Genomic DNA, 230686 nt, shown 5'->3' with positions numbered 1-230686 from the left:
TCACCTTCAGAACATGACACTGTCACGGTGTCACCGTCGTTTAGGTTATTTGTCGCTGTACCACAACCAACGATTGCAGGAATGCCTAGCTCACGAGCGATGATTGCTGCGTGACAAGTACGGCCGCCACGGTTAGTGACAATCGCAGAGGCTTTCTTCATCACAGGTTCCCAGTCTGGGTCTGTCATGTCTGTTACCAGTACATCGCCTTCTTGAACCAGTGACATTTGGTCTAGTGAGTCAACCAAACGAACTGGGCCTGAACCGATACGTTGACCGATAGCACGGCCTTCAACTAACACATCGGCCTTGTTGTTTAGCTCGTAACGTTCGATAACGTTTTGGTCGCTTTGAGAACATACTGTCTCTGGGCGAGCTTGAACAATGTATAGTTTGCCGTCGATACCATCTTTTGCCCATTCAATGTCCATCGGACGTTGGTAGTGCTTCTCAATGATCATCGCTTGTTTTGCTAGTTCTTTGATCTCTTCATCGTTCAGTGAGAACTCGTTACGCTCTTGCGTATCGGTGTCGATGATATCAACTTGTTTGCCAATCTCTTGGTTGGTTGAGTAGATCATCTTGATCAGCTTAGAACCAAACGTCTTCTTGACGATTGGGTAGTGACCAGCTTCTAGCATCGGCTTGTGAACGTAGAATTCATCTGGGTTCACAGCGCCCTGTACAACCATTTCGCCTAGGCCCCAAGAAGAAGTGATGAATACCACTTGGTCGAAGCCAGACTCTGTATCAAGCGTAAACATCACACCTGAAGAGGCTTTGTCTGAGCGAACCATGCGTTGAATACCCGCAGACAGTGAAATGCCACGGTGGTCAAAGCCTTGGTGTACGCGGTAAGAGATAGCGCGGTCGTTAAACAGAGAAGCGTAAACGTGCTTGGTTGCTTCTAGTACAGCGTCGATGCCTTTCACGTTAAGGAAGGTCTCTTGCTGGCCTGCGAATGAAGCATCTGGAAGGTCTTCTGCGGTTGCAGATGAACGCACAGCTACAGACAATTCTTCGTTGTCTTCGATTAGCTCGCGGTAGTTATCACGGATGTCTTGCTCTAGTGATTCTGGGAATGGGGCGTCTAGAACCCATTGTCGAATCGTTGCACCTGTCTTACGCAGTGCGTCAACGTCTTCAACATCAAGTTCATCAAGTAGTTGGTGGATGCGCTCATCAAGACCTTTGTAGTCAAGAAAGTCGTTAAACGCATACGAAGTGGTAGCAAAACCATTAGGTACAGAAACACCAGCATTGGATAGGTTAGAAACCATCTCGCCCAGTGAGGCGTTCTTACCGCCGACTTTGTCGACATCTTCCATGGATAGGCCATTGAACCATAGGGTATTATTTTGCATTTATTTCTCCAGAAACATAGCAAGCATTGTAGGGATTTAAAGGCAAACGATTACGTGTCAGTTTAAAAAAATGTAAATTATTTTTTAAAGCTGTGGGGGACGTAATAGTCAGCAGGGTTTTGTTATATATATTATGGTTCCCATCCTACTCAAAATAATTTTAAACATTAAATAAAAAATGCAAATTGATATTCAAAGTCGTGATGTATTCTATGTTTCTGATGGAACGGCCATAACATGTGAGACTTTAGGGCATGTTGTTCTAGGTCAATTCCCTTTCAAAGCCAATGAAAAAACCTTTCCGTTTGTGGAAAGTGAGGACAAACTTTCTGATTTATTAAAAGAGATCGAAATTTCGTATCGCGATAATGGAGTCGAACCATTGGTGTTCTTTTCAATCGTGATTCCAGATATCAAGGCTAAACTGCTTGAAGCGCCAGCGCACTGCTATGACGTGTTGGAAAGCATCGTTCAGAAGGTTCAGGATGATATTCAGATGGCACCTGTGCCTAAACTGCAACGTTCACGCAGTGTGAACAAAGATTCGGTTAAGTATTTCGACCGTATTGCTGCGATTGAATACACTCTCGCGCACGATGATGGCATCACGCTCAAAGGGCTGGAAGAAGCCGACATAATCTTGTTAGGTGTATCTCGAAGCGGTAAGACGCCAACAAGCTTGTATATGGCGATGCAGTTTGGTCTGCGCGTAGCGAACTATCCATTCATCCATGATGATTTAGCGCGCTTGAAGCTACTGCCTGAGTTCGAGATTTACCGACACAAGTTGTTTGGTTTAACGATTGACGCAGAAAGGCTGACTGAGATTCGTGAGAACCGTTTAGCGGGCAGTGAATACGCGAGTGATTCGCAATGTTTGTATGAGCTACAAACAGTAGAAGCGATGTTCCGCCGAGAAGCGATACCTTACATCAACACATCTTCATTATCGGTCGAAGAGATCTCGACACGAATCTTGGAGCGAACTGGTTTGAGAAGGCGCCTGCTGTAGTAACAAGAGCTTGGTGTAACACGAGCTTGGCATAAAAAAAAGGCTTGGTCAGATAGAAAGAATGGGCAGCTAAAAGAAAATCGAAGCTAGCAGGGCTGTACCTGAGAGCTTCGATTTTTTGTTTGTGCTCGTTGCAATCGCGCTAGCGAAGCAGAGAGAGCTTTTAGCGAAGTAAAGACAACTTCAACGTTTCACTTTGCTTCTCTAACCAACGTTCTAGAGCTTGTGGCCATGTGATGCTTGGTTCAACACAGAAACCGCGCAACATAGAGAAGTACACAGCTTGATCGATAAGAGGCAGTGACGACTCACCATTTTCTAGGTTCAGAAGTAGCTCTGCATCTTTCAGAAGCGGATTAATCTGTTCAACAAACTGCGGCGTTTGTTCAATCAGCTTATCGAAGTTGAGTTCTTCAGTCTCTTTGGCTGCGCGCCACGCTTCTTTGCTTGCTGGTGATTGGTATTCAGCAAGATCCAGTTTCCACCAACGTGGCAAACCGATGCGCTGGCTTAGTGGAAATGCGCGAGTTTGGAACACAGTGACTTGTTCTGATGGCACACGTTGCTCGTCACTTGATTTTAAGTCCATGAAGTAGGCGATGATATCTAGGCTCTCAGCCATGATAGAACCGTCGTCTTTTTGTAATACAGGCACCATCTTTTTACCGATAAGATCGATAAGCGTTTGGGCGTCATCATAATCGACAGAGACAAGCTCGATGTCCAAGCCTAGAGATTGAGCAATGTAGGCTACTCTTGCGCAGAAAGGGCAGTGGTCGTAAATATAAAGCTTCATAGCTTCCCTCAGTTCAGGTCATTATAAATATAAGATAATGCTAATGTACCAGAAAGTCTTGCGAATACTAAGCATCAACAGACAATAAGCACTTGGTGTAAATACTTTTTGATTGATTCTATTGTCTGTTGGATTCGGTTTTACTGCAACGAGTAAAGTAATGGGAAGGCTATTAAGGAATTGCAGGCATAAAAAAGGCCCTGGCTGTTCACTCTAATGCAGAAGAGTGAAATCAGCCAAGGCCTCAATTTTGTTACCTTTAGCAGAGTGACTACTAAAAGAGCAGAGCGGTTAAACTATGCTTTTTTAAGGTCTTTTGCAGGGTAAGTAAGCGTCATTATTGCGCCTTCTACTGTTGTAACGTGAACGTAGCCGCCACCAGCACTTAGGCCAATTACAACCATTTCACCTAGCTCAACACCTTTTGTTGCTACAACGCGATCATCAACTGAAAACACTTTACACACCTTCAATAAATTAAATTAATACGATAGATATCGAACGCGGATTTAAACAGATGGTATCCCAATCGACTAATCCGGTTGTTTGTCGTAAAGATTAAATTTAGTTATGCATAAATCGGTATTTGTTAAAAATCAGCTGGTTAACCTAATGGTGATGTTATTTATCGGCTGGATAAACGACACCAACTTGTTGGCGCATCTCTGTAATTAACTTGGCAACGGTTAAAGCTCGCAGTTTGGCTTGAGCTTGAGTTTCTTTATCACCCTCAATACAACCTGCAAAGGTCTGTGCTTCGTAGCTCATTGAGTTTTCGCTTTGCGCTTGAGTGAGGTTTTCAATGCTGCCATCACGGTAGCGGATCTTAACGTTGGTGCATTCTGCGATATGATCGATGATGATCGCTCCCTGTTCACCTTGGATCTCGCTTGGCGCGTAAGAGTCGCTGACTTTAGAGTGAGCAAGAGTCACGTCAAACTCAGGGTATTGGAAGATCGCACAGCCATGCGCATCTACCCCTGATTCAAGCAGCTTTGCTGAAGCTTGAGCATTTTCCGGCTCACCAAACAGAGCAACCGTTGCAGCTACGCAGTAGAAGCCAATATCGACTAATGAACCGTTCGAGAAAGCTGGGTTGAAGGTGTTTGGATTCTCGCCGTTAAGGTATTTCTGGTAACGCGATGAATACTGGCAGTAGTTGATGTGCGCTTTATGTACTTTGCCAATCTTTTGTAGGCCGAGTTGGACTTGCTTAAAGTTTGGTAGGAATTGAGATTTATACGCTTCGAACAACACCACGCCGTTTTTCTCAGCGACTTCGAACATGCGTGTTGCTTCATCAATGTTTGATGCGACCGGCTTTTCACAGATAACGTGTTTACCGTGTTCCATCATGAAGATGGACTGTTCGCAGTGCAGTGAGTTTGGTGAAGCGATGTACACAGCTTCGACCGTGCTGTCATTGGCTAATGCATCGAGTGAATCGTAGGTGGTTTCAACACCAAATTCTTGTGCGAACTGCGCAGCGCTCTCTAGGTTTCGTGAATAAACCGCAGCCAACTGCATCGATTGTGATTCATGTGCAGCTTGAACGAATTTTTGTGTAATCCAATTGGTTCCAATTACAGCGAACTTAATCATAGAGGTATCCAGTCGTTAGTGTATTGATTCTGCAGAGATAGTAGCACTCAAAGGCGGGCAATGTGCTTGAGATTTACGGAACAATTTCCCCAAACTTAGTGCCTAATATTAATAATCCTTCTTCACAGAGCGTCTGAGTTGACCAGTGTAACGGTGCACAACTAAGCCATTTTTGCTAAGGTGTTATTGAATTCAAACAAGGTGATGATATGCAAATCCGGACAGCCAAGGTAACTGACATTAACGCGATCTTAGCGCTCTCTGATCAGATAAATCGTCAACATCATCTTGGTGCGCCTATGGTATTTGCGCCACCTTCTCAAAGCTTTGCAGACAGTGAAGAGTATTGGCTAGGCTTGATGATTGACCCAACTGGCGCGTTCTTTGTTGCAGTGGATGAAAAGCAAGTGGTTGGCTTTTTAGCGGGTAAAGTAACGCAGAATAAAGGCGTCAGTTTTATCCAGTCACACAAGGTAGCAAGAGTAAATACCATTGTAGTGAGCGATCAGGTTCAGAGCCAAGGGGCTGGGCGCGCATTAATGAAGTCGTTCAACCAATGGGCGCAAGCGAGAGGTGCGATAGAACTTAGGTTAGAGGTGATGGAGTTTAACCAACAAGCTCAAAGTTTCTATGAGTCGCTAGGAATGGAAACTCAGTCTCGAACCATGTCCATGAGTTTTGAGGAGATCTAAAGGTGCGTCGTTTTTTGCCTTTAACATTATGTATGCTTTTATCGAGTTCGCTGCTTTATTCAGTGACAGCCTCTGCTACCGATACCCCGCAATATGTTCCGTCACCGGAAGCCAACAAGGTTGTGGTTGAGAAAATAGTGTCTGACGCGACTGCGATTGAAACCATTGTGTTTGAGTCTGCACCTTCCCATTCTCAGCGTGTATCAACCTCTTCTTCCTCTTCAGCAGGTTCAAATTCTCAGCATGTGATTATTGTCGATGATGTGCTTAACAATGATTCAGACAAACAGGTTGCTCAGCTTTCTCAAGGCTCATCTAAACGTCCACCTCAAAGCTCATCTCGACAGTTTTACAACGTACCAGATGATGTCCCTGAGATAGATCCATTGCTGCAAGTAGTTACCTTGGTCAAAGTGGATAAGTCGAAACGTAGAATGTATCTGATGAAAGGGGATGAGGTGATTCAGGAATTTCGAATTGCATTAGGCAAGCAACCAAAAGGGCATAAACGCTTTGAAGGGGACAACCGAACGCCTGAAGGGGAATACCAACTCGACTATGTGATGGAAGAGTCAGATTTCTATCGCTCAGTGCACATCAACTACCCGCAACCTTCGGACAGGCAGTGGGCAGAAAATAATGATGTCGACCCTGGTGGGAACATCAAAATCCATGGTATCAAGAATGGTGAGCGTCGTTCACCGAGCTTCATTCAAAGCTTTGATTGGACGGATGGTTGTATCGCACTAACCAATCAAGACATGGATGAGTTTATTCAACTCGTAAAAATGGGCACCCCTATCCATATCGAATGGTAGATATTGGCACCCATTTCCAGAACTCTTTTTATAGAGTGACTTTAAACCTTATCAAGTTCGTTACAGTAAGACTCGGCCTGCACTGAAAATAGCAATCACGATAAGCAGCGCAATAGTCACGGGCTTGAATTTCTCTCCACCAAATCTTTCGAACAGTTTAGATCCCACATAGCCGCCAAACATACTGCTTGGCAAGAGCACAAGAGTCAGCCAAACCACATCACGATCGACCAATCCAGCGATGGATGCTGAAACAAATGCACTCGAATCCGCCAAAACGAAGAAGGCAATCAGTCCAGCTCTGGCAATGTGCGGAGCGACTGGGCTTGCTAATGCATGCGTGCCAACCGGAGGCCCTGACATCGACGCCGCGCCATTCATGATCCCTGCAAGGCTACCTAGAATATAAGGGGCAAATCTTGGTTCGCTTTTATACTGAAAACCTTTGTAGATCATAAGTGCAGACGCAAAGATGAAGGCACTGATGATCAAGATGATCGTGTCTTGGCTAACCGATTTCAGTAGAAGTAAGCCAACAGGTGTGAAGGCAAAACAAGGGATAAAGACCTTTGAAACCCAGCGCCAGTTAACGTGCTTTCGAACCTTAGGCAGTAATTGAACATTGCCGAGTAGGTCGATCAACATGAAAACAGGAACCAATTCGATAACAGGCACGAACAACGCACTTAATGGCAATGCCACTAAGGTGAAACCGAAACCTGAGAAGCCACGAACAATAGCGGCGAAAATGAAGATCGCACCCAAAATTGGGAAAGTTGGACTAAAAATGAGATCCATAAATTAAGTAACCAATGAAGCTGTCTGAATAGAGCGAGCTAATGAAACCAAGTGAGTAGCGGAATGTACTCCTACTCACTTGTGTTTGCTACCTAATTTTGAGGTTTCTAGAGGTTAATTTTAAAGTCTCTCAGGGTTACTTTTATAGTATTTGCAGAGTCAATTTATCGAGCTGAATTTATTTGGGAAATCAGTGAATACCGCGTCCACACTTGAGAGGAATTCGAAGCGAGACGGATCGTTTACGGTGTAGCACCATGTTTGAATGTTCGCTTCGCTGAGCGTATCAAGATCGTTCTGAATCACGTGTTCGTAATTCATGTGGCAGCTGAACGCTTTTACTTCATTAATCAGCAGTAAATCGTCTTGCGTCAGTTGCTCTGTGATCACACCGACACGGTACCTTGGGAGGTGACGAGCCATTTCAGCAACCACTTGATGGCTGAAGCTTGAAAGCAGCACTCGGTCGGTATCGAGGTTTGAACGAATCAGTTCTGAATGCAGCAGATCCACCACGTGAGGCGCTTGGTGTCGGCTATCGACTTTGATCTCAAGGTTAACGCTGAGATCGTACTGCTCAACAAGCGCGAGTAGCTCTTCCAGCGTCAGTATTTTCTCTCCAGCGAATTGCTCAGACTTCCAACTGCCAAAATCGAGCTGACGCAATTCGGCAAGGGTATGTTCATCAACACGCCCTTTGCCATCGCTGCAGCGCTCAAGAGTGTGGTCATGACAAACCACAAGTTGATCATCCTGAGTTGGCTGAATATCTACTTCAATCCATTTCAAACCGAGTTTAGCGGCTTGTCCAATGCTTGCTTTGGTATTTTCTGGGTGAGTACCTGCTACACCCCGATGACCTACGATGATAGACGACATAATTAATCCTTCTTAAAGACGCACCGTAAAAACGCATTAAATATCAGTGTACTCCATTAAGCTAGAGCCGTCGTTAAGCTTGTTGTCTCTTCGTGTAACTCTTGTGAGGTGAAGTTATTTGGTTGAATACGCTTCCCGCGGCCATCAAAAATATGCAGGTTGGATTTGTCGATGCTTAATCCGAGTGGCACCGCTTGGCATAGGGTTGTTTCTGGGGTAACAGCGATAAAAGGCTGATCGTTCACAAGGCCGTGAACCAGTTGATTTGGCCCCAATGGCTCAACCACGCTGATACGCAGTTCAAGAGGTAAGGTGTTCATCATTAAATCGGAACAAACCTCAGAGTGTTCAGGGCGAATGCCAAGCGTTATTTCCGTGTTCTTAACGTGTGCGTACTCTGGCAAGTACATCTGTTGGTCGCCAATTTCAAGATAGCCGTCATCGAGTGTGGCGGGTAAAAAGTTCATTGCGGGGCTGCCAATGAAGCTCGCAACAAAGGTGCTAGCCGGCTGGTGGTAGACCTCTCTTGGTGTGCCGACTTGTTCAATCTGACCTTTGTTGAGAACCACAATTCTATCTGCCAGCGTCATAGCTTCTACTTGGTCATGAGTCACGTAAACACTGGTCACGCCGAGTTCACGTTGCAGCTTTTTGATTTCTAATCTCATGTGAGCACGCAGCGAGGCATCGAGGTTAGACAGGGGTTCATCAAACAGGAACAGTTGCGGGTCGCGTACGATCGCTCGACCCATTGCCACACGTTGGCGTTGTCCACCTGAGAGCTTGGCAGGCTTACGATCTAGGTACTCTTCGATTTTGAGTGTCTTGGCGACTTTCTCAATCTTCTCTTCAATCACATGTTGGCTGACGCCTCGGTTCTTTAAACCGTAAGCCAGGTTTTTATATACCGTCATGTGAGGGTAGAGCGCGTAATTCTGAAAGACCATGGCGATATCACGCTGTGCCGGTTTTTCGTTATCAACACGACGGCCACCTAAGTGAATCTCACCGCCAGAGATGCTTTCCAAGCCTGCGATAGAACGCAGAATTGAAGACTTGCCGCAGCCTGAAGGACCAACTAATACAAGGAACTCGCCCTTATCGATATCAAGTGAGACATCTTTTACAGCTCGATGGCCGTTCTCATACGTCTTCACCAAGTTCTTGATACCCAGCATAGCAGGTGTCTTGGCCTTGAGTTTATGTCCTCTACCAGCATTCTTGTGAGCTAACGAGTGATTACGAATAGGCATAGAAGTGTCCTCTGTCTTTTGGGGATAAGTCTGGTGAGACGTCTTATACTCATCGAGTGACTGGATTCGGTTATCGTTCATTTGAGTTGTTTCGTTATTATTTTTCACTTTCTACGAGCCCTTTTACAAACCAACGCTGAAATACAACCACCACTAAAACAGGTGGCAACATCGCTAAAATCACCATGGCGAACACATAGTCGTAGCGCGGTAAACTGGTTTCATTAATGTTATTGAGTACTTGTTTGATGCCCATCACGATGGTGTTGTAGCCTTCATCCGTCGTCATCATGATCGGCCAAAGGTATTGGTTCCAACCCACCACAAACATGATGATGAAGATCGCGGCGATCATGGTTTTAGACAGCGGCAGCAAGATGTCGACAAAGAATCGAAATGGGCCTGCATTATCTAGTTGAGCGGCTTCAAGCAATTCGTCAGGAATGGTTTTGAAAAACTGCCCAAAGAAGAATGTTGCGGTGGCAGAGGCGATCAAAGGCAGAATCAAACCGGTATAGCTATTGAGAAGTCCAAGCCCTGCAACCACTTCATAAGACGGGATAATACGAACCTCTAGTGGCAGCAATAGAGTAACGAAGATCAACCAGAACCACGCCGTGGCGTAAGGCAGTCTGAAATAGACCAAAGCAAACGCAGCCATCATCGAAATGATGATCTTACCGATCGCAAAACCTAACCCCATGATCATCGAATTGGCGATCATTTTGCTGGCGGTGACGTCGCCACTAAAGCCCATGCTCTTGTTCCAAGCTTCGCTATAAATACTCGTAAAATTATCGCCCGGTAACCACTGTAAACCTTCGCTGACAATGGTGTTTGGGTTATGGGTCGAACTGGCGAAGATCAGCCAGATAGGGACCAACATAAACAGCATCCCAGCAATTAAAATCAGGTGGTCAGAGACCTTATTACTTTTCATGAATAACTCCTGTCGCGTTAAAACCTAGCCGTGATGGGCTAGTAATGAACACGCTTTTCAACAACGCGAAACTGGATAAACGTGAGTGTCAGTACTAACAGCAACAACACAACCGATTGTGCCGAACTACCACCCAAATCCGCGCCAACAAAACCGTCGCGATACACCTTGTAAACTAGCGAGGTTGTGCCTCCGCCCGGGCCGCCATTGGTCATGGTGTCTATCACGCCAAAGGTTTCAAAGAACGAGTAGGTGAGGTTGATGACCAACAGGAAAAACCCAGTAGGTGCGAGTAGCGGGAAGGTAATCGTCCAGAAGCGTTTTGAATCGCTGACACAGTCCAACATTGCCGCTTCTTTTACCGCGTACGAGATTGATTGAAGACCAGCCAGAAAATAGATGAAATTCACCGAGACTTGCTTCCACACCGATACCAATATCAGAGCGAACGTGGCATCCACAGGATCGGTTTGGAAACTGAAATCCCAACCCACCACCGCAAATATCTCGGTGAACACGCCAATGTGCGGGTTAAACAGGAAAGCACCGATAACACCTGCGATCGCTGGAGCCACGGCATATACCCAAGTGAGAGTGACTTTGTAAGTCCCTTGGCCATGAATGATGTTGTCGGCTTTTACGGCGAGCAGCAGCGCCAACGCTAGCGATAAGAAAGACACCACAACCGCGAACATCAGGGTGAAGCCAATCGAGCTTAGGTACTCACTCGATTCGAATAGCATTTGATAGTTTTCAAACCACACGAAGAGCGAAGAGGTGCCCCAAGGGTCTTCCAGCATGAAGGACAGATACACCGCCTTTGCCGCCGGATAGATAAAGAAAACCGCGATGATGAGTATCTGAGGCGCCAAAAATAAGTAAGGCAGTGGAGAGTGAAAAAATTGCTGACGTCGTTCCACAGGGTAATCCCCAAATGAGTGGCTTGAACCACTGTTAGTTACCGTGACCACTCGCGCTATAACAAGGCATGCTTCCAGTTGAGTTGTAGTTTTTGGAGCAAGAAATGGCGTGAGTGAAGAATCTCCTCACGACTCGTTATCACTCTATTGATTCAAGGTGATGGACAAGTAGTGAGGAGGAATGAACTGTTTTTTCATTAACAGAGCCAGTCCATGACACTGGGCTAGCTCATCAACCTATCTAGTTCATGGTTCGAGCGAAGCGTTTTAATAGCTTGCTGCTTTCATCTTCTACTTTGTCTAGGCTGTTCTCGACGCTAGAACGGTCAGCAAAGATGTTGTCGAACTCACGATGCATCACTTCACGAATCTGAGGGTAGTAACCTAAACGATAACCCTTAGTCCATTCGCCTGATTTTAGGCTCAGCTGTTTAACACCCACTTCTGCGTCTGGTTGTTCTTTGTAGTAGCCAGACTCTTTCGCTAGGTCATAAGCTGCTGTCGTTACCGGAACGTAGCCCGTGGTTTTGTGCCAGTAAACTTGGGTTTCAGGTTTGGTTAGGTAATCAAAGAACGCCGCGACGCCTTTGTCTTGCTGTTGGTCGTGGCCATTCAGAGCAAACAAAGCCGCACCACCAATGAAGGTCAAGCCTGCGTCTGGGTTAACTGATTTCCAGTAGGGAAGGTAAGTAGTACCCAGCTCGAAAGGTACGCGGTTACGTAAGCCACCGAATGAACCAGAAGAACCCATCCACATTGCCACTTCTTGACGCTCGAAAGGTGTTTGGTTTGCATCCCAATCACTGCCGTAATACTTGTAGTAACCTAAATCTGACCACTCTTTCATCTTGCTGACGTGCATCATCATGTCTTTGGTGTTGAACATCAGCTTGGTCGATAGGCCGTCGTAGCCGTTGTTTTGGTCAGCGACCGGTAGGTTATGACGAGACTTAAAATTCTCGAACATGATCCACGGCGTCAGAGATTGAGAAAAGGCGATGTGGCCTTCTGCTTTTAGCTTCTTTGCAACCACTTCGAGTTCTTCGTAAGTTTTAGGCGCTTCGGCCCCCACTTCCGCAAGAAGGTCTTTGTTGTAGTAAAGAACCGGTGTCGAGCTGTTGAAAGGCATACCAACCATCTTGCCTTGGTTGTCGGCATAGAAGTTACGGACACCCACTAGGTAATCATTTGAATCAAAGCTGTAGCCCGAATCAACCAGAATATCCTGTACTGGTTTCGCGACACCTTTAGCGTTCATGATGGTTGCTGCGCCTGCATCGAAGACTTGCAAAATGTTTGGTGCTTCGCCTGCTCGGTAGGCCGCGATACCCGCTGTTAAGGTCTCTGTGTATGACCCTTTGTAAATTGGCGTGATCTCGTAATCATCTTGTGACGCGTTAAAGTCAGTCGCAATTTTGTTGACGGTTTCTCCAAGTTGGCCGCCCATAGCGTGCCACCAAGTGACTTGAGTCGTTGCGAACGCTGGCATTGCTGCTGTTGCAGAAAGAACGCCTGCCAAAATTAGCTTATTCATCTTCTTTTCCTTTTGGATGAAATCTGTGTAGGGGTATTGAGTCAGAGTGTTAACGAGACGGTAGGGGTGTCGTTTTAAGCTATCTTGAACAGGGCGTATTTCACTTACGTGGCTAAACCGTTTCACTGCTATGAAAGATTCATTTCGATTTTATTTAAGTGGAAGTTTATTGATAATTTAGATGTTAGTGAGATTGATTAACAATTCAGCGGCTTAGATTGTCGTAAAGGTTGGGTTAACCCGTACCTAAAGCTCGATTAATGTCGTTTCATTGTTTTTAATAACACTTAACAGGCTATTTGAGCGCGTTGCGAGTATCGTCCTCGGCATCAATGACTCGCTATCGGACACCTTAATCATGTCGTATCAATCACCAAAATCATCGTTAGAAACGGTGCCTACTTTATCGCTCCAAAGCTTAAACAACGCTGAACTGGAGCTGGATGCACATGAAGAAAGTGCCAAATTGCGCTTCTGTAAACATTGTCACGCATGGACCGCGAATCAGCAATTTGGCAGCATTCAGTCACACTCATCATCGTGTGCTGTGTGTGGTTCAGATTTTAATAAGCGCAAGTTGATACGACGCTTATCGTTTTCAAGCGTACCGTTTTTAAGTACTTGGCTTGTGGGAACGGTTATCGTGGTTGGGATGTATTTGTCGGTGACTCTGATGCGTCATGGTTCGTAGAGATGCGTATTATGCCAAAAATAACAAAGCCTCTCGATGGAGAGGCCTTAGGTTGCCGGACTTTGGACAAGATAGCTTTTAGTTTTTAGCTTTTAATTCTCAGTCTTCAACTATCAGCCTCTAATCCTAACTCTCGCTTTAGTGTGCGATATCGAGTTGATTGTCTTTCACGCCGTTAATGCGGAACCAACCTGCGATACTGAATCGCTCTGTATTGGTTGGTAGCACTTCGTGTGGAAACTGCTCAGACAAGAACACAAACAAACGGCCTGATTTTGGCGGAATGGTTGCGATGTGATTGTCTTTTAGATCGTAAACCACAAGCTCACCTGCGTCTTCTTCTGTCCACTCGTCATTCATGTAGAACACGGTAGTCAGACGGCGGTTCTCATTGCCTTTGAAGCAGTCTAAGTGCTTTTGGTAGAAGTCGCCTTTTTCGTATTTAGCAAAGTGCGCTTCGTACTCGAACAGACCCAAAAAGAACGCTTTGTTTGCTTCTAAACGAATTTGCTCCATTTTGTCTAGGAACAGAGAAGCTGGCTCGCCCATGTCTCGGCGTACCCACTGAATTTTGTCACTACGAATGGTCGACTCTCGCGTTACTTCATCGTTACGGCCAATCCTAGCCTTTTTCCAGTTCTCTGGAATGCAATCCCTCAATGCCACTACTTCTTCATGCGTTAAGAAGTCATCCCAAACAAAGTAACCTTGGGTAGAAAGAGCATCGATTAGTTGGTTCATGTATAGCACTCAGACAATAAATTAGAGGCGCATATATAGTCCTAATAACTCAGGTCAACAAATCACGTATTTTGTCGTCACGATAAAATCGCAGAAGGTGTCTAAATTTGGAGAGAAGAAAGTTTGCATGGCGCCTCAGAACCAGTCCATATTGGGCCAACGCTGAGGCGTTAATTGTGAGGGGCAATTCGAATTAGGCGATAACTAGAATGAAGCGATAGTTAGAATGAAGGCCGAGCTAACTTACTGTTGATGCGAGCGCTTCATTGATTTGCTTAGCGGCTTCTCGTGCGTGTTTTTGAACGCCGACAATGGTGGCTGAGGCGTACCCTGACCATTCGCCATAGCCCATAAACCACAGTCCTTGATGTTGATTGGATCGAGTACCGTCTGAAATCTTGCTAAGATCGCTGTCTAGCTCCAAACCCTGTAAGTGATCGAGTTGGGTTTTAAAGCCTGTGCACCATATGATCGCATCGATCGGGATCGTCTTGTTTTTGGTGATGATGCTGCCTTCGGTAAAGCGAATAATGTCTTCTTCTTTGATCAGCACGCCTCGATCTCGGGCTTCTTTCACGCTTTGCGTCATGACTATTTTGGAAAAGTCGTCAGTATTCTCAAGTGTCTCGCCTTTCAAAGACGCATAGTAGCGTTTGGTTGAAAGGTCGAACAGGTATCGGCCATCTAAATCATCATCAAGATATTGCAGTGGACGATTGGTAAACCAGTGTGTGTTGGCGACTTCTGACACTTCCGCAAGGATCTGAGAGCCTGAGTTGCCGCTGCCTATCACCGCTACATTTTGTTTCTCAAACGGCTTATTGTTTTGGTACTCGCTGGAGTGAATCTGCTCGCCTTTGAACTGTTCAATGCCTTCAAAGTAGGGAGTCGATGCGCTAGAGAAGTTACCGGTCGCTGACACCAAAGCGTGAGACTGATAAACACCAGTGTCGGTAGTGATGTAAAACAGACCATCTTTCTTCTCAACATTTTGCACTTGCACAGGGCGTTCGATTCTAAAGTCGTAATGTTTTTCGTAGCGATCTAAGTAACTGATGATCTCGTTGCGGCTCGGGTATTCGAGCTCAGTTTTCGGCATCATCAACCCAGATAACGAGCTGTACTCTTTTGGTGAGAACAACATCAAACTGTCCCATCCTTTTGTCCAAGAGCCGCCGGGCGTTGGATTCGCATCAAGAATGAGTGGGTTGAGCCCATTTCTTTTTAGATAGTAGGCGGTAGATAGACCCGCTTGGCCTGCGCCGATAATAATGATTTGCTCAACCATGTTGCACCTCTGATTCTTTGATTTCTTGAGTGATTCGTTTATCTACTTGTTTGTCTGTTCTTTTTTCTATTCTTTGATACTGGAAAAAGCACACTCAAGAGAGTGTGCTTTTAGGGTTAGAAGATGAATTGGTACAAGAAACCAGCGCCAATTGCCATGCTCAAGATTACGAACAAGAACGCTGCAATCATTTTGTTTTTGAAGATAGATTTAAGCAAAATCACTTCAGTTAAACTCGCACCAGCACTACCAATGATCAACGCCATTACTGCTCCAAGTCCCATGCCTTTCGCTGCTAATGCTGCACTCAAAGGAATCACGGCTTCAGCTCGGATGTACAGTGGGATACCAATTACAGCCGCCACTGGAATCGCAAATGGGTTGTCTTCACTTGCTACACTTGCCACAAACTCCGTTGGCATAAAGCCGTAAATCATTGAGCCAAGAGCAATACCACCGATTAGGTAAGGAACCACTTTTTTGAAGTCAGCCCATGTGCTGTTCCAAATTCTTACCCATTTGTTGATAGGTTTTGCTTTTGCGCCGCATGAAGAAGCACAGCCTTTCGCTTCAGGAGCAATATAAGCCTCTGGTTTTACGTATTTTTCAAAGCCAAGTTTCTCTAAGGTGTAACCTGCGATAACTGATACACCCATTGCGATAGCAAAGTAGAACACAGTCACTTTAAGACCAAATGTCACGGCGAATAGGCCGATGATAATTGGGTTTAAAAGTGGGCTAGCAAATAGGAAAACCATCATGGTGCCGAAACCTGCTTTTGCACGCAGTAGACCTTTCAAAAATGGAATCGTTGAGCATGAGCAGAATGGGGTAATAGCGCCCAATAAGCCTGCAACAAAGTAACCCTTACCATTTTTACCACTCAGAATGCTTTGTATTTTCTCTGGTGGAATGTACTCCTGCAGTACACCTACGACGTAGCTGATCAATAGGAATAGTAGTGTCAATTCAACCGCTAAGAAGCCGAACATACCTAAGGTATCCATAACCATATCTTGTGTAATAGTCATAATTTGTTTTCTCTATATTTCTGGAATAGTCGAAATATACGCTCGCGAAATTAGACCGTCAATAAATATTTCGACAAAAATCGAAATATGTTTGGGAGTGAATTTATTCGTAACGGTGGCTCACTAGTTAGTCATTGAATTATGTAAAGTTTTTTCTCTTCTCTGGGAGATGTGTTTTTCATAATCCATGAAAATAAAGGGGTTATAGATGTTGCTATTAACAAAATGATCACAATTGGCCGTGAGTTTGCTATGGTATAGGTCTGACCAGTTGGTTTATAACAAGGAGTAGGTTTGCAGCTGCATACCATTAAAGGTTACATCCAAGACATGTACTTGGTGGAGTATCCAGACAAATTACTGTTGCTTGATGGCGCATGTCGAGCCGACATCCCGCATTTGAAGACTTTCATTGAAACTGAGCTTATGCGTGATTTTTCTGATCTACACACGGTTGTGGTGACACACATGCACCCTGATCACGCAGGGGCCGCGCACCAGCTCAGAAGGCTAACGAACTGTAACTTGGTGGCAGCAAATCGAGACAAAGACTGGTATCACGGAATTGATGGTATCTTCATGCATTTGACGGACCTGGCGCTAGCACGATGGATGGCTAATCGCTTAGGGAAGCCTAAAGCAAATCTATGGTATTCGAGGAAGTTAAAGCCGGACTACAAGTTATCAGATGGTGAGAGCATTCCGGGTTTTGATGACTGGTTGGTTTTAGAAACTCCGGGTCATACCGACAGAGATCTTTCCGTCTATTGCCCATCTCACAGCGTTGCCTATGTAGCAGACCTAATGGTGGAAGTGAAAAAGAAATTGATTCCGCCTTTCCCTATCTTTCATCCTAACAAGTACCGAGAGTCAGTATCTCGAATCTATGACATGCAGCTTGATACCCTGCTGGTGGCGCATGGAGGACAAGTCGATTTTAGTCAGACAGCCTTTGAACACTTATTGATGAGTGCTCCAAGAAGACCTGTGACACATTGGCGGGTAACCAAAATCAAAGCTAAGAAACTGCTGTTATCGATTTGGCGTTTTGGTTTCCAGTCTCATGGTAAATCCAAGAAATAGATAAGCCCAAAGTAAAAGCAGCAAATAGAAATTCGAGAATAGAACGCAATAAGGCCAGTCATGAGACTGGCCTTATATCGTTGTGACTAGCTTTAGTTATAACCTGTGGAGCGGTTACGATGACTCGGATTAGTGAGTCAGCAGGAATTCACCCGCTGGGTCAACAATCACTTTGTCACTCATGCCTTGACGTCCAAGCAACATCATATAAGTCATGTCTTGACGGTTGCTTAGCGTGATATCGATAGGCCATTGCTGACCGCCGATTTTTAGCATGGTTTCAATCACACAACGGTGTTCAACTTCGCCGTTAGATGATTTGATTTTCTTACTTGTTTTCAGCTTCGCCTTGCAGCGTACTGTCTCTTCTAGGTGGTACACATCTGGGTGAAGATCGAATTCCACGAAGTTCTCACCGTCTGTTTTTACACATAGTAGATTGTCTACGTGTAGAGAAGAGGTTTTAGCCCCTGTATCAACACGTGTATGTAGTCCAGTTATCCCTAACTCTGGTAAGCAAAGTGCTTCAGTATTCCCTATGATCATTTTATTGTTCATGTTATTTCCAATCATGAGTTAACGGCGTTTAATCAGCCTTTGCCACGAGTACGGTTAGCGTTTGGTTTTGCATTTTTCTCGATGAATTCGAAAATCATGTCTGCTACATCTTTACCTGTCGCTTTCTCGATACCTTCTAGGCCTGGAGAAGAGTTCACTTCCATTACCACTGGGCCATTCTTAGATTGTAGAATATCTACACCACATAGGTTTAGCCCCATGATTTTCGCCGCGTTGATCGCTGTAGCGCGCTCTTCTTTAGATAGTTTAACCAGTTGAGCTGTACCGCCACGGTGCAGGTTAGAGCGGAATTCACCCTCACCAGCTTGACGCTTCATCGCTGCAATTACTTTATTGCCAACAACAAAACAACGGATGTCTGCGCCATTTGCTTCTTCAATGAACTCTTGAACCAAGATGTTCGCTTTTAGGCCCATGAACGCTTCGATAACGCTTTCTGCTGCTTTGTTTGTTTCTGCTAGTACAACGCCGATACCTTGAGTGCCTTCAAGAAGCTTGATAACCAGTGGCGCGCCACCTACATTTTTGATCAAGTCTTGAATCTTGTCTGGGCGGCTAGCGAAACCTGTTTTTGGTAAGCCAATACCTTTACGAGACAACAGTTGTAGTGAGCGCAGTTTGTCGCGAGAACGACTGATTGCTACTGACTCATTGATACAAAAAGTGCCCATCATCTCGAATTGGCGAACAACCGCAGTTCCGTAAAAGGTAATGGAAGCGCCAATACGTGGAATAACAGCATCGTATTGAGGTAGCTCTTCACCCATGTAGCGAATCTTCGGATTGTTACTCGCGATATCTATATCACAGTGCAGCGTGTCGATAACATCGACCTGATGACCACGTGCTTCTCCAGCCTGCTTTAGACGAGCGGTAGAGTATAGATTTTCGTTACGAGAAAGAATTGCGATACGCATGGCGTTTCCTTAGTTAATACCTGATTGGTAACTGCAAATAAATTAGTTGTTAGCTGAGCTTTCAGTTTTTTCTTAGGCTCCTTGCTTGCTTCGGGGCGAACCTTAAGGCTTTTCGTTTAACTAAGAAAACGAATTAAATTTGTCGAGTCGACAACAGAAATTTATCGAATGTGTGAGCTATTGGTACAGCAGGCTTGAGAGGGGATTTGGAATGGAAAAGCGAGTTGAGACCTAACTCATATTGGGGGTAGGAGCATATTAGGTTGTGCTCAACTCGCGTTAACTCGGTGCTAAAAAGTGTACTAATAACGCCAGTTACATAGCTCTATAAGTGTTCGTAGTGCTTCTCTTTCGAGCTTGCTACAGGTGCTTTTTAACTTATTAAGATAGTATTTTCTCATGATGATTAGTTCTCTTGTATTAGGCTTTGGTGGGAACTTAACGTTCCCTGCTGACCCATTAATTATGGTTATTTAATAGGAAGTAATAAACAGATGGGTTTTTACTAAGTTGTTCCTGTTTTCGTCTTTTAGCGCTACTTTTTAGTCGATGTGTTTTATAATGGGCTTAATCAGGAAGGGTTGTTTCTAAAAAGGTTCATTATTTGTCTGATCTAAACATGATGCGTTACTACACAAGGCTGGATTCGTTCGAGCCTAACCTCTCACATTCGGTGACCTTAACGGAGGTCGCAGACAAGCTGTTTACCAGTTTGCGTCACGCTCGAACCTTGCTCGGCAAGATGCATCAAACTGAGTGGGTAGTGTGGGAGCCAAAAGTTGGCAGGAATCAACGATCTAACCTGACCTTACGCTTTAGCAACCAAGAGCTGACGCAACATGTTGCTGGCAAATTGATAGAGCAGGGCAAATACGAAAAAGCCCTCTCGATTCTAGACAATGACCGCGCAATCTTTGGTTCTCTCCTTCAAGAAACCTCGGGCGCGACAATGCGTGAAGGGCTGCTGCACGTACAATTAACCTATAAACGTAAGTTTGAAGACCTGTTCCCACACCATATTCACCGCAGTAGTGAACGATTTTTGATCAGGCAAGTATTCAGTTGCCTCGTCACTTGTAATGGCAAAGGCGAGTTGAAGCCTGAGTTAGCGCACCATTGGGAATATGATGCTGAGAAGTTAGTTTGGACTTTCTATTTACGCCCAGGACTAACCTTCCACGATGGACAGCCCGTTGATGCTAAACAGTTAGTCTCGCTTTTTTCAGCCTTGCAAACCTTACCTTTCTATCAAACAGAGTTAGCTCATGTTGCTTCGGTTTACAGCGAGCAGCCTTTAAGAATCAGCTTCCAACTCACCAAAGCAGACACTGGCTTCGCGGGCTTGTTGGCTGGCGTTAAGTATTCTATTCAACCCGCAGCGCAAGTGACCCGTGAGCCGTCACCATTAAGCTCGGTGTCTCATGCGGTGGTGGGCACAGGCCCATTCAAAGTGGTCGAAACCAATAATGAGCGCATCAAGCTTGCCGCATTTGAGCACTATTATGGGTGTCGCTCTTTAACGGATGAAGTGACCATTTGGCAGTTCGAAGAGTCTATGACGGGCAGTGCTCGCTTCGACGACAGTCAAATGCAGGTGTCACCTTATGAAGACTCGTCTTGTTTTCACCAGTTAGGGAAAAGTGACGTAGAACTCGTTTCTGCGGAAACCGATGGTCTTCGTAGCCGAGTGGAAGATGGCTGTTTGTTTATCCTGTTCAATCAAAACTCAGCGGCGAACCCGTTAAGCGACGAACAACGTAAGTACGTATCTGGGCTTGCTAACCCACAAGCTATCTTGTCTCAATTGGAACAAAATCAAGGTTTGTTCAGTGTGTCTTTGGCTCAGAACATACTGCCAAGTTGGCAGAAACTGTATCGAACCCCTTCGAAAGAGACGCAACTGCCCAAGAAGATGAGCATTGCCGTTTACAATTATTACGCGCTCTATCGTTGTGCCATCTGTGTATCAGATATCCTCAAACGATACGGAGTGGAAGTGGAGGTGAATACCTATAGCTTTCGCGAACTGGCGCAGCTCTCGCAGAGTAGCGATTTAAAAGAAGACTTGGTGTTGTGTAACTTAAACCTAGACGACAATGCGCCATCTTCACTGTTCTCGTGGTTGATGAACGATCCTGTTTTGCACTCTGCACTAGGAGACATGAACAGCGACTGGCTCAAGCAGCGTTTAGACCATCACAAAGCGTCGGTTGAACTACCCAATTACCTAGCCGAGTTAGAGCCTATTGCATCGACATTGATCTCTGATTATTGGTTAGTCCCGATGTTTCACCACCTACAAACCGTGCGTTTCCAAGGCATCTTGAAAAACGTCGCCATCACCAACTGGGGATGGCCCGACTTCAAGAATGTATGGTCTGCTGACTAGCCTTGAATGGGAGTGGTCAGCGTATTTCGTGTTCCATTGAAGCTAGTATTTGAATTGAGAAACCAAACTCGTCAAATGCATCGCTTTGGCGCGTAAATGTTGGCACTCCTGAGCCGTTTTCTCAATCATGCTATCGCTCTCTCTGGCTATTTCAGAAATTCCAGAGATGTGCGGTGAGATCTCGTTGATGACATTGGATTGTTGCCCTGTCGCAGAGGCGATCTGCATGTTCATGGCATTCATCTCGTCGACACTATTAGAAATACTTGAAAGTTGTTGCTCTGAGTTTGAGGCTTCGATCTGACAATTACTGCCAAGAGTGGTGCTGGTCTCGATGGCTGTCACGGCTTGTTGAGTGCGTTGCTGAAGCTTTTCAATAATACCTCGAATCTCTTCGGTCGACGCTTGGCTCCGCGAGGCGAGGGTTCTTACTTCATCTGCTACCACCGCAAAACCTCTGCCTTGTTCGCCTGCTCGAGCGGCCTCTATCGCCGCATTAAGAGCTAATAAATTGGTTTGCTCAGAAACACTGTTGATGACATCTAACACGGTATCGATGGAGTTCGCATCTTGAGCGAGTTGATTGATAATTTCCGTTGTGTCATCAAGCTGCTTGTTCATATGCTCGATGCTTTCTGAAGTGACAGAAACGGACTTTTGACCAATGCTAATCGCACTCGCTGCATGTTGTGCACTGTCGGCGGCACCATTGGCATTTTGAGCGATTTCGTCAGAACTGGCACCCATTTCATGAATGGCTGTTGCAACTTGCTCTATCTGGCTGGTTTGCTGTTTGATGTCTTGCTCCATCGACTGCGCCATATGATCGACACCTTGGATAGATTCAGAGATTTGGATTCCTGTGTTTGAGACATCTTTGAGTAAGTCACTTAGATATTGCACGAATTGATTGTAGCCTTTCGCGATTTGTCCAATTTCGTCATGTCGAGAATCATCTAAGCGAAAGGTGAGGTCACCACCACCTTTTCCTATCTGTTGCAGTCGTTCGGCCACTTCTACAAACGGCAGTAATAGCTTATTAGTCGCCCATGCTGCGATCGGCGTATAGATGGCAGCAATGAGTAGGGCCATAAAGATGATGGTTTGACTGAACCCGTTTAATTCACTTAATACTTCTTGCTTAGGGATCTGAGTTATCAGAGTCCAACCAATCCCCGGCATCGCTTTGGAGCCTAGAATTTGAGGCTGCCCGTCAACAGCACCCTCATGAACAATGGTTTGCTGACTACCGAGTAGCAGGCTACTTTCAATCCCGACAGAGTCCAGTGACTGACCAATTAGGTTTTTGTCTGGGTGAACCTTGATGATCCCTTGTTTATCGACCAGAAAAACAATACCGCTTTTACCCACGCTGTAGTTGCTGATCAACTGGGTAATACTTTCCAAGGTCAAACCGATGCCAGTCACACCGATACGTTCGCTGTTTCGAGTCACCACATAGTTGACAAATAGCGCTGGGATTCCAGTACCGGCATCAATATCTAAAGAGAGCTCAAACGCTTTGTCTGACTGGATAAAACGGTAGAACCATTGGTCACTTTGTTCGTTGGCTGAGATAGTCTTCAGAACGCCATTGTGTGTGTAGTAAGTACTTGCTTCGTTTGATACGTAATAGGCACTGATGGCATTGAATTCGTTTTTGACCGACTCAAGATAGGCACGAAGGCTTTTCTCTGAGAGTGAGGCCTGCTTCATTAGAGGAGAGAGCGTCATCATCTTTGATGCGAGAATAGGAGTTTCTAACTTCAGGTTGATTTCATTACTCACCTCGCCAAGCGAAGCAGGCAGCTCTCTTTCAAAGGTTCTATCAATTAAAATGGCTCGGCTCGATTGAAATGAGTAAATCCCCATCACGCTGATAATGGCGAGAGCTGCGATGATCGTCGCCAATATTGCCTTAGTTCGTATAGTAAATTGCAATTTAGAGTCCCTTCTAAAAACGTCCAATGTTTATTTGTAAACGTAATGTTAAATAAAACCTGACTCCTTGGTCAATAAACGAATTGTAGAAGTGAGAGTTGAGTGATATTTGTACAAATGTGGAAGACCTTTCCTATTTGTATTTTCGAAGCTGAGTTCTATACGCTCACGTCTCACAAATTTAAAGTTACACTCATTGGTTTACTTTTTTATTTTGATATGTAAACTATCCAGTGTAGTTTTTGTGTTGGGTTTATCCCAATGATTAAAGAGATACCAATGAAAAAATATCTATTACCGATTTTAGGAGTACTTGCCGTGGTCGCTATCGTAAGCACAGGTTCACAATCAAATGACAATCTAGATAAGCTTCCAAAGAAGTTTGCTAACAGTGAGTTAGAGTACAAATCGGGTATGTCTGATATTTTTTCAATCTTGAAAGCGTATGTAACCGTGGAAAGAAATGAGCCAGTGCCACGTGCTGCGCTGCCTTTAATGCCGATGACAGCCGAGCAATTGATCGAAGAGACAGAAGACGTTGCGTACCGCTTAGGTCACTCAAGTGTGATGATGAAGCTGGATGGTAAGCTAGTGATGACTGACCCTGTGTTCAGTGACCGTGCATCACCAGTGCAATGGATGGGGCCAAAGCGCTTCCACCCAACACCAATCTCACTGCAAGAATTACCTGATATTGATGTAGTGGTGATTAGTCATGACCATTATGACCATTTAGATAAGGGGGCGGTTAAAGTATTAGCCGACAAAGTGGGGACATTCTTGGTGCCACTTAGAGTTGGTGCACTATTAGAAAAGTGGGGCGTGGATAAAGAAAAGATCATTGAATTGAACTGGTGGGAATCGGCAACAGCCTCAGATATCGAGTTCACTTTGACGCCGACACAGCACTTCTCTGGTCGTGGCTTGCTTGACCGTGACCAAACCCTATGGGGTAGCTGGGTGATTAACGCTTCAGACAAGAAAGTCTTCTTTAGTGGCGACTCTGGTTACTTCAATGGCTTTAAAGAGATTGGTGAGCGTTTCGGGCCGTTTGATTTAACTATGGTAGAGACAGGCGCGTACAACTCACTTTGGGCTGATATCCATATGTTCCCAGAGCAAAGCGTTCAAGCGCACATCGACCTTCAAGGTAAGGTGATGATGCCAATCCACAACAGTACCTTTGATCTTTCTATGCATGATTGGCAAGACCCAATGGAACAAGCTTTGGCGATAAGTGAAAAGCGAGATGTACAAATGGTGAGCCCTGTGATGGGTGAGAGACTCGTCATTTCAGAACCAGTACCTGTTCAAGCCTGGTGGAAACTGGCATCGAATTAGAGCTGCTATCTAATTCGAACGGGCATCTAATCTGACGCAGCCATACTACTAATCTGAATCAAACCAGCTCATACACAAAACGCCACCGATCGTAGGATTCGGTGGCGTTTTTGCTTTTTGAAACGAATGGCTTGTTTGAAAGGGCTTCTTCTACTTAGCGCAATCTTCCAGATTCTTAGCCATTTTGTTGGCGACCTTTCGGAACTGTTCTAGTTCATCTTCGGCCATGCCTTTGGTCATTCTCTGCAGCATCTCTCGATCAATATTCGAGACTTTGCTCATGATCTCTTCACCCTTATCGGTCAGAACCAATAACTGGCTGCGCTTGTCTTCTGGGTTTGGAGACTTCTTCACAAGCTCTTGATTGATCAAGGCGTTAACTAATCTCGTGACCTGCGCTTTATCGCGATTTAAGAAGTGCGCGATATCGATAGCCGTACACGGAGACTTCTTGGTAATGATCTTCATGACACGAATGTTCATGGGGGAGATCTCAGAATCCAAGCTCTCAATCTGCTCGCTCATTTGACGTTTCAAAGAGTGCACTAAGCGAAAGATGGATTCTAGCGATGTGTTATCAGACATAAACGATCCTCAGAAAAGTAGTTGACAATATCAACCACTATATTTATAGTTGACATTATCAACTTAATTGTTCGTAAATTCAAGACAGGAAATAGATATGACGATTCAAGCAACACTAACGCCAACTCTTCCTGAGCAAAAAGGCACACCCGTTTCATACAAAATTTTGGTCATGATGAGCTTAATGCTAACCATTGGCGGCAGCTTAACGGCCGTGATGACCTACATGAATGTCGGATTCGGTGAGGCATTCATCGGTAACTGGCTCTCTTCGTTAGCTCTAGTTGTCGTGATTATGATGCCAATTGGCATGGTGATGATGACTTTAGTAACTAAGTTGGTCGCCAAGGTATTGCCCAATTATGGCGAGAAAGCTCGCAACCTAATCGTGGGATTGATTATGGCTTTTATCATGGAGTCCATCATGGCATTTGTAACAGCGGCAAATAACATTGGATTTTCGGATACATCGGCGTTTACCAGTGGATGGTTTAATGGATTTATTGCCGCACTTCCCATTGGCCTTGCGATCATGGTCGTGATGTCGATGACGGTTAAACCTAAGCTCGAACGATTCATGAAGAGCTAACCAAAACACTTTTTAAGCATTTTAGGAGATCCACATGAAAGGATTCACAGGCAAACACAATAACTACCGTATCACTATCGAAGAAGTGAACATCAAAGAAGATCGTGAACTGCAAACCATGCAGTTTGAAATTGAAGACAGAGAAAATATGTTCGCGATTGTTGAGAAGATCAAACAAGACAGCGGCTTAGACGAGCAATCTGCAGCACGACTAGGGGTGAGCATTCGCTTGCTAGGCCCATTGATGATGCAAGATAGAAAACATCCTCTGTTTGTTGATTTCATGCCTCACTTCAGAAACTTCATGCAGAATTTGAAGAAGACGTTGAAAGGGCAGTAAAGCCCAATCATCAGTAATACATCGAAAAGCCAGTAACGAACTTACTGGCTTTTTTGTCTTTAAATCAAAATAGTTTCAGTTGTTTGCGTCTAGAATATGCGAAAATTGAGGGCTGAATTTTCGGTGTTCCATCGTTGTTGAATTGTCTATTCAAGCTTCAATAAATCCGATATTATACTGGTCATAAAACTAAAGGTGGTATTATATGACAAATGTATTTAAGCAAGCGGCTGAAGAACTGCTAAGTCGCCGTGTCGCGGGAACGAAAGCACCAAGATTGAACGAACAGTACCGTCCGAACAACTTGGAAGATGCGCTAAAGATCCAATCATCAATGATCGATCTCAAGAGCGATAAAGTCGGTGGTTGGAAGTGTTTACTTCCTCTGGCTGAAGACAAGTTTGTTGTTGCACCTATCTTTTCGGGTAGTGTTCAACAAGGTGAAGTTTGCGAACTGTTTGCTGACAACGACGTAGTGCGTGTTGAGCCTGAAATTGCATTCACGCTTGCTAAGAGCCTGCCTGCAAACCAAGAAGGCTACAGCGAAGAGCAAATCAACGATGCTATCGGCTCTTGCCACATGGCACTTGAACTAATGCAGTCTCGTTTTGCTGATGACAGCGGCGCTGAGTTCTACGAAAAGCTTGCTGACGGCCTAGTAAACCAAGGTTTGTTCATTGGTCCAGAGATTGATCGTGAAAAAGCGTTCACTTCTGCTGAGATCAATATCGAAGTGACTCAAGGCGAACAAGTTCAAGCGTTCGCAGGTAAGCACCCAAATACATTACCACCAAGCCCAATCTACTGGCTGATCAACTACATGACTCGTCGTGGCGTTGATTTCCAAGCGGGCGAAGCAATCATCACGGGTTCTTACTGCGGTATCGTAGAGATGGGCTTCGATAAGCCAACGACCTTCCACTACGAAGGCATTGGTGAATACCAAGTGACGTTCCAACAAAAAAACTAAGCAAGCAAAAGAGCTAAATTAGCAACAGCACTGAGCAAGCAAAGGCTAGCTTCTGCATAAACGCTATCGGTTCTCGAGAAGCAATCTGTTCTCAAAAGGCTATTTACTGGTGAGTAAGTAGCCTTTTCTATTATGTGATGTTCAATGGTGTGCTTATTACTTTGCATTAAATTGGGCGTTTAGACGTCTAGACGTTGACAAGCCTTAAGTGTGACATTAGTCTGCTCACCTTCCTGTTCTATAGTGTTGTCGTTCCATGTCCAATTCGAAAAATTCTAATGCGGTAATTGCCCCTTCGGCAGTGGCGCTTATCCCTCTGATCGTGTTCCTAGCGCTGTTTATTGGCGTAGGTACGTACTTGTCACTGCAAGGTGTCGATTTTGCTTTCTATCAGCTTCCAGCTCCAATTGCAGCTTTGCCTGCTGTGATGTTGGCGTTGTTGCTAAGCAAAGATAAATTGAACCGTGCTATCGAACAATTCTTGGGTGGAGTTGGTCACAAAGACATTATCGCAATGTGTATGATCTACCTATTGGCGGGGGCTTTTGCGGCCGTGGCTAAAGCGTCTGGTGGCGTTGACGCGACGGTAAATCTTGGTCTATCTGCGATTCCGACAAGCATGATTCTACCGGGTATCTTCCTAATTTCTGCTTTCATTGCGACTGCAATGGGTACCTCGATGGGTACTATTGCCGCGGTAGCGCCAGTTGCATTAGGCATTGCAGATTCAGCAGGCATGAGCATCCCACTAACAGCTGGTGTTGTTTTAAGTGGCGCGATGTTTGGTGACAACCTTTCTATCATCTCTGATACCACGATTGCTGCGACACGTTCGCAAGGCTGTGAGATGAGAGATAAGTTTAAAGAGAACATCCGTATTGCACTTCCTGCTGCATTGATTGCGATTGTTATCTTTGCTTTCAACAGCACCGCAACTCAAGTACCTGAAACGGGCCCAATCGAGTGGCTGAAAGTACTGCCGTACATCACTATTCTGATTCTTGCAGTATCGGGCATGAATGTGTTCGTTGTGCTAACAATCGGTATCCTGCTGGCGGGTGGTGTGAGCCTAGGCTCTGTTGAGAACTATGGTTTGACGGATTACGCTCAAGATATCTATGCAGGCTTCGGTAACATGCAGGAAATCTTCCTACTATCGATGCTGATTGGCGGTTTGAGTGAGCTGATGCGTCGCCAAGGCGGACTTGCGTTCCTGACTAACCTTGTAAGTGGTGTGATTCGTGCGTTTGGTTCTTCACACTCTAAGCAAGCGAATGGTCGTGCGAGTGAGCTAGGTATTGCTGGTTTGGTGTCTATGGTTAACATGTGTACCGCAAACAACACCGTAGCGATCATTGTGTCTGGAAGTGTGGCTCGCCAACTGGCGGAAGAGAACAACGTGTCTCCGCGTCGCTCAGCAAGCTTGTTGGATATCTTCTCTTGTGTGATTCAAGGTGTGTTGCCTTACGGTGCGCAGGTGTTGCTATTAGGTTCGGTATTCAACCTATCGCCGCTAGAGATTGTCTCTAACTCGTACTACTGTTTTGCACTGGCTATCGTGGCTGTGGTTGCTGTATTTATCAAACATCCAGCTCGTCAAGTGGCTAACGCTTAGTAGCAACTGAATAAACTGAGTGATTACTGATTGTGATAAGAAGGCTCCTTAATGGGAGCCTTTATTACATATGGTGAATGGATTACCATGAGTTCAAGTTGTCATCGATATCTATCGTGGCTATGTACTCAGTTATTAACATGGACTTTTAATGCTCGCCATTCCCTTACCATTTGTCGCTGCGTTGCTGTTATTCATCACTGGCGCGCTACTTAGATATCGTTACCCACAAAGCAGTCAAAAGCCATTCTGGTTTATCGTTCTCTGCGCGTTAATGGTTACGGTGGTGGGGTTGCGATGGACGGTAGATGTTGCGTTGTTTCGCTTCTTACAACCCATTCTCGGAGCCAGTGTTCCAGTGGCGGCTTGGCTCTGCTTTGCGGGGGCTCATCGAAGTAAACCAAATACACATTTGCATTGGATAGGCCCTGTTGTTGTTCTGGTTAGTTCATTCTTGTATCAGTATCTCTGGGTTGGAACCATTGATGTATTACTGATTTCGCTATACCTCTGCTATGGCAGTTTGCTGTTGAAGTCGTCGTTCACTATGCCGGAACAAGTAAGGCTAACTGATGTATCGAAAGTCTTGATTGCAGAGCGTGTTGCAGGGGGAATGCTACTGTTTTCCGCTTTGGTCGATGGTGTACTCTCTTACGATATTTTGTTGCTAGATGCGCAACACACCAACTTAATCCTATCGATTGGCTATCTGGTTCTTATTCCAGCCATTGTGTCCGCTGTGATTGTTGTCAGTATTAGTACGCCTTCTTCGATAGAACATAAACAAGCGTACGTTCAACTTCCAATGTCACACCGGTCTTCAGGAGAAGTTGATAAGTCTCTAACAGCGCTAGTGACTAGCTTGGATGAAGGTGTAGATGAAGAAACCACGCATATCATTGCTAAGTTCGATGCATTAATGAGGGAGCATCAAGTATTCAAGGATCCTGACTTGTCTCTCAATAGGCTAGCGAGAAAGTTAGGCATTCCAGCTCGAAAAATATCGTCAGCGGTCAATCAAACTCACCACCAGAACATTTCGAAGGTGATTAACACTTACCGGGTTGACCACGCTAAGACTCTCCTTAAGCAAACTGATGAAGCGATAACTGAGATTTTCCTAAGTTCAGGCTTTCAGACCAAGTCTAATTTCAATCGTGAGTTTTCGAGAATCACTGGGCAAACTCCGAGTGAGTTTCGAAGTTCACCACAAATGTCAGATTGAGTTTGGTTGTTGTTCTGTTTATTGATTCAGAAAGCCAACAGTGTCATTCAACATCAATTGATGTAGTTCACTGCGTGAAGCCCCTAAGCCGTCTTTGCAAATAATACCATCGCCTGGCACTTCTTCTTCAAGCATTGGTATAGCATCGGGTTTACAGCCTTGAATGAAGCTGAAATGCGTGGCGTTTTCATAGACCTTGTACCGTCTTGAGTTCAGTGGCATGTGCTCGGCAATATAACCAGACTCTAATGCCTGAGGAAGATCTCCTATATCGATCCCAGCAGCCAGTATTAATGTTGGCACTGTAATGCCATTTAAGCTGCCGACTGAAAAGCTACGAGCAAGCCCTAAATCAAGGCTGACCACACGTTGAATTCTTGGATCTGAAAGATCTTTATTGTTTGGTTTTTTAGCTTGGACTTTGGATAGTCCTAACTCTTCGGCAAGCCCACAAGTTCGTGGGTTAGGGTATATCAGACAATTAGCCTCAAAGGTTTGTCTATCCATTTTCGCTCCCGCCAAGTGCATCACCGTCCAACCACCTAATGAATGCCCGATAGCGGTAATATTGTCGGCGTTAGCAGACTGCTTCCACGAGGTTTCGGATAACAAGTAATCCAGCATGCGTGACACATCTCGTGGTCTTTCCCACCATTTCGCTGCTTGCTTGGGGGATTGGTCGAAAGAAGTGGTTCCCGGATGATCAGCGGCTGCTACGATGTAGCCACGACTCGCAAGTTTGGTCGCCAACCAGTTTTGGTTTCGCCAATTTCCTCGATAGCCATGCGATAAAAGCACCACAGGAAAAGTACCTGATTGAACCTCCCCATCCTTTATGACTTGTGTACCGATGAAGGCGGGGTTATCGCCAATCAAGGTTGTGTCGGAAACATCTTGTGTGGGATACCAAATGGCAGTATTTAGCGGGCGATTAGGGTCGTCAGTTAAGGTGACTTGAGTGAATCCGACATCGAACGCGACGGCAGAATTGCAAAGAAGAAGTAGGGGTATGAACAGTAAATATGTCCAATTCATGGTGTTAACTCCAATTGAGGTGATTGGAGTTAATATGCGCTAAGGCTAGGTATCACGAGACCTCAAACACGATCGAGGACGCCCTAAATCGTGTTTAAGTACAAGATTAACTATTTTGAACAACCTTAATTCAGTTTCGTCGTCACATACTCTTTGTTTCTGACCATTAGCCACATCAAGCCGCCTAGGGTGCCGACCGATAATTGGATTAAGCCAAGGTTTTCAATTAACGAGTCTGGGCGAATTGAAACTAAGACCATGCCTAGCGAGCCACAGATCATGCTAAAGAATTGAATAAGAGCAACTGCAGAGCCAGTGTCGTGGTCTTGTTGGTTCAGCATCAAGTTGGTGCCGGGTACTCGCATGATGATGGCCATTAAAGTGGCAGGGGCTGCGATGAAAGCAAAGAACCAAGGTGACAAGCCACCGACAGTCAGCGTGAAGATTCCGGCAGTCGCCAGTAGAGCAAAACATCCGGTGATGACCTTTTGAACTGGCATGCGATAGGACAATTTCATGTAAATGGTTGGCCCGAATGAGGCGCACAATGCGTTGAATGCGAACGCGTAGCTGAACTGTTGTTCGGTGAGTCCGAAGTCATTGATGTAGATGTAAGATCCGGCAGCCAGAAAGCCCATCAGCGCCATTGGTGTGATAGAGAAAATAACCAGTAGCTTGACGAACGAGCGGTTTTTCATGACCACGCCCATTCTTCCCCATGAACGGAACATAGAACCTTGGTACTTGGTTTCTAGCGTCTCTCGATAGCAGAACGCTAATACTGAGGCGAACGCACCAAAAATCGCGAGAGTGACGAACATCATTCTCCACGATGCGATTTTCAGTAGGAAGGCACCAAATACAGGCGCGACCATTGGCGCGATGATCACCAGTGACATGATAGTCGCCATGATCTTTTCACGTTCTCGACCCTCATAAAGATCTTTCACAATGGCGGTGGCGATAACCGTAATGGCACTGCCTGCAAACGCTTGGAAGACGCGAGCGCCAATCAATTGTTCGATGCTGTTGGTCATTGCGCATATCACGCTCGCGACCATATAGCTTGCTAAGCCAATCAATAGGATAGGCTTACGGCCAAATTTTTCACTCAGCGGTCCCCAGAACAACAGGCCTACAGCATAAGTCACGAAGTAGCTGCTTAGGGTTAGGTTAACCATGGATTGATCGGTATTGAACACCTCAACCATTTGCGGAAGTGCTGGCAAATACAGGTCGATGGTCAATGGAGGAAACGCACTGATGATGACGAGGAAAAATAGCATACCGGTCTTACCCAGTACTGGTTGTGGTTTCTTCAAGGTCTCTCCCCGTTATCCAAGAAAAGATTTCTAATGGATGTGATGTTGTGTTTCAGAAGGCGTAGGCACGTCAGACATGAAGGATAGATTCGCTAAAGAAGGTGGCGAAAGCTTCTGGGATATTGTCTGACTGCTCAATTGTATTACAAAACATTATCGCTCTTATAGCTAATGAATTCAATCAGCTAGTTGTGATAGTCGTGATTTATGCACTCTCAGCTTTGATGGCTTTTCGTAACAAGCTCTCTAGCCATTTAGTAATCGGGTCTGAAGTGTATTGGTTAGAATAAAATAAACCTATATCACCAGTGGGTGTGTCTAAGTTTTTATCTAAAGGGACTGCAACAAATCGCTCGTCAAACTGCTTGGCAGCCAAAGAAGAGCAGAAGAACACCATATCTGATTCCAGGATTGTTTTGAGGATGATGCTGATATGGCGACACCGTAGGTGTACATTCATTTCTAGGCCATTTTGTTTGAACACACGTTCCGCTTTGGGCGCATCATCGTTCCAGTCTTTCATGATATGAAAGGCGAAAGATTGAGACTTTATATCCTCAAAGGTTATGTAATCAAGTTGACTGAGAGGGTGGTCGGTACGGCAAACAAGAACAAAGTCGTCTTTTCCTACCTTACGTTGAATGAAGCTTTTTGGTAACTCAATAGGGAAGTAATTGACTCCAATTCTTGTTTCCTTCTTGTCGAGCGAGTCAGGCGTCGAACTTTCCCAATCTTCGATTGTTAATTCAACCTTAGGTGCTTGCTGTGAAAGAAGCTGGATGAAAGGTGGTACGAGCCATTCAGCAATGGAGGCATTCATCGCGACAGTGAGCTTCTCTTTACAAGTCGCTGGAATAAATTCTTTGGGTGCAAATAGTGAGTTGGTTTGAGACATCAGATGCGGAACTTCATGCGCCAATTCTTCACCTCGAACCGTTAGTTCCAATTTTTGACCATTACGTACGAGTATTTCATCTCCTACCAACTCTCGTAGTTTGAGTAATGAACGACTGATAGCAGACTGACTAGTATTGAGTTCTTTAGCTGCTAATGTTGTGCTTTTTACTTTCAATAAAGTTTGCAGCGTAAAGAGTAAGTTCAAGTCAATTTTTGCCATACATAAATCCCATCAAAAATTAGGTATATTTGTGCTTAAAAGTGCATTCAGACTAACACAATACGAAATGGTAAGTTTCATGAGTCAAATGCTAAGCCACCATAGAAAAGTACCCTCTCTATGGTGGCGATGAATTAATTGTAAATTAGGTCAGTGGTAAATTATTTTTTTATTCGAGTGAATGGTGTTGCTTTCCACTCATCATTTTTTACTTTATTGCCCGGAGTATACATTCGAAGTACCGCGTACCATCCGTGGTCTGGAATCGGTAAGAAGTTTTCGTTATCTGCTTGGCCTTCCGTATTTGAGCTCATGAAAATGGTATACGTGCCATCAGCATTGGGAGTGAGAGTACGGTCGCCGCGAGAGTGGCGGTTCATGTCATTTTTTTCCATGAACCGCGTCTCAGCACTGTAAGCTGTGTATGACCAAAATCCGCCTTTTTCGATGTCAGGTGCTTCAAAAGTCACCGTGTAATCGTATTTGCTACCATCAAGAGGATCCCCTTGGCTGTCGACATAGTCGGCACCATACATTGTATGTTCAGCAGGTAGCCCCCATTGACCCATGTAAGTACCAAAGGCGTGCTGGAAGCTTGGCACTGCAGTCATTTCTTCACGAGTACCCAGAATGTCGCGAGAGTCATCGAAACCTGCGTTACTAATGTGATCAAGTCCTTGTTGTCGTGCAAGCTCAATCATGTTTTGTTCTTGGTCAGTAAAGGTAGTGCCAACTGGAGCGCCTAGTTTGAGCTTAGCGAAGTCGCTCAATAGTTTTGCGTCGTGATCACGCATGGTGCCTTCCGCTAGAACGAAATTTGTTCGTTCAACCCAGTTGGTAGTTTCTGGGTTAGGGTAGTTACGCTCTATCTGTTTTGGGCCTTTTTGTCCTAAGAACTCAGAGAGAGTACGAATGGTCCAGTGGTCCATTAGCGCTTGGGCTTTCGCGGAATCATCGCCACCTAAATCCATAATTCGGCCCATCATTTTCACCAAAGGATGCTCTACGTATATCACTTGATCAACACTCGCGGGCACATCACCTTGCCAACCTTCAACGGCATACATGAAAGTGCCGCCTTTCGTTCCTCTTTGTGGAGAGCCGAACGCAGAGTCAGTAAAATGCTGCATGTTCATAGTATGGAACAACCAGTAACGATTCTCGTCATGATCAGGGATTGTAATGATCACTGGTTCAGCGGCTAAATCCATCCAACCCATTAGATGCAAGGTGTCATTATTGATGGTTGGATGAGAGGTATAAGTATCATCAGCCAGAACTCGAATATTCTGGAATCGGTTCAGTGGGTAATCTGCTTCGACGACTGTTTCGTAAAAGTATTTGTATGCTTCATCAATGCTATACGCGTATTCATAAGCAAGTTGCTCAAGTTTTTGTTTGTCGTGTTGTTGGATAGCGGCGTTTGCTTGGACTACACGTATTGTGTCTGATGGACTGTTTGCCATGGCAGGCGCAATTAATAGAGCGTTGGTTAAAGCAAATACGATAAAAGATTTTTTCATTCTCTTGACTCTCGTTGTTGTGATTTTGGAAGAGTACATGTTCTATTTTTTGCTATAAATGATATTTAGTGGATTTAATTAATATCAAAATTGATATTAATTAAGGCAAACGAATGAATCATGTACTAGCATTTACGGTGTTATTTTGAATTAACGAAAACCTGTTTGTGTCGCAAAGAATTAGAGTTGGTAGTTGAACTCTATACGCTGGTCACCATCAGAAAAGTCGGTGTTTTCAGTCCAGTTTGCGTAGTAACGAACATTAAAGCGGGATGTAAATTGATAAGAAATAGCGAGTTCGTGAGTGAATACACTGTCTGAATTTTCCATTCCATATTGAGTAAACTCGTCAGAACCTGACAATGTTGTCATCCACATTGGGTTGTAGTTGATCCAAATATTATCGGTGACTTCAAATTTGGTGTAAGTACCCACTACCGCAAATGTGCCTGGGAAACCATAACCACCGACAGCATCGCCATTTTCGTCAAAGCTATTACTAAATGCTGTACCGACACCAGCCAGTGGGTATAGATTGAGTCGCCCCAATTTCGGTAAAGCTTGAATGAAACTGTAGGAAGCTGTACCTGATTCGCTATTAAAATCGTAATTAAGATCAATTTGATTAGCGCGACCATTGGTCGTGTTCACCGAGAAATTACGATAGCGAACAGAGTCAATAGAGTCGTTGACTGGGTGTTGGTCGTTGTCCGCCCAGCCAAAAGCTTCACCTCCAATACCTTTAACCTCGAACACGTTCATACCGGCTTGGTTGTCCTTACCGGTATCGTAGGTTTGGCCAATTTTTAGGTTAAGACCTTTGTCGGTGATCCCTCCGCCCACTTGGGTAAATACCGCCAACGGGTCCGACATATCTTCAACGGCGTTGTTGTCATCGGCGAGGACATTGATGGAATATATCAGAGGAATGGTGAATAAAAGGTACGCGTTTTTTTTCATAGTAGACCTATCGTCATACACCACATTGAGTAGACCGAAGTGGCTACGTTGTGGCTGAATTAGTGGATGACAAGAGGTTAACGATTCTTGGTTTTTGGTTCTATATTATTGATTGAATAGGGTTTATATCGAATTTGGTATGAATTTAAGGGGGAGATGGATAGGTTAGATAAGTACGTGTTTCAGATGCGGTTTCTTGTTTTATCCGACAGGTTTAATCAATGGTCAGCAGTACCAATAATTCGTTCGGATAAAACAAAAAGCGGTCAAATCGAGCTTTTACATGAAGTAAAAGTAGGTATGAGAGTTACTCGTTACCTCTTTCTTGGGCGCTTTTCTACCAAGCCGTTGCGTTCTAAACCGCGTCTTACGCTGCTGCACAGTTTACCAAAACGACGCAGTTCTTCGAAGTTTGGTCCTTGGCCGATTGAAATACTGTGTTCCCAGTACATCAACTCACTGTCGACCATCTCTAGCAATTTCTTTGAGCAGCCAGAGCAGTTACCTTTTGGGCCACAGATAAACGTCTCTGACTCGTAAAGAGGGAGTTCGTTTTTCACTTCTTCGATGAGATTCAACATCGCCGAGTTTAAGTCTGGCTTCTTGTTGGGAAGTGGTTTCAAGCATAGTGCTTGAGGCGCGATCATTGAAGGGGTTTGTGTGTTGGATTGTACATTCAAAGCAGCTGATGACATATCAAAGGCCTCAAGGAAAGAAGAAGAGGGGCATCCTACTCTTCACAACAAAGTGAACCTTGATGTAGTGCAATAAGCGTGGAGATATATCCGAAAGAGGTAGGGGAAAGAAGGGATTGAGAATGATGGGGAGTGAAAAGGGGAGACACAAACAGCATGGCTCCCTCAATTAAAGCTTAGTATTAACGAGAACCCTTAGAATTCAGCGTTAAACTGGAACTCCATCCACTCTTTGGTGACTGGGTGATGCAGCGCAAGCCTTTCAGCGTGCAGGTGAAGACGGTCTGCTTTGTTGCCATACAAGCCGTCACCAACGATTGGCATGTTAAGCCCTTCTTCGTGTGAACAGTGAACGCGTAATTGGTGCGTACGACCAGTTTTCGGGTGCAGATAAACCTTGGTTGTTTCTTGATTTCGCTCAATCACTTCCCACTTGGTTTCAGCTGGCTTGCCGTGTTCGAAGCAGACAATCTGGCGAGGACGATCGTACAAATCGCCACGTAATGGCAAGCGAACATAACCTTCATCTTCCGTTAGAACGCCTTCAATCATTGCGACGTATCGCTTTTCGACTTCACGAGTAATGAACTGCTTCTGCAAGCTTTTGTTCGCACGTCGTGTAAGCGCGAATATCAGAATGCCAGAGGTCGCCATGTCCAAACGGTGAATCACAAATGGGCCTTCAACATCAGGATGCATTTCTTGAACGCGAGTATAGGCCGAATCTTTGATGGTTTTGCCTGGTACGGATAGAAAACCGGCTGGCTTGTGTACCACAACGATGTGATCGTCTTGGAACAAGATATCGAGGTCTTTGCCTTCTGCAGGGTTTTCTAGCAATGGGTTTGGATCGACTTCTAGACCTTTCATCATGTGGCCTAAAATCGGTACACATTTGCTTTGGCAAGAAGCGTAGTATTTCTTATGTTTGCGAATTTCAGACTTCGGTGAACGGCCCCACCAAAATTCAGCCAGTGCCAGTGGTTCATAGCCATTCAGATACGCATATTGTAGAAGTTTTGGGGCTGCACATTCGCCAGAACCTGCTGGTGGAATCTTGTTTGGCGTATTTTCAAAGATCTGGTTAAGGTCTTCGACATTGCCTTCCGCATTTTGGAAAGCGTATTGTGAAAACAGCTTATGTTGAAGTTGATGAGAAATGTGTGCTCTTTGCTCTTTGAGCTCAGCTAATTGAGTCGTAAACACGTCAACTTTGCCTTGAAGCTCATTCAGAGTTTGTTCCCAGTTGAGCTTAAGATATTTCTGCTGATTCTTGTCGGCAACACTGGCTTTGTTTAGATCATTATTTAGCTGTTCGAAAGCTTGCTCATCAAGGTTTTCTTTGCCCTGCTCACGTTGCTCTTTACGTGTTTTTCGGCCTTCAATAATCAACAAGCGTTGCGCTTCGATTTCTTTTTCTGCCTGTGCTTTCTGTTGTGCTAACTGCTCACACAATTCGAGATATTCAGCGTTCACTTGCAGCGCTTTAAATTTCGCATTCACAGCCATCATGTCAGCCGTATCTTGATGGAAAAAGCTGCCGCTGCTCAACATATCGAATACTGGTGGCACAAAGTGGGGCAGCAGGTTTTGGTCGGCGATTTTCCCAGAGAAAGCAGAGAAGTACCCCAGTTCACCTTCTGGGCTTCTCACCAATAACACGCCAAACATCTTGCCGCGACCAGTATCAGAATCGAGTCCGAAGTCATGTTGCCAATCGGTTTGTGTTTCTAGGTATTGTTGAAGCTGGTGTGAGGCAATCTCACACAGTGGGTGCGGTTCATAATAGAACGGGAAGGTGAAACGCTCAGGCAACGAATATGACTCGATCGGCTGTTGAAAACGAGTGAAGCAATGCTCAGGTGTGTGGCTGTTTTCTGAGTCGTGCGTTGGTTTTGATGAGTGCATATTGTCGTCTTACTTCATGGTGATAAATGGCTGTGTGTCTATGGTGTATGCTTTGAGAGCTTAAACACAGTACAAGGCGGCGATTCTACTCTTTATCGAAATGCGCCTCAAATAAGAATCGCTCAATGACTGGGTACCAAGGCTGTTCTTGAACATACAAGCCTTGTTCTTGGATATATAAGGTTTATTCTTTGGCACAAAACCTCAGCAGTTGCGCTTGATAGCTATAAATTGATGAGTGGCCTCTCGTTTTTAATCATAGAAGACAACTTCACAAACGAAGGGTGGTAGCCTTGCCGCCCTCTTGTTCAACCTAAGGTAACGTTATGATTCCACTCAATACTTCGATTGTATCTGGTGTCGCAATTTCAGAGATCGACGGACAAACGAAAATGCTATTAATGAAGCGTGTGAAAGGCGAGTTTTGGTGCCATGTTGCAGGCTCGATTGAAGCTGGTGAAACAGGGTGGCAGGCTATTGTTCGTGAGTTTGAAGAAGAGACACAGATTCAAGTACAAGACTTGTATAACGCACAGTTTCTGGAGCAGTTTTATGAGGCGCACGCGAATGTGATTGAGCTAATCCCAGTATTTGCAGTTGTATGCCCACCCAACCAAGCAATTGAACTGAATGACGAACACACAGAGTACCGCTGGTGCGATTTAGAGGAAGCGAAAGCGCTCGCGCCGTTCCCTAACCAGCATGCCGTCTACGATCATATTTGGTCGTATTTTGTTGATAAGCCAGTCAACCCGCTTTACCGAGTGAAACTGAGTTAGCACTGGCTGTTTTAGAGTTAAGACTTACCAAGATAAGGGGTTAAAAAGGCGCTCACTTGCGCTTGGCATAGCCCTATATCCACTTTCACGCCGTGCGATTCGAGTATCGCTACACCACGACCATTATTGCGCGGATCTGGGTCTAGCATGGCAACGACGACGTGTTTTACACCTGCTTTGACCAATGTATTGGCGCAAGCGGGTGTTCTGCCAACAAAAGAGCAGGGCTCTAAAGTTACGTAAGCGGTAACGCCTTCCATTGTTCCATCCGTTTCGTCGTCATATCTATTCAGTGCTTCGACCTCGGCATGATTCCCACCGACTTTTTGCGTGTACCCAACAGACACCACCTTATCGTTTTTCACCAAAACACAGCCTACTGGCGGGTTTGGTTGGCAATCAGGTAGGGCTTGGCGCGAAGCTTCAAGAGCTTGCAACATGTATTGTTGGTTCATGGTTGTTACTCTGTATTACGAGGGGCGCAGCAGTTAGTGGCCGTGCGCGTTTGATGAGCTACTAAGCTAATTAAGCTAACAGGTGGAGCATATTCGATCTGATTGGACTTTGAGTCAATGGTTTTAGCTTTGAATTCGACGGGCAGTTAACTGGTGCCAATGACTGACTTTGGTCGATAGCTAATTTTGGTCATTCGCGTTTCCAATCGTTAACTTGGGCCAGTGAGTTAGCCAGTTTTTAGATTGAACTCGTTGGTCAAACACGTCTCTGCTGCGATTGGGGTTCGGCGTGATCTTCAAATCAAACAAACTCTCTAAACCAAAAGCCGAGATATATTCAATGTCTCCATTGAGGTTTAGTTTTACGGCGATCGCCGTCTCTTTTTCAGGCCAATAACTCATTGCATCTAATGAGCTTTGGTAAGGCATGTCATTGTTTCTGATGTGCATGTTGGCTTGATTACGAACTTGCCAGTTGAGCTCAGGTAACCTCTCTTGAAGCTGGGCTTCGTATCGAATAGCCGATTCGTAAGAGGTATCACCGCGATCAAAGTAGATCACATCAATGTCATTGAGTGGTGTAGGTGAGTCGAAGGCATGTAGGTGATCCCAGACTCGATTCCTCACAAAGCCAGCGGCGACAAAGCATTGTGGTAAATCCAGTTCAGAGACACATTCTAATACCTGCATTCGCAAGGAATCTTGTTTGATCAATGTGATGATACGATCGGCTAAGGGCTCTGTCATTATGGTGTGGTCACGTCGGTGACTTGATAATGACGTGTCACGTTCTTTGAGATCTTACCCCATTCAGAAGCTTTGACGCGTTGCTGGTGGGCTTCGAACGCATCACGATTCGTGAATTCCTCGTAAACTTCAAAGCGATTAGGCTGAAGTGTGCTTTGACTGACTCGAAACACGATACAGCCGGGTTCTGACAGCGTAAGTTCTTTATGAACAACCAACGCTTGTGTGACCGCTTCTAGGTCGGTGTCAGGCACAAGAATATGCCCTTGTAGAATGACTTTACTCATTATTACGTCCATTTAATTTTGCCCATTACTCGCTTTTTCCATTAAAAGCGCCGTCCGTTACAAACATAATCCCATTTTGAGTTTGTGTCGTATAGGCTAATGTGAATAAAAAATGGTCAATACAATTGGAGGTGGGGTTACACCGTAACATTTATTGCTGAAGGTGATAAGTTAATAGGTAGGAAAGATAAGTTATTGGGAACTTAATCTGCGTTGGTCCGGTCTATTAAACAGGTATCATTGAACTGTATTGGTACTGAAATGAATTTGTCATCTGAGATAACTAATCTTAATTTCGAACAACGGCTCATCGGATTAAATTGAGCCATAGTTGATATCTAGGTCATACTTTGATGTAAATGGTACTTAAAACCCTATATGTTTTGTGATTTGTATCATTGATCTGGCCGTCAAACACCGTTAGATTCGAATGGTTGGCAATAAAAAATAGCTCAAGAAGAGCAGTTAAAGAAAAGGAAATATCCCTTATGAAAAAAATGAGAAGAGCACAGCTTCATCGCGTTCGCATCCAATACTGGAAAGACACGTCAAAAGAAGCTTCAAAGAAATAAGCTTTATATCTAAACCTATAAAGTTACAAAGCTGAAAGCGAAAAGGCTTTCAAACAAAACCCTCAATTGGGTATGTAAAACGCAACAAACCGATTTCAATAGCACTCTCAAGTACCTTCATCTGGTCGGCGACTAAAGAAATCATCCCCCAAGAGCTGGCAGGCATTACCAATAATGCAATTCAATGTCAGCTCATTAATACCCTCTCTTGTTATCTTTACTTCACTTAATTCTTACGCACCAAAATCAACTCGTACTCGTGACTAAATCTTTTTTGCCATTCAAGTCACTGAAACGCATTTCGCCTAAAAGAAAGCGCCAGCCAATAAAAAAGCTCCCGATTTCTCAGAAGCTTTGATTTAGATTTTGTGTCTGCTGTGAGCCTCAAGCCAGATGACTCTAGCGTTGGAACAGCGTCTTCAAGCTCACATCGTCGGTTCTGTTCAGTTTTAGGCTTAGCAGGTAACCACCAATGCCGAGCAGTACGTAAATAGTTAAAGACAGAATCGAAACTCCTGAAAGTGCACTGAATGGGTTGCTTGTCGTCAGCACTTTCATCGGCAGTGAAGCGATGACAGAAAAGAAGTCATTGATGCCATAGAAACCGAATAGCGCGATAGCCAACCATTTAATTGCAAAGCTTGAAACAAAAATGACAAGCAGCGGAGAGTTAACCAGTTGCGAAATTGCCAGAGTCATCGTTGCCAATGGCAATAGAACTAACGCAACCAGCAGCATGCGACCAAAGAACACCACCCAATTGCTGAGTACGTAAAATAACGACTGCTGCTCAACTAACAGTGCCAATGGTTGTTCACTTGATAGGTTCAGAATCCAGAACAGAACATCAGCAAATAGAACCAATAGCGCACAAATAGCTGGGATTACCACTAAGCCGAAACCTAGCTTTACGGCGTGAGTCATGGCATTCGATACAGGCATACTTCTCCAAAACATCGAACTGCCTTCTTGGCGTTCTTTACGCAATGTTTTAGGGATGTAAAGCGTAGAAAGCAACAGTGAAATTAGGCCCGCGCCAAAGTAGATCACTGAATTGAGATCTCGTGAGAAGTCTCTGTGCATGCTGCTTACGTCGCCGTTAACCTCCATTTGGAAGAAAAAGTCGTGTTGCGCTTGACCACTAAAGAACAAGCTAACGAACAGCAAGAAACCACACAATCCGATAAACAGAGGCAGTCGAGTGTTAATTTTATGCTCGATAAGTTCTTTTTCTAGCATGTAAAAACTTGGGTGCATTATGCCTTCTCCGTCTGTGTTGCAAGGAATAGGTCCGCGAGACCAACGTTGTAGATGTTACCCAATGATTCAACCTGTTCTTTGTACTGACTTTCCAATAACCATTTAGTTGTTCCTAACCCCGGTTGTGAGGTCAGTGGATTGAGCTTCTGGATCTCACTAGAGTGGTTGTTTGCCACATCGATAATGAAGTAGTCGTTCTCGATCTCTTCCATGCTCTTTTGCATCACACAGTGACCTTGTTTCAGAATCAACACATCCGTTAATAGGTGTTCGATCTCTGAAACCTCATGACTGGCGATGATCATCGCGCGTTCGCCGTCGTGGAACCACTCTAGAAGATGGCGATAGAAAGTATCGCGGTAGAGTAGATCTAGACCCAACGTTGGTTCATCTAAGATCAAGACTTGAGTATCCGTCGCGATGATGATCGCAAGGTGAAGTTGAACCTTCATCCCTTTAGAAAGCTGCTTGATCGTTGAAGAGATCTTAATGTTGGTACTGCTTAGCGTCTGTTCGGCTTTTTGCCTATTGAAGCTTGGGTGCACACCTTCTGTGTAGCGAAGCAGTTGTTTCACTGTCATCCACTCTGGCAACACGTTCACATCTGAAATGTAAGATAGGTGCTGCATGAGCTCCGCGTGCTGGTGGATAGGGTGGTAACCGTTGACCTCAATCTCACCTTGATAGTTGTGTCCACCAAGCAGTGACTTAATCAGTGTCGATTTACCCGCACCATTGTGGCCAAGTAAACCAAGCACTTGCCCCGGCTTTAACTCAAAGCTGATGTTCTCGACACCCACTTGATTTGAATAGGTTTTGGTTACGTTTTTCACGGAAAGTAAAGTACTCATGACTTGTCCTTGATGTGTTGTGCTAGCTGTTTCACGAGTTCTTCGACACTCATATCAATGATGCCTAGTGTCTCAGCGATGGCTGGGATCTGTGTGTTAATGAAAGTTTGGTGTGCCGACTCTTTCAACTTTTGCAGTGCACCTTCGGCCACATACATGCCTTGGCCGCGCTTTTTCTCAACCAAGCCTTCATCCACCAGTAACTGGTAGCTTTTCATGACAGTAAGGTGGTTGATTTTGAGATCGGCAGCAACGGCACGTACCGAAGGCAATGCTTGTTGCTCTAACCAAACACCTTGAAGAATTTGGTCACTGATCTTGGTAGCAAGCTGCCTAAAGATCGGTTGGTCGTCTTTCCATTCGGTCATAATCAAAACTGCATGGTGATATACATATGTATAACACTAAACTTTTTATTCGAATTGGCAAGGTTTTTATAGAAATAGATAGAATATTTTTATAGTTGGATGTTCAGTAAAAACAATGTCATTATATAGCACTCCGTACTGTGGTGTTGAATTCGTATGTTGCACATTAATGACAAAAAACTGGTTTGGTTTACCAAGTATTTGCCAATAACCATCATCATCTTTTCTGCGATCATATTGAATGTGGCGATGTTCACGAGCGTAGACCACAAGGTTAAGGCGTTGGTTAATCTCATCAGAACGGATTACATTGCAGCACAAAAGGAATCGATTGAGACCCAGGTGTTGCAGGTGTCTCAGCAAATCACGCACACCCAACGCCTTATTGAATCTGAGACAAAAAAGACAATCACTCGTCGCTTAGACAGAGCTTATACCGCCGCTCGAAATATCTATTCCTCCAATCAACACCTGCCACAAGAAGAACTCAAGTTACTCATTCTTAATGAGATTAGAAAGCTGAGTTATGCCAAGGAAAAGGGCTATATCTATGCTTATGACATGCAAGGTAATGTGTTAGTCCATCCACTGTATCCTGAACTTGAAAACACAAACCAGTTGGAAGAGACCGACATCCGTGGCGTGCCTGTCATCAAAGAGCAAATCGACCTTCTGAAAGCGACCGATGGGGCTTACTCTCGCTATTTTGCCCCTCGTCCTGGGTTTGATGGGCAAGATTTCGAAAAGCCTCATCTCGGCAGCGACCATTTTGAAAAACTCAGTTATATCCGCCGATTTGAGCCGTTTGATTGGTATTTCGGCACAGGTGTTTCGATTGAAGATGTTAAGCGCACCAGTTACCAACGAATCCTTGAGATCCTGTCGACAGTGACGATTGGCGACAATGGGTACCTATTTGTTTTTGAGAAGAACGGCAACAGCTTGCTTCATGCGAACCAGATTCATGCGGGGCGAGAGCTTAATGTGTATGACCTAATTGGAGATGGCTTCAAACAAGACGTTCTGGCTCAAGCTGAGACGGGCGGGTTTGTCGACTATATGGCGGAAGATAAACAGGGCGTGATAGGCCCAAAGAGTAGCTACGTCCAGAATGTCGGCGAGTGGGACTGGATTGTTGGGACGGGTATTTACCTGAATAACGTCAATGCCTCGATAGAGAAGCGAAAGGATGAGTTATTAGCTGAGTCTCGCAACGAATTCGGGCTCGTTCTCGTCATGAGCGTGCTCGTTTCCCTAGCGTGCATTTTTATCAGTGCTTTGGTTGGCCGAAGGATCTCAATACGTTTTGCTCAAATGGAACAGAGAATTTCCGATGACTTCAACCGAATTCAAAATAGCCGCCGCCGTCTTCAACATATGGCAAGACACGACTCCTTAACCGCTCTCCCAAACCGCTCAGAACTCGAACTGCAAGTCAGCCGAGCTATCGCGCATTCAAAACTTGAAGGCAAGCTGGTGGCATTAGTGTTTGTGGATTTGGACAACTTCAAACGCATTAATGACCAATATGGTCACGCGAGCGGAGATGAACTACTGAAACAGATAGGTCAGCGCTTTGAGCGTATCTTAGGGCCTAATGATATCGTGTCACGTTTTGGCGGCGATGAGTTTGTTTTCTGTCTGCCGGGTATTCACGACCTTGTGGAAGCGGAAAACAAGGTTAAACAAATCCAAGATGTGTTCGAGCCATCGTTTGATCTGCATGGTTCTTCTGTTTCTGCGCAATGCTCTGCGGGCGTGTCTATGTATCCTTATGATGGTACAGAGGTGGAAGAGTTGCTAACCAAGGCCGATATTGTGTTGTACAAGGCGAAGGAGCTGAACAAAGGCGATGCGGTTTTCTATGACGATGTGATCAATCAGAAAGTGAAGTATGACTTTTCGATTGAAGAACAGTTAGAAACAGCCTTAGACAAGGGCGAGTTCAGTGTGCTGTATCAACCTCAAGTGGACTCTCATACCGAGCAGCTAAAAGGTGTAGAGGCGCTTTGTCGTTGGCACAATAGTGTGCTTGGCTTTGTATCTCCGCTGGACTTCATTCCGGCAGCAGAACGAGTTGGCAAGATTCACGAGATTGGTGAGTTTGTATTAAGAAAAGCGTGTGAAGACACTTTGAGCTTAATGTCAAACGGACCAGAAGCAGTATGTGTTTCCGTGAACGTGTCACCTAAACAAGTCTTTGAACTTGGCTTTGATGACAAAGTGATTGGTCTCGTTGAAGAAGTGGGCATCGACCCTTGTCGAGTCACTCTAGAACTGACAGAAAACATCCTCATTAAAGATCTACATATTGTAGAGCCGATACTGAGAAGGCTTCGTGAGTATGGGTTTGGTATCTCGCTCGATGATTTTGGTACGGGCTTTTCATCACTGAATTACCTCAATACGTTGCCGATCACCGAGATCAAGATTGACCGATCTTTCATTGGCAAGCTCAACTCCAGTCAACACAGCGAAACCTTGGTTAAAGCGATCATTGATATTGGTGCGTCTTGCCAAATGAAAGTCGTCGCGGAAGGGGTCGAGACCCCAGAGCAGATGGAGAAGTTGCAGCAATACCATTGTGACTTATTACAAGGTTACTACTTCGATAAGCCACTCTCTGCTCAAGGGTTGATTGATGCTTATTTTCCTGTGAACTCTGAAATCCTTACGTGTAGCAACGCCTAATCCAATTGATGCCTTAGCGTTCACAGGTGCTTTGCTAGGATTAAGCGCTCAAAGTGATTAGCTTGTCGTGCTTTGAGGTCGGCTGTATAGGTAACCTTGATGCAGGTTATAGCCCAACTGACACAAGATGTATTGCTGCCTGCGCGTTTCGACACCCTCGTAAATCATCGTGATGTTGGACAAGCGTCCGATCTCTGAGATGTTAAGCAACACACCTTGATGGTGCTCTCCTGATTCGATGTCTTTAACAAAACAGCGATCCAGCTTCAGATAGGTTGGCGAGATAATACCGATGATTTCGATGTTGTTATTACCTGTACCAAAGTCATCCAATGCGATGGTGATTCCCAACTTTTTGATCGCCTTGATGTTGTCTATTACCTCGCAGCCATAACCAATGTTTGAGTATTCAGTTATCTCAACCACAAATTCATTCGCTTCCATCGCATCCAAATGCACTTTAAGTTTTGAAAAGTTATTCCCAACTAAAGCACTTGGGCAGACGTTGACACCGTAGATCTCATGACTATTGTTTAACTTGGCGTTTCTGACCGTTTCGATAAGTAAAATCGTATGAAACGTCAGTAGGTTGGTGCGTCTCATGGTGTTGATGAAGCTCAAAACGCCGACATTACGCACCCTAGATAGCAACTCGTAGTACAAAACGGTGTTGTCTTCTGTGTTGATGATTGGCTCTTCTTCAAACGAGATGTGTTTCCAACGATACAGGTAGATAACGAAACCTAAAATATATGAGCGATAGAGTAGGGTGGCGAGCAGTAGTGAAAGTGTAACCCACAGCGCAACAATATCGTCACTATAGAAAGTGATCGAGGCACCGCTCGGTAGCTCAGAAGTATAAATCGGCTGACTGTTATCTCCGAGGTTGAGAATGTAGTAGCCACTCTTTTGTATAGAGACCGAATCAACCAGTAGAGGCAACAGTGAGTTTCTGTAACGTGCCTCAATAGAACCTTTGGAGATACGAACCGTCAGATCGATATCATTTTCAGGGTCACTGAAACGCGAATAAGTGAAGTCGCCACTGTCGTAGAAGTCATCAATCTTATCGAGTTCCACATACTGTGAGCGGCTTTTGGATATATAGCACGAGCCATGAGGGGTGGTCATGACGACCGAGTCGAGGTTGAGGGAATGCCTTAGTGAATGTACGGCCCCAGGGCTATCACAGCCATAATCCATCACTTCTTCTGCAATATGTTTGGTGTTCCCACTGTATTCATCTGCAATTTTCGTTGTATAAAGGATTTGGAAAAAGTAGACAACGAACAAGAAGAATGACGTCGCGGTGAACACGGTTATCAGAGCCCTGATCAACTCCTTATGATAGGTGTTGAACATCAGTTTGAGCATCTCTATCTGACTGGGTTTGAACTGGTTGATGTTGTCTTTGGGCGCTATGCGGTTTTCTGAGCTCTTATCGAGATCAATAAAATAGCCAACCTTATAAAGGTTAGAAATGAGTTCACTATTATTATCAACCTCGGCTTCTTCACACAGGTTTCGATATTTCTTTCTTATAGACGCGATAATATTCTTTAATGCGTACAAACTGAACTCTTCATCAAAATGCGATTTAAAAGACTCTTCAACATCTCTAGCGGATTGAGGGTTAGAAATTGAAGCATTCTCAATTAAATATTTGAAGACAAAACTCTCTTTACTATTAAGAGTTTCCTCTGATATCTTATTACTGTCTCTTTTGATATATATTTTTTCTTCATTATAGATTAGTTGCAAGCTCTCATTATTGTTATTTATATTGAAAGAACAGTGCATAGCTCAACTCCTAAGCGATAGTTATTATATTTGTGTGATTGATATGTGATGGCTGGGATTGTCATTCAACCCAAGAGTCCGTTCTAAATAACATAACTAAAATGTCACCATTTCCTCTTAAGATGTTGATACTAATCGCAGAATCTGGGCTGTAATGAAAGGTTATAGAGATGTTCACCCAAAACTTGAATTTATAAATGAAAGCCGATGTTTTACAAGAGACAAGGGGGATTTATCCATTTGTTTTGGTATTTATCCATTTATAAGCCTCTATATCAGCAGTTTTAACCATAACTTTAGTGATTGCTAATGTAGTTGCGCGTGGTATTTGTGGTGGTTATTGATGGGGCTGATTTATCAGGTTTTTTCAGGATAAAATTTAATTACAATGAAATAGGTAATATTAATATCATTTAATTGAGGCGTTATATTTCTTTATTTAATGATATTGCTAATTGACACTAATATCAGTAGTGGTTTTATCGGGGTTTTATGAATAGGCTTTATCAATTAATGTAATGTTATTAAAATCTTGCTTTTTAATTTTAACTAAGAAGGGGGCAACTCAAAGCGTTAGGTCGATTGAACTGTGATGTTGATTCCATGATTAAGCTGTTATGGGTTAGTGTTTGTGCTCTATTTTGTTGAAAGATATTTCAATTTGATATGAGTGAGGTTTTTATAATGACTGTGTCACTGGAGAAACCTTACTATATTAACGATTTGCTTCAATAAATATTCTTTTTGAGTGAGTTATAACCAGAAAGCAAAAGTGGCTTTTGATTAATTAATACGCACTATCAAACATAGTCTAAGTAAGTCGGTTTTGTTTTATTTACAGCGCTGAAAAAGCCCCTAATTAGACGGGCTAATAGGAGCTCTCGGCAGATTTCTTTTGAAGACTTTCTTGTGACGCCTTTCGTTTTAAACGTTCCTTTGGCAGCTTTTCTTGCTACCGCTTTTTTGACAAGGAACGGAAGGCTAAAGACTAAACGCCAAAGAGGCTAGAAGTTGAAGCTGGCGGTAACGCGCACTACGTCTTCTTCAAATGGTGTTGTGCCTCCTGAACCATCTGGCACCATTGCTGAATCATTGATCTTACCGTAATCCACCGTTAGGCCTATCATACGCCAGTTCACTGTTGTACCTATTGAGCCATAGACGTTATCGATATTGAGGCCGTTAAGTGAAGCATCGTCAAACTCCACATCTGCATTCAGATAGTTGATGCCAATCTTAGGGATGATATCGAATTCGGCAATTTCAAACTTATAACCGATGTTGGAGTACAGGCCCCATGCATCTTGTGAGTTTGACGGTTCTAAATCTACCGCTTCTGTACCCAATGAGAAACCACCACCGACAACGATATTGTTCGACAATTCTTTACTGTAGCCGAAGGTCGCCATTTCTTGATTGCCGATGAAAGTGACACCAGCTTCAATAGAATTATCGCGGTCTTTTGCGAATGCAGACAATGGGATACATACCGTTGCAATAACGATGGCTGGTAAAACGAAGGTTTTCTTTTTCATGATTCTCTTTCTCATTTTGTCAGGATGGAAAAAGTCTACGCAATAATGAGGCTCAAATATGAGTCGCGGCACAGTCAAGAATGAGCTGAAAAAGAACTGACATTAAGCGGATAAAGCTCACCTAAATATGGAGATCAAGGTCAGGTTTTGTGGTTAGGCAGTGAGCGCTAGATGTTGGTTAACATGCACCGTCAAGAACGACGATTTGCGGTTCTTTTTCCGGTTGATAGAGTACCTGGCAAAAATCGCCGACAGGTGAATAGGTGTAACTCTCCGTATCAAAAGAGATAGCGGCAACTCTTTCTGCATTGCTGCCTTCCTCGACTTCTTTGTTGTTTACGTAGAGTTCTGCTTGGTCAATATTAAGCAGGCGTCTTAAGGAATCGACATAAGCGATTGGGTAACCATGACAGACGTAGTAGGTTTCAATCTCGGTCTTTTCAACGTAGTCACATTCTCCTTCCACACCAGCAATCGCAGACTTCGCATAGATCATGTCGATACCCGTGCGAAGGTTGCCAGCCACATCGTGTATTTTGCTCGCGCGCGCACTGCCCTGAATATCTAAGAATTTGACCATGGCCGTGGCAGAAACCACCGCTAAGATCAGTACAGCGACGATAAGTTCTAAGAGAGTGAAGCCGTTTTGTCTGCTCATATTTACCAATGAATGAATCTGATTAAGTGACGGTTTGAGGGTAATCGAAATGCTAAAACCATTACAGGGAGTAGGTGTAAGTACAATCTGATGGTCTAATTCGAAATCATGTTTAAATCATTAATTAACAAAGAGTTATGTTTGTCTCTTTGTTGTTTTGCGTAATGTAAGCCTACGTAAGCGTTCACATTGGTGCTGTTACCTTGTTTATTAATTATTCAAAGTTCTAACTTGTTGATAAAAATAACTTTATTAACCGACTTATCGAACGAATAAAAATTGGCTTTCGACTTCGTTTGACGGGATTGGCTTGCTAAACAAATATCCTTGAAGGTATTGGTATCCACAGTCGATTAAGAAGTCTTTTTGTGTCTCGGTCTCGACGCCCTCAGCCACCACTTTGAGCCCCAACTTGTCGCAAATCGCATGGGTCGCTTGGACAATTGCTTTGCTTCCTTTATGTGAACCGTGAACAAAGCTTTTATCGAGTTTTACGGTGCTAATTGGTAAGTCGTGCAGCATAGAGAGGGAAGAGTAGCCAGTGCCAAAATCATCAAGATGGAGTTCAACGCCTAATTTTGAGATGTCGCTTAATGCTTGTCTTACTTCACCGTGTTTGAAAATCATCGAAGACTCAGTGATCTCAAGTGCAATGTTTTGCGGTTGGATATTGTAGAAGTTAAGCATCGCAGACAACTGTTCAGCAAAGGTTGCGTGCATTTGAATACTCGAGATGTTGATGCTCATCATTAGATCGCGATCAAACTCTCGATGCCATATTGATAGCTGTTTCAGTGCTGAATTGAGCACCCATTTTCCGAGTGGCACTATCTGCCCAGTTTCTTCCGCCAAGGTGATGAATTCATCAGGGCCAATGTTACCGAGCTCTTTGTCTGACCATCGAAGTAGCGCTTCAAAGCCCTTAACCTTGTCATTGTTGGTATTCATGATCGGCTGATAATGCAGGTCGAGATCTTCGTTTTCTAGGGCTTGGGTTAATCGATGGCGGATTTCTACTTTTCGGTGAAGCGTTTGTGCTAAGTCAGGCGTGAAGGTTTGGAAGCGGTTTCGACCATTGGCTTTAGCAATGTGCATCGCCATTCCCGCCTGTTTCAGTAATGATTCTTGATCCACGGCGTTATCGGGGAAATGCGCAGTACCAATGCTGCAACCGACTGAGAGCGTACCAATGCCTCTGATATGAAAACTTCGGTTTAAGGCATCAATAATTCGCGTGCAAAGCAGCGGGATGTTTTGATTTCGGCAGGTGTGGGCGATCACTATGAATTCATCACCACCGAATCGACCAATCATGCAGGTTTCGTCAACGAGCTGCTTTAGACGTTCACCCACTTGTTTGAGCAGTTGGTCACCCACACTGTGCCCGTAGGTGTCATTGACCAGTTTGAAGCCATCAAGATCAACGAACATCAACTCAAAGGGAGAGCGATAAGCAATACTGGTTTCTAAGAGGTTGGTGATTCCCCGGCGATTGTATAGCTCGGTTAAACAGTCGTGTTCTGCATTGTATCTGGCTTTGATCAGCTTCTCTTTCTGTTTGGTGGTACAAGTCAGGTTTAACAGCAGTTCACTCTTATCAAATAGCCATTTTCCCTGCACATCAAAGTGGTGGGCTTTATCACCAATATGGCAGCTAACCTCTTCTAAAATCTCTCGTCCTTTACGCGCCGAGAACAACCAGTGGGCTGCAATTTCTTCACTTGAAACAAAGTCGGAGAGGGTGGAAAACGGCGCGCCATAATTCTGGGAAAATGCAGAGTTAGCACTCACTACCGCTCCCGATCTATCAAATAAAAGGGAGAGGTTTGAACCATCCGAGCAAGCGAGGTCGTGCTTTAGGCTACCTTCTTCTGCTACGACTTGTACCAACATGCCGGTTCGTCCGTCTGGCAGTGGGATCCCAGAGAACAAACACAGTGCTCGTTTAGCAATGTACTTAGGCGTGAAGTTCCACCAAGTTTTGATGCTTTGATTTCGGAGAAACTGCCTTTGGTACTCTTCGAGCGTTGCTTCTATCGCCTTGGACATCTCGACACTAAAATCACGTGATGTCAGCTCAAATAGAGATTCAGACTCCCAAAGAGGTAGGGCACTGCTGTTTGCCCAAGTTATTCTCTTATTATCAATGTCATATATCCAAATAGGACACTGGAGATACTCGAAAGGCTGATAACTTGTCATCATATTGAACTCGGCACACGGATGTTTGGGTCGAACGAAGCCCACTGAACTCATGCCGTCAGTAGGCTGTTTGTCTTTGTCTTTATCTTTAATTTCAACTTTTACAGGTTCAGTGAGCGGATAATTTTCGTCACTTTACCTTGCGGCGTGGTCTCGATGACATAGCCTTTTTTGTCATCAAATATCTCACCATCAATCAACTGCCATCCATTTGGTTGCTTTGTGATCTCTCTAGGGAAGTCCTTATCGAACATCGAATAATTTGGATAGACCGTTTCGATGGCTTCGAACAACAGCTGAGCCTCATCTTGGTTAGTGACCACGAAGTTTTCCTTAAGACACATGGTTAATTCTGGCAATGGTTGGGTTGTGTAAGGTTCTGTCACGGTACCCAATACACCGTTGTGTGAGTAAAAGAGGTATGAACCACTGCTACTCTCGTTGCCGTCTGGCGACTTGATTGAAGGCGTGGCACTGTAGAATTCACAGCTAAAAACCATCTTCTGAATAATGCTGTTTTGTGGTGTTACCTGAATGTCTATCCAAGCACTGACTTGTTCTTGAATCTTGTTCACAGTGTCATGTTTATTGGTGTCAGCAATAAGCGGTGTTGAAACTAAAGCAGTGGTTGTAAGTAGCAGTGAAAGCGATTTATTCATCTTAAAGAGGGCCCTGTGTCCAAGTGGTGGTTGTCTAATAACGAGTTAATTCATTGGTCGAGTGAATGTTACTTTAGGAACTTACCGCTTAACAGGATCTGTGGTGTGCTCAATAATGGAAAATACTGGCACATTAAATAAGTAATCGATTTCTTTTGATTTAAGACTCAATGGTTTGGTTTATTAGCCTGCTTGGTTGTTGATTTATAGTGTTATTCACTGATATGAGCTGAGTGTGCGGATAGTTGATTTGATCGGAATTTGTAAATGCCTTAAATGTAAGTGCGCGTAAGAAAATAAAGCAAATGTAAGCGAGCGATAAGCGGACAAAACACGTCAACTCTTCCCTCAGTTTGCTGCACCCTTTATGCTACAGCCTTTGTAAAGAAAGGCTCAGTGGTTGCTGAATTCCGTATTTTGTAAACGTGTATGTACAAAAGTGATTACTATGTTTTGCGTACGGTAAAGTTGAGGCTCTAATAACAACATTGATGATATATGACCAGTATATATACTGCCCTCGCTTTTAATAAATACTGGTGATAGGAATGTCAAAAACCAAAGTGCTCATTGTTGAAGATGACCAAGAGATAGCTCGTTTAACTACGCTTTACCTCGAAGCTGAAGGCTACAGTGTTAGCGTTGTTCATGAAGGGAATTTGGCACTTGAAGCGATCCGAAGTATTGAACCTGATTTGGTGCTATTGGACTTGATGCTTCCAGGCATGAGTGGTGCACAGATCTGCCGTCAGGCTCGTGAGTTTTACAATGGCATGATCTTAGTGCTCACAGCTTCTGCTGATGAAATGAGTGAGGTCAGCTTATTCAAGTTTGGTGCGGATGATTATGTTGCCAAACCGATTCGTGGCCACGCCTTATTAGCTCGAATTGAAGCGTTATTGCGCCGGGCTGCGCCTGCTGCAAAAGCGCAAGAAACTGCGGCTGAAAAGCAGTGCGATATTGTCATCAACAGTGCGGCTCAAAGTGCCACCTTGTACGGGCAGAACCTCAAGCTTACCTCTGCTGAGTTTGAAATTTTAAACCTCCTTGTGAATAACATCTGTCAGGTTGTGACGCGAGATCAATGTTGTCAGCTATTCAGAGGGATCGATTACGCGTTTAACGACCGCTCGATTGACATGCGTGTTTCTGGTTTACGCCGCAAGCTGCGCATTCACGCAAAAGATAAACAGCTGATCCGCACGGTTCGCAACAAGGGGTACATGCTGGTTGCGTAAGTTCATTACTGCGAAACTGCGCTCGGTTTCGATGTTTGCTCGTTTGTACCTGGGAATTGTGACGGGAATGTCGGCAACGATATTTTTGTTTTTGAACCTTGGTGAAGGGCACATGCGAAGAACCGAGATTGAAACCTTCCTCAACGACGGTATCTACTTTGCTGAGCAGTACACTCGCCAACACAACCAAGAAAACTCACTCTATAAAGAACTCGATAGAACAGGCTACCAACAATTTTATATCTTCAATTTACGCCTGTTGGAGAATTGGTCGGGCGAAGCGCCTTGCCAACGATGTGAGTTATACACCACCTTGAATGGGGTGCCGATTTATCTGAGTGATAACAATCTCTATTCGGCAGTCTTTCAGTTACCAAATTCTCGATTTAGCTTTGCATTCAGTGAGGTAGGGGATTTCTTCTCTCCCGAGATTGAATGGTATGAGGATTCAGAAAGACACTTCCTAATAGGGTTGTTACTGGCGGTCATTGTGGCGATTGGAGCAAGTGTTTACTTACCTGTGAGGCGTTTTCAAGAAAGAATAGAGCTGTTAGTCGAGAAGCAGAAACAGTTCGGTAAAGGCAAGCTCAGTACCCGTTCTGAATTGGACGAGATTCACCCTGTATCTGATTTAGCGAGCAGTTTTAACTTCATGGCTGAAGAGATCGAGAGCAAGGTGAAGCAGAGTCACATCTTCGCTCAAGCTATCCCTCATGAAGTGCGTACGCCGTTGAGTCGTATTCAGTTGGCGACTGATATTTTAAGAAGGGGAGCACCAGAACACCATCAAGCGCTTTTTGATGATATTGACACTTACATTGAGGATATCAACGACCTCACATCAGAAATTATCATGCTGTCAAAACTGAACGTTATGGATAACTCCTTCTTTGAACTGGTAAAAGTGAGAGCTAGCCTGCTTGAGTACTGTCTCGATAGGATTCGCTATTCGCAGTTGGATAACGTGACCTTCGATTCTAAAGTTCATCAAGAAAGCACGATAAAATGTGACTGCTCTATGGCGCGCTTGGTGTTTGATAACATTCTTAAGAACGCAGGCAACTACACACAAGACAAAGTGTGGATGACGCTGGATGAGAACTCAGAAAACTGGCTGGTGGTGATTGAAGATAATGGCTCTGGGATCCCAGAAGAGCGACGTGATGAAGTGTTTCTTCCGTTTTCTCGTTTAGATTCGAGTCGAACATCGGCAACGGGTGGATTGGGATTAGGTCTTGCGATTGCTCTATCGGCCGCTAAAAAGCTCTCTTGGGATATTAAAATTGACGACAGTAACCATGGTGGAGCAAAGTTCAGTATCGTGATTCCTAAGACCGTATAACTGGGCGCTTTGAGAGTTACCTAAGCACTAGGTTCCAGGTTCTAGATTTTAGATTCTAAGTTCTATGCTCTAGGTTTAGCTTCGTAAAGTAACAAAGCCACGGTCGAATACCGTGGCTTTTTAGTATGCTCATTTACCAAGAGGCGAGCGCTTGAGAGGTAATGCTAAGAGCGGTGAAGCCCGTAAATCGCGTGGTCAACGATGCGACCATTTAAGTTCTCATTGCGCGTGATGATGCCTTCTAAGGTGAAATGTAAGCGCTCACATACCTTACGACTGCTCTGGTTGCCCGTTGCGGCTGATATCTCGACCTTTTCCATGTCTAACTCATTGAAAGCAATATCAATTAGCTTCGCGACCACACGGGTAACAATCCCCTTTCCTTGATACGTTTCAGACAGCCAATAGCCTATCGTGACTTTCTGCTTATTGTGGTCAATGGTGTTGAAGCTACAGTTACCGACGATATTTTCTTTATACACAATTGCACAGGTCATGCTTTGGCCTTCTGCGTAATCGTGCAGCGAACGTTGGATGAAGATCCTAAAGTCTTGCTCGGTTTTGCAATGCGGTGGCCACACAAGCCATTGGCTTAGGTACTCATTCTGGCTTTGTGAGATCTCTGCGTAATGAACAGCGAAACTCTCTTCAACCAATGCGATGGATAGCTCGTCATCAATAACGGTTTTAAACATGTCTTTCCTTTTCTTATGGCTGCTGATTTTAGTGAATCTTAGTCGGCAGGATATAATGTCGCATGATTTTTAATATGCAACCACTTGTAGCACGGAATTTTCGTGATGCGTTAGTTCTATCACGAAACCCATTAAACCTTACAATAGTTGTGTATATAATCATTAAGTATGCATTAGTATTAGCGGCCTAAATATATAAAAACTATAAAAAATCTAGGCTTAATTAATGAATCAACATTGCCAGGACGTGACCGTAGACCTAAGGAAGGCTCTATTTGGTATTGCTAAGGCGCTTGATAACGTCGGTTTCGAAAGCAAAAATCATGGACAGAGGGTGGGTTACATCGCGTATCGATGTGCTCTGAGTGTGGGATGGGAAGAAGAACAAGCGCAACTTGCGTTCTCATTGGGGTTAATTCACGACTGCGGTGTCTCGCAAATTGATGAGCAGCGTAGTTTGGTTTCAGGGTTCATTCCTGACTCGAGTTACCACCATTGTCAAAAGGGCTACCAAATTCTAAAAGAGTGCCCGGTTCTTTCTATATTCGCTAAGCCAGTGCTTTATCATCACACCCCTTGGGTTGAGTTAAAGGCTATTCATATTAGCGAGTTAGAGAAAGAGTTAGCAGCCATCGTGATGCTGGCGGATAGGGTCGACTACTTGTATGGCATTACCTCTTCAGATCGTTATGGAAACCTCACACCCGATGGCAAAGCGAGCATCATTGAACGCTTAACTGAACAAGCGGATGAGATGTTCGAATCCAACCTTGTGCAACACATGTGTGAGTTGGTCGATTTGGATGATTTTTGGTTCTCGATGGAGATCCCTTACATTGAAAATATGAGGGATAACTTTGAACCTGTACCTTTCTTCTCCCAGCAAATGTCGTTGGATGAGACGGTCGCCTTCGCTGAATTTATTGCCAATGTTGTTGATACCAAGAGCTCGTTTACCTTTAAACACTCTTTGAAGGTAGGGCAACTCTCTGAATACCTCGCCAAGCAGATGGGCTATTCCTACACCACTCAGCGTAAACTCTATTTAGCGGGTTTGGTTCACGATATCGGTAAACTGCAAACCCCTAACGACATTCTGCATAAGCCGGATTTACTTACCGAAGAAGAGTATTGCTGTATTAAACGCCATGCAACGGACACTCGATTCGCTCTGCAGGAGTTGTTCAGCTCTCCTCAGGTTTGTCAGTGGGCATCTAATCACCATGAAAGGTTAGATGGCTCGGGCTATCCAATGGGAAAAACGGCTGAAGAGCTGGATCAACCGAGCCGAATAGTAGCAGTGGTGGATGTGTTCCAAGCGTTGACTCAGTCTCGCCCTTATCGTGCAGGTATGACGCTAGAACAGACGATGGCTATTCTGACGGACCACGTTGATAACTTTAAGCTGGATAGAGAAGTGTTTGAGTGCCTTAAGAAACATGCGCAATACTGCTTTGAGTTATCGACAGATAAAAGAATGTACGCGTTTTAGTGTCAGTGAGTCTTTTAGATGTGACTCCCTAAATCACGCGCGATGAAAAATGATTTAATTCCAGAAACAGAAAAGCGATAGCTGAGGCTATCGCTTTTTTAATGGGGGGCTTATCAGGATCTTTGGGCTAGATTAGTAGCGCTTTAAGATCTCGATGATCGCTTGCTCTGTATCCGCGGCGATAATGGCATCAATGTCATCATCATTTTGGAATAACTCTGATAGCGCCATAATCGTATGGATGTGGCTATCTGAGTCCATCGTCGCCAGAGTAATTGAAAGGTAAACGTCACCGTTGTCTTCCGACTCTAAATCAACACCCTTCTTGAATACTGTCACTTGCAGTGATGCTTCATTCACACCATCTTCAGGACGAGCATGAGGCATAGCACAGAAAACTGCTAATAATCACACAGAATTAACCGAGAGGTTACTCAGTGCTCTACATAGCTTGAACATAATTTGTTCATTTCATAACGTTCCGTTACAAGTCCCTGTTATTGGAGGGTTATTGGGTGATGACTCAATAAATTCAACCCGATGTGTGAGCTAATTTATATAAATGAGAATTATATAAAATATTGATTTTCTGAATGTTTACTCATTAAGACAATTTTTGTTAGAACAGCTATTCAAAACAATAAGATAGGTAAATCTAATGAAAAAACTCGTCAGTTTGCTGCTTGCTGCAGTATCGCTAGGGCTTTCCGGTTGTGCAACAGTATTAACCGCAGAGCAAAGTGCACCTCAACTCAATGAAGTTCCGCAAGAAAAAGCGCTGACCATCGCTGTGATTGATAAGCGACCATACGTTCTCGATCACGATAAAGAGCCAAAGTTCGAGGGTATTATTCGCAGCTCTTTAGGTATTCCTTATACCTACAACACGGCGACACAGCAGCCAATGTCTCAGTTTTTAACGGATAGATTAGTGGCAGGCTTGAAAAAACAGCAAGTAGCGGTTGAGTCGGTTGAGACAACACCTGAAGAGGATATCACTAAGGTTGCCGAGCAGATGAAAGCGTTCGATAACAAATCGATGATGTTCGTTTTGAATGAATGGAAGTATGACTTCCACGCATTTACGGACAACTCTTGGTATAACGTTAACGTGATTATTTATGATGAAGCTGGCAAGAAGCTACTCAGTAAAAACTTCCAAGGGGAGAATGATGTGCCTGATGGCGGTGCAATCATCAATGAGATGCAACTGATCTACAAACAGCGCTTTGAAGAGATATTCCGAGATGCCGAAGTGAAAAGTGCACTACTAAACTAGTCATTTCTACTTTCTAGCATATTTTGAAAAAGCCACATCGTGTGGCTTTTTGTTTTAATAGCGTTTTTATTTCTCTTATTTATTGCTGATAAAGTGAATTATTACGGTAAATAGTTCGATTTTGTGTGTTTTATGACCGCGCGATCGTTTGCGTTAAAAAATGTGATGAAAGTCTCACTTAACTGTTTATACTTCTCTTCCGGTTTTAAGCCGGTGCTTAGCCAATACAAGCCGTCACATGGATATGTGAATGACCCCACGGACCGGACCAGCTACGTTCCACTGCTTGTATAAGGTGATTTTTTACATGAACAACTCGTTGTTACAGTCGCTAACTCTGTTAGCTCCTTCATCGCGTAGCGTTTTGCTTGCGGTTCTTTGTCCTGTTCCTTTGATGTCATTTGCTTGGCTCATGTTCACTCTATAAGGATTACTAGGACAGATTATGAATATTCTATTTGGTTTTGTCGGTGTTATTGCACTGATTGCTTGCGCGTACCTGCTATCTGAAAGTCGTTCTTCGATTAACTGGAAAACGGTCTCTCGTGCTCTATTACTTCAGATTGGCTTTGCTGCTCTAGTATTGTATTTCCCATGGGGACAGTTGGCGTTAACAAGCCTAAGTAATGGCGTTTCTAGCCTACTTGGTTTTGCAGACGCTGGTATTGCTTTCCTTTTCGGTGACCTTGCTACTGAAGGCTTCATTTTCGCGGTTCGCGTACTTCCAATCATTATCTTCTTCAGTGCTTTGATCTCTGCGCTTTATTACTTAGGTATTATGCAGAAAGTTATTCAAATCTTGGGCGGAGCGGTGCAAAAACTGCTGGGTACAAGTAAAGCTGAATCTCTTGTTGCGACAGGTAATATCTTCCTTTCTCAGGGTGAGTCTCCTCTTCTTATTCGTCCTTTTTTAAAGTCTATGACTCGTTCTGAACTGTTTGCTGTAATGGCAGGTGGTATGGCGTCGGTAGCTGGTAGTGTACTTGGTGGTTATGCTGGTTTAGGTGTTGAACTTAAATACCTTATCGCCGCAAGCTTCATGGCTGCACCGGGTAGTCTGTTAATGGCGAAGATCATTGTTCCTGAGCGCAGCACACCGAGTGACTACGACCATATCGAGCTAGATAAAGCAGACCAAAGCAACGTGATCGATGCATTGGCAAGCGGCGCGATGAACGGTATGAAAGTCGCAGTGGCTGTCGGTACTATGTTGATTGCATTCGTGAGTGTGATTGCGATGGTCAACACAGGCCTAGAAAGCCTAGGTGAAACGTTCGGTTTTGCGGGTATTACGCTGCAAGCTATTTTCGGTTACCTGTTCTCACCATTAGCGTGGCTGATTGGTATCCCGAGTGATGAAGTATTGATGGCGGGTTCTTACATCGGTCAGAAGATCGTAATGAACGAGTTTGTTGCTTTCATCGACTTCGTTGAGAACAAAGCGCTGCTCTCTGAACACAGCCAAGTGATTGTGACATTTGCTCTATGTGGCTTTGCTAACATCGGTTCTATCGCGATTCAACTGGGTTCTATCGGTGTGATGGCGCCAGAGCGTCGTGCTGAAGTTGCTAACCTAGGTTTGAAAGCAGTAGCTGCTGGTACGCTAGCAAACCTAATGAGTGCATGTTTAGCGGGTATCTTCATCCTGCTTTAAGCTAGATTTAGAAAGAACAGCTAGATTCACTAAAAGCGGGCACCTTACTTACGGAGTTTACGTAAGAAGGGTGTCCGCTTTTTTGTGCCTGCTCGTTAAGCTTATTCGGACTTAACCACTTCTCTCATTATTTCTATTGCGTTTCAGGCTCACTCGGAAGAGTAATAGAGCAAGCCTGTTTTATCCGATATAATTGAATATCATTAGGTTGCGATTAATAATGTTCGGCTTCGATTAAGAACAATCGGTTTTCACCAGAACAAAAGCAACCAAGTCCAATTAATCAAAGGTCTTCCCATGAACATGCGCGTTCTCATTGGTCTTATCACCGCCTTTATCGGCTTGTTTGCGATGGTTTATCTTATTGCTGGTGGTACTCAGTTTCCTGTCTCTCAGTGGCCGCAAGAGGCTTATCTCGGTTTGGTGTTTAGCGTCGTGTGGGGCACCGGCGTAGCGGCATCGGTGGCGTACTTCTTCTCGGCATTGGTGTTTGTGACGATTGCTGTGGTTTGTTATGCGATTGGCTATAAGATTGGCGGACTCTTCTCAAGCAAGTCAGACGCGTAAATCAGCAGTTTTAACGTACGCTCTATGCATTTTCTTTAGGGTTAACGTTCGCCTTAACCCTCTCTTAACCCCCAACTCGTTATCTTGTCTCCATTCTTACAGGAGACAAGAAGATGAAATTGAATCTTCCTTTAAAACATTCCGTTATCGCGCTGGCTCTGGTTGGTTTGATGGGTTGTACTTCAACCAGTCAGGCTGATTACGTATCGCTAGCCGAACAAAGCACTAATCAAACACAGCAAAGCCTGCTTTCAGAGCTGATTCAACAAGCGTCTGATGAACAAGCTTCGAATCAAACGGCTTCTAATGCCCAAGATCTGGAAGCTGAGAAATTGCAGCTTACCGATTTAGTGAATGCACCCGATCTCGATCTTTATATTGAGCGCGCACTCCAGAACAGTCCAAGCCTCCAACAAAGCATCACTGCACTCAAAATAGCCTATGCACAACAAGGTGTAACCTCTGGCGATCGTTTACCCACGGTAGATGCGAGCTTTTCAGGCCAAGCAGACGAAGGCACCAACGGTTCAAGCACCACTGAAACCTACACCACAGATGTGACGGTTGCTTGGGAGCTCGACCTATGGCAGAAGCTTGCAGATACAAACAACGCCGCTTTAAAAGATATCGCGACGTCTCAGGCTAACCTTCAGGGCGCTCAGGATCTGTTGGTCGCGAGTGTGATGAGAGGTTGGCTTGATATCAGTTTGAAGCAGCAGCTTGTTGATATTGAAACCCAGCGCTTAGTGATTCTAGAAAATAACGAAGAGCTGGTTTTAGAACGTTACCGCGCAGGGCTAGGTAGCCTTGAAGATCTGGATAACGCAAAAACCAGCAGCGCATCGACTCAGGCCACTTTAGCTGACTATCGCGAGCAGCTTGCACAAAGCCGACGTGAATTGGTTTTGTTAACCGGACAGTGGAGTGGTGAATCTGATGAGCTACCGCTTGCGGAACTCGGTTCATTCCCAACCATCATTAATCCGCTAGAGAATATGCCAACGCAAGATTTGGCAGGTCGTCCGGATCTTCAAGCCGCTTTCTTCAACATCGAAGCAGAAGCATTGCGTGCAGATGCGGCATATAAAGCCATGCTGCCATCGATCAGCTTATCAGCGAGCCTGACTGACATGGCGGACTCTCCGAGTGAAGCCTTGCTGACTGGGCCTTTGTGGAGCGCACTGGGTCAAGTATCAGCACCCCTGTTTCAAGGTGGCAAGCTTAAAGCACAAGCTGAAATTGCAGACCTAACTACAGAAACCAGCTACTGGGCTTATCAAGAAACGCTGCTTAGTGCGGTGAATGAAGTGGAAAACGCGATGGGACAAGAGTCGTCACTCACACTTCAACAGCAACACCTAGCAAACGCCTTGGTGAGCGCACAACGCAGCTTCACCAGTTATGAAGAAAAATACCGTCAGGGTTTGGTCGACATTTTTGATCTACTTTCTGTTCAGCAACAAACCTATGACCTTGAAGCGCAGCTAACACAAACCATTTATAACCGTCTCGTAAACCGAATTGATTTAGGCCTAGCTCTGGGCTTGGGAGTATCTTCATGAAACTGAATACCATCACAATAGCCATCACTCTAGTGGCTGGTTCAAGCATCTTTGCAGCCCTTGCTTACAACGGCTCTCAAGTTGCTCCCGCACCTCAGAAGGCGAATGAACTCACGGTTTCAGAGCCTCAAGCTATGTCTCTTGATACAAAGTCTATTGATACGAAGTCTATCGAAGCGACGACCTTGGCTGCATCACAACAGCAACAAGTGTCTGTGGTACTCGCAACATTGGGTGACTACCAAGCCGAAGTTGTGGGTTATGGCGAAGCAAAGTCGCGTTACGAATTGATGTTTTCAACAGAAGTCGGTGGCCGAGTAGAAACGATCAGCTCGCAGTTTGAAACAGGGCAAGTGATTGGCCAAGGTGAGGTGATCGCCAATATCGATTCGACCAGTTACCAGCAAGCGGTAACCCAAGCCAAAGCGAATGTTGCTCAAGCTCAATTGGATTTATTGGAAGAACAAAGACAAGGCGAACAAGCTAAGTCTGAATGGCAACGTTCTGGTTTGTCTGGCGAACCTGATTCACCTTTGGTACTGCGTGAGCCACAACTGGCACAAGTAACAGCCGCTCTAGAGAACGCCAAGCTTGAATTGGTAAAGGCTGAGCAAGACCTCGAAAAAACAACCTTGGTAGCCCCTTTTGATTCGTTGGTCGTGAGTCGTGATGTTCAACCGGGAAGCTACGCACAAACGGGCGCACAAATCGCTACGTTATACAGCATCGATGAGGTTGAAGTTTCCGTGCCTCTTTCTGAAAGCCAATGGTTGAGCCTACCAAGCAGCGACAACTCGCAATTGAAAGAGCAGCCGTGGCCAGTGACTTTGTCGAGTTCTGATGGTCAATTCCAATGGCAAGGCTATGTCGAGCGAGTAGAGCAGCACTTACAACAAGATACGCGTCAGCGCTCATTGATCGTTAAAGTCGACAACCCTTTGGAGCAAGAGAAAGATCTTTATCCAGGCACATTCGTACAAGCAACGATCTCGGGCAAGCAGTTAACTCAATTATGGGAGCTTCCAGCTTCTGCACTTTCGCAGCAGGGTGACCTGTGGTTTGTGGATGATAACGGTCAGCTTTCTAAATCAAATGCAAATGTTGAGTTTGAAAAGGGCGGTTTGATTTATATCGATCCAACCAAACTGGGCGTGGAAACTGACGACAGTGTACAAGTGGTTAAGCGTCCGTTAAGCAGCTTTAAAGCAGGCATGGTCGTTCTAGCTAAGGCGGAGGGCTAGTCATGTCTCATGATTTGAAACCTAATAATCAAGTGAGCAGTAACCAGACGCCGAGCAAGCCACATACTGGCGCTATCGCATGGTTCGCGAATAACTCGGTGGCGGCGAACTTACTGTTAGTGGGCGTGATCATCATTGGCCTGTTATCACTTAACTCATTGCGTAAAGAAGCATTTCCAAGCCTTGAACCTGATGTAGTAACAGTGTCGGTGACCTATGACAGTGGCGATCCTGTTCAGGCGGAAGAAGGCCTCGCAATTAAGATCGAAGATGCGTTAGAAACCGTTCCGGGCATTAAGCGCATCACGTCGACTTCTGACGCCAACGGTAGCCATGTTTCGATTGAGAAAACGAGCACTTACGATCTTGATACCCTATTAGCCGACGTGAAAACCAAGGTTGATGCGATCAATAACCTACCTGCAGGTGCTGATAATCCAGTGATCGATAAGGCTCGTATGCAAGATCACGCCTTATGGGTACAGCTTTATGGGGATGCAGACAGAGCAACGCTTCAAAGCTTAGCCGAGCAACTTAAGTCGGATTTACTGAGTCAGTCTTCGATTCGCGATCTGGAAATCAAGGCCAAGGCTGATCCTATGATTTCAGTCGAGGTTGATGAGAACAAGCTACAAGCTTACGGTTTAACTCTGACTGACGTTTCAGAAGCGATCAATGCTGAATCTTCTGCTGCAATCTCTACTAGCCTTCGCAACGGTGAAAAAACGGTTCGTTTGAAGGTGTCGGAACAGGCGTATGAGATCCAAGATTTCAATGCAATTCCGGTGATGACGACCACTGATGGCACTCAAATTACACTGGGTGACATTGCCAACGTCGAAGACATGTTTGCCGACGATACCTTCATGCTGTCTCGTTATAACCAACAGAATGCGATGGCGATTCAGATTGTAATGGATGAATACGGAGACGTCGTCAGCATTGTTGAGCAAGTAAAGAAAGTGGTAGATCGTTGGGAAAACAGCAACATGCTACCTAGCGATGTCGAAATCGAAACTTGGTACGACAAAAGTACTATGATCAAAGACCGTTTGAGCCTGTTGGTGAAGAACGCGCTCACCGGTATCGCTTTGGTATTCATCGTGTTAGCAGTGTTCCTTAACGTGCGTGTCGCTTTCTGGGTAGCAGCGGGCTTACCGTTTGTCTTTTTTGGCACCATGTTCTTCATGACCGACACCTTTATAGGGTTAACCATCAATGAAATGACCACCTTTGGTTTCATTATGGCGCTCGGGATAGTGGTCGATGATGCTGTGGTGGTCGGGGAAAGTATCTACTCCACGCGCAAAGAAGAAGGCGACTCGATAGGCAGTACCATTCGAGGCACTATGAAGGTGGCGTCACCGACCATATTTGGTGTGTTAACGACCGTCGTTGCCTTCTTAGCTCTCGCTAATGTTGAAGGCAAAATGGGGCAGATTTACGCTCAATTCGGCACGGTCGTGACCATCTGTTTGTTACTTTCTTTGGTTGAGTCTAAATTCATCCTGCCATCGCACCTTGCACACATTAATACCAAGCGCAGTGACAAAAAGGGGCTGTGGGCTCGCGTTCAACACGCTGCCGATACTGGTTTAGGTTGGTTTAATAAGCGCATCTACTGCCCTGTGATTGAATGGGCGCTGAAACTGCGTTATGCCGTGGTGATGGTTTTCTTGTCGCTACTAATCTTAGTAGCAGGATTACCAATGACGGGGGCGGTTCGTGTGGCGTTCTTCCCTGATATGCCGGGCGACACAGTGACAGCCGATATGTCGATGCAAAACGATGCCAGCTTTGGTCAAACACAGCAGAACTTGTTGGTGCTTGAAGCGGCAGCAAAACAAACCGATGAAACACTGAGATCTCAATACGGTGCTCAAGGTGAACCATCTGAATTGCTTAGCCTTCAGGTTATCGCCGATGCTGATGATTCGGGGCAGGTAAGAATTGAGCTCGACAGCGACAGTGTTTACACATCCAATGAATTTGCAGATTTATGGGAAGAAACAGTTGGCCAAATGGAAGGCGTTAAGAAGTTGAAAGTCTTGTCTAAAATGGAGATGGTCGACAACTTCAAAGTAGAACTGAAAGCGTGGAATGAAGAATCAGTAACGGCTGCGGGCAATGAGTTCTTAGCCAAACTGCAAACCATCGACGGTGTGAGTGGCATTGACCACAACTTGGACCTTGGTGAACCTCAGTATCGCTTTGAATTAACACAACAAGGCCGAGCATTAGGGTTTGATACTGCAAGTCTTTCACAGCAAGTATTACAGGCGTTTGGTGGTGACATTGTTCAGCAATTCCAACGTGGTAAAGATGAGGTGAAAGTTCGAGTTCGTTACCCGGAGTCGGATCGCCAAACCATTGCGGATATCAAGCAATCAAGTGTGAGAACCAACGACGGTACCGTGGTGCCTTTGAGTACGGTTGCTGAAGTACATTCAGATTACCAAGTCTCAGAGATTACACGCATTGATAGCCTGCGAGCGGTTTATATTAGTGCTGTATTGGATAAAGATGTAGTTGCGCCGGCAGAGCTTGTTCGTCAGCTACAAGACACATTAGTACCGGATCTAGAAGCGCAGTACCCGGGATTAACGGTCGATTTTGCAGGCGAAACGGAAGAGCAAGAAGAGACGGCTAGCTCGATGATGAGTATGTTTGTGCTCGCTATGATTGCGATTTACACACTGCTTGCTATCCCGCTGAAGTCTTATATACAGCCGGTGATCATCATGACGGCGATTCCATTTGGTATTGTTGGCGCAATCCTAGGACACTGGTGGAATGACTTAACAATCAGTATCCTATCGTTAAACGGTATTCTCGCGTTGAGCGGTGTGGTGGTGAATGACAGCTTGTTGTTGGTTTCTCGTTTTAACGAGTTAATCAAAGAAAAGGGTAAATCGGTTCACGATGCAATTGTTGAAGCGTGTTCAGGCCGACTGAGAGCCGTATTACTTACATCGGTGACGACGTTCGCAGGTTTGACGCCATTGTTAAGTGAAACGTCTTTGCAGGCTCAATTCCTGATTCCTGCGGCAGCGGCATTAGGCTACGGTATTTTGTTTGCGACGTTTATTACACTGATTCTGACACCAGCATTGTTAATGATTCAGTGTGAGATTAAGTCTCTGATTCTTAAAGTCACAAATCGAGTCAAAGGCGTTGAACAAACAGCTTAACAATGGCTAAGCTAATGATATCTAGGCTGATGATTGCTGAGTGAGTCTCTGCTACATCGGTCTAGGTTCGTTACTAAACAAGATATTAAAGTTCACTGCATAACAAGCCACAATACAACTAACAATAGAGGTCGTCATGATGGCAGAACCCGTCACTAATAAACTCACAGATAAGCTTCAATTGCTATTGGTTGAAGACGACCTCGATTTGGCGAGGGCTGTTATCGATTACCTCGATTTAGAAGACATTCAGTGCGATCACGCAGCGAATGGTCTAGCTGGACTCAACCTTATCGAAACCAACCGCTATGATGCGGTGATACTCGATCTCAACTTGCCAAAAATGAATGGCTTGCAGGTGTGTGAAAACTTACGAGCACAGGGTATCGATACACCCGTATTGATGCTGACGGCGCGTGATACGCTTGATGATAAGTTGACGGGTTTTTCAAAGGGAGCCGATGACTACTTGATCAAACCATTTGCAATGGAAGAGCTGATTGTTCGAGCGCAAGTATTGGCAAAGCGACGCAGTGGTCAGGTGAGCCGCTTATCGGTGAGTGATTTGGAGATCGACCTTAAGCAACATCAAGCTTATCGTGCGAACTCACCTCTCAAGCTTTCCCCAACAGCGCTCAAAATCTTAGAGGTGTTGATGCGTTCTAGCCCTAATCCTGTTTCACGAGAGACGATCATGCAGGGCGTGTGGGGCGACGATCAACCCGACAGCAATAGCTTAAAAGTGCATATCTTCAACCTGCGTAAACAAGTCGATGCTGAACAAGATAATAAGCTGCTGCACACCATTGCGGGCAAAGGCTTTGCGATTAAGGAGTTACGACAAGAATGAAGATCAGACCAAGTTTAAGGATCTACGTTTTATTGGCGATTCTGGTTACAGGTGTCACGACGATTCTGGTTCTGTCTGCATTGAGCGTAAAATACTTTGTCTCGGGTATGGATATCGCGATGCGTGGTTCTATGATTGCTCAAGCTCAGCAAGACGCGGTGAAACCGGGCAAACCGATGAACAATCAAGAATTTACTGTAGCGACGCAATGGAGCGATCTACCACAAAGCATCCAGAACAACCTTAAGCAGAACGAACTCCAATTCGACCTCATCACAAAATTGGTCATTGGGAAATCCATATTCTCACCGCCAGAGGAAGGGTACTTCGCCATGAAGGTGATGAAAGGAGATGAGGTTCGTTATGTTTCCGCGGTGTTTAGTCAAAAACACGATCCCTTCAAAAACGAAGAAGGGCTTCCGCACTTTGTGACGATCTTTTTGACCGCATTAGGCGCGATTGCGCTGTTCGTTGTTATTCTGATTCTGGTATTACGTAAGGTGGCATCGCCTGTAGAACAATTAAAGAATTGGGCTAAGTCACTAGACAAAGATAACCTGAGTGAACCGACTCCTGATTTTCATTTCAGTGAGCTGAACACCTTGGCTAACATCATTCGTGACAGCTTAAGTTCGGTTCAAAGCAGCTTAGAACGAGAGCAGAAGTTCTTAGGTTACGCAAGCCATGAGTTACGCACCCCCATCGCGGTAACAAGAACCAACAGTGAACTGTTAGAGAAGTTGATTCAAAAAGGCAAGAGCCCAGAAAAGCAGCTTGAAGTCATAGACCGAATCAAGCGTGCAGGTTTCACCATGACAGACCTGACAGAGACCTTGCTGTGGTTAACTCGACAACAAGACAAAGACCTGCCTCTGCAAAACACACATCTTGGCGATATGCTGCAACAGATAAACCAGGACCTAACCTATCTATTGAATGGAAAGGCTGTGGTCGTGAATCTTGAAAGCGATGACACACAGTGCCAGTTGCCAGTCGGGCTCACTCGAATCGTATTAACTAACTTGATTCGTAATGCCTTCCAACACACAGGAAGCGGTACTGTGGATATGGTTCAAGTCGGTTCAAAAGTCACCATTGTTAACCACAACACCGACGGCACGGTAGAAGATAATAATCTTGGTTTTGGTCTAGGGCTAGAGTTAACAGAGAAACTGCTCGCGCAATATCAATGGCAATATCACAACCAAGAGTTAGCTGGTGGTCGTGAAGTGTGGGTAGATTTCTCATAATGCACTGGCGTGATCGCTTTAAGGTGTATTGGTATCACCGAAAGCAAACAAACCGCTCGAACGGCGATAATGCTAAAGCTTTAGGTTGGACTAACGAAGAGAGTCAACTGTGTCGCTTCGAAGTCATTGCGCGCTCGGCTGACTTTGAAAAGAAGAGTGTTTTGGATTTGGGTTGTGGTTATGGAGAGTTGTTTGAACTACTCGACAGTATCTATCGCATTCAATCATACACAGGCGTTGACCAGCACGCTGATTTTCTTAAAAAGGCCAAGCAAAACTACACCGAAGCTCGCTGCAAGTTTATTGCGGGTGACATGAGTAAGATGAACCTAGAAACGCATGATGTGGTTATCGCCAGTGGTTCACTGAACTACATCTCTCGTGATTCTGATTATCTGACCAACATGATTACTCGTATGTTTGGGCTAGCGAATCAGACGGTAATTTTTAATCTGCTCAATTCAAGCCAATATCCTTCGCGCAATACCTTGATGAGTTATCACCCTCAAGGTGTTTATCGCTTCTGTAAAACGCTGTGTGACGATGTCTCCTTGATAGAAGGTTACACAGAAGGCGATTTCACGATAGTGATGAACAAAGCCGTCTCTGAAGCTTGATGAACGGCTATTCTTGGATTGATGTCGTAGGAACGTAACAGACATTAAAAAGCCGCAGACCTCGAAAGGGGTGCGGCTTTTTAGATTCTGTAGGTAAACCTTGGAGTTTCTATTTACTCAATGGCTGGTTTTCAATGAGCCCGTAAGGAATCGTCTTAAACACTTTTGGGTTGCCCTTGAACGTTGGCGCTTCGTTCACCTGTTGCCAATCAAGCAGCATGATTGCCAATACGTTGCGATGTTCGCCGTACTCAAGATCAAAATCACCAGTGATAGACGGGATCATCCCGTGTTTCTTGTCGATGGACGCTTGGATAGCGAGTCGAGTTTTCTCGACAACAGGGTCATCTTCTAGACCTGCAAGTAGGAAGGTTAATCCAACCTCTGCGATTACATCTTCTTTTGCACGCAGCAGAATGGTATCGATGTTTTCTCTAAAGTAATCGTAGATCCATTGGTGCTCTTGCTCGCTTACTTGGTGTTGGTAGTATTCCGAATCACCGAAGATCACATGTGTCATGCCATAGATTTTATTACCATATTGCTGACTTGAGAGCTTCTTGTCTTTGTCGTCTGGGTACGCTTTTTTGAAGGTATCAACGAACTCATCAACCACATCTTGTTCACCCAACTGACGTAGCCAGTACACTTGATTCGCAAGCTGAGCGGCCCACGCTTTCACCATGTCTTCATTGGTTACGTAGCGAGAGAAGTCATAACGACGAATGATTTCACGCAGTTTGGCATCGTTTTTGTGTTCCAAGCCGTATTCGTTCGCGCGCGCCATAGAACCTAGCAGGTCGACACCGAGGTACAGATATTCAGGCATGTGCTTGGTGATGTTGTAGCGTCGAATACTGCGTTCATCGTCGTCACCCACATAAGAAGCCACGCGTTTCTCTGAGTACAGTACGATTTGTTCCATGGTATGAACATCATTCGATAGGCGGCTGAGCTTGCTTGATACACGCGCCATATCACTCCACACCGCGGCAGAATATTTGTCGTCTAATGTTTGTCGATACATACGCAAACCATAGTGACCCTCTTTGAAGGCTGGGAGGGTGAAGAGTTGGCTTTCGTAGGTAGTGCGAATCAAATCGGCGGATTGTTTGAAAGATTGTTCTTGAGAGTAGAGAGAATCAGCTTGTGATTGAACATTTGGTACGATTTTTGCTAGTTTGTTCTCTTGTATGTTAACACGCTCTTGTACGTTAACAGTCTGTTGCTCGTCAGAAGTCGCTTGTACTTGAAACGCTGCTGCGACGGAGGCAGATAACAAAGTGCACAGAGTGAGAGTTTTTAGCTTCATGTTTGTAAGGTACCAAGCTGATTAATTGTAAGTATAAAATAACACTGATGAATCCTTTAATGTAAGGTTTGGGTCAATACAATGTAAGCTTTAAAAGGTTCATTAAGGTTTTTTGATTTATTAATCAGTGTAGTTAACTCACAGTGAAGTGATGAATCGCTCAATAATGAAATGAGACCCAACGCAAAGTGTGGATTTTTAACTGCTTGTCGGCATACTGAAAGAATTAGCCAGAAATGAGCCGATTTAAGGCAGTAAACAGAACAAAAGTGTTAGAGGTTCGTGAATGCCAAGTGGTTCTAGCAAGCAATTGCCTGCCAAATTATTATCTTTGTTGTTTTTCCTAGTGGTAGTGAGTGCTATCGAGTTTTTTCACGCCAAGGAATTAACCTATCTTAAAAATGAATCCTATTCTGAGGCAAAAAAGCAGCTCTCGATTATTCGATCCCGCATAGAAGCGACGATCGTGTCGGACATGTATATCCTCAATAATTTCTCGACTCTTGTGACCATTAACCCCAATGGAGATCAAAAGAGCTGGGATCAAATTGCTCAAAACATTATCCGTGACGGCTTCCATATTCGCTTGATTGGCCTTGCTGAAAACGATGTACTTAATTTCGTTTATCCAATGGAAGGCAATGAGCAGATCCTCGGGATTGATTACCGTGACCACCCAAGCCAATGGGAGTCGGTAGAGATCGCACGCAACATCGGCAATACCTTTATCGCGGGGCCATTTGACCTGTTTCAAGGTGGTCAAGCCTTGATTACGCGTACGCCTATCTTTAGAGATCCTCCCTTTAATCAAGACTATTGGGGCGTATCGAGTGCCGTGATTGATCTCGATGCGCTTCTGAAAGATGTGGGTATTGGCAAGATTGAGAAAAAATACGAATTGGCAATACGTGGAACCAACAGTGCCGGTAAAGAGGGCGATGTTTTCTATGGCAAGCCCAGTGTCTTCTCCAATGCGTTTACGACAGAGCAGGTGAGCTTCCCTTATGGTGGCTGGTACCTTGCGTTGTCGGGTAATGAACATGTGCTAATGGATGTGCCTTGGTATCGTGTTCATGGAGTGAGGCTGGTGGGTTACACCCTAATGCTGATTCTAGCGGTTGCTTACATCATGATTTACAGGCTCTATCGCATTGCGGATAGCCGTTCAATGCATGATGAGTTGACGATGCTACCTAATCGCCGTTACTTCATGTACAGCCTCAAGCAAGCGTTCAAAACGGTACAAAAGCAGAAAACCAAAACCTTTGCGGTGGTTAACATTGACCTAGATGCTTTTAAGGCCATCAATGATACCTATGGTCACGCCGCAGGTGACAAAGTCTTGATTGAGTGTGCTAAACGAATCAAGAGCAAGCTGCGTACCTCAGATATTGTCGCGAGGATGGGCGGGGATGAATTTCTCGTTCTGTTGCCGCGCATTATTGATGAAGAACATGTGGCATCGATTACCAATAAACTGCAAGGCGCGATCTGCGAAACGCCTGTGGTTTATGAAACGCATTCTATTTATCTCAGAATCAGTGTGGGTTGGGTTGTTTATAACGACAGCTTCAACGATGTGGATGGCCTTTTAAAAGCCGCTGATGAAAAAATGTACGAGCAGAAGCGTCAGATTACCTCGACAGAATCTTAGTTGCGATTAGAATTTAGTTGCTGAATGTGGGGAAAAGCCTCAGAATACCGCGCTTTGCTCCGTATCAATCATCTGATCAGCAAAAGCTGTAGCAACGCCATTTTTACGGTGTTGCTCATACTAAATGTTATTCAACTGAGAAAATAATCTATGAGTTTTACCTCCCTTGGCCTTTCTGAACCGATCCTTAAAGCTATTGAAGCACAAGGTTACGATAAGCCATCACCAATCCAAGAGAAAGCCGTACCAGCTGTCCTAACGGGCAAAGATGTAATGGCCGCTGCTCAAACAGGTACAGGTAAAACTGCAGGCTTCACGCTACCTATTCTTGAAATCTTATCAAAAGGCACTCGCGTACGTCAGAATCAAGTTCGTGCACTTGTGTTAACTCCAACTCGTGAACTTGCTGCGCAGGTGAATGGCAGTGTAGTGAAGTACGGTATTAACTTACCTCTTACTTCTACCGTTGTGTTTGGTGGCGTGAAAATTAACCCTCAGATGCAAAAATTGCGTAAAGGTAGTGATGTGCTAGTGGCAACACCGGGTCGTCTACTTGACCTATACAATCAAAATGCAGTGCGTTTCGATCAACTAGAGATCCTAGTGCTAGATGAAGCGGACCGTATGCTAGACATGGGTTTCATCCGTGACATCCGTAAGATCTTGGCTTTCTTGCCTAAGAAACGTCAGAACCTACTGTTCTCTGCGACCTTCTCTGATGATATCCGTAGCTTGGCAAAAGGTTTGGTGAATAACCCAGTAGAGATCTCGGTAAGCCCTGCAAACTCTACGGCGAAGACCGTTGAGCAAAGCATCTACCCAGTAGACAAAAAGAAAAAGAGCGCAATGCTAGCGAAGCTAATCAAAGACAATGATTGGCGACAAGTGTTGGTATTCAGCAAAACAAAACACGGTGCTAACAAGCTTGCTCGTTTCCTTGAAGAGCAAGACATCACTGCTGCGCCAATTCACGGTAACAAGAGCCAAGGCGCACGTACCAAAGCCCTAGAGAACTTCAAAACGGGTAAGGTTCGAGTGCTTGTAGCAACAGACATCGCAGCACGTGGTATCGATATCCCACAACTGCCTCAAGTGGTTAACTTCGACCTTCCTCATGTATCAGAAGACTATGTACACCGTATTGGTCGTACAGGCCGTGCTGGTGAAGTGGGTAAAGCTATCTCATTAGTTTGTGCTGATGAAGTGGGTGAACTGTTCGGTATTGAGCGCCTGATTCAACAAGTGCTAGAGCGTCGTGAACTTGAAGGCTTCTCGCCAGTAAACAAGCTGCCAGAGTCTCGTTTGGACACACGTCCAATCAAGCCTAAGAAGCCGAAGAAAGCGAAACAACCACGTGAACACGCAGACGGTCAACGTTCTGGTGACAACGCTCGTGGTCACAAGCCAGCAGGCAAGAATAAACGTCACGTACCGGGTACAGGTTCTGCGCCAAAGCGTAAGCCGACATCGGGTAAGAAACCTGCCGAAAATAACGCAGCAGCGGGCGAAGATAAGTCTGTAAGAAACAACGGCAGCAACTTCAAGCGCGGTAGTGCAGGCAATAAGCCCTCTGCGAACAAAACCGGTAATCAAAGTACTTTGAGCAAGCCAAGCGGTGCGGGTAAAGCAAACGGTTCTGGCAAGCCAAAAAGCTCAGGTCAGTCAAACAATACAGGCAAGCCAGCAGGTAAACCTAAGAAGTCAGGTTACGGTGGCAGCTATGGCCCAAGCAAGTCATCGAACAAGCCAGCAGGAAGCAAGCCTTCGACAAACAAACCGTCTCGAAGCCGCTCTAAGCCAGCTCCTCAGAAATAATCTTTTCTGAGATATTGAAAGAGCAACGATGGGAGTTGCTTTATAAAAAGGCGTCTCGTTGGCTAAGTTCTTTCTGTCATAGAAATCGAATAAACGCGAATATTGAATATCAATGTTCGCGTTTTTTTATGCCTGTTATTTTGCAATTTGAGAGTGTAGTAGGTGACGGGAAAACTGTTGAATCTATTGATAAATTGGACTTTAGAGGAAGGGTAACGAATCTTTAATGATTTTTTAATAACAACATAATCACTAGCGTTTTTGTGGATTTTTGCAATTTGCAATTCCAGTTTGCAAAACAAACAAGAATTTACGGCTAATACGTGTCCAGATGCGTAGTAAATACGTGTTTTAAAAGTTGGCACGTATGCTGCATTAGTAATGGTGACCCTTCTTAAGCCGAGGGTCACCTAGCCAACTGACGTTGTTAGTGAACCTTTATTGTTCACACAAAATATATGACCAATCACCCTTTTGTGATTGGTTTTTTTTTGCCTGAATTTTAGGTTCTATTTGTTTTATTGCTTTTTACTAATGGCCGTTGCTCTATAAAGCCAATCAGGCCAAATCAAAGCTAACCAGGCAAAATAAGTAGAACACAATAATTGCTTATCATGCTCGTACCTCAATTGCTTTAACACTCACCACACTTTGAGTAACAGCTTGGTTGGCGTGGGCATTCTCCGCCTCTGGAGCAGATAAGCCTCGCCTCTGTCTCAATCCCACGTTCAATCCAATTTATATTTAGAATCTTGGCTATTGTCGTGAGATCTTTCTTGATGTTACGCGGTATTGCTACAGAGCCGCCATTGTTGACGCATGACGCCTTAAGCTGCTCTGCTATTTCTCTCGAATTACCGCCTTGAGCATCAATCGCAGGGTTGAGATCTATACCAGCACACAAAACGCGATTGTTGCCCGCTGGATCCGTCATATTGATGGATTCACAGCAGTAGATTCTTGGCTCATCACCCACATTCAAAATGGAGATCTGAGCAGAGCTACCCGCCCTAGGTTCAGATAATCGACGGAACACAGCCCAATGTTGACATGGGTCAGCGACCGTTCTCATATTCCCCCAAGGCAGTGGAATCCCGTTTCCGCGGTATACCGCCTTGAGTTTCCCCGGTCCATAAGCATCAAAGTAGTGCCAGTGAGGGTAGGGCGATACTACCGTCATTCGACGCATCGCAACAGAGGGGGAAACCCCTGCTCTTTTGTGAACGTCGATTTCGTAACCAGTACGATCGAGCAGTTGTCTGAATGGGACTTTCGGGCATAACAACGCGCCAGCAAAGAAGCTTGATTCAAAGTCTCGCCATGCTTGAAGAATATCTTGAGAGTTGAGTTGGGAAGAGCCTGATACTTGGTTATCGTCCCATGTGTTGTTATTGCCGACTGACAACACACTCTTTAATCCTTCTTTGCTATGCAAAATGCAATGGCCGATGTAAACCGACAGGTCGTATTTCAGACGAGTTGGGTACTCTTTAAGAATTTCGTTTAAGAAGATCGTACCTGGAGGTTCGAAGAACGAGGTCACTAGTTGCTTGGCGTTGATGCCGAGCTCATCGACCACATCTTGAGGTGTGCGTGTTACCCAACGGATATTGATTCCAAGTGTTCTCGCGATGTCTATGAGGTCTTCCACGCTGAGGTTGAGGCGTTTTAGGCCAACTTCCTCTGCGGCACGCTCAAGGTCAGGGAAGTGGTTTTGATTGCTCTCTTGGTGTGCTCGAATTAATAGGTGTGCAAACTGGCGACCAGAGATACCGGTTTGTGACAACATCTCGGGTATGGCAATTTGCAGGATGTCGTTGGAGAAAAGAAAGCTAGGCTCGAGCGCCATACCGCTTATCCCACCTCGGTTCCCTTTATCTGGAGCTATGGCTTGTTGTTCTGATTCGTCGTCGAGAAACCACGTAGGGTTCTTCTGAAAGACCTGCGCGATCACTTCCAGCATGTCGATGCTTGGCACCCGCTTTCCACGTTCAATCATTGAAAGGTAAGAAACGGAAGGCGCGTATTCTGGGTTGATTCTAATACAACGCGCAGACAGATCTTCCATCGTTAAATGGTTACGCTTCCTAAGGTTACGTATTTTCGTACCTAGGAAATGTGACTGACGAACTAAACTTTTTGACAAGGCCATATTTGTAAAATTCACATTGTAAAATTTTTGTTGTGAAATTGTATGTAAAAAACCGCTAATCTACAAACTAAGCAATTCACAAAATGACAAATAAATTAAACGTTAGTTTGGAATAATTGCTCTAGGACACATTTTTGCGTTACAAATCGGTGGCTTTCACCGGACTGGTCAAGAGGGAAAGACTATGAATATGCTTACATTCGATAAAACAGAAATCCAAAAACAATCAAAGCCATTTATCGCTGAAGCTGTCTTTGCCGTGGAGACAATCAGTGCAAACCAGCAAACTGAAAAGCAAGTGAAAGCAAAGCAATTACTTGACCGTCTGTTCCCACTGGAGCATGGCTCACACCAAGACGTAACGAGCTACGTAGTCGATTACCGCCATATCATGGCTTACTTTAAAGATGGTCAACACAGCGGTCTGAAGCACCCTAAGCAGTTTGTGGCTTACATGGGTGAGAAGAGTGACCCAGACTCAATCTTGTTCCGTGATGGCAGCGGAAGCCACCTAGAAGTGATGTTTGGTTGTCACAAAGGGACGGGGTGTATTGAGCTAGTAGAGATTGATGACATTCAGTTAGAGTCGTGCACGACCTTCGGTCAATCACCAATGGAAGCAACGAGCTCTACATTACATCAAGAGACTATTGCAGCAATGCGTCACTGGATCAGCCTGGTAAAAGGTGACGAGAAAGGAAAACCAAAAGCGTGCAGTGAAGATAAAGAGTTCAGAGCTAAGAGTGGTGAAGACTACTGCCTGAATTACTGCTTCCAGATTTAACAGTGATTCCTAAGTAACAAACCAATTTGTATAGTTAAAGAAAAAGCCCCAAAGATGATGTCTTTGGGGCTTTCTAATTTCAATACGAGCCGACTAATGTGTTGAAAGGAGCATTGATTGCGTCTTACAAAGGCATTACTCGGTTACGACCCAGTGATTTCGCTTCATAAAGTAGCTTATCAGCGCGTTCGATCAGCGATTGTGCTGATTCACCCGGTTCAAGTTCGGCCACACCAAACGATGCGGTGATATTACCAACCTGCTGACCGCTACGGCGATCTTTAATCGACAGTTTCTCGAGAGAGCGACGGTTGGTATCAGCAAGCTGACGAGCAATACGCACAGATTTGTTTGGCACAATGAGTGCGAACTCTTCGCCACCGAAGCGATAAGCAGAAATACCTTCACGACAACTTAGTTTAAGTTTGCGAGCTATTCCTTTAAGAACCATATCGCCAAACAAGTGACCATAGGTGTCGTTGAAATTTTTAAAGTGGTCGATATCGAGAAGAATCAGACACAGAGATTGTTGCGCTCCACATAAGGTTTCTATATCACGGTCGAACGAACGACGGTTATACAGTGTGGTTGTGCTATCAAAAAGCGCGTCTTTCTGAACTTCGACAAGTTGGCTTTTCAGTTTGGTGATTTCTGACGTAGCCGAGTTCAGTTGCGAGTTTAAAAACTGAGTAGAGTGACGAATATGACGAGATTCCGAAACCAGCTGACGAACCAGTGTCATCACTTCATCGATAGATAAGCTTTCGTTATCAACACGAGCCAAGTCCTCGAAGCTTTTGTCGATCATGTCAGAGAAAGCAGAGGTATCGGTCAGTGTGTCGTTCATCGAGTTCGACACTTCAGAAACTAACAGTTCTAAATTCGCACGGAGGTCGTTGATATTGGTTTCGGATTTGCTAGCAACGTAATTGTTGTAAAGCTGTTCACCAACGGCAGGAGGGCAGATACCGTAGTGTTCTAAAATACCATCCATGTCTTGAGTTAGCTGTGGGATAGCATTGTCGACATAGGTGTACCAAAGTGCGTAATTTGCCGGTGTGGTAGACACCCTGTTCTTCATCATAAGAGGCACCGCTTTTTTTAGATTTGCGGTGGATTTCTGAAATTCGTCTTTCTTCATTATTTTTACTGCAGGTACCAAACTAACTAAAGCCACTTGTGGACAAGGTTAGCGGATTTCGAAGGTCTTTGCTTTAAAAATTATATAATTAATGGATGAGGGTTGGATAAATTACTCTTTTTTATTATGAATATCGATTGGGTATTCATAACTACATCTAATGGATTGTTCTTTAACCATATTTTTGGTTATTCATTTTGGAACATAGGTGAGGTTTTAGGTGAAAAGCTCAACTCAATCTCTGGGTGTGGTGTGCTGAAGCTTGGGGTGATGTTCTTAGCGTAGAATCTGTATGAACAATTGAATCTGGGCCTTTGAACGATACAATTAGATTCGCAAGAGGGGGAGAGAAGAAGCGTGTAACGAAAGCAAGGAAGAGGGGAGTACATGAGCAGATATAAAAAAGCGCCGATAAAAATCAGCGCTTTAAAATTCTTTTTAGCTAAAAGCTAATTATTGAGCAACAACGTTTGCTGCTTGTAGGCCTTTTTGACCGTTTTCAACTTCGAAAGAAACCTTTTGGCCTTCTTTCAGAGTTTTGAAGCCTTCAGAAACGATAGCACGGAAGTGTACGAATACGTCAGCGCCGCCGTTGTCTTGAGAAATGAAGCCGAAACCTTTCTCTTCGTTAAACCATTTTACAGTGCCAGTATTTGTGTTAGACATAATTTGTCCCTTATTCATAAATTTTCTAAATTGTTGATTGCATTACTGCAATGCGCTGATAATTGAATTATTTAATATTGCTAAGAAATAAGGAAAAACTACTTACAAAAACGGGTAACGATTTTACATGTCAATTTTTTACTATTCATCTAACTTAAATAACTCCGGCTAACAGAGCGAGAGCATGTTAACACAGTCTTTTGAGATGTACACACATTGATTGCGAAATCTGTGCTTTTTTTGTCATACCGTGCGAATGTACAAAAAATACACTGAATTAGTGATAGTTTTGTCGCTTCGCCAACACAACAAAAGGAAGCATCTCAGCTTCCTTTTCTTCATTAGTATAGACGATATTAACGCTTGAAGTTGATATCTTCTGTTTGAGCTAAGTTAATTTTTGTTTTAGCTGGCTGAGTCTCTGCGATCACCTTGCCGTGGCGTACTGAATACTGCACTGGTACTTGGCGACGCACTGCATCAAAGCCATTATCAGCAGGAAGAATCAGTAGGCTACCTGGCTTACCTTCTTCGATACCGAAGTTGTCTTGGATGTTCAATGTGCGAGCAGAGTTTTTGCTGATCAAATCTAGCGAGTTGTTGATTTGGTCGTAGCCCATAACCTGTGTTACGTGCAGTCCCATGTGCAGAACTTGAAGCATGTTCGCTGTACCCAGTGGGTACCATGGGTCAAACACGTCATCGTGGCCAAAACAAACGTTGATGTTTGCTGCTAGCATCTCTTTCACACGAGTCACGCCACGGCGTTTCGGGTAATCGTCGAAACGGCCTTGTAAGTGAATGTTCACTAACGGGTTTGCTACGAAGTTGATACCAGACATCTTCAATAGACGGAACAGACGAGACGCGTAAGCACCGTTGTAAGAACCCATCGCCGTTGTGTGGCTTGCCGTTACCTTTTCACCCATCTCAAATTTATGAGCAAGGGCTGCCAGTGTTTCAACAAAACGAGATTGTTCGTCGTCGATTTCATCACAGTGAACGTCGATCAGACAGTCGTACTTGCGTGCAAGCTCGAACACGTAATGCAGAGATTCAACACCGTATTCACGAGTGAATTCGAAGTGAGGGATAGCACCAATAACGTCAGCGCCGATCTTTACGGCTTCTTCAAGCAACTCTTTGCCGTTAGGGTATGAAAGAATGCCTTCCTGAGGGAATGCAACGATCTGAATGTCGACCCACTCTTTCATCTCTTCACGAACTTCAACCATCGCTCTTAACGCAACTAACGTTGGGTCAGATACGTCAACGTGAGTACGCACGTGTTGAACACCGTTAGCGATCTGCCATTTCAGTGTTTGCTTCGCACGAGATTTTACGTCTTCAATTGATAGCAGTTCTTTACGCTCAGCCCAACGCTCAATACCTTCAAACAAAGTGCCAGAGATGTTCCAGTTAGGCTCACCAGCGGTTTGAGTGGTATCTAGGTGGATGTGCGGTTCACAGAACGGTGTAACAGCAATGCCACCTTCAGCATCAAGGATGTCACCTTGATGATTGATTTGTGCGTCATTATCGAGAATGCGAGAAAATTGACCATTTTCAATCAGAATCTGTTTCAAGCCCTCTTGGTCTTGAAGTTTCGCGTTCTTGATTAATAGGGTTGTCATAGTGTGTCCTTAAGCGGCCTGAGATTTCAGAGCTTTTTTGTTCAATAGAGGATTAAGCACGAGGTAACTGATTGCACCACCTAACACTGCGTTTAAAGGAACAACGCCAGGAAGGAAGTGACCAGCGGCTACGCCTGTTGCTACCGCGATAATGCCAGCCCAATTAACGGTTTGGAACTCTGCATTTGCAAAATCTTTGTAACGTTTACGGTTCGCGAAGAAGTCAGCGATGATTACGCCACCAATTGGTGGAATCGCCAACGATAGGAAGGTTAGCCAACCTACGAAGTTGTTGTACAACCAAAGCGCGAAAATCGTACCGATGATGCCGTTAATGATAGACATTGTAGTACTTGAGCGACCAGTGATGTTAGATAAACCAAGGCCAGATGCATAAAGTGCGTTTTCATTGGTTGTCCAGATGTTCAAGCCAAGAACGATGATTGCTGGAAGCAGTAGTCCTTGTGCAATCATCACATCTGAAATGTCTGATTGGCCTGTCGCTGCTGCACCGGCTGCGCCGAAGATGAACATCAGCGAGTTACCGATGAAGAATGCAACCATTGTGATCAATACTGCGCTCGCTGGCTTCTTACCAAAGCGAACAAAATCGGCCGTTAGCGTACCTGCACTAACAAATGAACCTACAACCATTGCTAAGGCCATTGAGAAGTCCATTGGAGTTTCTGGTTTAATCAGTTGTAGCTGTTCTAGTCCGCCAACGCTGTCTACCGCAGTCAATACTGAGTAACCACCAAGAATAGCAATCGCTGGAACAGCAATCGCTGAAAGCACCATTAGCGCTTTAATACCGAAGTACACCGTACCTGTCATCAAAAGGCCTGACACAATAATCAAGGTGTTGGTATCAATGCCCGTCGCTTTCTGTACCGGAATTGCAAACATCGCTACACCTACGCCAAACCAACCGACTTGTGTACCACCAAGTAGAGCAGAAGGAAGCCATGAGCCTTTTGTACCGAAAGAGAAACGCGCTAGGAGGTGAGTAGAGAGGCCAGTAGATGAGCCGATGTAGCCAAGAAAAGAAGTGTAAATACCAAGAATTAGGTTACCGATGAGAACGGCGAGGAAGAAATCGTTGAATGAGAGGCCTGTCCCGAGTGAACCACCTGTCCACATACTTGCAGAGAAGAAAGTGAGTCCAAGCATTACCATGGTGAGTGAAGCGACTCCTTTCCTAGCCGATGTAGGAACCGGCCCTAGACTGTAGTTATTATCAGCAGCCATTTTTTACCTCCGCAAATGATCAAAATTAAAATTAACGGTCGCCGTATTGCAGGCAAACGTGCGCATTATGGTGATATAAATCACATAGTCAATGCTAATTTTGTCAATAAAGGCACCTGAGAATCAATTATCACCTTAAATTTCTTGTAAAACATAAGGTTATTTTCTTCATTTATTTCATGAAAATAAATAGAAAACGTTTTCTATGGTGTATTGAATATCTGCTATCGATAGTTGGCTATGAATGTTGATTATTATGCGATTGAATGGGTGTCTGTATCGAGAGGGGGGCGGTTAGCCAAACGACAGGCAAAAAAATAGCCAATCGCAATAACCGCAATTGGCTTATATATTTTGTGAACAAGAATAAGGTTCACTAACAACGTCAGTTGGCTAGGTGACCCTCGGCTTAAGAAGGGTCGATATATACAAAGCAGATAGCGTGCCAACTTTTAAAACCTCGAATATAGGCTGTTTAATAGCAATTTGGTGCGTATTTGGCCATTTTATTCGCGTTTTAGAATTCCCTTGTTGCATTATGCAATTGCGATTTGCAATTTAATGCTAGTGCAGGGTGATCTAGGTGGTAATGATCTAGTGTCGCGATGAGATGAGCACAGCACGTTCCTGAGTTCTTTATCTTCTATGGACTCCCCTACGCCTAAAAACATGGAATTTTAAGTAACTAAGCAACCGAGCAAAAAAGCCCGTGCGATCTGAGATCGCACGGGCTTTGTCTTGTTTCATCTATCAGGCGTATTAGATAGAGTAGAAGAAGTACAGCTGAGACTTCATTCGAATGATGATCCCGCGTATGACATCTAGGAACGCCATAAAGCTAATCGGCTTCTCACCGCTCACCCATGCTAAACCGACAGAACCAACAGGAATATCGTAGCCTTCTGCTTCATCGATCTTTAAACGCACAAAGTGGTGCTTGTTCTGAAGGTTTCGACCTGTGGTGACACGTACCTGTTCATCGATACCGAGCAAGCTCGCCTGTGCTTCACCTGTCGCCTCAACAATGCCTTCTACGGTTGCCGAGAATATCTTGCCAGGGTAAACCGCCGTCGCAAATTCTGCAGGTTGACCAACTTTGATGTTACGAATCGCTTGGTGGTTTACTCGCATCAACACGTACTTCTCTTCAGTGTACATTTGAATACGAGGCATCATTGAAACGCGCTGACCTTCACGAAGAATAAAGTTAGTCACAAAGCCATCCGTCGGAGCGGTGACTTTGGTGCTGTTCAGATCCCATTGTGCTTGAGCCAATGTCGCTTTCGCTGAGTCCACCTCTGTTTGTTTTTTACTAACGTTGGTTTCGGCTTTGTGAATGTCGAGCTTTGCGTTTTCTGCATCGACTTCTTTCTTGCTCAGTTGAGATTCCAACGTCGTCACGTTATGAGTCGCCAGATCTACCTTCGCCGTTTGTTGGTCGATGTCAGTTTCAGTAATCGTGTGTTGTACGACACTGTTTTGCTTCTGGTAACGATCAAGCGTTTTCGATTGCAGCACTAAGTCTGTCTTCGCTGACTCAATTTGTGCAATTGAAGCTTTGATGTCCTCTAGCGCCGAGCGATAGCTGACTTTAGCTATGCTGACTTCTTGGCGAGCCGTGTCTAAAGCGACCTCAGCTGACTCAAGTTGAACACTTGCTTTGTCTCTTGCAATCACATATTTGGTGTCGTCAATCTCATAGATCAGTTGTCCTTCAGTCACATCCTGGTTTGGATGGATATGGACTTTCGTTGTTTTACCCGACACATTGGTTGAGTCTGGACGCAATTGAATGTGCGGAGATTGAACAACTGAACCGCCTGATAAATCCATTGGAGTAAAGTTGAGCAGGCCGACCCACACGAACAACAACCAAGATGTACCACCTAGGTACGCAAATGCTTTGGTGCCTTTGTTCCAAGGCATACCAACCAGTCTGAGTAAATAAATGAACAGTGCCCAAATTGCTAAGCCTTCTAACATGCTTGGCTCTCCTCATCTTGCTTGTCGGTCGTTGCCTGTTCCTTAGGTGCTGCCGGAGATTTCCATGTGTCTCTTAGGTTGATGATGGCTTTTTCCATATCAACAAATGCCAAGATTACCGCGAGTACCCATACCCAATGCCATACAAAACCAATCCATGTTAATGCGGTAATCAAACCGAGCTGGTGATGATCTTTACTGTGAGCTTTATTGATTGGTAATTCATGTACACGCCAGAACCCGTAACATGCTGCCGCGATAGTTGCGACTAACACTACGCCAGCCACTACATGTAGTGCAGTATCTGCGCCTGTTCCGACAAATGGGACACTAAGTAAACTCATTGATAAACCCTAGGTTAAATTGAGCGCCGAGTGTGATTGATATCAGATTTATAGGTTGCAAATTTACTAATTATTTTAATAATGAGTTCTATATGATTTGATCTGTAATTTGGATTTCGAGGCTTAGTAGCAAATGAACAATTGTAACTTCCTAAGAGCACTAGGAATTTTAGGTGTATATCAGTATGCGGCGGCCAATCGTGACTTAGATATGGACTCTTTGGGTATTCCAAAGTCAGTATTTGCTAACGCGATGAACCTGATTCCAGTGAATGAAGTGGACCAATGGTATGGCTTACTCGAGCAGAAAACCCGCGATCCTGACATCATTTTGAAGCTGGCTGATAGGGTGGATATTGAGAAGTTAGGGCCTCTGGCGAACTGGTTTTTTTCAGGGCATGACCTTGCTTCTGCGATTCGTCGAGTCAACATTGGGCTGCACTGTTTACAGTCGGGGGCTTTCTTGTATGGCGCGCAAGTTGGGACACTCATTAAATGGTGTTATGACAACCCTGAGTATTCTGAGGTTGGTAAAGTACATGACTCGGTGCGTATCGCGATTTTTATGATGAAGATCCTAAGGCGTTACCTAGGGCCTGACTTCAAGCCAGCAGCGGTATCCATTGCAGGCTATCGTGAGAATACTGAGCTTTATCACGAGTACTTTGGGTGCAATATCCAATGGGGGCAACCACGCACAGAGGTTTGGATTCCGAGCAAACTAAGGCTATCCATTAATCAGTCTCCGGCGGCAGGTAAAATGAGCTTGGCGATGAATTTCCACGATTTAGACAACTATCTCAACATGCCAGATGCAGGTGATGAACATAAGGTCACCTATGAGATGATCAATTACAGTCGTCATTTTGGTTTACCAACATTGCACAAGGTTTCCAGCTTATTAGGACTCTCTGAGCAGCAGTTTCAACGCCGTTTGCATAAGTTGGGTGTCAACTTTTCCACCATCATGGGTTATGCACTGAGCAATGTTGCCGTGGAGTTGTTGAGCTATAAACTCCCAGTCGAAGAGGTCGCGAAACGTTTAGGCTACACCAATGTGGCAAGCTTTAATCGAATGTTTAAAAAGCACCGTGGCTTAACGCCAAAGCAATATGTTGAGCGATTTTGGACGGATTTATAGGTTACGTGTTAGGCCAAGCTTCGTTTTTGCAATAAGCCTGATAAGTAAACCGCCGCCCAAGTGCTTAGAATGAAAGGTGCTGTTAATGGCAGCAGTGCCAAGGTGTGAAAACCTAGGGTAATAAGGCAACTCAACAGGATACCTAAGATGACGAATGGCCAAGCTATTCTTGGGTAAAGAACCAGAGCTAAGGTAGCAAGAATCGCGTTGTAGCCATAAAGACCTTGCTTGATCAGTTCGCTGTCAGCGCCAATTAAAGAGCTAAATAGGGTACTGATTAACACCGCAAGCAGCATCCAAACAGCGTGTTTGAAGCTGTTCAGTGCGATTGCGACCAAGATAAATAATCCGGAAAACTCTTTATTGATAAAGCTGACTTGGCTGATCCCTTTTAGCATGGTCACCACAAACGTTGGTAAGTAGGTTCCTGCATCTGTGTCGATATTAATAAGTGGCATCAACGCTATGCTGGATGTTGAAAATGCCGAAAGTTCGAAGGTTGATTGGACAACATAAATTCCCCACGAAGTAACAACAAAGGCGCTGGTGTAACCGCGGTACTTTTTAAAGCTAAACACTATTTTAGCGATTGGAACTGTCAGTAGGGCTCCGAAGACTGTCACAGCCGCTAGTATTGGGGTGACCCCAAAGAAGTTACCAATGAACAAAGCGAACAGTGCGCCATTCAACGCATACATACCACTATTAAGATCATGAGCTGTTTTGCTGTTGGTGTTAATTCCACTAGGGATATAGCGAGCTAATGTGTAACTGCAGCTGGCACCGAATAAAGTAAGACAAGCCAGTGGAATGGATTCAATAGAGATAGCTAACAGTAACAGAAGGGACGTTACGACAGATGGTGTGAAATAGACTTGCCCAATACCATTGAGCAAGCCTTGAAGTGGAAGAATGTCCTTATTCGTATTCATCATCTGGCGACAGAGTTTCATTATGTTAAATTTTTGATACGCCAGATTGTATACAACTATTCTTAGTTGATCATATTCGTGTGTTAATTCTGATACCAACGTTCACCATAGGCTTGTTGGTAATCTGGCTTTTCAATGAGCCCTTCCTGTTCTGGCACGGTTTCCAGTGGCCCAACAACGGTTCGGTAAGGCAATACACCTGCCCAAACGGGAACGTCCATATCAGCTTTGTCATCATTCACACCATGCTTACCAATTTTTACCGAGGCTTCGGTTAGCGGAATCGCCAGTAACTCAGTGGCGGTGAGCTCTTTTTCGTTACTCAGCCTAACCTCATCGGTTCTTCCCGGTGCTATCTGCTCAATGAAGATGTTCAACAAGCGATCCTTTTCTTGGTTGTCATCGATGACTGAAAATGCCCCCAATACCACTGCAGAACGATAATGCGCACTGTGATGAAATGCCGAACGAGCCAGCACCCAACCATCGAACAGAGTGAACGTTAAACAGGTTGGTTCTCCTTTCTTTAATCCCTTCAGTAAGCGGCTGTTTTTAGCGCCATGAATATAGACCATGTCATCCACTCGCCAAGCAAGCATAGGTATAACCATCGGGCCGTGTTCGCCTTGCAATGCAATGTGTGCGATTAAGCTCTCATCAATGATCTGATGCAGTTTCTCTTGTTCAAATACGGCTTTGTGAGCCCCTTTCTTTATCATGGTTCTTTTCGTGTTAGATAACATAATCGCTCCTTAATCATTGCCTTTTGATTAATGTAGCGATTAACTGGTCTATTAAATAGAGCCACTTTCAAACACTATTTGGATCCAGTTATGCAGCCTATTGATGTCGGTGACCTACAGTTAGATGAACAACACGACACGCGCCAAACCGCCTTGTTTCATGCAATTCGAGAGAAGATCGTTCAAGATTTATGGAGCAAAGGCAGTAAGTTACCCTCAACACGTAAGTTGGCTGTAGAACTGTCGTTAAGCCGAAATACCGTGATCTATGCGTATGAACAGTTGGTCACGGAAGGCTACATCGAGAGCAAGAAAGGCTCTGGCTTTTACGTGTCGGTTGAACAGCCGGAGCATTTTCTCAGTTTGTCTCAATCGAGCAGTACCCAGACTTCACATGGCTTGACCACAGAGGCTGATGCATCAAGTGGCGCGAGAGTGACACCCAATGACATTAACCGAAGTTTTGCGCCGGGTGTTCCTGATCTGGATGCATTCCCGTTTGCTAAATGGCAGAGACTGCTGCAACGCCACGCTACGCGGCAGAACATCGCAGGTAATCAAGACGTTCAAGGCAGTTTGGCTTTGAGGGAAGCACTCAGCGGCTACCTTGCAAGTAGCCGTTCGGTTCGTTGTCATGCAGACCGAATTATTATCACCGCCGGTGCTCAGCAAGCTATTTCGATAGGTTTAATGGTGACGTTAGCGATGGGCGACCAAATACTGGTTGAAGAGCCGGGCTATCGACAGGTGCATAAAATTATTGACCTGTTAAAGCTCGAACTTGATGGTGTGCGTGTTCGTGAAAAGGTCGGCCTTGATATCGAAAAAGTGCTCTCCAGTCACGCCAAGGCTCTGTATGTCACCCCAAGCAATCAATACCCAATGGGGACGACACTCAATACCGAACAACGCCTCAAACTGATTGATTGGGCCAACAAAAACCAGTCTTGGATCATTGAAGATGACTACGACAGTGAGTTTCAGTTTGCACATCGCCCTTACACCAGTATGCAAGGCTTGGCGGGTAAACTCGGGTTTGATGACCGGATTATCTATGTTGGTTCACTGAGTAAAGTCATGTTCAACGGCCTCCGCTTAGGCTACTTGGTTGTGCCTGAACACTTGGTGGCGAGGTGTCTTGAGATTAAAGATGCGCTCACTGGAGATACCGCCGCACATACACAAGAAGCATTGGCTGACTTTGTTCATGAAGGCGACTTACTGAGACATATTAGAAAGATGCGTCGCTCATACAAACTCAAGTATGAAGCGATGATCGAAGCCATTCAAAGTGAGTTTCATGGTGATCTTGAAGTGATAAGCCAAGCGGCAGGATTGCATGTGACAGTGAAATGGTCGAATGGAATATCAGAACAGGAATGGAGTCGAAGGGCTGAACTTGAGAACATCATCATTCGCCCGTTTGATTTCTACGAATATGGCTCAAGTGATGAGCGTGATTGGAGTGGGGCAGTATTGGGCTTTGGTAATATCCGCTTGAGTGACATAAAGCCGAAGATCAAACAGATCGCTCGGCTTTTTTATCAGTGATATTGGTTGTTCTCGTTTACAACTTGTTGATTGAAACGGTGGGTTTACCCAACCACTTCTTCCAAGGGAGTGACAATGTCACAAAAATGGTCACCGCATACAACATCGACCAACTTAGGCAGATAAACACCAAAGTACAGATAACCAATGAAACCATTGCAGTAAATCTGGAAATGCCAGTTAGTAATCGGCAAGCCGCCAACATCGCAAGCAGATAAACCAGAACGAATATTCCATTGGCGAGTTTAAGAAAGAATTCGAGATCTAAGTTAGACAACTCGCCAATCACACATGAGATAAGCGCGATGAAGCCAATCGCCAACGTTGGGTAAAGAGGCACACCACGACGGTTAAGTTGTGCCATTTTACTTGTCGGGCTGTGTTGGCGAGCTTGAGCCCAGATCATGCGAGACAAGCTTTGGGTATAAAGATTTAGGCTGGCAAAACAAGCAAAGAAACCAAGTACACTGATGACCGTTTTGAAGCCATTGCCAAACAGTTGCTCTGTCACCCACGGAATCGATGCAGCATCAAATTCAGCGGATCCATAAGCCCCCAGTTTAAGAATGACCACTGAACAAGCCCAATACACTAGGCCTGCAACGAAACATCCTGCAATGATGGCGATTGGGAAATCGCGCTGTGGGTTCTTAAATTCCTCTCCCATGTGAGCAAAGGCTTCTATCCCTACAAAGCACCAAAACATTACCGCCAATGCCGCGCCGATAGACCACATAGAGTCGGACGAGATAGCGGGAATCGCGACATCTGTAACGGTGATGTCAGCCTTCCAAACAAAAGCACTGACCAAGGTAAAGATCGACAATGCAATCACGGTTTGCAGACGACCAGAAGACTTACTGCCCATCAAGTTGACGGCAATCAGCAGGGCTACAGTAAAGGTCTGAGCACCAAGCGGTGTGTCGAGAGGCGAAGGTAATAGTTGTTGAGCAAAGCCGCCCGCTAGTGCGATCGCAGCTGGAATGCCGACAGGAATAACACTCACAAACAACCAAGCAACACTCGTTTCTAAACGCTCGCTGAACGCTTGGCGTACAAAATAGGCGGTGCCACCTGCATTAGGGTAGCGTTTCCCCAATGCAGCAAAGGTAAGGGCGATTGGGCAAATGGCGATAAACAAGATTAACCATGCCAATAGCGACAACTGACCTGCGATACCTGCAGCGATAGCGGGAATCATAAATAACCCAGTACCCAGCAAGGTCGTAGAGAGTTGTCCAATTCCGGACATTAGCGTGATTTCTTGTTTGAGTTGTGTCATTCGCTCTCCTAGCTTTTGGTGCTTATTCTGGGATGGGTAATACTGAGATTGAAAGCATACATTGTCGACATCAATAATACAGCTAGCGAAACGTCGTAAGACACCGCCATTTTGACGGTATTAATCCGTTTAAGCGTGAAAATGTCGGTTGTCATAATGGCTGTTATAAGTCGGAAAGTTGTGTCAAATTAGGCGTTATAAATAGAACAATAAGTGGAAAGAATCAAAAGCATGGATAAATTTGATCGCCAGATTTTGGATATTCTCAAAAACAACGCTCGATGCTCAGTGAGTGATATCGCCCGAGATGTGAGCCTCTCGCGTTCGGCTGTGAACGCCAGAATCAAGAAACTGGAAAGCGACAAAGTGATAACGGGTTATAGCGCTCAAGTGACAGAGCCAAACCAAACGAAGAATGTGTGCGCTTATATTTTGCTGAAATTCGACATGTCGAGCAGCGACCATAGTTGTGAATCTTACGCGCAACGAATCGAGAGCATTGATGGTGTGCAATGGTGTCACTCGATCAGCGGTGAGACAGATATGATGCTGTATGTTGAAGTAGAAAGCATGGAGCGTTTGAATCAAGTTCGCGACCAACTGCAAAGCTATCCAGATCTGCGTCACCTAATGACTCATACTGTGCTGACCGAGTTTTTCAACAAACTGAATCCGACGGTACATTCATGTTAGGCAATATTAATTTAAACCTACTGCGTTCACTGCATGTGCTTCTTGAAGAGTGTCATGTAAGCCGCGCCGCTCAACGTCTGCATATCACCCAGTCTGCGGTCAGCCGACAGCTTAGTCAACTTAGAGATTTGTGTGGTGACCCTTTGTTGGTTCGTGATGGTAACAAGTTGGTTCCTACCAATCGTGCTCTGCAGCTTAAAGACAAGCTCGATGACTTGCTGAGTGAGTTTGACCACCTGTTAGATGATAAGCCATTTGAGCCTCAAGATTGGCACGGTGAGTTGGTGTTGGCTTCGAGTGATTATGTCGCTCAGTATATTTTGCCTGTGATTGTGGCTGAAGTGTCCGCCGAAGCGCCGAACATCAATTTGGCGTATCGCTTGTGGCAACCCAATTACCTTGAAGCGCTCAATGAGTCAGGTATTCACTTAGCTTCGAGCATGTTTCCTCGAAAGCCAGACCACGTGTCGAGCATGAAGCTTGGTGAAGACAAGTCTGTGTGTCTGATGCGCAAATCTCACCCTCTGGCTCAACAATCGACCCTGAGTGCACAAGACATCGTCAATTATTCCCACATCAAGGTAACTGGCGGCGGGGACAAAGACAGCTACGCAGACATTGCTCTAAAGAAACAGGGCCTTAAGCGTCGAATCGCATTGCAGGTTCCGTTCTTTTCATCGGCAGGTACTGTGCTGATGCAAGATGATTACCTGATGATAGTGCCAGAACACATCGCCTATAACCTAGGTCGACACCTTGAAACGACCTACTTCTCTTTGCCGTTTGATACGGAAATGCACACTTATTGGTTAATGTGGCACCCTAAGTATGACAACGATTCTGCTCACAAATGGGCGCGAGAAAAGGCATTCCAAGCTATGCAGAAGTCGAGCTACAATATCAGTATGACTTGAAGTCATAGGCATGATGATAATCTTTGATTTCAAATAATACCTTCGGCGAATTATTGTGGCTAGCAAGTAAAGGCGTTCAGTTGGAACGCATAGTTTTCTTAGGAATGGAATGATGACAGTAACAATTTGGTTTTCTTTATTAGCTATCTGTTTGTTGGGCGCGATGTCTCCGGGTCCAAGCTTGGCGATGATCGCTAAACACAGTTTGGCTGGTGGCCGTATCAATGGTCTTATCGCAGCTTGGTCACATGCCGCTGGTATTGGTATTTATGCCTTCGCAACCATCGTGGGTTTGGCGGTGCTATTAGAACAATCGCCAATGCTGTTTAAAGGGATCAGCTTGGCGGGTGCTGCGTATTTGCTTTACCTTGGTGTGAATGCGTTGCGTTCGAAAGGTGGAGTAGCAGCGAAATTGGAAGCGGGTGAACAGATGAGTTACATGCAGTCTGCTCGTGAGGCTTTCTTAATCTCTATCTTGAGCCCAAAGATCGCGTTGTTCTTTATCGCTCTGTTTAGCCAATTCGTAGCGTTAGGTAATGAACTCAGCAATCAAGTGATCATTGTTTCAACACCGTTGATTGTTGATGGTCTTTGGTACACCTTCATCACCTTGGTGCTATCGAGCCCGCTGATCGTTGAACGAATCCGTTCGAAAGCGCAGCTGATTGACCGACTTTCAGGTGTGGTTTTGATTCTGCTTGCAGTCCGTGTGGTGTGGACGATATAGCGGTCGCTCATATTCCGACAAAATACGATATCCATAAAAAAGGCTCACTAGACGTTATCTAGTGAGCCTTTTTAGGTTTTTATCGAGCGAGTTTTTAGCCTTCTGAGTTCAGAACTTCGTCTAGCTTTTTCATCGAATCTGAGAAGTAAGGGTTATAGGTTAAACGCGCATGGTTTTTACCTTCTTCGCGGTATCCCCATGCCGAGTACCATACTTCACTGGTCGCGTTGCACTGTTCTTCAAAGCCCTCAGCCTGACCATTCGAACAGATCTTCTCGCTGCCATTGATGCCGTAGTACGGATTGTTTGGCGAGAACAGCAAGCCCATGTGTGAACCGTTTGAGATGCGTAGTTCGGGGATCTTCATGCTGTATTGAACCGCACGAGGATCGTCGAGTGTGGTTTCCCCCTGCCAAATCAATACGTTGTTTGGGTTCGGCATAGACTCAGTAAACGCCTGCTGAACATAGCTAGTATCAATCACACTGTCGCCTTCACTCATCATAATGAACACTGGCTTGTCGAAGTGTTTATCTTGTAAGTCTTCACGAACCACTTCTGAAGTTTCGTAATAAACCGAAGCTCCGTTCATTGGCAGCGAGTTGTAACGCAGTACATTGTCTTCAGGATCTTGATCGGCCCAAGTGACAAAGTAGCTCGCTAGCCCAGCATATTGAACCGCAGATGAGCTCGGTTGAAATGCAGGAGAGAACAGCAGTAACCCAGAGATCTTTGGATCATTCATCGCTTGCGATGTGACGAGGTTCGCACCGGTTGAATAGCCACCCAACCATACAGAGTCATACTCTTGCTCGAGTAACTTCGTATGGTGAGCCACAACGCCTTGCCAGTCTTCCAAACTTGGCTGCATTAAGTCACCGACACGACTACCATGGCCCGGCAGTAATACCGTTCTCACTAGGTAACCTTGCTCTGCTAAGTGCGTAGCGATGTCTTTAAACGAATAGGGTGAGTCGCCCAATCCGTGAACCAATAGAACGGCCTTTCCGTTAGGTGTGGCAGGCTGATACTCAGTCGGAGAATTGAGTTGGATCTCCAATTGCTTGTCTTCGGTCATGAACACACGGTTTTTTAATAACCAATCTTGAGTGTCATTTACGTAGGCATCAAAGCTGTCTTGCTGATATTCAGGCAAGTCAGGAGAGGTTTCGTAAGCTGGAGCGATGGTCTCGTTGGAACAACCAACGAGACTTAAAGTCGTTAGGGCGAGTAGCGTTAGAATGGTCTTGCTATGCATTTTTTAGTGTTGTCTCTATCGTGTTTTGTCTTGAAGCAAAAGCTTAGACTATTTTCTGTTTGAAAGGTCTTCGTATTCACCTTCAATCACACCTGCATCACTGGTTGATGACTGACGACTGTTCATATGAGCTGCGAAGCCTTGTTTCTTCATTTGATTTTGAATGCGCTTGCCAGTAATTAAAGCTGCAATAGCCAAAGGAATAGCAAGGATCAAGCTTGTGAATAGCGCCAAAAGGCCAGTAAACAGCGCAACAATCGTAACTAAGATATTTTTCATATTCATTCCTCTTTTTCTATGTTGTTACTTTATCGCTTCTATTCTGAACGAAACATGAACGCCGTTAAATAATTACCGAGAGTCACTATGACACGGGTGTGTTGACTTTGGGTGTGTAAATGTAGTCATAAACACGCACTAAAAATATGGAATACAGCCAAGTTCTTTAAAATCAATGAGTTAAAAGTTGGCACAGTTGATGCTCTATAGGGTTTGGAATAAGTCACTGTAAGCAAAGTACTTACAGCTAATAAAAATTACTGGAGCCCCTATATGTTCTGTATTCAATGTGAACAAACCATTCAAACACCCACTGTAAAAGGCTGTTCTTTCGCACAAGGTATGTGTGGTAAAACCTCGGAAGTGTCAGACCTTCAAGATGTGTTGGTGTATTCTCTTCAAGGTGTTTCTTTTTGGGCAAATTTAGGTCGCACTTGCGATGTTATTGATACTGAAATTGACGAGTGGGCACCAAAAGCGTTCTTCGCAACATTGACCAACGTTAACTTCGACCCTGCTCGTATCATCGAATTTGCACAGCAATCTCACGAATTCAAACAGCGTTTAGAGCAAAAAGTTCGCGCTGCCGCGACGTTAATTGGTTTCGAAATTCCAGCGCTTTCTCCTGCTGCGCAGTTCGATTTACCAACGGATTCTTCAGAGCTATTGGCACTTGCACCACAAGCAGCAGTTAACCGTGGTCACGACTCTCAACACGAAGATGTAATTGGTCTTCGTCTTCTTTGCCTATACGGCTTGAAAGGTGCTGCGGCTTACATGGAGCACGCACGTGTTCTTGGTCAAACAGATGATGCAATCTTTGCTGAATACCATGAAATCATGGCTTTCTTAGGTACTGATCCTACCGACCTAAAACAGTTACTTGATACATCAATGCAGATTGGCTTGATGAACTACAAAGTAATGGAAATGCTAGACAAGGGCGAGACAGATACATTCGGTCACCCACAACCAACAACGGTGAATGTGAAGACTAAGAAGGGTCACTGTATCCTTGTTTCTGGTCACGACCTTCACGATCTAGAAAAGATCCTTCAACAAACCGAAGGCAAGGGCATTAACGTTTACACCAATGGTGAGATGTTACCTGCACACGGTTACCCTGAACTGAACAAGTACCCACACCTTGCAGGTAACTACGGTAGCGCTTGGCAGAACCAACAGAAGGAGTTCGCTAACTTCCCTGGCGCAATTGTAATGACGTCTAACTGCCTGCTTAACCCAGATGTTGGCGCGTATGCTGACCGTCTATTTACACGTAGTATTGTTGGCTGGCCGGGTGTTGCACACCTTGAAGGCGACGATTTCAGTGCGGTAATCGATTGTGCGCTTGCACAAGAAGGCTTCAAGCATGACGAGATCGAGCAAATGATCACTGTCGGCTTTGGTCGCAATGCATTGATGGAAGCAGCACCTGCGGTTGTTGAGCAAGTGAAAGAAGGCAACATCAAACACTTCTTCCTTGTGGGTGGTTGTGACGGTGATAAATCTGAGCGTAGCTACTACACAGACTTCACTGCTCAAGCGCCAGAGGATTCAGTAATCCTAACGCTGGCATGTGGTAAATTCCGTTTCAATAAGAACCAATTCGGCGACATTAATGGTATCCCACGCTTGTTAGATGTTGGCCAATGTAACGATGCTTACTCTGCGATTCAGCTTGCGCTTGCACTGTCTCAAGAGTTTGACTGTGGCATCAACGAACTACCACTAACGCTGGTTCTATCTTGGTTCGAGCAAAAAGCGATTGTTATCCTGCTAACTCTGTTCGCACTGGGTGTGAAAGGTATCTACACAGGTCCAACAGCGCCTGCATTCCTAACAGAGAACCTACTAAAGATTATTCAAGACGAGTTCGACATGCGTTCTATTTCGACGCCAGAGCAAGATCTTAAAACAATCTTAGCGGCTTAATGTAAGCCCACTCCCAAGCCCCGTTGTTGCTGTTCTCTTCGAACGTGCAGTGGCGGGGCTTTTTAGATTTAATTCTTTAGTATCAGTAAGGTGTGTGAACTATGTATGCATGGTCGGATAGTGATTCAATCAATTTAGTGTGTTTAAAGAAATGGCATGAGACGCCAGATACGGTCAGCTTTGAGCTTGGCAGTATTCCACAAGACCTACATTTCAATTTTAAGCCAGGCCAGTTCATCACCTTGGGTTTGGATATGCCGACAAAAACCGATTACCGCGCTTACTCGGTTGCTTCCTGTCCTGAAGACAATCGTTTGAAGCTGACGGTTAAGCGTGTTGAAGGCGGCTTGGTGTCTAACTTTATTGTCGATGAGCTTGATGAAGGTGATGAGGTTGCAGTTTTAAAACCTGCTGGTGGCTTTAACTGTATTGATTGCATGCCGACTGAGAGCAAGAAGGTAACGCTAGTCAGCGCTGGTTGCGGGATCACGCCAGTAATGGCGATGGTGAAGTATTGGTTGTCTCAAGATAGTGAGATGGAGATAGATTTCGTCCATATGGCGCGCAATAAGCTTGAGACTATCTATTTCGAAGAGCTTCACCAACTCGATGAAGCATATGACAACTTCAACCTTAAGTTATTGCTTAAAGATAACCAAGGCACTACAGCGCCTCAAGGTCGACTGGATAAGAACTGGTTGGTGAAACTGAGCCCAGACATCCTAGACAGAACCGTCTACCTTTGTGGCCCTGTTGGCTTTATGCAAGACATAGAAAGCTACCTGAAAGAGCTTGAGTTCAACATGGACAACTTCTATCAAGAAAGTTTTACGCCTGCTACTCAGAATGTTCAGTCAGAAGAGACACAAGTCGAGGCTTCTGGTGATACGAATAGTGCCGTTAAGGTATTTGTCCCAACGTTTGGCAAGGAAGTGGAAGCCGAGGCGGGTACGCCATTAGCCGATTCTTTAGAACAAGCGGGTGTGCCCATTATTATCGCGTGTCGCAGCGGAATTTGTGGCTCGTGTAAATGCAAAGTGACCAAAGGTTCTGTGGAATCTAGCAGCCAAGAGACACTGACAGCAGAAGAGATTGAACAAGGATACGTATTGGCGTGTTCAAGCACGATTCAGTCGGATGTTGAGGTTGAGCTATAACAGATATGAAGGGTTAGCGAGGCTGGATGTAAAAAGGCCACCTAGATCAGTTAGAGAGAGCAGATCTAAGTGGCAACCCTCTTGTTTATACGGGGGAGTAAAACAGAAGGGGTTGCGAAGCCTGAAACAGGCTTCGCAGATATAGTTATTATGTTGTGGAGCTGATTGCGCTGTGTTAGTTATAAGATCGAGATCTTAAACCGCTGGGTAAGTCTTGTAGCGAACACCCATCATCTGTTCCATACAGTGAACAACTTGGCAGCTGTAGCCAAACTCGTTGTCGTACCAAATGTAAAGAACAGCGCGGTTGTCTTGCGCGATAGTTGCAACACCGTCAACGACACCTGGGTGGCGAGAACCAACCAAGTCAGTAGATACAATCTCAGTTGAATCGGTGTAATCAATTTGAGCTGACAGAGCAGAAGACAGTGCCATTTCACGTAGGTATGCGTTTAGCTCGTCTTTGTTCGTGCCTTTCTCAAGGTTTAGGTTTGCTACTGCCATTGAAACGTTTGGCGTAGGGACGCGAATTGCATTACCCGTTAGCTTACCTTCCATCTCCGGCATCGCTTTTGATACTGCTTTTGCAGCACCAGTTGATGTCAGTACCATGTTCAATGAAGCAGCACGACCACGGCGATCACCTGAATGGAAGTTGTCGATTAGGTTTTGGTCATTCGTGAATGAGTGAACCGTTTCGATGTGACCAGACAGAACACCAAACTTGTCGTGAACTGCTTTCAATACTGGTGTGATCGCATTGGTTGTACAGCTTGCTGCAGAGATGATTGTGTCTTCTGGCTGAATCACATCTTCATTCACACCAAATACAACGTTTTTAATGTCGCCTTTGCCTGGTGCAGTAAGAAGTACTTTGCTAGCGCCGTTACAAGCAACGTGTTGGCTTAGGCCTTCCGCGTCACGCCAAACACCTGTGTTATCAACAACTAATGCGTTATCAATGCCGTAAGCGGTGTAATCTACTTCTTCTGGCTTGTTTGCGTAGATAACTTGGATGAAGTTACCGTTAACGATGATCGCTTTGCGTTCTTGGTCTACCACGATGCTGCCGTTGAATTGGCCATGCACTGAGTCACGACGTAGCAAGCTTGCGCGTTTTTCTAAATCACCATCTTTACCACCACGAACCACGATTGCACGTAAACGAAGTGGGTAACCTGGGCCGCTTTTCTCTACAAGAATACGAGTTAACAGACGACCAATACGACCGAAGCCGTACAACACAACGTCGCGAGGTTTCGTCATAGCGTCGCCTTCAAGCGAACCCATTAGAGCCGTTTGAAGGAAATCATCCATCGCGCTAAGGTCTTCGTGGTTTTCCCAGTACTGAGCGGCTAGACGACCAACATCAACGCGACATGGAGACAAGCGCATTGATAGTAGATGCTGGATAATTGGTTGAGTTTGTTCTGCGGTTAGCGGTGAGCCAGTGTAACGTTTTGCGATGCGGTGAGCTTTGATGATGTCGATAGTAGTTGCGTTAACTAAGGTCTTACCGAAGAGGATAACTTCTACGCCTTTTTGGCGGTATAACTGACCTAAAGTTGGAGCGATGGATTCAGCAATAGTTTGACTAGTTTGCCAGTCTAGGAGGTGCTTTTCGGGACTCATCTTTACTCGGGACCTTTCACGTTAAGTTTCTGCAGTCATGGCGGTTGTAGGGAAGCCAATCAGCATAGGGGGTTGAGCTATCAAGCGGTGGTCTTTAATGCCACTTAATTCTGCTTGAATGCGTTGTGTGTAACTTGTAATTTTTATGTGGCAGGATTGTAAGGTACGACTGGTTATTCTGCTAGGAAAAATAAATGTAGATAAATTATCTGCAAGTTGGCGTGATTATAGCCATAAATCAAGATTTCAGTATTAAGAAAGACTATTGACTTTAACAATCTGTAGCACTTAATTTTCGCCAAAAAATACTCAAATCAAAATATGATATGTAATAAAAGTCATACCTATCATTCAAGGTGTGATCGTTAACCCAAGTTACACGGAATTGGTAAACAATAGATAAGCTGTTCAATGGGTTTTACTGTTCGACTTTCGAATAAGCCGAGGTTGAGTGGAAAAACAGCAAGACGCAAACGATTGGATCTCACAAATTTAACCTAATTTTCGACTTTGTTGGTTTGTAGGGCGGTTATTCGCTACCTCACGGCGTTGAACCTCTTTCTCTTTTACTTGTTATGCGAGTGATAATAACTCGGTAAACCTTTCTACTTTGACCGCACTGATATCGATGCCTGTTCATTTTAAATGTCCATTCTGGACTCGGAGTATCGTTTGTTCATATCCAATTTGATCAATAACCTCTGTTAATGTCCTATTCTTAACTTAGGCTAGGTAAATTACTTTCGGGAAGGGAGTAGTTATAAAAATGATAAATATGTCAATTAGATGGCGTCTTATTTTTCTTTCCACCGTTTCTGTGTTCATTATGTTTGGATTTACAGTTAACGAAGTTCTAAAGAACGATAAGAAGATGAATCACCTTGAAACAACGCGTATTAAGGTCGAAGCGCTTCAATCTTTTAATACCATTTCAAGTAGTGCTTATCGATGGCTGGTTCTGTCTAATGACTCCCCTGAGAAAGGTCAGTTGCTATTAAAGCTGCAATCAGAAATGGACAGGCTTACTCAATATGAGGCTCGACTTCAACAGTTCGACAGCAACTGGAGCGTTGAACCGCAGTTGGTTGAGCTTAAAAGCGTGTTGATGAGGCTTGCTCAAGAGACAGAAGCCACAAACAACACACAATTGACTGAACGTGCATTCGACTTGCTAAAAGATGTATTGATGGAGTTGTCTGAATATCAAATGATCTTAGTCGATGAGGATATTGGTCAAGCTGATGCGGTGTTCGTCCATCTCACTAACTATGTATTCTGGACTCAGAGAGAAGCGTGGTTAAGCTACAGCCTGTACCGTACTCCAGAGCTAAAAAATCAATATCTACTGAGTTATGTTGGCGCTTTGGAAAGGCAACAACAGTTGTTAGATTCGTTTTTTCGATCGGGCACTCGCTCCCCGGAAATTAGAGAACTGCTAAACGCTTTCTCCAAAGATGAACTTCAAAACAGCTTCACATCACGAATCCTCGAAGGGGACTTCTCGTCACCTGAAATCTATGACCACCTCAAAGGCTTGGAACTCAAAAAACGAGCGATTTCAAAAGCGATTGGCGCTTATACCAAGCAGTTGCAGTTCGATCTAACAAAGAACATCGCGCTACAAAAAAGACAAACCTTGGTAATGACACTGCTGATTCTGGCTGCTTCAGGTGTTTTGTTGTGGCTCGGTATCGCCACCTCTCTGCGTTTAAATCGTAACCTATCGTTAATTCTTAAAGGGGTAACAGAGTGTGCAGATAGCTATGGCAAACCCAAGGTGATTCATATTCAAGGGAACGATGAGCTTGCTGAATTTACTGAAGCTCTGAACCGTGTGATGGAGCGTAACTATCATCACAACAAAGAGTTAATAAAAGCCAAAGAGGATGCTATTTCAGCGAATAAAGCGAAAAGCGCCTTTCTTGCCAATATGTCTCATGAAATTCGTACGCCGCTCAATGGGATTATCGGCATGGCGGAGATCTTGTCTCAGAGCCAGCTAAGTGCCAACCAACAAGAAGTGCTAGGGGATATTGAATCGTCTTCTCATTCGTTGTTAGTACTACTGAATGACATTCTAGACCTGTCTAAAATCGAGTCTGGCAATTTGATGTTGTCGCCTCACAATGCCGACTTGCGGGAAGCCGTGTATGACTCGGTGAGTGTGATTTTATCTAAAGCGATCAGCAAAGACATCGAACTCGACATCAACATCGACTCCCACACCCCGCCACAACTGTTCTTTGATGAGTACCGAGTTAGGCAGGTGCTCACGAACCTGTTGTCTAACGCCATCAAGTTTACGTCTAAAGGGACGATCACGACGGACATTGCTTATACGCCGATGTCTTTGGGAAGAGGGAAGCTTGAATGCAGTGTGTCGGATTCTGGGATAGGCATTGAGCCAGAGAAGTTAGAATCCATTTTTGAACCTTTTACACAAGAAGATGGCAGCATCACGCGCCAATTTGGTGGTACAGGACTTGGGCTTGCGATTTGTCGACAGCTTGTTGATTTGATGGGTGGCTATATTACTGCGCGCTCAGTGAAAGGAGAGGGCTCGACGTTCACTTTTTGTTTGTATGTCGACATTGTTGAGTCTCAGGTTCAAAGCTTCGAGAACTTGAGCTCCGTGACGGTTGTCTCGAACTCTTTCAATTACCTAGATCAATTGGTGAAAGAGTGTGAACGCTTGAATGTTCGTCCTAATGTCGTTTCATCGATTTCGGATCTCGATGACAACCTCAAAGAGAGCGACTTCATACTGTATTGCCATACGCTGCATCATTCTATGGAGAAGGATTTGGCGGCACTTAAGGCCGTATATCCACTTTCTCGCGTGATTGTGTGTCAGCATCATCTATTTAAAACCAACCTAATCACTGAGACGGTTCACTCGACTCATACCTTGCCATTTTTGGGCCGACGATTCTTCAATAGCTTGCAATCACTGGATGTCGGCGAAGAGCCAACACCGCAGGTGGAAGCAAAGGATGAAGAGGTTCGTTCGCTGAATCGACGTATTTTGATTGTTGAAGACAATCTGATGAACCAGAAAATAGCGAGCTTTTTCCTTGAACAAGCGGGTTATGAGTATTTGATTGCCAGTAACGGGCAAGAAGCGGTGGACGTGATCACTCAAGGTGCCCAATTTGATGCCATCTTAATGGATTGTATGATGCCTGTGATGGATGGCATCACCGCGACTCGAGCTATTCGACAGTGGGAATGTGAACAAGAAGCCACACCACTGCCGATCATCGCCTTAACCGCCAGTGTATTAGAAGAAGACATCAAAGATTGTTTTGAAGCGGGCATGAACGCTTACTTGCCCAAACCTTATAAATCCCACCAGTTGTATGATCTTTTCAGTAGCCTTGATATCGTCTAGCGGACTTCTAAGCCAAGGTTGTACTGTGCAAGACAGCGACCGACATAACTGATTTTCAATAATGCAGCGACCAAGATTGTGCTGATGTGAGCGACGATTTGAATCGGCAGTGAGAAGTGGTCGGCCATAGGATAAGCAACAATAATGCTGAGTAGCATAAGTAACGCGGTGATCGCTAAACTGAAGTTCGATACAGAAAGTAGAGTTTGAAAGCGTTGAGTCATAGTTTTCATATTGAATTCCTAATTGCTATTAGTTTCTTTTGATACTTAGTAGTAGCAATTAGCGTTCCAATTTTTATTTTAATTAAATATCAATAATTTAACAAAATCCTCCTAGTGATTCGAGTCAAAAAGACACTGAAGTTAATCATGTCTTTTTGACTCCGCAGTGTCTTTTATTGTTACCAGTTTCTGAAGCCGCAGGTGTCGATGTGGAATCGAACGCCGGCGTATAGACCTAATCCTACGTTATTCTTCTGACCGTATTCAGCGTGAATTTTTTTGAGTTTAACGTGCAAATCTGCTCGAGAAATACCGTTGGCTGGGACAAGGTCTAAGGCGCAGAACTCTAAGTGTTTACTTTGTAAGGCACCGCCAGCTTGTTGATTATAGAGCTTTGAACGTTCACCAGAAACAGGAATAACCACACCGATTTCAGGCTCGATATATTGTTGAATGTACTTCAAGGTGTTGATCATGTTGGGCACATGTTTTTTGTTGGGGAGTGTAAACAAGGTGGTGTTACTCATTGCCCAGTCTGTCCCTTGCAACAACACCAGATGTAAAGGCATGCTTTGTGTGATCCCCGCACCTTTGAGCTGTTGCCCGATCTCTCTTACTTGGTCTTCTGCGTGGTTAAGCAACATCCAACCACGAAATGCCGAACGAGTCGGAACCTTGTAGCCATGAACGTCCACCACGAGGTCTTCGTAGGTGATTTCAGTCTCTTCGGTATACAGCCTTTCAAATTCTTCAGGGTAAGGCTGAGTCGTTGATAGCGCTAAGGTAATCAGGATGCTTGAGTACATAAGGTGGCTCCATTACTTACGTTGGCTTTGCTAGTGATATTTGAATCAGTAAATGCGTAAGCTTAAGTATAGACACTGGAATTTATGTACAAAAAAACCCACTACAAAGAGTGGGTTACTAACATTATTACAAGTTAATCAACGAGGTGAGATTATTTCTTACCTTGGATTTGCTTGTCTTCTTCTGTTAGTTCACGAATGCGGCGGCTGATGTCGCGACGAGCTTTAGAAATCTCTGCACTCTTGATGATGTGATCATCAACGCGGTCTTCGTAGTCTGCTTTCATGTTTTTGATAATGCCTAGGATCTCATCGTGAGTCATCTCTGGCTTGATGTAATCAAGTAGGTTATCAAGAAGGTCGACACGCTTGCGGTTGTCACGAACTTTCTTTTCGTTGTCTAAAAGTTCACGCTTAAGTTTGTTCTTACGTCGTGCTTGGTTAACAATTTCAAATACGCTGCTCATAGATTCCTTTTCCTATTCGTCAAATACGTTGTCTGGTTCTGATTAAAGCACATCAATTGATGATGTAACAGTCTTTAGATCAAAGCAAAAGTAAGGTTGTTTAATTATTCGTCACTCTCGCTGATGTGTGATTGTTTTTATCTCACCGATCAAGTTAGTATCCCATGTAGATACTGCATTGATACGAAATGTGAAATGAATCAACAACAATTAGAAACCGAAGAATTGGACGATAACGTCACTGAATCTTCAGCAGAACAAAACAAGCTTCGTGATGCGTATGTACAAGAGCGTACTTATTTGGAAGTCGTGGAAATAGAGCTAAACCGTTCTAAGATCATAATGATTGATGAACAAGGCAGAAAGAAACGAGTACCGATTTTGTCTGAGCACTAGTCCTAAGTGGCTGCATTGTTAGGTGTTGAGATGGAATTATCAAAATAATAAAAAGGAAAAACGATGAACACAGTACTTTCCCCAATTGAAGCGAGAATTATTGGTTGCTTGATCGAGAAAGAAGTCACTACTCCCGATCACTACCCATTAACACTGAACAGCTTAACAACGGCTTGTAATCAAAAGAGTAACCGTGAACCTGTTCTTTCACTGTCTGAATCAGACGTTTTAGATGCGGTTGATGGTTTGATTTCGCGCCGCATGGTAAGCGATGAAAGCAGTTTCAATAGCCGCGTAAACAAATATCAACATCGTTTCTGCAACACGGAATTTGGTGATCTGCAATTTACTGAGCAAGAACGCGCAATCATCTGTTGTATGTTGCTGCGTGGCGCGCAAACTCCAGGTGAACTCCGTACTCGAACTGGCCGCCTAGCGAACTTCAGTGATGTGAAAGAGGTGGAAGCGACACTTGAGAAGCTAGCTGCAAGAGAAGCGGGCGCATTGGTTGTGAAACTCCCTCGTGAAGCGGGCAAGCGTGAATCACGTTACCAACATCTGTTGAGCGGTGAAGTGGATGTTGAAGCGTTTGCGACGGCATCGGTAAGCGCGGCAGCACCTTCTGCATCGAATGAAAAGTTTGAAGAATTAGAGTCAGAAGTCGCAAGCCTACGAGCAGAAGTGGCAGAGCTTAAGGCTCTGGTTGAATCGCTGCTTTAGATGTCTGAATCTGATAAAAATGCGGATTGGGTCGTGTACTTGATCCGCAATCGTCACAATGCTCTTTATTGTGGAGTGACGAATAATTTAAATCGCCGTTTTGAACAGCATCAGACAGGTAAAGGCGCAAAAGCCTTAAAAGGGAAAGGCCCGCTTAAGTTGGTTTGGAGTTTCGATGTTAGGTCAAAAAGTGAGGCATTGAAAACCGAATACGCGATCAAACAATTACCCAAATCTCGTAAAGAAAAATTGGTATCACTCAAACTAATCATTGAATGGCAAGAAGACCAAATTCAATATATCGAAGTCTCATAATTCATAGCTAAAACATTCGTTATTGACTAAATATTAATAATATTTGGTTTCATATGGATTGTAATTAACTGTTTGAATTTAAATGATAATTCACTTTTGTTTGATCGGGCTAATTTCACTATCTAACACGCTAACCCTAATCTCTATTCCAAATTAACATTTTGCCCATTTAGAATGTCGTTCTAATTAGTGCTAGACGCTATCATTTCTAATCGTTGTCCTACATAATATCGTTCAGCCATACAAAGATATGGTGTCATGCTAGGTTAAAAAATGAGCCAAAGTAGCTCATATAAAACGAGAAAAATATGAAACGTTTACTGATGTTGTTTGGACTTGCCGTATTTTCTGCATCCGCTCTCTCCCATGGTACTCATGTCCTCAATGGGTACTGGGAATACCAAGATTATCTTTCCAAGTTTCCAGAACAAAAAATATTGACCGATAAAATGGTCGAAGCTGTGCAAAACCACCCAGTGCCATTGAGGCGACCTCAAGATCGACCGATCACGATCTCGGTTGTGTATCCAGGTCAACAGATCTCTGATTATTGGGTTCGTAATATCCAAGCGTTTGAGAAGCGCCTTGATAAACTGAGAATTAACTATCAGATAAATCAGGTATTTACTCGTGTTAATGCCGATCTCACTCAGCAAAGTATTTCTTTGCAAGAGGCGATCGAGAACAAAACGGATTACTTGATCTTTACCTTAGATACCACGCGGCACCGTAAGTTTATCGAACATGTGTTGAGTTCTACCGATACTAAGCTGATCTTGCAAAATATCACCACACCGGTACGTGCTTGGGCAGATAGACAGCCATTTATGTACGTGGGTTTTGACCACGCGACAGGCAGTTTAAAACTGGCAGATTATTTTAAAGAAGTGAGTCAACCAGACAGCAAATACTCTGTGTTGTACCGCTCTGAAGGTTATATCAGTGATGCTCGTGGAGATACCTTTATCCATGAAGTGAACACCGACACCAACTTTGCCCTCAAGTCTTCGTTTTACACAAAGTCAGACAAAGAGACCGGCTACCAAGCGGCTAAAATCAGCATAGCGAACGATAAGGATCTAGACTTTATCTATGCATGTGCAACCGATGTCGCTCTAGGCGCGGCAGAAGCGATTCGTGAATCTGGTCGAGACATCTTAGTGAATGGTTGGGGAGGCGGTTCCGCTGAGCTTGAAGCTCTTGCGAGAGGTGACTTAGATGTGACCGTTATGCGTATGAACGACGACACCGGTATTGCGATGGCAGAGGCGATCAAATGGGATCTTGCTGGGTTGGAAGTTCCTACCGTTTACTCTGGTGAATTTGAAGTCGTGACCAAAGAAGATTCTCCAGAACGTATTTCAGAACTAAAACAGCGAGCATTTAGGTACTCAGGTCAATAATGAAGAAAAGCTACGCCAGTACACCAAGGAACACCTTAGCCAAACTCATTACGCGTATCATTATTTTAGTGATAGGCGTGATGGCGCTCGGCGTGCTTATTCACAATTATGAAACCAGCAGCAGCATCGTAAAGCAAGAGACCAATCGAACCGTTCAGCAGACCTCTAGTCTGATTCAAAACATGTTTGATTACCGCTTGTCGGTGCTGCAAATCCACCAAGACAGTAGCTCACACAGCGAAACACTAAAAGAGTATTTTGAAACAGGTAATGAAGAGGCTCTGAGCTACTTTTTCTTTGGTGTTGACCAACGTGAACCTGACCATGCACCGGATTTACGTTTTGTTTCTACTCATGATGGTTTGGCGTGGGAAGATGGAAACGGTCAGTTTTATGGTTTGGATACATCGAGCTTAAAACATATTTCAGATGAGGTGTCGTTCAGCAGTAACTGGCATTTCATCAAACTCATGACAGATATCGGCAAACGCCATTTATTGGCTCGTCGAACCCCAATTGTTGATAACAATACCGGGGAGGTACTTGGTCAGCTTTATATCGCGATAGTGTTAGATAATAACTTCTCTCTTGCAGAGTCTATCCAGCAGGGAAGTAACTGTGAGAATATCGTAATTGAAGCGCATGGCACTCCTGTGACATCGACATTCAGTGGCGATGAAAGCTACACCATAGCCGATATCCTCAATTATCAAATTTACGAGCAATTGCCTCGACATTTCGTCACCATTGCAACCATCAAGATCAATGCGGTTGAAACGCCTCTCATCATTCGCGCGGTGCAGAAGAATACCAACTTCATCGCGCTAGAAGAGAACTATGAGCGAGCAATCATTGTTGTGATTGTGGTGATCGTATTCATGTCTTTCTTTGCGCGCGCTTGGATTCAGAGAAGGGTCGCGGCGGAGCTGGATAAATTGATGGACTTCACTCGTTCTGCCAGTGATAGCGAAGAGTACAATAAGTTCGACGGCTCTAATATCTTCGAATTTCACCACATTGGTTGTACGCTTGAAGACACGTTTGAACGCTTGTCTGAACAGAACCAGAAGTTCCAAGACCTCTTCAACTTTGCTCATTCGCCGATTCTGGTATGGTCTGATAAAGGCGATTTAATTCAGATGAACCCAGCGGCACGAATGGCGTTGTTTGATGACGATGACAACTATGGCGCTATGGCTCAAGAGTTTGAGCATCGTATGCTGCCGAACATTCAAATGGTGGTTCAAGGAGCAAAGCTAACCGGTATTAATGTGCCTATTGGCGAAAAGGTATTTCGTTGGAATATGTCGGCCATTCGTGTTGAGCACGGCATCACAGGTGTGGTGGTACAAGGGCAAGACATCACTAAGCTGATAGAGGCAGAGAGACAAGCCGATCGAGCAAGAGAAGAAGCTGAGCACCTTGCTAATGTGCGTGCTGATTTCTTAGCGAAGATGAGCCACGAGATTCGCACACCACTGAACGGTATTCTGGGTGTGTCTCAATTGCTTAAACGCTCGATACACAGTGAAGATAATCGTGAACAAGTCGATGTACTTTGTAATAGTGCGGAACATCTACTGGCGGTACTTAACGATATTTTGGACTTCTCAAAGATCGAGCAGGGGCAGTTCAATATCCAAAAGAAAGATTTCCGCTTGGGCGAGTTGGTCAACACCTTAGACAGCATCTATCGCCCGTTGTGTGAAGACAAGTCGGTTACGTTTACCATAGTGAACCACTTGGTAGACGACATCGAAATCAACACCGACCAAGTCCGTCTAAATCAGATCATGTTTAATCTGCTAAGTAACGCGCTTAAGTTTACTCACCAAGGGGGCATTTCGGTCAGCTTTGAGCTCGAAAGCATCTTCAATTCCGATCAAGCCAGTTTAATTGTGCGAGTGAAAGACACAGGGATTGGTATCGATGAAAGCAAGATAGACGCAGTGTTTGAACCCTTTGTTCAGGCAGAAGAGACCACTACTCGTGAGTATGGCGGTACTGGCTTGGGGTTAACGATTGTAAAAAACCTTGTTGATATGCTGGAAGGGGATATTCAAGTCCGCAGTCATATCGGTCGAGGTTCTGAGTTCATCATCGAAATTCCTGTGGAAATTCACTCTAAACCATTAATCGATGTGAAGCCGCAATCTGATATTGAACCTGAAGCATTGTTTAGTCGATCTTTGATGGTTCTGCTGGTGGAAGATAACCACACCAATGCTTTTATTGCTCAGGCTTTCTGCAAAAAGTACGGAATGGTGGTCACTTGGGCAAAAGATGGCTTGGAAGCGATCGAGATGGCGAAAACCACAACCTATGACCTTATTTTGATGGATAACCAACTCCCGAACCTCGGTGGTGTTGAAACCACACAACAACTCAGAGAGGACATTGGTGTCGTTGCGCCTATTTACGCGTGCACTGCCGATGCTCAAGAGTCGACGCGAGACAGCTTCATGGCTGCTGGGGCGAATTACGTGATTGTAAAACCCATTAAAGAAGAGTCACTCCACCAAGCCTTTGTGCACTTCAAAAACTCATATTGGAATGAGGCAAGCTAAGTAGTTATGCGTTTAAGCCGTGCTTTAGCGAGGTAGTGTTTCGAAGCAGAAGCTTAAAGCCTAAATAGAGCCTGTTACAAAAGCTTGCTCTAAAAGCAGTGTTTTTAACTCATCACTCATATCTAAGTGCTCGGGGAATTGGATGCCTAATAGCCAACCCTGTCCCTGCCTTTTCTTACTCACCACTTTGTAAACTAGGTCATCATCTAAGTGTTCGTTTAAGAGTGAATTGACCTTTATTTTCCAGCCTACGTCGATGTCTGATTGCTGCGTAAGATAGATCCCGCAACCTGATACTGAAAAATCAACCAGAGTGGCATCTAATGACAAGGTGTCAAAGGTCACTTCACAGTTGAGTCGTACCTTGTATCTTTCGTGTTCACGGATCGGTTTAGTGGCAAAGTTAGAGGGTGGACGCAGGAAGATAAGATGCGCAGGGGAGGTGATATGAGCCAATACATTGGTCTTAAATGCGACGATGTGACCAAGCTCAGTATCAGTAATAGCGCGAACAATAATATCGACGTTGATGAGCTTTCTGAGTGTCAGTGCTTCGGTCGCTTTTTGTGACAGCTCAAGGATAAGGTACTGATCTTGTTTGTGTCCGATATAGAGCGTACTGATCTGGATTGAGTCGTCTGGGCCAAATTCCAATACACCTGCTGTTTTTGTACCTGGTTTTAGGTATCTGAACAGTTCTAAGTTTTTATCTTTATGCATATTCGTTACTGAACAATGTTAACCATCTGATAAAATAATATAACGTCCTGATAAAACTATGTCATTAGTTTCATTGAAGTAATTATACTAGCAGGGCTAAAAAATGAATCGCTTAGCCAACTAAACAACGGCTTACTCTTATCGAAAAAAAAGATACACTGCTGTACGTTACATACTTGATGGAGAAATAGTAAATGGAACTGGAAACCCTATTAAGCACGTTAGCTGAAACCCCGGAAAGCGTGCAGTTTGAAGATACAATGCAAGTGATAGAAGCACACTATGACTTTTCAGAGTGTGAATTTCGCAACGGTGATGTTGTGAATGCCGCCGGTCAGAATAATGGTTCGTGTAAGATTTTTGCTTTTGGTTTAGAGCAAGGCCTTTCAGCAGAGCAGACATTGGCTTGTTTTGGCCAGTATTACCGTAATGACGTATTAGGTTTTCCTGAGAATACCGACCATCAAAATATTCGTAACTTCATGACTCATGGTTGGAGTGGGGTAGACTTTTCTCAGCTTGCATTGGTTTTAAAGACGAAGTAAACACTCACTAAGCAATACATATTTTGAAGCGAGAAAATCATATCTCGCTTCTTTAACTGCATAAGAACAGCTGTATATGAACAGGTGTGCGAATTACTGAATCGGTTGTGCAGACAGGCACTTACGACACATGCAGACACTCGCTTTTGGAATATCGTTCGTGTCGCGCTTCTCTAATTCAAAACACCAACACGTGTCTTTACCAGCGCTGATATCGCATTGAGCGGGTTCATTACATTGGGGACACTGGTGAGTTGAACTCGCGCCACTGACGTTATCCATAACAGAATCTCTTTCATTCTCAGATAAGTCTTTCCAACCTATAATTTCATCCATTGTGCGAAAGCAGCCGCTACACATACCGCCATTATTTTTACAAGCCGCTCGGCAAGGTGTTTTCATCTATCTGACCCATGATTTATTTGGGCTGAAATGTAGCATATTTGTTTCCTTTTTAAGAGTCATCAAACCAAAAAATGACCTCGTAATTTTAAGGCTTTTCATGTAGCATCTCGCCCCTTTTGTTGCGTGGGGGATATTATGTTTATTGGATTTGATTATGGAACAGCGAACTGTTCTGTCGCGGCGATGGTTAATGGAGAACCAAGCCTGTTACCACTAGAAGGTAACAACCACTATATTCCCTCCACTGTGTTTGCTCCTACTCGTGAGAGTGTTTCTGAACATCTATTTCGCCATTTAAACATCAAGCCAAGTGATGCGGTTGGTGAGCAAGTGTTACGACGTGCGATTGCATTGAACCGAGAAGAGAGTATCGACCTAGAGCCGGAAGATATGGCATTTGGTCAGGCTGCATTAGACCTATATTTAGAAGACCCTCGTGATGTTTATTACGTTAAGTCTCCTAAGTCTTTCCTTGGTGCAAGTGGTCTGCACGATGTACAGGTCAGCTTTTTTGAAGATTTAGTGTGTGCCATGATGGCCAATATTAAACACCAAGCCGAGCGCACGACTCAAGCACAGATCAAACAAGCGGTTATTGGCCGACCAATTAACTTTCATGGTCGAGGTGGTGAAGACGCAAACAGGCAAGCAGAAAACATCCTCACTCGCGCCGCTAAGCGTGCTGGCTTCCTTGATATCGCCTTTCAATTTGAGCCCGTAGCCGCAGGCCTAGATTACGAAAGCACCTTAACTGACAACCAAACGGTATTGGTGGTCGATATTGGTGGTGGTACGACCGACTGTTCATTGTTAGAAATGGGGCCGAGTTGGTCTGGTCAAGCAGATCGCACACAGAGCTTACTGGCACATAGTGGGCAAAGGGTAGGGGGTAATGACCTCGATATTTATCTAGCGTTTAAACAATTGATGTCACCTTTCGGGATGGGCAGTAAAGGGATCTCTGGTATTGATATGCCGTTGACTCAATTCTGGAACCCAATTGCGATTAACAATGTAGAAGCTCAGAAGAACTTCTATTCTCGTGAAAACCTTGCAGCGTTGAAGTTACTTCGTAAAGAAGCGTCAGAACCTCAAAAGTTAGATCGCTTGATGAAAGTTTATCACGACACTCTAGGCTACGGCATTGTTCGCCGCGCGGAAGAAACCAAGATTGCGCTAGCAGAATGCGCTCAGTATCGAACAGCGATTAACGTTGCTTCTGAGTTGGTTGAGGTGGATATCTCAGTTGAACAGATGATCGATGCAATCGAAACGCCAAAGTCTAAGATGATTGAGTTGGTGAAAGAAGCGATGCAACAGGGTCAGAAAAAGCCAGATGTCATCTACATGACAGGTGGTTCAGCTCGTTCGCCAATACTGCGTGAAGCCGTACAACAAGCTGTGCCAAATGTTCCTATTGTGAGTGGCAATTATTTTGGTTCTGTAACTGCTGGCCTGGCTCGTTGGGCTGAGGTTTGTTTTAAATAACAGCTTGATTCGTTTAGCTCCGATAGGGCTATTACGTACTTAGAAAAATGGTAAATAGGGTAATTGGTCTTCGACTGGTTGCCCTTTTTTGTGTCTAACGCTCTAGCTTGATAGCTGTGGTTTATCCATATATTAGTGAGTTCAGCTTGGGCTTCGCTAGTAAGCTTTAGTTTGAAAGTTTTCTAGTAGGTCCTAAATGTTACAGAATGTTTCATTGTCAAGTTTCTCCTATTCATCGACGGTTCACTCTTTCTTTTCTTTGATTTTAAATGCTTTTTTAGTGATTTAAAAACCAAAAAATCGCTTTGACCAATATAAATAAAACACAAAAACTTTCTTGTGGTTGTGTTTTATTTTCTTGTTTTTAAAGTGATTTTTGTTTTTTATAGCATTGTTGTTTTTATTTTATATATTTTAATGCAACTTTTTTGTCATTCATCGATTAGTGTTTGCCTACTTGTTAAATGCAGGTAACAACTTCTTCGTAAGCACGAGGTTGTTAGTGAATAACTCACCCAGTTACATAATGGACATGACAAATGAATAAGAAACTTTTAGCGCTAGCAATTTCTGGTGCAGTATTTGGTACACAGGCAGTTGCAGTAGAACTTTACAACGAAGACGGCACAACATTCTCAGTTGGCGGTCACGTTTCAGTTGCAGTTGGTGATGTAAACAGCGACGATCGTCAAAACAGCGATGACATCGGTGTTGAAACTGTTTCTCCACGTATCAATTTCGGTGCAACTCACGAACTTGGTAACGGCTTTACTGCTGATGCTAAAGGTGAATGGGCGCTAAACATGCTAGACGGTGGTGATGAGTCATTCACTACTCGTCTTGGTTACGTTGGCCTTTCTCACGATGATTACGGTCGTGCAGCTGTTGGTACTCAATGGGCACCTTACTACAACGTTGCTGGTGTTGCCGATATGCCAATCGCTTTCGCGAATGACTTCATCTACGAAGATCACGGCAACCTAGGTACTGGTCGTGGTGAAGAGATGGTTAGCTACGCTAATGCTATCGATTTCGGTAACGCGGGCTCTCTAGGTCTTGGTGTTGCATGGCAAGGTCGTAAGGTTGAAAGCACTGGTCTGTTAACTCAAAATGAATATGGCAACCGTGGTCAAATCGCTTTGAACTACTCTATTGCCGACTTCACAGCAAACTACGCGTACAATGGCGGTGATGTAAACTACTCGGGTGTTTCTGGCTCTAAGACTGCTGACTCTCACGTAGTAAGTGCAACTTACGGTTCATACGGTTCAGAAGGTCTTTTCCTTGCTGGTGTTTACGCAATGAACAACTACATGAACACTGGTAACAAGCAGATTCTTGAAGAGTCAGTTGCTATTGAATTACTAGCGTCTTACGCTCTTTCTAACAGCCTGAACCTAAGCGTTAACTACGAAGCTGTAGAAGACGACAAGAAGAGCGAAACTGTGTACAGCACAACTGCTCTACAAGCTGAATACAACTTCACATCTCAGTTCGTAGGCTTCGCTGGTTACCAATTCGACCTACAAGGTTCTGGTGAGTACAAAGAGAAAGCTGACGACCAATGGCTACTTGGTGCTCGTTACTACCTATAAGTCGCAGACTGATTTAGCATAGTGTTTACTCCTTAGGTTTACCTTTTAGGATACTGTCCTAGACACCATGCTAAGCCCTCTCAAACCCTTTGGTTAGAGAGGGCTTTTTTCGTTTTGGACTTTTGTCTTGAATTGTCATTTCGCACTGTTGCGACCTTCGTATAAACACTTTCAAATCATCGAATTGAGCTAAAGATCAGAATTTAGATCTTAGTAACCATCTTGTCGAAGACTCTCATTTTGTGATGCGGTAAACTCTGCATTCCAAAAATAGTTCAGGGACAAACTATGAGCAGCGTTGTAGATCAAGAACAATTGATGAATTCGAAACGAACCGCAACACCAACCAAGGTGCTGTGTGTTGGGCGTAACTATGTCGATCACATTGAAGAACTTAACAACGCGATCCCTGACTCTATGGTGGTGTTCAATAAACCAAGCACCAGTGTGACTTCCTCTCTCTCTTCATTCCATCAAGAAGCACTGCACTATGAAGCTGAAATCTGCTTTATCGTTGAAAATGGCCAATACTCAGCTGTGGGCTTAGGGTTAGACCTCACCAAACGTGAGCTACAAGGTAGCTTAAAAGCGAAAGGCTTACCTTGGGAGCGCGCCAAAGCGTTTGATGGTTCAGCCGTTTTTAGTCGCTTCGTTCCAACTGATAACTTAGATCTAACGGACTTGAATCTAGAACTGTTTATTAACTGTGTTCGTGTTCAGAAAGGACATGTTGAGCAGATGCTTTACTCTCCACAAACTATCCTAGAAGAGCTGTCTTCTTATACCACCTTGCTCGATGGCGATGTTGTGATGACGGGTACGCCAAAAGGTGTTGGTGCTGTACACAGAGGCGATATCTTCCTTGGTCGCCTAAAGTATGGCGATACGACATTGATTGAGATCGAGTGGGTAGCAAGTTAGTTAGCCTTTTCAACTAAGTTAATAAATTGGCTTTGTTGTTTAATATTAGTTTTTAATTCGAGTAAATAAACGTCGAACAACTGATTGCATCTGGAAGGGTGTTGGTAATTGATATAAAATCCGCCTCCGTTTTTATCAATGCTGAAACCCATGATCGACTTAACCATTTTACCTGTCTACCTGACTGCTGTTGTTGCACTTCTCCTTTTACCTGGCCCTGATATGTTACTGATTGCGAGTTCAAGCATGAGCTATGGCCGTAAGGTCGGCGTGTTTGCAAGCCTAGGCAATGCGACTTCTGGAATCATTCTGACAGTATTAGCGGCTATGGGTGTATCAGCGTTGATCGCAATGAGCCCAATAGCGCTTAAAGCTCTCCATTTGTTAGGCGGCGCGTACTTGTTGAAAATGGGGTGGGATTGCCTGCGAACAGAGCAGGGTAATGCGCCGGAGCTAACCGATAATTTTGCTGCAAAAGCCTATTACCAAAGGGCGTTGATCAGTAACCTGCTGAACCCTAAGGCTTTAGTGTTTTTTGTGATGTTTTTACCTCAGTTCGTTTCGACAAATATTGAAGCGACTTCGGGCGAGCAAATGTTAGTACTTGGTTTGCTACTGAATGTCTTAGGTTTAACGTTCAATTTCTTGTTAGTAGCGTTGGTTGGTACGATTGGTAAGTCTCTGGTAGAAAATGCTAAGTTTCGCACTTATCAGCAGAAAGTGATGGGTGGCGTATTCATCGTGTTGGCGGTTTGGATGTTGTCTTCATTCTTTACTTCGTGAAGTTCCAAATCGAACGTATTATCACGCGGTTAGCCGCCGAGAGAAAAATGGACGCTTAGAGCGTCCATTTTTTGTTTTTAGCCGTTATATGTTGAACAAACCAGTCGTTAAGAATTCAGTTCTTGCTGGTGTTGTTCTATGAGTTTGTCCATATACTCTTCGCCACGTAGACGAGTTTCATCGTAGGTTTCTGAACCTTCGAATTTTGTCACCGTTTCATAGTAAACCTTAACTTTTGGCTCAGTGCCGGAAGGTCTTACGATAATGCGTGATCTGTCTTCGAGATGATATATGAGTACGTCACTTGCGGGCAGGTTAATCGCCTCAGTATTACCACCGATAACAAAGCGTAACGATGATTGCAGATCTTCAATCACTGATACAGCGACACCATTGATTGTTTTGGGTTGTGCTGCTCTAAGCTTCGAACCTATCGATGGTGAATCTGGGTCAAGCGCGATACTGCGTTGTGCGTTGGTGTGAACACCATGCTCCAACGAGATCTGAGCAAGAAGATCCCAAACCGATCTACCTTGAGATTTGAGCTCTTCAACCAGTTGAGCGAAAACAACGATAGCAGATAACCCATCCTTATCTCGAACCTGAGTACCAATCGTATAGCCTAGCGCTTCTTCATAGGCGAATAAGAACTCATTGTTTTCGTCTTCTAATTGCATTCCAATGTTGGCCAGCCATTTAAACCCAGTCAGTGTCTGGAAATAAGTAGCACCATGAGCATTCGCAACTTTTTCAAGCAGCGTTGATGAGACGATACTATTACCAACCAACTGATTTTTAGTGTGCGCCTTTGACAACAAGTAGTGCGCGAATAACACACCTACTTGATCACCCGTGAGCATTTTGTACGAGTCGTCTTCAGTTCTGACCGCAACCGCGAATCGGTCTGCATCTGGATCGTTGGCACAAGCTATGTCTGCATCGACACTTTTTGCCAGGTTCACCACAAGATCCATTGCCCCTTTTTCTTCCGGGTTAGGGAAGTTGACGGTCGGGAAGTTACCATCGGGTTCTCTCTGTTCTGCAACGCTGAATACCTTGTGGAAACCAGAATCATGGAGAAGATCTTCAGCCATTTGCGCGCCTACACCATGCATGGCGGTGTAGGTGATGGTAGTGTTCGCCGATTCAATATCTTTACTCACATACGGACTTTGGTTGATCGCAGCGCGATACGTTTGGTAATAGCCCTCAGTTAACCACACTAACTTGCCTTGTGCTTCCGCGTCACTCAGGCTCAGTAAAGGAATCGGCTTAGTCGATGCGATATCGATTTCAGAGGCAATGCCAGCATCATGCGGTGGAATGATTTGAGCACCATTCTCCCAGTACACTTTGAAGCCATTGTATTCTGGCGGATTATGGCTAGCAGTGACCACAACGGCTGCGGCTGCGTTGAAATGCTCAATGCCGAAAGCAACGATAGGAGTTGCTGCGACATTCGAGGTTAAGTAAACCTTAATGCCCAAAGCCGTGAGTACAGAAGCGGTATCAATAGCGAATTGCTTTGAATCTAAGCGGCCGTCATAGCCCACAACAACACCACGAATCTTGGCATTTGCAACGTGCTCTATCAAATAGTGACCAAGCCCAGTCGCGGTTTCTTGTATCACTAAGCGATTCATTCTATTTGGACCGCATCCCACTTTGCCTCGAAGACCTGCTGTTCCGAACTCTAATCGCTGCGTAAAGCGGTCTTCTAATTCGTCGTGCATTCCTTCATCTATGAGGTGTTGAAGCTCTTCACGAGTTCTCGGGTCTGGGTCTCTCGCTAACCAATTCATTGCATCTTGCATAATCACTAAACCTTTTAATGTCTGTATGACTTACTGTTGATTTAACTTAAGTGATATTGATTATCATTTCTATGAAAGCAATCGTAAAACTCGATATAAAATAAATTCCAACGGCAAGAGGGCATGCAGCTTAGTCACTTCAAATAATTGACTGTTTAGTAAGTAAACTTACCTTGAACAATTGGATATCACTAACTAGCCTTTTACATAAATATAACAAAATTTAACAAATTCGCCGTTTTTGAATCTTTCATGGAAACCTCTAACGCTTTTGATCCGTATTGGCTCATGGGGCGATAGGAGGTTGATAGTGCTTTAAAGCTGTCTCCATGTGAGTTGTATATTGAGATTCAGCCTTTTCATGTGTAGTCGGGATAACAATGAATGTTGTCTGGCTGGTTATGGCATATAGCTTGTAATGAAACTTAGCTCACAACGAAATATGGCTCGTAACGACATTTAGGTCGCAAGTATCCAATTAGGAAGGATAAGGAGAGATCTTTTGAAAAGATTACTGGTTAGGCTAGCGTGGCTTTTGAAGAGTTTTGTTGTGGTTTTAGTGTCGCCTTTAGTGCATGCAAGTAGTGAATACAACATGACAAGAGGCGTGACTGAGATCAGCGGTGAGGTTTATGAACTTCATATGCTTATCTTCTACATCTGCTGTGCAATCGCCTTCGTCGTTTTTGGTGTGATGTTTTATTCGATTCTGAGGCACAGAAAGTCGAAGGGCGCGGTAGCCGCTCATTTTCACGAAAGCACTAAAGTTGAAATCCTCTGGACCATCATTCCTATTATCATCCTCATCGCAATGGCGATACCCGCTACTAAAACCTTGATAGCGATGGAAGACACCTCTCAGTCTGAACTCACCGTTAAAATTACTGGCTCACAATGGAAATGGCATTATAGCTATTTTGGCGAAGATGTTGAGTTCTTCAGCCTATTAGCGACCAGTGACAAAGAAATCGAAGGCATTGAAGTGAAAGGCGCGCATTATCTGTTAGAGGTTGATAAGCCATTAGTCCTTCCTGTTGATAGAAAAGTTCGCTTCTTGATGACTTCTGACGATGTGATTCACTCGTGGTGGGTTCCGGCCTTTGCTGTTAAGAAAGACACCATTCCGGGGTTCATTAACGAAGCTTGGACAAAAATCGATGAGCCCGGAGTGTATCGTGGCCAATGTGCTGAGCTGTGTGGCCGAGCGCATGGCTTTATGCCGATAGTGGTGCATGCCATGGAAGAAGATGAGTTTGATTCATGGTTAGCAGAACAGAAAGAGTTAGCGATTGCCGCACAACAAGCGGCGCAAGATGCATTAGATGCGTCACTTTCTTTAGATGAATTGAATACCATCGGTGCAGAGGTTTACAAAACTCGATGCGCGGTTTGTCACCAAGCAAACGGTGAAGGCATTCCAGGGGCATTTCCAGCGATTAAAGGTAGCCCGGTTGCTCTTGGGGATGTGGATGTGCACATCGATACCATTGTTTATGGTCGCGGAGGCACGGCGATGCAAGCCTTCGATAACCAGTTAACCGAGAAAGAGATCGCAGCGGTCGTCACTTACCAAAGAAACGCTTGGGGTAATGACACGGGCGATATTGTTCAGGCTTCAGATATTAACGCTTACAAGGTTAAACAAGAAGGCGGAGCCCAAGCACCTGACGAACAGGGCTCAACGGATGAAGCACAAAGTGATGCTAAGGAGCAGCTATGAGTTCACCAATTGATAAGCCGGTGAAATCGGCGCCTGCAGAAGATCAGGCCTTGAGCCATTCTGTGGAAGGTACATTGGATAGCAATGACCTACCTCTGGATGACCACGACTCTCACGCTGCTCCCAAAGGGTGGGCGCGTTGGCTGTATTCAACCAATCACAAAGACATCGGTACATTATATCTGTGGTTCAGTTTCGCAATGTTCTTAACCGGTGGTGCGATGGCAATGGTGATCCGTGCTGAGTTGTTCCAACCGGGTCTGCAGCTTGTTGAGCCTGATTTCTTTAATCAGATGACTACAGTACACGGCTTGATCATGGTGTTCGGTGCGGTAATGCCTGCATTCACGGGGCTCGCCAACTGGATGATCCCGATGATGATCGGCGCTCCCGATATGGCGCTGCCACGAATGAACAACCTCAGTTTCTGGATTTTGCCTTTTGCTTTCTTGATCCTAATTGGTTCTCTGTTTACAGAGGGAGGCGGCCCGAGTTTTGGTTGGACATTCTACGCGCCGCTCTCAACGACTTACGGCCCAGATAGTACGGCACTGTTTGTGTTCTCTGTTCATATTATGGGGATCAGTTCGATCATGGGTGCGATCAACGTCATCGTGACCATCGTGAACATGAGAGCGCCAGGTATGACTTGGTTCAAACTGCCTATGTTCGTGTGGACTTGGTTAATTACCGCTTTCTTGCTGATAGCCGTGATGCCGGTTCTCGCCGGAGCGGTGACCATGGTATTGACTGATAAATACTTTGGGACAAGCTTCTTTGATGCGGCTGGTGGTGGTGATCCCGTTATGTTTCAGCACATATTCTGGTTCTTTGGGCACCCCGAAGTGTACATCATGATTTTACCGTCGTTTGGTATCGTCTCTGCCATCATCCCAGCTTTTAGTGGCAAGCGTTTGTTTGGTTACCACTCTATGGTGTACGCGACCTGTAGTATCGCCATCTTGTCTTTCCTAGTTTGGGCACACCACATGTTCACTACGGGGATGCCGGTCTTTGCTGAGCTGTTCTTCATGTATTGCACCATGTTGATTGCGGTGCCAACGGGGGTGAAAGTCTTTAACTGGGTCGCAACTATGTGGCGAGGCGCCTTGACCTTCGAAACCCCGATGCTATTTACCATCGCCTTTATCGTTCTGTTTACGATAGGCGGCTTGTCTGGATTGATGCTCGCCATTGTTCCTGCTGATTTCCAATATCATGACACCTATTTTGTGGTGGCTCATTTCCACTATGTTCTGGTGACTGGCGCGGTGTTCTCGATAATGGCCGCGGCCTATTACTGGCTGCCTAAGTGGACCGGGCATATGTACGATCACAAGCTCAGTCTGTGGCATTTCTGGACATCTGTCATATCAGTCAATGTGCTTTTCTTCCCTATGCACTTTTTAGGTTTGGCGGGCATGCCACGTCGTATTCCAGACTACGCCATTCAGTTCGCTGACGTTAACCAAGTGGTGTCGATAGGCGGCTTTGCCTTTGGATTATCGCAACTCATATTCTTATGGTTAGTCATCAAGTGTGTTAAAGGCGGTGAGCCAGCATCGAGCAAGCCATGGGAACGTGCTGAAGGGCTAGAGTGGACGGTACCAAGCCCCGCACCTCATCACACCTTTACTCATCCACCTAAGATCGATTAGGGGGTGAGCTATGGGTGATAAGCAAAGCAATCCAAATCAAGATGAAAAACAACCAAAGCGTTCAACCAAGAAGCGATCAAGTAAAAAGCTAACGGGCTACTTGGTATTGAGTGTGGTGGCGATGTTTGGTTTCGGTTTCGCTTTGGTACCGCTCTACGATGTGATGTGCGAGGCTTTGGGAATCAACGGTAAAACCAATACGGTTTCTGCGGTTCAGCCTCAGGGGATGCAACCTGACTACTCTCGTACGATTCGGGTGGAATTCATGTCTCATATTAAGCCTGATATGCCATGGACGTTTTCGCCTGAAGTACGTGTGTTGGAAGTTCATCCTGGCGAGGTGGTGCAAACCAATTACATCGCGAAGAACCTATCTGCGAGTTCATTGATTGGTCAAGCTGTGCCATCGGTGTCGCCGGGAATGGGAGCGACCTACTTCAACAAGATGGAATGCTTTTGCTTCAATCAGCAACCTCTTGATGGCTTCAAGCGCGCCGAAATGGGTTTGATATTTTACATAGAGCCAAACATTCCAGAGTCGATACACACGCTGACGCTCTCTTATACGTTATTCAATATCACGAGTGAGGTGGTTGGGGAATCAAGCAGTCCCGAGCCTAATGTAATCGCAAGTAATTAAGACATTACAGAACCAGAATCAACAAAGGAGTTGAGCGATGAGTTCTAAAAAGGAAGTGTATTTCGTTCCACATCAAAGCCATTGGCCGCTAGTGGGTGCCGTTGCGTTGTTCCTTGTTGCGGTCGGAGCAGGGTTAACCGTGCAAAACATGGGAACGGATGCCGCAGGTGGCGTGTTCGGCAAAGCGGTGTTGTTAGTTGGTTTTGCTGTTCTTCTGTATATGCTTGCGGGTTGGTTTAGTAACGTGATTACAGAATCATTGAGCGGTGTTTATTCCGAGCAAATATCTCGTTCCTTTAGACAAGGAATGAGCTGGTTCATATTTTCTGAGATCATGTTCTTCGGAGCTTTCTTTGGCGCGCTTTTCTATGCTCGCATGATATCTGTCCCTTGGATTGGCGGGGCGGGCAACAATGAAATGACTCATGAAGTGCTGTGGCCGATGTTCCAATCAATGTGGCCGCTGACCACGACACCTGATGGTGTGACGACACAAGCAATGCCTTGGCAAGGTATCCCACTTAAGAACACCATTATCTTACTGCTTTCATCCGTAACGCTGCATATGGCGCACCTAAGCCTTGAACAAAACAAGCGCATGGCATTAATCGTTTGGTTAGAGATCACCATTGTCCTAGCTGGCTTTTTCCTATTTTTCCAAGTCGAAGAGTACGTTCACGCTTACCAAGAGATGGGGCTGACCCTTCAATCGGGTATCTATGGCAACACCTTCTTCTTATTGACTGGATTCCATGGTTTGCATGTTTGCTTGGGGACGATCTTTTTGATTGTGTTACTGGCAAGGGTTGCTAAAGACCACTTTACGCCCAAAGACCACTTTGCGTTCCAAGCTGGCAGTTGGTACTGGCACTTTGTTGATGTGGTTTGGTTAGGGTTATTTGTGTTCGTCTATGTCCTCTAACGACATAGACCGCTTTAGCTGTTGGGCTTGCAGGGCTTAATAAGGGCGAGGGTTTGGCGTTATCACCCCTGTTCCCAAAGCCAGTAACAGCATTAACACGACAACGGCTGACCACATGACTCGACGTCCTAAGAAGTGACTCAGCCTCTTGCCATTGTGTTTGCCAGAAGCAATTTGGATGAGACCTTTCATTAAGTTGAAGGCGATGAAAAACAGTAGGGCAACCAATACAACTTTGAATAACAAGATAAAGGTGGATGACGCCATAGTGATAACTCCAAACGGTCTGAATCATGATGAACGAACGTTCCGCAGTAAAGGTTTTTGGGTTGCGGTTGTTCTAACTTTGGTTTCAGTCGGCATTTTAATCAAGTTGGGTTTATGGCAGTTAGACAGAGGTAACGAGAAATTACGCTACGAGCAACAGCTATCGCAGAGAGCAACGCAGTCCTCTAGGCCTCTAGATACCGTGATTTCAGAATGGCGAGAAGAAAGTGTTCGAACTCAGCAGTCATTGAATTCTTCAACCTTAAATGGTTTAAAAGCTGACGTTCAATTAGTGAAAACAAGTGATTTGGTGTTCTTGTTGGACAATCAAATCAACCAAGGAACGGTTGGGTACGTGATTTACATGCTTGGTGAGGTTCAAATACAAGATGGAAGAAAACAACTGTTGATCGATCTTGGGTTCGTTGCAGCAAGTAATGACAGAAGAGAGCTTCCACATATTGGACACATAACGTTACCAACCAACATGTCTGGGCGTTTGTACACACGTTCAGCGAATCCGTTAAGTCAGGAGCTTGGGTTAGAGAATACGGCACCGAAAAGAATTCAAAACATCAATATAGAGGCGTTATCGAAATATACAGGACAAGAGATGTTGCCGTTTATCTTTCAACCTCAGAGCTTAGATTCATGGCCTTATGAGATGTTATGGCGCCCTACGGCGATGAAGTCTGAGAAGCACTTTGGTTACTCATTTCAATGGTTCGTGATGGCTGCGGTAGTGCTCTCGCTGATGTTATTGATTTGCTACCGATACTTAAAGAAACATAGTCAAACTAATAAGAAGTAAATGATCGGAATGACATAATACAGATAGCGAACGGCAGCGCTTAATACAGGGAATCAAAATGGATAAGTCTCAAGTACAAATGAACAAGGAAAGTACCTATGCGAACTTGGCTGCGTTTAAACAGCGTCGCTCACGTGGTCGCCTTGTATTAATCGGACTGATTCTGATTTTCGCCTTACCTGCCATTATCGCTAAAACCGTGTTAGAGCAAAATTGGTACACATCTGGTGTGACAAACACGGGTGAGTTGGTTGAGCCAAGAGTGACGTTGCAGGATTTTGGATTGACGGCTCCGGTGGAAGGAGAGGGGTGGCTGGTGGGTTACATTGCGCCAACAGAATGCGATAGCTTGTGTGAACAACAGCTACATTATTTGAATCAAAGCTATTTAGCGTTAGGGAAAAATAAGGAGCGAGTGACAGCGGTGGTTTTTGTCTCTGAAGGGGAGGCGCTACCAGGAGCATTTAACAAACCAGATCTGTCGTTTCTATCGGGTGGAGATCAGTTGAGCACCAAGTTCGCGCCAGCTTCCATTGTAATCATCGATCCTCTTGGGCAACTCGTTATGGAATACAAAAGCGTCTCAGAACCGTCGCAATTAGTTGGGCAGTCTAAAGGCATGATCCATGATCTCAGAAAGCTTCTTAAATTGTCGCGCGTTGGGTAGTTGAAAGAGCATTCGTGTTTGAGCGTAGCGATTGAACTCTATTAGGGACAGGGAATAAATATAGGGAGATAAACGATGCAGAATAAAGCCCCTGACTTACTCATGCTCGTGATGCGAGTGACTATCTTGCTGACGCTTACCGTTATTGTGCTCGGCGCCTACACCCGTTTGTCTGACGCTGGTCTTGGTTGTCCTGATTGGCCTGGGTGTTATGGGAAAATTACCGTTCCTTCTGATGCACAAGCAGTGAATCAAGCAAATCTCCAATTTCCTGAGCGTGCTCTTGAAGCAGATAAAGCATGGATAGAGATGATACATCGTTACTTTGCGGGTTCATTAGGGCTTCTTATCTTTGTTGTGGTTGCTTGGTGTATTAAGAAGAACCTCACCTCTGCTGGACTACCGTTACTTATATCGGCAACCGTGATTTTTCAGGCTTTATTAGGCATGTGGACAGTGACACTCAAGTTGATGCCTGTCGTGGTTATGGCGCACTTGATGGGTGGTTTTACTCTGCTGTCTCTTTTGTGTTTACTCTACTGTCGTCTCTCTAATTTCCAAACCCGATTTGGCGAGACCTCTTATGCGCCTCAGATTAAATTCTGGGCCTCGTTGGGCTTGGTGATTGTGGTGGGGCAGATATTGCTTGGCGGGTGGACCTCATCAAACTATGCCGCGTTGGTGTGTACCCAGCTACCAATTTGTGAGGGGAACTGGACAAGCTACTTAGACTTTAAGAACGCGTTCGATTTTGCACAGCAAGGTCATGAGAACTATGAGTTCGGTGTATTGGAGTACCCCGCAAGGCTCACTATACATGTCATGCATAGGTTTGGCGCTATCGTGGCAACGTTGACGGTGCTAATGGTGGTGTATCAGTTGTGGAAGTTTGGTCACACACCACACCAAAAGCTGAGCGTGATTGTCGCAATAGTGTTGGTTACTCAAATCAGCCTTGGAATCAGCAACGTGTGGTTTCACCTGCCAATATCAGTCGCGGTTTTACATAACCTAGTCGCGGCGATGCTGCTTATTAGCATGGTTGTGACCAACTTTGTCGTGTGGCAGCGAAAACCAAGTGAGAACTTGGTGAAGAACAGTGTATTACAAGGAGGTAATCATGGTCAGTAGAACTTCAACACAGCATGAAATTGTGATTCAAGACGCAGTTTCAAGTAATGAAATGGCTGCAAAAAACAAAGCTGCTTGGAAGGTTTATTTAACACTGACCAAGCCTAAAGTGGTTGCTTTGATGTTGTTAACGGCATTAGTCGGAATGTGTTTGGCCGTGCCTAATGGACTGCCACTACAGCAAGCTTTATTCGGCATGATAGGGATAGGGTTAATGGCAGGTTCGGCAGCTGCATTTAATCATTTGATCGACAAGAAGATCGACGGGCAAATGTCTCGAACTAATCGTCGTCCTTTACCATCAGGAGAGCTTAGCAGCGTACGAGTATTCGCGTTTGCTGCAGGCATTGGCTTGCTTGGTTTCGTCACCTTAGCGATGTTGGTAAACCAACTGACCGCTTGGCTAACCTTTGCGAGCTTATTAGGTTATGCAGTTATCTATACCATGTACTTGAAGCGAGCGACGCCACAAAACATTGTTATAGCAGGGATCGCAGGTGCAATGCCTCCGTTATTGGGCTGGACGGCTGTCACTAACGAGTTGCATTCAAGTGCATGGTTGTTGGTGATGATTATCTTTATCTGGACGCCTCCACACTTTTGGGCACTTGCGATTCATCGTCGTGACGAGTACGCGAAAGTGGATATTCCGATGTTGCCTGTGACTCATGGGATAGCCTACACCAAGACTTCAATTTTGCTGTATACAATGTTGTTAAGCATCGTGTGTGTGCTTCCAGTATTAGTTGGAATGAGCAGTTGGATATATTTGAGTACTTCTTTGGTGCTAAACGGAGGGTTTGTTTATCATGCGTGGGTTCTTAAATATCGTGATGAGCCCAACATGGCGATGAAGACCTTCAAGTTTTCTATTTATCACCTTATGCTCTTGTTCGTAGCTCTATTGGCCGACCATTATCTACTTTGATAACTGACGTTTCAGATGGCACTGAGTAAAAAAACGGATGCGCTAGGCATCCGTTTTTGTTTGGTTGATTACTCACTCTTATCTATTAAGAGTCAGTTTCTAGTGATCAATTAGTCCACTTTGTTCCAAGCATCTTGCCAGTGTGAACCTACACCTGGTTCGTACTGAGTTGCTGTTGGTGCCCATTGAACACAGTAACCAGAGTATGGGAACTCCTTACACTGATAAACGCTACCATCGCTGCTTAGTACTGTAGTTCCCGCAGTGTAAGACTCAATGCTTTCTGGGAATACGAAATCGTAATCGCCCGCTGGTGGCGGTGTTTGCTCATCCATTAGATGGAAATCAAGCGTGTTCTGATCCACTAAGTTACCTTGGTCATCTTTCGTCACAACCACAAGCATGTGGTGGCCAGCTTCAGATTTAGACAAAGTCAGTTGAACATCTTCCACTTGTCCGTCTGCTAATTCTGATTTCTGAGAAGCAAGTGCTTCACGATGATGGTTGTACACAGTCAATTCAGCTTGAATATCGCCTGTTGCTGCAAGAGTAAGATCAAGCTGTGTTGGCTGGTTTTCATCGATAATGTACTCAGACTTTAAGCCAGTCACTTCTAGCTCATGGTCTGGTTCTGGAGTATCAATCTTGTAACCGATCTCTACGCTGTTAAAGCCTGAACCTGATTTTAAGTAAATAGGGTTCGAACCGTATACAGGAGCGAAATCGCCTTGGCCGTTTAATTGACCTGCTTTGATTTGCGTCTGCTCTTGGTTGATCTTAGAGGCAAGTGCGTAAGACCAGTTGTTTGCTTTGCCTTGCTCATTGCTTTCAATCACTAGCTCAGTGCTGTATGAAGCGTTCTCACCAGACTGGTCGAAGACACGAGTGTATACCGCATCACCAACGTTCAGGTCTTGAGTTGGGTTGATCTGACCACCTTGATCCCAATCCGGGATGATAGGGCCGTCGCCATCAAATTTCACATCGATAACGTTGTAGAAAGCTGCAGCAGTGTCACCCACATCCCATACAGCAAGGATCACTTGATAACCTTCGCGCTCTGGAACATTACACAAGTGGCTTACTTGCATCGGTGGCTGTTCCATATTGCCTTCAACAACACAGAATGGCGTTAAATCAAAAGAGTTGCGTGTCAAAGGCTGGTTTGGGTTCCAATCTGGCTGCGTAATGTAGTATTTCCAATCGCGGGTCTTGTGGTTCGCTGTGAACGTCCACTCAAAGTATTGAGAACCAGACTTGATAGGGCGTTTAACCCAGCGGTCTGCGGTTTGTTCGTCTAGTGCTGCCGCTAAAGGAGATTCTGCACTGGCGATTTTTCCATCGACAGGGCCGACTTCAGGGAAACCTTCAGGGCCTTCCACACTTTGTGGTTCGTATTGGATACCCCCACAGTCGGTGTTTTTCTGTTGTGTGTCACTCGCAGGGAACTTACATAGAGCGACACGGCTCTCAGCAACGCCATTATCGTATGCCGAAACATAACCATGACCGAAGCTTGCACCGCTTACGCTAAGTAGCGACAGCGCGATGAGTGATTTTTTTGGGAGTTGTTTCATTATTTGTCCTTACTGTATTTGGCCGACAAAAAAGAGAACACTCCGGCATGCATGTGCACTTAAATCCTATTAAGTGGCGGCCCCGCTATCATAGACAGAATATTTGTCGACAGACCGGTGGCTTTGCGTCCTATTCTTTCAAATAGTTTGCCAGAAGTGCGTTTAAGCAAACGGAATGTAGCCAACCAGTTTTATAAATGCGAATCAATAGATTGAAATGTGGAATGCTAATCTCGAACTTTTAATTCTTAATACAAATTAACTTGCTATATGTTTCGTTAGCTAACGTATAAATTATTGATATAAATAAAGAAAGTATTTGCTCTAATCGTTTTTGTGAATGCTTTTGGGTTTTTGTGTTCTGCTCTGTACAACAATTGCACTCATATCAAAACCAAACCTTTGGTTTCCACTAACCGAACCCTGACATGCCATGTATGAAAAAACGGACAATTGATTGGTATGAATTATATAAAGGAGTCGGTATGGAATTCACAGAACAAGACAGAGATGCGTTGTATCAAACGTGGATGTCACAAAAATCGCGAATGCGAATTACGCAGATGGAGTTTTCAAAAAAGCTAGGAATGAACCAGCTTGATTTCTCAAGAGTGTTAAGAGGGGAGACGCCATTGACCATGTCTTTCATCAGTCACTTTTGCCGTTTACTTCATTTAGAACCTAGAAATGTGTTTCCTTCACTTAAAGAAGGCAATGAATCTGGACCTAAAGTGGTTTATTTGAAAAGTAGAATGAGTGTTGATGGCGAGATTCAAAACGCTTATATCGAAGGAAATCAGGTGATTGTAGAGTATGCTCACACTGTGCAGCATGACTAATTTTAGAGCTAGCTCTGAGTTTTAACCCCTTTTTCTACAATCTTTCCACATAGGGTATGGCATACTTAGTTAGATTCTTCTTTTTAATGTAAGTGCGCTATGAAACCTTTAAAACTTCTCTTGCTTGTTGCAACCAGCATTTTTTTGTTTGGTTGTGCAGGCGGTCCAATTAAAACCGCAACCAAATTCACCAGTTATGAGGATTTTCAGCCAGGCCCTGACGGTGGAGTTGACTTAGTTTGGGCTAGAATTGGCCTGCGTGACGCACAACGTTTGAAATCTAAGTTAGACGATTATGATTCTGTGGTGATTGACCAAATCTTTGTGCTTGCAGAAGAAGGCTCGCTCGATCAGGAAGAGATTCAAGAACTGACTGATCACATGGTTGCTCGTTTGGAAGAGAAAATATCGCCTCATAAAACAATTGTCGATGAACCCACAGGTAAGACGTTGCGACTAAGTATCGCCTTGAGTAACGTTGAAACACCAAACCCTATCTTAGCCGTGACAAGCAGCGTTCTGCCATTTGGCCTTGCGATGTCCACTATTTCTAAGGTGGCAACAGGTGAGCACACAAATGTAGGTAGCGCCAGTGTTGAGCTTTTAGTGAGTGATGCTCAAGAGGGGACGCCATTGTTCGCAGCTATCGACCGCGAAGCCGGGAACAAAGACTTTTCGACCATGATCGATTCCCTAGATGATGCCAAAGATGCAATCAACTATTGGGTTGAACGTTTAGGTGATACTCTACAGAACATCGATGACGCATAGAAAGAGCCTGTAATGCTAGAAAAAGAGAACCTCATTAAACTTGCCAGAATGCAGATGCCTTTTGGCAAATACGCTGGTCGTACATTGATCGATTTACCTGAAGAATATTTGCTGTGGTTCGATAAAAAAGGTTTTCCGTCTGGTGAACTGGGTGACCTATTAAAGCTGTGCCTTGCTCTGAAAATCGAAGGGCTTGATAGTGTCGTCAAGCCATTGAAAAGAATGTAATTAAATTAAAGCTCACGCTAATCACGTGAGCTTTTTTGTTTTCATCTTCAGTAGTGGATTAGGGGCATAGGACAATTCGCACAACATAGAATCTTATCCTGCCTTAAATTGCGCAATCGATAGCGTGTAAATAATGTTATACGGGGTGTTTTAAATATAAAACACAAAAAAAATTGCGTTTTTTTTAAATTAGTGATTGAAACTAGAGTTTTTACTAGTTAAGTTACAGGGAACAAGAAGATATGTGCTGATGGAAAGTTACGTGAGATAACGTACATTCAGCTCAAGGATAGAAAATAGGAAGAAGTAAGCAATGTTCCAGACTGATGATGTAAGAATTAACAAAGTAAAAGAGTTATTACCACCTGTTGCTGTTTTAGAAAAGTTTCCAGCGACAGAAATTGCTTCTTCTACAACCTTTGAAAGCCGTAAAGCGATTCACAATATTTTAGAAGAAAGTGATGATCGCTTGCTCGTTATTGTTGGCCCATGTTCTATTCATGACACTGAAGCTGCTCTTGAGTACGGTAAGCGTTTGAAAGTGCTACGCGATGAACTAGGCGATAAGCTTGAAATCGTAATGCGTGTTTACTTTGAAAAGCCACGTACAACCGTTGGTTGGAAAGGTCTGATCAATGACCCGTACATGGACGACACATTTAAGCTAAATGATGGTCTTCGTCTAGGGCGTAAGCTACTGCTTGATCTAACAGACATGGGCATGCCGACAGCAAGTGAATTCCTGGATATGATCACACCTCAATACGTTGCTGACCTAATCAGCTGGGGTGCAATCGGCGCACGTACTACTGAATCTCAAGTTCACCGTGAACTGGCTTCTGGTCTGTCTTGTCCTGTTGGCTTTAAGAATGGTACAGATGGCAACATTAAGATCGCAACAGACGCAATCCGTTCTGCTAGCGCTTCTCACCACTTCTTGTCTGTAACTAAATACGGCCACTCAGCTATCGTTGAGACAGCAGGTAACCCTGATTGTCATATCATCCTACGTGGTGGTAAAGAGCCAAACTACAGCGCAGAGCACGTTGGTAAGATCAAAGAAGAGCTAGCAGCTTCAGGCCTTCCACAGAAGGTGATGATTGACTTCAGCCACGCAAACAGCTCTAAGCAGTTTAAACGTCAAATGAACGTATCTGATGACGTAAGCGCACAGATCTCTGGTGGTGATAAAGCTATCTTCGGTGTGATGATCGAATCTCACCTAGTTGAAGGTCGCCAAGACTTAGTCGATGGTAAAGCTGCAACATACGGTCAGTCGATTACTGATGCTTGTATTGGTTGGGAAGATACTGAAACAGTACTTCGTCAACTGGCAGATGCTGTTGAAGCTCGCCGCAACAAGTAGGTTGATCATGACAATCAACCACTGAGTTACTGAAAATTCGAAGCCCTTATTAGTCGTTGCTAGTAAGGGCTTTTTTACGGGTTTGTCATTTTAAGGTTTATCATACTATAAATTTATTTACTTATCGCATAGCGAATGGTTAAATGGTGTGGTGTTCCATAAACTGAAGAGTCGTATCAATGAAAGCAGTATTGGCGAGTGTTGTATTAATTGCAGTAAACACGTTTTCTATATCAAATGTACAAGCCGCAACCGGCTTTAACGCAGAGCAACTGTGTAAAGCTGGCCTTGCTCTAGCGATTGACAAGCAGCCTCGTGGTATTAAAGCGACGTCAGGAAAAAGCAATCAGCGTATTCTACTTAGTTTGAAAGATGGCAATAACGATTGGGATTACCGTTGCGATGTGAACCGCGGTAACAAAACGATTAAGTTAGAAGCCAGAGAACTCAAACGCAATGACAAGCTCTTGGGCCAAGCGATTCGTTATGATGTTGCTGATGCTAAACGTTCAGTAAAAGTAACAATGAAAAAGCGCAAAGGCTCTGGCGTGGCGAGCGAAAGTTATACCGCGAGACAACTCAAATAGTACCGTTTGCTTACATGAGAAAGCCGCAATTATTTGCGGCTTTTGTTTATTTAGACAATGACAATGACAATGACAAGGTCAACTCAAGTCTATTTGATCGAAACAAGCTTGGCTATTTACTGCTTAAATCATACTTCATATCATCCGTAAGACCTTGCGGGTCAATCTTAAGTGTTTGTGTTGGGAAGGCGATATCTGCATTGTGTTTATGAATAATTGCTAGCACTTGCAGCAAAACATCTTGCTTAACTTCATGGTATCTCACCCAGTTGACGGTTTTGGTAAAGGTGTAGATAAAGAAATTAAGCGTTGATGGCCCAAACTTATCAAAGTTAACGATGAGCGTCTGCTTAGCATCGATATCTGGGTGCGTTTCAAGCATGGCTTTTACGTCATCCACGATAAGAGCCACTTTGCTAGCATCCTGGTAACGAAGTCCAAAGGTTTCATTGATTCGGCGGTTCAACATTCGCGATGGGTTCTCCACCACAATGTTACTGAAAACCGAGTTTGGTACGTACAATGGGCGTTTATCGAAGGTGCGAATAATAGTCATGCGCCATCCGATACGTTCGACTGTACCTTCTATTTGACGGTCGGGAGAGCGAATCCAATCGCCGACTTTAAAAGGACGGTCGAAGTAAATCATCATTCCGCCAAAGAAATTCGATAGTAAGTCTTTCGCTGCCAAACCGACAATTAAACCGCCCACCCCACCAAAGGTGAGTAAGCCTGATAGGCTGAGTCCAAACGCCTGCATGATCGTCAGGCCACCCATCACCATAAAGAACAAGCGAGCGACTTTCGCGATAGCTTGTACTGTGGTTTCGTCTCTGGTTTTTTGCTCTAAGACATATGCTTCAGTGTTGGTGATCATTCGTAAGGTAAACCAAACGAAGGTACATATGATCAATATGTGCTTTAGCGTTTTTAACCAGTTGATTTCATTGCCAAACTGGTCTTGAAGGATTAGCCCGATAGAGACCGTAGCTGGCCAGCACCAAAGTAACGTACTGACTGGGGTTTTTAGTGCTTCGAGTAGCAGATCATCCCAATGGAAAGGGGTTTTCTGAACCAGAATCTCTAAGCGATTGTGGATAATTCGCCAAGCTACCCAAGCAAGAAAACTCGCAATAGTGATGAATAGGACGCTATTAGCCCAATCACTATGGCTCTGGTCAATGTAGGTTTGTACTTGGGTTAAGAATTCATTCATTGTGTGTGCTGCCGCAGAAATTATGAATTGGAAATTAGCAGAAACTGAAGTTGTTCTCTACCTTTATAAATCAAGCGATTATGACACTAGTATAACCTTATTATTGAAAAACTAACTTTTTTTGAGATAGAAACTAATGTAGGTTTGGCTATCCCGTGTAATTAAAATTTCTCAACAGGATTTCAAATGAGCGACAAACAATATGCAGTTATCGGTTTAGGGCGTTTTGGGTTATCTGTATGCAAAGAGCTGCAAAGTTCAGGGGCGCAGGTACTAGCCGTCGATATTGATGAAGAGCGAGTGAAAGAAGCCGCGGCTTTTGTTTCACAAGCGATTGTTGCTAACTGTACGAGCGAAGAGACGGTAAAAGAGTTAAGGCTAGATGATTATGACATGGTGATGGTGTCGATTGGCTCGGATGTTAACTCTAGCATTTTAACCACTTTGGTGGTGAAAGAGTCAGGCGCAAAAGCCGTCTGGGTTAAGGCGAACGACAAGTTCCACGGTAAGATTCTTTCTAAAATTGGTGCTGACCATATCATCATGCCGGAGCGCGATATGGGTATTCGTGTTGCACGCAAGATGTTGGATAGACGCGTTCTTGAGTTTATCGACCTAGGCAGTGGTTTAGCTATGACCGAAATTGTTATCGGTGCCAAGTTGTTGGGTAAACAACTTCGTGAACTCAAGCTGTGTAAAGAGACTGGCGTTGAAGTTCTTGGCTTCAAGCGTGGCCCAAACCTAACCAAAGCACCTGAGTTGGATGTGAGTTTAGAAATCGGTGATGTCGTGATCATTGCAGGGCCGAAAGAGACCTTGTCTAGAAAGCTACGTAATTGGTAACCGGCAATAGGTCATAAGGTATTAGTATGAATTCGTTAAAACGAAAAGGTACTTTCTACACGCTTAAGAGAGATGAAAAGCCACGTAAAGGCTCTGAACCTAAGATTATTCTGACTAGTTTCTTAGGTGTTCTTATCCCTTCGGCCATACTGCTGACGATGCCTGTTTTCTCTGTTACAGGGCTTAGCTTTACAGATGCGTTGTTTACCGCGACTTCCGCGATCAGTGTGACAGGTTTGGGCGTCGTTGATACGGGCGAACACTTCACTCTGGCTGGTAAAATCTTACTGATGTTCTTGATGCAAGTGGGCGGGTTAGGGCAGATGACCTTATCAGCGGTACTACTCTACATGTTTGGTGTTCGCTTAAGCCTGAAGCAACAAGCATTAGCGAAAGAAGCATTGGGACAAGATCGAAAAATCAACCTTCGAAAACTGGTCAAGAAGATCATCATCTTTGCGTTAGTCTCTGAATTCATTGGCTTTGTATTGCTCTGTTTCCGATGGGTTCCTGAAATGGGATGGGCAACAGGAAGTTTTTACGCACTTTTTCATGCAATATCAGCCTTCAATAACGCAGGCTTTGCTCTGTTTTCAGACAGTATGATGAGCTTTGTTGACGACCCATTAGTGATTTTTACGCTCGCGGCTCTGTTCATTTTTGGTGGTTTAGGCTTCACGGTAGTGGGTGACCTATCCAGTAATTGGCGTAAAGGTTTCAGACATCTACATTTACATACCAAGATAATGCTGACTGCAACACCGACTCTACTGTTAGTGGGTACGATATTGTTCTGGTTGTTGGAGAGAAGCAACTCCGCGACCATGGAAGGTCTATCGGTTCAAGGACAGTGGCTTGCGGCATTTTTCCAATCGGCGAGTGCTCGTACTGCAGGCTTTAACAGTGTCGATTTATCTCAATACACACAGCCTGCTTTATTGGTGATGATCGTCTTGATGCTGATTGGTGCAGGCTCTACCTCAACAGGTGGTGGTATTAAGGTATCAACCTTTGCGGTTGCATTCGTAGCGACTTGGACCTTCTTGCGCCAGAAGAAGCATGTAGTGATGTTTAAGCGCACTGTCACTTGGCAAGCGGTAACAAAGTCATTGGCTATTATTGTGGTCAGCGGGGCGTTGTTAACCACCGCAATGTTTTTGTTGATGCTTACAGAAAAAGCCGCCTTTGATCGAGTCATGTTTGAGGTGATTTCTGCTTTTGCAACGGTAGGGTTAACTGCTGGATTAACTGCGAACCTAACGGAGCCTGGCAAATACATCATGATTGTTGTGATGGTCATCGGACGTATTGGTCCTTTGACTCTTGCGTATATGTTAGCTCGTCCAGAACCTTCTTTACTCAAGTACCCAGAAGATACTGTGTTAACGGGTTAATGATGCTAACAGGCTAGGGGTAACCCTTGTTGTTAGTGCGTTAGAGAAATGAAAGCCAGCGATATGCTGGCTTTTTTGTTTTTGGATAGAGTGTTGATGAACTGAACGAGTTGGTATTCAGTCTTTAATTAGCCCTCAAACATCTCCACATATTCTTCGTAGCCTTCTTCTGCCAACTTATCCGCAGGGATAAAGCGCATCGCAGCTGAGTTCATGCAGTAACGCAAACCTGTTGGTTTAGGGCCATCTTTAAATACATGACCTAGATGAGAGTCGCCAAATTTACTACGGACCTCGGTTCTTGGGTAAAGCAACTTGTAGTCAGTAGTAGTTACTACGTAAGCCTCACTGATTGGCTGTGTAAAGCTCGGCCAGCCTGTACCTGATTTGTATTTGTCTTTTGAAGAGAACAGCGGCTCACCAGTAACGATGTCGACGTAGATACCTTCCTGTTTGTTATCCCAGTATTTGTTATCAAACGGACGTTCTGTCGCGTCATCTTGCGTTACATCGTATTGAAGTGCCGTTAGCTTGGCTTTGATCTCTGCATCAGACGGCTTAACGTAGGTTTTAGCATTGGCTGTCGCATTCTTACCATCGATGATCTGACGGAGTGTTTGTGGATTGTCTTTTCTATCCTCGCCGAAGATTTTGTCTAAGTACTGGTCACGACCTGATGCATAGCGGTAGTAGTTATAACGAACCTTACTCTTCTTGTAGTAATCTTGGTGATAGTCTTCTGCTGGCCAGAATTTCTCAAACTCAATCAGTTCTGTTTTTAGTGGTTCACCAAAGATCTGAGCCTTGTCGATTTCCATCATGAAGTTCTGAGCGACGTCTTTTTGCTCTTGGTTATGATAAAAAATAGCAGGGCGATATTGAGGACCTCTGTCTACGAATGATCCTTTGTCATCAGTTGGGTCGATGTGTCGGAAGAATTGGTCAAGAACCTGTTCATAGCTAACCACATCAGGATTATAGGTTACGTTGATTACTTCTATGTGCCCCGACTTACCTGAAGAGACCTGTTTGTAGGTTGGGTTTTCCAGTTCACCACCAGAGTATCCAGAGATAACGTCGGACACGCCTTTTAGTTTCTCTAGATCGGACTCCGTACACCAAAAACAACCACCAGCCAGTGTCGCGACTTCACTTTTACCTGAATTAGCCGTTTTATCCATTGTATTGGCAGTGCCAGTCTGGCTTACAAACAGTGAAATCAGTGGTAGCGCAACCACGAGTGATACCAATATTTTAGATAATTTATTCATAGATACCTCATCTTGACGTTCTTCTCATTCGATTTTGAATGTACGAATAGAGACAGGTTTTAGATGGAAAAAATTGCATCATTCACAAAAAAAATATGTCGCCGAGAAAATCTTGCTCATAAATGCCGCCAGTAGTAGGGTGTCAGTATTGATATCCAATAATAGACAGTGATGGCGGTTATCGTACATCTAAGGAACAACATGCAAGCAGAAGTTAAATGGGTCGAAGGCTTTAAATTCCTAGGTCAATCTCAATCTGGCCATTCTGTAGTAATGGATGGCAGTGGTGGTGCAACCGCGCCAAGCCCGATGGAAATGGTCCTTATGGCCGCTGGTGGTTGTAGCTCTGTTGATGTCGTCGATGGTTTGAAATCGGCAGGCCAGAACATCACAGGCTGTAATGCAAAACTTGAAACAACACGTCGTGAAACAGCACCAAAAATCTTTACCGTGATTAACATTCACTTTGAAGTGTCTGGTGACAACCTAGATCCTGAGTTAGTGGCTAAAGTCTGTGCTGACTCGCTAGAAAAATACTGTTCAGTATGTCTAATGTTAGGTGCTGGCGTAGAAATGACTCACAGCTGGGAAATCGTTTAGTTTTCGGATTGCACAGCTTGGCTTTGGGTCGGTACTTTTCGGCTTACGGCTTACGGCTTACGGCTTACGGCTTATGAGCACAGACAGATAAAGAAAAGGGCGGAGCACTTTGAGTGCTCCGCCCTTATTATTTCGGCTAAGGTAGAATGCTATTATTCAGCAGTTTCTACGATAACTTCTTCAACTTGTACTTCTTCTTGGTATTCGAAACCAGGGATCGTTGCGTCAACACGACGGTTTTGAGCACGACCTTCAGCAGTATCATTTGATGCAACTGGGTTCTCTTCACCTTCACCTGTAGCAGTGATACGCTCAGCTTCAATGCCTTGCTCTTCGATGTGCGCAGCAACTGCAGCAGCACGTTTCTTGGAGATCATCATGTTGTATTCAGCAGCGCCTGTTGAGTCAGTATGACCAACAACAACAACAGTCGATTGAGGGTGAGCTTTCAGAACTTCAACTAGAGGTTGTAGTGCAATCTTACCGTCTGTAGACAGCTCAGTACTGTTTGTCGCAAACATTTCTTGAGAGTAGCTTTCTGTTTGTGCTTTAGTCACAACAACAGTACTTTTCTCTTCAACAACAACAGCAGGCTCTGTAATTGGCTCAGATGGAGCTTGAGTCACAGCTACCGCAGAAGCTGCTGCTGCCGCCGCTGATGCAGTTGTGTTACCAGTACCGAAGTTGTAGCTAACACCAACAGACAGTAGGTTCGAGTTTAGGTCTTGAACGTAGTTATCGTCGAAGTCATCAAAGTATTGGTATTCAACACGTAGTGCCCAATCAGAAGAAAGCTGCTTCTCTACACCGATACCAGCAGAAAGTACAACGTCATCTTCGCCACCGTGAGAGATGTAAGCAGGACCTGCTTTGAAGAATACGTCAAACTCTTGTTGTACTGGTAGGCGGTACATTGGCGTTAGTGAGATTGCGATTAGTGGATCGCTGAATGCTGCTGTTGTTCCGTTCTTTGAAAAGCTTGTCTTGTAATCACCAAGGAAGTCAGAGCTTAGCTCAATACCAAACTTGTCATTAAAATTGTAGCCAGAGTAGATGCCAGCACCGATTGCATCATCATCACATTTTTCACCGCTTACGCATGCGCTATCTAACCAGCCCACGCCCACTTTAGCACCAACATAAGTTGTAGCAGCGATAGAAGGCGCTGCTGCTAGGCCTGAAGCGGCTACAACAGCACACATGATTTTCGACAGTTTTTTCATAATCTTATCCTTGGATTAACTCTTATTGTTATCTGAACTTACCAGTAAAACGATCACTTATTGGGTTACGACACTGCTTATAATAAGTAAATCAAGGTGTTGGTTCAGCTGAACCTATTTCTTTCTCAGTACTTATATTGTTAATCTGATTGCGTATTGGAGTCAATGAAATTGTTAGATATTATATATTTAGATGGCTTTTATTATTAGTTTTATCATTTATTGGAATGCCTATATTTAAAGCTATAGCCTAGCCTCGTGCATTTGCCAGTGACTTTGAGGGGAATAAGTAAAAAACTTGCGCTTTATCATGCTTATAAACGCAAAATCCCCATCCATCATGTCTAACTCGGTCGAGTACATGATTAGATAGGGATTTGAATTGAAGCTATAGCGGTATTTTCACGTTTTACATCACGTGAATAGCTCGACTTTGTTTACGGACGCTCACCCGCCACTAAACGCTTCTCGATATCTGCGATCACGCTAGGTAAGTCTGCAATAGTATCGATCAGGTAATGAGGGTTTGATTTGTTCAGCTTCACGCTTGCTTTTTCACGCGCCGCTGCCAGTGTTGCTTCGTCTGCGTCTAAGTATTCTTGATACGTTAAGCCTGCTTCGTTACCAGATAGAACAAGGCCAACTGTCCACATACCTGCGTTGTGGCCTTCGTCTATACCGGGTGCTGCGTCATCTACTTTCACACACGCTGCAACGCTCGTCACGCCTAGGTCAATGACGTTTTTAAGTGCCATGAATGGAGCTGGGCGACCGCCTTGAGGTAAGTCATCCGTTGCAACGACATTGTCTGGTCGGTAGCCATAATCTGCGGCTGCAGGAATCAACACATCCATCACTTCACGTGGGTAACCTGAACAAGAGCCGATCTTTACGTTCTTCTCTTTAAGGTTATTCACCACTTCAATCGCGTTTAAAATCGGCGCAGCGTGTTCGGCTACTTTCGCTTTTTGAAGAGGCATGAATGCCGCGTAGATTGCATCGACGTCTTCACTGGTCATCGAACGTCCGAACTGGGCATTCCAACGAGCATCAACAGCAGGGATTCGTCCTACCGCTTGGATGTGATCCCATTTACCGATACCCATAGGTTCACGAGCTTCAGCTAAGTCGATGTCAAAGTTGAAACCTTGTTTGAATGCTTCAACGAAGATGCTAGTTGGAGCAAACGACCCAAAATCAACGATAGTGCCAGCCCAGTCAAAGATAACCGCTTGGATAGGTGATGTTGTGTTCATAATAGTGTCCTATTTTTGTGTCACTCCCAATCCAAATTTCTGGGAGAGCAAATGATTGTTTTAGGTTATTGGTTTAGATGTTGAATTAGAGAGTGAATTAAAGGTATTCGAAATCTTTGCAGACTTTGGCTATCGCTTTTTCGAATACAGACAGAGCGACTTCTAGCTCGCTACGGCTGATGATCAATGGCGGGCTTAATTGAATCACGTTACCTTGTGACACCTTGAAGCTCAGGCCATCGTTCAGACATTGGTAAAGTACGGCTTCTGCTTCGTCGAACGCTCGGGTTTTGGTGATATGGTCGGTGACCAATTCCACACCCCAAAGCAGGCCGATGCCGCGAACGTCACCAATAACTGGGTATTTCTCTTTCATTTGTAGTAGTTGTTCACGAACGAATACGCTGTCCGCTTGCACTTTTTCAAGTAGGTTTTCTTGCTCAATCACTTGCATGGTAGCCAGTGCCGCCGCGCAGCCAATAGGGCTTTTCTCATGGGTGTAATGACCCAGTGAAACTTGCGCTGCCGTGTTGTATTTGTCTTTAGTGACCATGGCTGCAATTGGAACCAACCCACCGCCAAATCCTTTACCGATACATAAGATGTCAGGTTCGATATCAAACGCTTGGTGTGTGAACCATTCTCCACTGCGACCCATGCCATTTGGGATGTCATCAATGATCAACATGACGTTGTGCTTGTCGCAGATTTCACGGATGCGTTTCCAATAAGCCTTACTTGGTACTTGAACGTCTGTGTTACGCACTGCTTCTGCGATGAAGGCACCAATGCCACCTTCTTTTTCAATCACATACTCAAGGTAATCGGCATAATGCACATCACATGCCGTCTCACTTTCACCGCCTGAGCTTTGCCCGCGAAGCGAAGAAGAGTCATTAAGCGGGAAAGCACCACGATAGGAAACCGCTGGTGGAATACGTTCTACGCCAGCCATCAATGGTCCCATACCTTCACGAAAACAGGCTTCACCACCCACTGAAATTGCATCGAGTGACGCACCGTGGAAGGAATCCCACAATGAAACGACTTTGAAGTTGTTGGTGACATGTCTAGCCAGCTTGAGTGCCATTCCAATAACTGAAGTACCACCTGGAGCAAACAACACACGGTTCAATTCACCACCGCAGATCTGTGTCAGCTTTTCTGCGCATTGAACGGCTGTTTCATTGGTAAAGCGACGCGGTGAAAACGGCAATGACTCCATTTGCTGAGTCACTTTATTAATGATGTGTGGGTGACCATAACCCAACTGATGAACATTGTTGCCGTGAAAGTCCATGTACTTCTTGCCCGTCGCATCTTGAATGTAGATGCCTTCTGCGGCTTCAAGTGTGTCTAGGCAAGGTGTTGACATCGCCTGATGAAGAAATACATCAGAGTCACGTTTTAACATCGCTTGAGTTGCATCATCGTTTAGCGATTCGTTCCATTTCTCGCGTGCTGGTGTTGTGTTCACATCGCCTTCGCTTCGAAAATGTGTCGCTTTTAGAGTTGGCTCTTGATTGATAGTGGTCATTATTTGATGTCCCAGTACATAGCGTTTTTCACTGCGCCAATGAGGGCTTCAATGTCAGACGGATAAACTTCACCGATGTTACCGATGCGAAAGCAGTCTGCGTTTGAAACCTTGCCCGGATAAATCACAAACCCTTGCTCTTTCAAACGGTCATAGAATTCCTTGAATTGGTAATCGCTATGAGTTGGAGAATAGAAAGAGGTTATGATAGGTGAATGAAGGTCATCATTTAACAGAGGTTCAAAACCAAGAGAGCGCATACCGGCAACCAATGTGGTTTGGTTGGTTTGGTACCGATTATGACGAGCTTCGATGCCGCCTTCCTGTTCCAGTTCAAGCAGGGCTTGGTAGAAAGCACGCACTGTGTGAGTCGGAGAAGTGAAGCGCCATTTACCGTGGTTGCTTTCCATGCAGTGCCATTGGTCAAACAGGTCAAGGCTTAATGAGCGAGCTTGGCCTTTACACTGTTCAAGTTCCGATTGCTTGGCAATAACAAAGCCGAACCCTGGTACGCCTTGGATACATTTATTTGCCGAGCTGATCATGTAGTCGATGCCTAAGTCAGCAATATCCATCGGGATGCCGCCGAAGCTCGACATTGCATCAAGAATGACGGTTTTGTTGTGCTGCTTTGCCAATTTGGCAATGTCTTCAATTGGATTCAGCATGCCAGTCGTGGTTTCACAGTGCACAATCGCAACGTGAGTAATGTCTGAATCCATGGCCAATGCCGTTTCCATTTCGTTCAAGTCAGGCTGTGATGTTTCACCTGGGGAAACGACATGGCATGGAATGTTTAAATAGTCTGCGATTTGAGCAATACGAGCACCATACGCACCGTTATCGACAACAAGAAGTTTACCGCTGTTAGAGATAACACTGCCAATCGTAGCTTCAACTGAAGCTGTGCCGCTACCTTGCATTAATACGCTTGTGTATCCCGCTTGCTTAGTCGCCAAAGTCACTAGCTTGCTACGAATCACTTCAACAACGTCTTTGTTGTATTCATCATCCCAAGTACACCAATCTTTTAGCATCGCTTGGCGAACGGTTTCAGAAGTAGATAGAGGACCCGGTGTCAGTAGTAAGTATTCGTTTCTCATGTTCAATTCTCGTGATTTTCATTTTGGACTATACCAATACTTGCAGTTACTTTAACAACCAATTTAAACGGTCGTAAATAGCCCAAACATCATTTTCACAAAAGCTTCATATTAAAATTGGTCACTTGTCTTGATAAATTTCCCGATCTTTAAACTGCCATTTTTTGTTCATTTAATCGTCATAAAAGCCAGTTAGCTTAATGCTCGGAATCTGGTACATACCAATGTGAAGGGTGTGTGCTAACAACCTAAATGAATTTATGGATATAGAAGCCTCTAGATGGAGCTTCTAACTTCTAACCTTGGCTACTTCTCACTTTAGAGTTGAGCCTGACTGGAGAAAATGATGAAAAACCGTTTTATGAAAGGATCACTTGCAGCATTAGTTACTCTATTAGCTAGTAATGCTTATGCAGCACAGGAAGTGACGGTTTACACAGCTTTTGAAACTGACATTTTAGCGAAATACAAAAACGCATTTGAAAGTGAAAACCCAGACATCAACATCAAATGGGTTCGTGATTCAACAGGAATCATGACGGCAAAATTATTGGCTGAGAAAAACAACCCTCGTGCAGAAGTCGTTTGGGGCCTTGCTGGTTCTTCAATGGCTCTACTTAAAGAAGAGGGCATTCTTAAGCCTTACACTCCTCAAGGTGTAGAAGCGCTGCGTTCAAACCTTAACGATCCGCAATCTACTCAAGCTTGGTATGGCAACGATGCATTCTTCAATGCGGTTTGTTTCAACGAAGCGGTAGCGAAACAACTTAACCTACCTGCACCTAAATCTTGGGATGACCTAACTAAGCCTATCTACAAAGGTCATATTGCAATGCCAAATCCAGCGTCTTCTGGTACGGGTTACATGCAAGTGTCGGCGTGGCTACAAAACATGGGTGAAGACCAAGGTTGGAACTACATGCAGAAGCTAGACCAAAACATCGCTCACTACACGCACTCTGGTTCTAAGCCGTGTGTTCAAGCGGGTATGGGTGAAGTTGCTATCGGTATTTCTATGGCGAGCCGCGGCGCTAAGCTGAAAACTCAAGGTGCACCACTTTCTGTGATTACGCCTGAAGGTATCGGCTGGGAATCTGAAGCGGTAGGTCTTGTTAAGCCTTCTGATGCAGCGCAACGCGTGGTTGATTGGTCTATCTCTAAAGCAGCAAACGAGCTTTACATCGAAATGTACCCAGTTGTTGGTCACCAAGATGTGACGGCAACAATTGAAAACTTCCCTAATGTCGAAAAGAACATGGCAAAAATGGACTTTGCGCGCATGGGCAGCGAGCGTGCAGACGTATTGAAAACATGGTCTGAGAAGTTTGACGCTAAATCAGAGCCAAAATCTTAATCTATCGAGCTACTCAGTTAATTAACTATTAAGTTCATTAGAAGTTAGAAATCAGTAAAGGAAGGCTTCGGTCTTCCTTTTTTAGTTTTATGCCTTTAGGTTTTAAGTAAGGTACGACAAATGACAAAACACTATTCATATTGGTTTAAACAAGCACTAGAGCAGGAATTTGGCAGCATAGATGCAGGTCTAGAATCCGCGAAGCCAATTGAAAAAGACGTTAACTGCGACATCGCTATTGTTGGCGGCGGTTACACAGGATTATGGACGGCGATTTTAATCAAACAGCAGCAACCTCAAAAGCATGTTGTAGTGATTGAAAAAGGCTTGTGTGGCAGTGGCGCTTCTGGCGCGAACGGTGGTTGCATGTTGACGTGGTCGACTAAGTATCCAACGTTGAAGAAGCTATACGGCAAAGAACAAGCAAAATGGCTGGTTAAAGAATCGGAAAAGGTCATTTACGAGATCGAAGCTTTCTGTAACGAACACAACATCGACGCGCATCTCTATCGCAGTGGCACTTATTACACGGCGACTAATGAAGCGCAAAAAGGTGGAATGGAACCTGTTGTGAATGAGTTGGTCAAGCAGGGCATCAACAGTTGGAAGAAGTGCGATCAGTCATTGCCCGATAAAGCTGGGTCAGATCGTCATATTGAAGGTTATTACTCAGAGGCTGCGGGCAGTGTTCAGCCAGCGTTATTGGCGAGAGGATTACGCCGAGTTGCTATTGAACTAGGTGTCGAAATTCACGAAAACACAGAAATGACTTCACTCGATTATGACTCTCCAGCTCGAATCCAAACCAAGGGCGGATCTGTCTTTGCCGACAAAGTGATTTTGGCGCTTAACGCATGGATGCTTGATCACTTCAAAGAGTTCAAACGCAGCATTGTGGTTGTTTCATCAGATATGGTTGTCACTAAGCCTATTCCAGAAAAACTTAAGCAGTTTGGCCCGGAAAAAGGAGCAGCGGTGGTGGACTCACGCATCTTCGTTCACTACTACCGAGACACCCAAGATGGAAGGCTGATGCTTGGTAAAGGCGGCAATAAGTTCTCGTTTGCCAACCAAGTAGAAAGCATGTTTAACCAAACTACTAATTATCTGCCGATTCTTAATCAATCCTTCCAAAAACTGTTCCCGAAACTGGAACAAAGTGAATTTGATTACAACTGGTCGGGCGGCTCAGATCGATCGGTAACAGGATTGCCATTTTTCGGTAATCTAAAAGGCCAAAACAACATCTATTATGGGCTCGGTTACTCAGGTAATGGTGTTGCTCAAACCCGTATGGGCGGAAAGATTCTGTCATCTATGGTACTCGGTACTGATAACGCTTGGACGTGTTGTGGACTCACCAAAGGACCGCTTGGCCATTTCCCGCCAGAGCCATTTCGTTGGGTGGGTGCAATGATGGTGCGAGACGCAGTGCGAAGAAAAGAGAACGCGGAAGATTCTGGTAACACGCCATTGTGGCTAGATAAGCAATTGGCAAAGCTGGCTGGTGCGGCAGGTAAAGCCGACAAGGTAGAGTAAATCTGTCGTTTAGATTTTTCTCGCCCGCTAAGTCTGAGTTGGAAGTTAAATTTGATTTGAAGTGAGAATTGATATGACGACCCCGCTGTATGTATTTGATCTAGATGAAACACTCATGGATGGAAACAGTGCCATGATTTGGAATGAGTTTTTGGTTGAGAAGGGCTTAGCGAATGAACCTAGCTTTTTAAACGAAGAACGCCGGCTAATGACACTTTATGTTCAAGGTATTCTTAATGAAGATACTTACCTTGAATTTGCTACTCGCTCTCTAGCGCATAAGACACATCAAGAGGTGTGTGCTTTATTAGAGGAGTGTATTGATAGCAAAGTACTAAGCAAAATCTTTCCTCAAGTCATGCAGGGGAGTTGGTCTTCCCAAACACAAGGGCAGCCGATGATGATCATTTCTGCGATTGTCTCATTCATTCCTGCCTGCGTAGCGAAAAGGCTTAATATTCCAAATGTAGTCGGCATCGAACTAACGGAAGAGTCGGGCCAATACACTGCCAAAATCCTAGGGCTTCCAAATCATCCATACGGCAAGAGTGTTGGTTTGAAAGAGTGGTTAGAGCAGCACAGTACTTCGTCTCATCAACGTCAAAACAGTATTGAGTCAATTAACGACTTGCCTCAATATGAATTGGCCGATCGCGCACATCTAGTTAATCCACACGAACGTCTAAGCGCTCGTTCGGATTCCGCTCCATGGTGTGCGGTCTACTGATCTCAGTATTGGTAGAAACAATAGGCATAACCATAAAAAAGCATTGATATTTGGCGGTGAAAAGTACATTGGTTTTCATCGTCAAATACTTTTCTGAAAGCCATAGGTTAACTGTAAGTTATTGAATGTTACAACTTGTTTAACTCACGTCATCCTCTATTAGAATGAATTTTATTTCTGCAATATAACTGTCACTTAGCTTCTATAAATTTGTCACTCAACTGAAATATTCAAAGTTTAAATTTGGTATATACCATTTAAAGAGTGCTGTAGTATGAGCAACCAAACTTATTTGAATATTGAAAACGTTGTAAAGCAATTTGGCCAATTTACAGCGCTAAAAGACATCTCCTTATCGATTGAAAAAGGCGAGTTCGTCTGTTTCCTTGGCCCGTCTGGCTGTGGAAAAACCACCTTATTACGTGCGATTGCAGGTCTAGATTTACCAACTTCTGGCTCTATCGAGCAAAACGGTAATGACACGACCTTCTTGCCGCCAGAAAAGCGCGACTTTGGCATTGTGTTCCAATCTTACGCATTGTTCCCAAATCTGACCGTGGAAGAAAACATTGCGATTGGCCTTAAAAACCAAGGTATGTCGACCAAAGAAGCCCTTGAAACTGTGGAATCTTGGTTAGAAACCATCGGCTTACCAACGTCGGGTCAGAAATTCCCGAATCAACTGTCTGGCGGACAGCAGCAGCGTGTGGCTTTGGCTCGCGCGTTGGCTTTGTCTCCTGGCTTGCTACTCCTTGATGAACCGCTGTCTGCATTGGATGCGAAAGTAAGAACACACTTGCGCGACGAGATCTGCCAACTGCAGCGCAAATTGGGCATCACCACTATTATGGTGACGCACGATCAAGATGAAGCCTTGACCATGGCTGACCGCATTGTGGTGATGAATCATGGAGTTATCGAGCAAGTCGGTGCACCGCAAGAGATCTACCAAAAACCGGTAAGCCGTTTTGTGGCGGAGTTTGTGGGCAGTATGAACTTCATTCAAGCGTCTGTAGCAACTCAAGGCAAGATGCGTATTGCTGAGTCTATGTTGCCATTGCCTGGGTTAGACAACCTGACACCAAAGCAGGGGGATGTGTTCGATATTGCAGTTCGTCCTGAGCAAATTCAGTTTGTTGATCGTTTTAATGAGTCATTACCGGTCAGAATCCTTTCGAGCGAATTTCTAGGTGCGTTTTATCGCGTCGAATGTCAATTGCAGCATGACTCAACCGCTAAAGAGATTATCGTTGATGTGCCAGTCAAAGAGTTCAATCGACTGAAGCTGCGCCGCAGTGATATTCGTTACGTGGCATTCGATCAAGAAGGCCTGAGAGCTTACCCAGCTAAAAGCTTGCAAGTGATGAAAGACGAGGCGGCGTAAAGAATCATGGAATCGACTCAAATGATGCAATCTAAGCTGCTATTTCAACGACGAGTACAACCTTTTCTTGCTCGGTTGAGTAAAGACAACGTTATCCTATTTGGGCTGCTGGCATTTTTGTCTGTAGTCATGACACTGTTTATCCTGATGCCACTGTGGGCAATGCTGAAAAAGAGTGTTCAAAACGCAGATGGCGAATTTGTCGGTTTACAGAATTTCGCGACGTATTTCGCTTCTCAAAGCTTGTGGCAATCTGTAGGTAACACCTTCACGTTGGGCTTGTTGGTAACGGCTGTAGTGGGTGTTTTAGCGTTTGGTTATGCCTATGCTTTGACTCGTTCATGCATGCCTTTTAAGGGACTTTTTCAGGTATTAGGTTCTGCGCCGATTCTTGCGCCCTCATTACTTCCTGCAATCAGTCTGATCTTCCTATTTGGTAACCAAGGTATTGCCAAAGAAGTCTTGGGCGGCAACTCGGTATACGGCTTGATTGGTATCTCACTCGGCTTGATATTTTGGACCTTTCCACATGCCTTGATGATTCTAACTACTTCACTTAGAACGTCTGATGCTCGTCTTTACGAGGCAGCACGAGCTCTAAATACTTCATCGCTTAAAACCTTCTTCATGGTGACCTTACCTGCAGCCAAATATGGTTTGATCAGCACTCTGATCGTGGTGTTCACGCTGGTGGTTTGTGACTTTGGTGTCCCGAAGGTGATTGGCGGTAGTTACAACGTTCTATCAACGGACATCTTCAAGCAGGTAGTAGGTCAACAAAACTTCTCGATGGGTGCTGTAACCAGTATCTTGTTGCTATTGCCTGCGCTGCTTGCATTTACAGTGGATCGTTGGGTGCAAAAGAAACAGAAGAGTTTGTTTGATACTCGCTCCGTCGCGTACCAACCAGAGCCAAATACCATGCGTGATGGCTTGTGTTTCCTTTACTGCACTATCATTTCGGCTGCTGTCGTTATCGTGTTGGGCATGGCGATATACGGTTCTATGGTGACCTTCTGGCCTTGGAATAAAGCGCTTACACTGAACAACTACAACTTCGCAGAAATGAGTACCTATGGTTGGACTCCGTTCTTCAACTCTCTAACGCTTGGCGCATGGACTGCCATTATCGGTACCGTGTTGATTTTCTTGGGTGCTTACTGCATTGAGAAGGGCAGAGCATTCGGTCCTGTTCGTCAGGCCATGCAGATGCTCAGTGTTGTGCCAATGGCGGTTCCGGGGATGGTGTTAGGCTTGGGCTACATCTTCTACTTTAATGACTTGAGCAACCCACTCAACTTCCTATATGGCACGATGGCGTTCTTGGTTATCAATACCGTGGTTCACTACTACACAGTAGGGCACATGACGGCGTTAACTGCGTTAAAGCAGCTGCCTGCGGAAATTGAAGCAACGGCGGCCTCTGTAAATCTTCCGCAGTACAAGTTGTTCTTTAAAGTGACGGTACCTGTTTGTTTGCCTGCGATTTTAGATATTGCGACATACCTGTTTATTAATGCACTTACCACCACATCTGCGGTAGTATTCTTGTATTCTACCGATACGATACCTGCGTCAGTTTCAGTACTGAATATGGACGATGCGGGGCAAACCGGTGCAGCTGCAGCCATGGCGGTGATGATCATGATATCTGCGGCGAGTGCGAAGTTGATTCATATGTTAATCAACAAGTTATTTGAGAAGCGCACCCAAGCTTGGCGCAAGCGCTAGCGAACCATTTATATTGCAGTTGGCCAAGGAGTGGCTGACGACAAGAACAAGAATGAAAGGAAATTAAGTGCAGTACGTAAAAATCAAAGATGTCATCGTAGAGCAGATAGAGTCGGGGATGTTAACGCCACGACAGAAGCTGCCTGCAGAACGTAAGCTGGCTGAATCGTTTGATACAACACGAGTTACGTTACGTGAAGCGTTATCTTCGCTTGAAGCGGAAGGGCGTATTTATCGAGAAGATCGCCGTGGTTGGTTTATCTCACCAGCGCCACTGCGCTACGATCCAACACAAACACTCAACTTCACTAATATGGCTCTGGCGCAGAATCGAAAGCCTAAAACTGAGTTAGTGGCAGCGAAAGGGATGTTGGCAACCAAGGAGGCGACTAAGCTTCTTGAGTTACAACCGTTCTCAGACGTTTATCGAGTCGACAGAGTTCGCTACCTTGAAGACAGACCGGTTGTGTATGTGACGAACTACATTCGACCAGAGCTGTTTCCTAACTTGCTCGATTATGACCTCTCTAAATCGCTAACGGACATCTACCGTGAGCACTTTGGCGTGGTGTATCAGAAGATCCGTTACCGTGTGAGTACAACGTCTCTGTTGGGAGAAACTGCGCAAGCATTGCGTGCGACTTCGGGTTCTCCTGCAATGGTTGTCGAGCGTGTTAACTACAATCAAAACGGCGATTTGATTGACTGTGATATTGAATATTGGCGTCATGATGCGATCAGTATCGAGTCGATAGCGCAGTTAGAGCGTTAGTCGTACATTAGAACGCTGGCACACCTCACTTTGGGGATTTGCCCAACTGGAATGATCAAAGGTCTCTTATCTGGAGGCCTTTTTTATCCTCTGTTTTCAGTGACTGCTTTTATCAGTCAATAAGTTAGGAATGAAATGGAATTCTCTGCCATCATCATCGTGATTATTTCGGCTCTGCTGCATGCGGGTTGGAATGTCCTAGGTAAATCAAATCAAGGCTCTGGCTCATCTTTTTTTTTAGCGTCTGGCTTTGCCGCTGCCGCGATTCTGACTCCCTATTTGATTTGGTATGTCTACAGCGTCGGCTTTGCAAACATCACGATTCCATTTTGGCAGTTACTCTTCTTGAGTGGTATTTGCCAAATCATTTATTTAATCGGCTTAGGCATCGCCTATAAGCAGGCTGATATTGGTGTTATCTATCCAATGGCACGAGCGCTGCCTGTGTTAATGGTTGGTTTGGGGACCGTATTAATTGGATATGAGTTGTCATTGAATCAATGGATTGGCTTTGCACTGATCACATTAGGCTGTTTGTTTGTTCCACTGAAACAATTCTCTGAGCTGAGGCTCAAGGCTTACCTAAACCTTGGCGTGTTGTGGGCACTCATCGCCGCTATTGGTACTACGGGTTACTCCATTATTGATAAAGAAGCACTTCTATTATTGGAGCCGTTAAGCACATCTAATATTACGAATAAACACACGGCGATTTTCTACCTAGGCATTCAATTTTGGGCGATCGTGATTCCGTTGAGTATTTGGTTGTTGGTGAACAATCAAAGAGTTGAGTTCACCAACGCATGGATACTACGTAAGAAAGCCACGGTTGCAGGTATTATGATGGCATCGACTTATGGCTTGGTGTTATTTGCAATGACCATGACAGAGAACGTCAGTCTGGTTGTAGCGCTTAGGCAAGTAAGTATCATCTTCGGCGTAGTGATGGGGATCTACTTTTTAAAGGAAAAGTGGCACATGACTCGCGGTGTAGGCGTTGTTTTTATCATTGCCGGTTTAGTTATCTCACTGACTTAAAAAGAAATTAATTCATACCTCCAACCTGTGATGTGAATTTTCAGTCACATTTCTCTTATTGATAGCAAACGTTTTACTAATGTTAAAGATGTGATCCTTCTCATAGACAAGGCTACAAAGTTACCGGTAACATCCATCTCAACGTTACCGGTAACATATAACAACAAACCGGACTCTGTGAAACTCATAAGGATACCCAAATGAAAGCTCTGACTAAAACGCTGATTGCCGCTTCCCTCACTGGCCTATTTGCTACATCAGCAATGGCTGCAGACTTTAAACTTAAAATTCAATCATCAGATCCATCTGGTGATTTGAACTTCAAGGTTCAGCAGAAGTGGGCTGAGCGTGTAGAGACGATGTCTAACGGACGTATCGACATCGACCTTCTGCCTGTAGGCGCTGTGGTTAAACACACTGAAACGCTGGGCGCGATCAAGATGGGCATCCTTGATGGTCATATCACAGCAACAGGTTACTTCTCTGGTAAAGATCCAGCATTTGGTCTTATCGGTAATATGGTTGGTGCATGGTCAGACACAACACAACTGCTTCAGTACATGAACTACGGTGGCGGTAATGAGCTAATGACTGAGCTTTACAAGCCTTACGGTGTTCAGTTCGTTGGTGCTTCAACAACAGGTGTTGAATCTTTCATTTCTAAAAAGCCAATTGACGGTGTCGCGGATCTTAAAGGTCTTAAATTACGTGCACCTGAAGGTCTAGTACAACAAGTGTTCGCAGCAGCGGGTGCGACTCCAGTAAACCTTCCGGGCTCTGAAGTATTTACCGGCCTAAGCAAGGGCGTAATTGATGCTGCGGACTACACAGTATTCTCTACAAACCAAAAAGCGGGCATGAACGATATTGCGACACACCCAGTTCAACCGGGTTTCCACTCGTTGCCACTTATCGATATCTCTGTTTCTCAGAAGAAATGGGACAAGATGCCTGCTGACCTACAAACAATCTTACAAACATCTGTGCGTGACTTCTCTTACGACATGACGACTCAGCTAAAAATGGCTGACCAAGCAGCAGTTAAAGAAGCACAAGCGAACCCAGAAATCACGATTCATGACTGGTCTCAAGAAGAGCGTAAGAAGTTCCGTGAGATTGCAAAAGGTCAATGGAAAGTATTTGCAGAGCGCTCTGATAATGCACAGAAAGTTTACACCTCAGTTACCGTGTTCCTAGAAGAAAACGGCTTACTGTAATTCAAACTTAGCTTATTGATGGGGGAGGGCATTGCTCTCCCGTTTTCTCCCAGGAAATTTGGCCCATGACAGACAAAATCCCTCACGCACCAGCTGAAAACGATGAAAAGCCAAGAAACGGGCTTGATCGTCTTATCATAAAATTCAGCAACTTAGTTAGCTGGTTGTTTATCTTCACTGTATTGATTTCATTTTACGAAGTTGTGATGCGCTATGCATTTGACGCCCCAACCACATGGGTGCATGAGACGGCTTCATTTATCGGTGGTTCACTATTCATTATCGGCGGCATCTATGCTTTCGCGGCTGATAAACATGTACGTGTTGTTCTTATCTACGATTCAGTGTCTAACCAAACACGTAAGTATCTTAATCTTGTTCACCACATCGTTGGTTTAGCCTTTGCGGGCATGCTCGCTTACGCAGCTTACTTCACTGCAGAAGAAGCGTGGTTTGCACCTTGGGGTGAATTTCGCCTTGAGACATCAGGCTCTGTATTGAATGCGCCTTATCCTGCGCTGCTTAAAGGTCTGATCTTTGTCGTTTTGTGTGTTCTTGTTGTCCAGTTTGTATTGCACCTAATCCAAGAGTTGATGGGTCTAAGGAAGAATGACGATGTTTGATTTATCTTCTATTGGTATCGCATGGGGCAGTTTGCTCATGCTGGTTATGATGATTGGTTTGCTACTCACGGGTATGCAGCTGGCTTTCGTAACAGGCTTTGTCGCGATTTTCTTCACCCTGTGTTGGTTTGGCCCTGATGCCTTGCCTCTGATTGCTAGCCGAACTTACAGTTTTGCTTCAGGTTATGTATTCCTCGCCGTCCCAATGTTCGTATTGATGGCAGCGCTCTTAGACCGTTCAGGTATCGCTCGAGACCTGTTTGATGCCATGAAATCGGTTGGCCGTAAGGTTCGCGGCGGTGTTGCGGTACAAACCTTATTGGTAGCCGTGTTGTTGGCCTCAATGTCGGGTGTTATCGGTGGTGAAACTGTACTACTTGGTATTCTTGCTCTGCCTCAAATGCTTCGCTTGGGTTATGACCGTAAGCTTGCTATCGGTACAACCTGTGCGGGTGGTGCGCTAGGCACCATGCTTCCACCAAGTATCGTACTGATTATCTATGGTATGACAGCTAGCGTATCAATTGGTGATTTGTTTAAAGCGTCTTTCTTACCAGCGTTTATCCTAGCGGGTTGTTACATCGGCTACGTATTGATTCGTTGTAAGTTAAACCCTTCTCTTGCGCCTATTCCTAGTGATGATGAGACAGAGGAAGACATCGCTAATCAACCTAGCTACTTCAAGGCTCTGTTCTTCCCACTGCTTTCAGTAGCAACAGTTCTAGGCAGTATTTATACAGGTATCGCTTCAGTAACCGAAGCTTCAGCTTTGGGTGTGGTTGGTATCATCATAAGTGCACTAATCCGTGGTGAGCTGAACTACAACATGCTCAAAGAGAGTGCCATCGCAACGATGCGTACCTGCGGTATGATCATGTGGATTGGTATCGGCGCAAGTGCTCTGGTTGGTATCTACAACTTGATGGGTGGTATTGATTTTGTTGAAGAAACCATCCTTGCGCTAAGTGGCGGCAACGCGACAGTAACGCTGTTAATCATGATGGCTATCTTGTTGGTACTTGGTATGTTCCTTGACTGGGTTGGTGTAGCACTTTTAACAATGCCAATCTTCGTTCCAATCATTACTGGTCTTGGCTTCGACCCAGTTTGGTTTGGTGTTGTGTTCTGTCTAAACATGCAGGTGTCTTTCTTGTCACCACCATTTGGCCCAGCGGCTTTCTATCTGAAATCGGTCGCGCCAAAAGACATCAGCTTGGGCGAGATTTTCACGTCACTGCTGCCGTTCATTGCACTTCAAGTCCTAGTTTTAGGCTTAGTTATCGTCTTCCCGCAACTCGCGCTTTGGTGGCAATAACAGTAAAGGTTCCTGACCGGATTTAGCGTCAGGAACCGAACCGCAACAACACAAGTTTAACTATTAGATTCGATTGTCAGCCCCAGTTTTGGTTGGGGCTTAGGGAAGGCTTGCCTTATGAAAAGCAAAAAAATACTCGTGATGGGCGTATCTGGATGCGGAAAAAGCCTGATTGGTAGCCGTATCGCAGAAGCATTAACGCTCCAGTTTTTTGATGGGGATGACTTCCATCCGCAAAGCAATGTAGAAAAGATGCGTCAAGGTATTCCACTGACAGACGAAGATCGTCAAGGATGGCTGGAAACACTGAATAAACAATATATCGAACAACCAAGCGCTGTGATCGCTTGCTCGGCTCTAAAGCCGCAATACCGCGATATTCTGCGTAACAACAATCAAGATTTGGTGATTGTGTACCTACAGGGCAGTTTCGATACGATTTGGAATCGTCATAAAGCTCGTGAAAATCATTATTTTAATGGTCAAGAAATGTTGAAAAGCCAGTTTGAAACCTTGGTTGAACCTGAGCTAGATGAAGCGTTATTTGTTGATATCTCGCAAGATGTTGAACAAGTCGTAGAAAGTGCACTTAAACAAATTAAGCAGATAGGCTAAACCATGACTCAGATAAAAAATGACATCGCGATGATTGGTTTAGGTGTGATGGGCAAAAGCTTAGCGCTGAACCTACTCGACAATGGATTCAATGTTTCGGGTTTCGATTTAAATGCTGATAACATTGAACGTGCAAATTCAGAAGCGAAGCAGCTTAATGAGTCCTTTGACGGCAAAGGTCAGTTCACTAAAGGAACTAGCCTTGAACATGTATTACAGGGCTTAGCAAAACCTCGTGTTATCGCGTTATCGGTTCCTGCAGGAAAACCAGTCGATATCGTCGTGAATAATCTGCTCGATGCAGGTTTGGAGAGCGACGATATAGTTATCGATACGGGTAACAGCTTATGGACAGATACCGAAACGCGTGAACAGAATTACAAAGGTAAGCTTCGTTTTTTCAGCACCGCAGTGTCTGGTGGTGAAGAGGGGGCCCGTGTTGGCCCTGCGCTGATGGCGAGTGGTGACCAGTCTGCTTGGCAATATGTGAAGCCAATGTGGGAAGCGATTGCTGCAAAAGTGGATGCGAACGGTTTACCTGTAGCTCAATTTGAAGTGGGTGAGGCGTGCGCTGCGTATGTTGGCCCTTCTGGCACCGGTCATTACGTTAAGATGGTGCACAACGGTATTGAATACGCCGATATGCAGCTCATCTGCGAAGTGTATCATTTCATGCGTGACGTTCTGGAAATGCCACCTCGAGAGATTGGTCAAGTCTTTGAACAGTGGAATAACGGTGTTCTTAATAGTTACCTAATGGAAATCAGTGCGGATATTCTTCAGCAAGACGATATTGTTACTGGGAAGCCATTTGTTGATGTCGTGCTGGATAAAGCCGGGCAGAAAGGCACTGGATTGTGGACTGCTGTGAATAGTCTACAAGAGGGTTGTCCAACGCCAACCATTGCACAGGCGGTCTATGCTCGTGCGATGAGCGGTCAAAAATCACAACGTATTCAAGGGAGTCAGCTTCTAAAAGGCAATACTGCGGACGCCAGCCAGTTGGATAAAGCGGAGGTTGTCTCTGAGCTTCATGACGCACTCTACTGCGCCAAGCTGTCTGTTTATGCTCAAGGCTTTGACTTGTTGAAAACAGCGTCGGACAAAGAAGGCTGGAACCTAGATTTCACCCAAATCGCTAAGATTTGGCGAGCAGGTTGTATTATCCGTGCTGCTTTCTTACAAAGTATCACGTCGGCTTACCAACAAAATAGTGAGCTAGCGAACCTGTTGTTTGATGAGGCTTTTATCAAACAAGTGGAAGAACGTGAGTTGGCTTGGCGTATTGCCGTGGCTAATTCTGCTTTATATGGTGTGCCGATGCCGGGGATCAGCTCTGCATTAAGTTACTTTGATTCTTTGCGCTGTGAAGTGCTGCCAGCGAATTTACTGCAAGCACAACGGGATTACTTCGGTTCTCACACTTATTCGCGAGTCGATAGAGATGAGGCTGAGAAGTTTCACGTGACTTGGAGCCAGTCTCCAAGAACGGAAGTTAAAGTTAACGCTTAAACAATGTATAACGCCCTCGCTATGAGGGCGTTTGTAATTGTGATGCTATATCAACCTTTTAGTAAATTAGGCTTCAAATTCCAAGTCAGTTGGATACACTGTTACCAGTAACATAACTCAAAAATAATAATTATTAATTATGTCGAATAAGAAAAAACGTCCTACATTACAAGATGTTGCCAACTTAGTTGGTGTCACCAAGATGACCGTAAGTCGCTGTCTGAGAGATTCTTCTCAAGTATCAGAAGCGCTACGAGACAAGATCAACGCCGCAGTCGATGAACTGGGCTATATCCCCAACCGCGCACCAGACATTCTTTCCAATGCGAAGAGTAATGCAATAGGTGTGTTGGTTCCCTCGCTAACCAACCAAGTTTTTGCCGAAGTGATCCGAGGTATCGAGCAAGTCACCGCACCAGCAGGCTATCAAACCATGATTGCCCACTACGGCTATAGCGCAGAACTGGAAGAACAGAGTATTGCTTCGCTGCTCTCATACAATGTGGATGCGATTATTTTGTCTGAGAATGTGCATACCGATAGAGCGCGTAAGATGCTACAGACTGCGTCGATTCCTGTGATTGAGATTATGGACTCGGTATCGCCAAGGATTGAACAAGCCGTCGGCTTTGATAACTTCGAAGCAGCTAGGGCAATGACGAAAACCATGCTCGAACGAGGGCGCACCAATATTGCTTATTTAGCTGCTCGTATGGATGAGCGTACTCGCTTGAAAATGGCGGGCTATGAACATGCAATGCAAGAGGCTGGTAAAGAGCCCGTTACACTGCAAACTGAAGATGCTTCTTCGTTCACTTTAGGTGCGAAGCTTATCGGAGAATTGATAGAGAAACACCCACAGGTGAATGGCATTTTCTGTACGAACGATGACTTAGCGATTGGTGCCTTCTACGAATGTATACGCCGTGGTATTCAAGTACCAGAACAGATGGCAATTGCAGGTTTCCACGGACACGACATCACAGTGGCGATGACACCTCGTTTAGCTACCGTGGTTACACCTAGGGAGCAGATAGGTAAAGTCGCCGCAGAACAAGTTGTGGCGCGTTTAAAAGGCAATCAGGAGTGGATAGCGAAGTTGGATCTTGGCTACGCGATTGAAGTGGGCGAAAGTATCTAATCTTCAGTTCGGTGGTGCTCTTTATCGGATTCAAACTAAAACGCCCTTAACGATATGAAGTCGTTAAGGGCGTTTTCAATCTGTTTTTATGCTTTTAGCTTAAGTGCTTTTGTCGCAAGGCTTTTTAGCTCGCTAAAGCTTGAGCATCTTGTTGTTTCAGCACTTTATGGCCATCTTCAGTGACGCCACGTTTCCAGTAGCTGCTGATGTAAATATTCTCTTTTTCTACTTCTTTTTCGTTGCGGAAGTACTGTCTTAGCTCGCGCATGCTTTCAAATTCACACGCTGTCCATACTGAAACCTGACCGTCTAACCATTCTATGTTGCGAACGGTTTGTGATAGTGTTTCTTCAGTTTCATCTTCAATCAACCAAGTGATTTTGATGCCTTCAGGTGCTTCAAGTGCTTGCTTGTCTGCTGCTGAGTTTATTTGAACCACAGCGTGGCCTATCGCGTGCTCTGGAAGTGATTTTACTTTTGCGGAAAGCGCAGGGAGTGAAGTCATGTCTGCGACTAAGAAGAACCAATCCGATTCAAGGTTTAGTCCTTGGATTAAACCTGGGCCAGCCACTGAAATAGTATCACCCACTTGTGCGCTCATTGCCCATCTTGCAGCAAAGCCACATTGCAAATCTTTAGTGATGTGGCGAACGAAATCGACTTCGATGAATTGCTCTATTGGGTTGTACTGACGAATGGTGTAGGTGCGCATGGTTGGACGCTCACCTTCATTCAATTGGCTCAAATCAGTGGTGCCTAGTGGCGAGAATAAAAGCTTGATGTAGCCGCCGGCACATTCTGTTGGGTATTTACTTAATCCTTCACCGCTCAGCGTTATACGCTGCATGTTTGGAGTAATGGTTGAGGTTTGAGTAACGGTTAATGTGATAGGGCTAGGCTTGCTCATATAAGGCTCTCTTAGATTTTGATTCCGACATCATAATCCTGAACCTGAAAACACTCAATACTAATAATTATCATTTACTGTGATTTACATAAGTGCAATCTAACCAGATCTCCTCGATTTGTGTTGGTAAAACTCATAGACAAAAAAAAACCCTTTAGAAAACTAAAGGGCTTGATGTGTTCGCGCGGTTGAACGTGGGAGTGATTAGCTGTTAGCTTGCTCTAGTTCAATCGTCTCATCAGCGGCTTTTGCTGCTTCTAGCATCTTACGAATAATGAATGATGCTGCCATCGCAATACCTACCATCACGACTGCCAGAACAGTCAGCATTTGGAAGTAATCGCCGTAAACCGTTTGCACGATCTCTTGTGTGATTTCTTGACCTTTCTCTAGTGCAATTGACGTTGAGAATACTGCACCAACAATGCCTGATAGGGCGATTGCCACAGAGAACAAGCTAACTGAGAAGTTCTCAATGTGCTTAGGTGCAACAGACAAAATGAACGCAACAACCATAGAGCCAACAATGACTTCACCAAATGCTAGGAAGAAGTGGATTGCTAGGAATACTTCAGGGCGAATCAGAACGTCGTCACCAACTGTGGTCACTGCCATTGTCAGGATACCGAAAGCGATAGCCGTCAGAATGAATGAGAAGCCTACTTTGGTTGCGGTAGAGAAGTTAATGTTTTTCTTTTCTAGGTTAGAGAAGATGCCCGCGATGATAGGGCCTGCAACCATACACCATAGTGGGTTCATTGCCATTGACGCTTCTGGAGCCACAGGGATGAAGCCGAATAAGTCACCACGCATTGTGTTGATCGCTACCATTGTCATCGATGTCATCATTTGACCGTAGTACACGAAGAAACAGGTAGTAAGGAATGTGATGATTAAGATAGTGCCCATCTTCAGCATGTCTGATTTCTTCGATTTCAACATCAAAGAAACAAAGTAGACGATTGCTGCACCGCCAATTGCGTATACGATGTTTTGGCCAATATCCATGTTAGAGAACATGAAGAATACTAAGCCAATCATAGCGGCAGAAAGACCAAGGAATGCTGCCCAGTTTTTAGTGCTTACTGGTTGTTGATCGATCTCTGCACTTGCTTCAACAAGGCCCTTGCGAACAAAGATCATCATTAGAAGCGCAGCGCCTGCTAGAACAGCTGAAAGAAGGAAACCGCCGTGGAAACCAACGACAAGTACTAGCATTGGGAACAAGTATTGGCCTAGTAGTGCACCAATGTTGTTTACTGAGTAGTTGATAGGGTAGCAGTTTTCAAAATCTTCTTGAGTTTTGAACGTGCGTTTGTAAAGACTTGGGTAAGAAGGAGACATCAAACCACGTGCATAACTTGCTAAAGCGATACCACATAATGCCATAGGTACATTGGTTGCTGCTGCACCGAGTACCAGTAAAACATAACCACTTGCGAAGCCTAAAAAGGCAATGGTTAAAGAACGGTAAGCACCTAAAAATTTGTCGGCGATGAAGCCACCCGCGATAGCAAACAGTGGTCCGATTGCAGAGAAAGCACCAACGACCATCATGGTGTCAGCTTCATTGTAGTTCAGGTCTTCAAGGAAGAAACGAGTCAAGATCACCATGACGCCATAGAACGAAAGTCCAAACATCATTTGGCAGAACATCATTGATTTGTTTAATCTATTCCACATTATTTTATTCTCACATTAGTATTAATATGTAGTGTAATTACCCAATTATAATACCATTGCTAGTAATACATAAACTGAAACATGTATCCCAAACCGGACTTTGCTCGATATATCTTTTCTTATGAGTGCATTCATATTTCTCATGAATGAAATTTGCAATGTTAGATTTTGCTAGTGGATGCGTGACTGTGTGAAAATTAGCCGTCTTGATTTATGGCTAAGTAATGAACTATTAAAGAGAAAGTTAGCGACATTTATTCGGTAAATGTTTTTAAGTGAGTATCACTTTCAATTGGCCGTTGGGTTCTCGCCAATAAAAAAGCCAGCTTGTCGGCTGGCTTTGTTTTGATATTGGAAACTAAGTTTACAAGAATGCTATCTCTACAAGGGCTTTCTGAACTCGTGTTCTTGTCTGTTATTCACACGGTGGCGCCATGTGAATCACCGCCAAGCCGCCTAAAGACGTTTCACGGTACTTCTTGTTCATGTCTTTACCTGTTTGGTACATGGTTTCAATAACCTTGTCTAACGAGATCAGGCACTTGCTGGTGCGCTTCAACGCCATACGTGATGCATTGATGGCTTTCATCGCACCCATAGCGTTACGTTCAATACACGGTACCTGTACTAGCCCGCCGATTGGGTCGCATGTCATGCCCAGAGAGTGCTCCATTGCAATCTCAGCAGCAATACAGATCTGCTCGTTACTGCCGCCGCGTAGGGCAGTTAAGCCTGCCGCAGCCATCGAAGAAGACACACCAACCTCACCTTGACAACCCACTTCAGCGCCAGAAATAGAAGCATTGGTTTTGTACAGGATGCCGATAGCACCAGACACCGCTAAGAAGTCTTTCAGTTGTTTAGTATCCAGTTCTTTGATGAAACGATGGTAGTACATTAATACTGCAGGAATAACACCAGCAGCACCGTTGGTCGGTGATGTCACAACTTGGCCACCCGCTGCATTCTCTTCGCTTACTGCAAAGGCAAACAGGTTAATCCAATCCATGATCTCCATTGGATCATTTTCAATAGAGGCATTCGCTTCGAGCTTCTTCAAAAGTGCAGGCGCTCGGCGTGTGACTTCTAGGCCACCATCAAGGATACCTTCGGTGTCGAAGCCACGTTGCATACACAGAGACATCACCTTCCAAATTTGGTCAGCTTTCTGGTCGATCACATCCATGCCTTGGAATGACACTTCGTTGCGTAGGACTAAACCACCAAGGCTCAGTCCATTTTGGTCGGACAGTTCAAGCAATTGATCGGCAGAAGAGAAGGGGAATTCAACTTGTGTTTCTGACTCTTGCTTGCCATTCTGAAGTTCATCAGCAGTTGCGATAAAACCACCACCAATCGAGTAGTAGGTTTCCATGTCCAGAAGGCTGCCACTTTCATCAAAGGCAGAGATAGTCATGCCATTTTCATGAAGGGGTAGATTGGTTTTGTGGAAGAGTAGGTCGCTCTCTACATCGAAATGAATTTCATGGTTGCCACTCACCATTAAAGATTTATCTTCAATTGCTTTACGCATGGCCGCATTAGCGCTGGTTATTTTGATCGTATCAGGGCGGTTGCCAAGTAGGCCTAACAGGGTTGCACGGTCGGTGTGGTGACCAATGCCTGTTAGTGACAATGAGCCGTATAAGTCAATTTGAATACGGGTAACTTGACCAAGTACAGATTCAATCTTTTGGGTAAAGTTGAACCCAGCGATCATTGGTCCGTTGGTATGGGAGCTGGAAGGCCCGACCCCGATTTTGTATATGTCAAAAATAGACAGCATAGTAACTTCCTGTGAAGACGGTTCGATGTACGAACTCTGTGTAAAATTTGTATTTTGTTCGTTTCACTGTTCATGAAACATTTTTAGTCGAGCTTGTTCTGTGCTTGAAACGTCTCTTTATATTGAAACTTGTGTTAGCAAGCTCAGAACAATGAAATGCAAGAGCGTGTTATTTTTGCTTCAAAGCGCCACGTCTATTCCTGCATTGCTTTAGGTGTTGTCATCAATAGTGAGCATTATTGCGAGCAACCTAAGAGAATTTAAAAATACTTTTGTTACTGGATATTGTATACATAATTCACTCTATCTAATCACCAAAACGAGACTTGAACATAAAATGAGCATTAATCACCTCCTTATTGTGCTGGGTAAGCGACTTAATGAGAATAAATTGACTGATGAAGGAATCAGTCGGGTTGATGCTTTAGTTGGGTATCTGGCGGAGCTTTTGGTCGAAGAGTCGAATCAGCAAACGGCCGTTGCATTTTGTGGCGGGGTAACAAAGGGGCAAACTCTCTCTGAAGCGGATGCAATGCACCAGTATTTTCGAGAACTTGAAGCTCAGCGTGAACATCCATTTAACTTAGGTGCAATCTTACTTGAGCAACGCTCAACAAATACGGTGGAGAACATTCAGAATTTGGCTTCTGAAATGATCGAGAGCGGGTTGTTTACTCGCGGGCAGAGTGTGAAAGTAACGTTTGTTTCTAACGATTATCACTTGCAACGTATCTTTGAGATTCAAGCGTTGATGGACGAGCAAGGTCTGCTTAAGGTGCTTAGCGAAAAGTGTTCAGCGCTGGGTGTAGAACTACAGATAGATCGCGAGTTGGAATCTCATATTCCAGTGCCATACCCGCACCAAACGACTCAAGGCCAACTATTTTTGTTGATGGATGTATTAACGACTTACCGAGTTTACCTTGAAGGCGTCAATGCTGGGTCATTCAAGCGAGATTTAGATACGGTGAGGGAAGAGCCACAAAGACTCTCCGTTGAGGCGTTGGTTAAAGCAAAAGAATTGGTAGGGTGTTCGTCCCTTTTTGGTATCGTGGAAAGCCTGCTTCCGGTTTTGGAGCGTTGTGTTCAACAGACTCCAGTGGATACTGACATAAAAAAAGTCAGGGAATATCTAGCACTACTAGACACTAACCTGACTTTATTGAATCGATATTTAGATCCAGAATCGGATCACACACATCGCTGGTGGCGATAGGTGATTATTTCTTTCTCGTGATGCTAATAACGGTTTTTAAACTTGCAAACGCAATCAGACAGTAAGCTAGAAGCTCAGTGCCTTCCTCTGCGATGTTTTTAACTACGCGAACGTAATCATCACCCATAACGTTGTGCCAAAAACTGCCCATGCCAAATAGGCGAGAAAATACCAAGAGCAGCATGACACCGGTAACCAAAAGGTTCATGTGCGGAGATGCAAGGATCAGCGCCAGTTGATCAATCGTGCGCTTACCGTTCTTTACAGCATAAAAAATCGCGCTACCAGCAACTAAAAGCGCAGGCACAACCCATGCGCCATGTACAATTTTGTCAAACCAAAAGTCCATCTCACGGATAAACATCACAGCAAAGAAGGCACTGATGAGAAGGGCTGCATGTTTAACTTCGCTTCTCTCTCTTGCGAGATAAATAAAAGAACTAGAAGTCACGACAAGCAGTAATTGCTGGAGCATCTCAGTCACTGAGATCTCACCCACATTGCCATTCAACAATACAAAGTCAATTCGAAGTGCAAGGTTCGCGACAATACTGATCGCCAATACGACTAACGCTGTCTGGCATCGTTTGTAGATAACTTGAGAAGTTGATTGCGACAGCGTGAACTCTGGGAGCTCAAGTGACATATGAGTTTGTTCTTTGGTTTTAGATTGGCTTTTCATATCAATACGGCTTGTAATATTTTGTAACAGGCTGGCATTCTATCGTTTCAAGTGTCTCTACAATGTCATGGAAATGTCAGCAATAAAACACTGTTCAATTGGTGTGTGTATACGGTAAACCGCTGCCTTAAGACAGACAGTTTACGTAACATACTAGAATTTTTGGGGCGGGATCTTACAGCGGTGAGGTTCGAAACTCGCTGCCGAAGTGATTACTTTTCAGCTTCTTGCTCGTGGTTATTGCGGTAGTACTCCCACTGTTCAATGCGCTCACCGTCATCGAATACACAGTAAGTGGTACGTTGATTGTTTTCAGTCACCGTATCTAATTCACCGTCCTGTTGAACACAATAAACCGCGGCTGGGTTAGCGACTGAAACACGTTGGCCTTCGCTATATTCTGCATAGTCGTTTGCACAACCGCCTAATACAACGGCAAATACAGCCATCAAACCAATTTTCTTCATGTTTATCTCCTACGTGATAACTCTACAAATGAAAGCGTTAAGTTCTACAGAACCCAATTAGAAGCTCTATGAAATGAGTATATTTTAGATTTCAGAAAAGGTTGTCCTAATTTGGTCAAGATATTGAAATAGTTTTATATTTCGTTAGGTTTCGCCAATTTTTGAGTGCTAGATCAAGCTAACTAGATCCAAGCTGTAAATGGAGCTTTCTCGTTTAACGCGTACTCGTTTGAGTTTTATTGCGACTCGGCGGAGATACGTTAACAGCAGGGAGATTAAGTAGGAAAGCGTTCTTGAAGACGATTGTGCACCTCGAATCTATTGATGATTATGATATGATGCCGCCAAATTCAGTAGAGCAGTCACAATCATGAGACACCTAAAAACCACTATTCACCCTGATATCGACCATCTAGACAATAAAACAGTATATAAGCGCAACGCAGCCCGTGCGATTGTGTTAGATGGCGAAGACATTCTGATGCTTTATACAGAGCGTTATCACGACTACACCATTCCTGGTGGCGGTTTGGATGAAGGTGAAGATGTTATTGCAGGCATGGTTCGTGAACTGGAAGAAGAGACGGGTGCGAAGAATATTCACAGCATCAAGCCGTTCGGTATTTTTGAAGAGTTCCGTCCTTGGTACAAAGACGACGCGGATATGATGCACATGATCTCTTACTGCTACTCATGCAAGATCGACCGTGAGCTTGGTGAAACGGCTTACGAAGATTATGAAGTGAAAAATGGGATGAAACCGGTGTGGATGAACATCCATGAAGCGATCGCTCATAATGAAAAAACGATGGCTGAAAGTCCTAAAAAGGGCATGAGCATTGAGCGCGAGACGTTTTTGTTGCATTTGATCGCAAAAGAAATGCTTTAATCTCACCAAACCTTATATTGCAATAATTGTTCAGCTGTAACTAAAGCGCGGCTGACAATGATCTTTGAACTGTTTAATTTCACCCCGCATTTAAACAGTTCATTGTTAGTGCTCTCTGTCATCTAACTTCGTTTATAATCAACAGCCATTATTTCTCCAGTTTCATGCAGCTTCCTGCTGTTTGAACGACATCTTTATTCGCTTGGAATCTACTTCTTTCACACCTATCTATGACAAGCTGTCAAGTTGACTCATTTCCTTCATCAAATTGATTCCTATTTTGAATAAAGTGTTTTTTTTATTCTTGTGCTCGAAAAGAACATGAATAATAAGTTTTTAATTTCAATGGTTTATTTATATTTTTTAAGTATTAAAAAACTTGGCTCTCCTCTTGCTTCTTTGTCTTATGCAGCTCGTTTTGTCGGCACCAAAAATAATAAAAGTAGACATCCTTTGTCTCGTAGCATCAGATTTTACGGAGACAATTATTTAGCTTTGCCGTTCAGAGTTTACGTACTTTTCAAGGAAATCGCTTAAGCGAAGAAGAAGTCGAGGTTTACTATGAAATACAAGCAAATTATCTACCTCATTGGCGCAATAGTTAGCGTCCCAGTCCATGCAACCATTGTGGATTTGGATTTTTCAAACCACGTAGAGTCAACGAACGGAAGTAGTGGTTGGGCGGGACCAACCTATGATGGTGCCTCCATGCACTTTCTCAATGTCGGCACACATGATGGAAAGACCATTGATGCTAAGGTATCCAGTAGCGTATTTGGTGATGCAACGTTTATGTTCCATGCTCCCAACTACAAAGAAGGCTCCACTCAGCCTTCTGGTGATATTGGATTCCTCTATCAGACTAATTCTGCCGGATCTGCAGGTTTGATTTATACCTTTGAGTTCTTTGACGGAACAGATGGTCTGTCTGGTACTTTCTCGTTTCCTTACACTATTCCTGAATTTGAAATGATCGGTTATGACATTGATGGCGAGCCCGTTCAGTCAGAGCAAGTACGAGTATTTAAAAGTGAAGGCTTTTTCAGTTATCAATTGGGTAGTGCAAGCGCCAGCCTGACCGCGGAAGAGAGTGCTGATGGAACATCCGTTCTATTTACAGGCCCTGGTACTAATTATTCAGAAACTGACACGTCAGGTGCAGTTAAATTCATCTATAAAAACACCTCTATTGTTACCTTACAATTTGAAACCGTCACTTCTAGCAGTAGTAGCTTTCCTAACCCTATTTTTTCTGCGTTTGATGGTAACTGGGACTTAAGTGGCTTCACTACGCCAATTGAGAGTTCTGACGAGTCTGATTTTGGTGACGCTCCAGACACTTATGGAACGTTACAAGCAAGCAATGGTGCAGAACATGCTGTCTCTTCAACGCTTTATCTAGGGGCTAGCATCGATACAGATTCTGACGGACAACCGGGTGCTTTATCAAACGGCGATGACTTGGATGTTGACGGGAATGATGACGACGGTATTACGCTACTTACTAACCTAGAAATCGGGTTGGATAGCCTCATTAACGTTAATGTAGTGGGTAATGGTTACCTACAAGCTTGGGCTGACTGGGACTTGAGTGGTACTTTCGATGATGATGAACAAATCTTGAAGAACCATTCGGTTGTTGAAGGGGGACAAGTTGTTCCAATTCGAGTGGCTGATGATGCGAGTGTGGGGACTGTACAAACACGTTTCCGTCTAGCGAGCAGCCCTAACATCCCAAGTGATGGTTACGTTGGTGATGGGGAAGTCGAGGATTACGTGTTCAACGTGACTGATCCGGGAACCACAATTCAACACTCTAACTACTACACTGCAGCGTTCGAAGATAACTGGCCAGAAGTGGGTGATTTCGACTTAAACGATGTTGTCGTTTACTACCGAACTACCATTCTGAGTAAAGATGATGCTGTATTGCGTATGGATATCAGCGGTAGCATTATGGCCTACGGCGCCTCTTATGGTAATGGCTTAGGTTGGAAACTGAGTGGCTTTGATGAGTCGGATGTCGACTTGCAGACCGCCAGAGTGCAGAAAAACGGTGCAACTCGTGTGAATATTTCACCGTTCACGGGCGAAGATAAAGCGGTTGCATCACCAGGAGGGGACCTTGTTGTTGTCGCTTCGTTGAACTTGAGAAATGACATCCCGATCAACGATGAGTGTATGTTCCACCGTACTAACCCGTCTTGTAATCCGTCTCTTGAGTCCGACCAAATGACGTTCAGCATCTCACTACCGTTTAACGACGACGATCAACCAACGGTGAGTTCACTTCTACCATTGAGTGGTTTCGACCCGTTCATCTTTGGTCCAGGTGAAGGGTATTACCATGGGTCTAGTTTTACTGGTTCTCCGGGTAAAGACCTTGAAATTCACACAGCGGATCTTCCACCAACGTCACGTGGTACGTTAGTGAGCGACTTTTACGGTGTGGCACAAGATGATTCAGATCCAGATAGTGGAAAATACTACCGAACTACGCAGAACATGCCTTGGGGTATCTTAATATCATCTCCTTGGAATCACCCATCCGAGTACATAGACATCAGTGAAGCGTTCCCGGATTTTGCGGAGTGGGCTACAACTGGCGGTTCTTCTAAACCGACTTGGTATTTAAACCCTAACTCAGACAAAACTTGGTCTACTGAAGATTAATTAAGGAGGATTTATGAAACTAACTAAACTAATGATAAGTAGCGTGACTGTTGTCTTCCTTACGGCTTGTGGTGGCGGAGGCGGTGGTGGCGGTTCAACCACCTCAACGCCAAGTGCGGTAACCCCACCGGGTAGCGGGTCTTCTTCAGGGAGTACTCCATCGGGAGGCAGTAGCGCAGTGACATCAAGCGTTGTACCCGCACAGCAAGCATTGAAATCGGTAGAGCTCGTTGTACCAGAAGGTTTTGACTTCTCAACCGAAAGAGAAGTTAAAGTGACCGTTGATGTGGCAAGCTCGCAAAGCTCACGAGGTTTTATGAGCCTGTATACCCAGTTCAATGGCGATGTTGTCGATTACACATCACAAGTGTTGAGGGTACCAATCAATGAGGATATTGATTTCTCTACAACACTACTTCTACCTAACCATGTTGAAAAAGTTTGGGTTGAAGTATGGTACCCATCGGCGATGGGCAGCGAAGTGAAACGCTCAGTTGATGTCGAAAATGGCCAGGTCGATGTGATTCTCTAATCGCCTGGTCACTGGAGTGAAGGGGTGTCGGCTGAATCAATATCCGATTTTTGTTGCTGTGGTATTGAGTTTGGTTTAAAGCTCCCCATTTAGTGTACTTAAGATACTTTGCCGCCATCAGAGCGGCAAAGTTGTTTCTAGTAGCACTAAAATACAACACCAATAGCGAACAATTAAACATGGTTGACATTGTCAACTATGTATTTTTGATGTATCTTTACCTCTGCGATGTCTAATCTTGCCGGATAACACCATCACATCGCTGTGTGCCTGCCCTAAACAAAGAATACTATGACTAAAAGACAGTTTATTGCCCATTACTTGCGCATGAATCGCACCTCTTATTTGTTAGCGATCGTGTTCATTTTTCTCGTTAACTGGTTACAAGTAGAGATCCCTCGTTATATTCAATTGGCGATAGATTTAATTGATGATGCCTCGTCAACAGGTCACCAACAGCTTCAAACCTATGTTTGGATTGTGGTGGGTATGTCGGTCGCAATGGTTGTCGTGCGGATCCTGTCACGGATCTATGCGTTGAACCCTGGGCGAATCACAGAGGCTGCGCTCAAAAGTACACTGCTACAAAAGCTGAATCGCTTACCAAGTAGCTTTCATGAACGCTTCGCGTCAGGTCGTTTGATTTCAATCATCAATAATGACCTTGGCGGGATCCGTTTGATGTTCGGCGTCGGCTTCTTACAGTTCTTCAATGCGTTGCTTGCTTTGTCGCTGACGCCTCTTTATATGTGGCGTATCTCACCAGAATTAACGCTTTATTCGATTATTCCTATCTCAATCGCTTTTGTGATTTTCCGAGTAGGCTTCAAGCGTATGAAAACGCTGCACTTAGAACACATGAAGCGCCTGCAAAACTTGTCTGCTCAGTTGATGAGTTACCTATCAGGGGTTGATCTGATCAAGAGCCAACAGATGTCACCTTGGGTGAAGGTCGAAACCGAAAAGCTCAATCAACTGTTGCTTGAATGCCGTCTTAAGATCACTCGTATTCAGGTCTTCTTCATGCCGGTGCTTGATTACGCCAATGACCTGATGAAAATTATTATTCTTGGTCTGGGTGGTTTCATGTTGATGAGGCAGGAACTCACACTGGGTGAGATAACCGCTTTCCTAACTTACTCGGTTTTGCTCGCAATGCCGTTGATGCAACTTGGTCGAATCGCGACGATTTATCAGCGTGGCATGGTCGGAATTCAGAGCGCGCAAACCATTCTTAACGCCAAAGTACCAGAGCTAGATGAAGAAAAGCTCTCTGAGTTAGATGTTGAATCGTTGAAGGGAAAAACGTTTTCTGTTCGTAACCTTAGCTTTAGTTACGCGGGTGAAGAACGCTTGATCCTTGATGACATCAGCTTTGATATTCCTGCGGGTAAGAAAGTGGGTGTGCTAGGTGGAATCGGAGCGGGCAAAACGACATTAGTGAACTGTTTGAATCATCATTTAGATGTTCCTGAAGGTTCCGTTTTCCTTGGTGAAAAAGATGTCACTAGTTTCTCGCGCAGCGACTTACGTCGTTATGTGAAAACCGTGACTCAAGACCCTTATCTGTTCTCAGCAACAGTCGAAGATAATATCCGTTTTGGTAGCTTGGATACCGATTTGGCCAAGAGTCAGGTTGATGAAGTATTAGAGCTCAGCCAATTGGCCAGTGATGTGACTCGCTTTGAACATGGCGACCAAACCTTGGTTGGTGAGAAGGGGATCATGTTGTCCGGTGGTCAGAAGCAGCGCTTGAGTATCGCACGTGCTCTGTTGCAGCCGACAGACTTAATTATCATGGATAATGTACTGTCTGCGGTCGACTATGAGACAGAAAGAAAGATCTTAGAAGGCTTGTTTAAACGATTGGAAAATCAGTCGGTTCTGGTGGTGTCACATCGTGTCAATGCTCTTGAATATATGGATGAAATTATTGTGTTGAATGAAGGTAAGGTGATTGCCAAGGGCGACCATGCCACGTTACTCAAAACCTGTCCTTACTACTATGAGACTTGGCAGCTACAGCAGAATGAAACGGAGGCTACAGCATGTTAAAGGGTGTTGATCTTAAGTACCTCAAGCACTTTTTTAAGTTTGCTAAGAAATACAAAGGCTCTGCCATTCTGGGTATTGCGATGCTTCCACTGTCGGTCATTACGAGCTTGCTGTTTCCTTGGTTGATCATTCAAGTGATCGACGTCCAACTAAGTCATGGTGATATGGATGGGTTGCTCGAGTACGTTTTCTACTTGGTTGCTGTGCTGGTGGCAAGCTACGTGGTGGATACTACTTATTCTTACAACCTGCGTAAAACAGGTCAATACACGATAACTGATATGCGCTCTGTGTTGTTTGCTCGCGTGCTTAAACTGCCGCGTAGCTATTTTGACAATACGCCAATCGGTGTCACGCTTTCGCGCCTGACGAGTGATTTAGAGACAATCGGCGAGACCTTTGTTCAATCGGTTGTCGGTTTAGTGAAAGACAGTATTAACACCATTGCTTTGTTGGTGATGATGTTCTTCATTGATTGGCAGCTGACGTTGATTGTATTGATCATCATGCCACCCGTGATGTACTTAACGGTGTACGTGCGAAACCGACTTCGTGCTCTGTATAAAGTCACGCGTTCTTCACTTGCACGCGGTATTGGCTTTCTACAAGAAGTCTTGTTTGGCATGAAAACGGTTCAGATGTACCGAGCGGAAGAACAAGTCGAGCAGCGTTACCAAGGCTACACCGATGAGTTTTTGAAAGCGCAGAAAAAGATCAATAAATACGATGCGATTCTGTTTTCGTTTATCTCTGGCATTACCTCAATCACTATCGCGATCATGATTTGGTACGGTTCTGGACAAGTGATCGAAGGGGCACTCACCTTGGGTGTGCTGATTGCGTTCATCAACACGTTAGAAAAGGTATTTGTACCGATTCGCGACTTCACCTCGCAGATTGCTTCGATTCAGAGCTCATTTGCTGCGTTCGACCACATCGAAGAGCTGTTTGTTGAGCCGACGGAAGAAGAAGGTCGCAACTTACTGCCATCTAACAAGGTTGAAAAACAGCTCGAACAGTTTGTGAGCCTTGAGTTTAAGAATGTGAGCTTCCGCTACAAAGACGACGCTCCGTACGTTCTAAAGAATGTCTCGTTTGTATTGGAGAAAGGGCATCAGATCGCGCTTGTAGGTTCGACGGGTTCTGGCAAATCGACGATTCTGCGTTTGATATCTAAAACCTATCAAGACTACGAAGGCAGTATTCTGCTTAATGGTATAGAGCTGTCGCAGATCTCAAGTGAAGACTCTGCTCACTTGTTCTCAATGATGATGCAAGATGTGCATTTATTCGAAGAGACGATTCAGTTCAATATCGCGCTGGGTAAGGAACATCTCTCAAGAACCGAGGTTGAGCAAGCTGCGCGTTATGTTTATGCGGATAAGTTTATCGAGCAATTGCCACAAGGCTATGATTTCCGTCTAGAGAAGAACGGAGCCAACCTATCCGTAGGGCAAACGCAGCTTATTTCCTTTGCACGAGCGGTTGCTCAAGGCGGACAACTGATGATGCTTGATGAGGCAACCAGTTCAGTTGATTCCATCACAGAAGACTTGATTCAAAAAGCCATGCAGCGTCTGTTCAAGGAAAAAACCGTGATCGCCATTGCCCACCGCCTAAGCACTGTTCGCCACTCTGACACTATTCTGGTGTTGGAAAAGGGTGAAATTGTTGAACAAGGCAATCATCAACAGCTGGTCGCACACAATGGCATTTATGCTGGCTTGTTGAAGGAATCAATTGTGGAAACGAGCGACTCCCAAGTAACCGTTGCCTGATCACCTCAAGTCAGGTCTACCGTTATCGATAATATGGATTGGTGTTACTAATGTTTCACCAATTTCTATTCTTTTCTAGTATTCCCAGTAGCTTAGGAAAAATAAAACATATTTTACGATTATTAATATGTTATGATCTCCCTACTACTAAAGGGGTGTCTACGGGCATCGGGATGTATGCAAGCAAGAAGAACCGGCTTGTGTCAGTCACTTTCTGGCGAATATGGAATCGAAAATGTTGTTGGAAGAAGTTGTAGAAATTATTGAATTAACCGACTCAGACCATTTATCTCAAGCAATGGAGCTGTTTAACGAGCATGGTTTTGTTGATGCTGAGTCTTTGCCTTTTATGAACGTTGTGTTCGAAACCGCACCAGATCAGCTTGCGAAGAAATTATCGCAAATTGGTTTTAAAGGTTTAGTGCAAGTCGAAAAGAATGAAGACGCATCAGGCTTCACCATTATTGATGCTGACCGCGTTCTACTAAAAGATTCTGCTTAGTTGAAAGACTCCGCTTAGCTGCAATATTCATTCTTAATGACAAGAATAAGATTCAGCTTAATTAAAAGACTCTATCCAGTTCAGTAACACCCGTTATGATTATTTGAGGTTAACACAGTGACAACAGCAACCATTTCATCAACAGAGCAACACACTTCCAATGAACATGCGCTTTTAGGTGCATCGTTATTAGCGTCTCAAAAAGTTGAGTTGGCTCTGTTCAGTGTTATCTCTAAATTGACTAAAGCGTTACCGAAAGAAGCACAGCAGCCACTCGATTTGGACTTAGATACCTTTCTAAGAGAGAAACCAAGTGAGCAAGCTGCGACGTTGAGCTTGTACGAACACACTTTTGGTGAACAGCTTCCGTTAAAAACAAACGAACTTAACGACTTTATCTACCACAGAAATCTTGTGACTCGTGGCTTTTGGCGAGTGACTGGCGCTGATGTGAAAGGCGGTGAGAAGCTTGCTAACCCAGAGCTTTACTTAAAAGAGTTCTTAGCCAAATGCGAATATTGGCAAGTGATGGTAGATACTCAAAGCAAGTAATCAAATTGAAAGAAGAAAGCCATAGCAACCGTGCTATGGCTTTTTTTTATTTGTAGGAAACTCGAGCATTAAGAATTAAGCTTTAATGAGAGGGTTTTAAAGCTAGAGCATCATCTTTAGTACATAGTTCTTAGAGACAAAGTGGTGCTTAAGTGCTGCGCTAATATGCAGGACAATTAAACAAGCTAGGGCAATACAACTGGCACGGTGTAAATAGAAAAAGAAGCCGTTGATTGCAGGATCGGTAATTAGATTATCGACGGTGGCTAGCCAAAATAACGAATAAGGTTCTTTTAGCATCAAATAACCGGTACTGAACACCATGAACATCACTAGGTACATCAAAGAGTGTGCAAGCTTAGCAATGCACTTCTGTCCTTCTGGTATCGAAATAGGCATAGTTGGCGAAGAGCGAAAGTGACTCCAGATATAGCGAACCACGAGCAGTGGCGTTGCAATCGTCGCTAATGACATATTGAGTATCGACAGAAAAGAAAACAGCTCTGGATGATTGGTGACATAGTGCATCACATACCCAGCAATGGTTGCATAGATGATGACGGAAGCCATGACCCAGTGCAGCACACGGCTTACCAAATCGTATCGTGGATTATTCAAATTAACCTCGCTCTGATCGTTATTAATATAAGATTCAACTCGATGCAATAAATCAAAATTCGCTATATTCGCATCGCGAATTAATTATATAGAACAGTATTACTCGGTATTTTGATAATTTAGAAATTAATGATGTTGCTTCAGGTGTTTTATAATTATCATTGATGTTTTAGAGTGTTAATTCCAATACGGACAAAGCAAACTTGTCGACTTCCTAGCTTGTATGCCTATTACGAGATACAGTTAGCTTAAAGGTAAATATATAAGGAATGTATAATGCTTCGAATCTTATTGATTGCATTTATCTCGGTGTTCAGCTCGATGAGTTTTGCAAGCGAAGAGGATAAGTACTCTGAACAGGAGTATTTGGATAGACCGCTGATGGAACGCTATATCTTGGATGAACTGAAGCAACTGCGAATGGAACAGCAGGATCTTGAAAGGCGTCTTACTATTCAGATGACGGATCGTGAATTGGCAGTAGCAGACAAATCGCTGAACTACGCTAATGTTACCGTGACGTATTTCTTCTACATCATTGCTGGTGTTGCTTCTCTTATTGCCTTGGTGGGCTGGCAATCACTCAAAGAGTTGAAACACACTACTAAAGAGATGGCAGATCGACGACTCAACGACATCGCCCAAGACTATGAGAAGAAGTTTAATGTTCTAGAGAGGGACCTTAAACGTAAAACCAGAATCATTTCAGAGAACAACCGAGAAATCGAAATCATTAATGAGATCCACAACTTATGGTTGAGAGCTCAAAATGCTCAAACCGCAGAACAAAAAATTGAAATCTACGATGAGATTTTAAAAGTTCGTCCGGGTGATTTGGAAGCTCTTACATACAAAGCTGATGCGGCCATGGACATGCAGGAATACCACTGGGCGATGAGCTTATGTAACCGTGTGTTAGAGGTGGATGATCAGAACGCCCATGCTTTGTATCAACGAGCTTGTGCTTATGCAAGACTAGGTGCTGAAGGTCAGGCAATAGACGACTTAGAGCGCTCTATCGAAGCCAGTGGTTCAATGCGAGAGCTATTGGCCGATGAACCTGACTTTGAGATGTTACGTGGCCTAGAGCGCTTTGAGGCGCTTCGCGAAGAATAAACGTTTGATGACGTGGTGGGTTTCTTATGCCCACCATACTTTTATGCTTTGTACGGAACGGTTTCTTACATTTCGTTTGTTTTGTTGAGCTGATTGTTATGTTATAACACTTTATAAGTTCCTTGTTATAACCGTTAAGTATTTATGAAGTACCTCCGTATTAGCCTGATTGTTGTTGCTATCAGTGCATTTTCACTTGCCGCTTTACTCTCTTTTCATCCTGAACCAGAAAAAGAAATTGTAATAAAAGTCACGCCTTATCAAGAACTGCACACGGACGCTGAGGAACAGGCGCCCCCACAAACCAATTCGAACCCAATGATCAAAATTCACTACTTTGTGAAGGTCGGGGATACCCTCAGTAATATATTCGAGTCATGGAATCTGCCTTATGAAACGGTTCATAAGGTCATGGAAGCCGATCTTGAATCTTTGAAACTCGATACGATAAAACCTGGTGACCACTTAGAACTGCTTGTAGATGGTGAGTCCAAACAGCTCGTAGAGTTGGTCTTCCACGAAAGTCTTGTTGAGCAAGCTGCCTTTACCCGAAATGATGATGGAAGCTTCAGTTATCAGTTCCATGAGATACCGGGTGAATGGAAGGAAAAACTCTACGCTGGCAGTGTGCATGGTAGCTTTTCAACATCTGCATACAAAGCAGGACTGACGACAGCTCAGATAGCCAATATTACTCGCACGTTGAAAGATAAAGTTAACTTTGCTCGTGAACTAAGAGCTGGTGATAACTTCAATGTACTGGTTAAAGAGCAATATACGAATGATCATTTAACGGGCAAAACAGAAATTCAAGGCATCTCAATTCAATTGAGAAACCGAGAAGTGGCGGCGTTTCTTGCTCCTGATGGCCTCTTCTACGACAGAGAGGGTAATAGCCTAGAACAAGCCTTCGATAGATACCCTGTAGACAGAAAATTCCGAAGAATTACCTCATCGTTCAACCCTAAACGAAGACACCCTGTGACAGGGCGAATCTCGCCACACAATGGTACTGACTTTGCGACGCCTGTGGGCGCGCCCGTGTACTCAACCGGTGATGGCCGTGTTGTAGCGCTTCGCGACCACCCTTATGCCGGGAAATACTTGGTGATTGAACATAACAGCGTATACACGACACGTTATCTTCACTTGAGCCGCTTCCTCGTTAAGAAAGGTCAGCAAATTAAACGAGGTCAGAAAATCGCCTTATCGGGCGCAACTGGCCGTATCACAGGTCCTCATTTGCACTTTGAAGTCTTGGTTCGTGGTCGAGCTGTTGATGCGATGAAGGCAAACTTACCGATGGCAAGCTCGATTATGCCTAAAGATAGGAAAGAGTTTTTGGCTCGAATGGCATCGTTTGATGACATGATTTCAGAGCAAGCAGATCGTGCAAGTTAAAGGTATTTAAGCCTAAGTTGTCCAACGAATACAATAACGCCCCTTAGCTAACGACTTAGCTAAGGGGCGTTTTTTCTAGGTAATCACACGATTTAGCGAGTGATTCAACTAAGCCACAACCACCGCTGTGCCGCTTGCTGAAACCATCAACATGCCATTGCCTGTGCCAAGTACTTCGTAATCAATATCGACACCAACCACCGCGTTTGCACCTGCTTCAATTGCTTTCTGTTCTAGCTCTTTGAATGCGTAGTTACGTGCTTTCTCGAGCTCTTTTTCGTAAGTGCCAGAACGCCCACCAACAAAGTCACGAATACCCGAAAACATATCTTTGAATACGTTCACCCCTAGGATCGCTTCTCCGGCAATAACCCCTTTGTAATCGACAATGCGTTTGCCTTCGACAGATTGTGTAGTGGTAATAATCATAATGGCCTCGGTAAGTTAGATACTTAGTTATTAGCTTATTTACTGCTAGTTGTATTGTTGAGTGGAATATTTTTATTCTTGCATACCACCGCTGAGTTTTGTCTCTGAGCGTGTGAATTCATGTCTCAACCATGTTCTCAGTTTTAGCACACTTTCTTGTTTTAATTTGTTTTTTGGACAAACGAAGTAGAAATCTTGATGGGGGTTAGCCACTGGTTCACTGATTTCGACCAACATGCCATGGCTGATGTCATCTTTCACAAACAAGCGGTGAGTGACTAATACACCAAGCGAACGAGTCGCAGCTTGCACGGCTTGAATGGAGACATCGAACGTCAAGTTACTGTGGAACGTCGGCATTGGTATTTTGTAATGATCACACCACACCTGCCAGTCATGCTTTCGCCTAGGGTTAAAGACACCAATGGTCGGGTTTTGTTTCACGAGTTGTTCAACGCTTAATCCCATTTGGTTTTTCAATAGTGCAGGGCTGCAGACTAAAACCAGATCATCATCGCCGAGTTTTTCGCTGTAATACTGATCCCACTCATTCGGTTTGCCGTGCACAAGGGCAATATCCACGCCTTCCTGTTCGATATCAAAAGGGCCGGTTAAGGTGGAAATACGAATATCGAGTGAGGGAGCAAAAGCTTGGAAATCGGGGACGCGGGGAATCCACCAGTGCATCGCGAGTGAGTTCACCATATTAAGTGTAATACGGTGGTCGTTAGGTGTTTTTGCCAGTTCTTCAGTGGCTTCAATTACCTGTTCGAGTGCTGGCGCGACCTTTCGATAATATCGCTTACCTGCGGCATTTAGCACAACACGGCGACCTACACGTTGAAACAGCGGTTTGTTGACCAGTTGCTCCAATGACTTGATAGCTTGGCTTACCGCAGAGTGGCTGACATACAGCACCCGAGCGGCGTCGGTCATGCTGCCAGTTTCAGCCACAGCAATGAAAGCGTAAACGGATTTAAGCGGAACGAGTTTCTTCATTGGTAAGTTTTCCTTACAGTTATGGTTAATATTACTCGCTATTTTTCATCTCGTCACGTCTCTAAAATAGGTGTCATAGGAGGTGATAATTATGTCTGATATTACCAAGGCGACGACTTTCATGTTGTTGTCGACGTTCAGTTTGTCTTTAAGTGGCTTAATGGCCAAGTATCTATCTGAAGCGATGCCCATTTCGTTGTTGAGTTTTGTGCGCTTTTTCCTACCCAGTCTGTTTTTATTCATATTCTTGATGTTTTACAAAGTGACCAAACCATCGGGCGATATGTGGAAGCCTTTGGTGATGCGTGCAATCTTTATGGTGGCGTGTCAGTGGTGTTTCCTCACGTCATTGCAAACCTTAACCTTGGTCGAGGGCGTGGTGTTATTCAGTACAGGGCCTTTGTTTATTCCGTTGTTAGAAAAATTAATATTCGGAACTAAGATTCATACAACGACCATCGTTTGTTTAGCGATAACCTTTGTTGGCGTAGTGCTGATGGCTGGGGATTGGTCGCAGTTTGAATTTGGTTCAGAGTTCTTTAGACCTGCGCTGTTGCTGGGTTTAATGGCGGGCATGTTCAATTCAGGCTCACAAGTGAGCTTATATCGAGCGTCCAAGACGAGCCTGTCGCCTGCCGAGCTTAACGCGTGGACGTTTTTAGTCGCGGCAATCATTGTGATTCCTATGGTTGTGTTTACTTCAATATCAGCGGCTCCTGAGGTAATTGAAAGCACAGGTAAAGGCAGTTTATCGGCGTTGTTGTCTTTTGATGACTTACCTTGGATTGGGCTAGGCGCACTTGGGTTGGCGCTATTCACCATTAATACGCAGATTTTCCGTTCGAAAGCGTACAAGTTGGCAGACAGTGGATCTCAACTGGCTCCATTAATTTTTACTAATATGCTGTTTAGCGCCTTATGGCAGGGCTTGTTCTTTGATGACGTGTTTTCTACTCAGCAGATGATTGGCATTAACCTCATTGTGGTTGCGAGCATTAGCAATACGTTATTGGCCAAAAGACACAGCAGAGCGAAAGCCAAGCAGGCACCGCGAGTTGCAATGGCTGTAGCGAACGGTGCAACGTTGGATTCTGCCGCGAAAAGCTAAACATTGATCTTATGACCTAAAACTTAGAACCTTAAGCTTGGAATCTAGAATAAGGAGCGTATGTACTCTTTCACTCGTTCAATGTGCTGGTTCTGGTCTATCTCACAGCGCTGGTTAGCTTCAAGGAATCGCTCAGCGTATTTGTCATAGATTTTGTTTTCTAAGAATAGTAAATACAGTTTGGGATCGATATGACCGCTGGTGGCCATGTCGGTCATGATGTTGAGTGATTCGCTTAACAGCTTCCCTTTCTTATACGGGCGGTCACTGGACGTGAGAGCCTCAAACACATCGGCAATCGCCATCGCTCTGGACGGCAGAGGCAGTTGGTCTTCGTTCAAGCCTCTTGGATAGCCTTTACCATCAATGCGTTCGTGATGCCCGCTCGCGATATCCGGGATGTTTTTGAGATAAGACGGGTAAGGGAGCTTGTTGAGCATGGTGAAGGTTTGAATAATATGATCGTTGATCATAAAGCGTTCTTCATCGTTTAACGTGCCACGACGTACTTTCAAATTGTGTAGTTCACCTTGATTGTATTTGACCTCTCCGGGCTTGAGCACAAACGCTTCTTGCCAAACATCTGCCGGGTTAAAGCCGTTGTCCCAAGGTATTTTATGCTCGGGTTTATCAGCAAGTAGAGGCTCCATAACCGGTAGAGTCTGTTCTGTATTTTCTGGATCAGTTTGACCTTTCTCTGTCGTATCTTGTTGTGTGCGGAATCTCTCTTTCTCAGACCAAGATAAGCCGAGTTGGTCGTCCAGTGTGCGCTTCCATTGGCGTTTAGCGATTTGGTCTAAGCGTTCGAGTTGCTCTTCTGTCATCGATTCGCCACCTAGATTGCACTGTGCAACGAAGGCAAACTCTTCGTCCAGCTCAGACAGGCTTTGTTCGAGTAGTTTAAGTTGTTCCTCTTGAAGTCCACCGTTCGCCATCGCTTTCCAGTAGTCGGTTTCCGCTTGTTGTTTCAGTAACTCAAATCGCATGCGAACTTCGTGGATTCGGTCATAAATCGTTTCTAATTTGGTCGCTTTATCTACCACGTATTCTGGTGTGGTGACCTTGCCGCAATCGTGTAGCCACGCGGCTAACATCAACTCTTCCCACTGCTTACTATCGAGTGAAAACTGAGGGTAGTAACGGTCGTCGTCAATGGTCGCTTGAGTCAGCCATTTGGTGAGTTCAGGCACTCGTTGGCAATGTCCGCCAGTGTATGGCGACTTGGTATCTATCGCAGAGGCTATCAACTCAATAAACGCGTTGAGCATGTCTTTCTGTTGCTGCATTTGGTCGATGTTGTCTTTAGCGATTTCGGCAAAGCTGAGTAGCTCGCGTAAAAAGGCGTGTTTGTCTGCCTGCATCTTGGTAATCGGTCTTTCATAGCCAATCGCCACAATGCCGACCAACAGCTTTTCACGGTTTAACAACGGGAACAGGTACAGGTCTGAATTGAAGATTGAATCCTGATAATAGTTGAGTACGTTATCTTCTCGATTGAGGTGGATCGTCTCTCCAGATTTAAGCTGACACAGCAACCACGGGGTATGCTTGATGAAGTCATTGATGTCCGCTTTGAAAGGCAAAATAGCTAGGTTGGCTGCCGTATCAAACACATCCTTTTCTTCGGATTGGGTAAACAACACGATGGTTTCTGCTTTGGTGATCAAGTAGCTTTGATGCGCAATGTTCTTAGCTAAAATCGAAAACTCCTGATTACCCGCAGTGTCTCGAAGGAGAGCTATCAAATCATGGAGTGTGTGTTCCATTAGCTCGATCGAGTGGGCGAGGTTAGCCACTTCCTTGATCATACTCTTGGGGTAATGGGTGCGTCTGAAATCAAACCGAGCGATGTTATCCGTCAGTTGCATCAAGGTATTGAGCGGTTTAGATAAGCGATTGGCAACCAGCCACACTATGCCGAAACAGATGAACAACATCCCAATCGCGACGGCCACTTGCTTGTCACGCATTGAGATAAGATCAGAGAGCAGTTCATTGTGTGGTGTTGCTTCGGCTAAGTAGAGAGTCACATTCTGAGTCAGTTCTACAGGTGTTAAGGTTAATGCCCATGTGTTTAGGTTGTACTCAACGTTTTTCAGGTTGAGATTGAACTTCTCTTCATCTGAGATTAGTGGCCCTAAAACGGAGGACTTTAACGCCTCTATCTGTTCTCGTTTTGGCACATTAAAGAAGCTTTGATCTTGTTCGCTTCCCGACACTTTCCCTACGGCTTGACCATCACTGCTGTCTTGACTTTCCGGACGTAGTTTTAAGTTAGATACCGATAAATCAAGTTGATGCTGACCGAGAAGATTAAAGTGTTGATCGAACAGCGCCAGTCGAGTTTGTGGGGAATAAGCGAGTTCACTGATTTGAGACGAGAGTGACTTTAAGGTGAAGTCGGCACCTACCACATGCTTGCCGTCTGCCGAGCGCCTAGATAGCGTAATGCCGTTGGTTTGCAGGAAATAGAACAGATAGGGCTCAGAGAGTTGTATTGAGCCGTCTGGCTTGGCGTTACGAAACCAAGGCCTAGTGGTTGGATTGAACTTGCTCTCGGCTTGCATGGTGCTGATCACTTGGTGCGCACCATCTAAAAAAGTAATGAAGTTTACGCCGTCTAGATTGGTACTGCTGACCATCATGGTCGCTTTGGCGGGTGCATTGTTGTCGGCTCTTTGTTTGTTGGTGCTTAATGGGCGAAAAATTCTGAACTCTCCATCTTCAGAGCCATAGAACAGAGCGACCAAGTTAGTGTTTTGTTTGAAGATGATATCAACCGAAGCCAACCAAGACTCTTTTTCAACCGAAGAGGTTTGTTGAGCCACAAACGGGCTGACTGCCATTACGTTTAAGGTAGTGATGACAGGAGCAATAGCTTGTTTAAATACCGATTCCAACTTATCACGATGTTCATTACTGACCTCGCGAACTGTGCCTAACAACAACTCTTGAGAATGCCGATAGCTTATTGATATCAATACCGCACCGACAAAGGTTGTCAAAATTAAGAAAAGGCTAGTGATGTGGATACTCAGCGGATATCGTCTTCGTCTCATCAAACACTCCAACTTGTGAACTGGTTTAAGTATTGACGAACTTGAGTAGGTTGCAAAAAATTGACTCAATTACCGGATTTGCATGGAATACGTGTAGGAGAGGCGGTCTATCAATTCTATCGTGCGGCGCAAACGAAGTAACAATAAAGCCTTACGTTTTGGTGCTAATTGTCACTTTCAACTGATAAACTGGTTAAATTGTTGCCACGAGGCACTCCTTTTCAGAAAGCGGTTCAGGGATACCTTTTTGAAAAACGTTTAGAGACCAAGCTAGAGGGCATTGTTTCATGGAACTCAAAGTAGATACTCACACCCACACATACGCAAGTGGTCATGCTTACAGCACGCTTATAGAGAATGCCAAATCGGCAAAACAAAATGGATTAGACATGTTTTGCACTACTGACCATTCAGAGTCGATGCCGGGCGCGCCACACTATTGGTTCTTCAGCAATCAGCGTGTGCTTCCTCGTTTTATCGAAGACGTTGCGATTATCCGCGGCGTGGAATCAAACATCATGAACACACAGGGTGAAATCGATATTCATCCGAGTGTGGATAAGAACTTAGACTGGGTGATTGCCAGCTTCCACGAGCCAGTATTTCGTCCATCGGATGTTGCAACTCATACAGAGGCGTTGTTGAATGTGATTAAGGGCGGGCGAATCGATGCTCTTGGTCACTTAGGCAACCCAAATTTTGATTTCGATTTCGAAGCTGTGATTGAATGCGCAGTTCAATATAACGTCGCAATCGAGATTAATAACACCACGCTTAAAGGCAATAGCCGTGTGGGAAGTGTCGATCGTTGTTTTGAGATCGCAAGAATTGCGAAAGCGAAAGGGGCATTCATTACTACCGGGAGTGATGCGCATTTTTGCCAAGACGTGGGCGGGCTGGATCTTGTATCTTCACTACTTGATGAGGTAGGCGTTGATTCGAGTAAGGTGATTACCCATTCGCCAAAGCAATTCCTAGCCTTTTTGGCGCTGCGTGGTCGCAATGAAATCCCAGAATATTCGGATCTTGCTTAAGAGAGTGTCGGTGAGTTTGCATTTCGACACAATCAATTTTTGTGCCTGTCAGGTTTTTGTATACACTAGCCGAAAATAATAAAGTCGAAGTGCCACAATCATGATGGCGCTATCTTCAAAGTCACAGTTTCACTTGGAGAAACAATGAAAACTCGCTCAATCCTTTTATCTGGCTTAATCGCTGCTGCAGTAATGTCTGGCAACGCATTTGCTAACGTTGACCTTAAGAAAAACATGCAAGAAATGAAGCTTGCGTTTAAACAAGCGGCAGAAGCTCAAAACATCGAAGAGATGCAAAAACCTATCGTTCGTTTAGATACGTTAGTGGCAGAACTGAAAACGGGTGTTTACCCAGTAGAAAAAGAAGACAACTTCATGGAAGGCTTCAAAAAAATCAGTGCTTCAATTGATAGCATTGAACAGAAGCTAGACCAAGGTGACTTTGAAGCTGCACAGCAAGAACTTCGTACTATTGACGGGCTTCGCGAAGAGTACCACGAGAAGCGTAACCCAAGTATTTGGAGCAAGATCTTCGGTTAATTCGCTTGTTCACTAGAGTGACCAGATAACAAAGTTCAACTTCTAAAACGCCGCTTATATTTCCTTTTTTAGGAAAACATAAGCGGCGTTTTTTATTGTCTTTTTTCTAATCAGTTTGATGCACTGAGGTGCGTAATATTTTATTAGCGCTTCTGTTGTAACCAGTTTTTAACCAAATAGAGTGTGCGTTAGCTTCAATTTTTTAACCTGATGTTAATCTTTACGTTTACCTATATAGCAAGTGCCTCATAATATGGGAAATTTATAAAGATTTGGAATAATGCGCCGAACCTCGTTCAACCTCTCCATGTTACTTGCCACAGCGTTAAGTTGGGCCCTAGTGACATTAATGCCTGTTATCAATGCTCATGGTAACAGTGCGGGAGTGTGGGCGTCGTTGTGTACGGTCAACGGCTTTGAACTGGTTCAAATTGAAGAAGGCGAACCTAATACTCATAAAGGTAAGCCGTGTCCGTTTAGCCATTTTTCCACATTTCACCAAGATGAACTTCCAACTACACTACTGACAACTCGACTGAGTTTTATTGTCTCAGACAGCTACGCTTTTTTGGCTCTAAGCGAACGCTACACGAGGCAAGCCCCGCGCGGCCCTCCCTTTGTTACTGCTTAAACCTAAACCATTAAAATAATTAAAAAATAAAGTATTAAGTAAAGTTAAACATGCCTTAGTGACTTTCTGATTTTTCAGAAGGTTCGTTTGCGCATGTCAAAGGAAATAATAATGTTGAGAAATGAATCTCAAGCCTCTGCGAAGGCACAAACGACTTCGCAGTCTACAAGCAGTGCAAAAAACGGTTCGAAAACCAATATAGAAAGCAAAGAACGTAATAAAACCCTCTACTTCTTAACTTGGCGCTGGCATTTTTATGCAGGGCTATTTGTTATCCCATTTATGTTGATGCTGAGTATTACTGGCTTAGTGATGCTGTTTGACGATGAAATCGAACTCGCTTTTCATCAAAATGCGATTGAAATTGCAGCATCGGGCGAATCAGTCAAGGTTTCACAGCAGTTAGCCGCAGTGCAGGAGCAATACCCACAAGGTTCAGTGACACAGTTTGTACCAAGCAAAGCGCCTGACTTAGCCAACCGATTTTCAGTATCACTTGAAGATGGCACATCGGTTTTCGCTACCGTGAATCAATACACTGGTGAACTCGTCGGTGAAGTGCCACGCAGTGAAAGCCTATACGAACTCGCGAACGATATTCATGGCACGTTATTGATTGGCGATTGGGGCGATTACCTTATTGAAGTGGCAATCAGCTTATCGATTCTACTTCTTATAAGCGGTATCTACTTATGGCTACCGAGAGAGAACGCAAGTCGTGCCGGTTTTCTTAAGCTGAGAATGTCATCTGGGCCACGTGTACTGATGCGTGACCTACACGCGAACATCGGTGGCACGTTATCTCTCATTCTGCTGCTGTTTATTTTTTCAGGATTGGCGTGGACGGGCTTCTGGGGCGGTAAGTTAGTTCAAGCATGGAGCACTTTCCCTGCTCAAATGTGGGATGATATTCCGCTGTCTGATAAGACGCACGCATCGCTTAACCATGGATCAGAAGAAGAACTTCCGTGGAACTTAGAACAAACACCATTGCCGTTGTCTCAAGACAAGCCAGCCGAACATGTACACCACGCGGAAGAGGCGTCTGAACCTCATGATCATTCTAAGATGGGGGAAGATCACTCTCAACATGTTATGGCTGCAAGTAGCTTTGGTATTGATGAAGTCATCGAAAAAGCCCTCTCTCTTGGTTTCACGCAATACAAGGTGAACTTCCCACGCTCAGAAACGGGTGTTTACACAGTGACAGCGAATACTATGGGCGGAGACATCATCGATCCAACTCAGGATCGTACCACGCACCTAGATCAATACTCAGGTCGTATTCTAGGTGAGGTGACTTGGCAGGATTACAACTTTATCGCTAAGACGCTAGCGGTCGGTATTTCTCTGCACCAAGGTGACATCAGCGTTATCAACAAACTTCTAAACGCTCTGTTCTGTTTTGCGTTCATTGTTGTATCGGTGACTGGCGGTGTTATGTGGTGGATGCGCAGACCTTCTGGCCAACGCAAGCTCGGCGCGCCACCTAAGTTTGGTGACGCAGGCTTATGGAAAGTAGGCTTAGTAACTGTCGTTGCTATTTCAGTGCTATTCCCTCTCGCAGGAGCAACGATTGTGACCGCCTTGCTATTAGATTGGCTGTTGTTCTCACGTGTTGAGCGGTTCAAGGCGGCATTGAGTTAATTGATACACAAACGGACTTTCTCGACTGAGAAGGTCCGTTTTCTTAATCAGGCAAGCGCTTCTTCTGTGAGGAAGAGTTTAGACTTGATGCTGTACTAGCTTTGATAAAGCTCTAGCGGCAGGCCGTCAGGGTCTGCGAAAAACGTAAATGATTTCCCCGTAAACTCATCCACTCGAATCGGTTCGACTTCGATTCCTTGTCCTTCCAAATAGCTTTTGACTTGTTGAACGTCATCAACACAAAAGGCTAAATGCCTCAGCCCTTGAGCTTCAGGAAAGCTAGGTCTTTCAGGTGCGTTAGGGAAACTGAATAATTCTATTTGAGCGCCATTAGGTAGCGCCAAGTCGAGCTTGTACGATTGGCGTGCTTCGCGGTAATTCTCAGCAATAATTTCCAGCTTTAAAATCTCAGTGTAAAAGCGTTTTGAGGCTTGGTAGTCTGAGCAAATGATGGCGGCGTGGTGTATTCCTTTCAACATCAGTTTATTTCTCCTGCCAGCTTGTCACCTAAGTGCTCCATCGCGTAATCAATGAATACACGTAATCGGGCGGGCATGTACTTTGTTTGAGCAAACTGCATCGCGATAGCACCGTGGTAATTACTCTTAATCGTCCAATCTTCCAATACCTGTACAACAGAGCCTTCAGCCAATGCATCTTGAATAACAAAGTCGTGGAAAATACCCACACCAAGGCCTTCTTTCACACCTTTGAGTCGCATTTGGGAGTGGTTTACCGCGTAACGACCACTGACAGATACCGTGTGGAATTCATCGTCTTTCAAGAAGTCCCAAATGTGGTCTTTATCTGTTTCTGCAAGGTATAAACAGTCATGTTCAGAAAGGTCAGTCGGGTGGCTAGGAACTCCTTTGGCTTTCAGATAGTCGGGGCTTGCACATAACACAAGGTTTGTCTTTCCAAGCTCTTTCAAAACTAAGCTTTCGTCGGGCTTATCGGTAAGGCGAAACGCGATGTCGATGCCTTGGCGCAATATATCGATGTCGCCATCAGCAGCCCTTAACTTAAGTTGGATCTCGGGATACTGGTTTAAGAATGGAACAACGAAAGGCTGTAGAACTGAGTTCAAGAAAGCTTCTGGTGCCGCCACCGTTATAGAGCCCGCAGGTTCAGTGTGATCAGAGGTAGAAAGTTCAACCGCTTGCTGCGCTGCATTAATCATAACCACGCTTTGGTCGTAAACCAGTTGGCCTGCTTGAGTGATGATCAATGTACGAGTAGTCCGTTCAAATAGCTTCACTGAGAGTGCTTTTTCTAAACGTGTGATCAATTTACTCAACGCTGAGGGTGTCACCCCTAACTGTTTTGCTGCCGCAGTAAAGCTCCCTTCATTAACCACTAGTATAAATGAGGCGAGATCAGGAAGTAAGGCAATAAGCTTAGGGTTAATCATAAGTATCCATGAGAGTCAGCGATGAGCGTAATAGTTATTGTGAGTGATTCAACTTAATTTGTGAATCAGTTTCATTAATTGGAAAAAGTAAAATTAGTCGTGATGATGTTTAACTATCGATTTACCTCTTCGTCAGCTCAATGTATTTGATTAAATCATCCTACGCCCGGCAACATTTAGACTCATGCGACTTGGTGGATTATCCATCTAACTTACTGTCAATAACTATCTGACATAGCCATACCAAATATTACAAACTCGCGACATTAAAGCCGATATTATTCAAGAACTTTATGTTCATAAGGTGGTCACAAGACTACATAAAAATAATTGGAATCAATAATGGCAAAAACTTGGCTTGTCGCTGCTGTGAGCGTTGCATTACTTAGCGGCGGTGCGTATTTCTATCTGCAATCTTCGGCTCAACCAGAGGCGTTTCCGACATTGGCAGTGGAAAAGGGAACCATCGAGAAACAAGCGGTGGCAGTCGGCAATATTGTCCCTGCACACTCGGTCTCTATTAAGTCACAAATCGATGGTATCGTGGGTGAGATGTACGTTCAGGTCGGTGAAAAGGTCAAGCAAGGCCAACCATTGATTAAGGTTCGGCCGAACCCGACGCCTCAAGCGCTTACTGACGCTTCAACAGACTTAATGCGCAGTGAAGCGGACCTCGAATCAGCCAAACAAAAGCTCGCCAACCTAGAAAGCTTGGTGAAGCAAGACATCATTCCAAAGAATTACGATGAATACGTTAGCGCGCGTTCAACCGTGAAATCGGCTCAAGCGAACGTACTGCAAAAACGCCAAAACCTCGAATTAATTCGCAGCGGTGAAGCTTCCATTGGTGACGCTCGTTTAACCTCAACCATTTATGCACCAATTGATGGCACAGTATTAAACCGCAAAGTCGAAGTCGGTGAGCCAATCATATCAACTGAATCTAGCCAGGCCGCGACAGAAATGATGTCTTTGGCGGACATGAACAGTCTGATCTTCAAAGGCAGCGTGAGCGAGCATGATGCCGCGCAGCTTTCTACGGGTATGCCAGTTCTACTAACCGTGGCGCCGTATCCTGATGTGGAAATCTCTGGTGTGCTAACCAAAGTGGCGATTCAATCAGAAAACCTTAACTCGCCACAAGGCAATGCCTCTGCAAAAAGCTTCGATAACGGATTTGAGGTCGAAGTGGGTGAGCTGAAGATCCCGAAAGAAGTGTTGCTGCGTTCGGGCTTTTCATCTACGGCACAAATCACACTGAAGAGATCTGAGAACGTCTTAACCTTGCCAGAACGAGCACTGCAATTTGATGGCGATACACCAAACGTATTGATTCCAGATAGCTCAGAGCAAGGCTTCCACAAACAAAAAGTGAAGCTTGGTTTGTCGGATGGGATCAACGTAGAAGTATTGGACGGCGTTAAGCTAGACGAAGAAATCATCGATAACAGCATGATGATGGGAGCCGCGCATGGCTAAGCGAAACCTATCTAAAATCGGATGCGCGATTCTGGCCGCCACACTCAGTTTACCAAGCTATGCTATCTCGATTGAACAAGCGTGGCAGCAGGCGAAGCAAAGTGACCCAAGTTACGAGAAAGCGAAAATTGGTGTTCAACTTGGCGAAGTAGGTGTTGATGCAAGCCGCAGTTCACTCTTACCCGGTTTAAGTGCGACGGCATCGGCGAATTGGAATGAATCCACTGACAACACCAACAGTTATGGCGCTTCGCTTTCTCAAACTATTTGGGACAGCAGCTTGTGGTCGGATCTAGACCAAGCGAATGCCAACTACATTAAAGCTCAACTTGAACTGGCTCAATCACATAATGAATTAGCACAAAGATTACTTTCATCGTATTTGGACGTCGCAAGCGCGCAGGGGGATCTGCAACTGGCGCAGTCCAAACTGGAAGAAGGCAATAAACTGCTGAAGATCATCGAGAAGCGTTACCTCGCGGGGAAAGTGAAATCGGTGGATGTCGAAGAGATCCGTGCGACACAAGTTGCCGATAAAGCCGGTATTTTGAATGCGCGCTCAGATCTAGAAGTCAAACGAGCAGAGCTGGCGGCTTTGATCAACCAAGTTCCACAAGACGTTGATCAAATACGCGCTGACTCCCTTGTCCAACCGCCAATGATGGTGGAATCACAAGAGCAATGGTTAAAGCTTGCTAAAGACAGTAGCCCAGAGTTGCTGGTGGCAGCACAGAATGTGAAAGCCAGCGAGTTTGCCAAAGACTCAGCTCAAGGCGGTTATTACCCAACGGTGAAAGGCAATGTCGGATATAACGATGATGACCGACGTAAAGACGGTGAATTCAGCGCTGGCATTACTCTCAGTGTTCCTATTGACTTGAATGGCGCAACGCGTGCCAGAGTGGACGAAGCGTCACTCAATACCTTCAGTGCAAAACAAGACTTACGTAAAGTCGAAATCGACATCCAAAAGCGCGTGATTCAGCAGTTTACTCAAGTCGACATTAACTGGAACCAAGTTTTAATGGCGGACGAATTGGTTACTTCTCGTGAGAAAGTGCTGCGCAGCAAAGAGAAACTTTACGATGCAGGTATGTTAGAAGTCTCGGAAGTGATTAGTGCGTACAACAGCTTGTTTGAGGCGAAAAATAGCCTGCAAAACAATCTGTACAATTACTGGCGTCAGCGTATCGGCTTGTTGCAAACCGCAGGTAAGTTAGATGACGACACCATGGTACTGATCTCCCGAGCATTTAACTCATGACCCGTCTATTGCAGCAAACATGGCAAACACTGCTGGCGCATCGCGTGAAGAGCATGCTGGCCATCGTGGCTATTGCTTGGGGGGTAATTTCAGTTGTGGTGTTGATTGCATTGGGTGAAGGTTTTTATCGCCATCAAACTCAGCAGTTGTCATTTATGGTCAACAATGTGCAAGTCGCCTTTCCGTCGAGCACCAGCAAACCTTGGCATGGCTTACCCCTGAGACGCCAGATCCAGATTCCGCAGGATAAGGTCGATATGATCGAACAATCGGGTTTTGTGAAACAAGCATCTAGCGTTTATGCCAAGTGGGATGCGAACGTCACCAATGAAAAAGGGCAGAACCTGACAAGCTTCGTCAGTGGCATTGATTCCCATTACTTCTCGTTGATTCAACGTAAGTTGGAGTCGGGTTCGCGTAACCTTTCACCCAGTGATATTGCCAACCACACCCGCGTTGCGATTTTGGGGGATCAAGTCGCTAGGATGGGGGGAATTCATGTCGGGCAAACCACCAAAGTCAATGGCATTCCATTTTTGGTGATCGGCATTATGAAAGACGAAGATGCGGGCATTTCATTTGGTGATAGCCGCAGAGTTTTTATTCCTCATACTACGTATCTTGATTTGTGGGATGCTAAACCCTGGATGCTGCTACTCAAGCCTGTCGACGGTATGGATAGCAATGCATTCCGACAAGCCATCGTAAACTTTTATGCCAAACAATTGCACTTTGACCCGACCGATAAAGAAGCGATTAACTTGCCAGACTTTAGCGAGGGAGCGGCGGTGATCACGGGTATTTTCCGCGGCATTCAAATCTTCCTGGGTGCAAGCGGCGCAATGACCATGGCGGTTGGTGCGCTTGGCGTTGCAAACATCATGTTCCTCTCTGTGACAGAGCGAACGCGAGAAATCGGTGTACGCTTGGCGATTGGCGCGACGCAAAAATCCATACTCAGCCAGTTCATCCTTGAAGGATTGTTATTGGTGGCTGTTGGTACCGCAGTTGGCTTAATGGTGGCTTACTTGGTGGTGGCACTGCTTGGGTCTATGCATTTGCCGGATTGGTTAGGTTTTCCTGTGATTACGCCGGATTCCATTATTTTGTCATTGATGGTGACTCTCGTTCTAGCGCTGTTGGCGTCTTATTTCCCGGCAAGGCGAGCATCACGCCTCACCCCCGTAATAGCATTAAGTGCGAGGGCCTAAATATGTTGCTACCAATGAGACAAATCTTTCAGGAAATGGCAGCAGAAAAGCTGCGTTTGGGATTGACCATTCTTGCCGTTGCATGGGCAACCCTATGTATCGCAGCCATGCTGGCGGTGGGCGAGGGCATTCGTCAGGGCGTATTGAGAACCGCGCAAAATGGCAACGGTAATCTGATTTACTTAACTGGAGGCATGGCGACTGTCGATTATGGTGTCTTCCACCAAGGTAAGTTTCTAACCTTAAAAGCCGACGATACCGACGTCGTTAAAGCCCTACCAGAGGTGGAAAGCGTTGCGCCAACCGCAGTATGGGATGAGCGTATCACCGTGGACGATCGAGGTTCATGGCAAGAGCCACTAGCGGTCACGACGGATTTTGCGTCCATGACTAATCTGATCCCAATGGATGGCGGTCGTTGGCTCAATCCGCTCGACCAAAAGCAAATGCGTAAGGTGGTTGTGTTGGGTTATTCAATCGCAGCGGATCTGTTTAATCCTAATGAAGACTTCAGTTGGTTTGCACCCGTGACATTACAAGCCGATCCGGTGGGAAAAAAGGTCAAAATTGGCAATGAAGAGTTCACCGTAATTGGTGTGTTGAAGAAGAACAGTGCTGAAATCGAACAGGGCGACCAAATTAACTACGCCAGCTTCGTGCCGTTAGCAACGTGGCAACGCTTTCATACTAATGGCGATATCGGAGGCATCAATGTCGAGCCGCAAGCTCATGCTGATCGTGAAAAACTGGCAAAGACCATTCGTCAGGTGATTTCTCGTAAACATGGCGCCAGTGTGAGTGATGAGCAAGTCGTCCAAGTGGAAGACATGTTCCTCAAACAGAAAAGCATGCAGCAGTTCTTGATTGGTTTACAAAGCTTTCTTGGCATCATCGGCTTTGTCACGCTGGCCGTGGCGGGCGTAGGGATTGCGAATGTCATGTACGCGACCGTAAAACGTTCCACCCGAGACATCGGCGTGCGTATGGCAGTTGGTGCCACGCCCACAGCCATTCGTCTTCACTACCTAGTGCAATCACTGATGACCATGATGCTCGGTGGTGTGCTGGGGCTAGGTGTGACTTACACTCTTGTATCGGCCATCAGCACCATAAACCTAGAAGGCAACACCTTCTATGAACATCTTGGGAAACCGGTCCCTGAGCTGTCTTGGATCGTTGTTGCGATTGTGATTTCCACCTTGGTGTTTATTGGTGTCGCCTCTGCATGGCTGCCTGCAAACCGAGCTGCCAAAGTGAGCCCAATGGAGGCGCTGCAAAGTGAATAACAAAAATTCTGGAGATAAGATGTCGAACACGCCACTGGTTGATTTGACCAACATTTGTAAATACTACTCAAGCGGAGAGGCGGAAGTACGTGCGCTAGACGGTGTCGACTTGACCATCAATCAAGGTGAATTTCTTTCCATTCTTGGTCCGTCTGGCTCAGGTAAATCGACCCTGATGAACATGCTGGGCTGCTTAGATAAACCGACCGATGGCCAATACCATTTGGGTGGTCAAAACGTCGCAAGTTTAAGTCCGAATGAGCTAGCCGGTATTCGTAACCAAAAGATAGGCTTTGTCTTCCAAAGCTTCAACCTGTTGGAATACGCGACAGCGTTGGATAATGTGGCACTGCCGTTGGTTTACTCTGGCATCAAAGCCAAAGAACGTCGCCAGCGCGCGGCGAAGCTGCTTGAGCAAGTTGGACTAGGGGATCGCCTCGACCACAAACCAAACCAGCTTTCTGGTGGTCAAAAGCAGAGAGTGGCGATTGCGAGAGCCCTAGTTAACGATCCGCAAATCATCTTAGCGGATGAACCTACAGGGGCATTGGATTCAAAATCCGGCGCAGAGATAGAGGCTTTGTTTAATCGTCTTCATGCGCAGGGACGAACATTGATTATCGTGACACATGATAATTCGCTTGCTGAACGAACCAAGCGAATCGTGACGATCAAAGACGGAAAGGTATTGTCTGACCGCAAAGGGCAACATTACTCAGCCTAGTGCGTTGATCTTTGACTAGAGGCTGCTTTATTACCTTAATTCTAGACCACTCTTCGTTGATGGTATGTTGGCTGTGAGCATCTGCTAATGTGAAATAGGTATGGAGGTGCCATAATTTACATAGCTTTATTGAATACTCTGTATCTATTCTACTTACTCTATATACTGGCTGAATAATAATATTTAAATCAGTTGGTTATAGAGGCGTTATCTATGGATAGATCAGAAAGCTTGTTTCAAAAGCAGCGTATAAAACGGTTTAACTTTTCAGTATGGACAGTTCTGACTGGAACGTTACTCGCCCGAACAAGCTACTTTATGGCATGGCCTTTTCTGATCGTCTTTCTCTATGAAGATTACGGCGCTTCTGCGATTGAAGTCGGCACCATGCTAGCGGTATCCGCGGTTGTTGGTGCTGGAACTGGGCTCTACTCGGGTTACCTTTCGGATAAGCTAGGACGTAAATGGGTCATGGTGCTAGGCAGTTGGATTGCCTCGATATCCTACACTGGCATCGCATTAGCGAGTGAAGTGTGGCAGTTCTATGTGTTGATCATGATGACGGGTCTAATGCGCCCAATGATCGAAGCGCCAGCTAAGGCAGTCATAGGCGATAATCTCAAAGACTCCAAAGATCGTGAGTTAGCGCTGAACATTCGTTACTTCTTACTTAATCTGGGTGGCGCACTTGGTCCATTGATTGGTATCACTTTGGCTCTTTCTCAGCCACAAAATCTGTTCTTTGTTGCTGGTGGTACTTATGTCGTTTACGGTTTCTGGCTGCTGTTAGGAATTGAACGAAAAGGTACTTTTACCAAGCCAGATCCCTCTCAACTGCCTAATTTCGCCGCGACGCTTAATGTGATTCGTAAAGACAATATTTTTGTAAAACTGATGGTCGCCAATTTCATCATGATGTTTGTCTACGCGCAGGTTGAGTCGTCAATTCCTCAAGTCATCGTGCGCTCTTCAATCGCTGATGCCGCTCAACTCATTGCTGGATTAGTGTTGGTGAATACGCTGACGATTATCGTTTTCCAGTTCCCAATGCTTAAATGGCTTGAGCACGTGCCGTTGTTTGTAAGAACTCGAATCGGCATGATTTTGATGGCGATTGCGCAAATTGGTTTTCTTTTTACACCAAATGATTGGCCACTAGGTTGGGGGATTGCTTGTTTTATATTAAGTTTAGGAGAAGTGATTGCTTTCCCAACCCTTAATGTACAAATCGATAGAATGGCACCGCCACATCTAAGAGGCTCTTACTTCGGTGCGGCTGCACTTTACTCTCTTGGCTTTGCTATTGCGCCACTGCTTGGTGGTGTGGTGATTGAGATGTTGAGCGCCTACTGGCTATTTGTGCTCTGCTTCATCCTATGTTTGGTGATGATTTGGTTGTACTGGTTGGCAGAGCATACTGAAGACAGTGTCGAAAGAGAGTCGATGACCCAGAGCTAGCGAGATGAGCCTTGGGTGTTAAGCGACTGATAATAACTAAGGTAACGTGAGTTATGGATAAATCGAATTTTGCACAAAAGTTAAAGTATCTGCGTGAAGAGAAAGCTTTATCTCAGGAAGAGTTTGCAGAGTTGTTGTCCCATTCTCACCGAGCATTTTCTGGTGTCAATCAGGTGATGGTGAGCCAGTGGGAAAGGGCAAAAACATTGCCGAGTTTTGTGCGTCGTCTGGGTATCGCGAGCTTCTTTCAGATCGATTACGATTTCTCCGTTGAAGAAATGGTGCAGGTGAAAGCCGCCACTAAGAATGTAGAGCGTCCATTCAGTGTTGATATTGGTTATGACTATGAGGTGACGAGCGTTGAGTCATACAGCATGGGGACACTTCCAGCGAAGAGGCTCAAATCGATTCAAATAATGCACCAAAAAACCTACGGCAAAGATTTTATCGAGGTCTCTAAACATCTAGGCGTTATAAAAGAAGATATGCAGGTGCTGTGTTTTCTTTTTGAGGGCGTCATTATTGGGCATGTGGTGTATGACGGGTTAAGTAAGATGCTTTGCAGTGTTGGTGCCGTTAGTATTGTTATTCGTCGTAAGATCTTCGATTACATGGCGGACAATTTATCGGGTACTGAATTCCGCTTTCCTACGCTTGATCCTGCTATGAGTCAATTCCTGTATGACCTCTATCTAGAACCTTATATGAGTAAGCTCGGCATGCCGTTCTTCAAGGCAGACATAAAGAAGATAGTGAAAAATCCCTTTTCTCAGAACATCCAAAATAAACACGATATCTACTTCAAGTACATCCGTTACCACGACCTTAAGCAGAAGAAAAAAAGCGTCGAATTTGTCTTAAGTTAGAAACAGTTAACGGTTCTACATAACCAATCTAAGATCAGTGAGAGGCAGAGGTTTCGAGTATAAGAAGCCTTGGTATCGATCAAAACCAAGCTGGTTGACTCGTTGATGTGTATCAGAATCTTCAACACCTTCTGCCACAGTCTCAATGCCAGATTCTTTGCAGTACGCCAATGTTTGTTTAACCAACTCAGAGCGTGCTGGTTCAGCGCTGTTCACAATCGACTTATCAAATTTCACTTCATCGACATTGAGGCTTTTCACCTTATTCATGTCTGAATGGCCAATGCCAAAATCATCGATAGAGATTTTTACACCCAGAGATTTAAAACGTTGAATCTGTTCACACAATTGTTCGTCCAGCTGATCATTTTCACTTAGCTCAAAAGTCAGTTGCTCCGCCTTGAAAGATGCATTCCACAGCAGCTCACGAACTTTCTCAACGTTATCTGGGTTCGCTAATACTTTCTTGCTGATGTTCACTGCTAAGTTGAGATGAACAGAGAGTGATTTCACTTCAGTGAGAGATTGCTCAAGCACACTAAAGAAGATCTCTTCTTCATAACCCAATGCAAACGCACGATCGATAAACACACCCGGAGAGAAAATGCCTTCTTCTGGGATATCGAGGCGAAACAGTGCTTCAACCCCAGTCACTTTCTCGATACTAGGCTCAACCTTTGGCTGATAAAAGCAGGTGTACCAGTCGTTTTCAAAGGCTTCTTGTATGGTGTGGTCTGATAGTTTCATGTGTTTGTCTCTCATCTGCATAGCGGCGTAACGGTCGCACATTCTGAGAGAAACCCAAATTCATCACTATATCGTTCTGAGATGAAAAATTGATATTTGATATGAAAGCGAAATTAGACCGAAATGGAGGGTGATTTGACGTTAAAAAGAGCAGGTAAGACGCGTTTATGTGCCCTGTGTCACTGGGGTGAACTATTATTCGTGCCTCAGGTTCACTAATGTTTTTCCAACTCAAGGGATAATCGGAATGCGGATGTTCAACTAGAATATAGGCATTAGTTTTACAGTGTAAATGATCGTTTTGAGATCGTTTATATCCCTACATAAAGCGGCGCGTGATGCTGCTGAATAATAATTAGGAAGGAATGAACAATGTCTTCTGCATTTTACCAACAGATTCAAACTCAAATCGAAGAAGTTAAAGAAGAAGGTCTTTACAAGTCTGAGCGCATTATCACTTCTGCTCAAAAAGCAGCGGTTTCTATTTCGACTGGTGAAGAAGTATTAAACTTCTGTGCAAACAATTACTTAGGTCTTGCTAACCACCCTGAACTGATCGAAGCTGCGAAAGGCGGTATGGATCAACACGGTTTTGGTATGGCTTCAGTGCGTTTCATCTGTGGTACTCAAGACTCTCACAAAGAACTAGAGCAAAAGCTATCTACGTTCCTTGGTAAAGAAGACACAATCCTATACACATCTTGTTTTGATGCGAACGCTGGCCTATTCGAAACAATTCTAGGCAAAGAAGATGCAATCATTTCTGATGCTCTAAACCACGCATCTATCATAGATGGTGTTCGTCTGTGTAAAGCAATGCGCTTCCGCTACGCGAACAACAACATGGAAGAGCTAGAGCAACAACTTATCGCAGCTAAAGAAGCTGGCGCTCGTCACACACTTATCGTAACTGACGGCGTGTTCTCTATGGACGGCGTAGTAGCTAACCTTCCTGCTATCTGTGACCTTGCAGACAAGTACGGTGCACTAGTAATGGTTGATGATTCTCACGCAGTGGGCTTCATGGGCGAAAACGGCGCGGGTACTCACGAGTTCCACAACGTTGTAGACCGTATCGACATCATCACAGGTACACTTGGTAAAGCAATGGGTGGCGCTTCAGGCGGTTACACTTCTGGTAAGAAAGAAGTGATCGACTGGTTACGTCAGCGTTCTCGTCCATACCTATTCTCTAACTCTGTTGCACCTGCAATCGTATCGGCGTCTATCCGCGTTCTAGATCTTCTAGCGGAATCTGGCGACCTACGTACTCAACTATGGGAAAACTCTGCTCACTTCCGTACTCGTATGGAAGAAGCAGGCTTCACAATGGGAGGTGCCGACCACGCTATCATCCCAATCATGCTTGGTGATGCAAAAGTAGCGGCTGAATTCGCAGAGCGCGCTCTAGAGAAAGGCATCTACGTTGTAGGTTTCTCATTCCCTGTAGTACCAAAAGGTCAAGCTCGTATCCGTACGCAAATGTCTGCTGCACACTCTCGTGAGCAACTAGACCGCGCAATCGATGCGTTCATCCAAGTTGGTAAAGACATGGGTATCATCTAATTTTAAAGGGATGCCACGAGCATCCTTTAATTAGATAGAGCAACACCCAATAGAACATATAGATTTTTGATTCTCGCCTTACAGTTAGGCGAGATGAACTAGGTAACATTATGAAAATTAAAGCACTTTCTAAGCTTAAACCTGAAGAAGGCATCTGGATGACCGAGGTTGAAAAACCTGAAATGGGTCATAATGATCTTCTTATCCGTATTAAGAAAACCGCAATTTGTGGTACAGACGTACATATCTACAACTGGGATGAGTGGTCACAAAACACAATTCCAGTACCTATGGTAGTAGGTCACGAATACGTGGGTGAAGTTGTTGGCATCGGCCAAGAAGTTCGTGGTTTTGAAATCGGCGACCGTGTATCGGGCGAAGGTCACATCACATGTGGTCACTGTCGTAACTGTCGTGGCGGTCGTACTCACCTTTGTCGTAACACAACAGGTGTTGGTGTTAACCGCACTGGTGCATTCTCTGAGTTCCTTGTGATCCCTGCGTTCAACGCATTTAAGATCCCTGCAGAAATCTCTGACGATCTAGCATCAATCTTTGACCCGTTTGGTAACGCAGTGCACACAGCGCTTTCTTTCGACCTAGTAGGCGAAGATGTGCTAATCACTGGTGCTGGCCCAATCGGTATCATGGCTGCAGCTGTTGCTAAGCACGTTGGTGCTCGTCACGTTGTAATTACTGATGTAAACGAATACCGCCTAGATCTTGCTAAGAAAATGGGTGTGACTCGCGCAGTAAACGTGATGGAAGAGAAGCTTGAAGACGTAATGTCTGATCTTGGCATGACTGAAGGCTTCGATGTAGGCCTAGAAATGTCTGGTAACCCATCTGCGTTCAACAGCATGCTGACTAACATGAACCACGGCGGTAAGATCTCTCTACTAGGTATTCCACCATCAGACATGGCAGTAGATTGGAACCAAGTTATCTTCAAAGGCTTGGTTATCAAAGGTATCTACGGTCGTGAGATGTTCGAAACTTGGTACAAGATGGCTTCACTAATCCAATCTGGCCTAGATCTAACACCAATCATCACTCACCACTACAAAGTGGACGACTTCCAGAAAGGCTTCGACATGATGCGTTCTGGTATGTCAGGTAAAGTAATCCTAGATTGGGAATAAGCAAATAGGGGCGACCCTTAGCTAGTTCAAAAATGAAAATGCCCCAAAGAAATTTGGGGCATTTTTTTGTTTTCTGGGAATCGATTAATTCTTGATGTCGTTGAATGGCTATTTTGAATACCTGCAATCTTTAAAATACGCGCAATATACTGCGTTTAATTTTTAAAGAGGGCTTCAATGGCTTGTAAACCACTTGCACTGATAATAACTGGAATATTATTAACGCCGAATTTTGCGACCGCTAATACCACTATCTCGGAAGGTAATAGCGACCAAGCAGCAGAAAAGGCAGCAAAGGAACTTGCAAACCCCAATACGGCTTACGCGAGCCTTAACTTAAAGCTCCAATACTCCGGTGGTTATGACGGAGGAGGAGACAGCTTCGCCACGGTGTTACAACCAACTCTCCCTTTCCCTATGGATAATGGCGACAAAGTCATCTTCCGTCCTGCTATCTCTTATGTTCAGAATGATTTCAATGTGGATACGCCGACAAGTTTCCAACATATGGATCAGTCAGGAGTGAGCGATATATCTTTCGATCTAGCTTATGCACCCAAAATGGACGGTAGGACTATTGCTGCTTTTGGTCTGTTCGCTTCTTTACCTACTGGTAGTAGTGAACTCACGGCTGACCAATTTGCTGTCGGCCCTGAGTTTATGTACGGAAAAGTGAGTGCTGAACGCGTTGTAGGTGTGTTCCCAAGCCATCTTTATGGCGTATCGGGCAAAGGGGCGGAGCACTCTGATACTCGTATCAACAAGACGTCTACGCAGCTATTTTGGGTGGAGTTGTTGGAAGGAGGGTGGACGCTAGGCTCAGCCCCGATACTCTCCTACGATTGGAATAAAGATCAGGCCGAGATTCCGTTGAATATTAGCGTGAGTAAAACAACCGTTTTGAATGGTCGGCCTTGGAAGTTTGGCATTGAAGCTAATTACTATATCGAGAAAGATGAAAAGACGCGTCCGGACTTTATGTTGAGCTTCAACATTAGCCCTGTAGTGGAAAATAAACTGGCATCTTTATTCGATTAATCTTGGTTTAGTATGACTCAATTAGATGGGCTGAACGATGGTCGTTTAGCCTGTTTAATTAAAGCCAATAGGTTAACCATAAAGCAAATAAAGACATAGCTGATAACAGAGCAACGCGCTTGCTAAACATAGGCCTTTTCCAGCCAAGCTGAGCTACATCTTGTTCTGTCAGTTCTAGGTTTATCTGTTCACAGTATCTATCGAGTTCTTTCATCGTCATCACCTCACCAATCACTTCGATAATCAATATAACTGGATAGGTGTGTTCGTATAAATCAAGGATTATATAACAGGCGTTTAGTCCGCCTGAACGATGGTTCGTTTGATCTTCAATAGGATGGAACCAAGCCTAAATCTCCCTACAGAAAAGCTAATGAAAACAAAACCAAAAACAGTTTGAAACTAAGAATAAACTTAAAACAAACGATTCGTTTTGAATCGAGATACGACCTATTCTCTATGATAGATTTCAAGCACTTAAACTAATTATTGGTGTATCAAATGGTACGAGTAGACGTTAGAAAGTTATCTAACACACTGAGCAATGCAGGCGTTCCAGAGAAGAGGGCGGTGTTACTTGCCAAAGCATTCAAAGATTCAATTAACGAAATCGACCCAGTATCTCAATCGTATGTGAACAAGAAGATTGAGAACTCCAAAAATGAAACTCTCCAATACCTGTTGGCATTTTTGGGGCTACAGATGATCTTGATTCCGTGTTTTCACTACATCATGACTAACCTTTAGGCATAAAAAAGTCCGATATTAGCGTACCAATATCGGACTTTGATGTTTAATGGTTGGTTTGAGCTAAGTTATCTCGATTAACCCGCAGCAGCTTGCATGATAAGGCCACAAATGTAAGCGCCATATGTGCCTAGAGCGTAACCCAATACTGCCATTAGGATACCTACTGGTGCCAATGCTGGGTGGAATGCCGCCGCTACGATAGGAGCTGATGCCGCGCCACCTACGTTAGCTTGGCTACCTACTGCCATGAAGAACAGTGGAGCACGGATTAGTTTCGCCATCGCAATCATAAGTAGAGCGTGGATAGTTAGCCATGTGATACCAATGAAGAAGTAACCTGGGTTGTCCAAGATAGCGGTGATATCCATTTGCATACCGATAGTCGCAACTAGGATGTAGATGAACGCAGAACCTACTTTAGACGCGCCACTGTGCTCAAGGCTACGTGTCGACTTAAAGCACGAAGCGATTAGAGCGAACGTCGTTACCATAACGATTAACCAGAAGAATCCTGATGTCAGGCTGTATTTCGCAAGTTCCGGAGCGTTGGTCGAGATCCAAGGTGCGATAAGGTCACTGAATAAGTGAGCTAGGCCAGTTAAGCCAAAGGCAATCGCAGTGATCTTCATTAGATCGGTTGTCGTCGTTGGACGAGCGTTCTCTTCTTGGTACTTAGATACCGTCTCTTTTAGCTCTTCGATTGATGAAGTGTCAGCTTTAAGCCAAGCATCAATCTTCTTCTGACGGCCCGCCATGATAAGCAACACGGCCATCCAAATGTTTGCACAGATAACGTCTACTGTAATCATCGCAGAGAACAGTTGGTCATCAACCTCAAACACTTCTTTCATTGCTGCTTGGTTAGCACCGCCACCGATCCAAGAACCCGCAACAGTCGTTAGGCCGCGCCATACGTCGCCCGAAACAAGATCAGGGTTGACTTGATCGATAATCAGAATCGCTAATGGGCCACCAATGATGATACCAGCTGTACCCGTTAAGAACATGATGACGGCTTTAGAGCCAAGACCAAAGATCTTACGAAGGTCTGCTGAGATGATCAGAAGAACCAATGCACTTGGAAGTAGGTAACGGCTTGCTACGAAATACAGTTTAGAGTTTGACGCATCGATGATGCCGAAGCTGTTCAATAGCGAAGGAACAAAGTAACAGAGCAATAGACCCGGAACGAACGAGTAGAATTTTTTCAGTGCGCTATTTTGGCTACTTTCCGTGATAAATACACCGCCAAGAATCACAGCTAACATGCCCATTATTACAGCATCATTAGTAATCATTATTATATCTCCTTTAAGGTGAGCGCAAAGGTCTCACTTTTTTGATTGCAGGACTATACCGACAACTTCCATTCGTTACAAATTGTAACGGGAGACATGTTTTGAAATATTTATGTTAATTCAAATGACCTGAATTTGTGAGTTTAACGGTTGATTTATTGGTTTTGTGAATGTTTCTGCTAGGACTAGCAAGCTCGATTTTAATATATGCAATACTGTTCAAACCCCTAAAACCGGTGAACATAATTTTAGTCGAGAATAACATGACTAAAATGAGTGCATATATAGCCATGTTTGAGGTGTGGTTTATGCAAGATGGGGATGTTTCAAAAATGTAAAAAATGAATCCATTTTTGTAAGGTGGACTGAGATTAAAAATTATAACTGGATCACATAAATCATGTAGTTCATCTGGTTTAGAGCCAATGTTTAGGCTTCATTACGCACTTTGTTTGCATATAAATAGAGAAAAAGCGGCTCAAGGGCCGCTTTTTAGTGGTTAGTTGTAATCCTTGACTAGGACTCTTCTTCCTCAAAACCGTCGGCATAGCCTTTCGGTGGCGGTGTCCAACCACGTTCTGAGCGAGAGTGCTTGTCTGAACGGTCTTTCTTCATATCTTCTTTCATTGCTTCTTCTAGGTGAATGAAGATTTGTCGGTAGTTATTGTCGTAACGTGGGTTGTCTTCAGCCTCAGACCAAGCTTGGTATAGCTTTTCAGACTTACGGCTTTCAACACGTTGGTACGTTGATTTTTGCTGCTCGACGAAGAAAGGGTGGTGACCTAAAGAACGTAAGGCTTCCGCGCCCATTTCAAGTGCTGAGTGGTACGTTTCTGATTCTACAAAGTCTGCACCTGCTTCTCTTAGGCGGTAGCTATGACCACGGTCGAATGCACGCGCTAGGACTTTCACTTTAGGGTAAGTGTGTTTAACGTATTTCACTAACTCGACGCTCGAGTCTTGGTTGTCGATAGCCACAACAAGCATGGCCGCTTCTTCAATACCAGCGGTATGCAATAGGTCGTGACGAGTCGCATCACCAAAATAAGATTTGATGTTAATAGAGCGCAGAACGTCTACTTGATTAGCTTGATGATCCAGAACGACTGTTTTGACATCATTCGATACCAGTAAGCGGTTAACGATCTGACCGAATCGACCAATACCTGCAATGATTACCGTGCCTTTCTCTTCGATGGTGTCTTCTTCGCGGTCGTTAGATTTTTGCTCATAACGAGGCAGAATCACTTTATCGAATAGGATAAATAGGCCAGGAGTTAAGAACATCGACAGAGCAACCACTAGCGACAGTGTTTGAACAAGGTCGGCAGGTAACACGTGGTTTTGTGCCGAGAAGCTCAACAACACGAATCCGAATTCACCGGCTTGTGCCAAGCTCAGAGTAAATAACCAACGGTCACTGTTTTTGATTTTAAAGATCAGCGCCAATGTAAATAGCACGAATGCTTTTAGAGCCATTACACCAATGGTTAAGCCAATGATGAGTGCGAAGTCGTTGAATAGAACACCGAAGTCGATGCCTGCACCAACCGTAATAAAGAACAGACCAAGCAATAACCCTTTGAATGGGTCGATGTTCGATTCAAGCTCGTGTCTGAACTCACTGTTCGCCAGAACAACACCCGCAAGGAAAGTACCAAGTGCTGGAGACAAGCCCACAAGGCTCATCAGTGCTGCAATACCGATAACAAGCATGAGTGCGGTCGCAGTGAATATCTCACGAAGGCCAGAGCTCGCAACAAAACGGAACAGTGGGCGACTTAGGAAGTGCCCGCCAACAACCACAATGGCAATAGAAGCGGTAATAACAAGACCGTATGCCCAGCTAGGAAGGCCTGCAACCAAACTTAGTTCATCGTGATGCGCTGCGGTTTCTGCTGCACTCTCTGCCAAGGCAACCAGTTCAGGAAGCGCAAGTAGAGGAATGAACGCCAACATTGGAATAACGGCAATATCTTGGAACAACAGAACTGAGAAAGCATTCTTGCCGCCTTCAGTCTTAGATAGCCCTTTTTCATTGAACGTTTGCAGAACAATCGCTGTCGATGAAAGCGCGAAGATCAAACCGATAGTGAGAGCGATAGTCCAAGGTTGACCAAAGGCGAGGGCAATGCCCATCACAATCGCAGTAGTGCCGCCAACTTGCAGACCACCAAGACCCATCAGGCGGTTTCTCATCGCCCAAAGCATCTTAGGTTCAAGTTCAAGGCCGACTAAGAACAGCATCATAACCACACCAAACTCGGCAAAGTGCTGAATGGTTGTGGTTTCTTCACCTACTAAGCCAATGATAGGGCCAATCACAACACCTGCAATCAAGTACCCTAGCACTGAGCCTAACCCGAGTCGCTTAGCAATAGGCACTGCGATGACAGCAGCAACTAAGTAGATAAATGCTTGTAGAAAATATCCCGTCATTATTTAACCTCTGCAATTAGTTCTTCTACGTAGTGGTTTAGCTTTTCTGCCTTGCTGGCTTTTTTGATGTTAATGTCACCAGCAACCAGCGCCTCTAACAGCACTTTATAGCTATCGACATGCTCTTGAATGCGGTTTTCTTCCAAAGCGGTACGTGAACCAAACAGAGCAAATGGTGCGAGGTAGGTCATTCCACATAAAGACGCGGTTTGTTCAATTGGGTGAAGCAGTTCTCGAATAGTGAAATGGTTGTAGCCATCACTTTGATAAGCGTCTTTTTTACCACCGGCAGTGATGCTGCATAACAAGTTTTTACCCTGTAGCTCATTGCCATCGGTGCCGTAAGCGAAACCATATTCAAGAACCAGGTCTTGCCACTCTTTTAGAATTGCTGGTGTTGAGTACCAATATAGTGGGAACTGAAAAATGATGATGTCATGGTCCAACAGGCGTTTCTGTTCACGATCGATGTTGATTTTGAAGGTCGGATACTCAGCATAGAGATCGACACAGGTTACCCCATCAATGCGCTTGGCTTGCTCAAATAAGGGTTTGTTCGCTTCAGAGCGATGCTGAGAAGGGTGGGCGAATAGCACCAAGACTCGATTTTTCGACATATAGCCCTCTTTGTCCATTAACGAATAATGCTTATTGGAATTATAGATATACAATAATAGATGAATGATTGAAGAACAATGAATTAGCCCATACTTATCTACTTAGGTGTATGTTTTTAGGAGTGTCGTACTTGCTATCTGAATCGGGTATAAAACACTCGTCAGTTTGTGTATTTCTGGCATATCCAAACTATGACTAAGTAAAACTAATTATTCGCGAATAATAACAGCGAACATGTGCATTTTATGTCACCGTTGACGTCTAACGTAAATAATTCAATCACCCTACATAGAACTACAATGAATAAAGGAAAAGATATGAGCACGGACTTGCGTCAACAATGTAATTTGTTGCTTTCTGGTCACTTTGAACCGACTCCGGCACAAACATTTGCTCAGATGGCTGAATGGTGTGAAACGAACAATGTGCGTCATGACAGCTATGGCGATGGTGAGTTCATCGAAGGCTTTGAAGCCAAAGTTGCAGAGCTGCTTGGCTATGAAGCCGCGGTGTTTGTTATTACTGGCACAATGAACCAACCGACGGCGTTAGAGATTGCGTGCCAAGAGAAAAGAAACCCACTCGTTGCGATGCATGAATCGAGTCATATCATGCGTCATGAACGCCAAGGGTATCAGCTCCAGAACCGTTTCAATGTACTTCCGGTTGGTAATGTATTTCGCACGTGGAATGTTGATGATTTAAAGGCTTGGCCAGATGAGATCGCGGCGGCGTTGTATGAACTACCGATGCGTGAGATTGGTGGGCAACTGCCAGAATGGGAAGAGCTTGAAGCAATTAAGCAATACTGCAAAGAACAATCGATCCATCTTCATATGGATGGTGCACGTTTGTGGGAGTGCGGAGCGTATTACCAAAAGCCTTATAGCGAGATTGCGAAGGGTTTCGATACGGCTTATGTTTCGCTCTACAAAGGGTTAAACGGCCTTGGTGGTTCACTTTTATTAGGTGATAAAGCCTTCGTAGCGAAAGCGTCGGCATGGATGAAGCGTCAAGGTGGCAATGTGTACCATCGAACGCCTTATGTGGTTTCGGCGGCCATGCAGTTTGACCAAAGACTCGAATTGATGCCCGCTTTGTATGAGCGCACTAAGCAGCTTTACCAAATCTTATTGGACTACCCGCAATTCAAGGTGAATCCACAACAACCTCAAGTGAACATGCTTCACCTGTATTTACCGGTGAGTTATGAAGAGGGCATCATCGCGCGAGACAATATCGCTAAGAAGCACAAGGTTTGGATAGGAAACCCAGCAATCAGCGAGCTACCGAATCAATGTAAGATCGAGTGGTATGTGGGTGATAACTTATTGAGCTTACCAGATCACGAGCTGATCGATATTCTAGATTTTATTAACGAAGAGCTGGTTTGATTACAGAAGCGTTGAATTGTTCGCAGCAGAAGTGAGTTAATTGTGGTGAATACAGGGCATGTTCCCTGTATTCATTCAAATAGAAACAACGGTGCGTGTTACATATATTGGTTGATGTACACGTCGACTAAAAACATGAATACAGGTACGGTGCTGAGAAGTCCGAAGAAGACGATTGGCACCCAGTTTTTCATTTTCTTTTTAGGTTGCTCAGTGTTGTTCATAAATTCGGCCTTAAATTCGTTGTTGAGTCTGTTTAGCTTTGTTGCACTAAATAATCTGCGAGCATGGTATCAAATAAACTCGATGAGCCCTATGCGGATTTGGCGTTTCGTGGCGTGTATCAAACACATAAAATCTCGTTGATTCATAAGCGGTTCATAAAGACTCAATAATAATGAACCTATCAGAATAAGTATTGCCTTACTCGGCATATGAAAAAACAGCATTCAAAGATTTGGAGAATACAGAATGAAAACAATAGGAAACATCATTTGGTTTCTGTTCGGTGGCGTATTTATGGGACTGGCTTGGTGGTTCTTCGGCCTGCTCGCGTTCCTTACCATCGTAGGTATTCCATGGGGACGAGCGTGTTTTGTCATGGGTAATTTCTCATTCTTCCCATTCGGCCAAGAAGCGATTTCTCGTGATGAATTGACTAACGAAATGGACATCGGCACCAGCCCGTTAGGCGTGATTGGTAACGTGATTTGGTTCTTATTTGCAGGTATTTGGCTTGCGATTGGTCACATCATGTCAGCTGTAGCGTGTTTCATTACCATCATCGGTATTCCATTTGCGATTCAGCACCTTAAGTTAGCACTTATCTCATTGGCGCCAATCGGCAAAACGGTTGTTGATAAGCGTGAAGCAGAAGCAGCGCGAGTAAGAAATTACAAAGGTTAAGATTTCAGCCTGAGCCTTATAGAAACAGAAAAGCACATCATTCGATGTGCTTTTTTATTGGTGCTAGGTTTATCTTCACTAAGGCTTTTGATTGGTTAGACGATGTAAGCTCAGCATTAGCGAGCTAAGCGTTGCGAGCTAAACGTTATTGAACAAGACCTCAATTCTAAGAGTGATATTGGCTTCTTCCGTGTGCTTTTCGTAAGGCTCTCTTTCCCACTGATAACGCGGGATGACTTCGTAAAACAGCCACTCTTTCCATACGTTTTCTCGGTAGGTCACAGATACCTGAGAGTATTCGTAGTGATTATACGGTTCGCTGGTCGCCGAGATAGTCGCGCTGTATTGCAGAGCTTGGTCTTGAGAAAGGTAATGATACAAGGTCAACCCTGTTCCATATTCCCAACCTTTGAGGTCGTCGTTATAACCCGAAAAATTTGACCATCGCGCTAAGAAGTCATCACTTAGGGAAAGATCAAAATCGATATCGGTGATCTCTCCGGTCTCTTTCTTTTCTTGATATACACGCTGAGTCAGCCTGAATACCGCATCCGTTGTTAGTGGATAGGTAAATCGATAGCGAGCTTCGATACGCGGACGCAGTGTCGCCTTGATATTGAAGCTACTGTAACCCTTGGCATAAGCGTCGTAACGCAAGCCCAGTGCGCTCTCTAGTTCTTCTGAATCTTGCGGAAAGAAATCTAAGAACTCTTCATCACCGACTGATTCATAGATTAACTTCAACCGTTTACTCACAAAAGGCAGGTGTAAGCGTGCATTGAGCTTAGTCGAGTAGTCAACATCGCCACCTTCTGAATAGATAAAGTCGTTGTACCAACGAACAGAGGTGCCTGCACGAGCATCTTCGGTAATACGGTCATCCACAAAGAAGCTGTCAAACCACAACGCTGGTTGGCAAAACTTACTGTTCAGGTAGTGGTAGGCTTTCTCGACCGGGGCGTCTTCTAACGGTTGGCTGTGACACTCATCTTTTTCCTCCGCGAGAGCAGAGTGAGAAACGAGTGAAGCTAATAATGAGGTGCTAACTATCCAACGACTCAATGGAACCTATTTGTCATTCTATATATCAATAGGTTGACTATAACCAAGCGATCGCAACAATGCGACTTTTTCGTGGTGAGTCGCTATTGATTAACGGCTCTTGGGAGTGGGGGAAGACAAAGATTTGAAAGGGATTGGACAGATAAAAGAAAATGGGCTCAGAAGGTGAGCCCATTTGTGTTTATATTGATTGGTTTCTAGAACCTAGATTACATTGCCGCTTCGAAGATCGCTGAGATTTCTTCGTGAGTTGCTTGTTTAGGGTTAGTGAAACCACAAGCATCTTTCAGTGCGTTGTCAGACAGAGTAGGGATGTCTTCTAGCTTAGCACCAAGCTGCGCGATGCCTGTTGGGATGTTCACGTCGTTTGCTAGTTGAACAATCGCGTTGATAGCCGCTTCTGCACCTTGCTCTGGTGTCATGCCTTCAACATTCACGCCCATTGCTTTTGCAACATCACGTAGACGCTCAGGGCAAACTTGCGCGTTGTAGCGTTGAACGTGTGGCAGCAGGATAGCGTTACATACACCGTGTGGAAGGTCGTAGAAACCACCCAATTGGTGCGCCATTGCGTGAACATAGCCAAGAGAAGCGTTGTTGAATGCCATACCCGCCATGAACTGTGCGTATGCCATTTGTTCACGAGCTTCAATGTCTTCGCCGTGCGATACTGCTGTTCTTAGGTGCGCTTGCACAAGTTCAATCGCTTTAATCGCTACTGCATCTGTGATTGGCGTTGCTGCGATAGAAACGTAAGCTTCGATTGCGTGTGTTAGCGCGTCCATACCTGTTGCTGCAGTCAGTGATGCAGGTTTAGCAAGCATCAACTCTGGGTCGTTTACTGAGATAAGCGGTGTTGTGTGCTTATCAACGATAGCCATCTTAATATGACGCTCTTCATCAGTGATGATGCAGAAACGTGTCATTTCAGATGCTGTACCTGCTGTTGTGTTGATAGCAATAAGAGGCATCATTGGTTTTTCAGACTGATCGACACCTTCGTAATCTGCAATTTTGCCGCCGTTAGAAGCAACTAACGCGATACCTTTTGCACAGTCGTGCGGAGAGCCACCACCTAGAGAAACAACGAAATCACAATCGTTGTCAGTCAGCAATTCAAGGCCATCGTTAACGTTAGTGATGGTTGGGTTTGGTTGAGTGCCATCGAATACAACTGCGTCTACGCCGCGCTGGCTAAGAAGGTCTTGTACCTGCTTAACTACGCCAATTTGGTTAAGGATTTTATCTGTAACGATCAGACCTTTTTTAAAGCCTTGAGACTGAATGCTATCAGCAGCATCCTTCAGACAGCCAGTACCCATGAAGTTGATTGTAGGGATGTAAAATGCAGTAGACATTGGAAAACTCCGTTAATTATGATTTTTAATTTCCTACATGGTGTCGGCAATCAACTGGTTGACCATTGATCTGGAACAACTTTGATCCCGAACTACCACTTTGTGGCTATGCGTTGTGATAGCGCTCATATAGCAATCGTTTTTATGGTTTTCAGATATGTTTATTGTCAGTAATGGATGGCAAGCAATCGATTGATTTAATTGCAGAATGGCGCTCTATAACCATGAAAAATAACGGCTATTCGGTCAAAGTTGTTTCTAGCTCATCTTTTTCCAATATCTCAATTGAGTCATCGCTGCATGTAACTTGAGGTTGTTGAGGCTCATCGGGATTTATCGAATCAGAGGTGTCTTGTGATTCTTCATCATAATATTTAACAAGAAATGGGGTGAGCATGACAGATGACGGTAAGAAGTGCTTCATAATACCTCCCGGTACTTAAATGTATTTCTTGTATGGTATTGGTTTAATATGTGGCAAAATTTGCGATACATCATGACTTGCTGCTTGTTTTCTATAAATTGTTAGATTTATATACAGGCTCACAGATTTACGAGTAAAGTGATTGCCAGCCTACAAGGCGAAGAGAAAAATTAAGCAAAACTACGATAAAAACAGACACAGCACTGCTCAACAGCGCGAATAACAGGACAGATAATGAAGTACGATTGGATATTCTTTGATGCGGATGAAACCTTGTTCCACTTTGATGCTTTTCAAGGAATGAAGCTGATGTTCTCCCGTTTTGGTGTGAACTTTAGTGAACAGGATTATTCGGTTTACCAAGAGGTGAATTTACCACTTTGGGTAGATTACCAAGATGGCCGCATTACGGCAGCTCAACTAAAGCACGCGCGTTTTGAAAGCTGGGCAACAAAGTTAGAGACAACAACAGCAGAACTAAACAGTGCATTTTTGACCGCAATGGCAGACATCTGTTCTCTGCTCCCAGGTGCAAAAGAGTTGATGGAGTCTTTAAAAGGCAAAGTTAACATGGGCATCATCACGAATGGTTTTACTGAGCTGCAATCTATCCGTTTAGAGCGAACTGGAATGACAGATTACTTTGACCATGTGATCATCTCTGAAGAAGTCGGTGTCGCGAAACCAGATGCTGAAATCTTTGAACATGCACACAAGCTTGTTGGCTTACCTGCAAAGCAACGCGTATTGATGGTCGGAGATAATCCGCATTCAGATATTCTAGGCGGCTTGGATTTTGGTATTGAGACGTGTTGGCTGAACAGCCAAGAGAAAGCGGCGCCAGCGGGAATCAACCCTCATTATCAAGTTAAGTCTTTAGCTGACCTGCAAGCACTCCTATTGGCATAATTGCTAATTGCTAATTGCTTTTAGATTTTTGAGTGAATGATTGATAGCCGAGTACAGTTATGTGCTCGGCTACTTATTTTTACCTTCTGCAAGTTATCGATAGTGGTGCTTAAGCCTATCTTTGCTTTAAGCTCGCTTTGATTACCCAATAACAATAAAGAAAAGGAAGAGGCGTGCTGAAATCTCATCGCCATAGTTGCTACGGCATTGCTGCTATTTTACTTTGGAGCTGCTTAATCGCGCTATCTCGTAGCGTATCTGAACAACTGGGCCCAATCGGCGGCGCTGCCAGTCTTTATACAGTGAGCTCGTTGTTGTTGGTCTGTGCTATGGGTTTACCTAAGCTATCGCGCTTCTCTAAGTCGTATCTATTGATTGGCGGTGCTCTGTTCGTTTGTTATGAGATCTTCTTGGCTCTGGCTTTAGGAATGGCAAACAACCGACATCAAGCTTTAGAAATGGCCGTCATCAACTACTTATGGCCAGCATTGACGGTGTTGTTCGCAGTACTACTCAGCGATAAAAAGATTAATTGGTTGGTTTACCCAAGTATCTTCTTAGCCTTCTTTGGCGTGGCTTGGAGTATCAGCGGCGATCAGGGGCTTTCTGTTGAACAAATCGCTGCCAATGTTGCTACTAACCCTAAAACTTATTCAATGGCGTTTTTCGGCGCGATTATTTGGGCGGTTTACTGTAATTACACTCAGAAAGTGGCGAAAGGGCAGAATGCGATTGTGTTGTTCTTTATCGCGACAGCAATCACCTTGTGGATCAAATATGCCTTGAGTAACGAAACCGGCATGGTGATGACAACCAGTGCCGCAATTGACTTAGTGTTAGCCGGTGTGTGTATGGGCGCAGGTTACGCACTTTGGAATACAGCGATACTTGGCGGCAATATGGTCTTCTTGGCGACCATGTCTTATTTCACGCCTATTTTTGCGACCTTACTGTCTTCCATGATTCTAGGTTTGTCACTGAGCATGACGTTTTGGCAGGGCGTTTGTATGGTGACGATTGGCTCTCTAGCTTGTTGGTGGGTAACCAGAGACAAAAAGCCGACGGTTACGGCGTCGGCTTCTAAAAAGGTTCAATCAGAGTCTTAGTTAGTAAGAGGCTTTCTTGACTCTTAACTCGCGATATTTAGATTCAATTGAAGCTCATAAGGCATCTTCGATAAGCGTCGCTTAAGTTGGCGGCGCGTACGTTCAATATCATCAACCGCAATCGCATCTTGGTCATTGGTATGAATATCAACGTTGATTCTTAGCTCAGGACCAACCTTAGTTACGCCCATTAGTTCCAAATCTTGATCCGCTTCTTTGTCTACAGCGACCACGTTTTTATCTACCGCATCACAAATGTCTTTGGTTGCTGACATCATCAGCAGTTCACGCATTGCTTCGCGTAACATGTCGAACGGTACTTTGATGAAGTAGAAAGACATCAGCAACATCATCATTGGGTCGGCATATACTGCGTATGACGCAAGAGGTGAGAATGTCATTGCCCACGCAACAACGAAACCCGCCGTTACCGCGACACTCAATAGTGTATCCATCTGCCACTGTTTAGATTCCGCTTGAATCAGGCCTGAAGAGATACGTTTGCTTTTGTTAGCGATGTACCACCAAGCGTAACCACAACCCAACACGTTGAAAATACCAAACAGAGTTGCGATAGAAGCATCGACCTCACGGCCACCTGTCATCAAGGCACCAATCGCAGAGTAAAGCGAATAACCAACCACAAGTAGAATCACAACGGCTTTAATCGCAATTACAATCGGTTCGATGATAGCTCGACCGAACGGAAACTCTCTATCCGAAGGGCGGTTAATGTATTTTGAAGCAACTAGTGACAATAAAGTTAACAGTAAGCTGATAAGAGAATAGACACCGTCAAATACTATGACCAGAGAGCCAACGATAAGACCCAACACCAATCCGCCAATAGCGAAGCCTGATGCTAAAAGGGCTGAGAACAATAGTACTCGATTTTCGTTTTGGCTTTTCCTGTCACACATAATATTATCCAGATGTTTTTGATAACTTCATTGTTCTAATAATGAGCTAACTTTACAAACTTTATCTGATGATGTTTATATGTACTATTTAAGTAGTTCATTAAAATTATTTTAATTCAGTGACTTAAGTTGATTTTGAGGTGTCAATAAAGTTGACGATGACTGTTTTCTAGGGGATGTGTGCAACTGAGAATAGATGGTTTATGATTAATGAAATATATCAGTCATCAGTGTCGTATAGCTTCGTGAGCTCAATGTTTACATAAACTTAAGCATATCGATAAAGGGAACGTTAGCGTTCGAATACGTTGCGTAAATCGTTCAGTTGTAGCTGCATGACATCTGTATCAAGGAATGGATAAATATGAAGTTTGATAACCTCAGTGACAGCGAGTTATGGACGATTGCTACGCCTATTATGGATAACTTGATGGAAGGTTCAACCAAGGTTGACCACGCACAACACTGTCGAGACTTTACACAACGAATGAAGGATATCGTTACGCCTGAATACTTGGAGAAGGTGTGTCATCATTATCAGCACAGCAACGGATTTTTTGCTGAACGTGAGCCTGTGGCGCTATTCAGACGTTCTGATTCTATCGCCTTTGTGTGGAAGCAAGCATATACCATTGCCAAAGGCGAGTTTGTGGCTGAAATGGTGCTGGTTGAGGAGGAGGGACGTTACTTAGTGGATCACGTCATGGTTTTCTAAGCGGTTCAGTCTTTGGTTGCATCAGTATTAGGCTGTATCAGTATTGGTTTACTAGTCTTAGTTTGCACAAGGCGGCGCAGGCAATAGCTCGCGCCGCTCTTAAATTGGGAAGCTAAAATTAGAAATCGAACAAGTAGTCGCTGAGCTGATCCGCGAGCCAGTTCATACCAGGGTGTTCAGCCATGCCTGCTGCGGTAAACATGCAGTAGTCTTCTTGAGTCAGGCCGTAGGTGTGTTTGATTACCGCTAACTCTTGTTCACGTAGCAAGTGACGAATCAGTGGCTCTGGCATTACGCCCCATGCCTCTTCACGCAAAATCGTATCTAACATGAAATCAAAGCTAGAAAAGCCGATGTAACGGCGCGAGAAGGGCTCAAGCTCAGGATTATCCTTTTCATTGAGATAAACCATGGTCGCTTGCATTGAATTTCTTAACACCTCATCAGAAACACGTCTCATTGCACTCAGATCGTGTCCTTTCTTACACACCGACATCATTCGAATCTTACCAAGCGGGTTGTAGATAATGCGCGGGTCATCAACACGTTCGTAATCGACACCAAAAGCGAAATCCACTTGCTGAGTCTCAACCAGGTTGGCTAAGTCGCCACTCGACGCGAGAACAAAGTTGAATGAGGTAGAAGGGTACTTGTTATTGAGGGCATGCGATAAATCCTGCCACATCTCATCGGGTAATGAGTCGTCGCGAGCAATCCATATCTCGGCGTTGAATTCGCCAGACACATGCAAGCACGTTTGTTTAATGCGCGCAGCTGTCACTAACATGCCTTCGCAGTCTTTGTAGATGGCTTTGCCTGCTTCAGACAGTTCGACGTGATTTCCGCTACGCACGAACAGTTCTACATCTAACTCTTTCTCTAAGGCTTTAATCGACATGCTGAGTTTGGTTCGGTTGCATTCTAGCTGGCGTGCAGCTTCAGATACTGATCCTAAATCAGCAACAGAACAAAAGGCTTGGACTTGAGAAAGGTTCATTTCATTTCCATATTGAGCGGGTGTCGGTGCATATTATCTGAATATTGTGCTGACTATCTTAGAAATAGTCCATCTTTGCATGATAACTCTATGACGAATTGACTAATTTGGTTTACTCTGGGGAAGTTCCGAACCTACAAGAAGTAAAGATGGAGGCCATGATGGCGAAACAATGGGACGAGTACGCCGTTGATTGGGATAAAGATCCCGCGACCGCAGTATTCGCACAGTCCGTATTTGACCAGTTGACACAGCTCGTTGATTTAAACGGAACCCGTGTCCTTGATTTTGGTTGTGGTACAGGACTACTCAGCCAGAAAATATCTCCTTTAGCAAAAGAGATCATCGCACTCGACATCTCCGAAGGGATGATTGAAGAGTTAGATAAGAAAGAGCTACCAAACGTCGAACCGGTTGTTGATATTTTATCGCGCGGACTAGCAGCGCAGCATCCAGCATTCAGAAACCAGTTTGACCTAGTGGTCGCTTCTTCGGTGTGTGGTTTTATCCCGAACCTACAAGACACAGTCAGTCTGATTTACACATTGCTTGAAAACGACGGCACGTTTGTCCACTGGGATTGGTATCTAGAAAATGGCAGTGAAGATTATGGCGTAAGCCAGCAGCGCTCGGAGAATGTATTGAGTGCGGCAGGTTTTTCTGTTGTTGAAGTGTCGACACCGTTCTCGGTTGATACACCACAAGGTGAGTTAAAAGTACTGATGGGCGTTGGACGCAAACAAGTGCTCCCTCATCTGTAATTGCTTCCCTGATCTGTAAAGAGATAGATTTAGCTAACTCTGACAGAGCAAACCTAAATAACGAAACCCACATCAACGGCCTGAAAGTCAGTTATGTGGGTTTTTCTATTTTTACGGCTTCATGTTTTAAACGGACTATTCCTATTTCTATAGCTAGTGTCTTAATGGCGGCTAATTCCAAATATTTGATTTCCATTTTGGAAAAATAGTCTTGCATACATTTCATTAGTGGAAATACAACGGTGAGATATAAAATAAGCCCATAACAATTTTAAGGGTTTAATCATGAGCCACCAATCTGCTTCTCCACAACTTTCAGAGCAACAACAACGCTTTAGCAATATCATTTCAGATGCCAATCTGTCGCCAAAACAGAAGTCGAGCTATCTTGCCTTAGAAGCTGAAGCTAGCCTGCCGTATATGCCGGTAAGCAATGAAGTAGAGCAAGCCTTACAACAAGGTGTGCTATGTGACATGTTCGAAGGTCACGCCCCATTTAAGCCGCGCTATGTGCTTCCCGATTATTCTAAATACTTACATCAAGGCTCAAAGTATTTAGAGCTTAGCGCGGCAACTAATTTCGACGAAGCATTGAACATGCTGACCATCCTTTATCATCACGTTCCGTCAGTGACTTCCATTCCGGTTTACTTAGGTCAACTGGATGATGTGTTGATGCCTTTCGTTGGCGACTTAACAGAACAACAGGTTTATCAAAAGCTTAAGCTGTTCTGGATTATGTTGGATCGCACGCTGCCAGATGCTTTCATGCATGTAAATATCGGCCCAACAGATAACATCATCTGTCGCAGCATTTTACGTGTCGATGCTGAACTTAAGCAGATCGCACCTAACTTAACTTTTATGTACGACCCAGCTGTGACACCTGATGATCTGTTGCGTCATGCAGCGAGCAATATCTGCGAATGCAGCAAGCCACACATCGCCAACTATCCTGCACATGCCGCAGCGTATGGTGATAAGCGTTTTGGTATCGTGAGCTGCTACAACTCGCTACCTTTGGCGGGCGGTTCAAATACGCTAGTACGTATGAACTTGAAACAAGTGGCGTTGAAGTCTGAGGACAGTGCCGATTTCTTACAACAAGTGCTACCAAACTATAGCGGTATCATGGTTGAGCTGATGAACGCGCGTAGCCGTTTCTTGCATGAAGAGTCTAACTTCTTCGAAGGCTTTTTAACCAAAGAGGGTTTGATCGAAGAAGATCGATTCGCACCAATGTTTGGCATTTACGGCATGGCTGAAGCTGTGAACATCTTGATGGAAAAAGAGGGCAAAGCAGGGCGTTATGGTCATGACGAACAAGCCAACCAACTCGGACACCGTATTTCTGAAAAGCTGGCTGAGATCGTTGAAAGCTCTGAAGTGAAGTATGGGTTGGAAGGCAAGGCTCTATTACACGCTCAAGGTGGCATCAGCTTAGATGAAGACGTAACCCCAGGTGTGCGTATTCCTTATGGAACAGAACCTGATCCTGTTTCTTACGTTCGTGCGACTGCGGGTCACCATAAGTTCTATACCTCAGGTATCAGCGACATTCTGACCATCGACGAAACAGTGAAGTCGAACCCTGAAGCGATGTTCAATCTGTGTAAAGGCGCAATCCAAGCGGGCTACCGTGAGTTTACTGCCAACGTTGCATCGAACGACCTAGTTCGTGTGACAGGTTACATGATTAAACTGTCTGACATTGCTAAATATGACGAGCATGGTTCGCGTACTAACACGACTTTCTTGGGAGCCGAAGCTGCGAAGAACACGGGTATCTTAGAGCGTAAACCGCGTGTGGCGAGTTTAGAGATGACACCAACGTACGAATAGCGTTGCAATCGAATCACATTAATTATGAAAATTTCTGATCTAACAACTCAAATGGCTAGGGTTAATAACAATAAGACAGAAAAACAAGCGAAGGTCAGCCGTGTGCTGACCTTTTCTTGTGTTGATGGACCGGGAAATCGCCTAGTGCTGTTCCTACAGGGGTGTAATTTCGATTGTATAACCTGTCACAACCCACACACCATTAATCACTGTAACCACTGCGGAGACTGCGTCAGCGGGTGTCCAAGCGGTGCGTTGAGCACCGTTGATGGCAAAGTGAAGTGGGATCCGGTGGCTTGCACTAATTGTGATCAGTGCATTGACATCTGTAACCATAAATCGAGCCCGAAAATCACATCGATGACGGTCTCTGAGGTACTTGAACTCGTTAGGCATAACCAATTCTTCCTGAGCGGTATTACCGTCTCGGGTGGCGAAGCAACCATGCAACTGCCGTTTATCATCGAACTGTTTCAAGCGATAAAAAGCGACGCGCAGTTGGCACACTTAACGTGTTTTATTGATAGTAACGGTTCGTTGTCTAAACAAGGCTGGGAGCGAGTATTGCCTTACCTTGATGGCGCGATGATTGACTTAAAATCTTTGCAATCAGAAACACACCAATGGTTGGTCGGCAGAGGAAACCATCGTGTGTTTGAAACCATTAACTATTTGGCTGATAAAGGTAAGTTACATGAAGTTCGGTTACTGCATATTCCGAATAAAAGCGATCTTGAGGACGAGATAGAGCAAGTTGGCTATTACTTAAATGGATTGCCAAGTGATGTGCGGATTCGGCTCAATGCGTTTCAACATCACGGTGTGATCGGCGAAGCATTAGAGTGGCCTAAATGTACAGGGCAACAAATGCAGAGCTTTCACGACAAGCTCTACGCGATAGTTCAAAGACCGATGCAAACGCCAGAGGTTTATACCTAGCTTTTAAGTGGTTTAGACGCTTAGTCACGCTTCAAAGAACGTTAAGTTATTAAAAGGGTTAAGCTTCTAAGAACAAGTCACATAGCCATTTGATCGCTTGATCATTCATGTTTGGTTTGTTCCATACTAGGCTGTACGCCACTTTACCGTAATCGAAGGGAAGTGGCTTACTCACTAATCCATGCGCTTGTTTCGCATGTTCAGCCCATTGCTTTGAACAGGTGAACAAGAAAGGCGTGTGATGACAAAGCACGGCTGCAGCACCAAAGTCCGCTACCGATATCGCCATCTCTCTCGGCTGGTGGCATTGAACTAAGTTTTGCTCAAAGTAAGGCTGAGACAGTTCATTATCTAAAATACCAATATGCTTGTAATCTAAATAACCCTCGACCGTCAGCTCTTGCTGAACGAGCGGGTGGTGGGCACCCATCAAACAAACCATCTCATCGGGAAGAATGGTTTCCCATACCAGCTCTTTATTATCGGTTGGAGGCTGAGAGATATCATGAGGCAACAAGATCAAATTCACCTTGCCACTAAGCAAAGCATCGAAGCCAAGTTGTTGTTTCGAATAGATATTGAGTTTCGCTTTGGGCGCAAGTTCTGTGGTGATTTTACTGATCTTGGAGGCGAACACTTCAAAGGTGCTTTCACGCATAGAGAGCGAAAAGCTGCCTTGGTACTCCTCTGGAGTAAAACTCTTTTGATGAAGGAGTCCATTCATACTGGAAAGAATGGCATGAACGGTTGGGGCTATCTTTAAGGCAAAAGGTGTTGGGATTAGCTTGGTGCCGTCTCGATAGAAGAGTTCATCGTTAAGGATGTCACGCAGTTGCGAGAGTGTTTTACTTACACTCGAAGGGCTTACACAAAGTTGTTCAGACGTTTGAGTCACGCTGTGGGTGTTCAGCATAATATGCAGCGCAGTGAGGTGCTTAAGGCTCACTCTCGATAAGTGTAAGTAATCCATGTGTGACTCACGTATTCAGATTGGCTTGTGATTTTTCATGAACGACAAAACCGAACAAGCCAAATTGGATTAAGGTTATTTACGAGCTAGCTTATGGTGAGCTCGCGAAAAGTGGCCTGCACAGAATGCGCCGACAATCGATAACTCGCCCGCCAAACACAGCGCAGCACAGACTTCGGCTAAGGCTTGTGATTTACCATTGCCGTGCAGTCCTAACAAATCGAGACACGCTTTTTGGCTTGGCAACCCAGTACCGCCACCGACAGTTCCCAACATCAGGTTCGGCAGAGTCACGCTTGCGTACAAACCGCCTGCTTTGTTCAGTTCCATACGTGTCATACCGATCGCAGACTCAGCAACACACGCCGCGTCTTGGCCGCAAGCAATGTAGAGCGCTGCTAGTGCATTCGCGTAGTGGGCATTGATACCAATCGTGCCACTCAAAGCGCCACCAACGGTTGTCATCTGGCCAAATTGCACCATCTTCTCAGGTGTGGTGTGCAAGTACTTAGCAACAAGCTCAGCAGGAATGTTTACTTCAGCGGTGACCTTTTTGCCACGAACACTGCGTAAGGTTTGTGTATTGGCTTTTTTGTCGCCCGATAAGTTGCCATCAAGGAAAGCATGGTCAGGTTTAACTGGTGTATTTTCAATGATGTATTCAAACACGGCATTGGTCGCAATGGTCACCATATTCTGACCAGAAGCGTCCCCAGTGAGAAATTCAAACACCAAGTAGACATGGTTGCCTTCGATGTTGATATTGATGTCGGTAAGCTTGCCGTGTGATGTGGTTGATTCAGCTAAGGTTTTAAATTGTTCATATTGGGTTACTGCCCAAGCCACAAACTGTCCTGCTTCTACTAAACCTTGGAATGCAAAACCGGGAGTACGTGTTACGCCTTCATTGAGCAACATCGCACTTGCGCCACCACAAGCTGTAATGAGCTTTGAACCACGGTTGTATGACGCGACAAGCGCAGCCTCAGTGGTTGCGAGTGGTACCAAGTAATCTCCCTCAGCAAACAGACCATTGACTCTTAACGGGCCAGAGACACCGACAGGCACTTTTACTGTTCCGATAAAGTGTTCGATGTTTTTCTCATAAGCTTGAATCTGACTTTCAGTATGCGAGTCGAGCAGCTCTTTTTGCGATTCTGCGTTATCGAGCGCTGTCCAACGGCGTGTGAGATTCTTTTCTGTCAGGTAGGGGCTAGGTGTCAGCTTGTTTACTGGCTTTTCAAAGTGAGGTTGAAGCTTTTTTTCTAATTCGTCTGCGGAGATGTCGCCTCCTAAAATAGAAACATAGTCACGGCGATGCAGATTTAGTTTTGGCATAAATAGTATGAAGTAAAGTTTGTGCAGCAAATTGGTTTGCGCTGATTCTACCGAGTAATAAACCAGAAACAAGCGTCAGATATAATGAGTTACAGTTTGTGTGCTTATTGCGTCAAAAAGCGTCCAAAGTGGGTGAATCAAGTCGATTTAGAACATTGAAAATAAGTGCGAACAGTAAGTATAGCTTAGATGTGGATGTCGAGAAGACTACCGATCGCTTCGCTTTGACGATCAACCACACTCGCTCCCACACGGTTATAACTGGCACTTTGGGTTAGCTTCAATAGTGAATCGGTTGAGGATGAAATAGGTTCTGGATCTTTGTCTTTAAACGAAATGGATTGTTCAGGCTCTACTTGGTTGAAGCTGAGATCACTGCCTTTGAAAGCATCATCGGATTCTGGAGTATGTTTAGAGGCTAGATTGAGCTCGAGCGCGGCTTCTTCAGCCATATTGTTTGACTGCTGAATAATGGCGTAACCAGATTGAATACCAGATATCGACATAGCAGAACCTTTAATTGACGTGTTGAATAAGTCTAGGTGGACGATATTTTGAGCGCAATGGTGAAGGGGTAAAATTTACAGTGAAACAGTGTACTTAAGCTAAAATAGTGACGTCTGTCTATTAACTGAACAGATCGTTTAATGCATTTAGTTCTTCATCAGTAAGAAGAGTTTGTTGTTCCGTTTCAAGATTACCGTCAATCTCGCCTTGCAATGCTTTTAATTGCTGTGGGCTAAGAAGCTGAATCTGTTGTTTGAATGCTTCAAATTGTTGTGTATTCATAATGTGACCTTGGTGCAAATCCATATGCTCAATTGAGCATAGACTACTGGTGCGGGAAATCAAACAAGATTAAGTGAATATCAAACGAAATTTGTAATTTCCTAGAACTAAGACAACTATAAATTCCTCTGGTCGTTTTTTGTCCGAGAAATGTTAGGCAAAGTTAAGGCTTGGTCAATCAAAGTCAGAAAATTCCTACAATGTAAAAATCGTCTTAACCCTTATGGGGTAAGGGTAGGTAAGCAGTTGCTCTACTCAATTAGAGGTATTGGTAGAGCAACATATAACTGTAACAAATGATCAAAAGGTATACGATTAATGCTATCTTTTTGTTTTTACAGTATTTTGTTTGTCTATTAAGAATCAGCTTTATCGAGCGGTTTATCAATCTTCACCTTGACCGCAAACTTGGTCGCTAGCGTATGCAGTTCTGGAAGCATTCGATAAATCAAATGAAGCTGTTGTAAGACCATTCTGACAGAGCTTTCATCTTCTTCTCGCCACTCACTTAGACGTTTATCAAGTTCAGGGTCGTATGCATTTTTAACCTCACACTGTTCACGATGTGAATAGAGTTGGTCATTCAGAGCATCAAGGTGCTCGTGTATCACACGGTGTGCATCGAGAACGAGCTTGTGTGTGGATTCGTCGTCGATACGCGTTCTGTGCGCGCCCAGTGCCGAAATATAGCTGAGTAGGGCGTGATTCAGCGTTAGAAAGCGAAAGCTCTCATCTTCCGAAGTACGATATTTACCGGGTTCCACTAACATGCTGCTGATAGCACCAGTCAGGTTCGCATCGTTATTGTGTGCACTGCGGCGGGCGATGCGGTAATTCAGCGTGTCTTTCTTACCTACACGATATTGGCCGATGATCTGTGCGAGGTAGTTCTTATTGGAATCAAGAGCATCAGCCATCACTTTATGCAGGCGTCTTGATTGCCAGTCAGGCAATACATAAACCACCGCCAATACAGCGAGGGCACAGCCTATGAAGGTATCTGCCAATCTTGGTAGCACCACGGCGTAGCCTTCGCCAAGTTGGTTAAAGCAGAACAATACCAACAGGGTGATGAAGCCAGTTGCGAAGCCGTAGTTGTTGATACGGAACGCAAAGAACATCACGCCACTGATCACAATGAACACCAATTGGCTCTCTTGAGAAGGGAAGAAGGTCAATAGCGGAACCCCAATCAATAAGCCTGCAACCGTACCAATGACACGCGCAGTCAGCTTTTGGCGAGTAGCACTGTAGTTTGGCTGACACACAAATAGCGTCGTCAGTAGAATCCAGTAGCCGCGTTCAATGTCAAAACCTTGAATAATGCCGTAACCGAGTGTCAGCGTGATCGCCATACGAATCGCGTGACGAAACAACATTGAATCTGTATGCAAGTTGGCTTTTATCTTTTGCCACATCGCAGTCAAGGTGTGCGGATTGGTATCGTCTAGGACATCTTCTTCTAGTTTTTCTGCATCTGGGTTACTGATGTTCGATAGCTGCTTTTCAACCGTTGCGAGGTTATTGAATAGGTAATCCAATTGGCTCAGCAACGGCTTCCATTCTGGTTTGTTTTGCTGATGCAGATGATTCAGCGAAGACATCAGTTCATCAAGCGCCAATACCGATTTATCGCCATGTTGGTATTCCGCGCCAACCTTTAGCGAGCTAGCGACTTCTTTACACGCGGTTGCTTGCGCTTCCAGCAGATATTTAAAACGGAACAGCACATCAGAGCGCTCAAAGTGTTTGGCAAGTTCTTGATAGCGATAGTGAGTCGAACTTACGCGCTCGTGAATGTCTTGCGCGATGAAGTAAGTATTTAGGAATCGGTCACTGGGTCCGTCAATGTGTCCGCGTTTAGAGCGATTAAGCAGGGTTGCTTTACACATGTTGAGTGCATTGACGGTACTTGCATTTAATTTCGCTTCAATAATGCGGTGTGGCTGAGGGATAAGATCAGATACTGGGTAGAATAGCTCAGCCTTGGATCCCATGTAGGTGCCAATCTGATCAAACACGTTAGCAAGGTTTTGCTGCACAGGTTGCATCGGCCACACAATCTGCCAGATCATCGACATGAAGTAGTACCAAGCCGCACCTGTTAAGAGCAATAACGGTTGGAACCATAAGTTGATGCTTTCATGAGCGCCGAGCATGGTGTAGATAGCAACCAGCAGAGAACCAAAGGCGATGCTGGCGTATTTAGGCCCAATTGCGCCGAGCATGATGAACGAGAATGTGGATGCGAAAAGACCTAATGCGAATAACCAAGGTGTGTCGAACAGCAGTTCTATAGAAAAGGCGGCGATCGCAAAACAGATAAAAGTCAGGGTGAGCGCTTTCAAGCGTCCCGTAAAGCTGTCATCACTTTCTGCCAGTGCAGCGGCGATGACACCTAAGATCAATGGAGTGATGAGTGTGTTTTGCCCATAATACCAAGCAGGAACGACAACACCTAGCAGAGTGATGAGAATTAATACGCTGTAATTTATGGTTTTATTCGCCCAATAGAGGCGTAATTTGGCTGAAAAGTCCACAGTCGCTCACTTGACACACTAAAAACCATAATCCTAACAGAAATCAAGCACAAGAATTTGATACTTATCCATAATTGCCCGTAGGTGGTCATGAAAGCGTCGATAAGATATGAGATATTATTAATTCTCATTGCATCATGATATAAATTCAATATTCCTAATTAAGAGCACACTCCAATGCAGCTAAGCGCTAACAAGACTGCACAATTTTTTATTCAAAATGAATACCATCAGGTTGAACTTGATGGTTCACGTCTACTGTTATCTTCAGTGGGCAGTGAAGAACGTATCCCGTTTACTATTTGGAGTGGCAAGATCGCGATAAAGCGCGGATTGTTTTGGGGATCGTTACAGTTTTTTGCTAACCAACAAGACGGTAAACAGCGCAGTTGGTTAGTTCAAGGTTTACCATGGGATCAATGTCGTCAGTTTGCTCGTACATCGGTTGCTGCTTATCAAAAATGGCACGACACACAGTGTGAACAATTGGCGGAGCACGTTCCTAAATGGGAAGCCGAATTAACACGTTTAGAGCAGCTTCCTGCCTTCTTACCTCATTCTAAGGTCAACATTTGGGTCGATATGGTCAACGCTGGTTTAGAAAGCATGACCATGACTTTAGAAGAAGCCGCGCAGCGCATGCCAAACCGCATCGCGCGAATGCAGCCTTGGCTATCTGAAACCGAGATCAAACAAGCCGATCGAAACCAGCAATGGCTAGAGACAGAAAGAAAAAACTGGGAAGTGTTGTTTGCTCAGTGTGAGTCGTCTCCTTTGAACTTGTCGCAGCAATACGCGGTTTTGATGAACGATGACCATAACCTGATTCTTGCAGGTGCTGGCTCGGGTAAAACCAGTGTTCTGACCGCTCGTGTCGCTTATCTTCTGCAAAGCCATCAGGCGCAAGCTGAAGAGCTTCTACTGCTCGCATTTGGCCGTGAAGCCGCTGAAGAGATGAAGCAGCGTTTGGATAGCAAAATCGGCTTATCCGCCGAGAAGGTACAAGTGAGCACTTTCCATCAGTTAGGTTTGAAAATCCTGAATCAGGTTGAAACCGAGCGTGTTGTGATTTCTCCATTAGCCTTAGATGACAATCAGCGCCAAGCTTGGTGCATTGATTGGTTGAAGAAACATTGGATGACACCAACCAACTTCAAGCGCTGGCAAAAACACTTATCTAAATGGCCTATTGCTTACCTAACGGGTGATGATGAACTTGGCAGCCATGTTTCGAACCTCAAATTGATAGGCTGGCTAGAGAAGCAACTTGAACAGCTGAATGCATCAGGCCTAACCAAAAAAGAAGTTCAACAGCAACTTATTGACCACCGAGATTACACGCGCCTTAACAGTGAACTCTCCCTGTGCTGGCCTTGTGTGACGGCATGGCAGAAAGCGCTGAAAGAAGAGAACCACATCGACTTCTCGACCATGATCAGCCGTGCGACCCAATACGTCGAAAAGGGTAAGTTTATCTCGCCTTGGAAGTTCATCATGATCGATGAATACCAAGATATCTCGCCAGATCGCCTTGCGTTGGTTGAAGCGCTTTGTAATCAGTCGAAAGCTCAGCATCAAGCCTCTATATTTGCGGTGGGTGATGACTGGCAGTCAATCTACCAATTTGCAGGCGCAGATGTCGATCTCACGACTGGATTTAAAGATCGTTTCGAGAGTTCGACGATTCATCATCTCGATACCACTTACCGATTTAACAATCAGTTAGGTGCAGTTGCTAATCGCTTCGTACAAGAAAACCCGATTCAATTGCCGAAAGAATTGAACAGCTTTAAGCAACAGAAACAAAAGTCGGTGTACAGTGCGCCAAGTAAAGAAGTCGAGAAGATCCTCGACCAATTGAACCGACAGTCTAAAGGCAAAACTAACAAGTCTGTGCTGTTGCTTGGTCGTAACCATTACCACAAACCAGAGTTGTTGGAAGACTGGAAGAAGATCTTTACCTCTATTGATATCAGTTTCATGACCTGTCACGCCAGTAAAGGCAAAGAAGCCGATTTCGTGATTATCCTTTGTGTGGACGAAGGGCAGTTCCCAGCGAAGAAGAAGCAGCTGCATATTGATGGTGCGTTAACTGAATCGTCAGACGTATTCCCTTATGCTGAAGAGCGCCGACTTTTCTATGTGGCTATGACTCGTGCGAAAGAGAAGGTGTGGATCACGCACAGCGGAGATGGGTCTGGTTTCGTTCAAGAACTGCATGGTTCGGATTACCCGGTGGTTCGCAAAAAGTGATGTCACTTGAGGTGATCGTCTAAGATTAGACTTTCAAGCTACTTTTACCTGATTCTCATTAGGTGAAGTTCGAAAGCAAAAGGAAGCAGATATGGAACATGGCTCAATCAACTACATTGAATTTGCAGCGCGTGATATCGCGGCAACCAAGGCGTTTTTCAGCCAAGTGTTTGCTTGGAAATTTGAAGATTACGGGCCTGAGTATTCTGCTTTTGAAGGTAAAGGCTTAATGGGTGGGTTCTACTTGGCGGATCTAGCCTCCAATGCGGACAAGGGTGCAGCACTGATGGTTTTCTACAGTGAAGACCTTGAGCAGACCGAACGTGACGTGATTGAGGCTGGTGGGGAAGTAAACCGTGAGATATTCAGTTTTCCTGGTGGTCGACGCTTTCACTTTCGAGAGCCAAGCGGCAACGAGATGGCAGTGTGGAGTGACAAATAGCCTCTACTCAACACTTCTATATTCAGACAATAAAAATATATTCAGACAAGAAAAAGCCTGCGATTAAGCAGGCTTTTTAGTATGTAACGTATTGAACGTAAGCGTTAAGTACGCTCAGCTAGGTACGCTTCGTAATCTGGGATCTCGATGATCACTTCTTCTTCAAGCAATGAAGAGTTAAACAGGAAGTTTGCAGTCGCACGGTTGGTTGCCACTGGAATGTTCCAAACACTCGCAATACGGAGTAGTGCTTTTACATCTGGGTCGTGTGGAACGGCATTCAGTGGATCCCAGAAGAAAATCAGCATATCGATTTTGCCTTCAGAGATAAGTGCGCCAAGTTGTTGGTCGCCGCCCATAGGGCCACTGATCATGCTCTTGATTGCTAAGCCTGTCTCTTTGCTTAGTAGAGAACCCGTTGTGCCTGTCGCATAAAGGAAGTGGCTTTGTAGCTTCTCTTTATTTTCTTTTACCCATCTAAGTAGCTCAGGCTTGAAGTGGTCGTGAGCAACTAAGGCGATATGCTTATGCGTTGGCATTGTACGTGTTGTTTTTTGCATGAATGTTCCCTAAATTATTGGTCTAATTCTTATTGTTCTAGATTCTTTCTCGAATATATCACTAAGGTTGAACACTGAATACAGGTCGAAACTCAGAAGGTGAGAGCGAGTCGGCAATAACCTGATCTTTTAGTGTTGATGGCGTCAGAATTTCAATTTCTGGCGCCGCATGTTTATCGTAAGGCTTTGAGCGCAAGTAGTTTGTAGCTTGCTCTACGGATAAGCGTCCTTGTTCAACCATTTTGTCTGTTGGTGAAAACAGTACCTTATGGCGAAGCAACCCGCGGTATACACCGTGGCTGAGGTAAGCTGAAACCAACCCAATCTCGTCTGATTTGTCTGCAGCTCTAAGCTCACTGATCGCGGCTTCAATCGCGACTGCACTACCAACGATGTATTTGATTTCAGGCTGCTCAATGACCTGTTGGACTAAGTTTCTTTGCAGCTCTTTATCATTATCTGCCCAGTAACTTACAGCAATATTAATATCGCTCGATTTTATTGCGTCGTAGAAGCCAAGCGCGACCGGTTTGGTGCCGCCACTTGCTTGAGGACCGAGTAACAAAGCAACGTCTGTTTTACCAGTTCCTTTCGGGTGCAGCTCGCTTAGGAATTTTCCTGAGTCATAGCCCATCTGATACCAATCGACGCCCACCACGCCTTTTAGTACTTTTTGTTGTTTTTCACTTAAGGTCAGTTCGTTAACCGTCGCAAAAACTGGGGTAGAGCCTACCCAGTTGGTCAGCGTGTTGTAATAAGCATCAGGTGATACCGTGCCTAGAATGATCGCGTTTGCGCCCCATTTAACACAAAGCTGCATTTGAGAGGCTTGCTTTGCAATATTGGGGTAACCGCCAGCTTCTAGTACGCGAAGCTCCACGTTCTGCTTTTTCGCTTCGGAGATCATGCCGTAGTTTACCGACAGCCAGTAAGAGTCTTTTAGGTGAGGGTAGATCGCACAGATCTTTTCTACACCCGCAGAGGTTTCCGCCTTCGGTACAGGGAGTAGCTCAACATGGCTTTCATCCGTTGGTTTGGATATTTTCTTTGAACTCAGCACGACATCGGAGCTTTCCGTCATCAGTGAGTTCAATGGCGCGATTTGTTCTTCTGATGAAGTCGCAGCAAAGGCCGAATTCGCAAATAAGCCAAGTAAAGAGGAAATGATTGTTGTCGCGAGCGTTTTAGATAGCATGAATTGGTGTTTTATTGGCTTTAGATAAGAAACACTACAAAATATAGCGTATTCTGGGTGGGTAAAGAAGATCGTTTTAAGGTTTAAGTTATATGTTGTTAGCCACAGCAAGTATTGGACGCAAGCTACTTGCTTCGTTTTTGGTCATGGCGCTTTTGGTTCTTGTATCGGCATTGATCGGTGTCTCTGGATTTAGCTTTGTGGCGAAAACAGAAAGAAACGTCGTAGATTCTGCGCTCCCTGCGATGATTGAAGCGCGACAAGTTTCTGAGCTCAGTAACCGCATTATTTCTTCCGTTCAAACTCTCTCAAACGCCAAGAACGAGCAAGAGAGAAAAGAAGCGGGCACAGTGCTATTCGGCCAACTTGAGGCTCTTCTTACTCATATTAAAGATCTGGGTGTTGATAGCTTTGATTCCCAGCTGCTGCACGAACTTGAAACCCACGTTGAAAGTGTCATCAATACACTGGCAGAGCTGGGTGTATCGGTTGAACGTAAGCTTTGGCTCAACAAAGAGCTGACGGCACGCGTCGAAGAGATGAAGTTTTTGGCTGAAGAGCTAGAACAACTCACGCGTACGCAAGTGTTGAACACCGCAACCATCGCGATTGCGAACGTAACCCATATCTACGACCTGCTAGAAACCAAACAAACTGACAAAGCCTATCAAGCCCTTGATGCATTAGTTGAAGTCGATTTAGACCTTTCTGAGCGCTTACACGAACTTCACCTTCTTGCATTCAAAATCCTTAACCAGATTGAAGAAACGCAAACCGTTACCAACGTAGAACGTATTCATCAAATTCAATCAGAGTTTGAAGCCAACCTTAAAATCATGGATCGCCGTGTTAAAGCGGTAGAAGACCCGACTCGTTCAGAACAAATGTCGTTGCTGCTTGATGAACTTCGCAAGCGCCAAGTGGTGTTTGATATCTCGCTTGAGCAGTACGAGAACACCAAGAAATCTGAATTCTTGATGCAGAATACGCTGCAGCTTTTCTCTAAGCTGAACACTACTGTTAACCAGTTGGTCGATGATTCAAACCTAAGCACCAAGAAGGCGGTGGACGAGCTGACTTCAACGCTGAGTGTTGCACAGTGGTCACTGTCGGTGATTTCGATTATTGGCCTTATTATCGTGGCGTTTATCGTGTGGCGCGTGGTGTATATCTCGGTGGTGAAACGCCTTGCGGAATACTCGACCGCATTAATGTCTATCGCTCAAGGGCGTTTGAACATCGATATTTCGGTCAAAGGTAATGATGAAATTGCTCATATGGGTGAGGCGATCATTACCGCAAGAAACACCGCACAAGCGCTGCAAGTGGTGGCGGTAGGTGAAGCAAAAGCCAAGCGTGAGCTTGAAGAACATAAAGAACAGCTGGAAGAGCTGATTACCGAGCGTACCTATCAGCTTCAACAAACCAATGAAAAGCTAAATGTCGAAGTAACCAACCACGCCAAAGCGCGCAGCGCTGCAGAACAAGCAAGCCGAGCGAAGTCTGCTTTCTTGGCGACCATGAGCCATGAAATCCGAACGCCGATGAACGGGGTGTTGGGTACGGCTCGATTGCTGAAAGACACTGGCTTGAATCAGCTGCAATCGGGATATGCCGATATCATTAACCGCAGTGGTAAAAACCTATTGGCGATCCTGAATGATGTGCTGGATTATTCCAAAATTGAAGCGGGGCATTTAGAAGTACGCGTTGCGTCGTTCGATCTGCATCAAATGGTTCAAGACACGTATCAATTGATGGAAGGGCGAGCATCCGAGAAGAAACTCGACTTTCATTACTTCATTGAAAGTGACGTTCAGCGTTACTGGCGCGGGGATGTCACTCGTATCAGCCAGATCCTCAATAACTTGGTGGGTAACGCCATCAAATTCACCGACAGTGGCTCAGTAGATATTTTTGTCAGCCTTGATCTGGAAGATGAAAATCGTGTGATGTTCGAGGTTTCAGATACTGGTGTTGGTATCGATATCAGTGAACAGAAGTGTCTGTTTGATGCGTTTAGCCAAACAGAAAGCGGTCGTAACAAAACTGGTGGCACGGGACTTGGATTAGCGATCAGTAAGAGCGTGATGCACGCTATGAACGGCGATATTGGTGTTCACTCTGAAGAAGGAGAGGGCAGCCAGTTTTGGTTCTCACTGCCTCTTGAAGTGGGAGAGAAGATTGAAAACAAAGTTACAATTGTTGAAGCCTGCATTCGCGCTAAGGTGCTGCTGATTGAAGACAACCCAGTGAACTGCATCGTTGCG

The 230686-nt window shown here is 44.6% G+C and carries 207 protein-coding genes, 1 pseudogene and 1 riboswitch (2 of these 209 cut by a window edge); of the genes and pseudogenes, 114 read left to right on the top strand and 94 right to left on the bottom strand.

Translation table 11 applies throughout. From position 1 onward, the window contains the following. Window positions 1–1364: the 5' portion of a phosphoenolpyruvate synthase gene (ppsA, locus tag OCV12_RS24570; protein WP_261886495.1), read on the bottom strand. Its footprint begins 1009 nt before the window's first position; 1364 of the gene's 2373 nt are visible here — the first part of the coding sequence; it begins with the start codon at window positions 1362–1364; its stop codon lies beyond the left edge, outside the window. A 178-nt stretch (window positions 1365–1542) separates the two neighbouring features. Here ppsA and ppsR point away from each other — a divergent pair, with 178 nt between their 5' ends. Continuing rightward, window positions 1543–2376, top strand: a complete 834-nt coding sequence (gene ppsR, locus OCV12_RS24565; protein ID WP_048661622.1) for a posphoenolpyruvate synthetase regulatory kinase/phosphorylase PpsR — start codon at window positions 1543–1545, stop codon at window positions 2374–2376. Window positions 2377–2539: 163 nt separating this feature from the next. Here ppsR and grxB read toward each other — a convergent pair whose 3' ends face one another. The 3 genes from grxB to OCV12_RS24550 form a co-directional block, all read right to left on the bottom strand. Further along, entirely contained in the window at window positions 2540–3172 is a 633-nt protein-coding gene (gene grxB / locus OCV12_RS24560; protein WP_261886494.1) for a glutaredoxin 2, read from the bottom strand. A 296-nt stretch (window positions 3173–3468) separates the two neighbouring features. Continuing rightward, window positions 3469–3630, bottom strand: coding sequence for a hypothetical protein (locus OCV12_RS24555; protein ID WP_009846296.1), 162 nt, complete (start codon window positions 3628–3630; stop codon window positions 3469–3471). A gap of 163 nt (window positions 3631–3793) precedes the next feature. Further along, on the bottom strand, window positions 3794–4774 hold the full coding sequence (locus OCV12_RS24550) for a Gfo/Idh/MocA family protein (protein ID WP_261886493.1): 981 nt from the start codon (window positions 4772–4774) through the stop codon (window positions 3794–3796). A gap of 209 nt (window positions 4775–4983) precedes the next feature. On the opposite strand from OCV12_RS24550, the gene OCV12_RS24545 reads away from it, so the two are divergent. Beyond that, window positions 4984–5466, top strand: a complete 483-nt coding sequence (locus OCV12_RS24545) for a GNAT family N-acetyltransferase (RefSeq protein WP_017629731.1) — start codon at window positions 4984–4986, stop codon at window positions 5464–5466. Window positions 5467–5468: 2 nt separating this feature from the next. Then, window positions 5469–6284: a L,D-transpeptidase family protein gene (locus OCV12_RS24540; protein WP_261886492.1), complete on the top strand. Its 816-nt coding sequence runs from the start codon at window positions 5469–5471 to the stop codon at window positions 6282–6284. Window positions 6285–6344: 60 nt separating this feature from the next. Here OCV12_RS24540 and OCV12_RS24535 read toward each other — a convergent pair whose 3' ends face one another. The 6 genes from OCV12_RS24535 to OCV12_RS24510 form a co-directional block, all read right to left on the bottom strand. After that, on the bottom strand, window positions 6345–7082 hold the full coding sequence (locus OCV12_RS24535; protein ID WP_017629729.1) for a sulfite exporter TauE/SafE family protein: 738 nt from the start codon (window positions 7080–7082) through the stop codon (window positions 6345–6347). 159 nt (window positions 7083–7241) lie between these two features. Then, the gene (locus tag OCV12_RS24530; RefSeq protein WP_261886491.1) at window positions 7242–7961 is read right to left on the bottom strand and encodes a glycerophosphodiester phosphodiesterase family protein; all 720 of its coding nucleotides are present in this window, start codon (window positions 7959–7961) and stop codon (window positions 7242–7244) included. A 56-nt stretch (window positions 7962–8017) separates the two neighbouring features. After that, window positions 8018–9322: a sn-glycerol-3-phosphate import ATP-binding protein UgpC gene (locus tag OCV12_RS24525; protein ID WP_261886490.1), complete on the bottom strand. Its 1305-nt coding sequence runs from the start codon at window positions 9320–9322 to the stop codon at window positions 8018–8020. Further along, window positions 9312–10154 (bottom strand): sn-glycerol-3-phosphate ABC transporter permease UgpE, encoded by an 843-nt coding sequence (gene ugpE, locus OCV12_RS24520; RefSeq protein WP_261886489.1) that lies wholly within the window; start codon window positions 10152–10154, stop codon window positions 9312–9314. Before ugpE ends, OCV12_RS24525 begins: the two co-directional genes overlap by 11 nt. A gap of 38 nt (window positions 10155–10192) precedes the next feature. Further along, window positions 10193–11074 (bottom strand): ABC transporter permease subunit, encoded by an 882-nt coding sequence (locus OCV12_RS24515; RefSeq protein WP_261886488.1) that lies wholly within the window; start codon window positions 11072–11074, stop codon window positions 10193–10195. A 241-nt stretch (window positions 11075–11315) separates the two neighbouring features. Next, the gene (locus OCV12_RS24510; RefSeq protein ID WP_261886487.1) at window positions 11316–12608 is read right to left on the bottom strand and encodes an extracellular solute-binding protein; all 1293 of its coding nucleotides are present in this window, start codon (window positions 12606–12608) and stop codon (window positions 11316–11318) included. A 358-nt stretch (window positions 12609–12966) separates the two neighbouring features. Here OCV12_RS24510 and OCV12_RS24505 point away from each other — a divergent pair, with 358 nt between their 5' ends. Beyond that, the gene (locus OCV12_RS24505) at window positions 12967–13299 is read left to right on the top strand and encodes a hypothetical protein (RefSeq protein WP_261886486.1); all 333 of its coding nucleotides are present in this window, start codon (window positions 12967–12969) and stop codon (window positions 13297–13299) included. 138 nt (window positions 13300–13437) lie between these two features. Here OCV12_RS24505 and OCV12_RS24500 read toward each other — a convergent pair whose 3' ends face one another. The 3 genes from OCV12_RS24500 to OCV12_RS24490 all read right to left on the bottom strand — a co-directional run bounded on the left by OCV12_RS24500 (window position 13438) and on the right by OCV12_RS24490 (window position 16362). Continuing rightward, the gene (locus tag OCV12_RS24500) at window positions 13438–14040 is read right to left on the bottom strand and encodes a 2OG-Fe(II) oxygenase (RefSeq protein ID WP_048663268.1); all 603 of its coding nucleotides are present in this window, start codon (window positions 14038–14040) and stop codon (window positions 13438–13440) included. Between the two features lie 238 nt (window positions 14041–14278). Further along, on the bottom strand, window positions 14279–15328 hold the full coding sequence (locus tag OCV12_RS24495) for an NAD(P)/FAD-dependent oxidoreductase (RefSeq protein WP_261886485.1): 1050 nt from the start codon (window positions 15326–15328) through the stop codon (window positions 14279–14281). Between the two features lie 116 nt (window positions 15329–15444). Then, on the bottom strand, window positions 15445–16362 hold the full coding sequence (locus OCV12_RS24490) for a permease (protein WP_261887131.1): 918 nt from the start codon (window positions 16360–16362) through the stop codon (window positions 15445–15447). A 291-nt stretch (window positions 16363–16653) separates the two neighbouring features. Between OCV12_RS24490 and OCV12_RS24485 the strand changes: the two genes are divergently transcribed. Then, complete coding sequence (locus OCV12_RS24485) at window positions 16654–17442, top strand: MBL fold metallo-hydrolase (RefSeq protein ID WP_261886484.1); 789 nt, start codon at window positions 16654–16656, stop codon at window positions 17440–17442. 129 nt (window positions 17443–17571) lie between these two features. Here OCV12_RS24485 and OCV12_RS24480 read toward each other — a convergent pair whose 3' ends face one another. Both OCV12_RS24480 and rimK read right to left on the bottom strand, forming a co-directional pair. Beyond that, window positions 17572–18000, bottom strand: coding sequence for an ATP-dependent zinc protease family protein (locus OCV12_RS24480; RefSeq protein ID WP_176680023.1), 429 nt, complete (start codon window positions 17998–18000; stop codon window positions 17572–17574). 32 nt (window positions 18001–18032) lie between these two features. Continuing rightward, window positions 18033–18938, bottom strand: a complete 906-nt coding sequence (gene rimK / locus OCV12_RS24475) for a 30S ribosomal protein S6--L-glutamate ligase (protein ID WP_176680022.1) — start codon at window positions 18936–18938, stop codon at window positions 18033–18035. Between the two features lie 604 nt (window positions 18939–19542). On the opposite strand from rimK, the gene OCV12_RS24470 reads away from it, so the two are divergent. After that, window positions 19543–21327 carry an SgrR family transcriptional regulator gene (locus OCV12_RS24470; RefSeq protein WP_261886483.1) on the top strand — a complete coding sequence of 595 codons (1785 nt, stop codon included), beginning with the start codon at window positions 19543–19545 and terminating at the stop codon, window positions 21325–21327. A gap of 42 nt (window positions 21328–21369) precedes the next feature. Here the strand turns inward: OCV12_RS24470 and OCV12_RS24465 are convergent, their stop codons facing one another. Further along, entirely contained in the window at window positions 21370–23268 is a 1899-nt protein-coding gene (locus OCV12_RS24465) for a methyl-accepting chemotaxis protein (protein WP_261886482.1), read from the bottom strand. A gap of 279 nt (window positions 23269–23547) precedes the next feature. Between OCV12_RS24465 and OCV12_RS24460 the strand changes: the two genes are divergently transcribed. After that, window positions 23548–24609 carry an MBL fold metallo-hydrolase gene (locus OCV12_RS24460; protein WP_261886481.1) on the top strand — a complete coding sequence of 354 codons (1062 nt, stop codon included), beginning with the start codon at window positions 23548–23550 and terminating at the stop codon, window positions 24607–24609. A 150-nt stretch (window positions 24610–24759) separates the two neighbouring features. Here the strand turns inward: OCV12_RS24460 and OCV12_RS24455 are convergent, their stop codons facing one another. Beyond that, complete coding sequence (locus OCV12_RS24455; RefSeq protein WP_261886480.1) at window positions 24760–25194, bottom strand: MarR family winged helix-turn-helix transcriptional regulator; 435 nt, start codon at window positions 25192–25194, stop codon at window positions 24760–24762. 97 nt (window positions 25195–25291) lie between these two features. Here OCV12_RS24455 and OCV12_RS24450 point away from each other — a divergent pair, with 97 nt between their 5' ends. The 5 genes from OCV12_RS24450 to OCV12_RS24430 all read left to right on the top strand — a co-directional run bounded on the left by OCV12_RS24450 (window position 25292) and on the right by OCV12_RS24430 (window position 29933). Further along, a complete protein-coding gene (locus OCV12_RS24450) occupies window positions 25292–25783 on the top strand; it encodes a DUF2798 domain-containing protein (protein WP_261886479.1) in 492 nt (163 codons plus the stop codon). Window positions 25784–25817: 34 nt separating this feature from the next. Then, complete coding sequence (locus OCV12_RS24445) at window positions 25818–26123, top strand: DUF3861 domain-containing protein (protein WP_261886478.1); 306 nt, start codon at window positions 25818–25820, stop codon at window positions 26121–26123. A gap of 205 nt (window positions 26124–26328) precedes the next feature. Next, window positions 26329–27093 (top strand): hydratase, encoded by a 765-nt coding sequence (locus OCV12_RS24440; RefSeq protein ID WP_123306084.1) that lies wholly within the window; start codon window positions 26329–26331, stop codon window positions 27091–27093. A gap of 256 nt (window positions 27094–27349) precedes the next feature. Continuing rightward, on the top strand, window positions 27350–28708 hold the full coding sequence (locus OCV12_RS24435; RefSeq protein ID WP_261886477.1) for a Na+/H+ antiporter NhaC family protein: 1359 nt from the start codon (window positions 27350–27352) through the stop codon (window positions 28706–28708). A gap of 151 nt (window positions 28709–28859) precedes the next feature. Then, window positions 28860–29933 (top strand): helix-turn-helix domain-containing protein, encoded by a 1074-nt coding sequence (locus tag OCV12_RS24430; protein ID WP_261886476.1) that lies wholly within the window; start codon window positions 28860–28862, stop codon window positions 29931–29933. Between the two features lie 18 nt (window positions 29934–29951). Here the strand turns inward: OCV12_RS24430 and OCV12_RS24425 are convergent, their stop codons facing one another. The 7 genes from OCV12_RS24425 to OCV12_RS24395 form a co-directional block, all read right to left on the bottom strand. Further along, window positions 29952–30968, bottom strand: a complete 1017-nt coding sequence (locus OCV12_RS24425) for an alpha/beta hydrolase family protein (RefSeq protein ID WP_261886475.1) — start codon at window positions 30966–30968, stop codon at window positions 29952–29954. Window positions 30969–31093: 125 nt separating this feature from the next. Continuing rightward, entirely contained in the window at window positions 31094–32290 is a 1197-nt protein-coding gene (locus OCV12_RS24420; protein ID WP_449361574.1) for a multidrug effflux MFS transporter, read from the bottom strand. Window positions 32291–32495: 205 nt separating this feature from the next. Further along, on the bottom strand, window positions 32496–33407 hold the full coding sequence (locus OCV12_RS24415; RefSeq protein WP_261886474.1) for a LysR family transcriptional regulator: 912 nt from the start codon (window positions 33405–33407) through the stop codon (window positions 32496–32498). Window positions 33408–33568: 161 nt separating this feature from the next. Continuing rightward, on the bottom strand, window positions 33569–34930 hold the full coding sequence (locus OCV12_RS24410) for a DUF1254 domain-containing protein (protein WP_261886473.1): 1362 nt from the start codon (window positions 34928–34930) through the stop codon (window positions 33569–33571). A 180-nt stretch (window positions 34931–35110) separates the two neighbouring features. Beyond that, entirely contained in the window at window positions 35111–35890 is a 780-nt protein-coding gene (locus OCV12_RS24405; RefSeq protein WP_261886472.1) for a hypothetical protein, read from the bottom strand. A gap of 314 nt (window positions 35891–36204) precedes the next feature. Further along, window positions 36205–36585, bottom strand: a complete 381-nt coding sequence (locus OCV12_RS24400) for a hypothetical protein (protein WP_176680011.1) — start codon at window positions 36583–36585, stop codon at window positions 36205–36207. Window positions 36586–36780: 195 nt separating this feature from the next. Further along, window positions 36781–38493: an RluA family pseudouridine synthase gene (locus OCV12_RS24395; protein WP_261886471.1), complete on the bottom strand. Its 1713-nt coding sequence runs from the start codon at window positions 38491–38493 to the stop codon at window positions 36781–36783. Between the two features lie 326 nt (window positions 38494–38819). Here OCV12_RS24395 and OCV12_RS24390 point away from each other — a divergent pair, with 326 nt between their 5' ends. Continuing rightward, window positions 38820–39272, top strand: coding sequence for an NUDIX hydrolase (locus OCV12_RS24390; protein WP_261886470.1), 453 nt, complete (start codon window positions 38820–38822; stop codon window positions 39270–39272). Window positions 39273–39289: 17 nt separating this feature from the next. Here the strand turns inward: OCV12_RS24390 and OCV12_RS24385 are convergent, their stop codons facing one another. The 6 genes from OCV12_RS24385 to OCV12_RS24360 form a co-directional block, all read right to left on the bottom strand. Then, the gene (locus OCV12_RS24385; RefSeq protein WP_261886469.1) at window positions 39290–39727 is read right to left on the bottom strand and encodes a bifunctional diaminohydroxyphosphoribosylaminopyrimidine deaminase/5-amino-6-(5-phosphoribosylamino)uracil reductase RibD; all 438 of its coding nucleotides are present in this window, start codon (window positions 39725–39727) and stop codon (window positions 39290–39292) included. Window positions 39728–39907: 180 nt separating this feature from the next. Then, entirely contained in the window at window positions 39908–40474 is a 567-nt protein-coding gene (locus OCV12_RS24380) for a nucleotidyltransferase family protein (RefSeq protein WP_261886468.1), read from the bottom strand. After that, complete coding sequence (locus tag OCV12_RS24375; RefSeq protein WP_261886467.1) at window positions 40474–40761, bottom strand: putative quinol monooxygenase; 288 nt, start codon at window positions 40759–40761, stop codon at window positions 40474–40476. The genes OCV12_RS24380 and OCV12_RS24375 overlap by 1 nt, the downstream gene beginning before the upstream one ends. Before the next feature lie 971 nt (window positions 40762–41732). Beyond that, complete coding sequence (locus OCV12_RS24370) at window positions 41733–42590, bottom strand: hypothetical protein (protein WP_261886466.1); 858 nt, start codon at window positions 42588–42590, stop codon at window positions 41733–41735. Beyond that, window positions 42590–43444, bottom strand: coding sequence for an ABC transporter ATP-binding protein (locus OCV12_RS24365; protein WP_261886465.1), 855 nt, complete (start codon window positions 43442–43444; stop codon window positions 42590–42592). Before OCV12_RS24365 ends, OCV12_RS24370 begins: the two co-directional genes overlap by 1 nt. Next, window positions 43441–43812, bottom strand: a complete 372-nt coding sequence (locus OCV12_RS24360; RefSeq protein ID WP_176680003.1) for a GntR family transcriptional regulator — start codon at window positions 43810–43812, stop codon at window positions 43441–43443. Before OCV12_RS24360 ends, OCV12_RS24365 begins: the two co-directional genes overlap by 4 nt. 156 nt (window positions 43813–43968) lie before the next feature. Between OCV12_RS24360 and OCV12_RS24355 the strand changes: the two genes are divergently transcribed. Then, on the top strand, window positions 43969–46503 hold the full coding sequence (locus tag OCV12_RS24355; RefSeq protein WP_261886464.1) for a bifunctional diguanylate cyclase/phosphodiesterase: 2535 nt from the start codon (window positions 43969–43971) through the stop codon (window positions 46501–46503). 57 nt (window positions 46504–46560) lie between these two features. Here the strand turns inward: OCV12_RS24355 and OCV12_RS24350 are convergent, their stop codons facing one another. From OCV12_RS24350 to OCV12_RS24330, 5 genes are all read right to left on the bottom strand, one after another. Then, window positions 46561–48303 (bottom strand): EAL domain-containing protein, encoded by a 1743-nt coding sequence (locus OCV12_RS24350; protein WP_261886463.1) that lies wholly within the window; start codon window positions 48301–48303, stop codon window positions 46561–46563. A 1004-nt stretch (window positions 48304–49307) separates the two neighbouring features. Beyond that, window positions 49308–49838, bottom strand: a complete 531-nt coding sequence (locus OCV12_RS24345; protein WP_261886462.1) for a hypothetical protein — start codon at window positions 49836–49838, stop codon at window positions 49308–49310. Between the two features lie 178 nt (window positions 49839–50016). Next, window positions 50017–50496, bottom strand: a complete 480-nt coding sequence (locus OCV12_RS24340; RefSeq protein WP_017632631.1) for a type II secretion system protein — start codon at window positions 50494–50496, stop codon at window positions 50017–50019. A 261-nt stretch (window positions 50497–50757) separates the two neighbouring features. Further along, entirely contained in the window at window positions 50758–52752 is a 1995-nt protein-coding gene (locus OCV12_RS24335; protein WP_261886461.1) for a putative bifunctional diguanylate cyclase/phosphodiesterase, read from the bottom strand. Between the two features lie 47 nt (window positions 52753–52799). Continuing rightward, window positions 52800–53357, bottom strand: coding sequence for a hypothetical protein (locus tag OCV12_RS24330; protein WP_261886460.1), 558 nt, complete (start codon window positions 53355–53357; stop codon window positions 52800–52802). A gap of 548 nt (window positions 53358–53905) precedes the next feature. On the opposite strand from OCV12_RS24330, the gene OCV12_RS24325 reads away from it, so the two are divergent. Both OCV12_RS24325 and OCV12_RS24320 read left to right on the top strand, forming a co-directional pair. Then, window positions 53906–54595 carry a response regulator transcription factor gene (locus OCV12_RS24325; RefSeq protein ID WP_017632634.1) on the top strand — a complete coding sequence of 230 codons (690 nt, stop codon included), beginning with the start codon at window positions 53906–53908 and terminating at the stop codon, window positions 54593–54595. Beyond that, window positions 54588–55937, top strand: coding sequence for a sensor histidine kinase (locus OCV12_RS24320; protein ID WP_261886459.1), 1350 nt, complete (start codon window positions 54588–54590; stop codon window positions 55935–55937). Before OCV12_RS24325 ends, OCV12_RS24320 begins: the two co-directional genes overlap by 8 nt. A gap of 164 nt (window positions 55938–56101) precedes the next feature. Here the strand turns inward: OCV12_RS24320 and OCV12_RS24315 are convergent, their stop codons facing one another. Beyond that, entirely contained in the window at window positions 56102–56632 is a 531-nt protein-coding gene (locus OCV12_RS24315; protein WP_261886458.1) for a GNAT family N-acetyltransferase, read from the bottom strand. A gap of 226 nt (window positions 56633–56858) precedes the next feature. Here OCV12_RS24315 and OCV12_RS24310 point away from each other — a divergent pair, with 226 nt between their 5' ends. Continuing rightward, window positions 56859–58124 carry an HD-GYP domain-containing protein gene (locus OCV12_RS24310; RefSeq protein ID WP_017632637.1) on the top strand — a complete coding sequence of 422 codons (1266 nt, stop codon included), beginning with the start codon at window positions 56859–56861 and terminating at the stop codon, window positions 58122–58124. 132 nt (window positions 58125–58256) lie between these two features. Here OCV12_RS24310 and OCV12_RS24305 read toward each other — a convergent pair. Then, window positions 58257–58532, bottom strand: a pseudogene (locus tag OCV12_RS24305) (PTS sugar transporter subunit IIA); the annotation flags it as partial. Window positions 58533–58782: 250 nt separating this feature from the next. On the opposite strand from OCV12_RS24305, the gene OCV12_RS24300 reads away from it, so the two are divergent. From OCV12_RS24300 to OCV12_RS24260, 9 genes are all read left to right on the top strand, one after another. Beyond that, window positions 58783–59403, top strand: a complete 621-nt coding sequence (locus OCV12_RS24300; RefSeq protein WP_239829229.1) for a YajG family lipoprotein — start codon at window positions 58783–58785, stop codon at window positions 59401–59403. A 445-nt stretch (window positions 59404–59848) separates the two neighbouring features. After that, window positions 59849–61057: a NupC/NupG family nucleoside CNT transporter gene (locus OCV12_RS24295; protein WP_146492737.1), complete on the top strand. Its 1209-nt coding sequence runs from the start codon at window positions 59849–59851 to the stop codon at window positions 61055–61057. A gap of 297 nt (window positions 61058–61354) precedes the next feature. Continuing rightward, the gene (locus OCV12_RS24290; protein WP_261886457.1) at window positions 61355–61624 is read left to right on the top strand and encodes a hypothetical protein; all 270 of its coding nucleotides are present in this window, start codon (window positions 61355–61357) and stop codon (window positions 61622–61624) included. Between the two features lie 113 nt (window positions 61625–61737). Further along, window positions 61738–63186, top strand: coding sequence for a TolC family protein (locus OCV12_RS24285; protein ID WP_261886456.1), 1449 nt, complete (start codon window positions 61738–61740; stop codon window positions 63184–63186). Then, the gene (locus tag OCV12_RS24280) at window positions 63183–64427 is read left to right on the top strand and encodes an efflux RND transporter periplasmic adaptor subunit (protein WP_261886455.1); all 1245 of its coding nucleotides are present in this window, start codon (window positions 63183–63185) and stop codon (window positions 64425–64427) included. The genes OCV12_RS24285 and OCV12_RS24280 overlap by 4 nt, the downstream gene beginning before the upstream one ends. A 2-nt stretch (window positions 64428–64429) precedes the next feature. Next, entirely contained in the window at window positions 64430–67618 is a 3189-nt protein-coding gene (locus OCV12_RS24275; protein WP_261886454.1) for an efflux RND transporter permease subunit, read from the top strand. 139 nt (window positions 67619–67757) lie between these two features. After that, complete coding sequence (locus tag OCV12_RS24270) at window positions 67758–68468, top strand: response regulator transcription factor (RefSeq protein WP_176680087.1); 711 nt, start codon at window positions 67758–67760, stop codon at window positions 68466–68468. Next, complete coding sequence (locus OCV12_RS24265) at window positions 68465–69718, top strand: sensor histidine kinase (protein ID WP_261886453.1); 1254 nt, start codon at window positions 68465–68467, stop codon at window positions 69716–69718. Before OCV12_RS24270 ends, OCV12_RS24265 begins: the two co-directional genes overlap by 4 nt. Beyond that, the gene (locus OCV12_RS24260) at window positions 69718–70335 is read left to right on the top strand and encodes a class I SAM-dependent methyltransferase (protein ID WP_261886452.1); all 618 of its coding nucleotides are present in this window, start codon (window positions 69718–69720) and stop codon (window positions 70333–70335) included. The genes OCV12_RS24265 and OCV12_RS24260 overlap by 1 nt, the downstream gene beginning before the upstream one ends. 109 nt (window positions 70336–70444) lie before the next feature. Here OCV12_RS24260 and OCV12_RS24255 read toward each other — a convergent pair whose 3' ends face one another. Then, complete coding sequence (locus OCV12_RS24255) at window positions 70445–71647, bottom strand: DUF3541 domain-containing protein (RefSeq protein WP_261886451.1); 1203 nt, start codon at window positions 71645–71647, stop codon at window positions 70445–70447. 286 nt (window positions 71648–71933) lie between these two features. On the opposite strand from OCV12_RS24255, the gene OCV12_RS24250 reads away from it, so the two are divergent. Both OCV12_RS24250 and OCV12_RS24245 read left to right on the top strand, forming a co-directional pair. Beyond that, window positions 71934–73301: a sensor domain-containing diguanylate cyclase gene (locus tag OCV12_RS24250; protein WP_261886450.1), complete on the top strand. Its 1368-nt coding sequence runs from the start codon at window positions 71934–71936 to the stop codon at window positions 73299–73301. 150 nt (window positions 73302–73451) lie between these two features. Continuing rightward, entirely contained in the window at window positions 73452–75116 is a 1665-nt protein-coding gene (locus OCV12_RS24245) for a DEAD/DEAH box helicase (protein ID WP_239846802.1), read from the top strand. A 634-nt stretch (window positions 75117–75750) separates the two neighbouring features. Here OCV12_RS24245 and OCV12_RS24240 read toward each other — a convergent pair. Then, window positions 75751–77184, bottom strand: a complete 1434-nt coding sequence (locus tag OCV12_RS24240; RefSeq protein WP_261887129.1) for a DUF3612 domain-containing protein — start codon at window positions 77182–77184, stop codon at window positions 75751–75753. Window positions 77185–77452: 268 nt separating this feature from the next. Here OCV12_RS24240 and OCV12_RS24235 point away from each other — a divergent pair, with 268 nt between their 5' ends. After that, on the top strand, window positions 77453–78052 hold the full coding sequence (locus OCV12_RS24235) for an aldolase/citrate lyase/malate synthase family protein (RefSeq protein ID WP_261886449.1): 600 nt from the start codon (window positions 77453–77455) through the stop codon (window positions 78050–78052). A gap of 124 nt (window positions 78053–78176) precedes the next feature. Here the strand turns inward: OCV12_RS24235 and OCV12_RS24230 are convergent, their stop codons facing one another. From OCV12_RS24230 to OCV12_RS24205, 6 genes are all read right to left on the bottom strand, one after another. Next, entirely contained in the window at window positions 78177–79193 is a 1017-nt protein-coding gene (locus OCV12_RS24230; RefSeq protein ID WP_261886448.1) for a GGDEF domain-containing protein, read from the bottom strand. A gap of 453 nt (window positions 79194–79646) precedes the next feature. Continuing rightward, window positions 79647–79859 carry a transcription antiterminator/RNA stability regulator CspE gene (gene cspE / locus OCV12_RS24225; protein ID WP_004740083.1) on the bottom strand — a complete coding sequence of 71 codons (213 nt, stop codon included), beginning with the start codon at window positions 79857–79859 and terminating at the stop codon, window positions 79647–79649. A 356-nt stretch (window positions 79860–80215) separates the two neighbouring features. Beyond that, window positions 80216–81493, bottom strand: a complete 1278-nt coding sequence (locus OCV12_RS24220) for a cytosine deaminase (protein WP_239846800.1) — start codon at window positions 81491–81493, stop codon at window positions 80216–80218. 9 nt (window positions 81494–81502) lie between these two features. Then, window positions 81503–82741: a cytosine permease gene (codB, locus tag OCV12_RS24215; RefSeq protein WP_032548041.1), complete on the bottom strand. Its 1239-nt coding sequence runs from the start codon at window positions 82739–82741 to the stop codon at window positions 81503–81505. A 759-nt stretch (window positions 82742–83500) separates the two neighbouring features. Next, the gene (locus tag OCV12_RS24210; protein ID WP_176679979.1) at window positions 83501–84724 is read right to left on the bottom strand and encodes an HlyD family secretion protein; all 1224 of its coding nucleotides are present in this window, start codon (window positions 84722–84724) and stop codon (window positions 83501–83503) included. Beyond that, window positions 84718–85068: an MFS transporter gene (locus tag OCV12_RS24205; protein ID WP_132745479.1), complete on the bottom strand. Its 351-nt coding sequence runs from the start codon at window positions 85066–85068 to the stop codon at window positions 84718–84720. The genes OCV12_RS24210 and OCV12_RS24205 overlap by 7 nt, the downstream gene beginning before the upstream one ends. A 133-nt stretch (window positions 85069–85201) precedes the next feature. Between OCV12_RS24205 and OCV12_RS24200 the strand changes: the two genes are divergently transcribed. Beyond that, entirely contained in the window at window positions 85202–86209 is a 1008-nt protein-coding gene (locus tag OCV12_RS24200) for an AraC family transcriptional regulator (protein ID WP_176679977.1), read from the top strand. Between the two features lie 8 nt (window positions 86210–86217). On the opposite strand, the gene OCV12_RS24195 is transcribed toward OCV12_RS24200, so the two are convergent. Both OCV12_RS24195 and OCV12_RS24190 read right to left on the bottom strand, forming a co-directional pair. Beyond that, complete coding sequence (locus OCV12_RS24195; RefSeq protein WP_261887128.1) at window positions 86218–87144, bottom strand: urea transporter; 927 nt, start codon at window positions 87142–87144, stop codon at window positions 86218–86220. An 80-nt stretch (window positions 87145–87224) separates the two neighbouring features. Beyond that, window positions 87225–87884, bottom strand: coding sequence for a pyridoxamine 5'-phosphate oxidase family protein (locus tag OCV12_RS24190; RefSeq protein ID WP_261886447.1), 660 nt, complete (start codon window positions 87882–87884; stop codon window positions 87225–87227). Between the two features lie 90 nt (window positions 87885–87974). Between OCV12_RS24190 and pdxR the strand changes: the two genes are divergently transcribed. Then, entirely contained in the window at window positions 87975–89435 is a 1461-nt protein-coding gene (pdxR, locus tag OCV12_RS24185; RefSeq protein WP_261886446.1) for a MocR-like pyridoxine biosynthesis transcription factor PdxR, read from the top strand. Window positions 89436–89451: 16 nt separating this feature from the next. Here the strand turns inward: pdxR and yjeH are convergent, their stop codons facing one another. Continuing rightward, window positions 89452–90717: an L-methionine/branched-chain amino acid transporter gene (yjeH, locus tag OCV12_RS24180; RefSeq protein WP_261886445.1), complete on the bottom strand. Its 1266-nt coding sequence runs from the start codon at window positions 90715–90717 to the stop codon at window positions 89452–89454. Window positions 90718–90948: 231 nt separating this feature from the next. On the opposite strand from yjeH, the gene OCV12_RS24175 reads away from it, so the two are divergent. The 3 genes from OCV12_RS24175 to OCV12_RS24165 all read left to right on the top strand — a co-directional run bounded on the left by OCV12_RS24175 (window position 90949) and on the right by OCV12_RS24165 (window position 93051). Next, on the top strand, window positions 90949–91410 hold the full coding sequence (locus OCV12_RS24175; protein WP_261886444.1) for an Lrp/AsnC family transcriptional regulator: 462 nt from the start codon (window positions 90949–90951) through the stop codon (window positions 91408–91410). Then, on the top strand, window positions 91404–92324 hold the full coding sequence (locus OCV12_RS24170) for a LysR family transcriptional regulator (RefSeq protein ID WP_261886443.1): 921 nt from the start codon (window positions 91404–91406) through the stop codon (window positions 92322–92324). Before OCV12_RS24175 ends, OCV12_RS24170 begins: the two co-directional genes overlap by 7 nt. A gap of 112 nt (window positions 92325–92436) precedes the next feature. Then, on the top strand, window positions 92437–93051 hold the full coding sequence (locus OCV12_RS24165; RefSeq protein ID WP_017630487.1) for a LysE family translocator: 615 nt from the start codon (window positions 92437–92439) through the stop codon (window positions 93049–93051). 94 nt (window positions 93052–93145) lie between these two features. On the opposite strand, the gene OCV12_RS24160 is transcribed toward OCV12_RS24165, so the two are convergent. Together OCV12_RS24160 and OCV12_RS24155 are read right to left on the bottom strand one after the other, a co-directional pair. Next, window positions 93146–94309 carry an alpha/beta hydrolase gene (locus OCV12_RS24160; RefSeq protein ID WP_261886442.1) on the bottom strand — a complete coding sequence of 388 codons (1164 nt, stop codon included), beginning with the start codon at window positions 94307–94309 and terminating at the stop codon, window positions 93146–93148. A 48-nt stretch (window positions 94310–94357) separates the two neighbouring features. Beyond that, window positions 94358–94588, bottom strand: a complete 231-nt coding sequence (locus OCV12_RS24155) for a hypothetical protein (RefSeq protein WP_261886441.1) — start codon at window positions 94586–94588, stop codon at window positions 94358–94360. 273 nt (window positions 94589–94861) lie between these two features. Between OCV12_RS24155 and hcp the strand changes: the two genes are divergently transcribed. Both hcp and OCV12_RS24145 read left to right on the top strand, forming a co-directional pair. Then, on the top strand, window positions 94862–96523 hold the full coding sequence (hcp, locus tag OCV12_RS24150) for a hydroxylamine reductase (protein WP_261886440.1): 1662 nt from the start codon (window positions 94862–94864) through the stop codon (window positions 96521–96523). 101 nt (window positions 96524–96624) lie between these two features. Beyond that, a complete protein-coding gene (locus OCV12_RS24145; protein WP_261886439.1) occupies window positions 96625–97680 on the top strand; it encodes a hybrid-cluster NAD(P)-dependent oxidoreductase in 1056 nt (351 codons plus the stop codon). A 195-nt stretch (window positions 97681–97875) separates the two neighbouring features. Here the strand turns inward: OCV12_RS24145 and OCV12_RS24140 are convergent, their stop codons facing one another. Continuing rightward, entirely contained in the window at window positions 97876–99312 is a 1437-nt protein-coding gene (locus OCV12_RS24140; RefSeq protein WP_176679967.1) for a glyceraldehyde-3-phosphate dehydrogenase, read from the bottom strand. An 826-nt stretch (window positions 99313–100138) separates the two neighbouring features. Here OCV12_RS24140 and OCV12_RS24135 point away from each other — a divergent pair. After that, window positions 100139–102703, top strand: a complete 2565-nt coding sequence (locus tag OCV12_RS24135; RefSeq protein WP_261886438.1) for a hybrid sensor histidine kinase/response regulator — start codon at window positions 100139–100141, stop codon at window positions 102701–102703. On the opposite strand, the gene OCV12_RS24130 is transcribed toward OCV12_RS24135, so the two are convergent. From OCV12_RS24130 to OCV12_RS24120, 3 genes are all read right to left on the bottom strand, one after another. Further along, window positions 102700–102936: an SMP domain-containing protein gene (locus OCV12_RS24130; RefSeq protein WP_017075851.1), complete on the bottom strand. Its 237-nt coding sequence runs from the start codon at window positions 102934–102936 to the stop codon at window positions 102700–102702. The two genes, OCV12_RS24135 and OCV12_RS24130, sit on opposite strands and share 4 nt — an antisense overlap. Window positions 102937–103106: 170 nt before the next feature. Further along, window positions 103107–103733, bottom strand: a complete 627-nt coding sequence (locus OCV12_RS24125) for a D-Ala-D-Ala carboxypeptidase family metallohydrolase (RefSeq protein WP_261886437.1) — start codon at window positions 103731–103733, stop codon at window positions 103107–103109. Window positions 103734–103885: 152 nt separating this feature from the next. Continuing rightward, window positions 103886–104200 (bottom strand): DUF496 family protein, encoded by a 315-nt coding sequence (locus OCV12_RS24120; protein ID WP_004742367.1) that lies wholly within the window; start codon window positions 104198–104200, stop codon window positions 103886–103888. Window positions 104201–104395: 195 nt separating this feature from the next. On the opposite strand from OCV12_RS24120, the gene OCV12_RS24115 reads away from it, so the two are divergent. The 5 genes from OCV12_RS24115 to luxQ all read left to right on the top strand — a co-directional run bounded on the left by OCV12_RS24115 (window position 104396) and on the right by luxQ (window position 109601). Further along, window positions 104396–104596, top strand: a complete 201-nt coding sequence (locus tag OCV12_RS24115) for a hypothetical protein (protein WP_017630496.1) — start codon at window positions 104396–104398, stop codon at window positions 104594–104596. Between the two features lie 63 nt (window positions 104597–104659). Further along, window positions 104660–105316 (top strand): YceH family protein, encoded by a 657-nt coding sequence (locus OCV12_RS24110; protein ID WP_146490046.1) that lies wholly within the window; start codon window positions 104660–104662, stop codon window positions 105314–105316. Beyond that, window positions 105317–105631 (top strand): GIY-YIG nuclease family protein, encoded by a 315-nt coding sequence (locus OCV12_RS24105; RefSeq protein ID WP_261886436.1) that lies wholly within the window; start codon window positions 105317–105319, stop codon window positions 105629–105631. It abuts the gene before it with no gap. Window positions 105632–105939: 308 nt separating this feature from the next. Then, entirely contained in the window at window positions 105940–107034 is a 1095-nt protein-coding gene (locus OCV12_RS24100; protein ID WP_239829259.1) for an autoinducer 2-binding periplasmic protein LuxP, read from the top strand. After that, window positions 107034–109601 carry a quorum-sensing autoinducer 2 sensor kinase/phosphatase LuxQ gene (luxQ, locus tag OCV12_RS24095; protein WP_261886435.1) on the top strand — a complete coding sequence of 856 codons (2568 nt, stop codon included), beginning with the start codon at window positions 107034–107036 and terminating at the stop codon, window positions 109599–109601. The genes OCV12_RS24100 and luxQ overlap by 1 nt, the downstream gene beginning before the upstream one ends. A gap of 60 nt (window positions 109602–109661) precedes the next feature. On the opposite strand, the gene OCV12_RS24090 is transcribed toward luxQ, so the two are convergent. Beyond that, window positions 109662–110321, bottom strand: a complete 660-nt coding sequence (locus OCV12_RS24090) for a PilZ domain-containing protein (RefSeq protein WP_261886434.1) — start codon at window positions 110319–110321, stop codon at window positions 109662–109664. A gap of 194 nt (window positions 110322–110515) precedes the next feature. On the opposite strand from OCV12_RS24090, the gene OCV12_RS24085 reads away from it, so the two are divergent. Continuing rightward, entirely contained in the window at window positions 110516–110866 is a 351-nt protein-coding gene (locus tag OCV12_RS24085; RefSeq protein WP_261886433.1) for a HopJ type III effector protein, read from the top strand. A 93-nt stretch (window positions 110867–110959) separates the two neighbouring features. On the opposite strand, the gene OCV12_RS24080 is transcribed toward OCV12_RS24085, so the two are convergent. Beyond that, the gene (locus OCV12_RS24080) at window positions 110960–111268 is read right to left on the bottom strand and encodes a DUF1289 domain-containing protein (RefSeq protein WP_261886432.1); all 309 of its coding nucleotides are present in this window, start codon (window positions 111266–111268) and stop codon (window positions 110960–110962) included. Between the two features lie 138 nt (window positions 111269–111406). Here OCV12_RS24080 and yegD point away from each other — a divergent pair, with 138 nt between their 5' ends. The 4 genes from yegD (at window position 111407) to OCV12_RS24060 (ending at window position 116058) form a co-directional block, all read left to right on the top strand. Beyond that, entirely contained in the window at window positions 111407–112759 is a 1353-nt protein-coding gene (yegD, locus tag OCV12_RS24075; protein ID WP_261886431.1) for a molecular chaperone, read from the top strand. A gap of 539 nt (window positions 112760–113298) precedes the next feature. Further along, a complete protein-coding gene (locus OCV12_RS24070; RefSeq protein ID WP_261886430.1) occupies window positions 113299–114354 on the top strand; it encodes a porin in 1056 nt (351 codons plus the stop codon). A gap of 288 nt (window positions 114355–114642) precedes the next feature. Continuing rightward, window positions 114643–115275 carry a fumarylacetoacetate hydrolase family protein gene (locus tag OCV12_RS24065; RefSeq protein ID WP_261886429.1) on the top strand — a complete coding sequence of 211 codons (633 nt, stop codon included), beginning with the start codon at window positions 114643–114645 and terminating at the stop codon, window positions 115273–115275. A 150-nt stretch (window positions 115276–115425) separates the two neighbouring features. Further along, window positions 115426–116058 (top strand): LysE family translocator, encoded by a 633-nt coding sequence (locus tag OCV12_RS24060; protein ID WP_261887127.1) that lies wholly within the window; start codon window positions 115426–115428, stop codon window positions 116056–116058. Window positions 116059–116165: 107 nt separating this feature from the next. Here OCV12_RS24060 and OCV12_RS24055 read toward each other — a convergent pair whose 3' ends face one another. After that, a complete protein-coding gene (locus tag OCV12_RS24055; RefSeq protein WP_261886428.1) occupies window positions 116166–117872 on the bottom strand; it encodes a phospho-sugar mutase in 1707 nt (568 codons plus the stop codon). A 502-nt stretch (window positions 117873–118374) separates the two neighbouring features. Here OCV12_RS24055 and coxB point away from each other — a divergent pair. The 4 genes from coxB to OCV12_RS24035 are packed head-to-tail and all read left to right on the top strand — an operon-like array spanning window position 118375 to window position 122812. Then, entirely contained in the window at window positions 118375–119592 is a 1218-nt protein-coding gene (gene coxB, locus OCV12_RS24050; protein ID WP_261886427.1) for a cytochrome c oxidase subunit II, read from the top strand. Beyond that, on the top strand, window positions 119589–121250 hold the full coding sequence (gene ctaD, locus OCV12_RS24045; RefSeq protein WP_261886426.1) for a cytochrome c oxidase subunit I: 1662 nt from the start codon (window positions 119589–119591) through the stop codon (window positions 121248–121250). Before coxB ends, ctaD begins: the two co-directional genes overlap by 4 nt. Before the next feature lie 10 nt (window positions 121251–121260). Continuing rightward, window positions 121261–121890, top strand: coding sequence for a cytochrome c oxidase assembly protein (locus OCV12_RS24040; RefSeq protein WP_261886425.1), 630 nt, complete (start codon window positions 121261–121263; stop codon window positions 121888–121890). Between the two features lie 37 nt (window positions 121891–121927). After that, window positions 121928–122812 (top strand): cytochrome c oxidase subunit 3, encoded by an 885-nt coding sequence (locus tag OCV12_RS24035; protein WP_176679950.1) that lies wholly within the window; start codon window positions 121928–121930, stop codon window positions 122810–122812. A 36-nt stretch (window positions 122813–122848) separates the two neighbouring features. Here OCV12_RS24035 and OCV12_RS24030 read toward each other — a convergent pair whose 3' ends face one another. Continuing rightward, a complete protein-coding gene (locus tag OCV12_RS24030; protein ID WP_017630007.1) occupies window positions 122849–123079 on the bottom strand; it encodes a DUF2909 family protein in 231 nt (76 codons plus the stop codon). Between OCV12_RS24030 and OCV12_RS24025 the strand changes: the two genes are divergently transcribed. The 4 genes from OCV12_RS24025 to cyoE all read left to right on the top strand — a co-directional run bounded on the left by OCV12_RS24025 (window position 122991) and on the right by cyoE (window position 126616). After that, window positions 122991–123890 carry an SURF1 family protein gene (locus tag OCV12_RS24025; protein WP_261886424.1) on the top strand — a complete coding sequence of 300 codons (900 nt, stop codon included), beginning with the start codon at window positions 122991–122993 and terminating at the stop codon, window positions 123888–123890. The genes OCV12_RS24030 and OCV12_RS24025 overlap by 89 nt on opposite strands. A gap of 58 nt (window positions 123891–123948) precedes the next feature. Next, window positions 123949–124557: a hypothetical protein gene (locus OCV12_RS24020; RefSeq protein ID WP_261886423.1), complete on the top strand. Its 609-nt coding sequence runs from the start codon at window positions 123949–123951 to the stop codon at window positions 124555–124557. Window positions 124558–124632: 75 nt separating this feature from the next. After that, a complete protein-coding gene (locus tag OCV12_RS24015) occupies window positions 124633–125688 on the top strand; it encodes a COX15/CtaA family protein (protein WP_261886422.1) in 1056 nt (351 codons plus the stop codon). Then, complete coding sequence (cyoE, locus tag OCV12_RS24010; RefSeq protein ID WP_261886421.1) at window positions 125678–126616, top strand: heme o synthase; 939 nt, start codon at window positions 125678–125680, stop codon at window positions 126614–126616. Before OCV12_RS24015 ends, cyoE begins: the two co-directional genes overlap by 11 nt. Before the next feature lie 110 nt (window positions 126617–126726). On the opposite strand, the gene gbpA is transcribed toward cyoE, so the two are convergent. Beyond that, window positions 126727–128193 (bottom strand): N-acetylglucosamine-binding protein GbpA, encoded by a 1467-nt coding sequence (gene gbpA / locus OCV12_RS24005; RefSeq protein ID WP_261886420.1) that lies wholly within the window; start codon window positions 128191–128193, stop codon window positions 126727–126729. Window positions 128194–128265: 72 nt separating this feature from the next. After that, a riboswitch (cyclic di-GMP riboswitch) is annotated at window positions 128266–128355 on the bottom strand. A 323-nt stretch (window positions 128356–128678) separates the two neighbouring features. Here gbpA and OCV12_RS24000 point away from each other — a divergent pair. The 5 genes from OCV12_RS24000 (at window position 128679) to OCV12_RS23980 (ending at window position 131984) form a co-directional block, all read left to right on the top strand. Beyond that, window positions 128679–129032: a hypothetical protein gene (locus OCV12_RS24000; RefSeq protein WP_017630160.1), complete on the top strand. Its 354-nt coding sequence runs from the start codon at window positions 128679–128681 to the stop codon at window positions 129030–129032. Between the two features lie 99 nt (window positions 129033–129131). Then, window positions 129132–129803, top strand: a complete 672-nt coding sequence (locus OCV12_RS23995; RefSeq protein ID WP_176679944.1) for a DUF3313 domain-containing protein — start codon at window positions 129132–129134, stop codon at window positions 129801–129803. A 12-nt stretch (window positions 129804–129815) separates the two neighbouring features. Next, entirely contained in the window at window positions 129816–130031 is a 216-nt protein-coding gene (locus OCV12_RS23990) for a DUF3820 family protein (protein WP_004730103.1), read from the top strand. A gap of 313 nt (window positions 130032–130344) precedes the next feature. Then, complete coding sequence (aroG, locus tag OCV12_RS23985; RefSeq protein ID WP_017629932.1) at window positions 130345–131397, top strand: 3-deoxy-7-phosphoheptulonate synthase AroG; 1053 nt, start codon at window positions 130345–130347, stop codon at window positions 131395–131397. 179 nt (window positions 131398–131576) lie between these two features. Beyond that, window positions 131577–131984 (top strand): hypothetical protein, encoded by a 408-nt coding sequence (locus tag OCV12_RS23980; RefSeq protein WP_261886419.1) that lies wholly within the window; start codon window positions 131577–131579, stop codon window positions 131982–131984. Window positions 131985–132096: 112 nt separating this feature from the next. Here OCV12_RS23980 and OCV12_RS23975 read toward each other — a convergent pair whose 3' ends face one another. Then, complete coding sequence (locus OCV12_RS23975) at window positions 132097–133200, bottom strand: mechanosensitive ion channel family protein (protein WP_261886418.1); 1104 nt, start codon at window positions 133198–133200, stop codon at window positions 132097–132099. Window positions 133201–133386: 186 nt separating this feature from the next. Here OCV12_RS23975 and OCV12_RS23970 point away from each other — a divergent pair, with 186 nt between their 5' ends. Both OCV12_RS23970 and OCV12_RS23965 read left to right on the top strand, forming a co-directional pair. Continuing rightward, window positions 133387–134043 carry a potassium channel family protein gene (locus OCV12_RS23970; protein ID WP_017629937.1) on the top strand — a complete coding sequence of 219 codons (657 nt, stop codon included), beginning with the start codon at window positions 133387–133389 and terminating at the stop codon, window positions 134041–134043. Between the two features lie 26 nt (window positions 134044–134069). Further along, a complete protein-coding gene (locus OCV12_RS23965; RefSeq protein WP_261886417.1) occupies window positions 134070–135437 on the top strand; it encodes a TrkH family potassium uptake protein in 1368 nt (455 codons plus the stop codon). A gap of 128 nt (window positions 135438–135565) precedes the next feature. Here OCV12_RS23965 and msrB read toward each other — a convergent pair whose 3' ends face one another. Further along, a complete protein-coding gene (gene msrB, locus OCV12_RS23960; RefSeq protein WP_261886416.1) occupies window positions 135566–136708 on the bottom strand; it encodes a peptide-methionine (R)-S-oxide reductase MsrB in 1143 nt (380 codons plus the stop codon). Window positions 136709–136909: 201 nt separating this feature from the next. Here msrB and OCV12_RS23955 point away from each other — a divergent pair, with 201 nt between their 5' ends. After that, window positions 136910–137308, top strand: a complete 399-nt coding sequence (locus tag OCV12_RS23955) for an OsmC family protein (protein WP_017068628.1) — start codon at window positions 136910–136912, stop codon at window positions 137306–137308. Window positions 137309–137460: 152 nt separating this feature from the next. Here OCV12_RS23955 and OCV12_RS23950 read toward each other — a convergent pair whose 3' ends face one another. The 4 genes from OCV12_RS23950 to phnW form a co-directional block, all read right to left on the bottom strand. Continuing rightward, window positions 137461–138531: an OmpA family protein gene (locus tag OCV12_RS23950; protein WP_261886415.1), complete on the bottom strand. Its 1071-nt coding sequence runs from the start codon at window positions 138529–138531 to the stop codon at window positions 137461–137463. Window positions 138532–138968: 437 nt separating this feature from the next. Beyond that, complete coding sequence (phnX, locus tag OCV12_RS23945) at window positions 138969–139787, bottom strand: phosphonoacetaldehyde hydrolase (RefSeq protein WP_261886414.1); 819 nt, start codon at window positions 139785–139787, stop codon at window positions 138969–138971. Between the two features lie 97 nt (window positions 139788–139884). Further along, the gene (locus OCV12_RS23940) at window positions 139885–141324 is read right to left on the bottom strand and encodes an aspartate aminotransferase family protein (RefSeq protein WP_261886413.1); all 1440 of its coding nucleotides are present in this window, start codon (window positions 141322–141324) and stop codon (window positions 139885–139887) included. Then, the gene (gene phnW / locus OCV12_RS23935; RefSeq protein ID WP_261886412.1) at window positions 141324–142427 is read right to left on the bottom strand and encodes a 2-aminoethylphosphonate--pyruvate transaminase; all 1104 of its coding nucleotides are present in this window, start codon (window positions 142425–142427) and stop codon (window positions 141324–141326) included. The genes OCV12_RS23940 and phnW overlap by 1 nt, the downstream gene beginning before the upstream one ends. 343 nt (window positions 142428–142770) lie before the next feature. On the opposite strand from phnW, the gene OCV12_RS23930 reads away from it, so the two are divergent. The 13 genes from OCV12_RS23930 (at window position 142771) to gntR (ending at window position 157395) form a co-directional block, all read left to right on the top strand. Beyond that, a complete protein-coding gene (locus OCV12_RS23930; protein ID WP_261886411.1) occupies window positions 142771–143781 on the top strand; it encodes a putative 2-aminoethylphosphonate ABC transporter substrate-binding protein in 1011 nt (336 codons plus the stop codon). A gap of 120 nt (window positions 143782–143901) precedes the next feature. Continuing rightward, the gene (locus OCV12_RS23925) at window positions 143902–145320 is read left to right on the top strand and encodes an FAD-dependent oxidoreductase (RefSeq protein WP_261886410.1); all 1419 of its coding nucleotides are present in this window, start codon (window positions 143902–143904) and stop codon (window positions 145318–145320) included. Window positions 145321–145393: 73 nt separating this feature from the next. Continuing rightward, a complete protein-coding gene (locus tag OCV12_RS23920; RefSeq protein WP_261886409.1) occupies window positions 145394–146047 on the top strand; it encodes an HAD family hydrolase in 654 nt (217 codons plus the stop codon). Window positions 146048–146321: 274 nt separating this feature from the next. After that, window positions 146322–147431 (top strand): putative 2-aminoethylphosphonate ABC transporter ATP-binding protein, encoded by a 1110-nt coding sequence (locus OCV12_RS23915; RefSeq protein ID WP_261886408.1) that lies wholly within the window; start codon window positions 146322–146324, stop codon window positions 147429–147431. 21 nt (window positions 147432–147452) lie between these two features. Then, on the top strand, window positions 147453–149162 hold the full coding sequence (locus tag OCV12_RS23910; RefSeq protein WP_390904565.1) for a putative 2-aminoethylphosphonate ABC transporter permease subunit: 1710 nt from the start codon (window positions 147453–147455) through the stop codon (window positions 149160–149162). Window positions 149163–149229: 67 nt separating this feature from the next. Continuing rightward, window positions 149230–149934 carry a phosphonate utilization transcriptional regulator PhnR gene (gene phnR / locus OCV12_RS23905; RefSeq protein ID WP_008217187.1) on the top strand — a complete coding sequence of 235 codons (705 nt, stop codon included), beginning with the start codon at window positions 149230–149232 and terminating at the stop codon, window positions 149932–149934. Window positions 149935–150069: 135 nt separating this feature from the next. Further along, a complete protein-coding gene (locus tag OCV12_RS23900; protein ID WP_261886406.1) occupies window positions 150070–150972 on the top strand; it encodes an EamA family transporter in 903 nt (300 codons plus the stop codon). Between the two features lie 200 nt (window positions 150973–151172). Next, complete coding sequence (locus OCV12_RS23895) at window positions 151173–152189, top strand: TRAP transporter substrate-binding protein (protein WP_019820432.1); 1017 nt, start codon at window positions 151173–151175, stop codon at window positions 152187–152189. A 65-nt stretch (window positions 152190–152254) separates the two neighbouring features. Beyond that, window positions 152255–152812 (top strand): TRAP transporter small permease subunit, encoded by a 558-nt coding sequence (locus tag OCV12_RS23890; RefSeq protein WP_017058622.1) that lies wholly within the window; start codon window positions 152255–152257, stop codon window positions 152810–152812. Further along, window positions 152805–154127 carry a TRAP transporter large permease gene (locus OCV12_RS23885; RefSeq protein WP_261886405.1) on the top strand — a complete coding sequence of 441 codons (1323 nt, stop codon included), beginning with the start codon at window positions 152805–152807 and terminating at the stop codon, window positions 154125–154127. Before OCV12_RS23890 ends, OCV12_RS23885 begins: the two co-directional genes overlap by 8 nt. A 117-nt stretch (window positions 154128–154244) precedes the next feature. Then, window positions 154245–154742 carry a gluconokinase gene (locus OCV12_RS23880; protein WP_261886404.1) on the top strand — a complete coding sequence of 166 codons (498 nt, stop codon included), beginning with the start codon at window positions 154245–154247 and terminating at the stop codon, window positions 154740–154742. A 3-nt stretch (window positions 154743–154745) separates the two neighbouring features. Further along, the gene (gndA, locus tag OCV12_RS23875; RefSeq protein ID WP_261886403.1) at window positions 154746–156254 is read left to right on the top strand and encodes an NADP-dependent phosphogluconate dehydrogenase; all 1509 of its coding nucleotides are present in this window, start codon (window positions 154746–154748) and stop codon (window positions 156252–156254) included. Between the two features lie 139 nt (window positions 156255–156393). Beyond that, window positions 156394–157395, top strand: a complete 1002-nt coding sequence (gene gntR / locus OCV12_RS23870; RefSeq protein WP_261886402.1) for a gluconate operon transcriptional repressor GntR — start codon at window positions 156394–156396, stop codon at window positions 157393–157395. A 124-nt stretch (window positions 157396–157519) separates the two neighbouring features. Here the strand turns inward: gntR and OCV12_RS23865 are convergent, their stop codons facing one another. The 3 genes from OCV12_RS23865 to OCV12_RS23855 all read right to left on the bottom strand — a co-directional run bounded on the left by OCV12_RS23865 (window position 157520) and on the right by OCV12_RS23855 (window position 161771). Next, entirely contained in the window at window positions 157520–158302 is a 783-nt protein-coding gene (locus tag OCV12_RS23865) for a siderophore-interacting protein (protein ID WP_261886401.1), read from the bottom strand. Window positions 158303–158506: 204 nt separating this feature from the next. Beyond that, complete coding sequence (locus OCV12_RS23860; RefSeq protein WP_128644377.1) at window positions 158507–159985, bottom strand: peptide MFS transporter; 1479 nt, start codon at window positions 159983–159985, stop codon at window positions 158507–158509. Window positions 159986–160400: 415 nt separating this feature from the next. Next, window positions 160401–161771, bottom strand: a complete 1371-nt coding sequence (locus tag OCV12_RS23855; RefSeq protein WP_017631269.1) for an L-serine ammonia-lyase — start codon at window positions 161769–161771, stop codon at window positions 160401–160403. A 337-nt stretch (window positions 161772–162108) separates the two neighbouring features. Between OCV12_RS23855 and OCV12_RS23850 the strand changes: the two genes are divergently transcribed. Beyond that, complete coding sequence (locus OCV12_RS23850; RefSeq protein ID WP_261886400.1) at window positions 162109–162987, top strand: YdcF family protein; 879 nt, start codon at window positions 162109–162111, stop codon at window positions 162985–162987. Between the two features lie 4 nt (window positions 162988–162991). Here the strand turns inward: OCV12_RS23850 and OCV12_RS23845 are convergent, their stop codons facing one another. Together OCV12_RS23845 and OCV12_RS23840 are read right to left on the bottom strand one after the other, a co-directional pair. Beyond that, on the bottom strand, window positions 162992–163669 hold the full coding sequence (locus OCV12_RS23845; RefSeq protein WP_261886399.1) for a hypothetical protein: 678 nt from the start codon (window positions 163667–163669) through the stop codon (window positions 162992–162994). A 212-nt stretch (window positions 163670–163881) separates the two neighbouring features. Then, window positions 163882–164136: a putative hemolysin gene (locus OCV12_RS23840; RefSeq protein WP_017105223.1), complete on the bottom strand. Its 255-nt coding sequence runs from the start codon at window positions 164134–164136 to the stop codon at window positions 163882–163884. Window positions 164137–164506: 370 nt separating this feature from the next. Between OCV12_RS23840 and OCV12_RS23835 the strand changes: the two genes are divergently transcribed. The 8 genes from OCV12_RS23835 to OCV12_RS23800 all read left to right on the top strand — a co-directional run bounded on the left by OCV12_RS23835 (window position 164507) and on the right by OCV12_RS23800 (window position 173117). Beyond that, window positions 164507–165025: an NUDIX hydrolase gene (locus OCV12_RS23835; RefSeq protein ID WP_017059522.1), complete on the top strand. Its 519-nt coding sequence runs from the start codon at window positions 164507–164509 to the stop codon at window positions 165023–165025. A gap of 321 nt (window positions 165026–165346) precedes the next feature. Beyond that, the gene (locus tag OCV12_RS23830; RefSeq protein WP_261886398.1) at window positions 165347–165562 is read left to right on the top strand and encodes a hypothetical protein; all 216 of its coding nucleotides are present in this window, start codon (window positions 165347–165349) and stop codon (window positions 165560–165562) included. A 24-nt stretch (window positions 165563–165586) separates the two neighbouring features. Next, the gene (locus tag OCV12_RS23825; protein ID WP_261886397.1) at window positions 165587–167698 is read left to right on the top strand and encodes an LruC domain-containing protein; all 2112 of its coding nucleotides are present in this window, start codon (window positions 165587–165589) and stop codon (window positions 167696–167698) included. Window positions 167699–167711: 13 nt separating this feature from the next. Beyond that, window positions 167712–168230 (top strand): hypothetical protein, encoded by a 519-nt coding sequence (locus OCV12_RS23820; RefSeq protein ID WP_261886396.1) that lies wholly within the window; start codon window positions 167712–167714, stop codon window positions 168228–168230. A gap of 291 nt (window positions 168231–168521) precedes the next feature. After that, window positions 168522–170285 (top strand): ABC transporter ATP-binding protein, encoded by a 1764-nt coding sequence (locus OCV12_RS23815; RefSeq protein ID WP_261886395.1) that lies wholly within the window; start codon window positions 168522–168524, stop codon window positions 170283–170285. Then, a complete protein-coding gene (locus OCV12_RS23810; protein WP_261886394.1) occupies window positions 170279–172063 on the top strand; it encodes an ABC transporter ATP-binding protein in 1785 nt (594 codons plus the stop codon). Before OCV12_RS23815 ends, OCV12_RS23810 begins: the two co-directional genes overlap by 7 nt. Window positions 172064–172298: 235 nt before the next feature. Continuing rightward, on the top strand, window positions 172299–172565 hold the full coding sequence (locus OCV12_RS23805; protein WP_017059525.1) for a hypothetical protein: 267 nt from the start codon (window positions 172299–172301) through the stop codon (window positions 172563–172565). A 117-nt stretch (window positions 172566–172682) separates the two neighbouring features. Then, window positions 172683–173117, top strand: a complete 435-nt coding sequence (locus OCV12_RS23800; RefSeq protein ID WP_261886393.1) for a hypothetical protein — start codon at window positions 172683–172685, stop codon at window positions 173115–173117. Window positions 173118–173219: 102 nt separating this feature from the next. On the opposite strand, the gene OCV12_RS23795 is transcribed toward OCV12_RS23800, so the two are convergent. After that, a complete protein-coding gene (locus OCV12_RS23795) occupies window positions 173220–173735 on the bottom strand; it encodes a cytochrome b (RefSeq protein WP_261886392.1) in 516 nt (171 codons plus the stop codon). Between the two features lie 276 nt (window positions 173736–174011). Here OCV12_RS23795 and OCV12_RS23790 point away from each other — a divergent pair, with 276 nt between their 5' ends. After that, window positions 174012–174851 (top strand): tetratricopeptide repeat protein, encoded by an 840-nt coding sequence (locus OCV12_RS23790; protein ID WP_261886391.1) that lies wholly within the window; start codon window positions 174012–174014, stop codon window positions 174849–174851. 144 nt (window positions 174852–174995) lie between these two features. After that, complete coding sequence (locus OCV12_RS23785; protein ID WP_261886390.1) at window positions 174996–176252, top strand: peptidoglycan DD-metalloendopeptidase family protein; 1257 nt, start codon at window positions 174996–174998, stop codon at window positions 176250–176252. A gap of 108 nt (window positions 176253–176360) precedes the next feature. Here OCV12_RS23785 and OCV12_RS23780 read toward each other — a convergent pair whose 3' ends face one another. Both OCV12_RS23780 and OCV12_RS23775 read right to left on the bottom strand, forming a co-directional pair. Further along, complete coding sequence (locus OCV12_RS23780) at window positions 176361–176681, bottom strand: heavy metal-binding domain-containing protein (protein ID WP_004730185.1); 321 nt, start codon at window positions 176679–176681, stop codon at window positions 176361–176363. Window positions 176682–176753: 72 nt separating this feature from the next. After that, window positions 176754–177680: a LysR substrate-binding domain-containing protein gene (locus tag OCV12_RS23775; protein ID WP_261886389.1), complete on the bottom strand. Its 927-nt coding sequence runs from the start codon at window positions 177678–177680 to the stop codon at window positions 176754–176756. Between the two features lie 91 nt (window positions 177681–177771). Here OCV12_RS23775 and OCV12_RS23770 point away from each other — a divergent pair, with 91 nt between their 5' ends. Then, window positions 177772–178788, top strand: a complete 1017-nt coding sequence (locus OCV12_RS23770) for a DMT family transporter (RefSeq protein WP_261886388.1) — start codon at window positions 177772–177774, stop codon at window positions 178786–178788. A gap of 44 nt (window positions 178789–178832) precedes the next feature. Here the strand turns inward: OCV12_RS23770 and OCV12_RS23765 are convergent, their stop codons facing one another. Next, entirely contained in the window at window positions 178833–181847 is a 3015-nt protein-coding gene (locus OCV12_RS23765; protein WP_261886387.1) for an HD domain-containing phosphohydrolase, read from the bottom strand. Window positions 181848–182134: 287 nt separating this feature from the next. On the opposite strand from OCV12_RS23765, the gene OCV12_RS23760 reads away from it, so the two are divergent. From OCV12_RS23760 to OCV12_RS23745, 4 genes are all read left to right on the top strand, one after another. After that, complete coding sequence (locus OCV12_RS23760) at window positions 182135–182881, top strand: phosphatase (protein ID WP_261886386.1); 747 nt, start codon at window positions 182135–182137, stop codon at window positions 182879–182881. Between the two features lie 144 nt (window positions 182882–183025). Next, a complete protein-coding gene (locus OCV12_RS23755; protein WP_132815909.1) occupies window positions 183026–183421 on the top strand; it encodes a cytochrome b562 in 396 nt (131 codons plus the stop codon). 280 nt (window positions 183422–183701) lie between these two features. Beyond that, window positions 183702–184052 carry a hypothetical protein gene (locus tag OCV12_RS23750; protein WP_048657751.1) on the top strand — a complete coding sequence of 117 codons (351 nt, stop codon included), beginning with the start codon at window positions 183702–183704 and terminating at the stop codon, window positions 184050–184052. A gap of 111 nt (window positions 184053–184163) precedes the next feature. After that, a complete protein-coding gene (locus tag OCV12_RS23745) occupies window positions 184164–185699 on the top strand; it encodes a PepSY-associated TM helix domain-containing protein (protein ID WP_261886385.1) in 1536 nt (511 codons plus the stop codon). Window positions 185700–185794: 95 nt separating this feature from the next. Here the strand turns inward: OCV12_RS23745 and gloA2 are convergent, their stop codons facing one another. After that, the gene (gene gloA2 / locus OCV12_RS23740) at window positions 185795–186178 is read right to left on the bottom strand and encodes an SMU1112c/YaeR family gloxylase I-like metalloprotein (RefSeq protein ID WP_261886384.1); all 384 of its coding nucleotides are present in this window, start codon (window positions 186176–186178) and stop codon (window positions 185795–185797) included. After that, entirely contained in the window at window positions 186178–187110 is a 933-nt protein-coding gene (locus OCV12_RS23735; RefSeq protein WP_261886383.1) for a LysR family transcriptional regulator, read from the bottom strand. The genes gloA2 and OCV12_RS23735 overlap by 1 nt, the downstream gene beginning before the upstream one ends. A gap of 342 nt (window positions 187111–187452) precedes the next feature. Between OCV12_RS23735 and OCV12_RS23730 the strand changes: the two genes are divergently transcribed. The 7 genes from OCV12_RS23730 to OCV12_RS23700 all read left to right on the top strand — a co-directional run bounded on the left by OCV12_RS23730 (window position 187453) and on the right by OCV12_RS23700 (window position 195398). After that, window positions 187453–188589, top strand: coding sequence for an efflux RND transporter periplasmic adaptor subunit (locus tag OCV12_RS23730; RefSeq protein WP_261886382.1), 1137 nt, complete (start codon window positions 187453–187455; stop codon window positions 188587–188589). Further along, entirely contained in the window at window positions 188582–189853 is a 1272-nt protein-coding gene (locus OCV12_RS23725) for a TolC family protein (RefSeq protein WP_261886381.1), read from the top strand. The genes OCV12_RS23730 and OCV12_RS23725 overlap by 8 nt, the downstream gene beginning before the upstream one ends. Further along, window positions 189850–191064, top strand: coding sequence for an ABC transporter permease (locus OCV12_RS23720; protein ID WP_261886380.1), 1215 nt, complete (start codon window positions 189850–189852; stop codon window positions 191062–191064). The genes OCV12_RS23725 and OCV12_RS23720 overlap by 4 nt, the downstream gene beginning before the upstream one ends. A 2-nt stretch (window positions 191065–191066) precedes the next feature. Then, window positions 191067–192350 (top strand): ABC transporter permease, encoded by a 1284-nt coding sequence (locus OCV12_RS23715; protein ID WP_261886379.1) that lies wholly within the window; start codon window positions 191067–191069, stop codon window positions 192348–192350. Between the two features lie 19 nt (window positions 192351–192369). After that, window positions 192370–193074 (top strand): ABC transporter ATP-binding protein, encoded by a 705-nt coding sequence (locus OCV12_RS23710; protein WP_239846878.1) that lies wholly within the window; start codon window positions 192370–192372, stop codon window positions 193072–193074. A gap of 213 nt (window positions 193075–193287) precedes the next feature. After that, on the top strand, window positions 193288–194532 hold the full coding sequence (locus tag OCV12_RS23705; protein WP_261886378.1) for an MDR family MFS transporter: 1245 nt from the start codon (window positions 193288–193290) through the stop codon (window positions 194530–194532). 53 nt (window positions 194533–194585) lie between these two features. Then, entirely contained in the window at window positions 194586–195398 is an 813-nt protein-coding gene (locus OCV12_RS23700) for a helix-turn-helix domain-containing protein (RefSeq protein ID WP_261886377.1), read from the top strand. 15 nt (window positions 195399–195413) lie between these two features. Here OCV12_RS23700 and OCV12_RS23695 read toward each other — a convergent pair whose 3' ends face one another. Continuing rightward, a complete protein-coding gene (locus tag OCV12_RS23695) occupies window positions 195414–196166 on the bottom strand; it encodes an EAL domain-containing protein (RefSeq protein ID WP_315972810.1) in 753 nt (250 codons plus the stop codon). Window positions 196167–196517: 351 nt separating this feature from the next. On the opposite strand from OCV12_RS23695, the gene OCV12_RS23690 reads away from it, so the two are divergent. The 3 genes from OCV12_RS23690 to OCV12_RS23680 all read left to right on the top strand — a co-directional run bounded on the left by OCV12_RS23690 (window position 196518) and on the right by OCV12_RS23680 (window position 199891). Then, the gene (locus OCV12_RS23690; protein WP_176679902.1) at window positions 196518–197711 is read left to right on the top strand and encodes a glycine C-acetyltransferase; all 1194 of its coding nucleotides are present in this window, start codon (window positions 196518–196520) and stop codon (window positions 197709–197711) included. 110 nt (window positions 197712–197821) lie between these two features. Further along, complete coding sequence (tdh, locus tag OCV12_RS23685; protein ID WP_017059546.1) at window positions 197822–198853, top strand: L-threonine 3-dehydrogenase; 1032 nt, start codon at window positions 197822–197824, stop codon at window positions 198851–198853. A gap of 177 nt (window positions 198854–199030) precedes the next feature. Continuing rightward, window positions 199031–199891: a hypothetical protein gene (locus OCV12_RS23680; protein ID WP_261886375.1), complete on the top strand. Its 861-nt coding sequence runs from the start codon at window positions 199031–199033 to the stop codon at window positions 199889–199891. 58 nt (window positions 199892–199949) lie between these two features. Here OCV12_RS23680 and OCV12_RS23675 read toward each other — a convergent pair whose 3' ends face one another. Beyond that, on the bottom strand, window positions 199950–200105 hold the full coding sequence (locus tag OCV12_RS23675) for a hypothetical protein (protein ID WP_261886374.1): 156 nt from the start codon (window positions 200103–200105) through the stop codon (window positions 199950–199952). 287 nt (window positions 200106–200392) lie between these two features. On the opposite strand from OCV12_RS23675, the gene OCV12_RS23670 reads away from it, so the two are divergent. Beyond that, window positions 200393–200638 carry a hypothetical protein gene (locus tag OCV12_RS23670; protein WP_261886373.1) on the top strand — a complete coding sequence of 82 codons (246 nt, stop codon included), beginning with the start codon at window positions 200393–200395 and terminating at the stop codon, window positions 200636–200638. Between the two features lie 77 nt (window positions 200639–200715). On the opposite strand, the gene OCV12_RS23665 is transcribed toward OCV12_RS23670, so the two are convergent. From OCV12_RS23665 to OCV12_RS23655, 3 genes are all read right to left on the bottom strand, one after another. Then, window positions 200716–201939, bottom strand: coding sequence for a DUF819 family protein (locus tag OCV12_RS23665; RefSeq protein ID WP_239846724.1), 1224 nt, complete (start codon window positions 201937–201939; stop codon window positions 200716–200718). A gap of 516 nt (window positions 201940–202455) precedes the next feature. Then, entirely contained in the window at window positions 202456–204378 is a 1923-nt protein-coding gene (locus OCV12_RS23660) for a monovalent cation:proton antiporter-2 (CPA2) family protein (protein WP_239846723.1), read from the bottom strand. Then, window positions 204378–204995: an NAD(P)H-dependent oxidoreductase gene (locus OCV12_RS23655; RefSeq protein WP_261886372.1), complete on the bottom strand. Its 618-nt coding sequence runs from the start codon at window positions 204993–204995 to the stop codon at window positions 204378–204380. Before OCV12_RS23655 ends, OCV12_RS23660 begins: the two co-directional genes overlap by 1 nt. A gap of 318 nt (window positions 204996–205313) precedes the next feature. Here OCV12_RS23655 and OCV12_RS23650 point away from each other — a divergent pair, with 318 nt between their 5' ends. Further along, window positions 205314–206390, top strand: coding sequence for a threonine aldolase family protein (locus OCV12_RS23650; protein ID WP_261887126.1), 1077 nt, complete (start codon window positions 205314–205316; stop codon window positions 206388–206390). A gap of 98 nt (window positions 206391–206488) precedes the next feature. Here OCV12_RS23650 and OCV12_RS23645 read toward each other — a convergent pair whose 3' ends face one another. Beyond that, entirely contained in the window at window positions 206489–206614 is a 126-nt protein-coding gene (locus OCV12_RS23645) for a hypothetical protein (protein ID WP_017060906.1), read from the bottom strand. 247 nt (window positions 206615–206861) lie between these two features. Between OCV12_RS23645 and OCV12_RS23640 the strand changes: the two genes are divergently transcribed. After that, window positions 206862–207296, top strand: a complete 435-nt coding sequence (locus OCV12_RS23640; RefSeq protein ID WP_017629666.1) for a YccF domain-containing protein — start codon at window positions 206862–206864, stop codon at window positions 207294–207296. A gap of 138 nt (window positions 207297–207434) precedes the next feature. Here OCV12_RS23640 and OCV12_RS23635 read toward each other — a convergent pair whose 3' ends face one another. The 3 genes from OCV12_RS23635 to OCV12_RS23625 form a co-directional block, all read right to left on the bottom strand. Then, window positions 207435–208358, bottom strand: coding sequence for a hypothetical protein (locus OCV12_RS23635; RefSeq protein ID WP_261886371.1), 924 nt, complete (start codon window positions 208356–208358; stop codon window positions 207435–207437). Between the two features lie 209 nt (window positions 208359–208567). Next, window positions 208568–209716: an L-threonine dehydrogenase gene (gene yiaY / locus OCV12_RS23630; protein ID WP_176679892.1), complete on the bottom strand. Its 1149-nt coding sequence runs from the start codon at window positions 209714–209716 to the stop codon at window positions 208568–208570. 238 nt (window positions 209717–209954) lie between these two features. Further along, window positions 209955–210140, bottom strand: a complete 186-nt coding sequence (locus tag OCV12_RS23625; protein ID WP_261886370.1) for a hypothetical protein — start codon at window positions 210138–210140, stop codon at window positions 209955–209957. 234 nt (window positions 210141–210374) lie between these two features. Here OCV12_RS23625 and yjjG point away from each other — a divergent pair, with 234 nt between their 5' ends. Beyond that, window positions 210375–211049, top strand: coding sequence for a pyrimidine 5'-nucleotidase (gene yjjG / locus OCV12_RS23620; protein ID WP_261886369.1), 675 nt, complete (start codon window positions 210375–210377; stop codon window positions 211047–211049). Between the two features lie 173 nt (window positions 211050–211222). Next, window positions 211223–212155, top strand: a complete 933-nt coding sequence (gene yddG / locus OCV12_RS23615; RefSeq protein WP_261886368.1) for an aromatic amino acid DMT transporter YddG — start codon at window positions 211223–211225, stop codon at window positions 212153–212155. 23 nt (window positions 212156–212178) lie between these two features. Here yddG and OCV12_RS23610 read toward each other — a convergent pair whose 3' ends face one another. Further along, window positions 212179–213075, bottom strand: coding sequence for a cation diffusion facilitator family transporter (locus OCV12_RS23610; RefSeq protein WP_261886367.1), 897 nt, complete (start codon window positions 213073–213075; stop codon window positions 212179–212181). A gap of 364 nt (window positions 213076–213439) precedes the next feature. On the opposite strand from OCV12_RS23610, the gene OCV12_RS23605 reads away from it, so the two are divergent. Next, complete coding sequence (locus OCV12_RS23605) at window positions 213440–213790, top strand: hypothetical protein (RefSeq protein WP_261886366.1); 351 nt, start codon at window positions 213440–213442, stop codon at window positions 213788–213790. Between the two features lie 118 nt (window positions 213791–213908). Here the strand turns inward: OCV12_RS23605 and OCV12_RS23600 are convergent, their stop codons facing one another. Further along, window positions 213909–214787, bottom strand: a complete 879-nt coding sequence (locus OCV12_RS23600) for a LysR family transcriptional regulator (RefSeq protein WP_016797108.1) — start codon at window positions 214785–214787, stop codon at window positions 213909–213911. 161 nt (window positions 214788–214948) lie between these two features. Between OCV12_RS23600 and OCV12_RS23595 the strand changes: the two genes are divergently transcribed. The 3 genes from OCV12_RS23595 (at window position 214949) to OCV12_RS23585 (ending at window position 218329) form a co-directional block, all read left to right on the top strand. Continuing rightward, complete coding sequence (locus OCV12_RS23595; RefSeq protein ID WP_048660386.1) at window positions 214949–215548, top strand: class I SAM-dependent DNA methyltransferase; 600 nt, start codon at window positions 214949–214951, stop codon at window positions 215546–215548. Window positions 215549–215833: 285 nt separating this feature from the next. Continuing rightward, window positions 215834–217390 (top strand): YjjI family glycine radical enzyme, encoded by a 1557-nt coding sequence (locus tag OCV12_RS23590; protein ID WP_261886365.1) that lies wholly within the window; start codon window positions 215834–215836, stop codon window positions 217388–217390. A gap of 24 nt (window positions 217391–217414) precedes the next feature. Then, window positions 217415–218329 carry a YjjW family glycine radical enzyme activase gene (locus OCV12_RS23585; protein ID WP_261886364.1) on the top strand — a complete coding sequence of 305 codons (915 nt, stop codon included), beginning with the start codon at window positions 217415–217417 and terminating at the stop codon, window positions 218327–218329. A 58-nt stretch (window positions 218330–218387) separates the two neighbouring features. On the opposite strand, the gene OCV12_RS23580 is transcribed toward OCV12_RS23585, so the two are convergent. The 5 genes from OCV12_RS23580 to yccS form a co-directional block, all read right to left on the bottom strand. After that, a complete protein-coding gene (locus OCV12_RS23580; protein WP_261886363.1) occupies window positions 218388–219299 on the bottom strand; it encodes a LysR family transcriptional regulator in 912 nt (303 codons plus the stop codon). 75 nt (window positions 219300–219374) lie between these two features. Next, window positions 219375–220637, bottom strand: a complete 1263-nt coding sequence (locus tag OCV12_RS23575) for a hydroxymethylglutaryl-CoA reductase (RefSeq protein ID WP_261886362.1) — start codon at window positions 220635–220637, stop codon at window positions 219375–219377. A gap of 185 nt (window positions 220638–220822) precedes the next feature. Continuing rightward, window positions 220823–221143, bottom strand: coding sequence for a hypothetical protein (locus OCV12_RS23570; protein WP_261886361.1), 321 nt, complete (start codon window positions 221141–221143; stop codon window positions 220823–220825). 121 nt (window positions 221144–221264) lie between these two features. Next, entirely contained in the window at window positions 221265–221450 is a 186-nt protein-coding gene (locus OCV12_RS23565) for a hypothetical protein (RefSeq protein WP_017629650.1), read from the bottom strand. A 332-nt stretch (window positions 221451–221782) separates the two neighbouring features. After that, entirely contained in the window at window positions 221783–223966 is a 2184-nt protein-coding gene (gene yccS / locus OCV12_RS23560) for a YccS family putative transporter (protein WP_261886360.1), read from the bottom strand. Window positions 223967–224143: 177 nt separating this feature from the next. Here yccS and helD point away from each other — a divergent pair, with 177 nt between their 5' ends. After that, complete coding sequence (gene helD / locus OCV12_RS23555; protein WP_261886359.1) at window positions 224144–226219, top strand: DNA helicase IV; 2076 nt, start codon at window positions 224144–224146, stop codon at window positions 226217–226219. A gap of 91 nt (window positions 226220–226310) precedes the next feature. Continuing rightward, complete coding sequence (locus tag OCV12_RS23550; RefSeq protein ID WP_261886358.1) at window positions 226311–226661, top strand: VOC family protein; 351 nt, start codon at window positions 226311–226313, stop codon at window positions 226659–226661. A 104-nt stretch (window positions 226662–226765) separates the two neighbouring features. Here OCV12_RS23550 and OCV12_RS23545 read toward each other — a convergent pair whose 3' ends face one another. Both OCV12_RS23545 and torT read right to left on the bottom strand, forming a co-directional pair. Further along, window positions 226766–227221 carry a methylglyoxal synthase gene (locus OCV12_RS23545; RefSeq protein ID WP_017632301.1) on the bottom strand — a complete coding sequence of 152 codons (456 nt, stop codon included), beginning with the start codon at window positions 227219–227221 and terminating at the stop codon, window positions 226766–226768. Window positions 227222–227282: 61 nt separating this feature from the next. Then, a complete protein-coding gene (torT, locus tag OCV12_RS23540) occupies window positions 227283–228416 on the bottom strand; it encodes a TMAO reductase system periplasmic protein TorT (protein WP_261886357.1) in 1134 nt (377 codons plus the stop codon). Between the two features lie 92 nt (window positions 228417–228508). On the opposite strand from torT, the gene torS reads away from it, so the two are divergent. Next, window positions 228509–230686, top strand: partial view of a TMAO reductase system sensor histidine kinase/response regulator TorS gene (gene torS / locus OCV12_RS23535; RefSeq protein ID WP_261886356.1) — the 5' portion only. The gene runs 822 nt beyond the window's last position; only the first 2178 of its 3000 coding nucleotides appear in the window; it begins with the start codon at window positions 228509–228511; its stop codon lies beyond the right edge, outside the window.

This window comes from Vibrio pomeroyi (assembly GCF_024347595.1).
In the GTDB taxonomy this organism is placed as follows: Bacteria; Pseudomonadota; Gammaproteobacteria; order Enterobacterales; family Vibrionaceae; genus Vibrio; species Vibrio pomeroyi.
This window is presented reverse-complemented; position numbering and strand designations above follow the sequence as displayed.

What these genes read in the sequence shown, in the direction of transcription:
- yegD (WP_261886431.1), top strand. Translation starts at nt 111,407, where the DNA reads ATGTTTATTGGATTTGATTATGGAACAGCGAACTGTTCTGTCGCGGCG.
- OCV12_RS23925 (WP_261886410.1), top strand. Translation starts at nt 143,902, where the DNA reads ATGACAAAACACTATTCATATTGGTTTAAACAAGCACTAGAGCAGGAA.
- OCV12_RS23965 (WP_261886417.1), top strand. Translation starts at nt 134,070, where the DNA reads ATGAATTCGTTAAAACGAAAAGGTACTTTCTACACGCTTAAGAGAGAT.
- OCV12_RS23675 (WP_261886374.1), bottom strand. Translation starts at nt 200,105, where the DNA reads ATGAAAGAACTCGATAGATACTGTGAACAGATAAACCTAGAACTGACA.
- OCV12_RS23755 (WP_132815909.1), top strand. Translation starts at nt 183,026, where the DNA reads ATGAAAACTCGCTCAATCCTTTTATCTGGCTTAATCGCTGCTGCAGTA.
- OCV12_RS24270 (WP_176680087.1), top strand. Translation starts at nt 67,758, where the DNA reads ATGGCAGAACCCGTCACTAATAAACTCACAGATAAGCTTCAATTGCTA.
- OCV12_RS24200 (WP_176679977.1), top strand. Translation starts at nt 85,202, where the DNA reads ATGAACAATTGTAACTTCCTAAGAGCACTAGGAATTTTAGGTGTATAT.
- OCV12_RS24365 (WP_261886465.1), bottom strand. Translation starts at nt 43,444, where the DNA reads ATGAGTACTTTACTTTCCGTGAAAAACGTAACCAAAACCTATTCAAAT.
- OCV12_RS24550 (WP_261886493.1), bottom strand. Translation starts at nt 4,774, where the DNA reads ATGATTAAGTTCGCTGTAATTGGAACCAATTGGATTACACAAAAATTC.
- OCV12_RS23900 (WP_261886406.1), top strand. Translation starts at nt 150,070, where the DNA reads ATGGAATTCTCTGCCATCATCATCGTGATTATTTCGGCTCTGCTGCAT.
- OCV12_RS23585 (WP_261886364.1), top strand. Translation starts at nt 217,415, where the DNA reads ATGAAAATTTCTGATCTAACAACTCAAATGGCTAGGGTTAATAACAAT.
- OCV12_RS24435 (WP_261886477.1), top strand. Translation starts at nt 27,350, where the DNA reads ATGTCCAATTCGAAAAATTCTAATGCGGTAATTGCCCCTTCGGCAGTG.
- OCV12_RS24545 (WP_017629731.1), top strand. Translation starts at nt 4,984, where the DNA reads ATGCAAATCCGGACAGCCAAGGTAACTGACATTAACGCGATCTTAGCG.
- OCV12_RS23820 (WP_261886396.1), top strand. Translation starts at nt 167,712, where the DNA reads ATGAAACTAACTAAACTAATGATAAGTAGCGTGACTGTTGTCTTCCTT.
- OCV12_RS23640 (WP_017629666.1), top strand. Translation starts at nt 206,862, where the DNA reads ATGAAAACAATAGGAAACATCATTTGGTTTCTGTTCGGTGGCGTATTT.
- OCV12_RS24285 (WP_261886456.1), top strand. Translation starts at nt 61,738, where the DNA reads ATGAAATTGAATCTTCCTTTAAAACATTCCGTTATCGCGCTGGCTCTG.
- OCV12_RS24245 (WP_239846802.1), top strand. Translation starts at nt 73,452, where the DNA reads ATGAGTTTTACCTCCCTTGGCCTTTCTGAACCGATCCTTAAAGCTATT.
- OCV12_RS24255 (WP_261886451.1), bottom strand. Translation starts at nt 71,647, where the DNA reads ATGAAGCTAAAAACTCTCACTCTGTGCACTTTGTTATCTGCCTCCGTC.
- OCV12_RS24055 (WP_261886428.1), bottom strand. Translation starts at nt 117,872, where the DNA reads ATGCAAGATGCAATGAATTGGTTAGCGAGAGACCCAGACCCGAGAACT.
- OCV12_RS24300 (WP_239829229.1), top strand. Translation starts at nt 58,783, where the DNA reads ATGAAAAAACTCGTCAGTTTGCTGCTTGCTGCAGTATCGCTAGGGCTT.
- OCV12_RS23625 (WP_261886370.1), bottom strand. Translation starts at nt 210,140, where the DNA reads ATGAAGCACTTCTTACCGTCATCTGTCATGCTCACCCCATTTCTTGTT.
- OCV12_RS23930 (WP_261886411.1), top strand. Translation starts at nt 142,771, where the DNA reads ATGATGAAAAACCGTTTTATGAAAGGATCACTTGCAGCATTAGTTACT.
- OCV12_RS24430 (WP_261886476.1), top strand. Translation starts at nt 28,860, where the DNA reads ATGCTCGCCATTCCCTTACCATTTGTCGCTGCGTTGCTGTTATTCATC.
- OCV12_RS24140 (WP_176679967.1), bottom strand. Translation starts at nt 99,312, where the DNA reads ATGAGTCCCGAAAAGCACCTCCTAGACTGGCAAACTAGTCAAACTATT.
- OCV12_RS24210 (WP_176679979.1), bottom strand. Translation starts at nt 84,724, where the DNA reads ATGTTAGAAGGCTTAGCAATTTGGGCACTGTTCATTTATTTACTCAGA.
- OCV12_RS24290 (WP_261886457.1), top strand. Translation starts at nt 61,355, where the DNA reads ATGAACATGCGCGTTCTCATTGGTCTTATCACCGCCTTTATCGGCTTG.
- OCV12_RS23735 (WP_261886383.1), bottom strand. Translation starts at nt 187,110, where the DNA reads ATGATTAACCCTAAGCTTATTGCCTTACTTCCTGATCTCGCCTCATTT.
- OCV12_RS23940 (WP_261886413.1), bottom strand. Translation starts at nt 141,324, where the DNA reads ATGACCACTATCAATCAAGAGCCAACTCTAAAAGCGACACATTTTCGA.
- OCV12_RS23860 (WP_128644377.1), bottom strand. Translation starts at nt 159,985, where the DNA reads ATGTGGAATAGATTAAACAAATCAATGATGTTCTGCCAAATGATGTTT.
- OCV12_RS24375 (WP_261886467.1), bottom strand. Translation starts at nt 40,761, where the DNA reads ATGAGTAAAGTCATTCTACAAGGGCATATTCTTGTGCCTGACACCGAC.
- OCV12_RS24160 (WP_261886442.1), bottom strand. Translation starts at nt 94,309, where the DNA reads ATGCATAGCAAGACCATTCTAACGCTACTCGCCCTAACGACTTTAAGT.
- phnX (WP_261886414.1), bottom strand. Translation starts at nt 139,787, where the DNA reads ATGAACACAACATCACCTATCCAAGCGGTTATCTTTGACTGGGCTGGC.
- OCV12_RS23790 (WP_261886391.1), top strand. Translation starts at nt 174,012, where the DNA reads ATGCTTCGAATCTTATTGATTGCATTTATCTCGGTGTTCAGCTCGATG.
- OCV12_RS24460 (WP_261886481.1), top strand. Translation starts at nt 23,548, where the DNA reads ATGAAAAAATATCTATTACCGATTTTAGGAGTACTTGCCGTGGTCGCT.
- OCV12_RS23670 (WP_261886373.1), top strand. Translation starts at nt 200,393, where the DNA reads ATGGTACGAGTAGACGTTAGAAAGTTATCTAACACACTGAGCAATGCA.
- OCV12_RS23650 (WP_261887126.1), top strand. Translation starts at nt 205,314, where the DNA reads ATGAGCACGGACTTGCGTCAACAATGTAATTTGTTGCTTTCTGGTCAC.
- OCV12_RS24280 (WP_261886455.1), top strand. Translation starts at nt 63,183, where the DNA reads ATGAAACTGAATACCATCACAATAGCCATCACTCTAGTGGCTGGTTCA.
- OCV12_RS24085 (WP_261886433.1), top strand. Translation starts at nt 110,516, where the DNA reads ATGGAACTGGAAACCCTATTAAGCACGTTAGCTGAAACCCCGGAAAGC.
- OCV12_RS23575 (WP_261886362.1), bottom strand. Translation starts at nt 220,637, where the DNA reads ATGCCAAAACTAAATCTGCATCGCCGTGACTATGTTTCTATTTTAGGA.
- helD (WP_261886359.1), top strand. Translation starts at nt 224,144, where the DNA reads ATGCAGCTAAGCGCTAACAAGACTGCACAATTTTTTATTCAAAATGAA.
- OCV12_RS24410 (WP_261886473.1), bottom strand. Translation starts at nt 34,930, where the DNA reads ATGAAAAAATCTTTTATCGTATTTGCTTTAACCAACGCTCTATTAATT.
- OCV12_RS23835 (WP_017059522.1), top strand. Translation starts at nt 164,507, where the DNA reads ATGAGACACCTAAAAACCACTATTCACCCTGATATCGACCATCTAGAC.
- OCV12_RS24275 (WP_261886454.1), top strand. Translation starts at nt 64,430, where the DNA reads ATGTCTCATGATTTGAAACCTAATAATCAAGTGAGCAGTAACCAGACG.
- OCV12_RS24380 (WP_261886468.1), bottom strand. Translation starts at nt 40,474, where the DNA reads ATGACAGAGCCCTTAGCCGATCGTATCATCACATTGATCAAACAAGAT.
- OCV12_RS24415 (WP_261886474.1), bottom strand. Translation starts at nt 33,407, where the DNA reads ATGGCAAAAATTGACTTGAACTTACTCTTTACGCTGCAAACTTTATTG.
- OCV12_RS23815 (WP_261886395.1), top strand. Translation starts at nt 168,522, where the DNA reads ATGACTAAAAGACAGTTTATTGCCCATTACTTGCGCATGAATCGCACC.
- phnW (WP_261886412.1), bottom strand. Translation starts at nt 142,427, where the DNA reads ATGAGAAACGAATACTTACTACTGACACCGGGTCCTCTATCTACTTCT.
- OCV12_RS24060 (WP_261887127.1), top strand. Translation starts at nt 115,426, where the DNA reads ATGATCGACTTAACCATTTTACCTGTCTACCTGACTGCTGTTGTTGCA.
- OCV12_RS24405 (WP_261886472.1), bottom strand. Translation starts at nt 35,890, where the DNA reads ATGAAAAAAAACGCGTACCTTTTATTCACCATTCCTCTGATATATTCC.
- OCV12_RS23570 (WP_261886361.1), bottom strand. Translation starts at nt 221,143, where the DNA reads ATGTCGATATCTGGTATTCAATCTGGTTACGCCATTATTCAGCAGTCA.
- gbpA (WP_261886420.1), bottom strand. Translation starts at nt 128,193, where the DNA reads ATGAAACAACTCCCAAAAAAATCACTCATCGCGCTGTCGCTACTTAGC.
- rimK (WP_176680022.1), bottom strand. Translation starts at nt 18,938, where the DNA reads ATGCGTATCGCAATTCTTTCTCGTAACGAAAATCTATACTCTACCGCT.
- ppsR (WP_048661622.1), top strand. Translation starts at nt 1,543, where the DNA reads ATGCAAATTGATATTCAAAGTCGTGATGTATTCTATGTTTCTGATGGA.
- OCV12_RS24040 (WP_261886425.1), top strand. Translation starts at nt 121,261, where the DNA reads ATGGGTGATAAGCAAAGCAATCCAAATCAAGATGAAAAACAACCAAAG.
- OCV12_RS23865 (WP_261886401.1), bottom strand. Translation starts at nt 158,302, where the DNA reads ATGAGCAAGCCTAGCCCTATCACATTAACCGTTACTCAAACCTCAACC.
- OCV12_RS24530 (WP_261886491.1), bottom strand. Translation starts at nt 7,961, where the DNA reads ATGTCGTCTATCATCGTAGGTCATCGGGGTGTAGCAGGTACTCACCCA.
- OCV12_RS24175 (WP_261886444.1), top strand. Translation starts at nt 90,949, where the DNA reads ATGGATAAATTTGATCGCCAGATTTTGGATATTCTCAAAAACAACGCT.
- yjjG (WP_261886369.1), top strand. Translation starts at nt 210,375, where the DNA reads ATGAAGTACGATTGGATATTCTTTGATGCGGATGAAACCTTGTTCCAC.
- OCV12_RS24500 (WP_048663268.1), bottom strand. Translation starts at nt 14,040, where the DNA reads ATGAACCAACTAATCGATGCTCTTTCTACCCAAGGTTACTTTGTTTGG.
- OCV12_RS23730 (WP_261886382.1), top strand. Translation starts at nt 187,453, where the DNA reads ATGGCAAAAACTTGGCTTGTCGCTGCTGTGAGCGTTGCATTACTTAGC.
- OCV12_RS23660 (WP_239846723.1), bottom strand. Translation starts at nt 204,378, where the DNA reads ATGACGGGATATTTTCTACAAGCATTTATCTACTTAGTTGCTGCTGTC.
- OCV12_RS24440 (WP_123306084.1), top strand. Translation starts at nt 26,329, where the DNA reads ATGACAAATGTATTTAAGCAAGCGGCTGAAGAACTGCTAAGTCGCCGT.
- OCV12_RS24265 (WP_261886453.1), top strand. Translation starts at nt 68,465, where the DNA reads ATGAAGATCAGACCAAGTTTAAGGATCTACGTTTTATTGGCGATTCTG.
- OCV12_RS23885 (WP_261886405.1), top strand. Translation starts at nt 152,805, where the DNA reads ATGTTTGATTTATCTTCTATTGGTATCGCATGGGGCAGTTTGCTCATG.
- OCV12_RS23775 (WP_261886389.1), bottom strand. Translation starts at nt 177,680, where the DNA reads ATGAAGAAACTCGTTCCGCTTAAATCCGTTTACGCTTTCATTGCTGTG.
- OCV12_RS24135 (WP_261886438.1), top strand. Translation starts at nt 100,139, where the DNA reads ATGTTTGGATTTACAGTTAACGAAGTTCTAAAGAACGATAAGAAGATG.
- OCV12_RS23605 (WP_261886366.1), top strand. Translation starts at nt 213,440, where the DNA reads ATGAAGTTTGATAACCTCAGTGACAGCGAGTTATGGACGATTGCTACG.
- OCV12_RS24250 (WP_261886450.1), top strand. Translation starts at nt 71,934, where the DNA reads ATGCCAAGTGGTTCTAGCAAGCAATTGCCTGCCAAATTATTATCTTTG.
- OCV12_RS24035 (WP_176679950.1), top strand. Translation starts at nt 121,928, where the DNA reads ATGAGTTCTAAAAAGGAAGTGTATTTCGTTCCACATCAAAGCCATTGG.
- OCV12_RS24315 (WP_261886458.1), bottom strand. Translation starts at nt 56,632, where the DNA reads ATGTTTAAAACCGTTATTGATGACGAGCTATCCATCGCATTGGTTGAA.
- OCV12_RS24065 (WP_261886429.1), top strand. Translation starts at nt 114,643, where the DNA reads ATGAGCAGCGTTGTAGATCAAGAACAATTGATGAATTCGAAACGAACC.
- hcp (WP_261886440.1), top strand. Translation starts at nt 94,862, where the DNA reads ATGTTCTGTATTCAATGTGAACAAACCATTCAAACACCCACTGTAAAA.
- yiaY (WP_176679892.1), bottom strand. Translation starts at nt 209,716, where the DNA reads ATGTCTACTGCATTTTACATCCCTACAATCAACTTCATGGGTACTGGC.
- OCV12_RS23975 (WP_261886418.1), bottom strand. Translation starts at nt 133,200, where the DNA reads ATGAATGAATTCTTAACCCAAGTACAAACCTACATTGACCAGAGCCAT.
- OCV12_RS24260 (WP_261886452.1), top strand. Translation starts at nt 69,718, where the DNA reads ATGCACTGGCGTGATCGCTTTAAGGTGTATTGGTATCACCGAAAGCAA.
- OCV12_RS24310 (WP_017632637.1), top strand. Translation starts at nt 56,859, where the DNA reads ATGAATCAACATTGCCAGGACGTGACCGTAGACCTAAGGAAGGCTCTA.
- OCV12_RS23745 (WP_261886385.1), top strand. Translation starts at nt 184,164, where the DNA reads ATGTTGAGAAATGAATCTCAAGCCTCTGCGAAGGCACAAACGACTTCG.
- OCV12_RS23595 (WP_048660386.1), top strand. Translation starts at nt 214,949, where the DNA reads ATGGCGAAACAATGGGACGAGTACGCCGTTGATTGGGATAAAGATCCC.
- aroG (WP_017629932.1), top strand. Translation starts at nt 130,345, where the DNA reads ATGTTCCAGACTGATGATGTAAGAATTAACAAAGTAAAAGAGTTATTA.
- OCV12_RS23990 (WP_004730103.1), top strand. Translation starts at nt 129,816, where the DNA reads ATGCTAGAAAAAGAGAACCTCATTAAACTTGCCAGAATGCAGATGCCT.
- OCV12_RS23720 (WP_261886380.1), top strand. Translation starts at nt 189,850, where the DNA reads ATGACCCGTCTATTGCAGCAAACATGGCAAACACTGCTGGCGCATCGC.
- OCV12_RS23880 (WP_261886404.1), top strand. Translation starts at nt 154,245, where the DNA reads ATGAAAAGCAAAAAAATACTCGTGATGGGCGTATCTGGATGCGGAAAA.
- OCV12_RS24445 (WP_261886478.1), top strand. Translation starts at nt 25,818, where the DNA reads ATGAAAGGATTCACAGGCAAACACAATAACTACCGTATCACTATCGAA.
- OCV12_RS24510 (WP_261886487.1), bottom strand. Translation starts at nt 12,608, where the DNA reads ATGAATAAGCTAATTTTGGCAGGCGTTCTTTCTGCAACAGCAGCAATG.
- OCV12_RS24190 (WP_261886447.1), bottom strand. Translation starts at nt 87,884, where the DNA reads ATGTTATCTAACACGAAAAGAACCATGATAAAGAAAGGGGCTCACAAA.
- ctaD (WP_261886426.1), top strand. Translation starts at nt 119,589, where the DNA reads ATGAGTTCACCAATTGATAAGCCGGTGAAATCGGCGCCTGCAGAAGAT.
- OCV12_RS24335 (WP_261886461.1), bottom strand. Translation starts at nt 52,752, where the DNA reads ATGAGTTCAGTGGGCTTCGTTCGACCCAAACATCCGTGTGCCGAGTTC.
- OCV12_RS24090 (WP_261886434.1), bottom strand. Translation starts at nt 110,321, where the DNA reads ATGCATAAAGATAAAAACTTAGAACTGTTCAGATACCTAAAACCAGGT.
- OCV12_RS24535 (WP_017629729.1), bottom strand. Translation starts at nt 7,082, where the DNA reads ATGGATCTCATTTTTAGTCCAACTTTCCCAATTTTGGGTGCGATCTTC.
- OCV12_RS24100 (WP_239829259.1), top strand. Translation starts at nt 105,940, where the DNA reads ATGAAACGTTTACTGATGTTGTTTGGACTTGCCGTATTTTCTGCATCC.
- OCV12_RS24355 (WP_261886464.1), top strand. Translation starts at nt 43,969, where the DNA reads ATGTTGCACATTAATGACAAAAAACTGGTTTGGTTTACCAAGTATTTG.
- OCV12_RS23780 (WP_004730185.1), bottom strand. Translation starts at nt 176,681, where the DNA reads ATGATTATTACCACTACACAATCTGTCGAAGGCAAACGCATTGTCGAT.
- OCV12_RS24425 (WP_261886475.1), bottom strand. Translation starts at nt 30,968, where the DNA reads ATGAATTGGACATATTTACTGTTCATACCCCTACTTCTTCTTTGCAAT.
- OCV12_RS24115 (WP_017630496.1), top strand. Translation starts at nt 104,396, where the DNA reads ATGAATCAACAACAATTAGAAACCGAAGAATTGGACGATAACGTCACT.
- gloA2 (WP_261886384.1), bottom strand. Translation starts at nt 186,178, where the DNA reads ATGTTGAAAGGAATACACCACGCCGCCATCATTTGCTCAGACTACCAA.
- OCV12_RS23700 (WP_261886377.1), top strand. Translation starts at nt 194,586, where the DNA reads ATGGATAAATCGAATTTTGCACAAAAGTTAAAGTATCTGCGTGAAGAG.
- OCV12_RS23785 (WP_261886390.1), top strand. Translation starts at nt 174,996, where the DNA reads ATGAAGTACCTCCGTATTAGCCTGATTGTTGTTGCTATCAGTGCATTT.
- OCV12_RS23910 (WP_390904565.1), top strand. Translation starts at nt 147,453, where the DNA reads ATGATGCAATCTAAGCTGCTATTTCAACGACGAGTACAACCTTTTCTT.
- OCV12_RS23565 (WP_017629650.1), bottom strand. Translation starts at nt 221,450, where the DNA reads ATGGATTTGCACCAAGGTCACATTATGAATACACAACAATTTGAAGCA.
- OCV12_RS23610 (WP_261886367.1), bottom strand. Translation starts at nt 213,075, where the DNA reads ATGTGTGACAGGAAAAGCCAAAACGAAAATCGAGTACTATTGTTCTCA.
- OCV12_RS24125 (WP_261886437.1), bottom strand. Translation starts at nt 103,733, where the DNA reads ATGTACTCAAGCATCCTGATTACCTTAGCGCTATCAACGACTCAGCCT.
- OCV12_RS23890 (WP_017058622.1), top strand. Translation starts at nt 152,255, where the DNA reads ATGACAGACAAAATCCCTCACGCACCAGCTGAAAACGATGAAAAGCCA.
- OCV12_RS23715 (WP_261886379.1), top strand. Translation starts at nt 191,067, where the DNA reads ATGTTGCTACCAATGAGACAAATCTTTCAGGAAATGGCAGCAGAAAAG.
- codB (WP_032548041.1), bottom strand. Translation starts at nt 82,741, where the DNA reads ATGGCTGCTGATAATAACTACAGTCTAGGGCCGGTTCCTACATCGGCT.
- ugpE (WP_261886489.1), bottom strand. Translation starts at nt 10,154, where the DNA reads ATGAAAAGTAATAAGGTCTCTGACCACCTGATTTTAATTGCTGGGATG.
- OCV12_RS24020 (WP_261886423.1), top strand. Translation starts at nt 123,949, where the DNA reads ATGGATAAGTCTCAAGTACAAATGAACAAGGAAAGTACCTATGCGAAC.
- OCV12_RS24395 (WP_261886471.1), bottom strand. Translation starts at nt 38,493, where the DNA reads ATGCACTCATCAAAACCAACGCACGACTCAGAAAACAGCCACACACCT.
- OCV12_RS24155 (WP_261886441.1), bottom strand. Translation starts at nt 94,588, where the DNA reads ATGAAAAATATCTTAGTTACGATTGTTGCGCTGTTTACTGGCCTTTTG.
- OCV12_RS23920 (WP_261886409.1), top strand. Translation starts at nt 145,394, where the DNA reads ATGACGACCCCGCTGTATGTATTTGATCTAGATGAAACACTCATGGAT.
- OCV12_RS23980 (WP_261886419.1), top strand. Translation starts at nt 131,577, where the DNA reads ATGAAAGCAGTATTGGCGAGTGTTGTATTAATTGCAGTAAACACGTTT.
- OCV12_RS24170 (WP_261886443.1), top strand. Translation starts at nt 91,404, where the DNA reads ATGTTAGGCAATATTAATTTAAACCTACTGCGTTCACTGCATGTGCTT.
- OCV12_RS23950 (WP_261886415.1), bottom strand. Translation starts at nt 138,531, where the DNA reads ATGAAAAAACTGTCGAAAATCATGTGTGCTGTTGTAGCCGCTTCAGGC.
- OCV12_RS23830 (WP_261886398.1), top strand. Translation starts at nt 165,347, where the DNA reads ATGAATAATAAGTTTTTAATTTCAATGGTTTATTTATATTTTTTAAGT.
- OCV12_RS24455 (WP_261886480.1), bottom strand. Translation starts at nt 25,194, where the DNA reads ATGTCTGATAACACATCGCTAGAATCCATCTTTCGCTTAGTGCACTCT.
- OCV12_RS24345 (WP_261886462.1), bottom strand. Translation starts at nt 49,838, where the DNA reads ATGAAAAAGAAAACCTTCGTTTTACCAGCCATCGTTATTGCAACGGTA.
- OCV12_RS23545 (WP_017632301.1), bottom strand. Translation starts at nt 227,221, where the DNA reads ATGCAAAAAACAACACGTACAATGCCAACGCATAAGCATATCGCCTTA.
- OCV12_RS23955 (WP_017068628.1), top strand. Translation starts at nt 136,910, where the DNA reads ATGCAAGCAGAAGTTAAATGGGTCGAAGGCTTTAAATTCCTAGGTCAA.
- OCV12_RS24110 (WP_146490046.1), top strand. Translation starts at nt 104,660, where the DNA reads ATGAACACAGTACTTTCCCCAATTGAAGCGAGAATTATTGGTTGCTTG.
- OCV12_RS23695 (WP_315972810.1), bottom strand. Translation starts at nt 196,166, where the DNA reads ATGCAGATGAGAGACAAACACATGAAACTATCAGACCACACCATACAA.
- OCV12_RS23710 (WP_239846878.1), top strand. Translation starts at nt 192,370, where the DNA reads ATGTCGAACACGCCACTGGTTGATTTGACCAACATTTGTAAATACTAC.
- OCV12_RS23825 (WP_261886397.1), top strand. Translation starts at nt 165,587, where the DNA reads ATGAAATACAAGCAAATTATCTACCTCATTGGCGCAATAGTTAGCGTC.
- OCV12_RS24330 (WP_261886460.1), bottom strand. Translation starts at nt 53,357, where the DNA reads ATGAATAAATCGCTTTCACTGCTACTTACAACCACTGCTTTAGTTTCA.
- OCV12_RS24325 (WP_017632634.1), top strand. Translation starts at nt 53,906, where the DNA reads ATGTCAAAAACCAAAGTGCTCATTGTTGAAGATGACCAAGAGATAGCT.
- OCV12_RS24070 (WP_261886430.1), top strand. Translation starts at nt 113,299, where the DNA reads ATGAATAAGAAACTTTTAGCGCTAGCAATTTCTGGTGCAGTATTTGGT.
- OCV12_RS24450 (WP_261886479.1), top strand. Translation starts at nt 25,292, where the DNA reads ATGACGATTCAAGCAACACTAACGCCAACTCTTCCTGAGCAAAAAGGC.
- OCV12_RS23550 (WP_261886358.1), top strand. Translation starts at nt 226,311, where the DNA reads ATGGAACATGGCTCAATCAACTACATTGAATTTGCAGCGCGTGATATC.
- OCV12_RS24220 (WP_239846800.1), bottom strand. Translation starts at nt 81,493, where the DNA reads ATGACAACCCTATTAATCAAGAACGCGAAACTTCAAGACCAAGAGGGC.
- OCV12_RS23850 (WP_261886400.1), top strand. Translation starts at nt 162,109, where the DNA reads ATGAGCATTAATCACCTCCTTATTGTGCTGGGTAAGCGACTTAATGAG.
- OCV12_RS24235 (WP_261886449.1), top strand. Translation starts at nt 77,453, where the DNA reads ATGAATATGCTTACATTCGATAAAACAGAAATCCAAAAACAATCAAAG.
- OCV12_RS23645 (WP_017060906.1), bottom strand. Translation starts at nt 206,614, where the DNA reads ATGAACAACACTGAGCAACCTAAAAAGAAAATGAAAAACTGGGTGCCA.
- msrB (WP_261886416.1), bottom strand. Translation starts at nt 136,708, where the DNA reads ATGAATAAATTATCTAAAATATTGGTATCACTCGTGGTTGCGCTACCA.
- torT (WP_261886357.1), bottom strand. Translation starts at nt 228,416, where the DNA reads ATGCTATCTAAAACGCTCGCGACAACAATCATTTCCTCTTTACTTGGC.
- OCV12_RS23845 (WP_261886399.1), bottom strand. Translation starts at nt 163,669, where the DNA reads ATGAAAAGCCAATCTAAAACCAAAGAACAAACTCATATGTCACTTGAG.
- OCV12_RS24030 (WP_017630007.1), bottom strand. Translation starts at nt 123,079, where the DNA reads ATGGCGTCATCCACCTTTATCTTGTTATTCAAAGTTGTATTGGTTGCC.
- OCV12_RS23760 (WP_261886386.1), top strand. Translation starts at nt 182,135, where the DNA reads ATGGAACTCAAAGTAGATACTCACACCCACACATACGCAAGTGGTCAT.
- OCV12_RS24400 (WP_176680011.1), bottom strand. Translation starts at nt 36,585, where the DNA reads ATGTCATCAGCTGCTTTGAATGTACAATCCAACACACAAACCCCTTCA.
- OCV12_RS24105 (WP_261886436.1), top strand. Translation starts at nt 105,317, where the DNA reads ATGTCTGAATCTGATAAAAATGCGGATTGGGTCGTGTACTTGATCCGC.
- OCV12_RS23680 (WP_261886375.1), top strand. Translation starts at nt 199,031, where the DNA reads ATGGCTTGTAAACCACTTGCACTGATAATAACTGGAATATTATTAACG.
- OCV12_RS24120 (WP_004742367.1), bottom strand. Translation starts at nt 104,200, where the DNA reads ATGAGCAGCGTATTTGAAATTGTTAACCAAGCACGACGTAAGAACAAA.
- yjeH (WP_261886445.1), bottom strand. Translation starts at nt 90,717, where the DNA reads ATGACACAACTCAAACAAGAAATCACGCTAATGTCCGGAATTGGACAA.
- OCV12_RS24495 (WP_261886485.1), bottom strand. Translation starts at nt 15,328, where the DNA reads ATGGTTGAGCAAATCATTATTATCGGCGCAGGCCAAGCGGGTCTATCT.
- OCV12_RS24130 (WP_017075851.1), bottom strand. Translation starts at nt 102,936, where the DNA reads ATGAAAACTATGACTCAACGCTTTCAAACTCTACTTTCTGTATCGAAC.
- OCV12_RS24165 (WP_017630487.1), top strand. Translation starts at nt 92,437, where the DNA reads ATGACAGTAACAATTTGGTTTTCTTTATTAGCTATCTGTTTGTTGGGC.
- OCV12_RS23725 (WP_261886381.1), top strand. Translation starts at nt 188,582, where the DNA reads ATGGCTAAGCGAAACCTATCTAAAATCGGATGCGCGATTCTGGCCGCC.
- OCV12_RS23840 (WP_017105223.1), bottom strand. Translation starts at nt 164,136, where the DNA reads ATGAAGAAAATTGGTTTGATGGCTGTATTTGCCGTTGTATTAGGCGGT.
- cspE (WP_004740083.1), bottom strand. Translation starts at nt 79,859, where the DNA reads ATGTCTAACACAAATACTGGCACTGTAAAATGGTTTAACGAAGAGAAA.
- OCV12_RS24015 (WP_261886422.1), top strand. Translation starts at nt 124,633, where the DNA reads ATGCAGAATAAAGCCCCTGACTTACTCATGCTCGTGATGCGAGTGACT.
- OCV12_RS24000 (WP_017630160.1), top strand. Translation starts at nt 128,679, where the DNA reads ATGGAATTCACAGAACAAGACAGAGATGCGTTGTATCAAACGTGGATG.
- OCV12_RS23665 (WP_239846724.1), bottom strand. Translation starts at nt 201,939, where the DNA reads ATGATTACTAATGATGCTGTAATAATGGGCATGTTAGCTGTGATTCTT.
- gndA (WP_261886403.1), top strand. Translation starts at nt 154,746, where the DNA reads ATGACTCAGATAAAAAATGACATCGCGATGATTGGTTTAGGTGTGATG.
- gntR (WP_261886402.1), top strand. Translation starts at nt 156,394, where the DNA reads ATGTCGAATAAGAAAAAACGTCCTACATTACAAGATGTTGCCAACTTA.
- OCV12_RS24360 (WP_176680003.1), bottom strand. Translation starts at nt 43,812, where the DNA reads ATGACCGAATGGAAAGACGACCAACCGATCTTTAGGCAGCTTGCTACC.
- OCV12_RS24080 (WP_261886432.1), bottom strand. Translation starts at nt 111,268, where the DNA reads ATGAAAACACCTTGCCGAGCGGCTTGTAAAAATAATGGCGGTATGTGT.
- OCV12_RS23915 (WP_261886408.1), top strand. Translation starts at nt 146,322, where the DNA reads ATGAGCAACCAAACTTATTTGAATATTGAAAACGTTGTAAAGCAATTT.
- OCV12_RS24370 (WP_261886466.1), bottom strand. Translation starts at nt 42,590, where the DNA reads ATGCACCCAAGTTTTTACATGCTAGAAAAAGAACTTATCGAGCATAAA.
- cyoE (WP_261886421.1), top strand. Translation starts at nt 125,678, where the DNA reads ATGGTCAGTAGAACTTCAACACAGCATGAAATTGTGATTCAAGACGCA.
- OCV12_RS24350 (WP_261886463.1), bottom strand. Translation starts at nt 48,303, where the DNA reads ATGCACTGTTCTTTCAATATAAATAACAATAATGAGAGCTTGCAACTA.
- OCV12_RS24505 (WP_261886486.1), top strand. Translation starts at nt 12,967, where the DNA reads ATGTCGTATCAATCACCAAAATCATCGTTAGAAACGGTGCCTACTTTA.
- OCV12_RS23750 (WP_048657751.1), top strand. Translation starts at nt 183,702, where the DNA reads ATGCGCCGAACCTCGTTCAACCTCTCCATGTTACTTGCCACAGCGTTA.
- OCV12_RS23655 (WP_261886372.1), bottom strand. Translation starts at nt 204,995, where the DNA reads ATGTCGAAAAATCGAGTCTTGGTGCTATTCGCCCACCCTTCTCAGCAT.
- OCV12_RS23590 (WP_261886365.1), top strand. Translation starts at nt 215,834, where the DNA reads ATGAGCCACCAATCTGCTTCTCCACAACTTTCAGAGCAACAACAACGC.
- OCV12_RS23855 (WP_017631269.1), bottom strand. Translation starts at nt 161,771, where the DNA reads ATGCTGTCTATTTTTGACATATACAAAATCGGGGTCGGGCCTTCCAGC.
- OCV12_RS24385 (WP_261886469.1), bottom strand. Translation starts at nt 39,727, where the DNA reads ATGAACCAACAATACATGTTGCAAGCTCTTGAAGCTTCGCGCCAAGCC.
- OCV12_RS23895 (WP_019820432.1), top strand. Translation starts at nt 151,173, where the DNA reads ATGAAAGCTCTGACTAAAACGCTGATTGCCGCTTCCCTCACTGGCCTA.
- OCV12_RS23995 (WP_176679944.1), top strand. Translation starts at nt 129,132, where the DNA reads ATGAAACCTTTAAAACTTCTCTTGCTTGTTGCAACCAGCATTTTTTTG.
- OCV12_RS24390 (WP_261886470.1), top strand. Translation starts at nt 38,820, where the DNA reads ATGATTCCACTCAATACTTCGATTGTATCTGGTGTCGCAATTTCAGAG.
- OCV12_RS23690 (WP_176679902.1), top strand. Translation starts at nt 196,518, where the DNA reads ATGTCTTCTGCATTTTACCAACAGATTCAAACTCAAATCGAAGAAGTT.
- grxB (WP_261886494.1), bottom strand. Translation starts at nt 3,172, where the DNA reads ATGAAGCTTTATATTTACGACCACTGCCCTTTCTGCGCAAGAGTAGCC.
- OCV12_RS23580 (WP_261886363.1), bottom strand. Translation starts at nt 219,299, where the DNA reads ATGGATTACTTACACTTATCGAGAGTGAGCCTTAAGCACCTCACTGCG.
- OCV12_RS24340 (WP_017632631.1), bottom strand. Translation starts at nt 50,496, where the DNA reads ATGAGCAGACAAAACGGCTTCACTCTCTTAGAACTTATCGTCGCTGTA.
- OCV12_RS24205 (WP_132745479.1), bottom strand. Translation starts at nt 85,068, where the DNA reads ATGAGTTTACTTAGTGTCCCATTTGTCGGAACAGGCGCAGATACTGCA.
- OCV12_RS24145 (WP_261886439.1), top strand. Translation starts at nt 96,625, where the DNA reads ATGTATGCATGGTCGGATAGTGATTCAATCAATTTAGTGTGTTTAAAG.
- OCV12_RS24480 (WP_176680023.1), bottom strand. Translation starts at nt 18,000, where the DNA reads ATGAACAATAAAATGATCATAGGGAATACTGAAGCACTTTGCTTACCA.
- OCV12_RS24025 (WP_261886424.1), top strand. Translation starts at nt 122,991, where the DNA reads ATGAGACCTTTCATTAAGTTGAAGGCGATGAAAAACAGTAGGGCAACC.
- OCV12_RS24240 (WP_261887129.1), bottom strand. Translation starts at nt 77,184, where the DNA reads ATGGAAGATCTGTCTGCGCGTTGTATTAGAATCAACCCAGAATACGCG.
- OCV12_RS23805 (WP_017059525.1), top strand. Translation starts at nt 172,299, where the DNA reads ATGTTGTTGGAAGAAGTTGTAGAAATTATTGAATTAACCGACTCAGAC.
- OCV12_RS23810 (WP_261886394.1), top strand. Translation starts at nt 170,279, where the DNA reads ATGTTAAAGGGTGTTGATCTTAAGTACCTCAAGCACTTTTTTAAGTTT.
- OCV12_RS23765 (WP_261886387.1), bottom strand. Translation starts at nt 181,847, where the DNA reads ATGAGACGAAGACGATATCCGCTGAGTATCCACATCACTAGCCTTTTC.
- OCV12_RS24295 (WP_146492737.1), top strand. Translation starts at nt 59,849, where the DNA reads ATGAATATTCTATTTGGTTTTGTCGGTGTTATTGCACTGATTGCTTGC.
- pdxR (WP_261886446.1), top strand. Translation starts at nt 87,975, where the DNA reads ATGCAGCCTATTGATGTCGGTGACCTACAGTTAGATGAACAACACGAC.
- OCV12_RS23970 (WP_017629937.1), top strand. Translation starts at nt 133,387, where the DNA reads ATGAGCGACAAACAATATGCAGTTATCGGTTTAGGGCGTTTTGGGTTA.
- OCV12_RS23705 (WP_261886378.1), top strand. Translation starts at nt 193,288, where the DNA reads ATGGATAGATCAGAAAGCTTGTTTCAAAAGCAGCGTATAAAACGGTTT.
- OCV12_RS23600 (WP_016797108.1), bottom strand. Translation starts at nt 214,787, where the DNA reads ATGAACCTTTCTCAAGTCCAAGCCTTTTGTTCTGTTGCTGATTTAGGA.
- tdh (WP_017059546.1), top strand. Translation starts at nt 197,822, where the DNA reads ATGAAAATTAAAGCACTTTCTAAGCTTAAACCTGAAGAAGGCATCTGG.
- OCV12_RS24230 (WP_261886448.1), bottom strand. Translation starts at nt 79,193, where the DNA reads ATGAAGAAAGACGAATTTCAGAAATCCACCGCAAATCTAAAAAAAGCG.
- OCV12_RS24195 (WP_261887128.1), bottom strand. Translation starts at nt 87,144, where the DNA reads ATGATGAATACGAATAAGGACATTCTTCCACTTCAAGGCTTGCTCAAT.
- luxQ (WP_261886435.1), top strand. Translation starts at nt 107,034, where the DNA reads ATGAAGAAAAGCTACGCCAGTACACCAAGGAACACCTTAGCCAAACTC.
- OCV12_RS23770 (WP_261886388.1), top strand. Translation starts at nt 177,772, where the DNA reads ATGTCTGATATTACCAAGGCGACGACTTTCATGTTGTTGTCGACGTTC.